Raw genomic sequence first — 225,574 nt, 5'->3', positions numbered from 1 at the left:
CCGGCGTCAGCTTGCCGTCGTGGTAGCCGAACACCTCGACCGACGCGTTGAGCTCGCTCGTCACGTACGCGTACCGGCCGTCGGCGCTGAACACCATGTGACGCGGGCCCGAGCCCGCCTTCACCGGCGTGTAGCGGGTGTCGGTCGGGCTGATCAGCCCGCGGCTGCCGTCCACCGTGTAGCGGTAGCCGTAGATCTTGTCCGCGCCGAGATCCTGCACGAACAGGTAGCGGCCATCCGGCGAAAACACCGTCGAATGCACGTGCGCACCGTCCTGACGCCCCTTCACGGGCCCGGTGCCTTCATGGTGTACGGTCAGCACGGACTGGCCGACCGCGCCGTCGTCGCGCAGCGGAAACACCGCGAAGCTGCCGCCCGGATCCTTCGCGACCGAGTAGTTGGCGGTCACGAGGTACTTGCCGTCCGGCGACAGCGCGAGATAGCAAGGATCGTTCCCTTCCGACGACACGCGGTCGATGAAGCTCAGCGCGCCCGTCTTCGCGTCGAAGCGGAATGCGCTGACGCCGCCGCGCTGCGTCGCCGGCCCGTCGTCGCCGGGCAGTTCGTTGACCGCGTAGACGGTGCGACCGTCGCGGCTCGGCAACAGGTATGACGGATTCACGGTCTTCACCGACGACACCGGCGCGACGCTGCCGGATTTCGTATCGAAGCGGTAAACATAGATCCCGTCGCTGCCGCCGCCCGTGTAGGTGCCGACGAGCAGGTTGTAGACGCCGTCGGCCGGGGCGGGTGATTGCTGCGCAAATGCGTGGGTCGCGGACAAGGAGAGCACGATCGCGAAACCTTTCATCCAGTGAGCGAGCCTAAGCGGGAACCCTCGTGTCGAAGCGCGTGCGTCACGCTCGCGTAAACGGTTGGGCATTGAATCCTCCTTGCATCGAGTCGCTTCAAGTGTTGAGATAGGACGAAACGCCGACCGTTCATGCGCTCCGCCGCCCGGCCGAGTATACGGGGCGCGGCGCCAAGGCGTGAAGCCCTGGCGACCGCCGTCCGCATTGTGAACTCGAATACCCAAGGATCGCCTGCCCATGCCCGCCCTGATCGAAGACTACGCCCTCGTCGGCGACGGCCACACGGCCGCGCTGATCGCCAAAGACGGCTCCGTCGACTGGCTGTGCTGGCCCCGCTTCGATTCGGGCGCCTGCTTCGCGGCGCTTCTCGGCACCCCCGAGCATGGCCGCTGGCTGCTCGCACCGGCCGCCGACGCCGCGATCACGCACACGACGCGCCGCTATCGCGGCGACACGCTGATTCTCGAAACCGACTACGAAAGCGCCGACGGCGCCGTCACCGTGATCGACTTCATGCCGCCCGGCAACGGCTGGTCCGAACTGGTGCGGATCGTGGTCGGCCGCCACGGCACGATGAAGATGCGCATGGAGCTCGTGTTGCGCTTCGACTACGGCTTCTCGATCCCGTGGGTCACGCAACTGACCCGCGAGGACGGCATGAAGGCGATCGCGGGCCCCGACACCGTCGTGCTGCGCACCCCGGTGCCGCTCACCGGCGAAAACCTCCATACGCTCGCGGAATTCACGGTGAGCGCCGACGAGCGCGTGCCGTTCTCGCTCAGCTATGCGGCGTCGCACCTGCGGCTGCCGCCCGCGCGCGACCCGCTGTCGATGCTCGCGCGCACCGAGAACTACTGGCTCGAATGGTCGGGCCGCTGCCAGGTGCAGGGCCGCTACGCGGCCGCCGTGCGCCGTTCGCTGATCACGCTGAAGGCGCTCGCGTACGAGCCGACCGGCGGCATCGTCGCCGCGCCGACCACGTCGCTGCCGGAGAAGATCGGCGGCAACCGCAACTGGGACTACCGCTACTGCTGGCTGCGCGACGCGACGATCACGCTGCTCGCGCTGATGCGCGGCGGCTACTACGACGAGGCGCGCGCGTGGCGCACGTGGCTCGGCCGCGTGATGGCCGGCTCGCCCGAGCAGATCCAGATCATGTACGGGATCGCCGGCGAACGCCGGCTGCCCGAAATGGAGCTCGACTGGCTGCCCGGCTACCAGGACTCGAAGCCGGTGCGGGTCGGCAACGGCGCCGCGAACCAGCTCCAGCTCGACGTGTTCGGCGAGGTGATGGCGGCGCTGCACCTCGCGCGGGTGGGCGGCCTGCAGGCCGATGACACGGTCTGGTCGGTGCAGTGCGCGCTGCTCGACCATCTCGAGAAGATCTGGCAGGAACCCGACGAAGGCATCTGGGAAACGCGCGGCGGCCGCCTCCATTTCACGTTCTCGAAGGTGATGGCGTGGGTCGCGTTCGACCGCGCGATCAAGTCGGCGGAGATGTTCCGGCTGCCCGGCTCGCTCGACCGCTGGCGCGCGCTGCGCGAGCAGATCCACGCCGACGTATGCAACAACGCGTGGCACGAAGGCAAGCAGGCGTTCGCGCAGAGCTACGGCAGCGACGAGCTCGACGCGAGCGTGCTGCTGATGCCGCTGCTCGGCTTCCTGCCGCCGGAAGATTCGCGCATCGTCAGCACGGTCGAGGCGATCGAGCGGGAATTGCTGCACGACGGGCTCGTGATGCGCTACCGCACGACCGACTATGACGACGGCCTGCCGCCCGGCGAAGGCACGTTTCTCGCTTGCAGCTTCTGGCTGGTCGACAACTATGCGCTGCTCGGCCGGATCGACGACGCGCACCGCCTGTTCAGCCGGCTGCTCGCACTGTCGAACGACCTCGGGCTGCTCGCGGAGGAGTACGACCCGGTGGCCGGGCGGCTGGTCGGCAACTTCCCGCAGGCGTTCTCCCACGTGGCGCTCGTGCATACCGCGATGAACCTGATGCACCACGAAGACGCGATGGCACGCGCAGCCGGCCAGCCCGCGCCGGCCGTCGCGACGGGACGCTGAACGGGGGCGCGAGCGGCTTGGTCAGAGAACGTCAAATCGCAAAACTTTGATGAAAAATCGGGGAAATGTTGCATTGCACCACCCATCGTTGTCCGATATGATCGACGCGATTGTCCGGCTGCAGTGCAACATGGCCGGCCGCTGACCCACACGGCACGCCGCGACGCCCCACGCCGCCCTTGCGCACCGTCCCCCACGCGGGAGTAGTCTGCATGCTTTACCAACTGCACGAATTCCAGCGCGCCATGCTGAGCCCGCTGACGGCCTGGGCCCAGGCCGCGTCCAAATCGTTCGCCAATCCGTCCAGCCCGTTCTCGCTGATGCCCGGCGCGACGCGGATGGCTGCCGCGTACGAACTGATGTACCGGCTCGGCAAGGATTACGAGAAGCCCGAATTCAACATTCACCAGATCGTCAAGGACGGCCACAACATCCCGATCGTCGAGCAGACGATCGTCGAGAAGCCGTTCTGCCGGCTGCTGCGTTTCAAGCGCTATTCGGACGATGCCGATGCCGTCACGCAGCTGAAGGACGAGCCGGTCGTGCTGGTCTGCGCGCCGCTGTCGGGCCATCACTCGACGCTGCTGCGCGACACGGTGCGTACGCTGCTGCAGGATCACAAGGTCTACATCACCGACTGGATCGACGCGCGGATGGTGCCGGTCGAGACCGGCCCGTTCCACCTGCACGACTACATCGCGTACATCCAGGAATTCATCCGCCACATCGGCGCGCGTAACCTGCACGTGATCTCGGTGTGCCAGCCGACGGTGCCGGTGCTCGCGGCGATCTCGCTGATGGCGAGCCGCGGCGAGGACACGCCGCTCACGATGACGATGATGGGCGGCCCGATCGACGCGCGCCGCAGCCCGACGTCGGTGAATTCGCTCGCAACACAACACTCGACCGCGTGGTTCGAGAACAACGTGATCCACACGGTGCCCGCGAACTACCCGGGCGAAGGCCGCCAGGTGTATCCGGGCTTCCTGCAGCACACGGGCTTCGTGGCGATGAACCCGGAGCGGCACGCGCAATCGCACTGGGATTTCTACCAGAGCCTGCTGCGCGGCGACGAGGACGACGCCGAAGCGCACCGCCGCTTCTACGACGAATACAACGCGGTGCTCGACATGGCCGCCGAGTATTACCTCGAGACGATCCGCGTCGTGTTCCAGGAATTCCGGCTGGCGGAAGGCACGTGGGATGTCGAAGGCGAGCGTGTGCGCCCGCAGGACATCAAGCACACCGCGCTGATGACGATCGAGGGCGAACTCGACGACATCTCCGGCAGCGGCCAGACGCACGTTGCGCACGAGCTGTGCACGGGCATCCCGCAAGACGATCGCCGCAGCCTGACCGCCGAGAAATGCGGTCACTACGGGATTTTCTCGGGCCGCCGCTGGCGCACGATCATCTATCCGCAGTTGCGCGACTTCATCCGGGAACATGCACCGGAGCCGAAGCACGGCGCGACGAAGGATGTCCCGGAGGCACCGGCGGCCACGACGCTCGCAGTCGTGCCGGCCGGCGACGCGCCGGTCGAAACGACGCGCGCCACCGCCGCGAAGCGCACGCGCGCGAAAGCGCCGGCCAAGGCCGCCGCACCGGCTCCCGCGAAGGCCGCACCGGCCGCGAAACGTGCCGCCGCCAGCGGCACGCGCGCAAAGACCGTGCGCGCACGCAAGGCCGCCTGACGCACCGCGTTCCGACGCAAAAACGCCGCCGTTGCCTGCGCACGGCGGCGTTTTTACATCTGGCGGCAACTTCCGCGCGGTCGGCGCATCAGCGCCGCAGCAGATAGGCGAGCAGCACTTCGGTGTTCATCCGGACCATCTCGGCGCGCTCGTCGGTGTCGGTGAAATCGCGGCCGAGCGTCGCGGCGAGCGTGAAGCGGTTCGACACGATGTAGTAGCCGAGCCCCGACAGCGTCACGTAGAAGCGCAGCGGATCGACGTCGGTGCGGAACAGCCCGGCCTTCTGACCGCGCGTCAGCACGTTGCCGAGCTTGGCGACGATCGGCGACATCATCTCGCGGATCCGCGTCGATTTGTGCAGGTAGCGCGCTTCGTGCAGGTTCTCGTTGTTGATGAGCCTGAGCAGTTCCGGATGGTCGCGGTAGTAGTCCCAAACGAAATGCGCGAGCCGCGTGACGGCTTCGACCGGCGCGACGCCGTCGAGATCGAGCTCGCGCTCGGCTTCGGTCAGCGCGGAGAACGCGTGTTCGAGCACGGCCGTGAACAGCTGCTCCTTGCTGCCGAAGTAGTAATAGAGCATGCGCTCGTTGGTTTCGGCCCGGCGCGCGATCTGGTCGACGCGTGCGCCGAACAGCCCTCCACTCGCGAACTCTTCGGCTGCCGCCATCAGGATGCGGCGGCGCGTACCTTCAGGATCTCTTTTGATTTTTGGCTGATTCATGTGGCGTTTTGCTATGTGAGCCGCGTGATCCGGACCGGCACCCCCACCGCCTCGGCGCCGGCCGCCCTGGAACGGGCGCGCCGCGGGCGGCCGCCCTCCTGCTGAGCCCCTGCAAAAAAGCGGTTCGATTATGCGCACAGACGGCGTCCAGCGCAATGCGGGAAATCGGCGATAATCGAGCTTTGGCAAACCTTTCCGGCCGCGCCCGACGTGGCCGAGAGCCATTCGGCGCCGCTGCGCCCGTTGTCACCGTGACCGACTCCAAAACACTCGCGGATCGCATCGAAGATCTGCTTCCCCAGACGCAATGCACGAAGTGCGGCTATAACGGCTGCCGTCCGTACGCCGAGGCAATCGCCGCCGGCGACGCGAACTACAACCAGTGCCCGCCCGGCGGCGCCGAAGGCATCGCGCGCCTGTCGAGCCTGCTCGGCAAGCCGGTGATTCCGCTGAACCCCGTCAACGGCAGCGAGCATCCGCGCGCGGTCGCCTTCATCGACGAAAGCCTGTGCATCGGCTGCACGCTGTGCATGCAGGCGTGCCCGGTCGACGCGATCGTCGGCGCGCCGAAGCAGATGCACACGATCATCGAGTCGCTGTGCACGGGCTGCGACCTGTGCGTGCCCCCCTGCCCGGTCGACTGCATCGCGATGCTGCCGGTAACCGGCGATCGCACCGGCTGGGACGCGTGGTCGCAGGAACAGGCCGATGCCGCACGCGCGCACCATGACCTGCGGCTCGCGCGCCAGCGCCGCGAACGCGAGGCCGCCGAAGCGCGCGCGGCCGCACGCCGCGCGGCCAGTGCCGCGAAGCCGGCTGCGGCACCAGCGGAACCGCCATCCGGCACGCCGGCCGCCGCACCGGCCGCGGACGACGCCGAAGCGAAGAAGCGCGCGATCATCGCCGCCGCGCTCGAACGTGCGCGCAAGAAGAAGGAAGAACTGTCCGGGCAAGGCGCCGGGCCGAAGAACACCGAAGCCGTGAGCGCAGCCGTCCAGGCGCAGATCGACGCGGCCGAGGCGCGCCGCCAACGGCTCGCCGAACAGCAGGCCCAACGCGACGCGGAAGCGGCGGCCGCGAGCGGCGACGACGAGAACGATGCAGGCAACGACGGCCCCGGCGGCCCGTCCGCACCCGACCAGAACGCTCCATGAACGCCACCAAACGACGCGCAATCTACGAAACGCTGCAGAGCCTCAATCCGCATCCGACCACCGAGCTCGAATACTCGACGCCGTTCGAGTTGCTGATCGCGGTGATGCTGTCCGCGCAGGCGACCGACGTATCGGTCAACAAGGCGATGCGGAAGATGTTTTCGGTCGCGAACACCCCGCGACAAATCGTCGCACTCGGTGAAGAAGGTGTCACCGAGTACATCAAGACGATCGGCCTCTACCGGACCAAGGCGAAGAACGTGGTCGCGACGTGCCAAATCCTGCTCGACCGCTACGACGGCGAGGTGCCGGCCGATCGCGAAGCGCTCGAAGGGCTGCCGGGCGTCGGCCGCAAGACCGCGAACGTCGTGCTGAACACCGCGTTCGGCCAGCCGACGATCGCGGTCGACACGCATATCTTCCGCGTCGCGAACCGCACGGGGCTCGCGCCGGGCAAGGACGTGCGGGCCGTCGAGGCCGCGCTCGAGAAGTTCACGCCGAAGGAATTCCTGCAGGACGCGCACCACTGGCTGATCCTGCACGGGCGCTACGTGTGCAAGGCCCGCAAGCCCGAATGCTGGCACTGTGTGATCGAGCCGCTGTGCGAATTCAGGCCGAAGACGCCGCCGCCGAGCGAGTGACGCGCAGCCGCGTCTGACGTGCCGCAGACCGCCCGGCGCCATGCGGCCGGACGCTCGATGCACGCCCCGTCGGTGGTGGTTCCGCCTGCAAGCCGCAGCCGCGACCGCGCGTAGTCACCCGCGCCGCCGCCCCGCTTTCTCCCTTCCCGACTACGCGTTGGACGTCGCCGTCGCGTCGTCGGCTGCCGCACCGCCCGCGCGCACCAGCGCCAGCACGGCCGCCAGGATCGCGACCCCGCCCGCCCACTGCAGCGGCGACAGCGCTTCGCCGAACAGCAGCGCCGCGAGCGCGACCGTCACGACCGGTTCGAGCGTCGACAGCATCGACGTGCGTGCGGCCCCGAGCCGTTCGAGCCCGGCAAAGAACGCGAGCATCGCGGCGACCGTCGACACGAGCGCGATCGCGAGCATCGACCCCCAGCCGCCGGCCGTGGCCGGCCAGCGCGGCGGCGCACCGAACGCCGCGGTCCGCACGACGGCGATCGCCACGAGCGTCGCGGTCGCCGACAGGCAGATGATCGCGGTAGTCGCGAGCGGATCGACGCCGCGCGTCGCCTTCGTGCCACCGACGATGTACAGCGAATAGATCACCGCGGCCGCCAGTGCGAGCGCGATCCCGAGCGGCTCGCCATGCCCGCCGCCGACCATCAGCGCCGAACCCGCGACGCACAGCACGAGCGCGACGGCCTTTGCGCGCGTGAGGCGCTCGCCGAGCCACCACGCGGCCAGCAGCGTGACGAAGGCCGGATACAGGTACAGCAGCAGCGCGACGAGGCTCGCCTGCGCGTGTTGCAGCGCGCTGAAATAACAGAACGACTGCCCGACGTAGCCGAGCGCGCCCATCGCCACGAGCGGCGCGAGCGCGCGCCCGCGCGGCCACGCGACGCGGCGATGCCGTGCGATCGCGGCGAGCACCGCGCCACCGATCGCGAAGCGCACGATCAGCAGCCCGAGCACGTCGACACCGGCCGCATACGCGTAGCGGCCGAAGATCGCCATCGCGCCGAACGCAGCGGCGGACAGCGCGACGTAGAGCGTGCCCTGCAGGGCGGTGGACGACGGGCGGGCGGTGGCGGTCATGACGGAACGGGCGCGAACGGCGTGGCGACGGAAATCGTCGGAGTGTAACGGCGCGGCAGCGGCGAGCCTAGCCCGCGCTTACCCGTTCCCAGGCGCCGGTGGCGGGCGCCGCGCACCGGCGCGGCCCGCGGGCGACCGCCACTGCTGCCACTGCTGCCGCGCCCCCCGCTCCGAGCCCGCCGCCAGCGCCGTCCGCCGACCCGGCGTACAATGCGCGACGCGGCATCACGCCGTCCGAATCACGACGTTTTCCCCACCATGTTCAATCCAAGCCGCGACGAAGTGCGTCGCTTTTTCACCGAGACCTGGCGCAAGCAGCGCGCGGGCGAGATCCTGACGCCGCTGGAAGCGATCGCAGCCGACTGGATCGTCGAGCATCCCGAATACCACGACGAACTCGCCGACGCCGATGGCGCGACCGCGCGCGAGTACACACCCGAGGAAGGCCGCACGAACCCGTTCCTGCACCTGTCGATGCACCTCGCGATCAGCGAGCAGCTGTCGATCGACCAGCCGCCCGGCATCCGCGCCGCGCACGACAAGCTCGCGGCGAAGCTCGACTCGACCCACGACGCGCAGCACGTGATCATGGAATGCCTCGGCGAGACGATCTGGGAAGCCCAGCGCACGAGCACGCCGCCCGATACCGACGCGTACCTGCAGCGCATCCTGCGCCGCGCATCGCGCGACTGAGCGCCGCGGCCGCGACTCCGGCCCACGCGCGCCGGCGCGCGGACAAAAAAATACCCCGCCTCGGCGGGGTATTTTTGCTGCGCGGGCCGGTCGGGCCCGTCGCGCTTACTTCTTGAACACGAGATCGGTTTCTTTCAGCGACTCGATGTAGGCTGCGATGTCCTTCATGTCGCTGACCGACAGGCTCTGCACCTGTGCCTGCATGATCGCGTTGTTGCGACCGAGCAGCGGATTCGTCAGGCCCATCTGGTACTGGCGCATCGCCCACACCAGGTAGTCGGCATGCTGGCCGGCGAGGCGCGGATATTCGGCGTTGATCGGCTTGTTCATCTGCGCGCCGTGGCAGGCGGCGCAGTTGTGCGATTCGACCAGTTCCTTGCCCTTCGTGGTGTCCGCCGCATGCGCGGTACCGATCGCGAGGCCGGCCGCCAGTGCAACCGCCGCCGTCTTGAATGCGTTGTTCATGAATGCTCCTGTCCCGCCGGAGAGATCGGCGGCGCGCGCTTACTTGTAGGGGTTGTCCTTCGAGTCGGCCTTCTGGGCGGCGTAGTACGCCGACAGATCCGCGATGTCCTGGTCCGTCAGCGAACCGGCGATCGCATTCATCGACGGGAAGTGACGATCCTTCTTGCGGTAGGCCTTCAGCGCGTTCTCGAGGTATTGCTGGTTCTGGCCGCCGAGGACAGGCACCCGGTAGACCTCCGGGTACGCCGCGCGGTAGTCCTGGATGCCGTGGCAACCGATGCACATGGCGGCCTTGCTCGCCCCGTCCTTCGGGTTGCCGACCACACCGGCCGCCTGCGCGCTGCCCGCGAGCGCCACGAGCGCTGCGACAACGACGTGTTTGCCGACGAATTTGTTCATAGCTCTTGTAACCTAGCTTGAGGGAAAACTGGCGCCAAAGCGGCAACGGCCCGCGCCGTTATGCTTGTCAGGTCGCCACGCAGGCCAAAAAAAACGGCCAGATTGTACCGCGTCGGCGGGGAACGCGTCCATAAGGCGCCCCGCTTCGCCCCGCCACAGTCCCGCAACGATACGCGGGCGCGGCCCAACCGCACAGCCCTTCTGACTTATACTGGGTTTTTTTCCCGATTGAGAAGAGCGCCGCCATGCGTTTCGAAGGGTCCTCGCACTACGTCGCCACCGACGATCTGAAGCTCGCGGTCAATGCCGCGCTGACGCTGCAACGCCCGCTCCTGATCAAGGGCGAGCCCGGCACCGGCAAGACCATGCTCGCCGAGGAAGTGGCCGCCGCGCTCGACATGCCGCTGCTGCAGTGGCACATCAAGTCGACCACGAAGGCGCAGCAGGGCCTGTACGAATACGACGCCGTGTCGCGGCTGCGCGATTCGCAACTCGGCGACGCGCGCGTGAAGGACATCTCGAACTACATCGTCAAGGGCGTGCTGTGGCAGGCGTTCGATGCCGATCACCCGAGCGTGCTGCTGATCGACGAGATCGACAAGGCCGACATCGAATTCCCGAACGACCTGCTGCGCGAGCTCGACCGGATGGAATTCCACGTGTACGAAACCCGTGAAACGGTCCGCGCGAAGCACCGCCCGCTCGTCATCATCACGTCGAACAACGAGAAGGAGCTGCCCGACGCGTTCCTGCGCCGCTGCTTCTTCCACTACATCCAGTTTCCCGACCCGGCGACGATGCAGAAGATCGTCGCGGTTCATTTCCCGGACATCCGTGAGGAGCTGCTGCGCGCGGCGCTCGAAAGCTTCTTCGAATTGCGCGGCGTATCGGGGCTGAAGAAGAAGCCGTCGACGTCCGAGCTGCTCGACTGGCTGAAGCTGCTGCTCGCCGAGAACATCCCGGCCGACGCGCTGCGCGGCGTGGACGCGAAGCAGATCGTGCCGCCGCTCGCGGGCGCGCTGCTGAAGAACGAGCAGGACCTGAGCCTGCTCGAGCGGCTCGTCTACATGAACCGGCACAACCGGTAACCCTCCCCCCATCCGCGAAGGCCCGGCCATGTTGCTCAATTTCTTCTACGCGCTGCGCGCAGCCAAGCTGCCCGTCTCGGTGAAGGAATACCTGACGCTGCTCGAATCGCTGAAGGCCGGGCTGATCTCGCCGTCGATCGACGCGTTCTACTTCCTCGCGCGGATGACGCTCGTCAAGGACGAGCAGTACTTCGACAAGTTCGACCAAGCATTCGGCGCGTATTTCCACGGCGTGTCCACCCTGCCGTCCGAAGCGTTCGACATTCCGCTCGACTGGCTCGAAAAGCGCCTCGAGCGCGAGCTGTCGCCGGAGGAGAAAGCGCAGATCGACGCGATGGGCGGGCTCGACAAGCTGATGGAGCGACTGAAGGAACTGCTCGACGAGCAGAAGGAACGCCACGAAGGCGGCAACAAGTGGATCGGCACCGGCGGCACGTCGCCGTTCGGGCATGGCGGCTACAACCCGGAAGGCGTGCGCATCGGCGGCCCGTCGAACGGCAACCGCACCGCGGTGAAGGTATGGGAAGCGCGCGCGTATCGCGACTACGACGATTCCGTCGAGATCGGCACGCGCAACATCAAGGTCGCGCTGCGACGGCTGCGCCGCTTCGCGCGCGAAGGCGCCGCCGAGGAGCTCGACCTGCCCGGCACGATCCGCAGCACCGCCGCGAACGCGGGCTGGCTCGACCTGCGGATGGTGCCCGAGCGCCACAACAACGTGAAGGTGCTGATGCTGCTCGACGTCGGCGGCTCGATGGACGACCACATCAAGCGCACCGAAGAGCTGTTCTCGGCCGCGAAGGCCGAATTCAAGCACCTGGAATTCTTCTACTTCCACAACTGCGTGTACGACCACCTGTGGAAGAACAACCGCCGCCGCCACTCGGAACGCACTGCGACGTGGGACGTGCTGCACAAGTTCACGCCCGACTACAAGCTGATCTTCGTCGGCGACGCGACGATGAGCCCGTACGAAGTGCTGCAGCCCGGCGGCTCGGTCGAATACAACAACCCGGAAGCCGGCGCCGTATGGCTGCGCCGCCTCGCCGACCAGTTCCCCCATCATGCATGGCTGAACCCGGAGCCCGAGCGGCTATGGGAATACCGGCAGTCGGTCGCGGTGATCCGCGACCTGCTCGGCCATCGCATGTATCCACTCACGCTCGCGGGCCTCGAAACCGCGATGCGCGCACTCAGCAAGTAACGAAACCCACCCAGACACGAAGGCCGCGTCCGAGCGGCCTCCCCCCGGAGATAGCATGAACCCCTCGCCCACCGCGAGCGCCAGCCGCGCCGGCGGCCGCCGCTTTTTTGCCGATACGTCCGTGTCGGCGCTCGTCGCCGGCTTCGTCGCGATGATGACGGGCTACACGAGTTCGCTCGTGCTGATGTTCCAGGCCGGCCGCGCCGCCCACCTCACCGATGCGCAGATCTCGTCGTGGATCTGGGCGCTGTCGATCGGCATGGCGCTGACGACGATCGGCCTGTCGCTGCGCTTTCGCGCACCGGTCGTCGTCGCATGGTCGACGCCCGGCGCCGCGCTGCTGATCGCGTCGCTGCCCGGCGTGCCCTACCCCGAGGCGATCGGTGCATTCGTCGTCTGCGCGGTGCTGCTGACGGCCGTCGGCGTGAGCGGGCTGTTCGACACGCTGATGCGCAAGATTCCGGCCGGCATCGCCGCCGCCCTGCTCGCGGGCATCCTGTTCGAGATCGGCATCGAGATCTTCCGCGCCGCGCAGTTCCAGACCGCGCTAGTACTCGCGATGTTCTTCACGTACCTGATCGTCAAGCGGCTCGCGCCGCGCTATGCGATCGTGACGACGCTGATCGTCGGCACGGCGGTCGCCGGCGGTCTCGGCCTGCTCGACTTCAGCGGCTTTCATATCGCGTTCGCAAAGCCCGTGTTCACGATGCCGGCCTTCTCGATCGCGGCGATCGTCAGCATCGGCATCCCGCTGTTCGTCGTCGCGATGGCGTCGCAGAACGTGCCGGGCATCGCGGTGCTGCGCGCGGATGGCTATCAGACGCCGTCGTCGCCGCTGATCGCGACCACCGGCCTCGCGTCGCTGCTGCTCGCGCCGTTCGGCTCGCACGGCGTGAACCTCGCGGCGATCACGGCCGCGATCTGCACCGGCCCCGAAGCGCACGAGGATCGCGCGAAGCGCTATACGGCCGCCGTGTGGTGCGGCACGTTCTACCTGATCGCGGGGATCTTCGGCGCGACGATCGCCGCGCTGTTCGCGGCGCTGCCGAAAGCGCTCGTCGTGTCGGTCGCCGCGCTCGCGCTGTTCGGCTCGATCATGAGCGGGCTCGCGAACGCGATGCAGGACGTGAAGCAGCGCGAGGCCGCGCTCGTCACGTTCATGGTCACCGCGTCGGGCCTCACGCTGCTGTCGATCGGCTCGGCATTCTGGGGGCTCGTCGCGGGGATCGTCACGCAGGTGATCCTGAACGCGCGCCGCCCCGCGTGACGCGGCACAGCGCCCGCCGCCGCGGCCTTCGGACACGCCAGAACGTGCGCGACACGAATCGGGCCTAGAATAGCGGATCGGAGGCGGTGCCCGGCGCCGCCTCGCTTCGCCGCCGCGCTCGCGCGGCCCGTGAGAACCCGGCGCCTTGCGCCCTTCTTCCGAATCGCCATGACTACCGCACTCGACCAGCTGAAGCAGTACACGACCGTCGTCGCCGACACGGGCGATTTCCAGCAGCTTGCGCAATACCAGCCGCAGGACGCGACCACGAACCCGTCGCTGATCCTGAAGGCCGTCCAGAAGGATGCGTACAAGCCGATCCTCGAGAAAACCGTCCGCGATCATCGCAACGAAAGCACCGATTTCATCATCGACCGCCTGCTGATCGCATTCGGCACCGAGATCCTGAAGCTGATCCCGGGCCGCGTGTCGACCGAGGTCGACGCGCGCCTGTCGTTCGACACGCAACGCTCGATCGACAAGGGTCGCGAGCTCATCAAGCTGTACGAAGCAGCCGGCATCGGCCGCGAACGCATCCTGATCAAGCTCGCGTCGACGTGGGAAGGCATTCGCGCGGCCGAAGTGCTGCAGAAGGAAGGGATCAAGTGCAACATGACCCTGCTTTTCTCGCTCGTGCAGGCCGCCGCCTGCGCGGAAGCCGGCGCGCAGCTGATCTCGCCGTTCGTCGGCCGCATCTACGACTGGTACAAGAAGCAGGCAGGCGCGGAGTGGAATGAAGAGAAGGACGGCGGCGCGAACGATCCGGGCGTGCAGTCGGTGCGCCGCATCTACACGTACTACAAGACGTTCGGCTACAACACCGAAGTGATGGGCGCGAGCTTCCGCACGACCAGCCAGATCACCGAACTCGCCGGCTGCGACCTGCTGACGATCAGTCCCGATTTGCTGCAGAAGCTGCAGGACAGCAACGACACGGTCACGCGCAAGCTGTCGCCGGAAGCGCTGCAGGACAAGCCCGCCGCGCGCGTCGCGATCGACGAGGCAGCGTTCCGCTTCCAGCTGAACGATGACGCGATGGCGACCGAAAAGCTCGCCGAAGGCATCCGCGTATTCGCCGCCGATGCGGTGAAGCTCGAGAAGCTGATCGACTCGCTGCGCTAAGTCGCAGCACGCGTCAGCGGCTGTCAGCAACCCTGACAACAGCCGTCAGCAAGCAGCCGCACACGGCCGCGAACGTCATGTTCGCGGCCGTTTTATTTTTCATTCCATCGTCAAGCACGCGCACTACAATCCACGTCACGGGTGCGCCGGCCGCCTCCCGATGCGCCCTTTCCCAGTCAGTCTTGCACGGTGCCGAACCCGCGCGGATGCGCAGGCCGGCCCATCACAGGAGACAACGATGCAAGTCCAACCGTACCTGACGTTCTACGGTCGCGCCGACGAAGCCCTTCAGTTCTACGAAAAGGCACTCGGCGCGAAGACGATGTTCAAGATGCACTTCAAGGACGCGCCGCCGAATCCCGACTACCCGATGACGCCGGAGATGGGCGACAAGGTGATGCACGCGAGCTTCACGATCGGCGACTCGATGATCATGTGCTCGGACGGCGACTGCAGCCAGCCCGGCGGCGGCATGCACGCCGGCTATTCGCTGTCGCTGAACCCGGCGACGGTCGAAGAGGGCCAGAAGCTGTTCAATGCGCTCGCCGACGGCGGCGAAGTGACGATGCCGTTCGGCAAGACGTTCTGGGCGCTCGGCTTCGGGATGGCGAAGGATCGTTTCGGCGTGCACTGGATGGTCAACGTCGAAGACCTGTCGCAACGCGAGGACCTCGCGAAACGCGCGCAGGGATGACACGAAAGACAAAGCCCGCCACCTTGCCGGTGGCGGGCTTTTTTATTGCACGGCCGCGCGATCCGCATCAGCCCTCGACGACGTCGAGATAGTCCTCCGGCCGCGTGCGGTCCTCAGCATGCGCCATGCCCATCACGCGCACCAGCACGCTCACCACGACTGCCACCACCAGGTTCACGACCAGCGACCACACGGCCGCGTAGCCGGGTATTGCGAGACCGAACAGGTGGATCGTGAAGATCGAGCTGGCCAGCTTCAGCGAGATCGCCATCCACGTGCCGCACACGATGCCGGCGGCCCAGCCGGCCAGCAGGCCGCGATGGTCGAGCACGCGCGTGTACAGGCCGAGCACGATCGCGGGCAGCGTCTGGATGATCCAGATCCCGCCGAGCAGTTGCAGCTGGATCGCATAGGTCAGCGGCAGCCCGAGGATGAACGCGACCGCGCCGACCTTCACGATCAGCGACACGAGCTTCGCGACGTGCGTCTCCTGCTCGTGTGACATGTTGCGGTTCACGAACTCGCGGTGAATGTTGCGCGTGTACAGGTTCGCGGCCGCGATCGACATGATGGCCGCCGGCACCAGCGCGCCGATGCCGATCGCCGCGAACGCGACGCCGACGAACCACGACGGGAAATACTCGAGGAACAGCGCGGGCACCGCGAAGTTCGGGCCGAACGCCTTGAAGTACGGCGCGTACTGCGGCATGTCCTTCACGCCCGATGCGAGCGCCATGTAGCCGAGCAGCGCGAGCAGGCCGAGCACGAACGAGTACGCGGGCAGCATCGCCATGTTGCGGCGGATCGAGTTGCCGGACGACGACGACAGGATGGCCGTCACCGAGTGCGGATACAGGAACAGCGCCAGCGCGGAGCCGATCGCGAGCGTCGCATACGCGCTGTAGCCGTTCAGGCTCATCGCGTCGGGCGCCTTCAGCAGCAGCTTCGCCGGCGGCACGCTCGCGAAGATGTGCCCGAAGCCGCCGAGCTTCGCCGGGATCACGATGACCGCCGCGGCGATCGTGATGTAGATCAGGATGTCCTTGACGATCGCGATCATCGCCGGCGCGCGCAGCCCCGACGTGTACGTGTACGCGGCGAGGATCGCGAACGCGATGATCAGCGGCAGGTCGCCGACGAAGCCGGTCGTGTCGAAGCCGAGCGCGCCGATCACCACTTCGATGCCGACCAGCTGCAACGCGATGTACGGCATCGTCGCGAGGATGCCCGTCACCGCGATCGCGAGCGCGAGCATCCGGCTGCCGTAGCGCGCGTTGACGAAGTCGGCAGCCGTCACGTAGCCGTGCCGCTTCGCGATGCTCCACAGCTTCGGGAACACGACGAATGCAAACGGGTAGATCAGGATCGTATAAGGCAGCGCGAAGAAGCCCATCGCGCCGGCACCGAACACGAGCGCGGGCACCGCGACGAACGTGTAGGCCGTGTAGAGGTCGCCGCCGAGCAGGAACCACGTGACGATCGTGCCGAAGCGGCGTCCGCCGAGGCCCCATTCGTCGAGATGGGCGAGATCGCCGCGCCGCCAGTTCGCGGCCAGGAAACCAATGATCGTGACACCGATGAACAGCAGGACAAAGACGAAGGTGGCGCCGAGATTCATCGCGCACCTCCCTGCGGGCCGCTCGCCTTCCACGCGTTCTTGGTCTTGAAATAGACGAACGCGGTGATCACCGCGCTAATGAAGACCCACAGCAGCTGGTACCAGTAGAAGAATGGAAAACCGAACAACTGCGGTTCGATCTTGCTGTACGACGGCACCCACACCATCGCGATCAGCGGCAGGACCAGCAGCCAGAGCCAGCGCTTGGCGGCCCGGTTGGCGTCGGCATCGTGAGCCATGACGTCTCCTCATCTTTCCCGGTTATCGATCTTGTTGAGCGGGTACGGCGCCGAGAGGAGCGCAAAACGGGTAGGCTGCGGCTCCCCTAGCTTCGCGCCAGTATAGGAGCCGCGAGCACGCGGTCAAGCGGGGGCGAACCCGAGGTGATCCGCCCCTTGTCTTGCGGTTGCACCGGCATGCCGCCGGTGCATGAAACGTCAGATCGCGAACGCGGTGTCGCGTGCGCCGGTCGTTTCTTTCAAAGCTTTCACCCACTTGCGTGCGGGCAGCTTCAGCGTGTCCTCGATCAGCTTCGCGCGTGCGTCGAGCTGCGCGAACGACACGTCGAGCGCGGGGCCCGAGAACGCGATCGCGATCCGGTTGCCGTCGTGCACTTCGGGCAGCGCGATCACGCGGTGATCGAACGCCGCGTTCAGGTGCTTCATGTTGCGCACGAAGCTCGGATGATCGCCGAACAGGTTGATCGTCGCGATGCCCGCATCGGCGAGGCAGCCGCGCACCGCGCGGTAGAACGCGACGCTGTCGAGCACGGGGCCGCGCGCGGTCGCGTCGTACAGATCGATCTGGATCGCGCCCGTCGTGCCGCGGTTGGCCGGATCGTTGACGAAATCCCATGCATCGGCTTCGTGCACGGCGAGACGTGCGTCGTCGGGCGGCAGTGCGAACATCGTGCGCGCGGCGACAATCACGGCCGGGTTCAGCTCGACGGCCTCGACCTTCGCGTGCGGCAGGAAGCGGTGCGAGAACTTGGTCAGCGCGCCGGTGCCGAGCCCGAGCTGGACGATCCGCTCGGGCGTTTCGAGGAACAGCAGCCACGCCATCATCTGCTGCGCGTATTCGAGCTCGATATGCAGCGGCTTCGAGATCCGCATCGCGCCCTGCACCCATTCGGTGCCGAAGTGCAGGAAGCGCACGCCGCCCTCTTCCGAGAACGTGACGGGCGCGAAGCGCGGCTTGCGCGGCGCTTCGAGCACGGGCACGTCGTCGTGCTCGTCGATTTCCGGGCGGCGCTTCACGCGCGGCGGCTGGAGTTTGTCGGAGCCGTTGTAGGCGGACGGCTTGCTGCGCTTGGACGCGCGCGCCTCGGCGGACGCGCGCTTGATCAGTCGGGTCATGTGTGAATCTCGCTGGGTGAAGCTGGTTTTAGCGGACGAGAGGATAGCATTGGCGGGGATTCTGCTGCCGGACGGACGTGCCTTCGCCACGTCAACGCGCTTGCCGTCGGGCCACTTCATCGGAATCGCACCGTTCGCTGATGCGAATGCAGGACCTCGCCGCCCGGCAGATTCTTTCGCACGCAACGTTCGTCGCACCAGGGCACGGACACGCCTGCGCCGCTCCCGAAATATTCCGTAACCCGCGCGTGCCGGCTGACGCATCAAACAGCTCGCCTGTCGCTCGTCACTGCGCCCGCGGCACGCTATGCTCCGGCGTCGGCCACACGCCGCGACGCTTTAAATCTTACGGAATACAAACAAAAACGAGAGATCGCATGACACAAAAAGAACGCCTGGTGCGCGCCGGCTACGCGGCCGCCTTGACCGGAACCCTGCTGCTTACCGCATGTGGTGGCGGTGGCGGCGACAGCAACACATCGGGCACGCCCGCCAGCAACCTCAGCGCCGCCCAGCAGAACTACGAAAGCTTCGCGCTGGCCGCCAACGGCGGGCTGCACTACCTGCACGCGCAACTGTCGATCTCCACGTCGAGCAGCGGATCGGTGAGCATCGGTCAGGGCAGCTATTTCTATGCGGAAGATCAAAGCCTCGCGCAAAGTCCGTCCGGCGGACCGCAGTTGTTGACGAAAGGCCTGTCGTCGGTCTCGGCGTCGCTGCCCGTGCCGACGCTGGGCGACCAGCGTTATGTCGTCAACGGTGCGGTCGTGACGAGCACGCAGGAACAGGTCAGCTACAGCGGCGCGAACGTCCAGCTCACGGACCTCGCCGCGGACGGCCATACCGCTGCAATGACGATGCTGGGCACGAATTACACGATCGTGCCGCTGTCCGGCACGATCGCCAGCTCGCCAGCCGAACTGTTCGACGACAGCGCGCTCGGTGTCATCACGAACACGATCAACGGTACGTCGCTGTACAACAAGCAGGTGACGTGGCAATCGGGCGCCGCCTACATGAAGGTCACGCGCCAGGTGGTCGGAGACACGGTGCTGACCGGCGACTGCGCCGCACCGCAAACGACCGGCACGACCCCGACGCCGTGCAGCACGACGGCATCGACGCTGGAAGGGTTCTTTCCGTACACGAGCACGGCGGACAACAAGACCTACAACCTGAGCGACGGCCAGATCGTCACGCTCGCGGGCGTCCGTGCATGGGTCGCCAATGCGGCACTCAATGCGCCGACGACCGAGTATCGGGTCTTCTATCAGAACAACGGGCAGATCGACGTCGCGACCGTGATCCGCGACGGCACGACGCTCGCGATCGCGCCCGCCGGCAGCACGACACCGCAGAACTTCTACATCCTGTTGAACGGCGCGGCGGTCCAGTCCGTGAAGGCCGCGATCACGTTCTGACGCAGCGTCGTATTCCGGGCGCGCGTGCGTCGATGCGAACAGCGGCGGACGACTCGCCGCCGTTCGCATGAAGGGGCGTGGGCATGGCCGCTGGCGCGCCGTACCGGGATCGGATAGCGGCGCACAATACGAGCAGGTGCCGGCCCGGCGTGGAGGAAGTCTCATGGAGTCGACCGACAAGAAGATCTGGTTTCCGGCGAAACGCTACGGCTGGGGATGGGGGTTGCCGGTCGCGTGGCAAGGCTGGGTGGTCCTGCTGCTCTTTGTGATCGGGATCGTGGTGGTTGCGACGCACGTGTCGCCCGCCCAATCACCGCTGGCGTTCGCGGCATGCATCGTGGCGCTGGTGGCCGCGTTCACGGTCGTGTGCTGGCTCAAAGGCGAAAAGCCGAAGTGGCGCTGGGGCAAGGACGAGTAAGCGACGATCCGTTGAATCGTCGAAAACCGTCTTGCCGTTACGGCCCCCTTCTTCAGCAATGACGCATGCGCGCTCAGCGCATCGAAGTCGTTCGACTTCGCATGGCGAATCGCCGAATCGAGGCTGCCCTCTCGATGCCACGCAGCTGGCAAGTCCTCGATCGTGGCGTGAGCGAAGCAAAGATGCTGGAGTGTCTCGCGAAGCTTGGACGCGATGTGCAGATTGTCGTCGGGCCGGACCGTCATTCGGGCACCGAGGGGCATATCGAAGTTGTATTCGCTGCCTGAAGGCAGCGTCAGGCTCCCCCGTCTCCAAGCAACGACGGCCGGATCTCGAGCGAAACGCGGTATGTCGGTAACGTGCCGATCCGGCGCCACGCCTGCAGCTTCTGCTCGAACGACAGCATCGCATTCGCCGGGCTCGACGAAGGCAGCACGAGCATGACGTAGCCCGCCGCGCCGATCACCTCCGCAAACCGCCCCGCCGTGTTGTCGCGGGTCGCCGAACCTCCGCCATCGCACGCAAGTTGTATAGACAATGATTGCGCCCGACGCTCGTTTCGATTCCTCCGTCGAATATCGCTTCACGCGAAAGGCCCGCCGAATCTGAAGGCGCCTCGCACGTCGTCAGCGAAAACCCCACTTCTGCCACTATCTTCAATTCGTTATCTTGTATATACAACTATGCTGATGAAACAGCCGGGTTGAATGTGCTGCGCCCTACGAGGGCGCACCGACGATCCTATTGGAGATTCCAAGTCGATGAAGAAGCTCGCCCTGTGCATCGCGATCCTGGCGATCGCGACCTCCGCCTCCGCCAAGGAGTGGTCCACTGTCCGGTTCGGGGTCGACGCGAGTTATGCCCCGTTTGAATCGAAGAGCACGGACGGCAAGCTGGCCGGCTTCGACATCGATCTGGGCAACGAGATCTGCAAGCGTCTGAACGCGAAGTGCGTGTGGGTCGAGAGCGCGTTCGACGGCATGATCCCGGCGCTGAAGGCACGGAAGTTCGACGGCGTGCTGTCGTCGATGTCGATGACGCCGCAGCGTGAAGCGCAAATCGCATTTTCGACGAAGCTGTTCCACACGCCGACGCGTCTCGTCGCGAAAAAAGGCGTGAATCTGAAACCAACGGCGGAATCGCTGAAGGGCAAGACGATCGGCGTCGAGCAGGGGACGATCCAGGAAGCGTATGCGAAGGCGAACTGGGCGCCGCTGGGCGTGCAGATCGTGCCGTACCAGGATCAGGACCAGGTGTATGCGGATCTGGTCTCCGGCCGTCTCGATGCGGCGTTGCAGGACGCGGTGCAGGCCGATATGGGCTTCCTGAAGACCGCGCGCGGCGCAGGTTTCGCGTTCACCGGCGGCGACCTGAGCGATCCGAAGGGCGCGCTCGGCAACGGCGCCGCCATCGGCCTGCGCAAGGAAGATACCGACCTGAAGACGAAGATCGACAAGGCCATGGCCGACATGATCAAGGACGGCACGTACAAGAAGATCGAAGCCAAATACTTCAGCTTCGACGTGTACGGCAGCTGACAGGCAATGGCGCGGGAGCATCCCGCACCCGTATGGCGTCCTGCACATTCACACCATCATGCAAACACGAACCCATTCGCTGATTTCCCCGTCGCTCGGCACCGAGCGGCAACTGACGAGCTTCCACTACGGTCCGACGGGCGGACAGAAGATCTACATCCAGTCGTCGCTGCATGCCGACGAGCTGCCGGGCATGCTGGTCGCCTGGGAATTGCGCAAACGCCTCGATGCCCTCGAGACGGCGGGCAGGCTGCGTGGCGAAATCGTCATCGTGCCGGTACCCAATCCGATCGGCCTCAACCAGCGGGTGCTCGGCCACATGGTCGGCCGCTTCGAAAGCGGTACCGCGGCGAACTTCAATCGCAACTTCCACAACCTTGCCGAGCTCGTGATGCCGCGCATCGAGCCTCACCTGACCGGCAACGCGCAACAGAACCTGCTCGCCGTGCGCACCGCGATGCGCGAGGCGCTCGACGAGCAAACGCCGGCCACGGAGCTCGAATCGCAGCGCCTCGCGCTGCAGCGCCTGTCATATGACGCCGACGTCGTGCTCGACCTGCACTGCGACTTCGAAGCGGCGATGCATCTGTTCACGAATCCCGACACGTGGGCCGACGTCGAGCCACTCGCGCGTTATCTCGATGCGAAAACGTCGCTGCTCGCGCTCAATTCGATCGGCAATCCGTTCGACGAGATTCACAGCTTCAGTTGGTCCGAGCTGCGTGCCCGTTATGGCGAACGCTATCCGATTCCCCATGGTTCGATCTCGGTGACGATCGAACTGCGCGGCCAGTCGGACGTGAGCTACGCGTTCGCCGAGCATGACGCGAATGCGATCATCGAATACCTGACGTTTCGCGGTGTCATCGACGGCACACCCGCACCGTTGCCGGAACTCGCGTTCGCGGCCACGCCTTTCTCCGGCAGCGAACCGCTCGTCGCGCCGATCTCCGGCGTACTCGTGTTCCGCGCGCCGCTCGGTGTGTGGGTCGATCCCGGCGAGGCGATCGCCGACATCGTCGATCCGCTGACCGGTCGCGTCGTCACGATCAAGAACGCCGTCGCCGGCGTACTGTATGCGCGGCAACGCACGCGCTTCGCCACCGCGGGAATGGAGGTCGCGTGTGTCGCGGGAGCCGAGCCTATTCGGAGCGGCTCGCTGCTGCCGAACTAAGCCGGTCGCATGACGCGGCCCGGCGCACCGGCGATGATTGGCCCGCGTCCGAAGTATCGGAAAAACGGCAGAGGCAACTCGATGTCCGTCGCAAACCGGCGCGGCAACTTCGATGACGTACGCGGTTCGGGCCACGCGTACGTCATCGGATGATCCGGACGGTCTTCAAGGTTGCGTCATGGCTCGCCGAGCATGCCGCACCATGTTGCACCACCCGCTATCCGAATCTCGTCAGCCAAGAATGTCCCGCCAGCACGAGAGCTTCTGCTCGAACGACAGCATCGCATTTGCCGGGCTCGACGAAGGCAGCACGAGCGTGTCGTACCCCGCCGCGCCGATCACCTCTGCAAACCGCCCTGCCGTCTTGCCGTTGAAACACACGCGCTTGAGCAGCGGCGCATGCTCCCTCAATGCATCGAAATCATTCGGCTTCGCATGGCGAATCGCCGAATCGAGGCTGCCCTCGCGATGACACGCGGCCAGCACGTCCCAGATCCCGATCCCGTGCGACAGCACGCGCTCGAGCCGCGCGTCGTACGCAAGCTCGTGCAGCGCGGGCTCGCCGAGCACCGTGCCGAGCAGCCGCCAGAACTGGTTGCGCGGATGCGCGTAGTACTGCGCAGCATCGAGCGACGCCTCGCCCGGAAAGCTGCCGAGAATCATCGTATGCGTATGCGCGGCGACGACCGGCGGGAACCCCCGCAGCATCACGCGCCTCCGCCCGGCCCGCCCGAACGCGGCCCGTCGCCGTGCGCATCGAGATGGCGCCACAGCGCCGGCAGCATGCACTCGGTGACCATCAACGGCTTGCCGTGACGCTGGAACACCGAACGCCGCGCGGCGAACGAGTGCGGTGCTCGCGCACCGTCAAGCGCACGGGTCGCCAGCGCATACAGCGGATGGCCGGCGATCACGCGCCGGCTGACGAGCGCCGAACGCTCGACTTGCGGATCGCTGTACAGCAGTTCAGCCAGCGGCCGCGTGCGCAGCCGCCGCATGGCCTGCCACACGCCCTTGCTGGCCGCGAGCGGCGCGATGCTGTGCGCGGCGACGTACGGCGTGCCGTCGACCGACAGGATCACCTCGCGCACCCACATCGGTGCGCGCGGGGCACTGGCGACCGCGTCCGGCTCGTCGAACCACGGACAGTCGACGGCCTCGCGCGTCACGCGCACGTTCACGCGGCCAAGCCTTGCGAGGTGCGCGGTCAGCGATCCGCCGCGCGTCAGCCAGTCGCGCTGGTCGAGCGTGCAGCCAGGCCGCGGCGTCTCCCGCCAGCCGGCCTGCCCGCCGTCGAATCGCATGCGCGTGTTCACGCAGCGCGCGACAGCAGCAGCGCGTTGGTCCGCTTCACGAAGCTTGCCGGATCGTCGAGCATGCCACCTTCGGCCAGCAGTGCCTGATCGAACAGCAGATGGCACCAGTCGCCGAAATCGACGCTGTCGGCCTTCAACTGCTTCACGAGCGCGTGCTCCGGATTGATCTCGAGGATCGGCTGCATCGCCGGCGCGTTCTGGCCGGCCGCCTTCAGCATCCGCTGCAGGTAGCCGCTCATGTCGTTGTCGTCGGCAACGAGGCACGACGGCGAATCGGTCAGGCGGAACGTGACGCGCACTTCCTTCACCTTGTCGCCGAGCGCTTCCTTCATCTTCTCGACGACAGGCTTGATCGCCTCGCCCGCCTGTTCCTGCGCCTTCTTCTCCTCGTCGTTCAGCTCGCCGAGATCGAGGTCGCCACGTGCCACGCTCGCGAGCGGCTTGCCGTCGAATTCCTGCAGGAACGACAGCATCCATTCGTCGACGCGATCGGTCAGCAGCAGCACCTCGACGCCCTTCTTGCGGAACACTTCGAGATGCGGGCTGTGCTTCGCGGCCTGCCATGCGTCGGCCGTCACGTAGTAGATCTTGCTCTGCTCGGGCTTCATGCGCGACACGTAGTCGGCGAGCGACACGTCCTGCACGTCGGTGTCGCCGTGCGTCGACGCGAAGCGCAGCAGCTTCGCGATGCGTTCGCGGTTCGCGTGATCCTCACCGAGGCCTTCCTTCAGCACCTGGCCGAACGCGCCCCAGAACGTCTTGTACTTCTCCTTGCCGGCATCCTCTTCCGCGTTCGCGAGCTCTTCGAGCATCGACAGCGCGCGCTTCGTCACGCCTTCGCGGATCGCCTTCACGTCGCGGCTTTCCTGCAGGATCTCGCGCGACACGTTCAGCGGCAGGTCGGCCGAATCGACGACGCCCTTCACGAAACGCAGGTATTGCGGCAGCAGCTGCTCGGCGTCGTCCATGATGAACACGCGCTTCACGTACAGCTTCAGGCCGCCGCGATAGTCGCGGTTCCACATGTCGAACGGCGCGTGCGACGGCACGAACAGCAGTTGCGTGTATTCGCTGCGGCCCTCGACGCGGTTATGCGTCCACGTGAGCGGATCCTGGTGATCGTGCGCGATGTGCTGGTAGAACTGCGTGTACTGCTCGTCGGTGACGTCGTTCTTCGAACGCGTCCACAGCGCGCTCGCCTGGTTGACGGTCTCGTCCTCGTCCTTCAGGACCATCTCGCCCTTTTCCTGATCCCATTCTTCCTTCTGCATCAGGATCGGCAGCGCGATGTGGTCGGAATACTTCTGGATGATCGACTGCAGGCGGTGCGACGACAGCAGCTCGTCCTCGCCTTCGCGCAGGTGCAGCGTGATCGTCGTGCCGCGCTGCGCGCGCTCGATCGCGTCGATCGTGAAATCGCCCTCGCCCGCGCTTTCCCAGCGCACGGCTTCGCTCGCCGGCAGGCCCGCGCGACGCGTCTCGACGGTGATCTTGTCGGCGACGATGAAGCCCGAGTAGAAGCCGACGCCGAACTGGCCGATCAGCGCCGCATCCTTCTGCTGGTCGCCGGACAGCTTCGTGAAGAATTCCTTGGTGCCCGAACGCGCGATCGTGCCGAGGTTCGCGATCGCCTCGTCGCGGCTCATGCCGATGCCGTTGTCGTCGATCGTGATCGTGCGCGCGGCCTTGTCGTAGCCGATGCGGATGCGCAGGTTCGGATCGTTTTCGTACAGCGCGTTGTCCGCGAGCCCTTCGAAACGCAGCTTGTCGGCCGCGTCGGACGCGTTCGACACCAGTTCGCGCAGGAAAATTTCCTTGTTGCTGTAGAGCGAATGGATCATCAGGTGGAGGAGTTGCTTGACCTCTGCCTGAAAGCTCATCGTTTCGTGTGCCATGGATGCTGTTTCCTCTTACTTGAACTTGAATGGTGTGGCGCAGGCGTCCGGCGCGCGATGCCGGCCGGCCCGTGAAAGGCGACCGCCTGGCGCAAGCGGTTTGCGCGGGTATCTGGGGACGGCACGCCCGATTTCAAGGCCCGGCGTGCCGCGCCGCGTCACGACGCGCGGCGCGCGGCCGAATCGATATAACGCGACAGCAGCCCCGGCAGCGCCGGATCGCCGCAGTTCGCGATGTTGAAGCGCATCCACGTCGACGGCGATTGCTGCGGCGAGAACAGGCTGCCCGGCGTCAGCAAAAAGCCGGCCTCGTGCGCGACCGCCGCGAGCGCGTCCGAATCGACGCCCGTGTCGGCCCACAGGAACATCCCGGCCGCCGGCATCGTGAAGAGGCCGAGCCCCGTGCGCTCGAGCATCCGCGCGGTCTTGTCGCGCACGCCGTCGAGCCGCGCGCGCAACCGCTCGACATGACGCCGGTAGTGCCCTTCGGTCAGGATCTTGTAAAGCACGCGCTCGTTCAGCTCGGGCGTCGTCATCCCGACCAGCATCTTCTGGTCGGTGACCGCCTTCGCAATCTCCGGCGCACATGCGACATAGCCGACCCGCAGGTTCGCCGCGAGCGTCTTCGAATAGCTGCCGAGGTAGATCACGCGCTTCAGCTGGTCGAGGCTCGCGAGCCGCGTGGCCGGATAGCTCGGCGGGCACAGGTCGCCGTACACGTCGTCCTCGACGACGAGGAAGTCGTACGCTTCCGCGAGCTTCAGGATCCGGAACGCCTGCGCGGCCGACAGCGACGTGCCGGTCGGGTTCTGCAGCACCGAGTTGATCACGAGCATCTTCGGCCGCCACATCTGCACCAGCGTCTCGAGCGCGTCGAGATCGGGGCCGTCCGGCGTGTACGGCATCCCGACGAGCTGCGCGCCCTGCGCCGCGAAGCGGCCGAACATCTGGAACCAGGCCGGGTCGCCGACGATCACCGCATCGCCGGGCTTCACGTAGATCCGCGAGATCAGGTCGATTGCCTGCGTGATCCCCGATACCAGCACGATCTGTTCCGGCTTCACGCCGATCTCCACTTCGGCGAGACGCGTCTGCAGTTGCTGGCGCAGCGGCAGGAAGCCCTGCGCGGTGCCGAAGCCGAGCATCTGCGCGCCGGACTGGCGCCCGAGTGCGCGCAGCGCGCCGGTGATCAGTTCGCCGTCGAGCCAGCGGCCCGGCAGATAGCCGAGACCCGGCCCCTTTTCCGGGCTGACGGTGTGCAGCATGTTGCGCAGCAGCCAGACGACGTCGATCGTGTTGTGCACCGGCGCGGCCTCGGCCACGCGGGCGACGCTGTCGGCCGGCTGCGGGCCGGCGGCCGTGCGCTCGCGCACGTAGAAGCCCGAGCCGCGCCGCGAATCGAGGTAGCCCTGCGCGACGAGCCGCTCGTACGCCTCGACGACGGTGAAGCGCGACACGCTCTTGTCGAGCGCGAGCTTGCGGATCGACGGCATCCGCATGCCGGGACGGAACACGCGTTCGTCAATGCGACGCCGCGCCCACTGGACCAGCTGGTCGACGAGCGTGAGCGTGGCCGTGTCGTGCGGCACGGGAATCTGGGCGAGTGGGACGGTGGACATGGGCGGCAGCTCCAACTGTACCGAAGGCTATCGCGCCGATTGTACCGTTACTGTGCCGGTAGCGACGATTACAGTTGACCGTCATGGCGATCGTGCGGCCGTCGCTCCGGCCCCGCCGCACTGGGCACCACGCCCACCGGCCTGCATCGCGGCCGGTACGCCGGCCGGTCCGGCCACCGCCCGGCGCATCGCCTGCCCACCATGACACTTTCGCTTTCCGACCGACGTTCATGCCAGCCCGCTCCCTGACACTCGACCATCTCGTGATCGCCGCGCGCACGCTCGACGAAGGCGTCCGCCACGTTGCCGACGCGCTCGGTATCGAACCGGCCGGCGGCGGCCGCCACCCGCTGATGCGGACCCACAATGCGCTGTTCGGCGCGTGGGGCGGGCTCTACCTCGAAGTGATCGCGATCGACCCCGACGCGCCGGCGCAAAATGACGGCGCTGAGCCGCCGCGCGCGCGGCTGTTCGGCCTCGACGATCCGGCGATGCACGCGCGGCTCGCACCAGGCCCGTTTCTCGCGCACTGGGTCGCGCGCGTCGACCGTCCGCGCCAGCTCGCGCTGTGGCAGAGCCAGTATCCGGCGCGCATCCCGCCCGTCGTCGCGATGCGGCGCGGCGACCTAAGCTGGGGCCTTACGGTGCCCGACGACGGCACGTTCCCCGCGTGGCAAGGCGCGGGCGACGGGCTGCTGCCGTCGCTGATCCAGTGGGACAGCACGCGCCACCCGGCCGAATCGCTGCCGGGCGATGGCGTCGCGCTGAAGGCGCTCAAGGGCGCTCACCCGCGCGCGGACGCGCTCCGCGAGCAGCTGGACTGGCTCGGCGCCGCGCACCTGCTCGACCTCGAAGCCGCCGACGGCCCGCCCGCGCTCGTCGCCGAATTCGACACGCCGCAGGGTGCGCGCACGTTGCGCTGAACGCCCGCCGCCCCCCTCAACTACACCAATACCGGCAACACGGAGACACCCCTCACATGAATTCGCGCGAAACCCGGGGCATGCTGCTCGGCCTCATCGGCGTGATGATCTTCAGCCTGACGCTGCCGATGACGCGTATCGTCGTCTCCGAACTCCATCCGCTGCTCAACGGGCTCGGCCGCGCACTCGCCGCCGCGGTGCCGGCCGGCCTGCTGCTGTGGTGGCGCCGCGAGCCGCTGCCGACCCGCACGCAACTGAAAAGCCTCGCGATCACGTCGCTGGGCGTGATCATCGCGTATCCGGTGTTCTCCGCGTGGGCGATGAAATCGGTCCCCGCGTCGCACGGCGCGGTGGTCAACGGCCTGCAGCCGTTGTTCGTCGCGCTGTACGCGGCATGGCTGTCGCACGAGCGGCCGTCGAAGGCGTTCTGGGCCAGCGCGGTGGCCGGCAGCGCGCTCGTGATCGCGTTCGCGCTGCGCGACGGCGGCGGCACCGTGCAGGCCGGCGACGCGCTGATGCTCGTCGCGGTCGGCATCGGCGCGCTCGGCTATGCGGAAGGCGCGCGCCTCGCACGCCAGATCGGCGGCTGGCAGGTGATCTGCTGGGCGCTCGTCGTGTCCGCGCCGTTCCTCGTGCTGCCGGTCGGCTGGCTCGCGTGGATGCAGCATGCCGCGCATCCGGGCCCGCTCGCGCTACGCACGTGGCTCGCCTTCGGCTACGTGACCCTCTTTTCGCAATTCATCGGCTTTTTCGCATGGTATGCGGGGCTCGCGATGGGCGGCATCGCGCGCGTCGGCCAGGTGCAACTGCTGCAGATTTTCTTCACGATTGCTTTTTCCGCGCTGCTGTTCGGCGAAACGGTGACGCCGTCGACGTGGCTGTTCGCAGCTGCGGTGATCGCCACCGTGGTGCTCGGGCGCCGCTCGGCGGTCGCCACCGCCGCGCAACCGGCTCGCGCCAGCTGAATAGCTGCGCCATAATGGACGTTTTGCCTGATCGGTTTTGCCCACCCGGCCGCGAAGGCTCGATCGCGCTCGTGCCTGCCCACCCGGCAGCGTCGAAGCGATTTGCCCGAACGACCTTTCTTGACTGACCACGATATCCGAACGAGGAGACTATGAATCCGAGCGACCTGCATCCGCCGCACTGGCAGCTTTCCGAACGCGCACGCAAGCTGACGAGCTCTGCAATCCGCGAAATCCTGAAGGTCACGGAACGCCCCGAGGTCATCTCGTTCGCCGGCGGCCTGCCCGCCCCCTCGACGTTCCCAGCCGAGCGCATGCGCGCCGCCGCCGATCGCGTGCTGCGCGACGCGCCGGCCGCCGCGCTCCAGTACAGCGCGACCGAAGGCTACCTGCCGCTGCGCGAATGGATCGCCGAGCGCTACAGCGTGCGCGTGTCGCAGGTGCTGATCACGACCGGCTCGCAGCAGGCACTCGACCTGCTCGGCAAGGCGCTCGTCGATCCGGGCAGCCCGATCCTCGTCGAAACCCCGACCTACCTCGGCGCGCTGCAATCGTTCTCGCTGTACGAGCCGCGCTACGTGCAGGTGCCGACCGACGAGCAGGGCCTGCTGCCGGAAGGCCTCACGCCCGAACTCACGCAAGGCGCGCGCCTCTTGTACGCGCAGCCGAACTTCCAGAACCCGACCGGCCGCCGCCTGCCCGTCGAGCGCCGCCGCGCGCTCGCCGCGTTCGCGCAGTCGAGCCCGTTCCCGGTGCTGGAAGACGATCCGTACGGCGCGCTGAACTATCGCGGCGAGCCGCTGCCGACGATGCTGTCGATGGCGCCCGATCACATCGTGCACCTCGGCACGTTCTCGAAGGTGCTCGCGCCGGGCCTGCGGATCGGCTACATCATTGCGCCCGAGGAACTCCACTTCAAGCTCGTGCAGGCCAAGCAGGCCACCGACCTGCACACGCCGACGCTCACGCAGCGCATCGCGCACGAAGTGATCAAGGACGGTTTCCTCGACGAACACATCCCGACGATCCGCGAGCTGTACAGCGCGCAGTGCGACGCGATGCTCAGCGCGCTCGAGCGCCACATGCCGGAAGGCGTCACGTGGAACCGGCCGGAAGGCGGAATGTTCATCTGGGTGAACCTGCCCGCGCAGATCGACAGCATGAAACTGCTCGCCACCGCCGTCGACAACCACGTCGCCTTCGTGCCGGGCGCACCGTTCTTCGCGGACAACGCGCAGCAGAACACGCTGCGCCTGTCGTTCGTGACGGTGCCGCCCGAGAAGATCGAGGAAGGCGTCGCGCGCCTCGGCAAGCTGCTGCGCGAGCGCCTCTGATCCCCTTTTTTCCTGTCACGACTCTCTACGAGGAATCGAATACATGGCTAACGTCTACGACAAACTCAAGTCGCTCGGTATCGAGCTCCCGACCGCCGGCGCACCGGCCGCCGCCTACGTGATGAGCGCGCAAACCGGCAACACGGTCTTCCTGTCGGGCCACATCGCGAAGAAGGACGGCAAGGTCTGGGCCGGCAAGCTCGGCGCCGATCTCACGACGGAAGACGGCAAGGCCGCCGCCCGCTCGATCGCGATCGACCTGCTCGCGACGCTGCACGCGCACACCGGCGACCTGAACAAGGTCACGCGTATCGTCAAGCTGATGAGCCTCGTCAACTCGACGCTCGACTTCACCGAACAGCACGTCGTGACGAACGGCGCGTCGGAACTGATCGCGGAAGTGTTCGGCGACGCAGGCAAGCACGCACGTTCGGCATTCGGCGTCGCTCAGATCCCGCTCGGCGCGTGCGTCGAGATCGAACTGATCGCCGAAGTCGCCTGACGGGCACATCGCGATGTCCAGTCGTCTCGTCCGCTTCAAGCAGGTCGACGTGTTCACGGCGGTGCCGTTCAAGGGCAATGCGCTCGCCGTGGTGTTCGACGCCGACGCGCTCGGCGACGACGACATGCTCGCGATCGCCCGCTGGACGAACCTGTCGGAAACGACGTTCGTCTGCACGCCGACCGATCCGGAAGCCGACTACCGCGTCCGGATCTTCACGACGGAGGGCGAACTGCCGTTCGCCGGCCACCCGACGCTGGGCACTGCGCATGCGTTCCTCGAACGCGGCGCGCAGCCGCGCACGCCGGGCCGGCTGATCCAGCAGTGCGGGGTCGGCCGGGTCGTGCTGCGCGAGCAGGCCGACGGCTGGGCGTTCGCCGCGCCGCCGGCACGCGTCACGCCGCTCGATCGTTCGGACTACGCGGCGCTGGCTGCCGCGTTGCGCAGCGACGCGATCGACCTGGAAGCCGAGCCGTGCGCGGTCGACAACGGCGCGCCGTGGCTGGTCGTGCGGCTGAAGTCGGCCGATGCTTGCATCGGCCTGACACCCGATCCGGCCGCGCTGGAGGCGCTCACGCACCGCTACGGCACCGACGGCCTCGCGGTCTACGCGCCGCACGCCGAAGGCGGCCCCGCGACGTTCGAAATCCGCTGCCTGATGACGGGCGGCAACTTCGGCTTCGGCGAGGATCCGGTCACCGGCAGTGCAAACGCCGCGCTCGCCGGGCTGCTGACGCGGCAGGAACGCCGCCCCGGCCAGTCGTATACGGCCCGCCAGGGGACGGCGATCGGCCGTGACGGCCGCATCTTCGTCAGCTACGACGAAGACGGCACCACGTGGATCGGCGGCCATGTCGTCACCGTCGTCGACGGCACCTTCCTGTCCCCCGCGTAACATTTCGCGATGTGCGATGGCGCCGGCCCGTCCGGCGCCCCCTACGATTCGCCCAACTATCGCAAAAGCGTTCCAGCCAGTAATATCGGGCCTAATCCGTTGTTTCGGAGGTCTGTCCATGGTTGCGTGTCCCGCGAACGAACAGACGCCGGGACAACCCGAACCCTAGACGGCCATCCAGACGGATGGCGCACGCGAGCAGGACGCCACCCTCTTCGATGAGCTCCGCCCGGTCCAACCACACGCCGCCGACCCGGCCGCTACGCGCGCCGCGCAAATCGCGCCGGCGTGCGCTATTTGCGATCCCGCTGCTCGGGATGCTGGCGCTTGCGCTGCTGTGGGCCGTGATCATCGCGCGTCTGTCGGTGGAAAAGGACAGCGCGTACAAGGAAGCGGCCGCTTCCGCGGCGATCCTGTCCTCCGCGCTCGAGCAGCACACGGTCAAGGCGATCCACCAGGTCGACCAGATCACCCGCTTCGTCAAGTTCGAATTCGAGAAGTCGCCCGCGCGCTTCAACCTCGCCAGCGCCGTCGAGAAAGGCGTCGTGCCGAGCGACACGCTGATCCAGGTGTCGCTCGTCAACGCGAAGGGCATCCTGTTCGCGAACACAGCCGAGCTGCATCCGCAGCCGATCAACCTGTCAGACCGCGAGCACTTCAAGGTCCACCTCGCGCACAACGACGACCGCCTGTTCATCAGCAAGCCCGTCCTCGGCCGCGTGTCGAGCCACTGGACGCTGCAGATGACGCGCCGCCTGAACAACCCGGACGGCAGCTTCGCGGGCATCGTCGTCGTGTCGGAAGACCCGAGCTACTTCACCAACGATTTCTACAACAACGCGGCGATCGGCAAGGAAGGCGTGATCGCGGTCGTGTCCGATACGGGCGCCGTGCTCGCGCGGCGCACCGGCTCGGTCAGCAACGCGCCCGGCGCGTTTTCGGCGTCGGGCGTCTACCCGATCGCCGAGCGCGTGACGGGCACGATCATCGACCCGATCGACGGCGTGACGCGCATCGTGTCGTACCGCCACCTCGACGGCTACCCGCTCGCGGTGATGGTCGGGCTGTCGCAAACCGAGGAATTCGCAGACTACTACCATACGCGCAACGTCTACCTGCTGATGACGAGCTTCATCACGCTCGCGATGCTCGCGTTCTTCGGCGTCGCAACGGGCCTGATCGGCAAGCTGCTCGGCCGCGAGCGCGAAATGACGCAGCTCGCCGAATACGACCTGCTGACGGGCCTCGCGAACCGCTATGCGACGCTGCGCGGGCTGCGCAACGACGTGGCGATGCCGGCGAGCCTGTCGCGGCTCGGGCTGCTGTTCATCGATCTCGACAACTTCAAGACCGTCAACGACACGCTCGGCCACAACGCCGGCGACATCGTGCTGCAGATGACCGCGTCGCGCCTGTCCGATGCGGTCGGCGACGAAGGCTCGCTCGCGCGCATCGGCGGCGACGAGTTCGTCGTGGTGATGAAGGGCGACGACGTCGAGCGGCGCGCGGTGCGGCTCGCAGAAGCGATCATCCGGATGTTCGGCGAGCCGTTCGACGTGCGCGGCAGTTCGTTCGTGCTGCATGCGAGCATCGGCATCGCGCTGCACACCGTCGCGAACGAAAGCGAGATCGACCTGCTGAAGAAGGCCGATCTCGCGATGTACAGCGCGAAGGACGCCGGCAAGAACTGCTACCAGTTCTACGCGCCGCACCTGTCGCACCGCGCCGACCACCTGATGCGCTGGGAACAGCAATTGCGCGTCGCGCTCGCCGAGGAGCAGTTGTTCCTCGCGTACCAGCCGAAGATCGACCTCACCCACCGCACCATCACCGGCTTCGAGGCACTCGCGCGCTGGGATCACCCCGAGCACGGGATCATCTCCGCGAACGAATTCATTTCGATCGCCGAATCGACCGGCCTGATCGTGCCGATCGGCGACTTCGTGATCCGCACCGCATGCGAGCAGATCGCGCGCTGGCGCGACGAGGGCCACGACACGCTGACGCTCGCGGTCAACATCTCGCCGGTGCAGTTCTGGCGCGGCGACCTGATCGAGACGATCTCGCGCACGCTGCAGGAAACCGGCATCGACGCGAGCCGCCTCGAAATCGAGATCACCGAAACCGCGATGATGGAGTATCCGGAACTCGTGTCCGAGAAGATCGTCGCGCTGAAGAAGCTCGGCATCCGGATCGCACTCGACGATTTCGGCACCGGCTATTCATCGCTGTCGTACCTGCACCGCTTCTCGGTCGACACGCTGAAGGTCGACCGCTCGTTCGTGCAGGCCATCCCGAACGATCGCAGCGTGTGCGTGATGGTGTCGTCGATCGTGCATCTCGCGCGCTCGCTCGGCCTGACCGTCGTCGTCGAAGGCACGGAAACCGAGGAACAGATCACGTGGCTGTCCGCGCTCGGCGAGATCGAGGCACAGGGCTTCCTGTTCTCGCGACCGGTGCCGGCCGACGCGATTCCCGCGCTGATCGCACGCTTCGGCGTGCGCGCCGAACCGCCGAACGTGATCGCGCATCGCGCGACCGGCAGCACGGGCGCTTGAGCGCACCGTGGCCGTGGCGCGGATTGCGCGCGCCGTCATTGTTTCGTTTTCCGATCTGATCGTTTAGTTCATGAACTAGCGTTTCCGCGCATGGCAGTGTCACCGTGCGCGGCGGACAATCGGGAGGGCCAACGTGTCGGCGGGCCGCCGGCATGGTTACACGCGAGAGATCGGGCACCGTGCCCACATTACCAACATGACAACCGCCGAAATTGAAGCGACCGCTGATGTCGATCAGGCACAGGCTTCCCTGTGGGACCTGTTCAAGGTCGTCGCCAGCATTTCGGCGGTCTCGTGGGGCGGGCTGTCGATGATGGCGCAGCTCGAACGCCACTACGTGGAACGGCTGCGGCGCATCGAGCCTCACGTATTCGGCGATCTCGTCGCGCTGGCCTGGCTCGTGCCGGGCCCCGTCGGCTGCAACGTCGCGGTACAGGTCGGCCAGATCCTGCACGGCCGCATCGGCGCATGGGTCGCCGGCATCGCGAGCGTGCTGCCGTTCTCCATCCTGATGACGCTGTTCGCGATCTTCTATCGCACGCCGCTCGTGCGCTCGCTGGCCGCGCCGATGCTGATCAATCACTTCGGGATGGTGCTCGCCGCGCTGATCGGCGTCACGTGGTTCAAGCAGTTTCGCTCGCTCGCGCGCACACGGCGCGAACAGCTGATCGCCGCGCTGTCGACGATTCTGCTCGGTTTCGCGCATAATCCGGCCGCCTTCGTCGGGATTCTTTTCGCTGCATTCGCGGCGGGCTGGCTGACAGGGCCGCCGCAACGCGATGCGGTCGATGTCACGCTGTCGGCGCGCGACCGCAACCTGCTCGTGCTGCTCGGCGTGCTCGTCACGCTGTTCGCGGTGCCACTGCCCGGCGACTATCAGGCGACGCTGCTGTGGCCACGCCTCGCCGGCGCCGGCATGACACTGTTCGGCGGCGGCTTTTCCGCGCTGCCCGTGCTCAAGACGCTGTTCGTCACGCCGGCAACGGGCATCTCCGATCACGATTTCACGCTTGCGTTCGCGCTGTCGCCCGTCGCTCCCGGGCCGCTGCTGAACGTCGTGCCGTTTCTCGGCTACCTGACCGACGGCTGGGTCGGCGCACTGCTCGCGACGGCCGCGCTGTTCATTCCGTCGGGTTGTCTCGTCGTGTTTGCGCAGAACCACCTGTTCCGGCTCAAGCGCCACTCACGCTTCGAACACGGGATGCGCCTGCTGCGCGCGGCGACCACGGGTTTTCTCGTCGTCGCCGTCGTGAGGATCCTGCATCGCGAGCCGGCCGACCCCGTTTACTGGCTGACGGGCGCCTTCGCGACGCTGTGCTTCGCGCGCTTCAAGGTGCCCGTCTATGCCGTGTACGGCACCGTCGCGGCTGCGTGCGGCGTGTGGCTGTGGGCCGCCGCGCGCTGACCGGCGACGGCCGCCGCCCCGCCAGCCGCTGCCGGCATTCGCTCATCTCGTCCGTCCTCAACCTGCCTGCACCGCAACCCGGCGTGCCATCCAGCGAGCGCGCAGCGCGTCGTATGCGAGATTGAAGCAGAACGTGTAAGGCAGGAAGAACAGCACGATGCCGAGGTCGAGCAGCAGCGCCTCGACGAGGCTCACGTTCAGCCACCACGCGGCAACCGGCACCACCATTGCGACGAGGCCGAGCTCGAACATGACTGCATGCGCGATCCGCATGCCGAGCGTGCGCTTCAATCCCGCCCGCCGCTCGAAGCGGTCGAACAGCGTGTTGAACGCCATGTTCCACGCCATCGCGATCAGCGACACCATCACCGTCAGCACGCCGACATGCGACACCGGCATGTCGAGCAGCCACGCGCCGATCGGCGCGCACAGCGCGATCGCGATCAGCTCGAACGTCAGTGCATGCAGCAGCCGTTCCGTCACCGTTTTGTTGATCTGTTTCATGATTCCCTCCGATTCGTCTACTTCGTTCATGGCCGCCATTTTGATCGGCACAACCGTATGAATCCAGTTTGATATCATCGGTTTTTCCGATACAACGCCGCCAGGAGTGCTGCATGCGCCACGCCCCCGAAGCCCTGCTCGCCTTCGCCGAAGCCGCGCTGCTCGGCTCGTTTACGGCCGCCGCGCGCAAGCTCGGCAAGCGCCAGTCGACCGTGTCGGAGGCGATCGCGAACCTCGAGATCGATCTCGGCGTGCAGTTGTTCGACCGCTCGACGCGCGCGCCGACGCTGACCGATGCCGGGCGCGCCCTGCTGCCGCAGGTGCAGCGTGCGCTCGAGGCAGGCGCGGCGATCGATCGCACGGCCGCGCGGCTCGCGCGTGGCGAGGAAGCGCGGCTGACGCTCGTCGTGTCCGATACGTACCAGTCGAAGCGTTACGAGGAAACGTTGATGGCGCTCGAACGGCGCTTTCCGGCGCTCGAGCTCGAGTGCCAGATCGCCGAGCACGAGGACGTGCTCGACCTTATCCAGCAAGGGCGCGCGCAACTCGGGCTGATGGCCGCGCGCGCGGCCTACCCGGCCGATATCGGCGCGGCGACGATCGCGGAGGAATCGGAGATCGGGCTGTTCGTCGGCCGCACGCACCCGCTCGCTGAATACGGCGACGCCGACGTGCCGCACACCGCGCTGCGCGACGTGCGCGAACTGCGCCTCAATACCTATGTGAAAACGGAAGGCCGCGGCGCCGACGACCGGATCGTCGTCGGCACGCAGCACTGGCTGGCACCGAGCTACCTGATGCTGCTGGAGATGGCCGTACTGGGATTCGGCTGGGCCGAACTGCCGCGCTGGATGGTCGACCACTTTGCGCGCGATCGGCTGTGCGAACTGCGTGCGCGCGGCTGGCCGCGCCGCGTGCGGGTCGATGCGGTCTGGTCGCGCAACCGGCCGCTCGGCCCGGTCGGCTCATGGCTGCTCGACGCGATGCTGGCCGCTTAGCGGCGTTTGCCGACGCACCGGCGGCTACGCGCCGGCGGCCGGCTCCGGTCGATCAGAAACCGCGCGACAGCACCGCCGCGCCGATCGTGACGACGCCGAGCACGAGGTTCACGAGGACGAGCAGGCGCACCGTATTCACCGCGCGCGCGCCATCCGGCCACTTCTGCGCCTGCACAGCACGGCGAATGCGCGGGAACAGCGCGAAGCGGATATGCCCGAAGATCAGCATCATCACGACGCCGAGCCCGGCCATCGCGTGCAGCGACCACGTCGCGTGCGCGCCGCCGAATTCCACCAGCAGGAAGCCGCCGGACAGCAGGATCACGATCACGGAACCCGAAACCCAGTTGAAGAAGCGGCCGAACACGCCTTCGATCAGCGGCAACCGAAGCTGCGGCGACAGGTCGGACAGCGCCGGACGCAGGCAGAAGTTGGCGAAGACCATCCCGCCCACCCACACGGCGACGGCCAGCAGATGAAGAAACAGCGCGACGGAGACAGCATGGGACATGACGGCGATCCTGTGAGGAGTGGGGTGCGGCGAACGGCCGCGTCGCACGCGGCATCGAGCGACGTTCGACCGGATTGTCGCTGCGCGGTTCAGACCCCAGGCGCGATTTCACACTATTTTGCAAGTTCCGCGTGACAGCGCCACACTTGCTTACCCGAATCCCCGCTCCAAAAAGAAAAGGCCGCACGTCCGCCGAAGCGGAGGTGCGGCCTTCGATCGCGGCCGAACCGGACGATCGATCGTGCCCGCGTCAGCCGAGCAGCGGACGCAGTTCGCTGACGACCTTGAGCTTCGTCTCCGGCGCGCGGCCCTTGCGCGCGCGCTTGCCGATGTGTGGTGCGAGCGCCGCGTACGACAGCGTCTCGTCCATCGCCTTGCCGCCGCGGCCCGTGCCGATCAGCACGACGCCGGCCGGATCGATCGCGAGCGCCTGCACGAGCGTTTCCTTGTCGTCGAGCGCCATCAGGATCACGCCGCGACCGCCGCCGGACAGCGTCTTCATCTCGTCCATGCCGAACACCAGCAGGCGGCCGCCGCTCGACAGGCAGGCAACCTGCTTCGCGTTCGGCAGCACGGGCATCGGCGCGAGCGGCACCGCGCCCGCGTCGATCGTCATGAACGCCTTGCCGGCCTTCACGCGGCTCACCATGTCGCCGACCTTCGCGAGGAAGCCGAAGCCGTTGCTCGACGCGAGCAGCAGTTGCTGGTCGGCCGGCGCCGCGTAATAGTGCATCAGGTGCGAGCCCGATTCGAGCTCGATCAGCGACGTGACCGGCACGCCGTCGCCGCGCCCGCCCGGCAGCACCGACACGTCGACCGAGTACACGCGGCCGCTGCTGCCCCACGCGATCAGACGATCCGGCGTGCGGCACTGGAACGCCGCGTACAGATGATCGCCGGCCTTGAACGAGAAGCTGGCCGGGTCGAGCCCGTGGCCCTTCAGCGCACGCACCCAGCCCTTCTGCGACACGACCACCGTCACCGGCTCGTCGACCACCTTCGCCTCGAAGGTCGCGCGCTTTTCCTGCTGGATCAGCGTGCGGCGATCGTCGCCGTACTGCTTCGCGTCGGCCTCGATCTCCTTGATCATCAGCCGCTTCATCGCGCTTTCGTTCGCGAGCAGTTCCTCGAGCTTCGCCTTTTCGTCGCGCAGCGCTTCGAGTTCCTTCTCGATCTTGATCTTCTCGAGCCGCGCGAGCTGGCGCAGCCGGATTTCGAGAATGTCTTCCGCCTGCCGTTCGCTGAGGCCGAACGCGCTCATCAGTGCGGCCTTCGGCTCATCCGACTCGCGGATGATGCGGATCACCTCGTCGATGTTCAGGAAGACGATCATCCGCCCTTCGAGGATGTGGATGCGGTCGTCGACCTTCGCGAGACGATGGCGGCACCGGCGCGTCATCGTCAGCTGGCGGAACTTCACCCATTCGTCGAGGATCGTCAGCAGGCCCTTCTGGCCCGGCCGGCCGTCGGCGCCGATCATCACGAGGTTCAGCGTCGCGTTCGATTCGAGGCTCGTGTACGCGAGCAGCGTGTTCACGAATTCCGTCTGGTCGATCGTGCGCGACTTCGGCTCGAACACGAGCCGCACCGCCGCTTCCTTGCCCGACTCGTCGCGCACCGCGTCGAGCAGGTCGAGCATCGCCTTCTTCGTGTTGAGCTGCTCGGGCGTCAGCGTCTTCTTGCCGAGCTTGAGCTTCGGGTTCGTCAGTTCCTCGATTTCCTCGAGCACCTTCTGGCCCGACGCGTTCGGCGGCAGCTCGGTGACGACCAGCTGCCACTGGCCGCGTGCGAGATCCTCGATCTTCCAGCGCGCACGCACCTTCAGGCTGCCGCGGCCGGTTTCATAGGCCGCCGCGATTTCCGCGTCGCTCGAGATGATCTGGCCGCCGCCCGGGAAATCCGGGCCGGGGATCAGGTTCATCAGTTCCGCGTGCGTGAGCTTCGGATTGCGGATCAGCGAGACCGCCGCCGCTGCGACTTCACGCAGGTTGTGCGACGGAATTTCGGTCGCAAGACCGACCGCGATGCCCGACGCGCCGTTCAGCAGCACGAACGGCATGCGGCTTGGCAGCGTCTTCGGCTCCTCGAACGAGCCGTCGTAGTTCGGCATGAAGTCGACCGTGCCCTGGTCGATCTCGTCGAGCAGCAGCTTCGCGATCGGCGTGAGGCGGGCTTCCGTGTAACGCATTGCCGCCGCGCCGTCGCCGTCGCGCGAGCCGAAGTTGCCCTGCCCGTCGATCAGCGGGTAGCGCAGCGAGAAATCCTGCGCGAGACGCACCAGTGCGTCGTACGCCGACTGGTCGCCGTGCGGGTGGTATTTACCGAGCACGTCGCCGACCACGCGCGCCGATTTCACCGGCTTCGCGTCGGGGCCGAGGCCCATTTCGTTCATCGCGAACAGGATCCGGCGCTGCACCGGCTTCTGGCCGTCGCACACGTCAGGCAGCGCGCGGCTCTTCACGACGCTGACCGCGTAGCTGAGATACGCCTGCTCCGCGTAGTTGCCGAGCGTCAGCGCTTCGGCGTCCGGTGCATCGGGGCCGGCGAAGAGATCGGAAGTGTTGTCGTCCATCTGAATTCCGTATTCGTAAGTGGCGTGAGGCCGGGCCGGGGGTCATGCCCGGCCGCGCAGGTGTTCGGCTTAGATGTCCGCTTCGACGTCGTTGCCCTTTTCCTCGAGCCAGCCGCGCCGCGCGGCTGCCTCGCCCTTGCCCATCAGCATCGTCATGCGTGCGACGGTCGCCTCGTAGTCGAGCTCGCCGAGCTTCACCGGCATCAAGCGGCGCGTGTCGGGGTTCATCGTCGTATCCCACAGCTGCTCGGCGCTCATTTCGCCGAGGCCCTTGAAGCGGCTGATGCTCCATTGCGTCTCGCGCACGCCGTCCTTGCGCAGCTTGTCGAGGATCGCCTCGAGTTCGCCGTCGTCGAGTGCATAGAGCTTCTGCGCGGCCTTCTTGCCGCGCGCGGGCGCGTCGACGCGGAACAACGGCGGGCGTGCGACGCACACATGGCCGCGCTCGATCAGTTGCGGGAAATGCTTGAAGAACAGCGTGAGCAGCAGCACCTGGATGTGCGAGCCGTCGACGTCCGCGTCCGACAGGATGCAGATCTTGCCGTAGCGCAGGTTCGACAGGTCGACGCTTTCATCGGGGCTGTGCGGATCGACGCCGATCGCGACCGAGATGTCGTGCACCTCGTTGTTCGCGAACAGGCGGTCGCGCTCGGTTTCCCACGTGTTCAGCACCTTGCCGCGCAGCGGCAGGATCGCCTGGTATTCCTTGTCGCGGCCCATCTTCGCGGAGCCGCCCGCCGAGTCGCCCTCGACGAGGAACAGTTCGTTGCGCGCGATATCTTCCGTCTCGCAGTCGGTCAGCTTGCCGGGCAGCACCGCGACGCCCGAGCTCTTGCGCTTCTCGACCTTCTGGCCGGCGCGCGTACGCGCCTGCGCCTGCTTGATCACGAGTTCGGCGAGCTTCTTGCCGTGCTCGACGTGCTGGTTCAGCCACAGCTCTAGCGCAGGACGCGAGAACGACGACACGAGCTTCACCGCGTCGCGGCTGTTCAGGCGCTCCTTGATCTGCCCCTGGAACTGCGGATCGAGCACCTTCGCGGACAGCACGAACGACACGCGCGCGAACACGTCTTCCGCGAGCAGCTTCACGCCCTTCGGCTGCAGGTTGTGCAGTTCGACGAAGCTTTTCACTGCCTGGTAGAGACCGTCGCGCAGGCCGGATTCATGCGTGCCGCCGGCCGGCGTCGGGATCAGGTTCACGTACGACTCGCGCACGAGCGAGCCTTCCTCGCTCCATGCGACGACCCACGACGCGCCCTCGCCTTCGGCGAAGGTATCGTCGCCCGAACGCGAATCGGCGAAACGCTCGCCTTCGAACAGCGGGATCAGCAGCTCGCTGCCGTTCATTTCGTCGAGCAGGTAGCCGCGCAGGCCGTCTTCATATTTCCACGTCTGGCGCTCGCCCGACTTCTCGTTGACGAGCACGACCTCGACGCCCGGCAGCAGCACGGCCTTCGAGCGCAGCAGGCGCTGCAGCTCGCCGAGCGGCAGGTTCGGCGAATCGAAATACTTCGGGTTCGGCCACACTTGCACGCGCGTGCCAGATTTCTTCTCGCCGCGGCCCGCGCCCTGCGTCGCGAGCGGCTTCACCACGTCGCCTTCGGCAAAGCCGAGCTCCGCGATCTTGCCGTCGCGCCAGACCGTCACGTCGAGGCGCGTGGCCAGCGCGTTCGTCACCGACACGCCGACGCCGTGCAAGCCGCCGGAGAACGTGTAGGCGCCGCCGGCGGCCTTGTCGAACTTGCCGCCCGCGTGCAGGCGCGTGAATACGATCTCGACGACCGGCACGCCCTCTTCCGGGTGCATGCCGAACGGGATGCCGCGACCGTCGTCCTCGACCGATACCGACTGGTCGGCGTGCAGCGTGACCGTGATCTGCTTGCCGTAGCCGCCGAGCGCCTCGTCGGACGCGTTGTCGATGACTTCCTGGATGATGTGCAGCGGATTCTCGGTACGGGTGTACATGCCGGGCCGCTGCTTGACTGGCTCGAGACCCTTGAGCACCTTGATCGATGCTTCGCTATAGGCCGCGCTGGGTTTCTTCGTTGACATAGGCGCTGAATTTCGTCATTCATCGGGACGTTGTCCACACCTCGTGTGGATAACGTCGTGGACAAAACGTTGAGTTCCGTAAAAAAGCGAATCGAAACAACGGTGTGCTTGGACTGCTCCGAAAGCGGGCGCGCGGCGTGCGCTGCGCTGCCCGGGACGCGCGGTATTTTACTGGTTCCGCGTGGCACGCCAATCGCTCAATCGCGCGCAGCGGCCGCCGGCCGCGCGACGCGTCATGCGTTTCATGCAGGCTTGCGCTTCGCCTCGAGCGTTTCCCACCGTTCGAGCGCTTCGAGCAATTCGTCGTCGATCGCCGCGAACCGCTCGGTCAGGCGCGTGCCTTCCTGCGGATCCTTCGCGAAAATCGAGCCGTCTTCGAGCTGCGCATTGATCGTCTTCTGCTCCTCTTCGAGCGCGGCGATCTTCTCCGGCAGCGAATCGAGCTCGCGCTGCTCGTTGAACGACAGCTTCACCGTACGTTGCGTGTTGCGGCCCGCGGCGCTTTTCGCCGGCTCGTCCTTGACCGGCGCCGCGTCCTTGACCGCGCGCTTCGCGGCTTCCTGCTGCGCGAGCTGATCCGCGCGCGCGCTCTGGATCTGCCAGTCGCTGAAGCCGCCCACGTATTCTCGCCACTTGCCGTCGCCCTCGGCCGCGATCACCGACGTCACGACGTTGTCGAGGAACGCGCGATCGTGGCTGACGAGCAGCACCGTGCCGTCGTAGTCGGCCAGCAGCTCCTCGAGCAGTTCGAGCGTCTGGATGTCGAGGTCGTTGGTCGGTTCGTCGAGCACCAGCACGTTGGCCGGACGCGCGAACAGGCGCGCGAGCAGCAGCCGGTTGCGCTCGCCGCCCGACAGCGACTTCACCGGCGAACGCGCGCGTTCCGGCGCGAACAGGAAATCGCCAAGATAGCTCATCACGTGCTTGCGCACGCCGCCGATCTCGACCCATTCGCTGCCGGGGCTGATGGTATCCGCGAGGCTCTTTTCCTGGTCGAGCTGCGCACGCATCTGGTCGAAATACGCGACCTGCAGGTTGGTGCCGATGCGCACCGTGCCTTCGTCGGGCTTCAGTTCGCCGAGAATCAGCTTGAGCAGCGTCGTCTTGCCGGCGCCGTTCGGGCCGATGAAGCCGATCTTGTCGCCGCGCATCACCGTCGACGAGAAGCGATCGACGACCGCGCGGCCGCCATAGCGCTTCGTCACGTCGGTCAGCTCCGCGACGATCTTGCCGGACTTCTCGCCCTGCGCGACATCCAGCTTCACGTTGCCCAGCGTGTTGCGACGCTCCGCGCGCTCGTTGCGCATCTGCACGAGCCGCGCGATGCGGCCGACGCTACGCGTGCGGCGCGCTTCGACGCCCTTGCGGATCCACACTTCTTCCTGCGCGAGCAGCTTGTCGAACTTCTCGTTTTCCACGCGCTCGATTTCGAGCTGCTGCGCCTTGCGCGTCTGGTACGCGGAGAAATTGCCCGGGTACGACAGCAGCCGGCCGCGGTCGAGATCGACGATGCGCGTTGCGACGCGGTCGAGGAACGCGCGATCGTGGGTGATGAACAGCAGGCCCGCGCGCTGCGCGACCAGCAGTTCTTCCAGCCAGCGGATACCGTCGAAGTCGAGGTGGTTGGTCGGTTCGTCGAGCAGCAGCACGTCGGGCTGCAGCACCAGCGCGCGCGCCAGCGCGACACGCTTCTGCATCCCGCCCGACAGCGCGTCGACGGGCGCGTCGACGTCCGCCAGGCCGATCTGCGCGAGCGTCATCGACACGCGCGTGCGCCAGCTCCACGCGTCGTGCGCATCGAGCGACGACTGCAGCACGTTCATCCGCGCGAGCAGCGCATCGTGCTCGGCGCCTTCGGGTATATCCGCGAGGCGGTGCGCGATCGAATCGTATTCTTCGAGCAGTTCGCGCGTGTGCGCGAGCCCCGACGCAACCGCGTCGAACACCGTCGCGCCTGGCTCGAATTCGGGCTCCTGCGGCACGTAGACGGTCACGAGTTCCTGCTGGCGCGTGACCAGCCCGTCGTCGGGCTTCGCGAGCCCGGCGACGATCTTCAGCAGCGACGATTTGCCCGCGCCGTTGCGGCCGATCAGGCCGACGCGCTCGCCGGCTTCCAGCGAGAAATCCGCGTGATCGAGCAACGCGACGTGACCGAACGCGAGCTGCGCGCCGGAAATGGAATAGAGCGACATGGGGAGACGGCGAAGAGAGAAATCGGAAGCGCCCATTGTACCGGTCGCGAGCGGCGTCACCGGTATGGCCGAACGGATAAGGCCGGCAAACGGGTTGAGAGGCGGGTTGAACCGTGCTTATAGCGGCAGGGAGGCGGCGTCCATCGAAGCGCTTCGACGCGATGCGATGGCACACCGGGTGCGCCCGGCTTCCGGTAGCGGACGCCGGGCGCGAGTTCTGGGCAAAAGGCCCGCGTCGGCCGGATGCCTGCGGCCGGCCGATCGACCATTTCGCGCCGGACGCCTCGGGCGCCCGTACGCGACACGGGCGATTACTTCACGTTGACCGTGATCGTCGAGCTCATTTCGGGGCCGTACGACCGGTGCGCGCCGTCGCCGAACTGCAGCGTCAGCGTGTGCTGGCCGGGCGGCAGCTTGATTTCGGTTTCGGTCTGCGCCTTGCCGAAGTGCAGCGAGCGCTCGCTCGCGGGAATCACGTCGCCCTTCGGAATCGGCCGGCCGTCGATCAGCAGATGATGATGGCCGGTATTCGGCGTCATGTCGCCGGCGGGCCGAAGCTCCATCCCTTCCAGCCCGAACTTCACGTGCACCGGATTCGACACCGTCGCGCCGTCACTCGGCGCTTCGAAATACACGCGCGCCTCGGCCCGCGCGACCGTCGACACGGCCATTGCCGCCACGCATACCGCACCTGCGATCCACTTTCTGTTCAGCATCGCATTCTCCTTATGATTGGACAGCCCCGGAAGCATACACCTCGCGAACGGCAACCGTGTTTCGGTTGCATTGTTCGCGATGCGTACGTTTAAAACGACGTTGCGGAGCCGTTCGGCGAAATTCCGGTACCATTGCGCCTTTCGTCCGCCGGCGACGCTGCGGATGGCATCACCGGATTTCCATTTTTCCCGAGCGCTACATGAGCGAAGTAACCGAATACCAGAGCTGGGTCTGCCTGATTTGCGGGTGGGTCTACAACGAAGCGGAAGGGCTGCCCGACGAAGGCATCGCGCCCGGCACCCGTTTCGCCGACATCCCCGCCGACTGGCGCTGCCCGCTGTGCGATGTGGGCAAGGAAGATTTTGTTGTCGTCGATTTCTGATTCGCTGACTGCCTGATTTCCGATCGCGGCTGATCACGCGATCACGCGCGTCGGCATGCATTCCGCCCCGCCGACGCGCCGCGCGTTTGCTATACTCTGCGCGCTGTCCACACTGCCGTCCGGTTCGCGTTTTTTATGCGTGTTACCCGGACATGGCCCTCCCCGTAGTTCAATGGATAGAACAAGCGCCTCCTAAGCGCTAGATACAGGTTCGATTCCTGTCGGGGGGACCAGCTCAGTTCCAAGCGCCTCCCACGTCTCACAACAAAAGCCCCGCCCAGCATAGCTTTGCGGTTTCTTTGTTGCAAACTTCTGCAAAGCCCCCCAGCCAAAGCAACGCATCGGTGGAGGTTCTTTCGGGGGTTCCTCAGCCCCCCCAACATCGCTCAAACGGAACCCCAGCAGAGGAGCGGACATGGCTCTTACCGACATGGCAATACGCAATGCCAAGCCAAGCGATCGTCTCGACCGGCGCATCGAGCGCGCCGGCCTGGGGCGGTCCGTCTGCGGTGGTCCTCACGGGCGTCACGCAATACGATGTCGCGATCGGCAATTCGACCAGGCTCACGTTCATCTCGCCCGGATCGTCGGGCGGCTTCCTGATTTCGAATGGCCTCTCGACCAATCCGTCGTTCGGCAATACCGTCACGACGCTGACGGCGACCGGCGCCATCACGCCCCCGCAGACATCCGGCATAGTCGGCACGACGACCAATAACAACGCAAACGCGGGCAGCGTCGGCGAATACATCTGCGCGCAGGTAACGAATGGCGGCTCGCCGAGCGGTTGTCAGACCAACTCCTCGACGCCGGTCTCACTCGCGACAGGCACTTATGCCAACGTCACCTCGATCTCCCTGACGGCCGGAGACTCAGATATGGAGGGGAGCGTGGGGTTTCTGCCGGCTGGCAGTACGGTGATGGGCGCACAGGTTTCCGGCATCAGCACGACCTCGGCCACACTGGGCCCGGCGGATTCCCTTGCCGCCGTCGAAGAGGCCAATGTAACGGGCCTCGCCAGCACAATTGCCACGCCACGGTCGCGCATCAGCGTAGCGTCGACGACCACGGTCTATCTGGTCGCGTACGCGTCGTTTTCAACCAGCACTTGCACGGCGGTTGGTTTCGTTACCGCTCGCCGTGTTCGGTTGCGCGGCGAAGTTTTTAAGCCGTAGCGCAGGTTTCTCGATGATGTGCCAAGACATGTAACCGGAGGCGACCGACAGCATGATCGACGCAAGCACGAATGTCCCGAACCCGATGTGCGGGAATAGCGCCATCAAGGTTTGCTGGATCAGGAAGGCGTAGACATAAATGCCGAAGGACGGGTCGCCTAGCGCGCCGATCCGGCTGAGATAGGGCGTCTCGGTCACGGCAAACGAGATGACGGCGTAAGGGATCGCAAGCATCAGCAGCCATATCTCGACCGCCGAGCCGCGAGTCATGATGATCGCGGCGGCAACAGGGAGCCATGCCCACGAGAAGAGCGGGATGCGCGTACGCAGATGCCAGAGCAGCGCGCCGGTCGCGAAGCTGATCCCGGCGCGCACCAACTCATGCGCGTCCATCATGAAGAAGTTTCCTGATGGCGGGTGAATCTCCAACCAGCATCCGGCCGCGAGCAGAGCGACAAGAACTGGCACGGTAGCCCTGCGCCCAAAGTAGAGCGCCCTGCCGAGCGCGCACAAGCCGAAGTACATCGTCGCCTCTAGCGGCAGTGTCCACAGCGAACCGTTCACATTATTCGCGAGCGGATTGTGCTCAAACACGCCCGGCAATACGAAGCGCATCGGGTAAAGCAGTAGAGAGCGCAGGTACAGTGCGAACCGTGGGTCGGAGAGATAAACCGACTCGGGCAGTGTCGTGAGCATCGGGCCAACCAAGCAGGCGGCAAGCAGGATCGCGCAGAAGAAGCCGGGCAGGATGCGCAGCGCGCGACGCAGCAGGAAACGGAACGGATGCGGGTCGCGCTCCCAGCTCGCGCTCACCAGATAACCACTGACCGCAAAGAAAGCAAATACGGCGGCGGCGCCCAGGTCTCCCAGCGGAAAGGTCGCGTCATGGATCGGCCGCGCATGGCTCACGAGCACGGCGAGCGCAGCGACGATTCGGACGAAGTCGAAGTTGTTTTTTTGGGCCATACGACTGATATGAAGAATCGTGTCGACGGATTCTATACGACGTCGCCGGGGCGAGGCGATGGCAGGGATGGTCGAGGCCTAGCGCGGCCATGCTCGTTTGCTCCCGCTATATTTCCCTAATGATTGCCCTCAAGTTGACCGCAAACCCGCATGGCTGCGCGCTTGTTTTCTGTGCAACTTGTCAGGGATTGCATCGCGGATCGCTCTATCTGGCACACTTCTGCGGTTCGTTTCATCATCTGATTCGGGACCAGACGGTCGAAGGTTCGAACCCTTCGGTCTTGCGCAGTTGCCGGACCATCTCGCGCGCCGCCCACAGCTCGGCGGTGACCTGCCCGATAGCTCCCGCAGATACTCACGGTGTCCGCCCTTGCAGGCGTTCAGGGACACCTTGGCTTTACCTGCTTGCGTCCCAGGTCCGATCGCCTTCGTCCACGGTTGCCAGCGCCTGATTGCCTCGGCTTGCGCTTTCCGTTGCTCCGGTGTCCAGTGTCGCGGCATGTCGCGCCGCCCTGTTGTCCGTGAATAGCTCGTTGGGCGCACTCTCAAAATTTCCCGTGCGCATGGCATCCGTATGCGACTGCATACCTGCATCGGTATTGTTGACCTGCTGATGACCCGCCGCGATGTTGGCCCACTGCACAATGTGGATGTTGCGCGGGTTCTCAATCTCGGCCAGCGCCTCGAGAGTCGCGCGGCATTGAGATTGCGCTTTGAGCGCTAGCCGTAGGTTCGCCTCCATCTGGTTCAGATACTCGCAGTGCGCCGATTTGCGCGCCAGTTGATTGAAAACCATGTCCAGCGTGTTCGCCTGCGTTAACAGCATCGCCTCCACGGCGGACAAGTCGCCAGCCTTCATCCACTTTCCCACGATCAAGTACGGCAACGACAGCGACGAAAAGCGCCTGACATTGAAGCTGATCGGGAAGCACGAGCATTCAACACACTCGCCAAATCGACTCGTCGCGCTCGGTAGACCACCGATTCCGTTCGACTTGCGAGCAAAGATCGATTGACTCACAACATCAGCCCCAGTACACTACGCGCCGCGGGGTGGAGCAGTCTGGCAGCTCGTCGGGCTCATAACCCGAAGGTCGTAGGTTCAAATCCTACCCCCGCAACCAATACCGAAGCCCGCTCTGCGAAAGCAAGCGGGCTTCTTGCTTTCCGCATGCACTGCTGCGTGTGCACTGACTGCACCGCACACGAATCGCCGAACAATCAGCCCCGGGCGTCCCCTGCGACACACGATCGCATCCTGCCCAATCGCCACGGCCCTGCGCCACATATTGCGTAGAATTCCGAACCTTCTTCAGCATCCGGACTCCCGCAATGATTCGAGCGATCGCGGCACTCGCCGCGCTTTCAGCGATGACCGGCACGGCTACCGCCGCCGATACCATCACCGCGCCGGCGAAGCCGCGCTATGTCAGCCCCGGCATCGCCAACATCACGAACGCAGCGGCACCGCGCGCGGAAAACCCCTCCCCCAACTCACGCTGCCGTGAACTGGCCGCCGGCATCGACGCCGTCACGCACGCCCCCGACCGCGGCCAGAAGATCGTGCGCGGAATGGGCCCGGACGGCAAGCCGCGCAACGAACTGCGCGCTTACGACAAGCGCGCCGATCTCGAAACCGAGCATCACCGGCTCGGCTGCTGATAGCCAGCGCAGCGCCGCCCGGTCACTTCACGCCAGGCGTCCGCGCCTTCACGCGTTCGCACCGCCATCGATCGTCAACCCGGTCCCGTTGATCGACCGCCCTTCCGGCCCGACGACGAACGCGACGAGTGCCGCCACGTCATCGGCCTTGCCGTACTGCTGAATCGCCATCCGCGAACGCTGCGCACCGGCATGTTCGCCGTCGGCCGGATTCATGTCGGTGTCCGTCGACCCCGGATGCACGATATTGACCGTGATGCCACGCGGGCCCAGATCGCGCGCGAGCCCCTGCGTCCAGCCGATCAGCGCGGCCTTGCTCGCCGCATAGAGGCTCATCCCCGCATCGGGCACGCGCGTGGCGAGGCTACTGCCGGTCGACACGATGCGCCCGCCCTCCCCGAGATGCCGCGCGGCCGCCTGCGACGCGACGATCACCGCGCGCACGTTCACGTTCAGCGTCGCGTCGATATCGTCGAGCGTGAGGCCGTCCAGCGTGCCGGCCCGGAAAATCCCCGCGTTGTTGACGAGGATGTCGAGACCGCCGAACGCCTCCGCGGCACGATCGACCGCGTCGCGCACGGCCACCGGATCGGCGCTGTCGGCCTGGATCGCGACGGCGCGACGGCCCAGCGCCTCGATGCCGGCGACGACCGCCTGCGCCCGCTCGGCCGATTTCTCGTAGGTAATCGCGACGTCCGCGCCATCGGCCGCCAGCCGTTTCGCGATCGCCGCACCGATGCCGCGGCTGCCGCCCGTGATGAGTGCACGTTTGCCCTGAAGTCGGTTCATGTCGGTTCCTTTCCTCATTTATGTAACGACCGACACAGAATGTGGCAAGTTGCGCGGCACAGTCAATTGATTTAATTTATCGATCGATACAGATATCGATGAAGGAACGGATGCAATGGCTGAGCGAGGCCGACCGAGAAGCTTCGACAAGGAAGCGGCGCTGGATCGCGCGATGGAAGTGTTCTGGCGCCTCGGCTACGAAGGCGCATCGATGACCGACCTGACGGCCGCGATGGGCATCGCGTCGCCGAGCCTGTATGCGGCGTTCGGCAGCAAGGAAGCGCTGTTCCGGCAAGCGCTCGAGCACTACGGCGCAACGGAAGGGCGGGAAATCTGGGCGGGCGTCGAACAGGCCGTTAGCGCGCACGACGCCGTGCGGAACTACCTGATGGATACCGCACGCGTGTTCACGCGGCGGTCGAAGCCGGCAGGCTGCCTGATCGTGCTGTCGGCGCTGCACCCGGCCGAGCGTTCCGATACGGTCAGGCAAACGCTGATCGCGATGCGCGAGCGCACGGTCGAGAATCTGCGCGAACGCCTCACGCAAGGTGTCGCGACCGGCGAGATCGCGGCGCAAGCGAACCTCGACGCGATCGCGCGGTACTACGTGACGGTCCAGCAAGGGATGTCGATCCAGGCACGCGACGGTGCGAGCCGTCGCGATCTGGAGGCCGTCGCGCAAGCCGCGCTGGCCGCGTGGCCGGCACTCGTCGGCAAGGGTGGCGCGGGCGGCGCGTAACGGCAGGACGCCGCCGCGCGCAGCCGCGCCGGCACGTTACTGCTTTGCCGCGTGCTGCACGTCCTTCGACGCATGCCACACGCGATAGCGCACCTCGAAGCCGTCCGGCACATAGACGACGAGCGGCAGACGGCTGTTGTAGCGCAGCAGTTGGCCGTCGCCGCGCACCTGCACGAACCGTTGCTGTGGCGCCTGGCCCGGGCACGCCATCAGCGTCGATGCCGGGCCCTTCACGTCGGTGAGCTGATAGTACGTATAGCCCCAGCCCTTCACGTCCTCGGCGGTCAGCTCGCCGCCGAACCACTGCTGGTTGCAGTCGGTCTGCAACGTCTTGCCGATCATCAGTTCGACGCGCGCATCGCCTTCGTTCTCGAGCGCGGGCAGCGCGATCACGACGCGCTGCTGGCCGGCCGCTGCCTGCGGAAACATCTTGATCGACTCGGCCGGCACGGCGGGCGCCGATGCAGGCCCGGCCGCGCAGGCGGCGGCAGTCGTCACGCAGAAGGCGGCCAACACGGCCCGGATCGCGAATTTCATCGATGTACTCCTGAAAACAAATGAGCCCCGGATGCTAACACTTTCGCCGCACGACCTTACGACGCTGTAATTTGACGACACAATTGCAAACAGCTGGCAATTCGCTTGCGCGGTACTTATAGGGGAACCAACGGAGAACATCATGCTGAAGCTCATTGCTGCCGCCGGCGTAGCGACCCTGCTGGCCGGCTGCGTCGTCGCCCCGGACGCCGGATACGGCTACGGGCAGCCCTACTATTCCGATCCCGGCTACGGGTACGCGCCGTCGCCCGTGTACGGCACGGTCAATATCTGGGGCGGCGGTGGCGGCGGACGCGACTGGGATCGCGGCCGGCGCGATTACCATCGGTGGGACGGCGATCGTGGCAACCGTGGCGATCATGGCGATCGCGGCAACCGCGGCAACGGCTGGGGGCACGGCGACGGGCGCCGCGGCGACTGGAACGATGGCGGCGGAGGCGGCGGCCATCGCCACTGATGCACATTTGCAACTGTTTGTATCCGCGCACGGCCCGCCGACGGCCGATACGTCACGCAGACGAACGGACGCCCGCGCAATAGACCAAGGCCCTCGCATCAAGCGAGGGCCTTTTGTCGTCCGGTGCGGTGAAGCGAACTTCGGCGGCACCGGCCATCCGGCGCCGCCCGTTCACGCGTCGCGCTTCGGCTTGCTTACCAGCCGGCCGGTTGCGCGTAGCCGCCCGACACGGGCGCGCCGCACACATACGCGCGCTGGTAGCGGTCGTAGCAATAGTTCGGGCCGTCGTCCTGGTACTGCGCCTGCTGATAGGTCGGGTAGGCAGGTTGCTGGTACGCGGGCGCCTGATAGTACGTCGGCGGCTGATAAGCCGGTGCCTGGTACGCGGGTGCCTGATACACGACGGGCGGATTCATCGCGGACGTCACGATCGCGCCCAGCACCGCGCCGCCGATCAATGCGCCGATGACGGCGCCGCCATCGCGGCCATGCGCGGACGCCGGACCTGCCACGGCAAGCGAACCGGCGAGGACACACACTGCGGCAATTTTTTTCATGATGGACTCCCACGCGAAGTGGTACTGGATGCGATGCATTGTGGCGGCACGCGGCCGTAATAGATGCAGCAAGTGGTAACGCGCGATTACCGGTATCACGCACACCGAAACGCGCCGCCGCCGTGCTACGATTTTCGGCATACAGGAGACGCCTTCATGCAGCCCGAAACCGCCCGCCGTTTCGATACCGAATTCGCCCCGCGCATCGCGCAGGCGATCGCCGCCTTCTTCGCCGAACACGTGCTGACCGACGTCGTCCCGTATGGCGGCCAGGGGCACCCGACGTGCGTGCAGATCCGCAGCGCGCCGCATGAGCATGTCAGCGGCTTCGAGCATCCGCTGAACCTCGAGCTGACCTGGGACACCGACGAAATCGAGCGGCTGATGGAGCCGGACGGCCCGCAGCGCTTCGAGCACTACCTGGCCGCGCTGCCGAAAAAGCTGGGCGCATGGCAGGGCGCGCGCGACATCGATCTCCTGTCGCGCACGCAGGCCGCCCCGCTCGTACGGCTCGGCGGCCTCGACTTCGAAGGCTGAGTGCCGGCGTCGCGCAATGCGGCCCGGTGATACACTCGACCGGCCCCGCTCCGGTGCAGTTGCGCCGGCCGGGCCGCTCATCGCCGCCTCCACCCTTGCGCATGGTTGCGCCCGCAACCGGCAACCGGGCGCGCGGACAACCACGCATTTGCTCCCGCCATGAACGCCGATACCGGCCTGCCGCTTCCGCAACGCTACTGGGCAATCGTCTGCGTCGCACTGGGCATCACCCTCGCCGTGCTCGACGGCGCCATCGCGAACGTCGCGCTACCGACCATCGCGCGCGACCTGCACGCATCCGACGCCGCATCGATCTGGATCGTCAACGCGTATCAGCTCGCGGTTACGATCACGCTGCTGCCGCTTGCGTCGCTCGGCGAGCGCATCGGCTATCGCCGCATCTACATCGCGGGGCTCGCGCTGTTCACCGCGGCGTCGCTCGGCTGCGCGCTCGCCGGGTCGCTGCCGATGCTGGCCGTGATGCGCGTGATCCAGGGTTTCGGCGCGGCCGGCATCATGAGCGTCAACGCGGCGCTCGTGCGGATGATCTACCCGTCGTCGATGCTCGGGCGCGGGCTGTCGATCAACGCGATGGTGGTGGCGCTGTCGTCGGCGATCGGGCCGACGGTCGCGTCCGCGATCCTGTCGTTCGCGTCGTGGCCGTGGCTGTTCGCGGTCAACGTGCCGATCGGCATCGCCGCGGTATTCGGCAGCCTGCGTGCGCTACCGTCCAACCCGCTGCACGATGCGCCGTACGATTTCCCGAGCGCGCTGATGAACGCGTGCGTGTTCGGGCTGCTGATCACGGCCGTCGACGGCCTCGGCCACGGCGAAGGCCATGCGTACGTCGCGGCCGAGCTGGCCGTCGCGGTCGTCGTCGGCTACTTCTTCGTGAAGCGCCAGCTGTCGCAGCCGGCGCCGCTGCTGCCCGTCGACCTGATGCGCATCCCGATGTTCGCGCTGTCGATCTATACATCGATGGCGTCGTTCACGTCGCAGATGCTCGCGTTCGTCGCGTTGCCGTTCTGGCTGCAGAACTCGCTCGGCTTCTCGCAGGTCGAGACAGGCCTCTACATGACGCCGTGGCCGCTCGTGATCGTGTTCGCCGCGCCGCTCGCGGGCGTGCTGTCGGATCGCTATTCGGCCGGCATCCTCGGCGGGATCGGGCTCGCGCTGTTCGCGGCCGGGCTGCTGTCGCTCGCGACGATCGGCGCGCACCCGGGCACCGTCGACATCGTGTGGCGGATGGCGCTGTGCGGCGCAGGTTTCGGGCTGTTCCAGTCGCCGAACAACCGCGCGATGCTGTCGTCGGCGCCGCGCGAACGCAGCGGCGGCGCGGGTGGCATGCTGAGCACCGCGCGGCTGACCGGGCAGACGCTTGGCGCCGCGCTCGTCGCCTTGATTTTCGGGCTCGTGCCCGATCGCGGGCCGACGATTGCGCTCTATGTCGCCGCGGCATTCGCGGCAGTGGCCGCGGTCGTCAGCATGCTGCGCATCGCGTCGCCGCGGCCGGACGCGGCGACCTGACACCGTCGCACGGCGCCCTCTGCCCTCTGCCCTCTGCCCTCTGCCCTCTGCCCTCTGCCCTCTGCCCTCTGCCCTCTGCCCTCTGCCCTCTGCCCTCTGCCCTCTGCCCTCTGATCAGCGGATCAGCGGATCAGCGGATCAGCGGATCAGCGGATCAGCGCGTCATTCAGCGTCGAGCGCGTCCATCACGAAACGCACACGCGCCTGCACGTTCTCGCGCGGCAATTCGATCAGCCGGTAGCCATATGACGTGTAGCACTCGACCATCGCGTCGTAGGTGCGCACGGCTTCCGCGAAATCCTGCCGGCGCTCGGTGTCCTGCGCATAGATGTTCGGCCACGGCGGCGCGATGAACACGCGCCCGTGATAGCGGAAACGGCGGGCCGCGGCTTCCGCATGCGCAGGTACCGCCAGCCCCGTCAGCCGCAGGTAGCCGACCACGTCCGGCACGCCGCGATCGAAGAACACGGGCCCGTGCGCGAGGCGCGCGAGATCGTACGAGCGCATCTCCCAGCTCAGCATCAGCTCGGCGAACGCGGCCGGGTCGCGCCACGGCAACGCGCGACCGTCGATCGCCATCTGGTCGCGGATCACGCCGCGCCCGGCTTCCTGCGAGCGCGCGAAACCAGCATGCTCGAGCGCGTCGAGCAACGTGCTCTTGCCCGAACCCGGGCCACCGGTCACGACGAAAAAGCGGCGGGTGGCGTCGTCGGTCGCGCCGGGCGCCTGCCCGAACTCACGCATGCGCAACCCGCCGGCCCGCGCGCCGCGTGACCGACGCGGCGGCCGCGACACTGCGCAAGTCGGCGACGAACGTATCGCGCCAGACCGACAGGTCGTTCCCGCGCAGCCGCGCGAGGTTCTCCTCGTGGCGCGCCTGCCGCTCCGCGAGCGGCATCGACAGCGCGCGCTCGAGCGCCTCGGCCATCTGCGACAGGTCGTACGGATTGACGAGGAGCGCACCGGTCAGCTCGGCGGCCGCGCCCGCGAACTCCGACAACACGAGTACGCCCGGATCGGCCGGATCCTGCGACGCGACGTACTCCTTCGCAACGAGATTCATCCCGTCGCGCAACGGCGTCACGTAGCCGACCTGCGACATCCGGAAAAACGCCATCAGCAGGTTGCGCTCGTACTTGCGGTTCAGGTACTGGATCGGCGTCCAGTCGAGCTGCGAGAAGCGGCCGTTGATGCGGCCGGCCTCGCCTTCGAGCGTCTCGCGAATGTCCTGATAGGTCTTCACGTCGGAACGCGTCGGTGGCGCGATCTGCAGGAGCGACACGCGCCCTTGCCAGCCCGGCGCGTTCGCGAGCATTCGCTCGAACGACTGGAAGCGCTCGACGAGCCCCTTCGAATAATCGAGACGGTCGACGCTCATCACCAGCTTGCGGCCGTCGAGTGCCTCGCGCAGCATCTTCACCGGCTTGCGCGTGCCGTACTGGACGGCCGCCTGCGCGATCGCGTCGGGATGCACGCCGATCGGATAGGCGGCGACCTTCACGACGCGGCCATGCGCATGCAGCATCCCGTCGTCGCTGGCCGCGCCGATCCCGCGCCGCTCGATATAGTCGGTGAACGCCTGCTTGTCGGCCTCGGTCTGGAAGCCGGCCACGTCGTACGCGCACATGAACTTCACGAGCTCCTCGTGCGGCGGCACGAGACGCAGCATGTCGGGCGACGGAAACGGAATGTGCAGGAAGAAGCCGATCGGGTTCTTCACGCCGAGCTCGCGCAGGTAATGCGCGAACGGCAACAGGTGATAGTCGTGCACCCAGATCAGGTCGTCGGGGCGCAGCAAGGCGGCGAGCTGCTTCGCGAGCATCGCGTTCACGCGCAGATAGCCCGCGTACTCCTGACGATCGAAGCGCGCGAGATCGCCGCGATAGTGAAACACCGGCCACAGCGTCGCATTCGAGAAGCCGCGGTAATACTGGTCGTAGTCGCGCCGGGTCAGGCCGACCGTCGCATAGGTGACGTTGCCGTCCCGCTGGATCGCGGGCTCGGTGTCAGGCGCGCCGACGATCTCGCCGTTCCAGCCGAACCAGACGCCGCCCGTCTCCTTCAGCGCGTCCATCACGCCGACCGCCAGGCCGCCCGCGCTCGGGCGCGTGTCCTCGCCGGCGGCGACACGGTTCGATACCACGATCAATCTGCTCATGCGGCTTCCCCTCCTCGATTCGATTGGCTGGCGCGCGGCGCGCGCCAAGGCGGACACGGCTGCCCGAGGGCGGCCGTGCGGCGATTCAGATGTGAGCAATGCAGGTGTGAAAGTCAGCGGCGGAATACGGCGGCAACGGCATCAGGCGTCCTGCTCCTGGCCGAGATCGCGCTGATAGTCGAGCCCTTCCGGGCGGGCGCCGCCCTGGTTGTGATCGCCGTCGGACGGCGTCTCGCCGGGCGCGCCGGCAGGCGGTGCCGATGGCGCGTCGGTCTGCGGACGCGGACGGTCTGCCCCAGCGTCGGCCGGCCGAGGCGAAAACCGTTTCGAACGGCGCATGGCTGGGTGTCTCATGTGCGGCGCGGCCCGAGGCCGTCGTAGAAACATTCCATAACTAAAGAGTCTAGGTCGCTTCCTTGCACGTCAGAGTAACAATTACCTTCAATTTGTAACGTTTCGACCCCTCACGATTCATCTATCCGACAATAGCGCCGCGCGCACGCGCGCGGCATGCCGTCCGGCGATTTGTCAAAGCTTTGCAGTTTTCCTATGACAATTGCGAAACAATGACGCGGCATGAGGGCGCGCACGCGTTGCCGCTCACCCAGACAGGACTTGCACTCAGGGATGAACATTCGTTTCGAATCGCCGCGCCGGGTCATGCCGGCGCGCGTCGTGCTGGCCGCGATCGCCACGGCCGCACTGCTGTCCGGCTGCAACTCGCTGTACAGCGAGGGCGCGACAGCCGGCGCCGGTATCGCGGGCGCCGCGATCGCCTCCAAGGTCACCAACAACGCCGCCGTCGCGACGGGCATCGGCCTCGGCGCCGTCGCCGGCGCACGCGCGGGTGTCCAGTACTCGCAGCGAGTCGCACACCGTTACACACAGGAACAGATTGCGAAGGCCGCCGGCCCGCTCGACGTGGGCGGCGTCGCGCCGTGGTCGACGCACCACTCGTTCCCGATCGAGGACGACGAGCAGGGTCGCGTGACGGTCAGCCGGATGATCAGCATCGGCCCGCTCGACTGCAAGGAAATCGTGTTCGCGGTCGACACGGCCGCGAAACCCGACAAGCCTGCGCAATCGGCGTTCTACGTCGCCACGATCTGCCGCGACGGCCCCGTGTGGAAATGGGCGTCGGCCGAACCGGCGACCGAACGCTGGGGCGCGCTGCAATGAGCGTCGCGCTCCGTATCGCGGCCATCGGCGCGCTGTGCGCGGCGGCGGCCACGCTGTCGGGCTGCGGGTCGGTCGGCGCGGCGAGCGGCGCACTCGCCGGCGCGGCGACGGGCCTCGTCACCGCGAATCCGGCGGTCGGCGTCGGGGTCGGCATTGCCGTGCAGGCCGCGACCGACGAAGCCGTCAACCGCACGATGAAGCAGCTCCATCAAAACCAGCAGGACGCAATCGCGAAGACGGCCGGCAGCCTGGCCGTCGGCGAAGTGAAGCCGTGGAAGGTGAAGAACACGCTGCCGCTGGAAAACGGCGAAGGCGAAGTGCGCGTCACGCGCGCGTACTCGTCGGCGCTCGCGATGTGCAAGGAATTCGCGTTCTCGGTGAAGGATGGTGACAAGGCCGACTGGTATTTCGCGAATGTGTGCCAGCAAGGCGCGCACTGGAAGTGGGCGTCGGCGGAACCGGCGGTCGACCGGTGGGGGAATTTGCAGTAAGGGGGTGATGGGCCGCATATTGCTCGCGGCGGCGCCCTCGCCGTCCTGCGCACCCGCGAGCGGCAGCCGCTACGTACGCGCGCGAAGCTGCGTCACCCGGTCCTTGATCCTCGCCGACAGCGCATCGTCCGGTTTGTAGGTCAGGCACCGTTCCAGATCAGCGATCGCCGCCTTGATATCACCCAGCGTCTCGTAAGCCCGGGCGCGGTTGAAATAGACGAACAGCTGATCGGGATTGATCTTCAGCGCCCTGTCGAAATAATCCAGTGACTCCGGGTAGCGGCCCCCTTCGAGGAAAATCGTCGCGAGCGTGCAATACGCCGACGCGTCCGTATATCCCAGCTCGATGGCCCGGTTCAGATCGCTCAACGCGAGATCCGTCTTCTTGATCATCGCGTAGGTTGTGCCACGATCGGCATACGTCGCCGCATCATCCGGCGCAATTTTCAGGATATCGCCATACAGCCCAAGCGCATCCTCGATCCGTCCTTGCGACACGAAGCCGCGCGCCCGCATGCGGATCGGTGAAAAATCCGGATTCTTATCGGTCATTCAACTCAACCATCAAAAATTTGGTTTGCGAATCCGAGCATGTCGATCATCCAACACGCTCGTCCCCATCGGGCAATCAAATCGATGTGCCCGTACGTTGATTGAATGCGGCTCGCATGACGTCCGGGCTGATCATTTCCATTTGACTCAACTCGGCGAGGACCGCCGCAAGAATGGCATCGACACCAGGATCCACAGCTCTCATCTGCTTCAACAATGAAGGCTGGAAGGCCTCATCCTCATTGATTCCAGACTCCCCCGTCTGGCGCCGCGCACGATACAGCACGCCGACCCAATAGCGAATGCGCTCAAGTGGGCTCCACCCCGCATAAGTACTCGGAAACTTCGCTTTTTCAATTGCTTGCCGAACGATGGTCTCGGGTTCGGCGAGAAACCTCATAAAGAACATCTGCTCGCCAACGGCAAGCTTCGACGATGTCACCGGATCGTATGCAGTATAGGTTTCATAGCGAACGTCGGTATCGGCCCCAAGTCTATTACCCACCCTTACTCGGATCCCATCCTGCAGAACGATTTCCCGCTCCACCGGGAATCTCGCTTCGCGCTCGCTGCGTGACAGCAGACGCCCCAACTTCGGCGAAAACTCGACTTCATGTTGACGACCGATTTTCGCGTCGGAATACCAAACGATGATCGTTTGTGACTCTGCATTCTCGAACGCCTTCAGAAAAATGGCCTCGGGGATCAACGTTGTCAATGCCGAAGGCAGCGTGGCGTAAGGTAATCTGTCCCGCTTCAACATCACAATTGCTCCAAAACAATTCGCCCGAATTCGTCCACCCTTACTGCGATCGCGAAGGTGGTCCGCAGCCTCGCCGTCGGCGAAGTGAAGCCGTGGAAGGCGAAGTGCGCGTCACGCGCGCGTACTCGTCGGCGCTCGCGATGTGCAAGGAATTCGCGTTCTCGGTGAAGGATGGCGACAAGGCCGACTGGTATTTCGCGAATGCGTGCCAGCAAGGCGCGCACTGGAAGTGGGCGTCGGCGGAACCGGCAGTCGACCGGTGGGGGAATTTGCAGTAAGAGGCCGGTGCACATCATGCATGCCCCTGTCGCCCCGGACTTCGACGATTGATCATCGTGACATATGGACGGGACGCGACATCCCCCTGCCCTTGATCCCGGCGGGCAGCGCATCGTCCGGATTTCGGAAAATCGATCCGGCTCAGCGGACGGCTTTCCCGATCAGATCGCTCAGGTAGCGCTCCAGCACGCTGAACCTGACGATCGACGCATTCCGCCTCGTCGGATGCGGACTCGACGCGGCCCTGACGTCGACGGGCAATTCATCCCTCAGCCACATCTCCGGAATGTGCAACCTGGCATACGTTCCGCCCGCGATTTCCTCCAGAACCATGTGTCCGCGCCACGCATGCTCGTGGAACAACCCGGATAGCGTTCTGACGAACATGAGAGCACGCTCCCCGACCTCCAGCGGCACGTTACCCCAAGTCGGCGGACCGCCGACGAACTCGATCTCTGCCCCGAGATGGTCCGGTGCAATGCCTTTTCCAATGGAATAGACGCGTTCGACCCGAGCACGAAACACCTGTGGGCGCGGAGAATCGAGAACGGATACAAGCACCAGATCGTACTGTTCCGCTGCGACCGCATACAGCCCCTTCTTCTCGCTCATGGGTGCCCTTTGGATCGCTGACGAGGTTCGAAGGCATTGAATCAGCCCTGCAATCGAAGGGATTCGTTGCACCAGCCTCCGGCACTAGCCCGCCAGCATTTCAACGCATCATCGATGCGCGTCGCCGGCAAACGTCCCGGCCACGACGGACTCAGCGCCTTTTGCTCGGCCAACGAACCGGGCGCCCGTTGCCGGCGCGAGGGATAGACCGCGTTCGCATTGACCCGAAGCGGTCGAATGAACCCGCGCAACCGGCATTCAGGCGACGTGCGCCCGAACGCCCCACCCGACTTCAGGACTCGACGTCCTCGAGACTGAAAATCTCCGTCTGGTCGTTGTACGAGAAGATCTCGCCGTAACGGCCCCAGTCGATCACCGCGTCGAGCGTCTCCTCGGCGGCGCCGTCCGACAGGAAATCCTCCAGCTCCTGCTCGAAGCGCACGCGCGGCGCGCGATGGCCCGGGCGCTCGTTCAGCACCTTCTTGATCCGCGCGGCCAGCGGCACGTGCTTCAGCAGGTGATCCGCAAACATCAGCTTGCGCTCCTGCGTGCCGAATTCCGCGAACACGCGCCCCGGCGGCGTCAGGAACACATCGCCTTCGCGCACGTCGGCAAAGCCGAGGTACTGCAGCACTTCCGCGATCGGGAACAGGTCATCGACCTCCAGATGCAGCGTGCGCGCGATTTCCGGCATGTCGGCGCGGCCGTGGTACGGCGCCATCGCGAGCGTCTCGATCAGGCCGGCCATCAGGTTGGTCGACACCTGCGGCAGCCAGCTGCCGAGTTCCAGCCCCTTCTTCGTCGCTTCACCGGTCTGGCGCGCCGTCATCTTCGCGTAGATGTCGTCGACCAGCTTGCGGAACGCCGGGTCGAGCCGGTTGCGCGGATGCTTGAACGGCACCTTGATCTCGGCGATCACGCGGCCCGGGTTCGACGACAGCACCAGGATCCGGTCGCACATGAACACGGCTTCCTCGATGTTGTGCGTGACGATCAGCACCGACTTGATCGGCATGCGGCCCTGCGTCCACAGGTCGAGCAGGTCGGTACGCAGCGTCTCGGCGGTCAGCACGTCGAGCGCGGAGAACGGCTCGTCCATCAGCAGGATCGTCGGATCGACGACGAGCGCACGCGCAAAGCCCACGCGCTGGCGCATGCCGCCCGACAGCTCGCGCGGATACGCGTTCTCGAAGCCGTCGAGACCGATCAGGTCGATCGCGGCCAGCGCACGCTCGCGCCGCTCGCGCGCGCCGACGCCGAGCGCCTCGAGGCCGGCTTCCACGTTCTGCAGCACGGTGAGCCACGGGAACAGCGCGAAGGTCTGGAACACCATCGCGACGCCTTCGGCCGGGCCGGTCAGCGGCTTGCCGAGATAGGTCACTTCACCGCCGGTCGGCTCGATCAGCCCGGCGATGATCCGCAGCAGCGTCGACTTGCCCGAGCCGGAACGGCCGAGCAGGCCGACGATCTCGCCTTCGCGCAGCGACAGGTTCGCATCGTCGAGCACGAGCAGTTCGCCCTGCGTCTTGTTGAAGCCGCGGCAGACGTGATCGACGCGCAGGATTTCCTCACCGAGGCGCGGCGGCTGGTTCGTCTGGACGGGGGCGTTTACAGCATTCGGATTGTGCATCGCGTTTCGCTCTCAATCGGTCTCAGTCGAGCCGCAGCTTCGCTTCCGCGAAGGCATACAGCGGACGCCACAGCAGGCGGTTGAACAGGGTGACGAACAGGGACATCACGGCGATGCCCAGGATGATCTTCGGAAAATCGCCGGCGGCGGTGGTCTGAGCGATATAGGCACCGAGGCCGTGCGCCTCGATCTTGGTATTGCCCCACTGCACCGCTTCCGACACGATGCTCGCGTTCCACGCGCCGCCCGATGCGGTGATCGCACCGGTCACGTAGTACGGGAAGATGCCGGGCAGGATCGCCTGCCGCCACCACTGCCAGCCACGGATGCGGAAGTTCGTCGCCGCTTCGCGATAGTCGTTCGGGTAGGACGTTGCGCCGGCGATCACGTTGAACAGGATATACCACTGCGTGCCGAGCACGATCAGCGGCGACAGCCAGATATCGGCGTTCAGGTGGAAGCGCGCGATCACGATCACGAACGCGGGGAACAGCAGGTTGGCCGGGAACGCGGCGAGGAACTGCGCGAGCGGCTGCAGCTTCTCGGCGAGCCGCGGGCGCAGCCCGATCCACACGCCGATCGGCACCCAGATCACCGACGCGATCGCGATCAGCACGACCACGCGCAGCAGCGTGATGAGCCCGAGCACGAGCACATGGCCGACCTCGGCCATCGTCACGCCGGTCGACACGAAGCTGATGACGCGCCACACGATATAGGCCGTGCCGATCAGCACGAGGATCGCCCACGCGATGTCGACCGTGCGTGACGCCTTCTTCTCGACTTTCGGCAGCGAGAAGCGCATCGCCCCCGACAGCGGCAGCCGCAGCGGAATCCGCGCGGCCTTCGCGAAGAACCAGCCGGCCGGCACGAGCAGCTGATGAATCAGGCGCGTGCGGCGCACGAGGTCGAGCAGCCACGATTGCGGTGCGTCGCCCGACGCGGTGTTTTCCATCCGGAACTTGTCGGCCCACGCGATCAGCGGGCGGAACAGGAGCTGGTCGTACGCGAGGATCACGACGGTCATCGTGAGGATCACCCAGCCGATCGCGCCGAGGCTCTTGTCCGAGATCGCCTGAGCAAGATACGCGCCGATGCCGGGCAGCGTGATGGTCTGGTTGCCGACGGTGATGGCCTCCGACGCGACGACGAAGAACCAGCCGCCCGACATCGACATCATCATGTTCCAGATCAGGCCTGGCATCGAGAACGGCACCTCCAGCTTCCAGAAGCGCTGCCAGGACGTCAGGTGGAAGCTCCGCGACACTTCGTCGAGATCCCGCGGCACCGTGCGCAGCGACTGATAGAAGCTGAACGTCATGTTCCACGCCTGGCTCGTGAAGATCGCGAAGATCGCCGCGAGCTCCGCGCCGAGCACGCGGCTCGGGAACAGTGCGAGGAAGAACGTGACCGTAAACGAGATAAAGCCGAGCACCGGCACCGACTGCAGGATGTCGAGGATCGGGATCAGCACCATGCCCGCACGGCGGCTTTTCGCCGCGAGCGTGCCGTAGATCAGCGTGAACGCAAGCGACGCGACCATCGCGGCGAGCATCCGCAGCGTGGTGCGCAACGCGTATTCGGGCAGGTTCGACGGGTCGAGCGAGATCTTCTGCGTCTGCAGTGTGCCGATCGGCGCCATCGTTTCATGGAAACCGACGATCGCCATCGCGAGCAGGCAGATGATCAGCGGAAACGCAATGAAGTCCCACCGGTTCGGCAGGACACGCCACGCGGACGCATTCGCGGTCCGGTTCGGATTGAAGAATCCGACGTCCATCAGGCGCCCTCCCCGGTAAGGCCGAACGAAGCCGGCAGTCGATGTTGATTCATGGCAAAGCGCACGGAGGCGGTAATTCGATTGACTGACGATCGCGCGCGAGCGCGAGGCGCCGTGCGTGCATGCGCTGCCGCGCCCCGGACGAGTCGGCCCGCGACGGCACGACACTACACCAACCTGTATTTCAGGTACAACCGTCCGGGAACGGCCAGGCGGCGCACGGATCGTGCCTGGCGCGCGGGCGGATGGCGGGTACGCGGGTCGAGCAGCCCGGCCGCAGTCTTTCAGCCGGCATGCAGGCCCGAATTATGCCGTGATCCGGCCCGGCCGGGAACCCGCCGGCCACACGCGCGCGTAAACCATGTCGGGCGTCACCAGCCGGATACGACTAAGCGGGTATGATCGGGGCTGGCCCTTGGGGTCGGTGGCGGCCGTTCTGATGGCGACGCATGCGCGTTCCCTCTGTCAACAGGCCCTGGGGATCGATCGACGAGCGGGAGGAAAGGGAATGGCAGGAAACTTGGTGATCGTCTGCCGCGATCAGGATGCCGACGCGTTCTACGAACTGATGCAGGAGTACGGGTCGTTCCAGACGCGGCTGTCGTCGACGGCGTGGTACCTGAACATGAACGTCGTGCCTGAATCGCTGCAGGAGGAAATCCTGGAGCGCCTCGGCCGGTACACGACCGTCTACATCTTCGAGGCCACCACCGTGACCTACAACACCATCGACAGCAACGCGGCCGAGACGCTCGGCACGCTGTTCGAATGATGCCGCGCGGCGCCAGCCCGGCCGGGTTGGCGCCGCAGCCGCTTATGCGGCCTGTGCGTGGGGCTCGTCCTTCGGCACGACCTCGAACGGGAACGTCATCGAGACGCGCAGGCCGCCTTCTGGGCGGTTGCCGATGTCGCACGCCCCACCCAGCCTGAGTACGAGCCGCTCGACGATCGCGAGCCCGAGCCCGCTGTGGCCGTTCCCGCCGCGCGCCGGGTCGAGCCGCACGAACGGCCGCGTCGCCGCCGCGAGGTCGCGCGGCGCGATCCCGCCGCCGCTGTCGCTGACCGACAGCACGTAGCCGGCCGGCGTGCGCGCCGTCTCCACCAGCACGGGCGGCGCACCGTACGCATGCGCGTTGTCCAGCAGGTTCGACAGGATCCGGTCGAGTGTCGCCGTCGGCAGCCGGAAGCCCGGATCGGCGTCGAGCCGGGTCTGGACCGTCGGCGCGTTCGGCGCAACCGCGCGATAGCTGCGCGCGATCCGCTCGCACGCCTGATCGACCGGCACCGGCTCGCTGCGATCGGAGCCGCCGTGTGCAAACACCAGGAATTGATCGACGATGTGCGACATCGAATCGACGTCGCGCACGACGCCGTCGCGCAACCGGACGTCGTCCATCATTTCCGCCCGCAGCCGCATCCGCGCAAGCGGCGTGCGCAGGTCGTGCGCCACGCCGGCCAGCATCACCGCCCGGTCGCTCTCGGCCTGCGACACCTGTTCCACCATCTGGTTGAAGCCATGCGTGAGCTGGCGCAGCTCGCGCGGGCCGCGCTCGCGCAGCGGCGGCACCGGCTGGCCGCGGCCGAAGCGCGCGACTGCGCGTGCGAGCGACCGCAGCGGCTGCTGCAGCTGCCACGCCGCGAACAGCGCGGCGATCACGCCGGCCGAGAAGATCGTGCCGAGCCACAGCAGCATCCGGTCGAGCGAGCGCGGCGGCCGCAGCGGCTGCACCGGCACCACGATCCAGTTGCGGTCGGTCGGCTCCTTCACCCACAGCACGGGCGGATGGCCGGGCGCGCCGATCTCGACGCGCGTGCCGGGCGGCATCCGCTCGCTCACGTCGTCGCGGAACCGCTTGAGCGCCGCCGGGAGGCTCGACGGGTCGCCATTCGGCACGTCGGCGCTGCCCGGCGTCACGAGCCGCACGCGCGACGGCAACGGCTGGTCGGGCGTGCGCTCGACGTGCTGGCGCACCGCGTCGACCAGGAACGCGGCCTCTTCGACCGCGTAGCGCGTCTGCATCTGGCTGCGCTCGAGCCGCATCGCGAAAAACCACGCGAAGTGCGACAGGAGCAGGACACCGACGACGAGCAGCGCCAGCCGCCCGAACAGTGAATCAATGGGTTTGCGCATGGGCCTCGCCGTCGGGCACGAACACATAGCCGCGCCCGCGGACCGTCTGGATGAAGCGCGGCGTCGACGGATCCGTTTCGAGGATGCGGCGCAGGCGCCACACCTGGACGTCGATGCCGCGGTCGGTGCCGTCGTACTCGGGCCCGTGCAGCAGCTCGAGCAGCCGCTCGCGCGTGAGCGTGCGCAGCGCATGGTTGACGAAGATCTTCAGCAGCGCGAATTCGCTGCTCGACAGCGTGGCCGGCTTGCCGTCGACCGACAGCGTGCGCGCCTGGAAGTCGAGCACGAAGCGGCCGAATGCGAACGGCTCGCGCTGTTCGGGCGCCGCCGCCGACGGCGTCGCGCGGCGGCGGCGCAGCACGGCCTGCACGCGCGCGAGCAGCTCGCGCGGGTTGAACGGCTTGCCGAGGTAGTCGTCCGCGCCGAGCTCGAGCCCGACGATGCGGTCGACGTCGTCCGCACGCGCGGTCAGCATGATCACGGGGATGTCGTCGCCGGCCGCGCGCAACTGGCGCAGCGCGGTCAGGCCGTCGACACCCGGCATCATCAGGTCCAGCACGATCAGGTCGGGCCGCTCGCGCTCGAGGCGCTTCTCGAGCGTGGCCGCGTCGTGCAGCACGGACACTTCCATCCCCTGGCGCACGAGATAGTCGCGCAGCAGGTCTCGGAGTTCTTGGTCGTCGTCGACGATGAGGATCTGGGTAGTCATGGCTCGAAGTTTACCGCGCGAGGGCGGAGTCAAAGAACGAAACAAAGGGACGAAAGGGTTACTGCGGGTTACGGCGCAAGGGAACTGTAATGCGCGGTAAACCAGCCACCGCCCCACGTAACACCGGCCGGGGCCTGCATCGCTAACCTGCGTCTTACCGGATGCGGTACCCGGCTTTCCCGGCACCGCATCGCCGGACCCTTTGGATACAAGGAGTTTCTGAAATGTATAAGAAGACTTCCCGCGTGGCCATCGCGGCCGCCACCGTGCTCGCTCTCGCATTCGGCACCGCGCACGCCGCGCAGCCCAACAACATGCCGCCTCCGGGCGGCCCCGGCGCCCACCAGATGCACGGCGGGCACGACGGCGGCCCGTTCGGCGTGATCATGAAACTGCACGACCAGCTGAAGCTCAACGCGTCGCAGGAACAGCAATGGCAGACGGCCGTCAACACGATGAAGCAGAACCGTGATGCGATGCGCAAGAGCCACGAGCAGATGCGCGAGCAGTTCAAGGCGCAGCAGAACCAGCCGATTCTCGACCTGAACGCGATGCACACCGCCCGCCAGCAGGCCGAGCAGCAGAACGCGCAACTGCGCGAGCAGACGTCCGCCGCATGGCTCGCGTTCTACAACGGGCTGAACGACCAGCAGAAGACCACGGTCAGCACGGCGCTCAAGCAGCAGTTCGCGAAGATGGAACAGCGCCACGAGAAGATGAAGGAGCGCTGGGAGCAGCATCGCGCGGCCAAGGCCGCGTCGGCACCGGCGCAGTAAGCCGGCGGGCCGCTCCACGGAGCGGCATCGAAGGGGACGCGGGCACCGGCCCGCGTCCCCTTTTGCGTTTCAGGCGACGTCGAACAGCAGCACCTCGGCCGCCCGGCCGCGCGCGAACGCCACCGCGTCCACGCCGCCGATCCGCGCGCCGTCGCCCGCGGCCAGCGCGCGACCGTTCACCTCGACGTCGCCGCGCACCACATGCACGTAGGCGCGGCGTCCGGCCGGTACGTCGAACGCCGTCGCCTCGTCGCCGTCGATCAGCCCCGTAAAGATGCGCGCGTCCGCATACATCGGCAGCACGCCGTCGCCACCGTCCGGCGCCGCGACGAGCCGCAGCCGGCCGCGTTTCTCGTCGTCGGCGAAGCGCGTCTGCACGTAGCCGGGCCGGCCGCCCGCCCCGGCCGGCGCGAGCCAGATCCGCAGCAGGTGCAACGGCTCGTCACACGATGCATTGGTTTCGCTCAGCATGACGCCGGCGCCGGCGCTCATGCACTGCACGCCGCCCGCGCGGACGATCGCCCCGTTGCCGAGGCTGTCGCGATGCGCGAGCGCACCGTCGAGCACGTAGGTGACGATTTCCGCGTCTCGGTACGGCCGCATCCCGTAGCCGCGAGTCGGCGCGATGCATTCCTCGTTCAGTTCACGCAACGCGCCGAAGACCGGCGGCCCGCCGGGGCCGGACGCACAAGGAAAGCTGTGAAGGAATTCGTGCCAGCCCTGGCTACGCTGGTCGCGATCGGCGGCGCGGCGAATCTGGAACATGGGGCGGACACTCCGTGAGATGCATTGTTTTGGCATGCCGCCACTGTATGAGTGTGCCAATCGCACCACAATCCGCCGCCTGCGCACCGCATCGTTGCGCCTGCGAATGCAATCGATGCAATGTCCATTGCAAATACGATGATTGTCGCAACAACCGGATCAATGCGTCGAAGAATCGACCGGCCGGCCCGGATTGCCGGTTTCCGGGTATCGCGTTCGGGTAAAATACCGCCCTTTTGGCGTTCGCCGTTCCGGCGGCCGCCATCGCCAGAGCGCCGATCGGCGAATTTTGGCCGTCTAGAATACGCCGCGGCGCCCGGTTCGACCGGCCGCGAGCGCTCCCGGAAAGAGAAGGATGGAAATGAAGAAGGCCGCCCTGTGCGCCGCCCTCGCCCTCATGGCGGGCAGCGCCTTCGCGAAGGAGTGGAAGACCGTGCGGATCGGCGTCGACGCCAGCTACCCGCCGTTCGAGTCGACCGCGCCGAGCGGCGAGATCGTCGGTTTCGACGTCGATCTCACCAAGGAAATCTGCAAGCGGATCAACGTGAAATGCGTGTGGGTGGCGCAGGATCTCGACGGGGTCATCCCGGCGCTGAAGGCTAAGAAGTACGACGTCATCGTGTCGTCGCTGACCGTCACCGACAAGCGCCGCGAACAGATCGACTTCTCCGACAAGGTCTATGACGCGCCGGCGCGGATGATCGCGAAGACCGGCTCGCCGCTGCTGCCGACGATCGCCTCGCTGAAGGGCAAGCGCGTGGGCGTCGAGCAGGGCTCGACGCAGGAGACCTACGCGAAGACGTACTGGGAGCCGCAGGGCGTGACGATCATTCCTTACCAGAACCAGGACCAGGTCTACGCCGATCTCGGCTCGGGCCGCCTCGACGCGACGCTGCAGGACGAGCTGCAGGCCGACTACGGCTTCCTGCGCACGCCGCGCGGCAAGGGCTTCGCGTTTGCCGGGCCGGAAGTGAAGGATCCGAAGACGATCGGTGACGGCACCGCGATCGGCCTGCGCAAGGAAGATACGGACCTGAAGCTCAAGATCAACAAGGCGCTGGCCGACATGCACAAGGACGGCACGTACGACCGGCTGTCGCACAAGTACTTCGCGTTCAGCGTCTATTCGGCTCCGGCCCGCTAAGCGCCGACAAGAAGAAGCACCGGATGCGGGGGCGGCCCCGCGTCCGGGCAGTACAGGCAGTCAACCACGCGCCGCCCGCCTCCTTGCCCGCCGCTCGCGCGACGGGCGGGCCCGGTACCGATGCCGGGGCGGACGGTCATGATACGTACGGGGCGTTCCGCGCAGCTTGGCGGGCGCGTCTTTCGCGGCGCACCGCGTGCGCCCTAAGGGACCACACCAGGGACCACATATGTTTCTACAAGGTTACGGCCCGCTGATCCTCGCTGGCACCTGGCAAACCGTCAAACTGGCGGTGCTGTCGCTTGCGCTGTCGTTCCTGCTGGGCCTGCTCGGCGCGGGCGCGAAGCTGTCGCGCAACCGCTTCACGAACGGTGTCGGCACCGTCTACACGACGCTGATCCGCGGCGTGCCCGACCTCGTGCTGATGCTGCTGCTGTTCTACAGCCTGCAGATCTGGCTGAACATGGCGACCGACGCGCTCGGCTGGGACCAGATCGACATCGACCCGTTCCTCGCCGGCGTGCTCGTGCTCGGCTTCATCTACGGCGCGTACTTCACCGAGACGTTCCGCGGCGCGTTCCTGTCGGTGCCGCGCGGCCAGCTCGAGGCCGGCAGCGCGTACGGGATGACGAACTGGCAGGTGTTCACGCGGATCATGTTCCCGCAGATGATGCGCTTTGCGCTGCCGGGGATCGGCAACAACTGGCAGGTGCTCGTGAAGTCGACCGCGCTCGTGTCGATCATCGGGCTGGCCGACGTCGTGAAGGCATCGCAGGACGCAGGCAAGGGCACGCTGCGGTTCTTCTTCTTCACGCTGATCGCGGGGGCCGTCTACCTCGCGATCACGACGATCTCGAACTTCGTGCTGATGTGGCTCGAAAAGCGCTACTCGACCGGCGTCCGCAAGGCTGACCTATGATCGATCTCATCCAAGAATACTGGCGCAACTACCTCTTCACCGACGGCTACCGCATCACCGGCGTCGCGATCACGCTGTGGCTGCTGGTCGTGTCGATCGGCCTCGGCTTCTGCCTGTCGATACCGCTCGCGGTTGCGCGCGTGTCGAAGAAGAAGTGGCTGTCGGGCGCGGTGTGGCTCTACACGTACGTGTTCCGCGGCACGCCGCTCTACGTGCAGCTGCTGCTCTGCTACACGGGCCTCTACAGCCTGCAGGCCGTGCGCGGCACGCCGATGCTCGACGCGTTCTTCCGCGACGGGATGCACTGCACGCTGCTCGCATTCACGCTGAACACCTGCGCGTACACCACCGAGATCTTCGCCGGCGCGATCAAGGCGACCTCCTACGGCGAGATCGAAGCCGCGCGTGCGTACGGGATGTCCTCCTTCACGATGTACCGCCGCGTGATCCTGCCGTCGGCGCTGCGCCGCGCGCTGCCGCTGTACAGCAACGAAGTGATCCTGATGCTGCACGCGACCACCGTCGCGTTCACGGCAACCGTGCCGGACATCCTGAAGATCGCCCGCGACGTGAACTCGGCGACCTACATGTCGTTCCATGCGTTCGGCATCGCCGCCCTGCTCTATCTCGTGATCTCGTTCACGCTCGTCTGGCTGTTCCGCCAGGCCGAGCGCCGCTGGCTCGCGTATCTGCGCCCGCAAGGCAAGTAAGTTTTCGCAGGACTATTGATGAATTCCCAGACTCAGAAGCTTTTCGTCGACAATCTGCACAAGCGGTACGGCGACAACGAGGTGCTCAAGGGCGTGTCGCTGAAGGCGAACTCGGGCGACGTGATCAGCGTGATCGGCTCGTCGGGTTCCGGCAAGAGCACGATGCTCCGCTGCATCAACTTCCTCGAGCAGCCGAACGCGGGCCGCATCGTCGTCGACGGCGAGGAAGTGCTCACGAAGGCCGACAAGGGCGGCGCACTGCGCGCGGCCGATCCGAAGCAGCTGCAGCGCGTGCGCACCAAGCTGTCGATGGTGTTCCAGCACTTCAATCTCTGGTCGCACATGAACGTGATCGAGAACGTGATGGAAGCGCCCGTGAACGTGCTCGGCATCCCGAAGAAGGAAGCCGAGGAGCGCGCGCGCGAATATCTCGAGAAGGTCGGCCTCGCGCCGCGCGTCGAGAAGCAGTATCCGTCGCACCTGTCGGGCGGCCAGCAGCAGCGCGTGGCGATTGCACGCGCGCTGGCGATGCATCCGGACGTGATGCTGTTCGACGAGCCGACTTCCGCGCTCGACCCGGAGCTGGTGGGCGAAGTGCTGAAGGTGATGCAGAAGCTCGCCGAGGAAGGCCGCACGATGATCGTCGTCACGCACGAGATGGGCTTTGCGCGCAACGTGTCGAACCACGTGATGTTCCTGCACCAGGGCCGCGTCGAGGAAGAAGGCGTGCCGTCCGAGGTGTTCGCGAACCCGAAGAGCGAGCGCCTGCGCGGGTTCCTGTCGGGCAGCCTCAAGTAACATCGCACGCTGCACGCCACGCGTCGCGACGCGTGAACGGGCGCCCCGCGGTTCGCCGCGCGGCGCCCGTTTTGCATTGACGCGGAGTTATGCGGCGTCGACCGGCGCGGCGTCGGCGAACGCGCGCAGTTCGTCCCCCGCGAGCCGGTAACGCACCCATTCGCTCTGCGGCGCCGCACCGACGCTCTCGTAGAAGCGGATCGCCGGCTCGTTCCAGTCGAGCACGCTCCACTCGAAACGCCCGCAGCCCGACTCGACCGCGATCCGCGCGAGCGCCTTCAAGAGCCGCAGCCCGGCGCCCGCGCCGCGAAAACGCGGCGATACGTACAGATCCTCGAGATACAGCCCCTGCCGGGCGAGCCACGTCGAATACGAGAAGAAATACACGGCGAAGCCGGCCGGCTCGCCGTCGACCTCGCAGATCAGCGCGCGCGCCGGCGAGCCGTCGCCGAACAGGCTGCGCTCGAGCGACGCGGGCGTCGCGATCACTTCGTGTTCCGCCTTCTCGTAGATGGCCAGCTCGGTAATGAAACGCAGGATCTGCGGCACGTCGGCGACGGTGGCGGAACGGATGTCGATTTGCACGATTTGAGCCCTCCTACGGCCCGGACTTGAAACGGAAAGCGGCGCCGCGCACCCGCGCTGGCGCCAATCAGATCGTCATGCTACGTTCACGCTGCTCCTGCAGGAAGTGCAGTTTCTTCATCCGAACCTGAACATGATGCATCCCGATCTGCGCCGCCTCGACCTGAACCTGCTGCTCGTGTTCGACGCGCTGTACCGCCACCGTTCCGTCGCCGCGGCCGCGCACGAGCTCGCGTTGAGCCCGTCCGCGCTGAGCCATGCGCTCGCGCGGCTGCGCGACGCGATCGGCGATGCGCTGTTCGTGCGCCTCGGCAACGAGATGCAGCCGACCGTGCGTGCCGACGATATCGCCACCTGGGCCGGCGACGCGCTCGACGCGATGTCGAAGGGGCTCGCCCGCGCGCGCCGCTTCGATCCCGCGCAAAGCGACCGCACATTCGTGTTCGCGGCGACCGACTACACGGCATTCGCCGTGCTGCCGGCATTTCTCGCGCGCATCCAGCACGTCGCGCCGCACCTGCGGATCCGAGTCGTCCATTCGGACCGCAAGATCTCGGTGGACGAACTCGCGGCCGGCCGCATCGATTTCGCGCTCGGCTACCACGAGGAATCGGCGGCCGACGCGCCGGGTATCGAGGACTTCGACTGGTTCTCCGACGACTACGTCGTGATCGCGAGCGCCGCGCATCCGGACATCCACCGGCGGCTGACGCTCGACCAGTACCTGGCGGCACGCCATGTGGTCGTCACGCCGTGGAACGAGTCGCGCGGTGTCGTCGACCACGTGCTCGACCGGCTCGGTCTCGCGCGGCAGGTCGCCGTGCAGCTGCCGAGCGTGCTGGCCGCGCCGTTCGTGATCGCCGAATCTGCACTCCTGATGACCGTGCCGAACCGTGCCGCGCAGGCGCTGCGGCACGCGGCGCCGATCCGCATCTTTCCCGCGCCGTTCGAGATCCCGCGCTACACCGTGAAGGTCTACTCGCACGCGAAGCATGCGCGCACCGATGCGCATCGCTGGATTCGCGCGCAGTTGCTCGACGCGAGGCCGGAGCCTGCCTGACCGGCGCGCGCCGGTACACCGCATGGTGTGCTGGAGGGCCGGCACGACAGGTGCCGGGCGGAGCCGTCCGGCACCGCTCATTCATTACGAAATGCTTACCAATTTCTCCCGCCTGGCGCTTACGCCCGCGCCCGCTGCAACGTCAATAGTGGCAATCCTTGATCCCTGTTTGCGAAATTCGTGTCTCCCTTGCGGGACAAGGGTTTTCCGTTAATTGCAAACCCTTGGCCCGCCTGTTGCGCACCGTGTTGCATGGCAATTTGACGACAGGTGTTAGTCAAACAACGATTTCCATCGCCACAAAATTGTATTTTTGCTAAATTAGTAACCAAAGTAGCAAAACGAAGTTCGTGAAATGTAGTTTAGCTTCACGACACTACAAGGAGACCCGCAGGCCGACCCGGCTGCGCGGGACCGCTCAACGGTCTTTCCGTCCGCTTGCCCGCGTGCCGCGCCTACCGGCCCTGTACGAGGTCTCCCTGGTTATCCCGCTTTTGCCCGGCGCTCGTTGCTCCGGGCATCTCGTGCAGTTCTGGGTTGACTTTTTGACAGGGTATGGAGGAGACGATGAAGAAAGCTTTGGTCGCGGCCGCGCTGATGGCTGCTGGGGTGGTAACGGCGCACGCGCAGAGCAGCGTCACGCTGTATGGCCGCCTGGATGCCGGCATCGAGTACATGAACGGCCTGCAAAACGGCCACCAAGTGCGCGCGGAAAGCGGCGACTGGGGCACGAGCCTCTGGGGCTTGAAGGGCACCGAGGACATCGGCGGCGGCAACAAGGTCCTGTTCCACCTCGAAGGCGCGTTCAACACGATGACGGGCGGCTTCAGCGGCTCGATCTGGGATCGTTATGCAACGGTCGGCATCTCCAACGACCGCTACGGTACGCTGCTGTTGGGTCGCGAGCTCGCGATCGCCAACGGCGTGTGGGACTTCGACCCGTTCGGCCAGTCGGCCTGGTCGACGGCATCGCTGGTGCGCGGCCGCAACTGGAACAAGACCAGCAACAACGTGTCGTACCAGTCGCCGCAGTTCTACGGCCTCGACTTCTACGGCCAGTTCTCGTTCTCGAACTCGACCAGCTTCAACGGCAACACGACGGCCGGCCAGCCGGGTCGTGCAGCCGGCGCACAGGTCACCTATACGAATTCGCTGTTCCAGTTGCGCGGCATCTACGACGAAACGCGCGACAGCAACGGCCGCTTCTCCGACGTGTTCAACTACTCGCGTGAATACTTCGCGGGCGTGAACGTGTTCCTCGGCCAGTTCAAGGTGCAAGCGGCCTACCAGGCATCGCGCGCGGACGGCAGCGGCGGCCCGGCAGTGAACGCCGGCGTGACGGGTACCCAGCAGGTCTGGGGCGGCGTGACGTGGCAAGCGACGCCGGCAGCGGCGCTGATCGCGGCCGTGTATCACGTGAACGCGAACCACGGTGGCGGCAACGCGAACATCTACACGGTCGGCGGCTCGTACAACATCTCGAAGCGCACGCTGTTCGACCTGCAGGTCGCAACGGTGCGCAACAGCAAGAACGCCAACTTCGGCCTAAACGCGAACGGCGCCGGTACGGCCGTGTCGACGGGCAACCCGAATCCGGGCGGCAGCCAGACCGGCGTCTACGCCGGTATCCAGCACCTGTTCTGATCAGGCGCCGTCAAACAACGATTCGACAACACTTTCCACGCTGCTGCGAGAGGCGCGTATCGGTGCGGTACCCAACCGGGTATCGCACCGTTTTTTATTGGCGGGCCGGCTTAGGGCCTGTTCCCGCTCATAACGGGCTTGCGCTGGCCACCAGAAGGGCCGAGCGCAAGAATTGCGACGAAGCGAATACTCGACGTATTCGCAAGGAGCATGACGCAGCGATCGGCCCTTCTGGTGGCCAGCCCCACGAATGATTTGTTCCAAACAGGGGAACGTGCGTTATGAGCGGGAACAGGCCCTAGCCCGTCGACGAATGCGGCGCTCAGACGGCCGCTTCGTTCTCTTCGCCGGTGCGGATGCGGATCACGCGCTCGACGTCCGACACGAAGATCTTGCCGTCGCCGATCTTGCCGGTGCGCGCCGCGCCGATCACCGCGTCGATCACCTGGTCGACCTGCGCTTCCGCGACGACCACCTCGATCTTCATCTTCGGCAGGAAGTCGACGACGTATTCGGCGCCGCGATACAGCTCGGTATGCCCCTTCTGGCGGCCGAAGCCCTTCACTTCCGTCACGGTCAGGCCCGTGAGACCCACTTCGGCGAGCGCTTCGCGGACTTCGTCCAGCTTGAACGGCTTGATGATGGCAGTGATGCGTTTCATGGTGGTTGTCCCCCAATGCTCGTTTGGATGAAAAATCGCGACCCCGATTGTAAGCCTGCCAGCCGCATGCGGCCCAGCACGGCTCAATCGAGACGTTCGGTAAAACGTGACGTGATCGGGTAGCGCCAGTCGCGCCCGAAGGCGCGATGCGTGACGCGGATGCCGATCGGCGCCTGGCGGCGCTTGTATTCGTTGATCTTGATGAGCCGCGTCACGCGTTCGACATCGGCCCGCGCATACCCGGCCGCGACGATCTCGGCGAGCGGCCGATCCTCTTCCATGTACATCCGCATGATCGCGTCGAGCACGTCGTACGGCGGCAGGCTGTCCTGGTCGGTCTGGTTCTCGCGCAGCTCGGCCGACGGCGCACGGGTGAGGATCCGCTCGGGGATCACGTCGCGCAGCACGTAGTCGGCCGTTTCGTTGCGGTAGCGGCAGAGCCGGTACACGAGCGTCTTCGCGATGTCCTTGATCACCGCGAACCCGCCGGCCATGTCGCCATACAGCGTGCAGTAGCCGACCGCCATCTCGCTCTTGTTGCCGGTCGTCAGCACGATCGAGCCGAACTTGTTCGACAGCGCCATCAGCAGCGTGCCGCGGATGCGCGCCTGGATGTTCTCCTCCGTCGCGTCTTCCGCGCGGCCCGCGAACTCGCCCGCGAGCGATGCACGGAACGCATCGAACATCGGTGCGATTGCGATCTCGTCGTAGCGCACGCCGACGCGCCGCGCCATTTCCGCCGCGTCGGTGGTCGAGATGTCGGCCGTGAAACGCGACGGCATCATCACCGCGCGCACGCGCTCGGGCCCGAGCGCATCGCATGCGACGGCGAGCACCAGCGCCGAATCGACGCCGCCCGACAGTCCGATCAGCACGCCCGGAAACCCGTTTTTGCCGATGTAGTCGCGCACACCCGTCACGAGCGCGCGGTACACCTGCGCGTCCGTCGACAGCTCCGGCGCGATCGCGCCCGGCAGCGGCCGAGCGCCGTCGAATTCGACGATCGCGTGCCCTTCGTCGAACTGCGGCATCTTCGCGACGAGCGCGCCCTGCGCGTCGAGCACGAACGAGCCGCCGTCGAATACGAGCTCGTCCTGGCCGCCGACGAGGTTCACGTACACCATCGGCAGCGCGGTTTCGCGAATCCGCGCGCGCAGGATGTCGAAGCGCACCGCTTCCTTGTTCATGTGGTACGGCGAGCCGTTCGGGATCAGCAGCACCTGCGCGCCGGCCGCCTTCGCGATCTGCGCGGCCGATGCGTGCCACGCGTCCTCGCAGATGATCACGCCGTATTTCACGCCGTTCAGCTCGAACACGAGCGGCTCGGCGTCCGTCGTGAAGTAGCGCTTTTCGTCGAACACCTCGGCGTTGGGCAGATCCTGCTTGCGGTAGGTGCCGACGATCTCGCCGCCGACGATCAGCGATACCGCGTTGTAGGTATCGGTGGGCGGCACGCCGCGCTCGATCGGGCGGTTTGCATTACCATCGACGGCTGACGCGTGCGCGCCGCCGCCCGCGCCGCGCAGCGGATGGCCGACCAGCACCGCGAGCCCGTCGAACGCCTTCAATGCGTCGGCGAGCGCGTCGAGTGCCGCGGCCGCCGCTGCGTAGAACGCGGGCCGCAGCAGCAGGTCTTCCGGTGGATAGCCGGACAGCGCGAGTTCCGGCGCGACCATCAGCTGCGCACCATCGTTGTGCGCGGCACGTGCGGCCGCGACGATCCGCGCGACGTTGCCGGCGAAGTCGCCGACGGTGACGTTGATCTGGGCGAGAGCGAGTCGGGTCTTCATGGCGGGATCGGCGCAGCCCGGCGGCGCGCCCTGAACGGCTGACGAAATCGTCCCGGTGCGGGCCGCGCAGGCCGTCGCATCCGGCGACACAGAACGGTACGGATTCACGCTTGAAACACGAACGCATCGATTATCGCACGGGCATCCTGTCGTCCCCCGCCGAGGTGCCGGCCGACGAATGGAACGCGCTGCTCGCCCGCGACGCGCAGCCGACGCCCTTCCTGCGCCACGAATTCCTCGACGCGCTGCACGTCGCGCGCTGCGCGGTCGACGATACCGGCTGGTCGCCGCACTTCGTCACGCTGACCGACGAGCGCACCGGCCGCCTCGCGGCTGCCGCGCCCGTCTACGCGAAGCAGCATTCGTACGGCGAATACGTGTTCGACTGGGCCTGGGCCGACGCGTACCAGCGCAACGACCTGCCCTACTACCCGAAATTGCTGTGCGCGGTGCCGTTCACGCCCGTGCAGGGCACACGCCTGCTCGCGGCCGACGACGATGCGCGCCGCCGGCTCGCGGCCACGCTGCTCGCGTTCGCCGAGCAGAGCGACGTGTCGTCGCTGCACGTGCTGTTCCCGACCGGCGACGAAGCGGCGCTGCTCGAATCGATGGGGATGATGCTGCGCGAAGGCGTGCAGTTCCACTGGCTCAACGACGGCTACCGCCACTTCGACGACTTCCTCGGCACGCTCGAGCAGAAGAAGCGCAAGAACATCCGCGCGGAGCGGCGCAAGGTGCACGACGCCGGCGTGACGTTCCGCCGGCTGACCGGCGACCAGATCACCGATGCGGACTGGCGCTTCTTCTCGCGCTGCTACCGGCAGACCTATCGCGAACACTTTTCGAGCCCGTACCTGAACCTCGACTTCTTCCGCACGATCGGCGCGACGATGCCCGAGAACCTGCTGCTCGTGATCGCGGAAGCCGACGGCCAGCCGATCGCGAGTGCGCTCGCCGTCTACCGGCGCGGCGAAAACGGCGGCGGCACGCTGTACGGCCGCTACTGGGGTGCGGTCGAACACGTGCCGTGCCTGCATTTCGAAACGGCCTACTACCAGTTGCTCGAATTCTGCATCGAGGCCGGGCTCGATACGTTCGAAGGCGGCGCGCAGGGTGAACACAAGCTCGCGCGTGGCTTCCTGCCGACCGTCACACACTCCGCGCACTGGCTTGCGCACCCGGCATTTTCCGATGCGGTTGCGCGCTTTCTCGAACGCGAGACCGAGCACATCCACGCGTATGTGGACGAGCTACGCGAACACGATCCGTTCCGGCGCGGCACCGAGTAACGTCATCAAGCGCACCGGCATGCGGCGAAGCCACGACCGGCCTCGCCGCATGCCACACGGCCCCCTTCAGCTCAGTGCGCAGCGAGCGTCACAGTCTGCGACAACGCCTGCGGATCGCGCGACGAAGCCGCCACCGACAGCCCGTAGCTGCCCGCGGCGATCCGCCACGCATGCGCATTCGCATCCCAGACCGCGAAGCGCTGCGCCGGCACCACGACGCTGACGGACCGCGCCTCGCCCGGCTGCAGCGCGACCTTGGTCCAGCCGACGAGCCGCTTCGGCGGCTCGCCGAGCGACGCGGGCAGCGCCGCGTAGATCTGCACCGTCTGCACCCCGGCCCGCGCGCCGGTATTCTTCACCGTCACGCCGACCGTGACGTTGCCCGCTGCATCGGCCTGCGCGGACATCGCCGACAAACCATACGTCGTGTACGACAGCCCGTAGCCGAACGGGAACAACGGCTCGATCGCCTTCGCGTCGAACCAGCGATAGCCGTACGCGAGCCCTTCCGCATAGACGGTCTGCGTGCGCGACGGATCGATCGCCGGCTGCGGCAGGTCGGCCTCCTGCTTCGGGAACGTCAGCGGCAGCCGGCCCGACGGGTTCGCATCGCCGAACAGCAGGTCGGCGATCGCCTGGCCGCCCTGCGCGCCCGGATACCACGCTTCGAGCACGCCATGCACGTTCGCGAGCCACGGCATCAGCACGGGACTGCCGTTCTCGAGCACGACGATCACGCGCTTCGCCTTCGCCGCGACCGCGGCAATCAGCGCGTTCTGGTCGTACTGCTGGTTGTACGGATCGGCCTTCGCATCCGGCAGCGACAGGCTCGCGAGGTCGAGCCCTTCCGTCTGCCACTGCGTCGCGAACACGATCGCGACGTCGGCCTGCGCGGCCGCGCTCGCCGCGGCATTCGCGTCGGTCCCGTCGAGATAGCTGACCGACGCGTTCGGCGCCTTGGCGCGAATCGCCGCGAGCGGCGCGGACTTGTACCAGGTCGCACAACCGCCGAACAGCATGTCGGCCGGTTGCTGACAGGTCGTCACCGCATTGCCGTCGATCGCCGGCACCGCCCCCGAGCCGCCGCCCGACAGCACGCCCGCGTCCGCATGCCCGCCGATCACGACGACCGACTTCAGCGCGCCAGCCGCCAGCGGCAGCACGGGCTGCGCATCGCCCGGCGCGGCCGCGTTCTTCAGCAGTACCGCGGATTGCCGCGCGATCGCGAGCGCATCGGCGTTGCCGGCCGCTTCGTCGATCGCGCCGCCCGGCTTCGGCGGAGAATCCATCACGCCGATGCGGATCAGCGTGCGCAGCTTGCGCTGCACCATGTCGTTCAGCCGCGCGGCCGACACACTGCCGGCCTGCAGCGCGGCACGCAGCTTCGTGTTGAAGAACGAGCCGAGCGGCGCGTTGTTGTCGTCCGCCGCGCCCGGCTCCTCCTCGTCGAGCCCCGCCTGCACGGCCGCGACCGTCGAATGCGTCGCGCCCCAGTCCGACTGCACGACGCCCTTGAAGCCCCATTCGTTCTTCAGCACCGTGGTCAGCAGATACGGGTTCTCGCACGCATACACGCCGTTCAGCTTGTTGTACGAACACATCACGTTGCCCGGCTGGCCGTCCTTCACGCCGATCTCGAACGCGAGCAGTTCGGCCTCGCGCATGGTTCGCTCGTCGACGACCGAATCGATCGTCATCCGGTTGGTTTCCTGATCGTTGAACGCGAAATGCTTGATCGTCGCGATCACCTTCTGCGCCTGTGTCGCCTGCGTGCGCGCGGCGCTCAGCGTGCCCGCCAGCACCGGATCCTCGCCCATGTATTCGAACGTGCGGCCGTTGCGCGGCTCGCGCGCGAGGTTCACGCCGCCGCCGAGCCCCTCCGCGAAGCCGAGCGCGCGCAACTCGAGCGCGATGCGCGTGCCGTAGGTGCCGGCGAGCGCCGGATCCCATGTCGCCGCGAGCGCGACCGGCGCGGGCAGCGCGGTCACGCGCGCGTTCTTCACGTTCACGCCGCCCGCCGAATCGGCGCTGCTGACGGCCGGAATGCCGAGCCGCGGCACACCCGGGATGTAGCTCGCGCCGTTCAGCGCGTCGGCCGGGAACGGGCCGCCCAGGTCGAGCGCCGGCAGGCCCGTGCCGTGCACGAGCTGCAACTTCTCGTCGGTCGTCAATTGCGCGACGAGCGAGGCCGCGCGCTGGTCGGCCGCGGCATCGGGGTCGGCCGGCGCGGCCGGGCCTGCGTGGATGTCGTCGCCGCCGCACGACGCGAGCAGCACCGTAAGCGCGCACGCGGACGCAATCGTCGAACACCGGAACAGCGAAGTTTTCATTGATCCTCCTGAATCGATCTGTTGTACTTGTCGCCACACCTAGGGTCTGTTTGCATATGGAACGCGCATGCGAATGCCCGAAATCGCTCGTAGGGCAAGGAGTGAGGAGCGCCGTTTGGCCGAGCCAAACAAGCGACGAGCGACGCCGCCATACGGGCGATTTCGGGCATTCCCGTGACGTGAATTTTTTAATTTGGGGTTGCCACGAGAACGGCCGCTCGCCGCGTTGCGCTCCTTGCGAATATGTCAGTATTCGCAGCGTCGCGCGCCTCGCGAGCGGCCGTTCTCGTGGCAACGCATGCGCGTTCCATATGCAAACAGACCCTAGCGCCCGAGTCTAAAAATCGACCGGTCACCATGCTTGACCGGCAGGAGCATGCGTTGACCTCTCGCAGCGGGGACAAACCCGTAAGGCATGACGACAGGGGGACAGACATGGAGTTGCGACAGAAATCGGTATCCGTCCGGATCTACCGCTGGCTGTGCGAAGACGCGCGCGCGAACGGCATCGACCTCGCGCCGCTTTACGAAACGCTCGGCATCGGCCCGGCCGAGTTGGCGGACGACACGCGACGCGTCACGGGCGACCGGCACGTCGCCGCGATGCGGCTGACGAGCGAATGGCCGCTGTCGTGGCATCGCCCGCCGCCGCAGGTCGTGCCGTGGCTCGTGCCGTTCCCGGAACTCGCGGGCGTCACGTGCAATGCGGCGACGCTGCGCGACGCGCTGCACGGCTACCTGCACTATCGCGAGCTGATCGGCAACGTCGACTGGGTCTTCGCGCACGAGAACAGCGACGCGATCGCACTCGAATACGTGAACGAAGGAGACGACCGGCACGACGGCAGCGCATTCGCCAACCTCGCGATCCTTGCAGCGCTCGCGCGCCTGTACGATCCGCACGTGTGCATCGACGACGCCGCTTTCGCCGGCCGCGCGTTCGCGCCCGCCGCCGTGTTGCGCGACATGCTCGGCGCGCCGGTGTCGTTCGACGCCGCGCACAACCGCCTCGTGCTGCGCTCCACGCGCTTCGACACGCCGTTCGAGCGCTACAACGCGCCGCTCGCCGGCATCCAGCGTCACGCGGCCGACACCGCACGCGAGCGCGTGCGCGCCCGCTCGACATTCGGCTCGTCGGTCGAGCAATGCGTGCGCGACTGGCTGCGCACTTCCGACGAAGTCGACGTGCCGGCCGACACGCTGATGGAGCACGTCTGCACGCGCTTCGCGATGTCGCGCTGGACGCTGCGCCGGCGGCTGCATCGCGAAGCGGTCGGGTTTCATGCGCTCGTTGCGCAGGCACGGCTCGGCGAAGCGCGCGACCTGCTGCTGAACACGCAACTGCCGATCGGCGAGATCGGCGTGCGGGTCGGCTTCCGCTCGACGAGCGCGTTCACGCGCTTCTTTACGCGTGAGCTCGGCGCGGCGCCGAGCCGCTTCCGCGACGGGCACGGCGATCGATGGCGTTGACGGGCACTTTTTCTGAGACACTGGCGGCTTCGCATCCCGCCGCCCTGCCATGTCCTGGTTTCTGTATCTGATCGAATGCGCCGACGACAGCGTCTACACGGGCATCACGACCGACGTCGCCGCGCGTTTCGACGAGCACGCGTCCGGCAAGGGCGCGCGCTACACGCGCTCGCGCAAGCCGCGTGCGGTACTCGCGTCGTTTCCGCTGCCCGATCGGTCGAGCGCGTCGCGCGCCGAATACTGGGTGAAGCGGCTCACCGCTGCGCAGAAGCGTGAACTGGCAGCCGGGGGGCGGACGCTGGAATCGGTGCTGCCTGCCGTGGTGGCCGTCGATACGCATGGTGATGCGGCCGGGTTGAAGAAGGTCGGTGCGCGCGGGCGGAAGAAGGCGAAGTCGGAGAACGTCGACAGCGCGGCGAAGACGGAGAAGACGGATATAAGCACCAGGAAGACCGGAAAGGCCGGGAAAGCCGAGAAGGTCGACAAACCCGAAAAGACCGCCAAGACCCGGCAGGCCGCGAAGCCTCCCAAGGCAACAAAAGCCACACCGGTCGCGAAGCGCACGAAGCCAGACAGCGGTGCGGTCGCAAGAAAGACTTCATCGCGCGACACCCCGGTAAAAAAGGACAAGCCGGCCGTGCCCGCTTCGTCGAAAAGAAAAGCATCGGCAGCCAACGGCAAACCCGTCACGAACGGACGCGAAGGCGCCGCGCCCGTATCGGCCCGCCGCCGCCCGTCTGCCACGAAAGCAACCAAAGCCGCCGAAGCCACTGCGGCCTCCGTTGCCCCTCGCCGCACGAAGCACGCGAAGAACGCGCCGTCCACCGCTACGCCGCCAGCGTCCGTGCCCACCTCCTCGCGCAAACAACCGTCGCGCACAAAACAAAACCGCGCGGCCTCCTGAGGAGACACGCGCGGTTTGCGTTTCGCACGAACCGGCCGTCGGCCGGTACGCCGCTTACTTCTTGTAGTTTGCTGCGCCGTCGGTGATTTCCTTGTGCGCGGCTTCGATGCCGGCCCAGCCTTCGACCTTCACCCACTTGCCCTTCTCGAGCACCTTGTATTGCTCGAAGAAGTGCTTGATCTGGTCCTTCAGGTACTCGGGCACGTCGTCGATCGACTTCAGGTTGGCCGTCATCGGGCAGACCTTGTCGTGCGGCACCGCGACCAGCTTCGCGTCGACGCCCGACTCGTCGGTCATCTGCAGCATGCCGAGCACGCGCGAACGCACGATCGAGCCGGCCAGCAGCGGGAACGGCGTGATCACCAGCACGTCGACCGGATCGCCGTCGCCCGACAGCGTCTGCGGGATGTAGCCGTAGTTCACCGGATAGCGCATGCCCGTGCCGATGAAGCGGTCGACGACGAGGAGGCCCAGTTCCTTGTCCGCCTCGTACTTCACCGGATCGCTTTGCGCGGGAATCTCGATGATCACGTTGAAATCTTGCGGCAGGTCCTTGCCGGCCGGAACATGATTGAAGCTCATGAGCACTCTCTGTAGGTCGATGGGAATTCGGGACAGGGCGCCGCGGCCGATGCATCGCCGCAGGCGTCCCGCAAAGGAATGCGCCATTATAGCCAATCGACCGGTGGCGTCCGGATGACGATCGGCCGATAATCGTTCCGGATGCCCGGCCGTCGAACCACTGGCCGCGTTGCATGGAATCGGCGTCGGCGCTGATGCGCCGTCACCGGTCGACCGCGAAGCACGGGACCTGAGTCAGTGCTGAAGTGCTAACTCGGGTCGATCGCGAAGCATGGGGCCTGAGTCGGTGCTGAAGCGCCAACTCGGGTCGACCGCGAAGCATGGGGCCTGAGTCGGTGCTAAAGCGCCAACTCGGGTCGACCGCGAAGCATGAGACCTGAGTCGGTGCTAAAGCGCCAACTCGGGTCGACCGCAAAGCATGGGACCCGAGTAAGCGCAAAAGCACCAACTCGGGTCGACCGCGAAGCATGGGACCCGAGTAAGCGCAAAAGCACCAACTCGGATCGACCGCGAAGCATGGGACCCGAGTAAGCGCTAAAGCGCTAACTCGGGTCGACAGGAGCTGGCATGGAAGAGGCGAAGCACTTCATCGCGGGCGAATGGACGTTGCCCGCGCAACTGGAAACCATCGCGGTCGTCGATCCATCCGACGGCCAGCCATTCGCGTCGATCGCCCGCGGCACGGCGCCCGACATCGAGCGTGCGGTCGCCGCAGCCCGCGACGCATTCGCGGGCCCGTGGGGCGCCGCCAGCGCCGCCGAGCGCGGCCGCGTGCTGATGCGACTGTCGGCGCGCGTGGCCAATTCCCTCGAGGAACTCGCCGCGATCGAGGCGCGCGACACCGGCAAGCCGCTGAAGCAGGCCCGCGCCGACGCAGCCGCGCTCGCGCGCTACTTCGAGTTCTACGCGGGCGCCGCCGACAAGCTGCACGGCGAAACCCTCCCCTATCAAGCCGGCTACACGGTGCTGACGGTGCGCGAGCCGCACGGCGTCACGGGCCACATCGTGCCGTGGAACTACCCGATGCAGATCTTCGGGCGCAGCGTCGGCGCTGCGCTCGCAGCCGGCAACGCATGCGTCGTCAAGCCGGCCGAGGATGCATGCCTGTCGTTGCTGCGCGTCGCCGAGCTGGCCGCCGAGGCCGGGCTGCCGGCCGGCGCGCTCAACATCGTCACCGGCTACGGCCATGAAGCGGGGGCCGCGCTCGCACGCCATCCTGGCATCGACCACATCTCGTTCACGGGTTCGCCGGCCACCGGCAAGCTGGTCACGCAGATGGCGGCCGAAAACCACGTGCCCGTCACGCTCGAACTCGGCGGCAAGTCGCCGCAGATCGTGTTCGCCGATGCCGATCTCGAAGCGGCGCTGCCCGTGCTCGTATCGGCGATCGTGCAGAACGGCGGGCAGACCTGCTCGGCCGGCAGCCGCGTGCTGATCGAGCGCGCAGTGTACGAGCCGCTTATCGAGCGGCTCGCCACCGCATTCAACGGGCTGCGCGTCGGCCCGAGCCGCGCCGACCTCGACTGCGGCCCGCTGATCAACGCGAAGCAGCAGCAGCGCGTGTGGGATTTCCTGTCCGACGCGCAGCACGACGGCATCCCGATGGCCGCGCACGGGCAGGTCGTCGCCGACGCACCCGAAAGCGGCTTCTACCAGGCGCCCGCGCTGTTGCGCGACGTGCCGCCGTCGCACCGGCTCGCGCAGGAGGAAGTGTTCGGCCCCGTGCTCGCCGCGATGCGTTTCGTCGACGAAGACGAAGCCGTCGCGCTCGCGAACGGCACGCCATACGGCCTCGTCGCAGGCATCTGGACACGCGACGGCGCGCGCCAGATGCGTCTTGCGCGGCGCCTGCGGGCAGGCCAGGTGTTCATCAACAACTATGGCGCGGGCGGCGGCGTCGAGCTGCCGTTCGGCGGCGTCGGCCACTCGGGGCATGGCCGCGAGAAAGGCTTCGAGGCACTGTACGGCTTCACCGCGCTGAAAACGATCGCGATCCGGCACGGCTGAACACGCGGAAAACGACAAGCGGCACGCGGCCGGCAGCGCCCGGCCGCGTGCCGAAGCACGACGACACTCATATCCAGCACAGGAGACACACCATGCGGTTGAGCGGCAAGACGGCAATCGTCACGGGCGGCGGCTCGGGGTTCGGCGAAGGCATCGCGAAGACGTATGCACGCGAAGGCGCGAACGTCGTCGTCAACGACCTGAACGGCGCGGCAGCCGAGCGCGTCGCGAGCGAGATCGCACTCGCGGGCGGCAAGGCGATCGCGGTGGCTGGCGACGTATCGAAAGAGGACGACTGGCATGCGTTGCTGCAGGCCGCGCTCGACGATTTCCACGCGGTGCAGATCGTCGTGAACAACGCGGGCACCACACACCGCAACAAGCCCGTGCTCGACGTGACGGAAGCCGAGTTCGATCGCGTGTACGCGGTCAACATGAAGAGCCTGTTCTGGTGCGTACAGACCTTCGTGCCGTACTTCCGCGCACAGGGCGGCGGCGTGTTCGTGAACGTCGCGTCGACGGCCGGCGTGCGGCCGCGCCCGGGCCTCGTCTGGTACAACAGCACGAAGGGCGCGATGATCACCGCGAGCAAGTCGCTCGCGGCCGAGCTCGGTGCCGACCGCATCCGCGTGAACTGCATCAACCCCGTGCTCGGCGAGACGGCGTTGATGACCGAATTCATGGGCTGCGAGGATACCCCCGAGAACCGCCGCCGCTTCCTCGCGACGATCCCGCTCGGCCGCTTCTCGACGCCGCAGGACATCGCGAACGCGGCGCTTTACCTCGCATCCGACGAGGCCGAGTTCATCACGGGCGTTTGCCTCGAAGTCGACGGCGGGCGCTGCATCTAGCCGCACCTGTCGCGCCGGAATACCCCCAACCGGCACGACACCCACGCATTGCTTCGCACGAAACCGGGCCTGGCGCCGATACGCCGGCCCCGGCCAATAATAAGGACCGCGGTGCATGGGATCCAAGTAACCGCTAAAGCGCCAACTTCGATCGACAGGAGACAACATGGCAATATCGACGCAGTCGCTGCCGGGCTCGTCCGGCGCATTCGAGGAAGCAACCTATCGCAAGGTGTCGTGGCGGCTCGTGCCGCTCCTGCTGCTGTGCTACGTGGTCGCGTATCTCGACCGCGTGAACGTCGGGTTCGCGAAGCTGCAGATGGCGAGCGACCTGAACCTCAGCGACACCGTGTACGGGCTCGGCGCCGGGATCTTCTTCTTCGGCTATTTCCTGTTCGAAGTGCCGAGCAACATCATCCTGCACAAGGTCGGCGCGCGCGTGTGGATCGCGCGCATCATGGCGACGTGGGGCGTGATCTCGATCCTGACGATGTTCGTCACGACGCCCACGATGTTCTACGTGATGCGCTTCCTGCTCGGCGTCGCCGAGGCGGGCTTCTTCCCCGGTGTGATCCTCTACCTCACCTACTGGTATCCCGCGCACCGGCGCGGCCGGATGACGACGTTCTTCATGACGGCCGTCGCACTGTCCGGCGTGATCGGCGGGCCGCTTTCGGGCTTCATCCTGAAGGCGTTCGACGGCATGAGCGGCTGGCACGGCTGGCAATGGCTGTTCCTGCTCGAGGGTATCCCGTCGGTGCTGGTCGGCGTGGTCGTGTTCCTCAAGCTCGACGAGCGGATCGCGAAGGCGAACTGGCTGACCGACGAAGAAAAGGCGCTGCTCACGCGCAACGTCGATGCTGAAGAGGCGACCAAGGAAGACCTGCCGCTCGGCGCCGTGATGTCGAGCCCGCGCGTGTGGCTGATGGCGCTGATCTACTTCTCGTTCGTGATGGGGCTCTACGGCGTCGGCTTCTGGCTGCCGACGATCATCAAGGCCACCGGCGTGACCGACACGTTCATGATCGGCCTGCTGTCGGCGATTCCGTATGCAGCGGCGGTGGTCGCGATGATCCTGATCGCACGCAGCGCAGACAAGCACCGCGAACGCCGCTGGCACGTCGCGATTCCGGCCGCGATCGGCGCGCTCGGGCTCGTGCTGTCGGTGATCTGGGCGCACCAGACCGCGCTCGCGATGCTCGGCCTCACGCTCGCGACGATCGGCATCCTGACGACGCTGCCGCTGTTCTGGAGCCTGCCGACCGCGTTCCTCGGCGGCACGGCGGCCGCGGCCGGCATCGCGATGATCAACTCGATCGGCAACCTCGCCGGCTTCCTGAGCCCGTACATGATGGGCTGGCTCAAGCAGGCAACGGGCGCCAACGATTCGGGCATGTACATGCTCGCCGGGTTCCTCGTGCTCGGCGGGCTGCTGGCGCTGTCGGTGCCGAAGCGGCTGGTCGACAAGTGACGCGGGGCGCACGGGCGCCCTCCGGTTGATGACCCGTACCTGAAACGCCCCGCTGGCCGGAATGAACTGCACCCCAAAAGTTGGATTTTGATCCGACCTTTGGGGTGCAGTTCAATTCGGGGCTTTTTTGCGCGGGTTGCGCGAGCCGCCTGCAGCAGGCAGCCACGCCGCCCGCCTCAGACCACGGTAATCGCGAGCGCGCTTTCGCGGTAATGCTTCGCGGCCTTGTCGGTTTCACCGAGATGCTCGAACAGACGCGCGAGCGCGCGATGCGCACGCACCTTCAGCGCCTCGTTGTCGGCAAGCTTCAGTGCCGATTCGAGGAACGACTGCGCCTTGCCCCACAGTTGCTGCTGCTGGCACAGGCGGCCGAGCGCGAACAGCAGGTCGGCATCCTCCGGGTGATCCTTCTTCCACCCTTCCGCCTTCTGGATCAGCGGCAGCGCATCGGCGCCGGCCGTGTCCGGATAACGGCGCAGCAGGCGGGCATCCCAGTTGTGCGCGAGCGCGTCCTCGACGATGCGGCGCGCTTCGTTGCGGCGCTCGAGCGGCACGAGCAGATCGGCCGCGAGATCGGCGAGACGCGGCGACTGGCGCTCGACCGGCGACAGCGACTGCCACACTTCGAGCAACGCGTCCGGGTCGTGCCGGCGTTCGCGCAACAGGTTTTCCGCGGCCTGCTGGCGCAGCCGCACGGCCGCGGCCGGATGCAGCGCCTCGCGCTTCTCGAGCGCCTTCGCGAGCTTCAGCACCTCGGCCCAGTTCTTCAGCTGCTGCTGCGCGCGCAGCGCGACCTGCTGCGCATGGATGCGCTTGCCGCCCGCCTGCAGGTCGGCCAGCGCGGCGAGCGCGCCGTCGGCATCGCGCGCGTCCGCGCGCATGTCGGCCGCGGCAAGCAGCCGTGCGTCCTGCCACTCGGGCGCGTCAACCTTCGACAGCCAGTCGTCGCGACGCGTGTACTCGTGCATCCGGTGCGCGGCGGTGGCCGCGACGAGACTCGCCGCGCCCTGGTTCGCATCGACCGACAGCGCTTCACGCGCGGCCTTCTCCGCGCGCGAGAAGCGGCCTGCGTACAGGTTCGCGATCGCGTCGCGCAGCGATGCCTGCGCCTTCTCGTTGCGCGAACGCGCCCGATACGCGGCGACCCGCTGCGGCATGCGCCAGATGTTGCGCACGATACGCAGCAGCGCATACACGACGATGAACAGCACGACGATGGCGATCACGAACAGGTTCAGCGACACGTCGATCCGGTAAGGCGGATAGACGAGCAGCACCTGCCCCGCGTCGAAACGGCCGACAGTGGCGAGCGCTGCGGCGATCGCGAACAGGACCGCGAGCCAGACGATTCCTCGAAGCGTCATCGTTACCCCCGGCTCTTGAACTGCTGAACGGCGTTCAGGCTGGTATTCAGGTTCGGCACCGCAACCGTCAGCGATGCGCCGTCAACCTGCTTGAGCAGATCCTCGACGGTCTGCGTGTCCTTCGATGCCTGGTCGAAATACTTCCCGAGCGACGCCTGCGCGGCGTGCAGGTCGGCCTTCATCGCGCTGTCGTTGCGTGCGAGCAGCGACAGGCGCGCGGTCAGCAGGCGCAGCTTCACGTTCTCGCGCACGAAGTAGCCCTGGTCGGGCGACGCGAGCATCGCGTCCGCGTTGTCGATCCGGCGCACCTGCACGAGCCCCTTCAGTTGCTGGCCGAGGCCCGCCGAGAAGTCGTGCCACCACACCTTCCAGCGCGGCTCGCCGGCCACGGCCACGGCCGACGACGCAGCGTCGACCGGCGCTGCCTTCGGCGCTTCGTGCGGGACGATCGCCTCGCCGGACAACGGCAGCGCGTCGATCTTCGCGATTGCGTCGTCGAGCTTGATCGCGAGACCCGTGAGGTCGGCCGCCGGTGCGGCCTTCAGCTTCTCGATGTCCAGCGCGAGCGCCTTGCGCACCGTGACGGCCTGCGCGCTCTGCGACGTCGCGAGGCGTGCGTCGGCGTTCTGCAGTGCGATCAGCGCGAGTTGCGTGTTGCCGGTCAGCTGAAGCTGCTGGCTCGCGCTCGACAGCATCTGGTCGACTTCCTCGAGCATCCACGCATCGCGGTTGCGCGACAGGTCCTGGTATTGCTGCTGCAGCGCCTGCTGCGCGCTCTGTGCGTCGGCAAGCTTGCCGTCGAGTTGCGCGAGCTGCGTGTCGACCTGATGCGCGCTCGCGAGCGCCTGCTCGGTCTTCGTGCGCGTCTCGGCCGTCTGCGCGTCGAGCGCCTTCTGGCGCGCGACGAACGTACCGTCGAGTCGGTCGATCTTGCGGTTCAGCGCGTAGCCGCCGACGCCCGCCGCGCAGCCGAGCACGACGACGACGAACCACAGCACCGCGCTGCCGCCGCGGCGCGCAGGCGGTTCGGACGCCATATAGGCAGGACGGGACGGCGGTGCGGATGCAGCGGCCGGCTGGGAAGCGACGCTTTTGGAATCGTTGGTATCTGTCATGCGTTTAGTCACCGGTGCGGCTGTCGCCGGTTGGACGGCCTCGTCGGCCATCGTTCGAAACGCGCGGACGATGCGCTCATCGCCCGCGCCGGTCAGCGTAATCCTATCAAAACCCAATGCACGCGCGGTCTGCTCGATCCGCGGATGCGGCGTCACGAGCGGCGCATGCTTCAGCGCGTCGATCTCGGCATCGTTCAGGTGCGACCGCGCGAGCTCATGCAGGTTGCGCACGCCTTCCGAGCTCGTGACGAGCCACGCATGCGGTTCGCCGTGGAGCAGCGCATGCACGCGCTCCCACGCGCCGACGCGCGGCTCGGGCACGACGCGCCGATACGCGGCGACGAGCGTGACGTCCGCACCGGCCTCGCGCAGCCGCTCGGCGAGCCATTCGCGCCCGCCGTCGCCGCGCACGATCAGCACGCGCTTGCCCGCCAGCGCCTGCGCGCCACCGAACGCGGCCTCGATGCACGCGAACAGGCTTTCCGAATCGTAATGGGGTACGCCGCCGTCGGCCGGCGCCTGCGGTGCGATCACGCGATGCGCGGGCGCCGCGATGCCGTGCCGCTCGAGCGCCGCGACGCTGCCGGGCCCGACCACGCCGACCGGCAGCGCGTTCGGCCAGATCGCGCCGTACTGCGCGAGCGCGCGGTCGATCGCGTTCGGCGACACGAAAATCACCAGCGCGTAGTCGGCGAGCGCGGCGAACGCCGCGTCGAGCGGCCCCGGATCGTCGACCGGCGCAATGTCGATCAACGGAAATTCGAGCACATCGCAGCCGGCCTCGGCCAGTTGCGATGCGAGCGCGCCGGACTGGCCGTCGGGGCGCGTCAGGACAGCGGTGAACGCGCGCGCGCCGCCCGCCATCAGGCGTCGCCCTTGCCGGCGGCCGGCGAGCCCGCGAGCAGCGCCCGGACGATGTCGAGCGCACCTTGCGCCTCGAGCTCGTCGGACACGGCGCGGCCGAGCGCGAGCGCATCGGCGACGGTCATGACGGCCCCGCACTCCTCGGCCGTCAGCACGCGCTTGCCGTCGGTCGTCGACACGCGGCCCGTCAGGTACAGTTCGCCCGCGCGCCACACCGCGTGCGCGGCGAGCGGCACCTCGCAGCTGCCGCCGAGCGCACGCGACACCATCCGCTCGGCCTCGACCGCGAGCGCGGTCTGCAGGTCGTGCAGCGGCGCGAGCCACGCGGCGACGTCGCTGCGGTGCGATGCGATCTCGATGCCGAGCGCGCCCTGGCCCGCGGCGGGCGGGCTCGCGTCGACGTCGAGCAGCGCGCGGATCCGCGCTTCGAGGCCGAGGCGCTTCAGGCCGGCGGCCGCGAGGATGATCGCCGCGTAGTCGCCGCGATCGAGCTTCGACAGGCGCGTGTCGAGGTTGCCGCGCAGCGGCAGCACGTCCAGGTGCGGGTAGCGCGAGCGCAGCATCGCCTCGCGGCGCAGGCTCGACGTGCCGACCACGGCGCCGGCCGGCAGCGCGTCGAGCGACGCGTAGTCGTTCGACACGAACGCATCGCGCGGATCTTCGCGCTCCATGATCGCGGCAAGCGAGAAGCCGTCGGGCAGTGCCATCGGCACGTCTTTCAGCGAATGCACGGCGAGATCGGCGCGGCCGTCGGCCAGCGCGGCCTCCAGTTCCTTCACGAACAGGCCCTTGCCGCCGACCTTCGACAGCGTACGATCGAGAATCTGGTCGCCGCGCGTCGTCATCCCGAGGATTTTCACGTCACAAGCTGGATATAATTTGCGCAGCGCATCACGCACATGTTCGGCTTGCCACATCGCCAGGCGGCTTTCGCGCGAAGCAATCGTCAACGTTGCGGGCGACTGTGCCTGTTGCGGCCCGGCCGCAGGGGTCTCGGAATTCATTGCTGGAACATCGAAGGACGGGATTGAAGATAGAACAATGGTAGCACGCACGCCCCTGCCCGCCCGGGCCCGGAGCCTGCGCCCGGCCTGCCGCCGAGCGGGTCGCGGCGCCGATGTGCGGATGTGCCGCACGTAGCTGGTTGCTTGACCGCAGTTTCGCAGTTTCCGCAGTTCCTTTTGACTCGAGCTTTCCCAAGGAAACCCATCGTGAAGTCTTCCGGATCGGCGCGTACGGCGCGCCGCAATGCTGCCCTGTCCTCCTCCGACGCCTCGACGGACACCGTCGCCACCGCCGCGAACGGCCGTGCGAAAACGGCAACGAAACCGAAAGACCCGATACGTCAGACAAAACGCCCGACGAAAGCCGCCGGCCCGGCCGCCCGCACCGCGGCCCGCACGGCCGGTGCGACGAAGTCCGGCACGCGCACCCGCGAAGACAAGGACGGCCCGCTGTTCGACGACATCCGCTTCCTCGGCCGCCTGCTCGGCGACGTCGTGCGCGAGCAGGAAGGCGACACAGTGTTCGACGTCGTCGAGACGATTCGCCAGACCGCGGTCAAATTCCGCCGCGAGGACGACAGCGAAGCCGCGCAGACGCTCGAGAAGAAGCTGCGCAAGCTGACGCCGGAGCAGACGGTGAGCGTCGTGCGCGCGTTCAGCTATTTCTCGCATCTCGCGAACATCGCGGAAGACCGCCACCACAACCGCCGCCGCCGCATCCACGCGCTGGCCGGCTCGGCATCGCAGCCCGGCACGGTCGCGTACGCGCTCGAACAGCTGAAGACGACCGGCAACGCGTCGAAGCGCCTGCTGCAGCGCTTCTTCGACGATGCGCTGATCGTGCCGGTGCTGACCGCGCACCCGACCGAAGTGCAGCGCAAGAGCATCCTCGACGCGCAGCACGACATCGCGCGCCTGCTCGCCGAGCGCGACCAGGAACTGACGAGCCGCGAGCGCCAGTACAACGAATCGATGCTGCGCGCGCGCGTGACCGCGCTGTGGCAGACCCGCATGCTGCGCGACTCGCGCCTGACGGTCGGCGACGAAATCGAGAACGCGCTGTCGTACTACCGTGCGACGTTCCTCGACGAACTGCCCGCGCTGTACGGCGACATCGAGGCCGCGCTCGCCGAGCACGGCCTGTCCGCGCGCGTGCCGGCGTTCTTCCAGATGGGCAGCTGGATCGGCGGCGACCGCGACGGCAACCCGAACGTCACGGCCCCGACGCTCGACGAGGCGATCAACCGCCAGGCCGCGGTGATCCTCGAGCACTATCTGGAACAGGTGCACAAGCTCGGCGCCGAACTGTCGGTGTCGAACCTGCTCGTCGGCGCGAACGACGCCGTGAAGGCGCTCGCGGCAGCCTCCCCCGACCAGTCGCCGCACCGCGTCGACGAACCGTATCGCCGCGCGCTGATCGGCATCTACACGCGCCTCGCCGCCAGCGCGCGCGTGCGTCTCGGCGAAGGCACGGTGCCCGTGCGCAGTGCGGGCCGCGGTGCGCCGCCCGTGCGCGCGATCCCGTATGCGGATTCCGAAGCGTTCGTCGCCGACCTGAAGGTGCTGACCGCGTCGCTCGACGAACACCACGGCACGTCGCTCGCCGCGCCGCGCCTCGCGCCGCTCGTGCGCGCGGCCGAAGTGTTCGGCTTCCATCTCGCGAGCATCGACCTGCGCCAGAGCTCCGACATCCACGAAGCCGTGGTCGCCGAACTGTTCGCACGCGCGGGCGTCGAGGCCGACTATGCGGCGCTTGCCGAGGAAGACAAGCTGCGCGTGCTGCTCGCCGCGCTTGCCGATCCGCGCCCGCTGCGCTCGCCGTACTTCGAATATTCGGCGCTCGCGCAGAGCGAGCTCGGCGTATTCGAGAAGGCGCGCGAAGTCCGCGCGCAATTCGGCGCACGCGCGGTACGCAACTACATCATTTCGCATACGGAAACCGTCAGCGACCTCGTCGAAGTGCTGCTGCTGCAGAAGGAGACGGGCCTGCTCGAAGGCGCGCTCGGCGTACCGGGCGGCGATGCGAAGAACAGCCTGATGGTGATCCCGCTGTTCGAGACGATTCCCGACCTGCGCGACGCCGCGCGCATCATGCGCGAATACTTCGCACTGCCGGGCATCGACGCGCTGATCGCGCACCAGGGCGCCGAGCAGGAAGTGATGCTCGGCTATTCGGACAGCAACAAGGACGGCGGCTTCCTTACGTCGAACTGGGAGCTGTATCGCGCGGAGCTCGCGCTCGTCGACCTGTTCCGCGACCGCAAGATCACGCTGCGCCTGTTCCACGGCCGCGGCGGCACGGTCGGCCGCGGCGGCGGCCCGACCTACCAGGCGATCCTGTCGCAGCCGCCGGGCACCGTGAACGGCCAGATCCGCCTGACCGAACAGGGCGAGGTGATCGCGAGCAAGTTCGCGAACCCGGAGATCGGCCGCCGCAACCTCGAGACGGTCGTCGCCGCGACGCTCGAGGCGACGCTCCTGCCGCAGAACAACGCGCCCGCACAGCTGCCGGCGTTCGAGGCCGCGATGCAGACGCTGTCGGATTCGGCGATGGCCGCGTACCGCGCGCTCGTCTATGAAACCCCGGGCTTCACCGACTATTTCTTCTCGTCGACGCCGATCACCGAGATCGCCGAGCTGAACATCGGCAGCCGCCCGGCTTCGCGCAAGCTGCAGGATCCGAAGCAGCGCAAGATCGAGGACCTGCGCGCGATTCCGTGGGGCTTCTCGTGGGGCCAATGCCGGCTGCTGCTGACGGGCTGGTACGGTTTCGGCAGCGCAGTGAGTGCGTATCTCGACGGTGCGCAGGACGACGCCGAGCGCACGAAGCGCGTCGCGCTGCTGAAGAAGATGAACAAGACCTGGCCGTTCTTCGCGAACCTGCTGTCGAACATGGACATGGTGCTCGCGAAGACCGATCTTGCAGTTGCGTCGCGCTACGCGCAGCTCGTTTCCGATCGCAAGCTGCGCAAGCATGTGTTCGAGCGGATCGTCGCGGAATGGGAGCGCACGTCGCAGGCGCTGGCGGAAATCACGGGGCACGAAGGCCGCCTCGCGACCAACCCGCTGCTCGCGCGCTCGATCAAGAACCGCTTCCCGTATCTCGACCCGCTGAACCACCTGCAGGTCGAGCTGATCAAGCGCCACCGCGCGGGCGACACGAACGCGCGGCTGCGTCGCGGGATTCACCTGACGATCAACGGGATCGCGGCCGGCCTGCGCAACACGGGCTGATCCGCATGCGGCGCGGGTTCGTTCCGCGCCGGCCGGCATCGTGAAAGCCGCGATACGCCACCGTACCCACGGTGCGTATCGCGGCTTTTTTTCATGCGTCGGCGAAACAGCAGCACACCTCGCGCTCAGTGCGCGTCGATCAGCAGTGCGTCGTGTTCGAACGAACCGTCGGGCTGCACCGCGTAGTAGCCGCGCACCTCGTCCGGCGCATGCGCCCACAGCGCGCGAATGCCGGTGACGCTGTCGGCCGGCGTGCGGATGCGCGCGACCCACGTATCGAAATCGATCGGCAGGCGCCAGCGGCTGTGCACGTGCGCGTCGAAGCCGGCTTCGCGGAACATCGCGAGCCATTCGTCCGCGCGGTAGTCGCGCACATGCGACGCGTCGCGCAGCACTTCCGCGGCCTGCAGGTACGTATCGAGGAGCGGATGGTCGTTGCCGGCGATGTCGATCATCAGCACGCGGCCGCCCGGCTTCAGCACGCGGCGCACCTCGGCGAGCGCCGCGCGCATGTCGTGCCAGTGGTGCGCGCTCATCCGGCTCACGACCCAGTCGAACGTCGCCGTCTCGAACGGCAGTTGTTCGGCCGGGCCCTGCTGCGTACGGATGTTCGCGAGCCCACGCTCGCGCGCGGCGGCGTCGACGGTCGCGAGCATCTGCGCGGCGAGATCGTAGGCGACCACCTCGCGCACGTGCGGCGCGACCGCGAAGCTCGCATGGCCGGCGCCGCAGCCGAGATCGAGCACCGCGGCCTCGGGCGTCGCGCGCACCGCGTCGGCAAGCGTCTGCAGATCGGCGCCCGTCGCGTGGACCGTGCTCGTCAGATAGGCGGCGGCCGTCGTGCCGAATGCGTCGGCGACCTGGTCGTGGTGTTTCATCGTTCGCTCCTTTGTACCGTTGCCGGTGCGACAAGCACCTCGGCGCCTGCTCCGGCCCCATGCAACGCGTTTTGTGGGACGCTCGCTGCCCTGCCAGCGCGCGAGCCGCTACAATAGGCCTGCGTTTGTACCAGTACAAGTTAAGCAGTTATTCTGGTATTCGATACACCTGTCTGATCGTTGCCGCGTCCCCGCTTCCATTTCGCCGTTTCCGCATGAACCACCCGTCCTCTGCCCCCGTCCCGCCGCTCGACGCCACGCCTGCCCGTGCGCTCGGCGAATTCATCCGTGCCCACCGCGAGCGGCTGTCGCCGCAGGCCGTCGGCCTGCCGCCCGGCCCGCGCCGCCGCACGCCGGGGCTGCGGCGCGAGGAAGTCGCGCAGTTGTGCGGCGTCAGCCCGACCTGGTACACGTGGATCGAACAGGGCCGCCCCGTATCCGCATCCGCCGATGCGCTCGCGCGGATCGCCGTCGCGCTGCAGCTGTCGAAGGCCGAGCGCGCGTACCTGTTCGAGCTGGCCGCGCAACGCGACCCGGCCGAACCCGACGTCGCGGGCGGCGACCTGCCGCCGACGCTCGCCGCAACCGTCGCGGCGATCGCGACACCCGCGTACGTGCTCGACCGGCAATGGAACGCCCTCGCATGGAATGCGCCGGCCGCCGCGCTCTTTTCCGGCTGGCTCGACGGCGAGCACGACCGCAACCTGCTGCGCTTCACGTTCATGTCGCCGGCCGCGCGCACGCTGATCGTCGACTGGGAAACCCGCGCACGGCGGCTCGCGGCCGAATTCCGCGCCGATTCGATCCGTCACCTGACCGACGCGCCCACGCGGGCGCTGATCGACGCGCTGACCACCGGCAGCGACGCGTTCGCGCAGTACTGGGCATCGCAGGACGTGTTCGAACGCGAAGGCGGGCTGCGCGAATTCGACCATCCGGCCGACGGCCGCCTCGTGTACCAGCAGATCACGCTGAAGCCCGCGCACCGCGAGGACCTGAAGCTGGTGGTGCTGGTGCGCGACTGACGCGGCTCAGAAGCTGATCGTCGCGGTGATCGTGTCGCTGTAGCTGCCGGGTGCGGGCGTGGTCTGCGCGGGCACCTGGCCGTAGACGGTCAACGCCTGCGTGACCCCGCTGCCGGTGCCGGTCGCCATCGTCGTGCCGCCGGTGCCGTCGCCCCAGATCGTCGACATCCCCGAATTCAGGTAAAGCTGGTAGCCGACCGAGCCGCCGCCGCCCGAACGCAGCATCGTGCGCGCGGTGACGTTGCCGCTCGCGCCGCCGTTCAGCGCGATCTCGAACGCGTCGCCGTTCGTGCACTGCGCATTGATGGTGCCGGTCGCGGTAAGCGCACTCGCAAGCACGCCGACCGGCGCGAACGCGATGTTCGTCGCGGTGATGTTGCAATCGTTGACGACGGTCGCCGTCGCGCTGAAAGCGAACGTGCCGTTCGTCGCGAGTGACGCGCACGTCGGCGCGCCGAGCAGGTAGAACCCGTAGTTGAGCGACGTCTGGCTGCCGCCGAAGTTCTGGGCATAAACGGTGCTCGCGTCGCCGACGGTCGGCACGGTCGGCTGGTTCGCGGCGATCTTGCCGTAGATTGTCACGGTCGTGTTCGCGGTCGTGCCGGTGAGCGGCTTCGACAGGCTGACCGAAATCGGCGTCGTGCCCGAATAGGTCGAGCCCCAGCTCTGCGTGTAGCCGGAATCCAGATACAGGTCGTACTGCATCTGGTTGCTGCCGTTGGTCAGGTACCGGGGACTCGTGCCGCCGAGATTCAGGCACACGGTCACGTTCGGCACCAGCGAGACCGTGGACCACGTACAGGTGACCGTCATCGTCGATGTCGTCGTGACCGCCGCCAGCGCGACCGGGCTCACCGAGCCGAAATTCGGCGCGGGCGCCGTCACGCTGCAGGTCTCGGCATGTGCGCCCGTCCAGGGCGCCGCAAGCCACACGACGGTCAGCAACGCGATTATCCAGCGTTTCATTTTTCGACTCGCCCCGATTATTCAATCAACAAATTCAATTACCATTCAATAATTCGAATCAATAACCATTCAGCCCATCCATTTTCCAATTCGATCGGCCATTCATCCGGATCTTTTGCGACGCACCAGCCCGGACGGACGACCCTCGAGACCGTACCCCGCTGAGCCGCCCCACGCAATCCCTTCGCCGCCAATCGGCCATTTTCGATTACGGCCTTAATTGCCGAAATAATGTTTTCTTGCACCGCGTCGATCACAACCATCGGGGCGACGTTGCATGCCGATAATACGTGCGCTAATCTTGCAAAAAAGGGATTCGAATGTTTTTTTGAAAATGGATCGCGATGCGGCGCACAATTGCCCGCGCGATCCTGTCGCCAAGGCCAGGCGACTTCCAGCGCACAATCAGAACCGCAGGAGCGCTCCGCGATGAACGTGTCACTCCGCCGGCTTCGGTCGGCCGCCGTTGCCGTCGGTCTCTCCGCCATGCCGGCCCTGCATCCGGTCGGCGCGGCCGTCTATTCGAACGGCACGGCGACGGCGACCTTAACCGTCACGCTGACGATCCAGGCAAACTGCACGATCGCCGCCAACCCGCTTGCCTTCGGCTCGACCGGCGTCCTCGCCTCCGCGCTCAACCAGCAGACGACGCTCAGCGTCACCTGCTCGAACACCACCCCGTACAACGTCGGCCTCGACGCAGGCTCCGTGTCCGGCTCGACCGTCGCGAGCCGGCTGCTGGCCGGCACCGCAACCGGCAATACCGGCACCACCGTCGGCTTCCAGCTCTACCAGGACGCCGGACATACGACGGTATGGGGCAACACGCAGGGCACCAATACGGTCGGCGGCACCGGCTCCGGCGCCGCGCAGAGCATCAACGTGTACGGTCAGGTCGCCGCCCAGGCGACGCCGCAGCCGGACACCTACCAGTCGACCGTTACTGCCACCGTCTACTTCTGACGTGCACGTGACGCTCGCCCGCTTCGCCGAACGCATCGCCACGCCACTGCTGCTCGCATGGGCCGCTGCGACAGGCAGCCCGGCCCGCGCCGCGACGCTGCAGATCTCGCCCGTCACGCTCGAACTCGCGCCCGATGCGCCGGCGGCGGGCATCACGCTGCGCAATCCGGGCGCGCGGCCGATCTACGGTCAGGTCCGCACCTATCGCTGGACGCAGGAAAGCGGCGACGACGTGTTGACGCCGTCGCCGGAACTGGTCGCGAGCCCGCCGCTGCTGCAGATCGCCGCGCAAGCGGACCAGCTGGTCCGGCTGGTCCGCGTCACGCGCGACAAGCCACCGCGCGAGCTGAGCTACCGCATCCTCATTGACGAGTTGCCGACGCCCGACGCGCCGGTGACGAGCGGCATCACGATCCGGCTGCGCTACTCGATCCCGGTGTTCGTCACGCCCGACGCAGCCGCCGCGCCGCCGCGGCTGACCTGGAGCCTCGTGCGCGGCGACGCGGGCTGGCTGCTGCGCGTCGCGAACGACGGCGGCCGGCATGCGCAGATTGCCGCCGTGCAACTGATCGACGACGCGGGCAAACGCCACGAGGTCACCGGCGGGCTGCTCGGCTACGCACTCGCGGGCAGTGCGCGGCAGTGGCCGGTCAAGCTCGACGCGACGGGTGCGACGCCGCGCATCCGGCGCGTGCAGGCGACCGTCAATACCCAACGGGTCGAGGCCGGCATCACCGGGCCTTGACCCAATTTCCGCCGCCTCCCAGCCCGACCGTGCCGACGCCCCGTCCCGCGCCTCGCTCGACGCGCCGCGGGCGTGCCGGACGCGTCGTCGCGTTGCCGCTTGCCTGGGCCGCGCTGCTCACGCTCGCGGGCGGCGCACCCGCTCACGCGCAGGATGCGCCGGTGCGCGTCCTCACGGCTGCGCGGGCCCCCGGCGCGGCGGCCGACCTGTATCTCGACGTCACGCTGAACGGCGCGCCGCTGCATCTGATCGCGCATTTCATCGAACGCGACGGCAGGCTGCTCGCGAGTCCGGCGGATCTCCGCGATCTCGGCATCGCGGCATCGAACGCCCCCACGACCCATCCTGCACCAGTCGCACTGGACACGCTGCCGGGCGTCACATACCGGTACGACGTCACGCGCCAGACGGTCGACCTGCGTGTGCCGGATGCGCTGCTCACGCCGCACCGGCTCGACACCCGCGCCCTCCCGCCGACCCCGCCCGCAACCGCCGGGCGCGGCTTCGTGCTGAACTACGACCTCTATGCGCAATCGACCGAACACACCCCCATCTCGCTGTGGAGTGAGGCGCGCTACTTCGACCCCACGGGCGTGTTCAGCACCACGGGCGTCGCGTCGTTCTACCGTGACCAGCATCGCTACCTGCGCTACGACACGTCGTGGAGCCGGTCCGACCCGAATACGCTCACGACGACCCAGCTCGGCGACACGATCTCGACGTCGCTCGCGTGGACCCGTTCGCTACGGATCGGCGGCGTGCAATGGCGCAGCAACTTCGCGCTGCGCCCCGATCTCGTGACGTTCCCGGTGCCCGCGCTGCCCGGTTCCGCCGTCGTGCCGACATCGGTCGACGTGTACGTGAACAGCGTGCGCCAGTTCAGCGGCGACGTGCCGAGCGGGCCGTTCGTGATCAACAGCGTTCCGGGCATCACCGGCGCCGGCAGCGCGACCGTCGTCACGCGCGACGCGCTCGGCCGAACGATCGCGACGTCGCTGCCGCTCTATATCGATACCCGGCTGCTCGCGCCAGGGCTCGCCGCCTATTCGGTCGAGGCCGGCTTCCTGCGGCGCGCGTACGGGCTGAGCTCGTTCGACTACGATCCGCGCGCCGCCGCGAGCGCGACCGCGCGCTACGGTGTCAGCGACGCGCTGACCGTCGAGGCACACGCAGAGGCGACAGGCGGCCTTTACAACGCAGGCGCCGGCGCGTTCGCGCGGCTCGGCATGGCGGGCGTCGTAAGCGCGTCGCTCGCGGGCAGCGCCGGACGGCTCGCGGGCACCCAGGTCGGGCTCGGCTATCAGCTGATTTCGCCGCGCTTCTCGATCGACGCGCAAACGCTGCGCACGGCCGGCCGCTACGGCGACCTCGCCGCGCGCGACGGCACGCCCGTTCCGACGGTCAGCGACCGCGTGACGCTGACGCTGCCGTTCATCCGCGCGCAGTCGCTCGCGCTCAACTACATCGGCCTGCGCTATCCTGGCGCGCCGCCGTCACAGATCGGCTCGATCGCCTACTCGCTGAGCCTGGGCGGCCTCGCGTCGCTCACCGTCAACGCGTTCCAGGATTTCCGCCGGCACGGTACGCGCGGGGCGTTCGTGAGCCTTAACGTCGGGCTCGGCCACAACGTATCGCTGAATGCGAACGTCGGCCGGCAGAACGGCGAGACGATCTACAGCGTCAACGCAAACCGCCCGCCCGACTACGACGGCGGCGCTGGATGGGCCGTCCAGGCGGGGCACGCGGGCGACCTGCGCTACGCGCAGGCGCAGGCCCAGTACCTCGGCCGCGCGGGCCAGGTCACCGCGCTCGCGCAGACGATCGGCGGGCAGCGCGCCGCGTCGCTCGATGTCACCGGCGCGCTCGTGCTGATGGACGGTCGCGCGCTGCTGTCGCGTCGGATCGACGACGGCTTCGCACTCGTGTCGACCGACGCCACGCCCGGCGTGCCGGTGCTCCACGAAAACCGCCCGATCGGCGCCACCGATCGCAGCGGCCATTTCCTGATTCCGGATCTCAATGCGTACCAGAACAACCGGATCGGCATCGACAGCATGACGCTGCCGATCGACACGCGCCTCTCCGATACCGTACAGAACGTCGTCCCGCAGGCCCGCTCGGGCGTGCTCGCGCACTTCTCGATCACCCGCGAGGCCGCCGCATCGGTACTGCTGCGCGACGCGGCCGGCGCGCCGCTGCCGGCCGGCCTGCGGGTGCGGCAGGTCGAGACAGGCAGCGCGACGATCGTCGGCTATGACGGCCTCACGTTCGTCACCGACCTCGGCCCGCTCAATCATCTGGAGATCGACGGCGGCGGCCGGCGCTGCGGCGTCGCGTTCCCGTATGTCCACCCGGCCGACGGCACGCTGCCGACCATCGGGCCGCTGACCTGCGACCTGAAATGAGCGCCGTGCGCCGAGCGGCGGGCCGGCGAGTGCTAAAATCGCCCGATTCCCTCGCGGTGCACGCCGCCCAACATCCTTCGAAGATTCGCCATGACGTCCCAACTGCACAAAAAGGGCGAGGCCTGGTCGGCCCGCTTCTCGGAACCGATGTCCGAGCTGGTCAAGCGCTACACGTCGTCGGTATTTTTCGACAAGCGCCTCGCGCTCGTCGACATCGCCGGCTCGCTCGCGCACGCGAACATGCTCGCCGCGCAGAAGATCATCAGCGCCGACGACCTGGCCGCGATCGAACGCGGGATGGCGCAGATCAAGGGTGAAATCGAGCGCGGCGAATTCGAATGGCAGCTCGACCTCGAAGACGTCCACCTGAACATCGAGGCGCGCCTGACCGCGCTGATCGGCGATGCCGGCAAGCGCCTGCACACGGGCCGCTCGCGCAACGACCAGGTCGCGACCGACATCCGCCTGTGGCTGCGCGGCGAGATCGACCGCATCGGCGGCCTGCTGAACGACCTGCGCGGCGCGCTGCTCGACCTCGCGGAACAGAACGCCGACACGATCATGCCGGGCTTCACGCACCTGCAGGTCGCGCAGCCCGTCACGTTCGGCCACCACCTGCTCGCGTACGTCGAGATGTTCTCGCGCGATGCAGAACGCATGCGCGACTGCCGCACCCGCGTGAACCGCCTGCCGCTCGGCGCGGCCGCACTGGCCGGCACGAGCTACCCGATCGATCGTCACGCCGTCGCGAAGACGCTCGGCTTCGACGGCATCTGCGCGAACTCGCTCGACGCGGTGTCGGATCGCGACTTCGCGATCGAATTCACGGCGGCCTCCGCACTCGTGATGACGCACGTGTCGCGCTTCTCGGAAGAACTCGTGCTGTGGATGAGCCCGCGCGTCGGCTTCATCGACATCGCCGACCGCTTCTGCACCGGCAGCTCGATCATGCCGCAGAAGAAGAACCCGGACGTGCCCGAGCTCGCGCGCGGCAAGACGGGCCGCGTGAACGGCCACCTGATGGCGCTGCTGACGCTGATGAAGGGCCAGCCGCTCGCGTACAACAAGGACAACCAGGAAGACAAGGAACCGCTGTTCGACACGGTCGACACCGTCGCCGACACGCTGCGGATCTTCGCCGAGATGGTGGCCGGCATCACCGTGAAGCCGGACGCGATGCGCGCCGCCGCACTGCAGGGCTTCTCGACCGCCACCGACCTCGCCGACTACCTGGTGAAGCGCGGCCTGCCGTTCCGCGATGCGCACGAAGCCGTCGCGCACGCAGTGAAGATCTGCGACGACCGCGGCATCGACCTGGCCGACCTGACGCTCGACGAAATGAAGCAGGATCTGCCGAACGTCGCGCACCTGATCGGCGAAGACGTGTTCGGCTACCTGACGCTCGAGGGTTCGGTCGCCAGCCGCAACCACCCGGGCGGCACCGCGCCCGACCAGGTGCGTGCGGCGGTCAAGGCTGCGCGCGCCGCGCTCGGCCAGTAAGCCCGCTGTTCCGGACGGACGCCTTCGGCGTCCGTTTTTCATTCGGGCGGCCATTGCGCCGCCCATCGCCTGCCCTGCTTCCCGAATGCCGCCGATGACCTTTTCCGCCGCGCTCTTCGACATGGACGGCCTGCTCGTCGATTCCGAGCGGACCATCATGAATACGTGGATCGACGTGTCGAATGCGCACGGCGTCACGCTGACCACCACCGACTACCTGCAGATCGTCGGCCGCTCGTTCGCCGAGGGCCAGGTCATCCTGGCGCGGCTGATCGGCAACCCCGATACGTTCGACGCGGTGCGCATTCGCGTGCGCGAGCAACTCGCGGCACCCGAACCGCATCCGAAGTTTCCGCTGAAGCCCGGCGCGTTCGCGCTGCTCGATGCGCTCGCGCAGGCCGGCATTCCGTGCGCGGTCGCGTCGTCGTCCGCGCAGGACGTGATCCGTGCGCGGCTCGACGCGGTCGGCGTGCTGCCGTTCTTTCGCGCAATCGCGGGCGGCGACGAAGTCGCGCGCGGCAAACCCGACCCGGCCGTCTACCGGCTTGCGGCCGAACGCCTTGGCGTACCGGCACACGCGTGCGTCGCGTTCGAGGACAGCGACTTCGGCGCGCAGTCGGCCGCCGGCGCCGGTGCGTCGGTCGTCACCGTGCCCGACCTGAAGGCGCCGACGCCCGAAATCATCGCGCTGAGCCTGCATGTGCTTACCTCGCTCGACGATGCGGTCGCGCTCGTGCCGTCGTGGTTCGGCGGGCACGATACGCAACGGCCCGCGTAGATCACCTGCCGCCGAATGCAAAACGGGCACCCTCGGGTGCCCGTTTTGCCGTCTCGCCGCACAACCGGCGTCGCCCTTGCGCTTATTGGTTGCCGGCCGTTTCCGACAACCGCTTCATCGTCGCGATGCGCGCGCCGATCAGGTCGACGCGGCCGTCCTCGCCGACGAGCGGCGCCGTCGCATCGCGGAACCCGACCCACGCGCGCTGCGCGCGGACGAGCGTCGCGGCCGAATGCGCGGGCATCTTGCGGCGCAGCTTCTGGTAATAGCGGTTCAGGTCGAACAGCGCGTGCTCGCATGCGGCGTCCTGTTCGCACGGCCGCACGCGGCGCACGGCCGGATCGCGCGGCGCGTTCGCCGGCTTGCCGTTCGGCTTGGCCGCGCTCGGGGCATCACTCGGGCCACCCTGCGCGCCGCTCGTGGCCGCGACTGGCACCGCGGCGGGCGGCGGCGCATAGCGATCGGCCGCGCTGCGCAACGCCAGCGCGCGATCGCGCACGGGCTGCAGCTGCAGGTCGGCACTCGACATCGCGTACGACGTGCCGCGCGTCGTGTCATACACGGCCTTCAGCAAATGCACTTCATCCTTGCGCCACGTGACCCAATGACGCTGGCTGTCCTGCCAGCCGCGCTTCGCGTCGGCCGGCGCATCCTTCAACAGGCGCTGGTACGCGCCGTCCATCACGGCCTGCCACTGCTGCTGCGCTTCGCCCATGCACTGGATCTGGCCGGCCGGCGACGACCGGTCGCGCCGCGCGAGGCATTGCCGCATCGCGACGTCGATCGGGTCGGCCGCCGCGACTTCCGCATGTGCGACACCCATGCCCGCCAGCCCGGCCGACCCTGCCGCCCAGACGACGAGCGCGGCCAGCGCCGCACGCATCGCCTGGATTCGTCCGTGCGTCGCCATCAGTCGCGCACGCAGTCGACGAAGTACTCGACGCGGCCGTTCACCTCTTCCGCGACGAGGCCGTGGATGTCGGTGTGGAAGCCCGGGAAGCGCTCGTTGAAGTCGCGCGCGAACCGCAGGTAGTTCATGATCGTCTTGTTGAAGCGCTCGCCCGGGATCAGCAGCGGAATGCCCGGCGGGTACGGCGTGAGCAGGATGCTCGTCACCCGGCCTTCGAGCTCGTCGAGCGGCACGCGATCGATCTTGCGGTGCGCGAGCTTCGCGAACGCGTCCGACGGCTTCATCGCCGGTTCCATGTCCGACAGGTACATCTCCGTCGTCAGGCGGGCGATGTCGTTCGCGCGGTACACGTCGTGGATCTGCGTGCACAGGTCGCGCAGGCCGACGCGCTCGTAGCGCGGATGCTGCGCGACGAATTCCGGCAGCACGCGCCACAGCGGCTGGTTGTTGTCGTAGTCGTCCTTGAACTGCTGCAGCTCGGTCACCATCGAGTTCCAGCGGCCCTTCGTGATGCCGATCGTGAACATGATGAAGAACGAGTACAGGCCGGTCTTCTCGACGATGATCCCGTGCTCGGCCAGGTACTTCGTGACGATCGCGGCCGGAATGCCGGTTTCGCCGAACTCGCCGTCGACGTCGAGCCCCGGCGTGATGATCGTCGCCTTGATCGGGTCGAGCATGTTGAAGCCTTCCGCCAGCGGGCCGAAGCCGTGCCAGTGGTCGTTCGGCTTCAGTATCCAGTCCTCGCGCGAACCGATGCCTTCTTCGGACAGGTTGTCCGGGCCCCATACGCTGAAGAACCAGTCGTCGCCGTATTCGGCGTCGACCTTGCGCATCGCGCGGCGGAAATCGATCGCCTCGGCGATCGATTCCTCGACGAGCGCGGTGCCGCCCGGCGGCTCCATCATCGCGGCCGCGACGTCGCACGACGCGATGATCGCGTACTGCGGGCTCGTCGACGTGTGCATCAGGTACGCCTCGTTGAAGCGGTGCTTGTCGAACGTGCGGTTCTCCGAATCCTGCACGACGATCTGCGATGCCTGCGAGATGCCCGCGAGCAGCTTGTGCGTCGAGTGCGTCGCGAACACGAGCGCGCCGGTGCGCGGACGGCCGTCGCCGATCGCGTGCATGTCGCGGTAGAAGTCGTGGAACGTCGCGTGCGGCAGCCACGCTTCGTCGAAGTGCAGCGTGTCGAGCAGGTCGCCGAGCAGGTCCTTGATCATCTCTACGTTGTAGACGACGCCGTCGTACGTGCTCTGCGTGATCGTCAGGATCCGCGGCTTCAGGTCTGGGTTCTCGCGCATCGCTTCGCGCGCGAACGGGTTCGCCTCGATCTTCTTGCGGATGTTCTCCGGCTTGAATTCGTCGCGCGAGATCGGCCCGATGATGCCGAAGTGGTTACGCGTCGGCGTCAGGAACACGGGGATCGCGCCCGTCATCGTGATCGCGTGCAGGATCGACTTGTGGCAGTTGCGGTCGACCAGCACGATGTCGCCCGGTGCAACCGTCGCGTGCCAGACGATCTTGTTCGACGTCGACGTGCCGTTGGTCACGAAGAACAGGTGGTCCGCGCTGAAGATGCGCGCCGCGTTGCGCTCGGACGCCGCGACCGGGCCCGTGTGGTCGAGCAACTGGCCGAGTTCGTCCACCGCGTTGCAGACGTCCGCGCGCAGCATGTTCTCGCCGAAGAACTGGTGGAACATCTGGCCGAGCGGGTTCTTCAGGAACGCGACGCCGCCCGAGTGGCCCGGGCAGTGCCACGAGTACGAGCCTTCGTCCGCGTACTTGACGAGTTCCTTGAAGAACGGCGGCGCGAGCGAGTCGAGATAGACCTTCGCCTCGCGGATGATGTGGCGCGCGACGAACTCCGGCGTGTCCTCGAACATGTGGATGAAGCCGTGCAGCTCGCGCAGGATGTCGTTCGGCAGGTGGCGCGACGTGCGCGTCTCGCCGTACAGGAAGATCGGAATATCCGCGTTGCGGCGGCGCACTTCGGTGACGAACGCGCGCAGCTCGATGATCGCGGTCGCGAGCTCGGGCAGTTCGCCGTCCGGGCCGGTTTCGCCGAGCATGAGTTCGTCGTCGTCGATCGACAGGATGAAGCACGACGCACGGCTCGATTGCTGCGCGAACGATGTCAGATCACCGTAGCTCGTGAGGCCGAGGACTTCAACGCCCTCCTTCTCGATCGCTTCGGCCAACGCCCGGATGCCGGAGCCCGAGATGTTCTCGGAGCGGAAATCTTCGTCGATGATGACGACGGGGAAACGAAACTTCATGGGCGATTCTCCAAAAAGAACGACCGCGGCGCGTCACGCGCAGCGGTCACCCGGAAACTGGTGAGACGTTATGCAACCAGATCAGGTTTTCGGCAGCGTGACACCGCGCTGCCCCTGATACTTGCCGCCGCGATCCGCGTACGACACGTCGCACACTTCGTCGCTCTCGAAGAAGAGCACCTGCGCGACGCCTTCGTTCGCGTAGATCTTCGCGGGCAGCGGCGTGGTGTTCGAGAATTCCAGCGTGACGTAGCCTTCCCACTCGGGTTCGAACGGCGTCACGTTGACGATGATCCCGCAGCGCGCATAGGTCGATTTGCCGAGGCAGACCGTCAGCACGGTGCGCGGGATACGGAAATATTCGACGGTGCGGGCCAGCGCGAACGAGTTCGGCGGGATGATGCACACGTCGCCCTTGAAATCGACAAACGAACCCTCGTCGAAGTTCTTCGGATCGACGATCGTCGAGTTGATGTTCGTGAAGATCTTGAATTCGTCTGCACAGCGGATGTCGTAGCCGTAGCTCGACGTGCCGTAGCTGACGATCCGGCGACCGTCCTCGGACGCGCGGACCTGATCGGGCACGAACGGCTCGATCATCTTGTGCTCTTCGGCCATGCGCCGAATCCACTTGTCGGACTTGATGCTCATGCCAGCCTCCGCCGGGCCGTCCCAAGGAAGCTGGCCGTCCCCTCGGGGGACAGCGAACGAAGTGAGCGTTGGGGTCGTTGCATATTCGGGGCGCCTGGAAACGCTGCGTGACAGTCGGTGAGGGCCAGACCCGCGAGGCGGCGGCCGGGAAAGGCGCACATTTTACGCGATCATCGACCGGCGCACGCGGCGCCCGTCAACGGATCACGCCGCAAGCCAGCGCGGGCCCCGCGCCATGCTGCGGAAACGCGGGGTCGCTCGGTTCGCGGTGCACCAGCGCCGCGCGGTTCATCGCCGAGCGCACGCCATCGAGGGCCAGATCGGGCGCGACGATGAAGCCGGCCGCGACGCCGTTCGCATCCGCGTGGATGTTGCCGAGATCGCCGGCGACACGGGCGCCCGCGCGCAGCCGGTCGGCGGCCGGCGCGAACACCTGGCCGGCGCTCGAGCCGTCGCCCGCGTTGCAGTCGCCGCGTTCGTGTACCTGTAAAGCGTGATCGCTGTTCGGTGGCAGGCCGGCCAGGTTGTAGGTGACCTGCACGCCGTCCGGACGCTCGACGAAGGTCACCGCGCCGCGCGTCTGCGAGCCGACCGTCGGCTGCAGTTGTGCATCGGCCCGTTTTTCGTGCGACGAGGAAAAGGAGGTGCAGCCGGCCAGCAGGCCCAGCGCGGCGGCGGCCAGCAGCGCGCACCGCACGCGGCCGGCGCGCACGCCGTGATGTCGTTGTTTCATTCGATCCTCATGCCGGCTGGCAGCCGTTTGACACGACGGCCACGCCGGGCGGGTAAAGGGACCCGGGAAAAGTCGCCATGATACCGCGCCTCGCGGCGCCGTAAACAGCGTGAGGCCCCGCCCCGCAAGGGTTTTACGTATTTTGAACAACGATCGACGGGAACTTCGACGTCATGTCGCGTGATCGCTCGGCAATCGCCAGCGCAACGCCGCGCGCGATCTCGCGGTAGCGGCGCGCCAGCGCACCGTCCGGATCCGCCACGACCGTCGGCGTGCCGCTGTCGGCCCGCTCGCGGATCGCGATGTCGAGCGGCAGGCTGCCGAGCACGTTCACACCGTAGTCCTGCGCCATCCGCTCGGCCCCGCCGGCGCCGAAGATGTGCTCCTCGTGGCCGCAATTCGAACAGATGTGGATGCTCATGTTCTCGACGATGCCGAGGATCGGAATCCCGACCTTCTCGAACATCTTCAGGCCCTTCTTCGCGTCGAGCAGCGCGATGTCCTGCGGCGTCGTGACGATCACCGCGCCGGTGACGGGCACGCGCTGCGCGAGCGTCAGCTGGATGTCGCCGGTGCCGGGCGGCATGTCGACGATCAGGTAGTCGAGCTCGCGCCAGTTGGTCTGGCGCAGCAGTTGCTCGAGCGCGGAGGTCGCCATCGGGCCGCGCCACACCATCGGGTTGTCTTCCTCGATCAGGAAGCCGATCGAGTTCGCCTGCAGCCCGTGGCCGACGAGCGGGTTCATCGACTGGTTGTCGGGCGACTCGGGACGCAGGCCGTGGATGCCGAGCATCGTCGGCAGCGACGGACCGTAGATGTCGGCGTCGAGGATGCCGACCGACGCGCCTTCGGCAGCAAGCGCGAGCGCGAGGTTGACGGCCGTCGTGCTCTTGCCGACGCCACCCTTGCCCGATGCGACCGCCACGATGTTCTTCACGTTCGGCAGCAGCTTCACGCCACGCTGCACCGTGTGCGCGACGATGTCCTGCGACACGGCGATGCGCGCGTCGCGCACGCCGGGCACGGCCTGCAGCGCTGCGGTGATGCGTGCGCGGACGTCGTCGTGCTGGCTGCGCGCGGGATAACCGAGCACCACGTCGAGCGCCACGACGTCGCCGTCGATCGCGACGTTGCGCACGCCCTTGTTCGCCGCATACGGACGGCCGGTATTGGGGTCGACGACAGCCGCCAAAGCGGCGTCGACTTGTGCCCGGTCAATGCTCATCGAAACTCCGTGAAAACGTTTTTCTCGCGCGCAAACGTCAAAAAATATCAAATTACGCTGCGAAAATCGGGAAAAGTGAAAGAATCTGTTGCACGCCATTGCGCGAACGCGCGACCCGGCGCACTCTTCGCGTGCGGCATGCTATGGGGCCAAATCGGCCACTTACCGCCTATATTGTAGAGGCTGACGCGTCGCACTGTCCCAACAGCCACGCTGACGGACAGGGCATGCGGCCACCTCGGCGGCTGCCGCGAGCGCAGGCCTGCCCGTCTTTTTCGGGCGGCCCGCGCAGGGAGCCGTAACTGTTGTTGTCTTCGTTGTCGACTCGTTCAACCAAGAGAGGAATCCAAGATGAACATGAAAATCGCGACCCGCTTGTCCGTCTTCGCATTGGCCGGCGCACTGCTGGCAGGCTGCGCCACGCAGCAAGGCAACAACACGGCCGTCGGTACCGGCACGGGTGCGGCGCTGGGCGCAGGCATCGGCGCGCTGGCAGGCGGCGGCAAGGGCGCGGCGATCGGCGCGGGCGTCGGCGCACTGGTCGGCGGCGTGACGGGTTACAACTGGCAGGCGATCAAGAACAAGCTCGCACCGTCGGCAGCGAAAACGGGTACGCAAGTGACCGAGCAGCCGGACGGCTCGCTGAAGCTGAACGTGCCGAGCGCGGTGACCTTCGCGACGAACCAGTACGCGATCACGCCGGCCTTCACGCCGCTGCTGAACGACCTGGCCTCGACGCTGAGCCAGAACCCGCAAGTGACGGCATCGATCGTCGGCTACACGGACAGCACGGGCTCGGCGCAGCTGAACCAGACGCTGTCGCAGAACCGCGCGCAAAGCGTCGTGAACGCACTGGCACAGCGCGGCGTGAACGGCGGCCGCCTGTCGGCGCAAGGCATGGGCGCATCGAACCCGATCGCGGACAACGCGACCGAAGCCGGCCGCGCACAGAACCGCCGCGTCGAAATCTACCTGCGCGCAGCGCAGGCGCAGTAAGCGCACGACGAGGAGAAGGTGCGGGCCCGCCGCTCGCGCCGCCCCGCCGGACAAGGCTTCCGGCGGAGCCGGTAACAAATCGAAAATATTTTCGAACTTCTGGCGCAGGCCGTGGTCAGTATTTACGGTACGCGGCTGGTGTTGCCGGCGCGTCACCATTCTCCTCTTGTCGTTGTTGCTCCGGGGCCGTATCCGCCCCGGTTTTTTTTGCCCGCAGAATTCGTGCTGCACCGCAGCACATCACCGTCGGGCACGCCGCTTGCGCGGCCCCGCCCGTTTCGGCGCCCGTTCAAGGGCGCCTGCCCGCGTCGCTGGCGCGCGCCCCTGCTAGAATCGCAGTTTCCCGTCGTTTTTCCGCCGTTCCTCTACAGACCCTATGTCCGCATCCGACCTCACTTCCGTGCAGGCTGCGGCGCCGCAAGGCGGCCGCCAGATCCTCGTTACGTCCGCACTGCCCTATGCCAACGGGCAGATCCACATCGGCCACCTGGTCGAGTACATCCAGACCGACATCTGGGTGCGGGCGCTGCGAATGCATGGCCATGAGGTCTACTACATCGGCGCCGACGACACGCACGGCACGCCGATCATGCTGCGCGCGGAGAAGGAAGGCCTGACCCCGAAGCAGCTGATCGACCGCGTGTGGACCGAACACAAGCGCGACTTCGACAGCTTCGGCGTGTCGTTCGACAACTTCTACTCGACCGATTCGGACGAGAACCGCGTGCTGAGCGAGAAGATCTACGTCGCGCTGCAGGAAGCCGGCTTCATCGCCGAGCGCGAGATCGAGCAGGCGTACGATCCCGTCAAGGAAATGTTCCTGCCGGACCGCTTCATCAAGGGCGAGTGCCCGAAGTGCCACGCGAAGGACCAGTACGGCGACAACTGCGAAGTGTGCGGCTCGACCTACCTGCCGACCGAACTGCTGAACCCGTATTCGGTCGTGTCGGGCGCGACGCCGGTGCGCAAGACGTCGAAGCACTACTTCTTCCGCCTGTCCGACCCGCGCTGCGAAACGTTCCTGCGCGAATGGGTGAGCGGCCTCGCGCAGCCCGAAGCGACCAACAAGATGCGCGAATGGCTCGGCGACGCCGGCGAGGCCAAGCTCGCCGACTGGGACATCTCGCGTGACGCGCCGTACTTCGGCTTCGAGATTCCGGGCGCGCCCGGCAAGTATTTCTACGTGTGGCTCGACGCGCCGGTCGGCTACTACGCGAGCTTCAAGAACCTGTGCGAGCGCAACGGCGTCGACTTCGACGCGTGGGTCCGCCCGGGCTCGACCACCGAGCAGTATCACTTCATCGGCAAGGACATCCTGTACTTCCACACGCTGTTCTGGCCGGCGATGCTCGAATTCTCGGGCCACCGCACGCCGACCAACGTGTTCGCGCACGGCTTCCTGACGGTCGACGGCGCGAAGATGTCGAAGTCGCGCGGCACGTTCATCACCGCGCAGAGCTACATCGACACCGGCCTGAACCCCGAATGGCTGCGCTACTACTTCGCCGCGAAGCTGAACGCGACGATGGAAGACATCGACCTGAACCTCGACGACTTCCAGGCGCGCGTGAACAGCGACCTCGTCGGCAAGTACGTGAACATCGCGAGCCGCGCGGCAGGCTTCCTGATCAAGCGCTTCGACGGCCGCGTGCAGGACAGCGCGATGAACCATCCGCTCGTCGCGAAGCTGCGCGACGCGATTCCGCAGATCGCCGCGCACTACGAGGCACGCGAGTACAGCCGCGCGCTGCGCCACACGATGGAGCTCGCGGACGAAGTCAACGCGTACGTCGACGGCGCGAAGCCGTGGGATCTCGCGAAGGATCCGGCCAACGCGGTCGCGCTGCACGAAACCTGCAGCGTGAGCCTCGAGTCGTTCCGCCTGCTGTCGCTCGCGCTGAAGCCGGTGATGCCGCGTGTCGCCGAAGCCGTCGAGTCGTTCTTCGGGATCGCGCCGCTCGCCTGGGCCGATGCCGCGAAGCCGCTGTCGTCGGAACAGCCGATCAAGGCGTACCAGCACCTGATGACGCGCGTCGACCCGAAGCAGATCGAAGCGCTGCTCGCCGCGAACCGCGATTCGCTGCAGGCCGAAGCCACCGGCGCGGCCGCCGCGAGCGCCAATGCCGCGAAGGATGCGAAGAACAACGCGAAGGCAAACGCGAAGCAGGCGGTGGTGAACGGCGCGGATGACGCCCCGATCTCGATCGACGATTTCGCGAAGATCGACCTGCGCATCGCGAAGATCGTCGCGTGTCAGGCCGTCGAGGGCTCGGACAAGCTGCTGCAGCTCACGCTCGACATCGGCGAGGAAAAGACCCGCAACGTGTTCTCGGGCATCAAGTCCGCGTACCAGCCCGAGCAGCTCGTCGGCAAGCTGACCGTGATGGTCGCGAACCTCGCGCCGCGCAAGATGAAGTTCGGCCTGTCCGAAGGGATGGTGCTCGCCGCGTCGGCCACCGACGAGAAGGCGGAACCGGGCCTCTACATCCTCGAGCCGCACAGCGGCGCGAAGCCCGGCATGCGTGTGAAGTAAGCCGCACGCACTGCCGCTTGCGAAAAAAAGCCCCGCACGAATCGTGCGGGGCTTTTTTCATGGCTGCTCGGCGCGCCGCGCGCGCGCGGCGTCACTGCCGAACCAGCGATCGAAGCGCCGCGTGTAGTTCAGGTCAACACCCTGGAACGTGCCGCCGTACGCTGACACCGACCAGAAGCGCGTCAGGTTGATCGTCGCCTTGAACGCGTTGGCCGCCGATTGCAGCCCCTGCTCGAAGCCGAGCACGAACCGCTCGTTGATCGCCTTCGACACCAGCACGACCTGCGGATCGGTCAGGCCGACTTCGCTGCGGCCGACCGAGACCTCGTCGAGACCGAAGGTCTGCGCGACGCGCTTGCCGGTCACGCTGCCGAGCAGCCCGAGCGCCGCCGTCATCGCACCCTGCTGGCCGACGTTGTTGCCCTGGTCGGTGCCGTGCCCGAACAGCAGCCACGACAGCTTTTCGTTGTCCGTGACGTTCGGCTCCGACACGAGCTTGACCGTCAGCGACTGGATCGTGCCCGTCACCTGTACGCCGGCCTCGACCTCCTGGTTGCGCCGCATCGCGAGGATGTTGACGCCCGGGTTCGACACGGGGCCGTTGAACGTGAAGAAGCCGTTCTCGATCGCCAGCTTGCGGCCGAACGACGTATACGTCGACCCTTCGGTCACGCGCACGTTGCCGACCGCGCGCAGCGGCACGCCCGGCGCGCTCATCACGGTGATCGTGCCGCGCAGCCCGAGATCCGCGCCGTGTCCCTTGAAGCGGAAGTTGTTGCCGAGGCCGATGTCGATGTTCGCGCGCGGCGCGAGTGACGGCGCCGGCTTGCCCTCGGCCGGCTTCGGCTTCGCGACCGCGGTGCCGGTCGGCGTCTCGCCGCGCACCGTGCCGCCCGGCTGCACGATCACGACGTCGTCCGACAGGTGCGGCGCCGATTCCTCGGGCAGGTCGAACAATGCGCGGTCGACGACGAACTTGCCGTCGATCGACAGCGCGCCGCGCGGCCCGTCGTTCGCGACGGTTGCCTTGCCCGACAGCGACAGCTTGCGGTCCGGCGCCGCGAACAGTTCGAGCTTGTCCGCGACGATGCTGGCGGTCAGGTCGGGCGCCTCGCCATCGAGGCGCACGCGGCCGAGCGCGCGCAGCGTGCCGTCGCCGCCGTGAAATTCGACCTGCTGGAATTCGACGAGGTTGTCCGACAGCTTCACGCGCACGATGCCGTCCTTCAACTGCACACCCTGGTCGATGAGCGTCGCGGACAAATCGTCGCCCGTCAGCATCCCCGACAGGTTCGGCTTCACCGGCGTGCCCGCGATGGTCAGCTTCAGCGCCGCGCGCCCGCCGAGCAGGTAGCTCGGCCCGAACAGGTTGCCGGTCGTCTTCAGTGCCGGGATATCGGCGTCGATGCGGCCCGACAACGGGCCATCGTTGACCACGCCGAACATGCCGTCGCGCAGCGCGAACGGGACGATGACGTTCGCGTCGAGCGTGCCGATCCGGTTCGCCTTCGCGAGCGCCGTCAGGTTGAGCCGGTTGCCGGGCGTGAAGCTCGCGCGCGCGGACAGGTCGGTCAGCCCCAGCGACGCGATGCCGCGCCCGCTTTCGATCGTCACGTCGCCGCCGCGACGCTTCACCTGCACATAGCCCGTCGAGTTCGCGCCGAGCGAGAAATCCCAGTCGGCGTCGAGCACGACGTCGGTCCGCACCGGTGGCCGCTGGCCCGTCAGCTCCTGGCGGACCTCGAGGAAACGCGCGACCGACGCGCCGCTCACGGAGCCCGCCGAGCGCATCTGGCCGTGATCGAACACGAACGATTTCAGGTCGATCGCCGCGCCTTCGAGCGTGAGCCGCGTCGCGCCGAGCGTCACGCGGCCGGCGCCGGCCGATACGGTCAGCGGCGACTGCAGCGCGATGGCCGGCGTGCCGCGGTTCGCGAGACGCGTCACCGTGCCGTCCCAGCGCATCCCGTCGCGGTTCTCGACCACGCCGCCGTTCGCCGCGAGCGTCACGTCGATCACGCGGCCGTCGGCCATCCCGAGCGCCGACGCGTCGAGCGTGTGCTTCGCGCGCGTGCCGTCGAGGTTCGCGCGCAGCGATTTCAGCTTCAGCGAGCCGAGCGCGATGTCGGACGCGTCGGCCGTGAACACGAGCGCGCCGTGCGCGCCGTCGCGGATGTCAGCACGGCCCTGCGCGGCACCGATCCGGTTCGAGCCGACAACGACGTGCTCGGCCTTGTAGGTGGCCGTCACGTTCGGGTGCGCGAAGCTGCCGGTCAGGTCGCCCTGCGCCTGCACGAGCCCTTCCACGCCGAAACCGAGCCGGTCGAGCTGCGGCGCGTCGACCACGAAGCGCAGCCGGTCGCCGGGCGCGCCGAAGCTGCCGCGCAGGTCGACGTGGTTGCCCGCGATCGACAGGCTCGCGTTGCTCGGCAGAATGCGCGAACCGGCGAGCTGCACGACGCCGGCGCCGGTCAGCGGCACGCCGTCGTACAGGCTGTCGCCGAGCTTGAAGGTCGCCTTCGTCGATACCTGCGGCGCGAACGCGCCCGACGCCGTCAGCGTGCCCGACACGCGCGTCTCGCCGCGCTGGGCCGGCGCCTTCGCGACCTTGGCGGGCGCCTTGCCGCCACCCGCCTTCGGCGCGCTCATCGCGGCGAGCAGCAGCGGATCGAATGCGGTCAGCGTCGCCTTCGCGTCGTAGCTCGAATGCGCATCGTGACGGAACACACCCGTCAGGTCGATCCGGCCCTTGCCCGCCGTCACGCGCGCGTCGGTCAGCACGGTCTGCTGCGGCGTCAGCGCGACCTTCGCGCGCGCGCCGAGCGCGAGCGTCGGGTCGTTCAGGTTGAAATCGACGGTCGTCACGTCGCCGGCGAGCGTCACGCCGAGCGGGCCGGCGAGGCGCATCGGCCGCAGCTCGGCGACGAATGCGTTCAGGTCGAGGTTCGCGACCTTCAGGTCGAAGCGGCCCTTGCCGCCCGCCAGCGTACCGCTGCCCGTCACGCTGCCGTCGCGGATCAGCTTCAGCGCGAGCGCGTCGATCCGCTGCGCGTGCGCGTCGAGATGCACGTTCGCGTGCGCATCGATCACCGGCAGCAGGTGGTCGCCGAGCGTACCGGGTTTCGCGTTGACGATCGACACCGGGCCCGTCACCGCGAAACCCTTCGCGGGCGCAGACCCGGCCGGCGCGGTCACGGGCGCGAGTTCCGCGCGCACCGCGAGATCGGCGGCAGGTGCGCCGGGCGCGAGCGCCTGCGGGTTCACGTGATCGAACGCGAGCGACGCGCGCGTGAGCGGCACCGCGCCGAACGGCGCGGCCTCGACGTGCGCGCGCCCGTTAAGCTTCATCCCGCTCGCGTCGACGTCGGCGACGAGCGCCTCGAGCGAACCCGACACGCGCGCGCGCGCATCGACCGGCTCGTCGGACAGCTTGCCCGCATACGTGGCTTCGCCCGTCAGCGCGAACGGCTTCACGCCGTCGAGCTTCGCGCGCGCCGTCAGCGCGCCGAACGGCGTATCGACGCCGTCGAGCACGAGTTCATGGTGGCGGCCGTCGCTGCGGCCGTTCAGCGCGAGATGGTCGAGCTGGGTCGTCGACCCGCCGTCGCGGATCGCAAGGCGATCGACGCGCAGGTCGTCGATGCGCAATTGCAGCGGCAGGCTCAGGTCCTGCGGCGTCGTACTCGGCGTCGATGGCCCCGGCGGGATCCGCACGTCGATCGTGCCGGCGCGAAGGTAGGCGATGGACAGCCGCCACGGCGCGCGGGTCAGGGCCCAGCGCCCGTCGAGCCGGTCGATGCGGATTTCGGTGCCGGTGCCGTCGGGGCTCGTCCACGCGAACCCGCGCAACCGCACGCCGGTCGCGAGCGAGCCGCCGTCGAGCGTGCCCGCGAGCCGCGCGCCGAGTACGCGCTCGGCCACCTGCCACGCGAGCCGCGTGCCGTGCTCGGTCGTCACCGCGGCCAGCACGAGCCCGGCCGCCAGCACGACGAGCAGCACGACTGTCGCGAGCGTCCACGCGACGAACCGCCCGATGCGCGCAACGGGCCCGCGGCGCGGCGCGCGCGGCGGCGCGTCGGGCGCGCCGTCGGGCGAGTCCGGATCGTGAGGCGGCGGCGTGTCGTTCGGGTCCTTCGTCATGCAGTTCGTCGTCGGTGAAGCGGTACGGTCAGAAAGCGATGCCGAGCGTCAGGTACGGGCGCACGCTATGGTTGCGCAACCCGTACGCGACGTCGACGTTGATCGGGCCGACGGGGCTGCGCCAGCGCGCGCCGACGCCGACACCCGGGTAGAACACCCGCTCGCCCCACGCATCGGTGGCGGTGCCGATGTCGAAGAACGTCGCGGCGCCCCAGTCGCGGTTGAACCAGTGCTGGTATTCGGCGGTGCCCGTCATCAGGTACTTGGTCGGCAGCACGGAGCCGTCGACGCTGTTGCCGATGCTCTGGTAACCGTAGCCGCGCACCGAGTTCGAGCCGCCCGCGCGGAACAGCAGCGACGCCGGCACGCCGGTCGAACTGCCGCTCGTGAACACGCCGCCGAGCTCCGCGCGGAACACGAACAGGTCGCGCTTGCCGATCGGCAGGTACTGCTGGCCGCGCGCGTAGCCGCGGATGAAGGACTGGTCGGTCAGCACGCCCTTGACCGCGAAGCCGGCCTCCGCGTGGATCAGGTTGCCCGAACGAGGAAACAGCGGATCGTCGACGTTGCGGCGCGTCCACGCCCATTGCGGCACGAGCGCGCGGCTCGTGGTCGGCCCCGCGCCGTTCTGGTCGAGCCGGTCCTGGTAGAACATCAGCGAATACGAATAGTCGATGAACTGGCCGGTGCGCGTGCGCTGCGCGCCGACCCGCGCGCTGTAGATGCGCGTGTCCGACACGTTGGTGTTCGTGTACGACGCGAGCACGCTGTTGGTCCAGCCCTTCTCGCCCGGCGGCATCGACAGCTGGACCTGTCCGTATTGCTGGATCTGGTCGAGCCGGCCCGACACGGTCAGCGGCCACGCGGCGCCGAACGTGTCGAGATACGTATAGGAGCCCTGCACGTGCGGCCCGGTATCGGTGGCAAAGCCGACGCCGCCGCGGATGTTGTTGTACGGGAACTCGCTGACCTTCACGTGCACGGGCGTGCGCTCGGGCTTCGCCGTATCGTCGCCGACGTCGATCGCGACGCTCGCGTAGTACGGCGTGTTCTGCAACTGTCGCTGCAATTCGGCGATCCGCTGCACGTCGTAGATCTCGCCTTCCGACAACGGATTGACGTTCGTGGCGATCTTTTCCGGATAGCGCCGCACGCCGTCGACATCGACCTTGCCGATCGTAAACGTCGGGCCGCTGTCGAACGTGACCGCGAGTGTCGCGCGCTGCGTGCTCGGATCGATGCGCGCCTCCGACGACGCGATCTTCCCGCCGAGATAGCGGCGCGACTGCAGTTGCTTGAGCGCCGCGCCCTTCGCACCGTCCCAGTCGGACTGCGTGAACGGATCGCCCGGCTTCAGCGAAAACGCGAAACGGGTCGCGGCTTCCTGCTTCGGATCCTCGGTGTCGATCGGCCCCTTGAACGTCAGGTCGACGGTCGACACGACCGTCTGCTTCCCCGGATCGACCGCGATGCGCACGTCGCGCTTGCCGTCGCGCGTGCGCACGTCGGTGCGCACGACCGGCGAGAAATAGCCGGCCGTCGCGGTGAGGTCGCGCACCTGCTGCGGCGTGGCGGTGACGAGGAAGTCGAACTGGTCGTCGCTGATGTCGTCGCGCTTCGCGAAGCGCGCGATATCGAGATGCGACTTGAGCAGCTTGCGAACCGAGCGCGGCGCATCGATGTCGACGTCGTACTTCGCGTGGGCCGGCAACGCGAAGCACGCGGCAAGGCAACCCGCGACGGTCACCCGCGCGGCGCGGGCCGCGGCGCCGGCGCGATTGCCTTCCACGCGCGGGCCCGCATCATGTGCCGTGTGTGCTTGCTGGTTCGACTGCCCCGCCAAATATGACCTCGCCCTCGGTTATCACGGTTTTGTGGAAAACCCTGTATTTGACCACAGGGCGTAGGCGTCAAAGCTTAATGTTTGTAAACCGCTGCGCGAACGAGCGGGGCCGTCGTGCCATGCCCGACGGCACGCGTCCGTGCACCTACTGCGCGCCGGCCCGCGGATTCGACGCGCGATTGCCGCCGGCTGTTCCCGCGATGCGGTAAAATCCCGCCATCGTGAATCCCGCGCATCGTGCGCCGCCCGAAACGGAAAACCCAGCCATGCCGTACCAGTCCGATGTCACGCAGTTCCTGAACCAGCTCAAGCAGCAGAAGCCGACGCTCGAGGAAGAGCAGCGCAAAGGCCGTTCCCTGCTGTGGGACAAGCAGCCGATCGACCTCGAAGAGCGTGCCGATCAGCAGGATTCGCGCGTGAAGCAAACGTCGTACGTCTACTACCAGAACTTCTGACCACGTGAGCGCCGCCGACGAGGCCAGCGCCGCCCGGCAGGACGACGCGATCGCCGCGCCCGCGGGCGCCGATTCGACGCCCGACACGGTCGACGGTGTCGCGGCGTTCGCTCGCCTGTACGGCGAACCGCTCTTCAAGCTGCCGCAGGATCTCTACATCCCGCCCGATGCGCTCGAGATCTTCCTCGAGACGTTCGAAGGCCCGCTCGACCTGCTGCTCTACCTGATCCGCAAACAGAACTTCAACGTGCTCGACATCCCGATGGCGCAGGTCACCGCGCAATATCTGGGCTATGTCGACCAGATCCGCACGTCGAACCTCGAGCTCGCGGCCGAGTACCTGCTGATGGCCGCGATGCTGATCGAGATCAAGTCGCGGATGCTGCTGCCGGTCAAGAAGGCCGACACCGGCGAGGAAGCCGAGGATCCGCGCGCCGAACTCGTGCGCCGCCTGCTCGAATACGAGCAGATGAAGCTTGCCTCGCAGCGGCTCGACCAGTTGCCGCAGCTCGGCCGCGACTTCCTGCGTGCCGAGGTCTACATCGAGCAGAGCGTCACGCCGCGCTTCCCCGACGTGAATTCGGACGACCTGCGCGCCGCATGGGCCGACGTGCTCAAGCGCGCGAAGCTCGTCCAGCACCACAAGATCTCCCGCGAGGAGCTGTCGGTGCGCGAACACATGAGCCTGATCCTGCGCCGGCTGCAGAACGCGCGCTTCATGGAATTCGCCGAGTTGTTCGACACGTCGCGCGGCGTGCCGGTCGTCATCGTGAATTTCATCGCGATGCTCGAACTCGCGCGCGAATCGCTCCTCGAGATCACGCAGGCCGAGCCGTTCGCGCCGATCTACGTGCGTCTCGCGTACTTGCCGGCATAACGCCCAGGCCCGCCCTTCCCGTTTTCCCGATTCATCCCGGCACACTGGCTGCCTCACCGCAGCCCGGCACGGCCGCGTGGTCGTTGCCGGCACGCCCGCTTAAAAAGTGAACGACCGTGCTTTTTTCGATGCGTTTGACGGCCAAATCCTCTACAATCCGCCGACGCCCGATGCGCCGCCCGCGCGCCGGCGTTCTCCGCTTCGACCCCGACGCCGCTGCCGCGGCGCCAACGCGCGCCAGCGCGAGGAACCCGCTACCCGATCATGAAAGTCATCAGCTCGATCCATGAACTGCGCGACCAGCTGCGCGGACAGAACCGCACGGCGTTCGTGCCGACGATGGGCAACCTGCACGAAGGGCACCTGTCGCTGATGCGCCTCGCGCGCCAGCACGGCGACCCGGTCGTGGCGAGCATCTTCGTCAACCGGCTGCAATTCGGCCCGAACGAGGATTTCGACAAGTATCCGCGCACGCTCCAGGACGATATCGAAAAGCTGCAGAAGGAAAACGTCTACGTGCTGTTCGCGCCGACCGAGCGCGACATGTACCCGGAACCGCAGGAATACCGCGTGCTGCCGCCGGACGATCTCGGCGGGATCCTCGAAGGTGAATTCCGGCCCGGCTTCTTCACCGGCGTGTGCACGGTCGTGTCGAAGCTGATGGCCTGCGTGCAGCCGCGCGTCGCCGTGTTCGGCAAGAAGGACTACCAGCAGCTGATGATCGTGCGCCGCATGTGCCAGCAGCTCGCGCTGCCGGTCGACATCATCGCCGCCGAAACCGTGCGCGACGAGGACGGCCTCGCACTGTCGTCGCGCAACCGCTACCTGTCGGCCGACGAGCGCAAGGAAGCCCCCGAACTCGCGAAGACGCTGCAGCGCATGCGCGAAAGCCTGCTCGGCGGCGAGCACGACCTCGGCAAGCTCGAAGACATGGCTCGCACGCATCTGGCCGGCCGCGGCTGGGCGCCCGACTACATCTCGATCCGCCGCCGCGCGAACCTGATCGCGCCGAACGCGGCCGAGCTCGAAGCCGGCGAACCGCTCGTCGTCGTCGCCGCCGCGAAGCTCGGCGCGACGCGCCTCATCGACAACCTGGAAATCTGACGGGCCGCCCCGCCCGCGCCTCTCACGACGCATCACGGAGACACCATGCAGCGCCACATGCTCAAATCGAAGATCCACCGCGCGGCCGTCACGCACTGCGAGCTGCACTACGAAGGCTCGTGCGCGATCGACGAAGATCTGCTCGAAGCCTCGGGCATCATCGAGAACGAACGGATCGACATCTGGAACATCAACAACGGCGAGCGCTTCTCGACGTACGCGATCAAGGGTGAGCGCGGCAGCGGGATGATCTCGCTGAACGGCTCGGCCGCGCGTCGCGCGCAGCTCGGCGACCTCGTGATCATCGCGGCCTTCGCAATGGTCGACGAAGCCGAACTGCAGGCCGGCTGGAAGCCGAAGCTCGTGTTCATCGACGACGGCAACAAGATCAAGGGCCACCGCGATCACGTGCCGACGCAGAACTGGACCTGACCGCCTGACCGCGTGCCGTGGCGCGCGGGAGCGGCTGCGCCGCTTGCGGTCGAAGGGCCGGATGCCGTGTACCACGGGATCCGGCCCTTTCTCATTTCATCGCGAGCCGGCCCGGCGGCCGTGCGATCAGGACGCCTTGGCGGCCTTCTCCGGCTTCTCGGCCTTCGGCACCCGGCGTTCGGCCCATTCGACGATCGGCCGCCACTGTTCGAGATCCTTCTCGACCCGGCTCTTCGCGACGTCCCACAGCGTGAGGCCATGCGCGGCGATCTGCACGTAGTTCTGCGTGTCGCGCACGTAGCCGAGCACCGGCAGGCCGAGCCCTTCGACGAACCGGTGAAGCTGGTCGGACGAGCGCGTGCGTGCATCGACCCGCATCCCGACGATCCCGACCTCGACGCTGCCCTTGCGCACGGCCTTCTCGCCGGCGAGGCGTTCCAGAAACTGCTGCGTGGCCAGAATATCGAACATCGACGGCTGCAGCGGCACGATCACCCTGTCGGCCAGTTGCAGCGCGACGTTGAGCCGGTTGCCGTGCAGGCCGGCCGGCGTATCGATCACCGCATATTCGAGGCCGCGCGGCGGCTTCGTCGGCGCGTCCGGATCGAGTTCCCACGCCTCGATCGCCGGCAATCCGGCCGGCCGCAGGTCGAGCCACGCATGGGCGGACTGCTGCCGGTCGAGATCGGCGAGCGCGACCCACGCGCCCTGCGCCGCGAAATAGCCGGCAAGATTGGTGGACAGCGTGCTCTTCCCCACGCCGCCCTTCGGATTCGCCACCACGATCACCGTCATGAATTCCCCCGAAAAAGCCGCGCGGCGCCCGCCGCATGGCAGGCGCCGCTCGAATGCGGATACAGGGAGCGATGATATCGGCAAACGGGGTATCACCGGAACGGGTTGCGCCGCACCATGCCGGCTGACCTACCCGTTACACACGCTGACCCGCGGCTTCCCGGGCGCCGAGCGCGAACGCGCCGCCGCCCAGCAGCGCCTGCACGGCGAGCGTGACGGCCCAGAACGCCGGATATTCCCAGCCGCCGTTCGGTGACGCGAAGCTCCAGCCGTTCGGCAGATGCGCGGCGGTCGCGCCGAGCATGAACGGCAGCAGCACGAGCGCGGCGACACGCACCCGGAAGCCCGCGAGCAGCGCGAGGCCGCCGGCCAGTTCGACGAACGTCGTCAGGTACGCGAGCCAGCCCGGCAGGCCGATCGACGCAAAGAACTGCGCGGTGCCAGGCAGCGTGAAGACGAACACCTTCTGCGCGACGTGCGCGAGGTACAGCACGCCGAGCGCGACGCGCAGCAGGGTCGCGGCGAAATCGTTGAGGCGATTGGGGTTCATGGCGAATTCCTTCGTGAGTGGTGTGAATGGATCGCACTCTATTCGAATCGATTCGACCAATAAACACGTCAATTCGCTTTAACTGATTCCTGTATGGAGTTAATTGAGATGTAAAAAGGGGCATGACCGATCATGCCCCTCACCATGCATCAGTAACCGTAACCGCTCTTTCCTTGTGTGGCGTCGCCGGAACCGGGCTGGCTGCCGCTTGATCCGTACGAATCGCACGCGTGCGCAACCGCCGACGCACCCAGCAGCGCCGCGAGCAGCACGCTCAACCACCATCGAGCCTTCATCGCCGCACTCCTCCGGGCGGACATCCGCCCTCCTCTGTTGTACGCGATCAGGCGGAAAAAGCGAGGGCTGAGAGACGGCGCATCAACGAAATTCGGCGTACAGCGCGTCGAGGTCGAGATGGTCGGCGAACGTGTCGGCCAGCCGCTCGAGCGATGCCTCGCGCAGCGCCGGATAGTCGATCCGTTCCGCGCCGTCGAGCCCGGCCCACGCGAGCAGCGCCGTGCACGCGTCGGGCGAGTCGAACAGCCCGTGCACGTAGGTCGCGAGGATCTGGCCGTCGGCGGAAACCGCGCCGTCGGGGCGCGTACCGTCCTGCGCGGCGTCGGCTGCCAGCGCCAGCGCGGGCGACGCGAGCGCGGACCCGTGCGTGTCGCCCATGTGAATCTCGTAGCCGCGCACGGCGGCCCCGCCCGGCAGCGCGAGATGCCCCGTGACGTTCTTCAGCGTCTTGTCGGGCTGCAGCGTCGTGTCGAAATCGAGCAGTCCGAGCCCCGGCACGCTGCCGGGCGCCCCTTCGAGGCCGAGCGGATCGTCGAGCGTGCGGCCGAGCATCTGCATCCCGCCGCAAACGCCGATCACCTTGCCGCCGTAACGCAGGTGGCGACGGATCAGCGTGTCCCAGCCCGCGTCGCGCAACCATGCGAGGTCGCGCTGCACGCTCTTCGAACCGGGCAGGATCAGCAGGTCGGCATCCGGCACGGGGCCGCTCTTCCAGTACGTGAATTCGACCTGCGGATGCGCGCGCAGCGGATCGAAATCGGTGTGGTTGCTGATGCGCGGCAGCGCCGGCACGACGACACGCAGCACGCCGGCGTCACCGCGTGCTGCGGCGCTGCGCGCCTGCGCGGGCAGCATGTCCTCGGCGTCGAGCAGCAGGCCGTGCAGATACGGCAGCACGCCGAACACGGGCTTGCCCGTCTGCGCACGCAGCCAGTCGAGCCCCGGTTCGAGCAGCTTGAAGTCGCCGCGAAAGCGGTTGATCACGAAGCCGCGCACGCGCGCGCGTTCGCTGTCCGACAGGCACGCGAGCGTACCGACCAGGTGCGCGAACACGCCGCCGCGGTCGATGTCGGCGACGAGCACGACCGGGCAGTCGACGCGTTCGGCAAAACCCATGTTCGCGATGTCGCCGTCGCGCAGGTTGATCTCGGCCGGGCTGCCCGCGCCTTCGACGATCACCGTGTCGTAGCCGGCACGCAGCCGCGCATACGACTCGAGCACCGCATCGAACGCGACCGGCTTGTAGTCGTGATACGCGCGCGCATTGAGGTTCATGCGCGCCTTGCCGTGAATGATCACCTGCGCGCCGCGATCGCTCGTCGGCTTCAGCAGCACGGGGTTGAAATCCGTATGCGGCGCGACGCCCGCGGCCAGTGCCTGCAGCGCCTGCGCGCGGCCGATCTCGCCGCCGTCCGCCGTCACCGCGCTGTTGAGCGCCATGTTCTGCGGCTTGAACGGCGCAACGCGCGCGCCGGCCCGGCGCGCCAGCCGGCACAGGCCCGCGACGAGCGTGCTCTTGCCCGCGTCGGACGTCGTGCCCTGGATCATCAGCGTACCGCGCGGCCGCGGCTCGGGTGCATTCATCGTGTAAAGCTCGTCGCGAAGCAAAGGCCGCATTATCCCCCGCGCCGCCATGCCCGCGCCGTTACAATCACGCGATGATTCCGCACGACCTCACCTTCGTCCTCGGCGGCGCACGCTCGGGCAAGAGCGCGCACGCCGAGCGGCTCGCCGCCGACAGCGGCCGTCCCGTCACCTACATCGCGACCGCGACCGCCGCCGATGCCGAATTCGCGCAGCGTATCGCGCACCATCGCGCGCGCCGGCCGGCCGACTGGGGGTTCGCCGACGCGCCGGTCGACCTCGCCGGCACGCTCGCGCGGCTCGACGATCCGCACGCGTGCCTGCTCGTCGACTGCCTGACGCTGTGGCTCACGAACCTGCTGTGCCCGGCCGACGGCGAACCGCTCGACGATGCGCAGTACGCGGCGCAGGTCGACCGGCTCGAGCACGCGTTGCGCGGCGCGCGCGCGAAGGTGATCGTGGTCAGCAACGAGATCGGGCTCGGCGTCGTGCCGCTCGGATCGGTCACGCGCCGCTATGTCGACGAACTCGGCCGCCTGAATCAGCGCGTCGCCGCGCTCGCAACGCGCGTGACGCTGCTCGTCGCCGGGCTGCCGCTCGACCTCAAGGCGGGAGCGCCGTCATGCTGATGCTGTCGCTGCCCGTCGTCGCGATGTTCGCGGTCGCGGCCGCGATCATCGACCGCGCGATCGGCGAACCGGCCGGCTGGCACCCGCTCGTCGCGTTCGGCCGCCTCGCCGCGCGTATCGAAGGCGCGCTGAACACGGGCCGGCGCGGCCGCGTGGTCGGCGTCGCCGCGTGGATCGCGGCGGTCGTGCCGCCGGTCGCCGTCGCGGCATGGCTCGCAGCCGTGCTGCCGTGGCCGCTCGCGGCCGCGCTGCACATCGCGCTGTTGTGGTTCGCGCTCGGCGCGAAAAGCCTCGCCGATCACGTCGCGCCGATCGCCGCGGCACTGCTGCGGCATGACCTCGGCGCCGCCCGCGCGCTGACCGCGCGCATCGTGTCGCGCGACACGAGCGATGCGGACGAAGGCGCGCTGTCGCGTGCGGCCGTCGAATCGGCGCTGGAGAACGGCAACGATGCGATCTTCGGCGCACTGTTCTGGTTCGTCGTCGCGGGCGGCCCCGGCGCACTGCTGTTCCGGCTCGCGAATACGCTCGACGCGATGTGGGGCTACCGCACGCCGCGCTTCCTGACCTTCGGCTGGGCCGCCGCGCGCCTCGACGACGCGCTGAACTGGATTCCCGCGCGCCTCACGGCCGCGAGCTACGCGCTGCTCGGCGACACGGCCGCCGCATGGCGCTGCTGGCGCACGCAGGCGCGCCACTGGGACAGCCCGAACGCGGGCCCGGTGATGGCCGCCGGCGCCGGCAGCCTGAACGTGCAGCTCGGCGGCCCGGCCGTCTATCACGGCGAGATCGAGGATCGTCCGGCGCTCGGCACCGGCGCAACGGCGACCGCCATCCACATCGTCGCCGCGCTGTCGCTCGTCACGCGCACGCTTGCCCTGTGGCTCGCGCTGCTGGTCGCGAGCGGCGCACTCGCCATGGCCACCCATCATGTCTGATACCCGCATCGCGCACGGCGGCAACCTGCACGAAGCCGCACGCCGCCACGGCATTCCGTACGACGCGTGGCTCGACCTGTCGACCGGCATCAATCCGGTCGGCTATCCGGTACCGCCCGTCCCGGCCGACGCATGGCGCCGGCTGCCCGACGACGGCGACGGCCTCGCGGCCTGCGCCGCGCAGTACTACCACGCCCCCGATCCCGCGCACGTGCTGCCGGTCGCCGGCAGCCAGGCCGCGATCCGCGCGTTGCCCGCGCTGCTGCCGACGGGCGACGCCGGCGTCGCGGCGCTCGCATACGGCGAATACGCACCGGCCTTCGCGCGCCACGGCCATCGCGTCGTCGCGCTCGACATCGACGCAGATACGCTGCCTGCGACGCTGCGCCACGTGATCGTCGGGAATCCGAATAATCCGACCGCCCAGTTCGTACCGGCCGAGCGCCTGCTCGGCTGGCATGCGCAACTGGCGGCGCGCGGCGGCACGCTGATCGTCGACGAGGCGTTCGCCGATACGGGTGCGATGCAGTCGCTCGCGCCGCAGGTCGATCGCCCGGGCCTCGTCGTGCTGCGTTCGGTCGGCAAGTTCTACGGGCTCGCCGGCATCCGCGCTGGCTTCGTGCTCGCGTGCCCTGACCGGATCGTCGCGCTGCGCGACATGCTCGGCGCATGGACGGTCGGCGGCCCCGCGCGCCATGCGGTCGCCGCGGCGTTCGCCGATCGCGCATGGCAGGCTGCGGCCCGCGAACGGCTCGCGGCCGACGGCGAGCGGCTGGCCGCACTGCTGCGCGCACACGGCTTCGCAGTTCGCGCGACACCGCTATTCAGCTGGACCGACGACCCGCGCGCTGCGGCGCTGCATGCGGCACTCGCCGCACGCGGAATCTGGACGCGACACTTCCCTGCACCGTCGAGCGTACGCGTCGGCCTGCCGGGCAGCGAAGCCGAATGGCAGCGCCTCGGCGACGCGCTCGCGCACTGCGTGCCGCAGCTGCAACGGGAATCCGCATGAATCCGCGCACGTTCCGCCGGCTCACACCGGTCGCGATGCTGTCCGCACTCGCCTACGCGTCGTTTGCCCACGCCGATGTCACGGCGCGCGACGACGCCGGCAACACCGTCACGCTGCCGGCCCCCGCGCAACGCGTGATCAGCCTCGCGCCGCACGCGACCGAACTGGTCTACGCGGCCGGCGGCGGCGCGAAGCTCGTCGGCACCGTCACGTACAGCGACTATCCGCCCGCCGCGCAAGCGATACCGCGCGTCGGCGACAACAAGGCGCTCGATCTCGAGCGGATCGCCGCGCTGAAGCCCGACCTGATCGTCGTCTGGCGGCACGGCAATGCCGAGCGGCAGACCGACGCGCTGCGCGCACTGCACATCCCGCTGTTCCTCAGCGAGCCGAAGCATCTCGACGACGTAGCGTCGTCGCTGCGCCGGCTCGGCACGCTGCTCGGCACGCAACCCGTTGCCGATGCGGCCGCGGCCGCCTATACGCGCGACATTGCGGCGCTGCGCACGCGTTACGCTGCGCGAGCGCCCGTCACGATGTTCTTCCAGGTCTGGGACCGGCCGCTGATGACGCTCAACGGCACGCACCTGATCAACGACGTGATCGAGCTGTGCGGCGGCCGCAACGTGTTCGCGTCGCTCAAGCCGCTCGTGCCGACCGTCACCGACGAGGCCGTGCTCGCGGCGAATCCGGAGGCGATCGTGACGACCGGCGCGGGCACGACGCGCTCCGACGAACCGTTGCCGAGCCTGGCGCGCTGGCGCGCGTGGCCCGCACTGACGGCCGTCGCGCGCAACAACCTGTTCGCGATCGACGGCGATCTGCTGACGCGGCCGTCGCCGCGGATCGCGCAGGGCGCGGCCGCGCTGTGCGAGGATCTCGATGCCGCGCGTGCGCGGCGGCCGGCACGCTGATATCCGGCCGCTTGCGCGCCCCGCGCGCACCTGCACCGATGCTTCTCGCGCCCGAGACGGATTGACCGCGCGGCGCGTCGTTCGCATGCAGACGCCAGCGCGCCTATTCGTCCCAGTGCACCACTTCCCACGTTCGCGTGGCGGCATCCGCGCGCAGCCAGACGACACCCGCTGTCGGCACTGGCCGCGACAACAGCGTATCGAGCGGCACGCGCAGTACATGCGATGCAAACGCGCGGATCACGCCCGCATGCGTCACCGCCCATTGTGGCCGGTCGAGCTGCGCCACTGCATCGGCCCGCCGTGCGACCCGCGCAGCAAACCGCGCGACGCTTTCGCCGCCGTGCGCACACGCATGCATCAGGTCGGCCGCCCACGCATCGAGCGCCGCGCGATCGATATCGTCCCAGCGCTGCATTTCCCACGCGCCGAAATCCATTTCCTGCCAGTCCGCATCGTTCCGCAGCGGCACGTCGCATGCTTGCGCGAGCCGTTCGGCAACCGATGCGCAGCGCGTCAGCGGGCTCGTCCAGACCTGTTCGGGAAACGGCGCGCAGAGTGCCGACAGATGCGCGCGCACGGCTTGCGCGCCGGCGTCGGGCGGTGCAGCGAGCGGCACGTCGCTGCGTCCATAGCAAATGCCCGGCTCGACGCCGACGGCCGGATGACGGATCAGGACGACGTCCATCCGAGCACCACGAGATAGATCGCCAGTTCGCACAGTTGCTGCGCGAAGCCGAGACAGTCACCCGTATAACCGCCGATCCGCTTCACGAAATAGCGGGCGGCCCACGCGCGCACGAGCACGAGCGCAACGCATGCGACGACACCCATGCGCCAGTCGGGCCAGAACAGCCAGGGCAATCCGAATAGCGCCGCGACGCACGCCGCGCGCGCACCCATCCGTTGTGCGACCGGTTTCGCCTTGCCTTCGGGCCGCACGTAGTCGAGCGTCATCAGCAAGCTCACGGCCGCCGCGCGGCTCGCCGCGTGCGCGGCGATCATCGTCCATGCGGCACGCAACGGCAGCATCGACGCAAGCGCCTGCCATTTCACGCCGAGCGAGATCACGAGCGCGACCGTGCCGAACGTGCCGATCCGCGAGTCGTGCATGATGCGCAGCACGTCGTCGCGCGTATAGCCGCCACCGAACGCATCGCAGCTGTCGGCCAGGCCGTCCTCGTGAAAGGCGCCGGTTGCGAGCAGCGTCGCGGCCATCGACAACCCGACCGCGATCGACGGGGGCAGCACACGCAGCGCAGCGAGATAGACGAGCGCGCCCCACGCGCCGACACATGCGCCGACGAGCGGGAAATAACGCGCGGCCTGATCGAGGTCGCCGGCCGCATAACCGATCGAGCGCGGCACGGGCACGCGCGTGAAATAGCCGAGCGCGACGAAGAAGTAGCGCAGTTCGGCCCGCACGCCGCGCGTGCGATCAGGCGTCACGATTGTCGACGCCGGCCGATTCGAAGCTCGCCATTTCCGTGAGGAACGCAGCCGCCGCACGCACGAGCGGTAGCGCGAGCGCCGCGCCCGTGCCTTCGCCGAGCCGCAGGTCGAGCGCGAGCAGCGGCTTCGCACCGAAATGCTCGAGCATGCGCCGGTGCCCGGCCTCGTGCGACGTATGCGAGAACACGCAGTAGTCACGCACGCCGGGCGCGATGCGCTCGGCGACGAGCAGCGCAGCCGTCGCGATGAAGCCATCGACGAGGATCGTCATCCGCTCGCTCGCGGCCGCGAGATACGCGCCCGTCATCATCGCGATCTCGAAGCCGCCGAACGTCGCGAGCACGTCGAGCGGTGCGATCGCGTGCGAGTGCTTGACGAGCGCACGACCGAGCACCGCGCGCTTGTGCGCGAGGCCCTGGTCGTCGAGGCCCGTGCCGCGCCCGACGCAGGCATCGATCGGCACGCTGAGCAGCCGGCTCATCAGGCACGCGGCCGACGACGTGTTCGCGATCCCCATCTCGCCGAAGCCGATCACGTTCGTGCCGAGCGACGCATGCAGGCGCACGCGTGCCGCACCGGCCGCGATCGCCGTCATCGCCTCGTCGCGCGTCATCGCCGGCTCCGCCGCGAAGTTGCGCGTGCCGCGCGCGACCGGCAGCGACACCAGCCGGTCGGACAGCGGCAGCGGCGACGCGACGCCCGCATCGACAATTTCGAGCGCGCTCTGTGCGGCGCCCGCGAACGCGTTGATTGCCGCGCCGCCCGCGAGGAAATTCGCGACCATCTGGGCGGTCACCGCTTGCGGATACGGACTCACGCCCTCGGCGGCAATCCCGTGATCGCCGGCAAACACAATCATCACGGGACGCTGTACGACCGGCCGCTCGGTATGCTGGATCAGGCCGATCTGCAGCGCGATCGCCTCGAGCTGGCCGAGGCTGCCGGGCGGCTTGGTCTTGTGGTCGATCACGTGCTGCAGGCGCTTGCGCAGCGCGTCGTCGAGCGGTGCGATCGCGGGCGGGAAGTGGGTCGGGGTCGTCATCGAGAAGCCGTGTCGTTGGCGCGGGTTGCGCCGCGCATCGGAAAAGGAAAGGTCATTGTCGCTCGGGCCACGCGGGCAGCAGCGCATCGCGGCCGTTCTCGCGGATCAGCACCAGCGGATAACCGAACGCATCGCTCGCACGCTCGGGCGTCAGCACGTCGTGCACGGGGCCGGCCCACGCGTGGCCGCGGCCGTCGAGCAACAGCGCGTGCGTCGCGAAACGCCGCGCGAGATTCAGATCATGGCACGAGAACAGCACCGTGCGCGGGCCCGCGTCGAGCCATGCGGCCAGCGCGGTCAGGCAATCGATCTGGTGGTGCAGGTCGAGATGCGCGAGCGGTTCGTCGAGTAGCATCAACGGCGCGTCCTGGCACAGCGTCGCGGCCAGCGCGACACGCTGCCGCTCGCCGCCCGACAGCGACAACACGTCGCGCGACGCGAGCGCGGCGAGGTCGAACGTCGCCAGCGCGTCGCGCGCGGCCGCGCGGTCGCCGTCGCGCTCCCAGCCCCAGCCGCCGAGATACGGAAAGCGGTTGAGCAGCACCGTGTCGAATACGGTCGCGCTGAATACGTCGTGCAGTTGCTGCGGCATCAGCGCGCGGCGCTGCGCGAGCTGCTCGGGCCGCCATGCGGCAAGCGGCCGGCCGTCGATCTCGACCTGTCCGCCGGCCGGCGGCTGCAGCCCGGCGAGGGTCGCAAGCAGTGTCGTCTTGCCCGCGCCGTTCGGCCCGGCGACGCACCAGATCTCGCCGGGACGGAACGCCCGGGTGAAGCCGTCGAGCAGCGTGCGCGCGCCGGCCTTCAGCGTCAGGTCGACGGCCGCGTAGCTCATGTCGCCGGCCATGGCGTGCAGTGCGGCCCCCGTCATCGCATCGGCCTCCTCAACAACATCCAAAGGAACACCGGCACACCGATCAACGCGGTCATCACGCCGACCGGCAGTTGCGCGGGCGCGATCGCGGTGCGGGCGAGCAGGTCGGCCGCCATCACGCCGCCGCCGCCCGCGAGCATCGCGGCCGGCAGCAGCATCCGCTGGTCGTTGCCGAAGGCGAGCCGCAGTGCATGCGGCACGACGAGGCCGACGAAGCCGATCGTGCCGGCCGTCGTCACCGCGGCCGCAGCGGCCAGCGACGCGACCAGATAGATCCGCACGCGCAGGCGCGCAACGGGCACGCCGAGCGCGAGCGCGGTCGCATCGCCGCGCAGCAGCACGTTCAGTTGCGGCGCGGCCGGCAGCGCGACGCAGGCGGCCAGCACCAGCGCGCCCCATGCGAACCACGGCGCGGTCACGCCGTTCAGGTCGCCGGTCAGCCAGAAGATGATCCCGCGCAGTCGTGCATCGGGTGCAAGCGACAGCAGCAGCGTGACGAGCGCGCCCCACCCTGCCGCGATCACGACGCCCGTGAGCAACAGCCGCGGCGACGCGTCGCGCGACTCGCCGCGCCACAGCTCGCGGCGCGCGAGACCGAGCACGAGCGCGACCGACACGAGCGAGCCGGCAAACGCCGATGCGTCGACGAGCCACCACGCGCCGCCCGCGATCATCGCGACGAGCGCGAAGCCGGCCGCGCCACCCGATACGCCGAGCACGTACGGCTCCGCGAGCGGATTGCGCAACAGCACCTGCAGCAGCGCACCGGCGAGCGCGAGCAGCGCGCCGCATGCGAAGCCCGCGAGCGCGCGCGGCAGACGCAGCGTGCGGACGATGTCGGCGAACAGCGCGTCGCCGCCATGCGGCACGAGCGACGCAAGTGCCTGCCATGGCGACATCGGCACGCTGCCGATCGACAGCGACGCGACGAACAGCAACGCGACCGCCGCGGCCAGCGCGGCCCAGATCGCGGTGGCGCGCGCGGCGCTCATGCCGCGCATGGCGCCGCACACGACGTGCGGCGCCCCCGCTTGCGGAGGCCGGCCGGTCGTGACTGAAGCGCCGCGCGGACGATTGGGGTCAGCATCGAAGAAGATTCCGTGAAGCGTTGCGCGCCCCGCCTCCCCGCAGGCCGCGCGTCACGAAGCCCGTGCGGGCTCCCCGTCTCGGCCGGTATCCGGGCTGGCGGCGGTCCGGCTCGCCTTCCCGCGCGATGACGCGCAGTGGCCCGCGTCCGCATGCAACACCTGCACGTGAAACGCGCCCGAGCCGGCCTGCGTCACGGGACGCGGCCGCTTACCGTTGCGGGGGCAGCGCAGGTTGGCGGGCTCCTGGCGCCCGCGCCCTGCTTCCCGTTTAACTGCGCGTTCCACGCGCGAGCACCGAGGCGGCGCCAGTTTAGGAGCGGGTCGCGCGAGCGTCAAGGAAGCGTCCGGACACGCACGGGACGCGCCGATTCGCGGCAAGAAGCGGGGGTGTTACGACTGGAAACGTTACAGATGTCGGATTGCGCGTTATTCCGCGCTAAAATGCTGGGTCTTTAGAGGACGCAGCAAATGCTCAACGAACTCGAAACATTATCTCAAAATATTGGCCGTCTGATTTCGCTTAACAAGCGCTATCACTCGGAACGGCTCGCGCTCGAGGAGCAGGTCGCGCAATTGCGCGCGGATGCGGACGCTGTCCGCGCGGAACTCGCGCAACTGCGCGACGAACGCAATGCACTTGAGGCCGAGCGTGACACGCTGTCGGCAAAGATCGACGACGCCCAGGTGAAACTGAACGCGATTCTCGAAAAGCTGCCGCGCTCGAAAAGCGCGGAGCAAGCCGACAACCAGCTCGACCTGCTGGATGCGCAGGCGCGTGCGGATGGCGATGACGCGGCCAGCCACGGAGAACATGCATGAGCACCAAGCAGATCGAAGTCTCGATTCTCGGTCAGCCCTATCGGCTCGCCTGTTCGGCCGAGACCGAAGCAGCGCTGCTCGAAGCGGTCGCGCGCGTCGACGCCGAAATGTCGAAAATCCGCTCTAACAGCTCGGTACGCGGTACCGATCGCATCGCCGTGATGGCGGCGCTGTCGCTCGCGTCCGAATTGCTGCGGTTGCAAACGAGCGTGCGGCATGGTGAAGCATTTCCGGCGGAAGAAATCCGTCGTACAATGCACCAGATGAACGAACAGCTCGGCGCGGTGCTCGCACAGCACGAGACGCAGTAACGTTTGATCGATGCGTCGATTCCCCTTGATCTCGGCGATCAACGGTGGTCAAATTGGCGCAACGAAACACAGTTCAGTCAGCTTCCCTGCCTGGTTCGCCAAGGTCATATATTCCTTGAACCAATGCCATGTGCACGGTTGCGGAAATTTGTAGCACGGGCGCGCGCGTCACTCTGTCTGATGTACCCGAAGTGCTGCTAACTGCGACCAATTCTGAACCCTAGGTTCAGGATGCCGGCCTAGCGGCCAAGGCGGGGACCTATCCAACGGCATCGGGCAAAGCCCGGTGCCGTTTTCTTTTGTAGCAGCCTTTTTCTGCGTCGATCACGATCCATGCAATACTGGCTGATGAAGTCCGAACCGGACGAAGCAAGCATCGACGATCTCGCCAACGCACCGCAGCGCTCGCTGCCGTGGACGGGCGTGCGCAATTATCAGGCGCGCAATTTCATGCGCGACACGATGAAGATCGGCGACGGCGTGCTGTTCTATCACTCGAGCTGCCCCGAGCCGGGCATCGCGGGCCTCGCCGAAGTGTCGTCGACGCCCTACCCCGATCCCACGCAGTTCGATCCGAAAAGCCCCTATTACGATCCGAAGTCGACTCAGGAAGCGCCGCGCTGGCTGCTCGTCGACGTGCGCTACGTGAAAAAATCGCCGCTCGTGCCGCTCGCCGCGCTGCGTGAACACGACGAACTCGCCGACATGCGCGTGCTCGCACGCGGCAACCGGCTGTCGATCACGCCCGTCACACGCACCGAATGGCGCTTCATCACCGAAAAGCTGATGAAGTAGGCGCGCGCCAAAGGTCAAATCTGGTCAGTACGCGCCGCCGCCGCGGAACTCGCGGCACTTTCGCGCAGCCTAAGCAACCGCTGTCGGCCGATCAGGCCGGTTGTCGTTTTTTTCGTCGCGCGGGTCGCCCGCGTCGTGCACGCGCGATCCGCGTGCACGCCCTCGCACAAGGAGTCCAACAATGACCAAGAAATCCGCACTCGCGCTGTCGCTCGCCCTTGCCGCTGCCGTTCCCGTCGCGTTGACGCTCGCGTCTTCCACCGCGCACGCGCAAACCGCGAACCCGCACTTTCCGGAGCCGGCGGGCGTGCTGTCGCTGTCGTCGCAGGCCAGCACCGACGTGCCGCAGGACATCATCCACATCACGCTGTTCTACGAGCAGCAGGCCAAGGATCCGGGCAGCCTCACCGCGCAGCTGAACCAGCGCGCCGACGCAGCGCTGTCGCAGGCGAAGGGCGTCTCGGGCGTCACCGCACACACGGGTGCATTCTCCGTCTATCCGAGCACCGATCGCGACGGCAAGATCTCCGCATGGCGCGGTCGCACCGAGGTCGCGCTCGAATCGCGCGATTTCGCGGCAGCGTCGAAGCTTGCGGGCCAGCTGTCGAACCTGATGCAGGTCGCGAACGTCGAGTTCTCGCTGTCGCCCGAAGCGCAGCGCGCGGCCGAGCAGAAGCTGACGACCGAGGCGATCAAGTCGTTCCGCGCCCGCGCGGACGAAGCCGCGAAGGCCTTCGGTTACAGCAGCTACACGATCCGCGACGTGAACGTCGGCGGCGGCCGCAACGTGCAGCCGTACCCGCGCATGATGGCGATGGCCGCAGCACCGATGGACAGCGCCAAGATGAGCGCACCGATCGCGGTCGAAGGCGGCAAGGCCACCGTGTCGGTCACGGTCAACGGCTCGGTGCAGATGAAGTAACGCGCAGCGCGCGGCAGTCCGAAATGAAAAACGCCGGCCCGAGGGCCGGCGTTTTTCATTGACCTGCAGGTTGTCGATGCCAGCGCCGATGCACGCGCCGCTCGCACGTGCATCGGCGTCGCATCACGCAGCGGCGGTCGCCGCGCGACGGCGATATGCCCACACCATCAGCGCGATGCCCGCGAGGATCATCGGCATCGACAGCCACTGCCCCATCGACAGGCCGAGCGCGAGCAGGCCGAGGAAGTCGTCGGGCTCGCGCGCGAACTCGACCGTGAAGCGTGCCAGGCCATAGCCGATCAGGAACAGCGCGGAGATCGCGCCCATCGGCCGCGACTTGCGCGAGAAGAAGAACAGCGCGAAGAACAGCACGATCCCTTCGAGCGCGATTTCATAGAGTTGCGAAGGATGGCGCGGCAGCATCTGGTATTGCATGAACACGTCGGCGAGATGCCACTTCTCGACGAGCTCCGGATGCTTCGGCAGCCATGCCGCATCGTCGCGCATCGCGCCCGGGAACAGCATTGCCCACGGTGCGGACGGATCGGTCACGCGACCCCACAGTTCGCCGTTGATGAAGTTGCCGAGCCGCCCGGCCGCGAGCCCCGTCGGCACCATCGGCGCAACGAAATCGGTGACCTGCAGCCAGTGCCGCTTGCGCTGCCACGCGAACAGCATCATCGCGAGCGTCACGCCGAGGAAGCCGCCGTGAAACGACATGCCGCCTTCCCACACCTTGAACACGTCGAGCGGATGCGAGAAGTAGAAATCGGCCTTGTAGAACAGCACATAGCCGAGCCGGCCGCCGAGCACGGTGCCCAGCACGCCGTAGAACATCATGTCGTCGATGTCCTTCGCGGTCCAGCCCTGCGCCGCGACGTGCGGCAGCTTCAGGCGGATCCGGCCGACGACGATCGCCGCGATGAAGCCGACGAGATACATGAGCCCGTACCAGCGCACGGCCAGCGGCCCGAGATGGATCGCAACGGGGTCGAAATTCGGGTGAATGATCATGGGTTAGCGAAGAAGTTTTCGAATGCGGTACGGCTGTCGCACACGCGCAGTACCGCGCTTTGGACGGCACCGGCGCGCTATCGTTCACGTCACGTGGCGACGCCCTGCGCGCGCACGACGTCGATGAAGCCGGCCAGCACGGGGCTCACGTCGCCGGTGCGCCACACGAGACCCGTCTCGACGACCGGCGCGTGACCGGCAAGCGGCCGGTAGACCACGCCGGTGCGCCGCAGGTTACGCAGCGATTGCGGCACCAGTGCGACGCCCATGCCGGCCGACACGAGGCTGACGATCGTCTGCATCTGGATCGCCTCCTGGCCGATGCGCGGGGTTTCCCCCGCCGCGCCGTAGCAGCCCGTAATGATGTCATAAAAGCCGGGTGCCAAACGACGCGGAAAGATCACGAGCGGCAACGCGGCGACTTCCGCGAGATGGACGGGCTCGTCTTCCGGCGCGTCGCTCGCCGCGGCCGGCATCGCGACCACCAGCGGTTCGCGCACGACAGGCAGGTACGACAGCCCGGCCGCGTGGCGCGGCGGCACGGGCGGAATGACGAGCCCCGCGTCGATGCGGCCGGCGACGAGTTCGTCGATCTGCACGTCGCTCGTCGCCTCCGCGAGTTGCAGGCGCACCTGCGGATAGCGCGCACCGAACGCGCGCAGCAGCGCAGGCAGCAGCCCGTAATCGGCGGTCGATACGAACGCCAGCGACAGCGAGCCGGCCTCGCCGCGCGCGAGCCGTCGCGCAAGCGGCGGCAATGCATCGGCCGATGCCAGCAGCCGGCGCACGTCGGGCAACAGCGCCGCGCCGACCGCCGTCAGCGCCACCGAGCGCTTGGTGCGCACGAACAATGCGACGCCGAGCGCGTCCTCGAGCGCGCGGATCGCCTGCGACAGCGGCGGCTGCGTCATCGACAGACGCTCGGCCGCGCGGCCGAAGTGCCGCTCGTCGGCGACGGTCGCGAAATAGCGCCACTGGCGCAGGTCGGGAGTCGGATCGGCCATGGCTCACTCATTCGATAAACGACTTAATAAGCGACAAATAATATATTGGACATCCCAATCCGGAAACTCCATGCTTGATTGATCCGAACCGGCACGCCGTTCACCGGCGTTGCCCAGACAACGATGGAGTCCCCCATGGCTTACAACCGTCGCTCGAAGCACATCACGCAAGGCGTGGCCCGATCGCCGAACCGCTCGATGTATTACGCACTCGGCTACCAGAAGGACGATTTCGACAAGCCGATGGTCGGCATCGCGAACGGCCATTCGACGATCACGCCGTGCAATTCCGGCCTGCAGCGCCTGTCGGACGCGGCCGTCGCGGCCGTGAAGGCGGCCGACGCGAACCCGCAGATCTTCGGCACGCCGACGATTTCGGACGGCATGTCGATGGGCACTGAAGGCATGAAGTACTCGCTCGTGTCGCGCGAAGTGATCGCCGACTGCATCGAGACCTGCGTGCAGGGGCAATGGATGGACGGCGTGGTCGTCGTCGGCGGCTGCGACAAGAACATGCCGGGCGGGATGATCGCGCTCGCGCGCCTGAACGTGCCGGGCATCTACGTGTACGGCGGCACGATCCGCCCCGGCAACTGGAAAGGCCGGGACCTGACGATCGTGTCGTCGTTCGAGGCCGTCGGCGAATTCACCGCGGGCCGGATGTCGCAGGAGGATTTCGAAGGCGTCGAGCAGAACGCGTGCCCGACGTCGGGTTCGTGCGGCGGGATGTACACCGCGAACACGATGAGTTCGTCGTTCGAGGCGCTCGGGATGTCGCTGCTGTACTCGTCGACGATGGCGAACCCCGACCAGGAGAAGGTCGATTCGGCCGCCGAATCGGCGCGCGTGCTGGTCGAAGCGGTGAAGCGCGACCTGAAACCGCGCGACATCATCACGAAGGCATCAATCGAGAACGCGGTGTCGGTGATCATGGCGACCGGCGGCTCGACCAACGCGGTGCTGCACTATCTCGCGATCGCGCACGCGGCCGAGGTCGACTGGACGATCGACGACTTCGAGCGCATCCGCAAGCGCGTGCCCGTGATCTGCGACCTGAAGCCGTCGGGGAAGTACGTCGCGACCGACCTGCATCGCGCCGGCGGGATTCCGCAGGTGATGAAGATCCTGCTCGACGCGGGGCTGCTGCACGGCGACTGCATGACGATCACCGGCCGCACGCTCGCCGACGAGTTGAAGGACGTGCCGAGCGTGCCGCGCGCGGACCAGGACGTGATCTTCCCGATCGACCGTGCGCTGTACAAGGAAGGCCACCTTGCGATCCTGAAGGGCAATCTCGCGGAAGACGGCGCGGTCGCGAAGATCACCGGCCTGAAGAACCCGGTGATCACGGGCCCGGCACGCGTATTCGACGACGAGCAGAGCGCGATGGATGCGATTCTCGGCGACCGGATCCGCGCGGGCGACATCCTCGTGCTGCGCTACCTCGGCCCGAAGGGTGGCCCCGGCATGCCGGAAATGCTCGCGCCGACCTCCGCGATCATCGGCAAGGGGCTCGGCGAATCGGTCGGCTTCATCACGGACGGCCGCTTCTCGGGCGGGACCTGGGGGATGGTGGTCGGCCACGTCGCACCCGAAGCGTTCGTCGGCGGCACGATCGCGCTCGTGCAGGAGGGCGACTCGATCACGATCGACGCACACCAGTTGCTGCTGCAGTTGAACGTCGACGACGCGGAACTCGCGCGCCGGCGCGCCGCATGGCAACAGCCGGCGCCGCGCTACACGCGCGGCGTGCTCGCGAAATTCGCTGCGCTTGCGCGCCCGGCGAACCAGGGTGCCGTCACCGGTTGACGCAGGTGCATCAAAACATGCGACCCCGATAAACATGGCCGCCGGGGGAACACGCAAAACGCGCCTTCCCTTTGCTTTTATAATGCGCGGACCATGTAGCCGGCCGTCCCCGCCGGCGGAGAACCGCATGAAACACTCGATATTGCGCGCCCTGCTCGCCATGCTGCTGATCGGCAGCGCGGCGGCGGTGCGCGCCGACCAGGCCGACGGGCTCGCGCTTGCCCAGCGCAAGAACTGCATGGCCTGCCACGCGATCGGCAAGCCGCTGATGGGCCCGTCGTTCCGCGACATCGCCAGCAAGTATGCGGCGCGCGGCGACGCCGTCGACTACCTTGCTCAATCGATCGTGAAAGGCAGCGTCGGCGTTTGGGGCAGCGTGCCGATGCCCGCCAATACGCAACTGACGACCAGCGAAGCCCACACGCTCGCGCAATGGGTGCTGTCGGTGCGCTGAACCTGAACCGGATCCGGGCGGGAATAGCCGCCGTGCCGGGTTCCGCCGACAAGCTGGCCTGCCCCGGCTGACCAGTGCAGTGCCTCGCCGGCGGTTTCACCGCCTCTTACTGCAATCGCACCCCGTTTTTACCGGAACGTCCGCGCGCTCAACCGGCATGACCGGCACCGCGGCGTGCGATCTCTTCGTCGACCGCGTCGCGAACCCAGTCCATTACCTCGGTTTCCAGCGCCAGCGCCACTTCGCGCGTGATCTGGCCGACCAGCCAGGCCGAATGCTCATTCAGCGCGTCGCGACAGCGAGCTTCGATGGCGTCGCGCCCTTCCCCGGTCAGATAGTTCGTCAGGCGATTGCGCAGGCGCTCGGCGATGTGCTGCGCATCTTCCGGCGTCAGCCCGGCGGCGGCCTGCGTATCCGGCTGCGGCGCGGCGGCCGGTACGACAGCCTCCGGCAAGTGCGCTTCACGCGCGTGCCCGATCGCTTCGTGCGCCACCGCGGCGAACGCGTGTTGCGGCGCATCGTCGGCCAGCGACGAGCGCAGCGGCGCACTCATTGCCGCCGAGTCTTCGGCGACCACGTGCTCCGCGGCACCGGGTTCAGCCGGCGCATCGGTCTCGCCAATCGCAGCAGCAGCAGCAGCCGTCGCTACGTCGCCCGGCAGTTCGACCGCCGGCACGTGCGGCGTCGGCACGGGTTCGACCACGACAGAATCGGGGTCAAGTTCACTTTGAACGGAATCGGCCGGCGCCGCACTGGCGGTGTGCGGGGCGACCACGTCGGTTAGCACCGGAATCGCCGCACCGGCGGGCGGTTGCGGCACAGCGGGCGCGATCGAGCGCGCCGGCACCGGCTTGCCCGGCACCAGCACGTCGGTCAGCGTCGGGATCGAGGATGAATCGGCTTCGGTCACGGGAACACTCCGTCGACGGTTGCGGCTAGCTGCCCTGCTTGTAGTTGTTCAGCGCGTAGCCGCGGTCGCGGTAGAACCGGTAGCGGTCGCGGCCCGCGGCCAGCTCGTCCGGCGCGTTGCCGACCACTTCGAGCAGGCGCTCGAAGCGGGCGAACTGCGCGGGCACGGCTGCGCCGAGGTTCAGCAGCACATGATGATGCGGTGCGCGGTCGAGATCCGCGGCCAGCACGATCGGCGTGCCGGCTGCGTGCTCGCTGTCGACACCGCAATGCGGGATGAAATCGAGCGGCGAAAACGTCCAGAGCCGCTCGTCGAGCGCGCGCAGACGCGCGGGCTCGGCGAGCACGACGACCGGCTGCCCGGCCTGGTAGGCCTTGCGCAGCAGCCGGCACGCGTACTCGAGCGAATCGCCGACGTTCGAATGGAAATCGATCCGCGTCATCGCCCGTGCACCCGCATCGTCGTCAGCACCGCCATCACTGGCCGGCGCGGTCGATCAGGAACTGCGCGAGCAGCGGCACCGGACGGCCCGTCGCGCCCTTCGCCGCACCACCCTTCCATGCGGTGCCTGCGATGTCGAGGTGGGCCCACGGATAGCTGTCGGTGAAGCGCGACAGGAAGCACGCGGCCGTCACGGCGCCGGCCGGGCGCCCGCCGATGTTCGCGATATCCGCGAAGTTCGACTTCAGCTGGTCCTGGTACTCGTCGTCGAGCGGCATCCGCCACGCCGGGTCGTTCGCCTCGCGCGATGCGTCGAGCAGTTCGCCCGCGAGCGCGTCGTCGGTCGAGAACAGGCCGCTGTTGTGGCCGCCCAGCGCGATCACGCACGCGCCCGTCAGCGTGGCAACGTCGATCACCGCAGCCGGCTTGAAGCGCTCGGCGTACGTGAGCGCGTCGCACAGGATCAGACGGCCTTCGGCGTCGGTGTTCAGCACCTCGATCGTCAGGCCCTTCATGCTGGTGACGATGTCGCCCGGCTTCGTCGCGTTGCCGCCCGGCATGTTCTCGCAGGTCGGCACGATCGCGACGACGTTGATCTTCAGGCCCATCTCGGCGACCGCACGCATCGTGCCGAGCACCGAACCGGCGCCGCACATGTCGTACTTCATCTCGTCCATGCCCTCGCCCGGCTTCAGCGAGATGCCGCCCGTGTCGAACGTGATGCCCTTGCCGACCAGCACGACCGGCGCGGCCTTAACGGCGGCGCCCTGGTAGTGCAGCACGATGAACTGCGGCGGCTCGACCGACGCGCGCGCGACCGACAAGAACGAGCCCATCTTCAGCGCCTGGATCTGCTTGAGCCCGAGCACTTCCGCCTTCAGGCCCCAATCCTTCGCGATCTTCTTCGCGGTGTTGCCGAGGTAGGTCGGCGTGCAGACGTTGCCCGGCAGATTGCCGAGGTCGCGGGTGAGATCCATCCCGTTCGCGAGGGCGACGGCCTGCTTGATCGCAACCTTCGCGGCCTTTTCGTCGGACGGATCGACGCTGAACACGACGCGCTTGAGCGTGTGCGACGCCGGTTCCGGCTTGCTCTTCATCTGCGTGAAGCGGTAGGTCTCGTTGCGCAGCGCGAGAATCGCCGCGCGCACACCCCAGTCGGAGCTGCGCTCGTCGACCGGCAGTTGCGCGAGCGTGAACGTGACCTGGACGACCTTGGTCGCCAGCAGCGCGCGCCATGCGGCCGTCACTGCATCGTTATAGGCTTTCTGATTGAAAGCATCCTGCTTGCCGAGGCCGACGAGCAGCACGCGCGACGCGCCGATGCCCGACACTTCGTGCAGGAACAGCGTCTTGCCGCGCTTGCCGTCCATGTCGCCGGCCTTCACCACGCGCGAAATCAGCCCCTTGGTGGCCGTGTCGATGTCGAGCGCCGCGCCCGAAAGGGTCTGCGCCTCGAAGATGCCGAGCACGATGCAGTCGGACTTCCCGGTCAGGAACCCCTTGGCCTCGCCTTTGCTCCAATCACAGCCTTTTATGCTAAAGTCCATCGCGCTTGTCCTCGGATAAAATCTGGGCTAAGGATGAAAGCCGCAATTATCCGCTATTTTTCCCGTGGCGGCGCGAGCGCTCCACCACGCGTGCGCAGCCTCCCGCCCTCTTCTCATCAAGAATGATCTTCGAACGCTCCCTCCAGCGCGAGCTTGCGTATACGGCTGGCGCCGTGTTCATGGTGCTGCTCACGATCATGCTCACGACGATGATGATCCGCATCGTCGGCTACGCCGCGTCCGGTGAAATCGATCCGCGGGACGTCCTCGTGCTGATCGGCCTCACCGTGATCGGCTACCTCGCCGTGATGCTCGTCGTCACGCTGTTCGTGTCGATCCTGTTCGTGCTGACCCGGTGGTACCGGGACTCCGAAATGGTCGTGTGGCTCGCGTCGGGCGTGAGCCTCACGCGCCTCATCAAGCCGATCGGCGTGTTCGCCACGCCGATCGTGCTGCTGATCGCGTTCTTCGCATTCGTCGGCTGGCCGTGGTCGAACCAGCAGAGCAAGATGATCAAGGCGCGCTTCCAGCAGCGCGACGAAATCTCGCTGCTCGCGCCGGGCCAGTTCCGCGAGTCGGCCGCGAACCATCGCGTGTTCTTCATCGAGAAGATGACGCCCGACCAGAGCAAGGTGCAGAACGTATTCGTGACCTCGACCGAAAACGGCAAGGTCAACGTGGTCGTGTCGCAGACGGGCCATACCGAAACGCACGACGGCAGCCGCTTCGTCGTCCTGGAAGACGGCCGCCGCTACGATGGCACGCCCGGCCAGCCGAACTTCAAGATCATGGAGTTCGAGCGCTACGGCGTGAAGATCACGAGCACGCCGGTCACCAACGTGCCGACCACCAACAGCACGCCGACGCCGGACCTGCTGCGCAACCCGACACGCGACAACCTCGCGGAATTCGCATGGCGCGCGGGGCTGCCGCTGATCGCGATCAACCTGATGGTGCTCGGCATTCCGCTGTCGTACCAGAACCCGCGCCGCAGCCGCACGATCAACCTCGTGATGGCCGTGCTGATCTACCTCACGTACTCGAACCTGCTGAACGTCGTGCAGGCGCAGATCGAGCAGGGCAAGATGTCGTTCGGCGTCGGCCTGGTCGGCCTGCATCTGGTCGTTGCGGCGATCGTCGCGTTCATCTTCTGGTTGCGCGTGCGCAATCGTCCGCTGTTTACACGCGCGCTGTTCGGCCGCTCGGGAGCATGATCGATGCGGCTTTATGAAAAGTACTTCGCGCGGCAGATCTACGTCACGTTCGTCTTCATCCTGTTCGCGTTCTCGGGCCTGTTCTTCTTCTTCGACCTGATCAGTGAACTGAACTCGGTCGGGCATGGCAACTACAAGTTCGGCTACGCGGTGCTGCGCGTCGCGCTGCAAACGCCGTCACGCTTCTACGAGATCATCCCGGTTGCCGCGCTGATCAGCGCGATCTACGTGTTCGCGCAGATGGCCGCGAACTCGGAATTCACGATCTTCCGCGTGTCGGGCCTCGCGACCAACCAGGCGCTGCGCTCGCTGCTGAAGATCGGCGTGCCGCTCGTGATCGTCACCTACCTGATCGGCGAATTCGTCGGCCCGTACGCCGACCAGCTGTCCGAACGCGTGCGGCTGCAGGCGCTCGGCGCGTCGGTGTCGTCGAACTTCCAGTCGGGCGTGTGGGTGAAGGACACGCTCGCGGCCCGTGAAAACGGCGAGCAGGTCACGCGCTTCGTCAACGTCGGCAGCCTGTCGCCCGACTCGACGATCAGCAACGTGCGCATCTACGAATTCGATTCGAAATTCCAGCTGCGCAACGTGCGGATCGCGCAGACGGGCCGCTACGAGCCGCCCGGCCACTGGCTGCTGAAGGGCGTCACCGAAACGGAGCTGACGCCGATCAAGCCGATCAGCGGCCAGCCGGCCGACGCACTGAATCCCGTGTACCGGTCGCAGCAGGTATCGCTGCCCGAATACCGGCTGCGCTCGGACCTGACGCCGCAGATCCTGTCGGTGCTGCTCGTGTCGCCGGAGCGCATGTCGATCATCAACCTGTTCCGCTACATCCAGCACTTGCGCGAGAACCAGCAGGACACGCAGCGCTACGACATCGCGCTGTGGCGCAAGCTGCTGTATCCGTTCGCGGTGTTCGTGATGCTCGTGCTGTCGCTGCCGTTCGCGTACCTGCATACGCGCGCGGGCGTGGTCGGCGTGAAGGTGTTCGGCGGCATCATGCTCGGCATGAGCTTCCAGCTCCTCAATACGCTGTTCTCGCACATCGGCACGCTGAACACGTGGCCCGCGCCGCTCACCGCGGCGACGCCGGGCCTGATCTATCTCGCGCTCGGCCTGTTCTCGCTCAAGTGGGTCGACCGGCACTGAGCGCCGCGTCATGACGGAGGCTTCGACATGAGTTCGCATGGCATCGTCCTGTTCGGCCACGGCGCCCGCGACCCACGCTGGGCCGAGCCGTTCGAGCGGCTCGCCGCGCGGCTGCGCGGCGCCCCCTCCCCCGCTGCGCACGTGTCGCTCGCGTTCCTCGAGCTGATGACGCCGTCGCTCGGTGACGCGATCGCCGCGCAGGTCGCGGCCGGTTGCTCGCACATCACCGTGGTGCCCGTGTTCTTCGGCCAGGGCGGCCATGTCCGCCGCGACCTGCCGCAGCTCGTCGACGCATGCCGCGCAGCGCATCCCGGCGTCGAGATCCGCTGCGCGACGGCCGTCGGCGAAGACGACGGCGTGCTCGACGCGATCGCGCGCTACTGCATCGACCAGGTCGGCGACGACGCCTGAACGAAGCATCGGCGCCCGCAAATGAAAAAAGCGCTGGCACAAGCCAGCGCTTTTTTTTCGGGCTACGTCAGTCACCGCAGCGGCGGCGTGCGATGCATCGCCACGCTCCGTTCCAGCTCACGCGGCATCGCGCAACGCGCTACCCTCTTTTGCCTGCACGACGCGCTCGGCGAACGCATCGCCGATCATCAGCAGGCTCGGTTCGGCCGGATCGAGCCACGCCTGCGCGTCGCCCGCCGCCATCTGCGCGAGCGTCAGCGTCAACGTGCGCTCACGCGCGGTGCTGCACGCCTCCACGATCGCCACCGGCGTCGCCGGTGCACGGCCGGCGTCGATCAGCTCCTGCGCGATGCCGGGCGCGCTGTCGCGGCCCATGTAGTAGACGATCGAATCGGCGCGCGCGGCTTCGCGAATCTCGTCGCTGCCCGGTGCCCGGCTATGCGTCGCGAACGCCACGCTGCGCGACACGCCGCGCAACGTCAGCGAACGCTTCAGCGTCGCCGCGCCGGCGAGCGCCGCGGTGATGCCCGGCACGACCTCGTAGTCGATGCCGGCTGCTTCCAGCGCGCGCATTTCCTCTTCCGCGCGACCGAACAGCATCGGGTCGCCGCCCTTCAGCCGCACGACGCACGCGTGCTCGCGTGCCGCATCGACGATCTGCTTGTTGATGAAGTGCTGCGCGGTCGAGCGCTGCCCGCAGCGCTTGCCGACCGCAATCCGGCGCGCGTTCGGCGCGTAGTCGAGCATCGCGGGCTCGACGAGCGCGTCGTGCAGCACGACGTCCGCCTGCGCGAGCAGCCGCGCGCCGCGCACCGTGATGAGGTCGGCCGCGCCCGGCCCTGCTCCGATCAGATACACCTTGCCCATGTTTGTCGCTTCGCTTGGTCCCTGCGGACGACGGCGTCCGGCCCGCGCCGCCATGAGGCGGCGCGGCTCGCCGGTTATGCCGAGAATGCCCGGATCATGCCTGCGGCGACCGTGTGATGCGTCGCCTCGTCGATCAGCACGAACGCACCGGTACCCGGATGCGCGTCGTACGTGTCGCAAACGATCGGCTTCTGCAGCGTCAGCGCGACGCGGCCGATGTCGTTCATCTTCAGCTCGTGACGGTCGGTCGCGTGCGACAGCGTGTGCACGTCGAGCACCTGCTTGACACCGCCGATCTTCGCGAACACCGTGCTGGTGGTCTGCTTCAGCAGGTACTTGCGCTGCGGCGACAGCGGCGTCTCGTCGAACCAGCACAGATCGGCTTCGAGCTTCTTCGCCGGCTCGACGGGCTCGCCGGACGTGACGAACATGTCGCCGCGCGACACGTCGACGTCTTCCGCGAGGCGGATCGTCACGGTCTGGCCCGCGAACGCGTGCGGGACGGACGCGGTGCCGCCCGGCACCGGCGCGACGATCTCGGCGATCGTGGCCGTGCGGTTCGACGGCAGCACGACGATCTCGTCGCCGACCTTCACTTCGCCCGACTCGAGACGGCCCATGTAGCCGCGGAAATCGTCCGCCGAGCTGCCGTCCTGGCGCGCGACCCACTGCACCGGGAAGCGCAGCGCGTCATGCGCCTGCGTCTCGACCGGCAGCGATTCGAGCACGTCGAGCAGCGGCTCGCCCGCGTACCACGGCATGCGTTCGCTCGCGCCGACGATGTTGTCGCCCTTCAGCGCCGACACCGGCACGAAGCGCACGTCGCTCAGGCCGAGTTGCTTCGCCAGCGTGACGTACGCGTCGCGGATCTCGTTGAAGCGCGCTTCGCTGTAGTCGACGAGGTCCATCTTGTTGATCGCGACGATCACGTGCTGCAGCGCGAGCAGCTTGACGATCGCGCTGTGGCGCTTGGTCTGCGGCAGCAGGTCGGCTACGCCGTTCTCGATCGTCACGCGCGTCGCGTCGATCAGGATGATCGCCGCGTGCGCGGTCGATGCGCCCGTCACCATGTTGCGCGTGTACTGCTCGTGGCCCGGCGTATCAGCGATGATGAACTTGCGCTTCGCGGTCGCGAAGTAGCGGTACGCGACGTCGATCGTGATGCCCTGCTCGCGCTCGGCTTCGAGACCGTCGGTCAGCAGCGCGAGGTCGAGCTCGTCGCCGACCGTACGCTTGTTCTTCGCACGCGACAGCGCGGACAGCTGGTCGGACAGCACGGCCTTGCTGTCGTACAGCAGGCGGCCGATCAGTGTGCTCTTGCCATCGTCGACGCTGCCCGCGGTAATGAAGCGCAGCACGCCGAGGTCTTCGTTGTTCTCGATGATGCTCATGATGTGAATGTCCTCGTGTGCTTCAGAAATAACCTTGCTTCTTGCGCTGTTCCATCGCGGCTTCGGATGCCTGGTCGTCCATCCGGGTCGCGCCGCGCTCGGTGATCTCGGTCACCGCCGTCTCGGCGATGATCTTCTCGACGTCGTCCGCGTCGCTCTCGACCGGGCACGTGCAGGAAATGTCGCCGACCGTGCGGAAGCGCACCTGCGCGAGCTCGCTCGTCTCGCCGTCACGCATCGGCGTGAGCGGCGTGACGGGTACGAGCAGCCCATTGCGGCGCACGATCTCGCGCTCGTGCGCGTAATAGATCGACGGCAGTTCGAGGTTTTCGCGCGCGATGTACTGCCACACGTCGAGCTCGGTCCAGTTCGAGATCGGGAACACGCGCAGGTGCTCGCCCTTGTGCAGACGGGCGTTGTACAGACTCCACAGCTCCGGGCGCTGCGCCTTCGGATCCCACTGGCCGAATTCGTCGCGGAACGAGAAGATGCGTTCCTTCGCCCGCGCCTTCTCTTCGTCGCGGCGCGCGCCGCCGATCAGCGCCGTGTAGCCGTGCTGCTCGATCGTCTCGAGCAGCGTGACGGCCTGCGCGGCATTGCGCGAATCGGTTTCGCGGCGCAGCACGACCGTGCCGCGCTTGATCGAATCCTCGACGTGCCCGACGACCAGCTCGGCGCCCAGCTCCTGCGCGCGGCGATCGCGGAAGTCGATCACTTCTTCGTAGTTGTGGCCCGTGTCGATGTGCACGAGCGGGAACGGCAGCGTCGTCTTGCGGTTCGCGCCGAGGCCGAACGCTTTCAGCGCCAGATGCAGCACGACGACCGAATCCTTGCCGCCCGAGAACAACAGCGCCGGCTTGCTGCATTCGGCGACCAGTTCGCGCAGGATGTGGATCGACTCGGCTTCGAGCCAGTCGAGGTGGCCCATGCGGTTGTCGGCACCGGTGGGCGGGGCAAAGGCGGATTGCTCGAGCGTCGTGCTCATGATTTCAGTCCTTCTCTTCTGGGTTCGTGCCGCCCGCTGTCGCAGGCGGCGCAAGATTCAGTTTCTTGTCAGGCTTTCAGTGCGTGGCGCCGGCAACGGCTTCCGCGGGAATCGGCGTGATCGTCGTGATGTGCAAGCCGCATTCCTTCGTATCGCGCGACTCCCACCACCAGCGGCCCGCGCGGCTGTCCTCGCCGGGACGAATCGCCCGCGTACACGGCTCGCAGCCGATGCTCGGGTAGCCGCGCGCATGCAGCGGATTCACCGGCACGTCAAACGCCTTGAGGTACGCCCATACGTCGGCTTCCGTCCAGTCGGCGAGCGGGTTGTACTTCGCGATCCCGCGCGCTTCGTCCTGTTCTTCCTCGTGCAGCTCGGCACGCGTGACCGACTGTTCGCGGCGCTGGCCCGTGACCCACGCGCCGACGTCCGACAGCGCGCGGTTCAGCGGCTCGACCTTGCGGATGTGGCAGCACGACTTGCGCAGCTCGACGCTCTCGTAGAACGCGTTCAGGCCGTGCTCGGCAACGTACTGGTCGACCGCGTCCTGCTGCGGATGGAACTGCTCGATCTCGTAGCCGTAGCGCTCGCGCACACGGTCGATCATGCCGAGCGTCTCCGCATGCAGGCGGCCCGTATTCAGCGAGAAGATGCCGATCGACACGCCCTTTGACAGGATCGCGTGCGTGAGCAGCATGTCTTCCGCCGCGAGGCTGCTCGCGAACTTCACCTTGTCGTGGCGGGCACCGATCTGCGCGAGCAGCGCGTCGAGGCGCTCGACCTTCGCGGCGAGTTCCGGGGTCAGCGTGGTGGCGGTCACGGTGCTCATGCGCCCACCTTTGCTTCAGGCGTCGCTACGCCTGCCGACGCGGCGCGGCGGCGGAACAGCGGTTCGGGCTGGTCGAACGCGCCCTGGTAACGCTGCGTGAATTCCGTGAACGCATTCAGCGCGTCGTGGATATCCTTGTCGGCGCGCACCGCGAATGCGTCGAAGCCGCAGCGCGACATGTACAGCAACTGGTCGCGCAGCACGTCGCCGATCGCGCGCAGCTCGCCCGTCCAGCCGTGGCGCTCGCGCAGCAGACGCGCGATGCTGTAGCCGCGGCCGTCCGCGAAGCGCGGGAAATCGACCGCGACCAGCGAGATCGCGCCGAAATCGGCCACGAGATCGGCCGGCTCGCTGTCCGGCGCGAGCCACACGCCAAGCTCGTCCTTCGTCTTCGCGGCGACGAGCGCTGCGCGCTCAGCCTGCCACAACGCGAACGGCACCAGCACCTTGCCGGCCGGCAACGCGTCGACCGCGGGCAGCGCACCGTCTTCCGCCGCGCGCACGACCTGCCATGCATCGTCGGTCACTGCGCGGTTCTTGATAATCGAAGCCATCTGCTAATTCCTTCTACCCGGTTGGTTACGCGTTCACTGCCTGGCGCGCCGCATACACGCGCTCCTTGAACGGCGCGATGCCGATGCGGTCGTACGTGTCGACGAAACGCTCGCCGTCGATGCGCGATTCGACGAACGTGTCGATCAGCTTCGCGATCACGTCGGGCACTTCTTCCGCGGAGAACGACGGCCCGATCACGCGGCCGAGGCGCGCGCCGTTCTGGCCCGTGCCCTGCTCGCCGCCGAGCGACACCTGGTACCACTCGGCGCCGTCCTTGTCGACGCCGAGGATGCCGATGTTGCCGACGTGGTGGTGACCGCACGAGTTCATGCAACCGGAAATGTTCAGCGACAGGTCGCCGAGGTCGTACACATAGTCGAGATCGTCGAAGCGCTGCTGGATCCCCAGCGCGATCGGGATCGACTTCGCGTTCGCGAGCGAGCAGAAGTCGCCGCCCGGGCACGCGATGATGTCGGTCAGGAGGCCGATGTTCGGCGTCGCGAAACCGGCGGCCTTCGCCTTTTCCCACACCGCGAACAGGTCGTGCTTCTTCACGTTCGCGAGGATCAGGTTCTGCTCGTGCGACACGCGCAGTTCGCCGAACGAGTACGCGTCGGCCCAGTCGGCCACCTGTTCCATCTGCTTGTCGGTCGCATCGCCCGGCGCCGCGCGATGATCCTTCAGCGACAGCGTGACGGCCGCGTAGCCGGCCACCTTGTGCGGCGCGACGTTACGCTCGACCCAGCGCGCGAACGCCTTGTTCTCGAGCAGGTGCTGTTCGAACGATGCGTCGGTGTCGGCCAGCTTCTCGTAGGCGGGCGGCTGGAAGTACTGCGACACGCGATCGACTTCCGCCTGCGTGAGCGTCGACGGGCCGTCCTTCAGGTGCTGCCATTCTTCCTCGACCTGTTGCGCGAACTTCGCGGGCGACAGCGCCTTCACGAGGATCTTGATGCGCGCCTTGTACAGGTTGTCGCGGCGGCCGTAACGGTTGTATACGCGCAGCACGGCTTCGCAGTAGGTCAGCAGGTGCTGCCACGGCAGGTCTTCCTTGATCACCGCACCGATGATCGGCGTCCGGCCGAGGCCGCCGCCCGCGAGGATGCTCGCGACCACTTCGCCCTGCGCGTTCTTCTTCAGGTACACGCCGAGGTCGTGGATCTGCACGGCCGCGCGGTCGTCCTTCGAGCCCGACACCGCGATCTTGAACTTGCGCGGCAGCCACAGGTATTCGGGGTGGAACGTCGACCACTGGCGCAGGATTTCCGACCACGGACGCGGATCGATCTCTTCGTCCTGCGCGACGCCGGCGAACTGGTCGGCCGTGATGTTGCGGATGCAGTTGCCCGACGTCTGGATCGCGTGCATCTGCACCGACGCGAGCTTCGCGAGGATTTCGGGCGTGTCTTCCAGCTCGACCCAGTTGAACTGGATGTTCGAGCGGGTCGAGAAGTGACCGTAGCCGCGGTCGTGTTCGCGGGCGATGCGCGCCAGCATCCGGAGCTGGTCGCTGCGCAGGTTGCCGTACGGAATCGCGATGCGGTGCATGTACGCGTGGCGCTGCATGTACAGGCCGTTCTGCAAGCGCAGCGGACGGAACTCGTCTTCGCTCAACTCGCCCGACAGCCGGCGGCGCACCTGATCGCGGTACTGCGCGACACGCTCGTCGACGATCGTCTGGTCGTATTGGTCGTACTGATACATTCGGGGACCCCAGGGTTTTCGTGGTGACCGCGCGACGTCCTAGCCACGTCGCGCCCGAATCTCCGTTCCGCCGTCACCACCGCCATCCGCTGCCGGGTGGATTGCTAATGACGAAAACAGATATCCATATTTGAAAAACTCCGGTGAATCGTAATAAACTCGCCTTATATTTCAAACGACTAAAAAATTCTGTTGATATGCGGAAGGGTTATAAATGAACCTGCACCAATTTCGCTTCGTGCGCGAAGCCGTCCGGCAGAATTTCAATCTCACCGAGGCCGCCAAGGCGCTCTACACGTCGCAACCGGGGGTATCGAAGGCGATCATCGAGCTCGAGGACGAGCTGGGCGTGGAGATCTTCACGCGGCACGGCAAGCGCGTGCGGTCGCTCACCGAGCCGGGCAGGATCATCCTCGCGTCGGTCGAGCGGATTCTCCAGGAGGTTGAGAGCCTCAAAAGGGTCGGGAAAGATTATGCGGCCCAGGATCAGGGCAACCTGACCATCGCCGCGACCCACACGCAGGCCCGCTACTCGCTGCCGGCCGCGATCGCCGAATTCAAGAAGCGCTTCCCGAAGGTGCACCTGTCGATCCTGCAGGGCAGCCCGACGCAGGTCGCCGAGATGGTGATCCACGACCAGGCCGATCTCGCGATCGCGACCGAGGCGATTTCCGACTACAAGGAGCTCGTGTCGCTGCCCTGCTTCCAGTGGCACCACGCGGCCGTCGTGCCGGCCGACCATCCGCTGCTCGAACGCAAGCCGGTCACGCTCGACGATCTCGCGCAGTACCCGCTGATCACGTACGAAGGCGCGTTCGCGGGCCGCAAGAAGATCAACCATGCGTTCGCGCTGCGCGGGCTGTCGCCGGACATCGTGCTCGAGGCGATCGACGCCGACGTGATCAAGACCTACGTCGAACTCGGCCTCGGCGTCGGCATCATGGCCGACATCGCGTTCAACCCGGAGCGCGACCGCAACCTGCGGTCGATCCCGGTCGGCCACCTGTTCGGCAGCAACGTGACGCGCGTCGCGCTCAAGCAGGGCGCCTACCTGCGCAGCTATGTGTATACGCTCGTCGAACTGCTGTCGCCGACGCTGAACCGCAAGCTGATCGAACAGGCGCTCAAGGGCGAATCCGAATCGTACGAACTCTGAGCGGCGTGTATAAACACGGGGGCGCACATCGCGCCCCTTTTTGCTGTCCGACGGAGAACTCCGCATGACGCTTCCCGCCCTGCCGCGACTTCCCGCGCTGCTGCGCTACGCCGCCGGCGCCGCCCTCGCGCTCGCCTGCGTGGCCGCGCAGGCCGACCTGAAGGTCGGCGTCGACCTGTCGTCGACCGGCCCGGCCGCCGCGATCGGCATCACGAGCAAGAATGCGATCCTGATGTGGCCGAAGACGATCGCCGGGCAGCCCGTGCAGGTGACGGTGCTCGACGATGCGTCCGATCCCGGCGCGGCCGTGCGCAACATCCGCAAGCTGGTGGACGAGGATCACGTCGACGTCGTGGTCGGCCCGAACATCACGCCGGCCGCGCTCGCGGCGCTCGATGCGGTGGCCACCGGGCAGACGCCGATGATCACGCTGGTCGGTTCCGGCGCGATCGTCGAGCCGCAGGAAGGCGCGCGGACCTGGGCGTTCAAGATGGCGCAGAGCGACCGCGCGATGGCCGACGTGATGACGCGCTACATGGCGAACCACGGCGTGAAGACGGTCGGCTTCATCGGCTTCGCGGACAGCTATGGCGACAGCTGGCTGAACGAATTCACGCGCTTTGCTGACCTGCGCAAGATCCGCGTCGTCGCGACCGAGCGCTTCAACCGCACCGATGCGAGCGTCACGGGCCAGGCGCTGAAGCTGATCGCCGCGAAGCCCGACGCGATCCTGATCGCGGGCTCGGGCACGCCGGCCGTGCTGCCGCAGCGCACGCTGATCGAACGCGGCTACAAGGGCCCGATCTATCAGACGCACGGGATCGCGACGCCGGAATTCATCAAGCTTGGTGGCAAGGACGTCGACGGGACGCTGTTCCCGACCCAGCCGGTGGTCGTCGCGCGCACGCTGCCGGCCGATCATCCGGCCCGCAAGGCCGCGCTCGCGTTCGTCGACGCATACGAGGCGAAATACGGCGCCGGCACCGTCACGCAGTTCGCGGGCGACGCGGCGGGCGTCTACCCGCGCCTCGTCGACGCGGTCGGCCGCGCGCTGAAGGCCGCCCAGCCCGGTACGCCCGCGTTCCGCGCGGCGCTGCGACGCGAGCTGGAACGCGCGCACGAGCTCGTCGTGCCGAACGGCGTCGTCAACACGAGCGACAAGGATCATGTGGGGCTCGATCAGCGCGCGAGCGTGATGGGGATCGTCAAACAGGGCCGGTTCGTCTACCTGAGCCAGTGACGTACGCATCTGGCACCCGGGCAGCTTGCCCGGCGTCGGGATTTCAGACATAATCCGCGTTTCGCCGCGCACCATCGCATGCGCGGCCAGGATCAAGCCCAGGTGGTGAAATTGGTAGACGCAGGGGACTCAAAATCCCCCGCCGCAAGGCGTGCCGGTTCGATTCCGGCCCTGGGCACCAGCATTCTCGCAGCGTGATGCGCTGCGCCTCCCGAAACCCGCGCAAGCTCGCCGCTTCGCGGGTTTTTTGTTTTTGCCGCCCGCGCCGCAACGCGAGCCCCCGCGCAACAGTCCAAGCATCATGAGGATGCGCGACACGGAGGCACGCCATGTCCATGCGCACGATTTCATCTCCGCTCTGCCGCGCGCTCGCGGTGGCGCTGTCGCTCATGCTGGCAGGATGCGACGTCCTGACCGCGCCGCCGGTGCCGGACTGGCCGGGCCCGCACGCGCCCTACCCGTTCCCGGACAGCATTCCGCATCGCACCGAATGAATGGACGGGACGGCCACCGTCGCCACGCCAGTTCAGGCCATCAACGCCCGAACGAAGTCGAGAAACACGCGCACCTTCGCCGAAACGAGACTGGACGCGTGGTGATACGCGTAGAGCGGAAACGTCTCGTCGGCCCAGTCCGGCAACAGCAGCACCAGCCGCCCGTCGGCGAGGATGTCGCGCGCATAGAGTTCCAGCAGCTGCGCGACCCCCGCGCCGCCCAGGCACGCGCCGAGCAGCATGCCCGTATCGTTGACCGTCAGCCGGCCGGCGGCATCGAACGGCACCACCTCCTTGCCGCGATGGAATTCCCATTCGAACGGCCGCCCCGTCACCGGATCGCGGATCAGCACGCAACGATGCCCATCCGCGAGATCCCGCGGGTGCCGCGGTTCGCCATGACGCGAGACATAGGCCGCCGACGCACAGGTAAGCACGCGCGTTTCCAGCAGCAACCGCGCACGGTATGACGACGGCTCCGGAATACCGAACCGCACCGCCACGTCGAACCCGTCGGCGACAAGGTCGCCCATCCGGTCGCGCACGCTGATCTCGACGGACAGGTCGGGAAAGCGCTCGAGAAACTCCGCCAACTTCGGCGCCAGCACGTAGTGACCGAAGGTCGCGTCGACGTTGACGCGCAGGCGCCCCCTGACACGCGCCTTCGACTGGCCGGCGTCGATCGCCGCGTCCTCGATGCCGGCCAGCAGCGGCGCGACCGCCTCATAGAAGCGCCGCCCTTCGTCGGTCAGCGTGATCGCGCGCGCCGTGCGGTTGAAGATCCGGATGCCGACGCGCTCTTCCAACCGGGCGACGGCACGGCTCACCGCCGGCTGCGTCAACCCCATCGCCTCGCCGGCACGCGCGAAGGTGCCGGCCTCGATCACCGCAGAGAGCACGCCGATACCGCTCAGGAGCCTGCTGTCGAATGTCATGAGACATACTTTTCGTCATTCTTGATCTGATCATTATTCATTATTTTTATTAATCGAAGAAGCCTACATTTGTCCTGTCGCCGGATCGCACGGCACTCACGAAGCAAGGAGCAGGACATGAGCACATCGGAACAGGTCGCCCTCGTCACGGGCTCGTCGCGCGGCATCGGCGCGGAAATCGCCCGCCGTCTCGCCCGCGACGGTTTCAGGGTCGTCGTGAACTATGCCGGTAGCGCCGGCCCGGCCCGGGAAGTGGTCGACGCGATCGTCGCCGACGGCGGCACGGCCGTCGCGGTGCAGGCGGACGTCGCCGATCCGGCGGCAGTGGCTGCCCTGTTCGACGCGGCCGAGCAGGCATTCGGCCGGATCGACGTGGTCGTCAACAGCGCGGGCGTGATGAAGCTCGCGCCGCTCGCCGAGTTCGACGACGCAGCGTTCGACCAGACCGTCGCGATCAACCTGAAGGGAGCGTTCAACGTCAGCCGCGAGGCGGCAAAGCGCGTGCGCGACGGCGGCCGCATCGTCAACCTGACCTCGAGCGTGATCGGCATGCGCCTGCCGACCTACGGCGTGTACATCGCGACCAAGGCGGCCGTCGAAGGCATGACGCAGGTGCTCGCGCAGGAGATGCGCGGCCGCGGCATCAGCGTGAACGCGGTCGCGCCGGGGCCGGTCGCGACCGAGCTGTTCCTGCACGGCAAGAGCGCCGAACTCGTCGACCGGATGGCGAAGATGAATCCGCTGGAGCGGCTCGGCCAGCCCGCCGACATCGCCAGCGTCGTCGCATTCCTCGCCGGCCCCGACGGCGCGTGGATCAACGGTCAGGTCCTGCGCGCCAATGGCGGCATGTGTTGACTGACCGGCCGCCTGCCGAGCCCCCTCTTGCCGGAGATCGATCATGAAGGAAATCATTCTCGTCACGGGCGCGTCCAGCGGCTTCGGCCTGCTGACCGCCCAGGCACTCGCCCGCGCCGGTCATACCGTCTACGCGTCGATGCGCGAAAGCACCGGCCGCAACGCGCCGCGCGTCGCCGCCATCGCCGCCTACGCGCAGGAACACGGCGTCGACCTGCGCACCGTCGAGCTCGACGTCGGCGACGACGCGTCCGTCGGTGCCGCCATCGATCGCGTGATCGCGGACAACGGCCGCCTCGACGTCATCGTCCACAATGCCGGCCACATGGTGTTCGGTCCGGCCGAAGCGTTCACGCCCGAGCAGATCGCCCAGCTCTACGACATCAACGTCGTGTCGACCCAGCGCGTCAACCGCGCCGCGCTGCCGCACCTGCGCCGCCAGGGCCGCGGCCTGCTCGTCTGGGTGTCGTCGTCGTCCGCGCGTGGCGGTACGCCGCCGTTCCTCGCCCCCTACTTCGCCGCGAAGGCCGCGATGGATTCGCTGGCGGTGTCCTATGCGGCCGAACTCGCCCGCTGGGGCATCGAGACGTCGATCGTCGTGCCGGGCGCCTTCACCCAGGGCACGAATCACTTCGCCCACGCAGGCAAGCCGGCCGACGCGACCGTTCAGGCCGCCTATGACGACGGCCCCTATGCGGGCGTCGCCGAGCAGGCGCTGCAGGGCCTCGCCGCGCTCGAACCGGCGGACGCCGATGCGGGCACGGTCGCGACGGCGATTGCCGACATCGTCGCCGCGCCAGCCGGGAAGCGCCCGTACCGCGTGTTCGTCGATCCGTCGCAAGACGGCGCGGAGGAAGTGTTCCGCGTCGGCGACCGCATCCGCCGCGAGATGTTCAGGAACATCGGCCTCGCCGACCTGCTCGCGGCCCGCGTCGGCGGCTGATCCGCCGCGCGCCGGACACGCCGGCGCGCATCAAGCTTGCTCGCAGAACCCGAGGATCGCGTCGGCCACCGCCGCCGGCGCCTCGCGCTGCGGAAAGTGGCCGACGCCGTCCAGCACCTGCCGCGCGTAGCGCCCCGCAAAGAACCGTTCGCGCCCGGCCGAGCTGTCCGGATGATTGCAGGTGTCCGCGCCGCCGTGCAGCACGAGCGTCGGCAGCGCCAGCACCGGCGCGGGATTCAGACGCGCATCGTCGTCGGCATAGGCCGGCGTGCCCGGCACGAATCCCCACCGATGCCGATACGAATGCAATACGACGTCGATCCAGTCGGGCCCGTCGAACGCAGCGGCGGCCGCGTCGAAGTCGCTGTCGCGATACCAGCCCGGCGGCGACCACGTGTCCCACATCAAGCGGGCAAACGCGCGGCGATCGTCGCGCAACGCCTGTTCGCCGCGCGGCGTCGCCATGAACCAGTGATACCAGTAGTTGCGCGCCTGTTGCAGCGACAGCGGCTGCCCGGGATCGTTGGTGCCGTACCCGACCGACAGCATCACGAGATGCGTTGCGGCGTCGTCGCGCAACCCGCACGCGTTCGCCGCCGCCCGCGCGCCCCAGTCGTGCCCGACCAGCACGGGCCGCTCGATGCGAAGCACATCGATGAAGTCGAGCAGGTCGCGCCCGAGCGCCGCGAGCTGGCCGCTGCGCGGCACGGATGCGTCGCGAAAGCGGGTCGGCGCAAATCCGCGCAGCGCGGGCGCGAGCACGCGGTAGCCGCGCGCGGCGAGCGCCGCCGCCACCGCGCTCCAACCGACCGGGCTGTCCGGCCAGCCATGCAGCAGCACGGCCACGCGCTCGCCGCGCGGGTTCCATTCGAGATAGGCAATGTCGAGCGACGCGGTCGTCGCATGCGCATAGGTCGTCATCGTGCACTCCGTTGGGTCGATCCGAGTGCACGATGGTAGGCCGGCTGTTCATCACGATTCACGGAGTATCATCGTTCATTCTTCGAGTATCGCGTTGAATTGACCCATGGAACCGCTGACCGATCCCGCGTCGACCTCGCTCGACATCACGCTGCTGCGTACCTTCCTCGAAGTCGTCGACAGCCGCGGGTTCGCGCCGGCCGCGGAACGGCTCGCGCTGACGCCGTCCGCCGTCAGCGGCCACATCAAGCGGCTCGAGCAGGCCGCCGGCACGGTGCTGCTCGCGCGCACGACCCGCCGCATCGCGCTCACGCCGGCCGGCGACACGCTGTACGCGTACGCGCGCAACATCGTCGACATGGAGCGCGAAGTGCGCGCGAGGCTGCGCGGCGCGCCGGCGCACGGGCCGCTGCGGGTCGGCGCGTCGGAAGATTTCGCGGGCGCGTGGCTGCCGCATGTGCTGCGCACGTTTCGCGACCGCCACCCGCGCACGTCGATCGAGCTGAAGGTCGGCATCACCGCGTCGCTGCTGCGCGAGCAGACGCTCGGCCGGCTCGACGTCGTCTTCGGCAAGCAGTGCCGGCAGGTCGACACGCCGGGCGAACTGCTGTGGGAAGAACCGCTCGTATGGGCGTTCGCGTCGGATCGCACGCTCGACGCGGGTGGCGACGTGCCGCTCGCGCTGTTTCCGCAGCCGTGCGTCTATCGGGAAGCCGCCGTCGCGGCACTCGCCGCCGCGCTGCGGCCGTTCCGCGTGCAGTTCGAGAGCAGCAGCATGGCCGGCTGCGTGTCGGCCGCGCTCGCGGGCTTCGCGGTCACCGCGCTGGCGCGCAGCCAATTGCGCGACGGCCTGCGCGAATGCGGGCCGCAGGACGGTCTGCCCGCGCTACCGGCCGCGCGCTTCTACGCGTTCGCGGCAAAACCGGATGGCGCCGGCGCAGCGCTGATCGATGCGGTGCGGGAAACCGGGCGCAGCCGGCAGTTCGCGGTGCCGCCCGGCTGAAACAGGCACGACGGCACATGACGCAAACCGGCCGTGCCGGTCAGTCCCCGTCCCCGCCCGCCGTCAGCGCGCTCGCCATCAGTTCTCCGAACCACTCGATGAACGCGTTGAGCCGGCGCGAACGATGGCGCCGGTGCGGATACACGGCCGACACGTCCATCGGCGCGGCGCGGTGGCCGGGCATCACGTCGACGAGTGCGCCGCTGTCGAGCAGATGCGCGACGTCGAAGCGCGGAATCTGGATCAGCCCCATCCCCGCGATGCAGCTGGCGATATAGGTTTCGGCGTTGTTGACGATCACGCGGCTCGGCAGCGCGAGCGTGTGCCGCTGGCCGTCCGTGCAGTATTCCCAGTCGAGCTCGCGCCCGGTCGTCGGCGACGCATAGCCGATCGCCCAGTGTCCGTGCGCGAGCGCATCCGGATGCTCGGGCACACCGCATTCGCGCAGATAGTCGGGGCTCGCGCAGTTGATCAGCGTGAACTGCCCGAGCGGCCGCACGACGAGGCTGCTGTCCGCGAGCCGCCCGACGCGGATCGCACAGTCGACGCCCTCCTGGACCAGGTCGATCGAACGATCCGTCGAGCCGAGCGACAGTTGCAGCTTCGGGTAACGGCTGAACAGCGATGGCAGCGCGGGCGCCACCATGCGGCGCGCAATCCGGCTCGGCACGTCGACGTTCAGCCGGCCGATCACGTCGCGGTCGCGGCGGCGGAACAGGCGGTCGAGCTCGTCGGCCTCCGCGAGCAGCCGCCGGCCGCGTTCGAGCAGCAGCGTACCGTCGGCGGTCAGCTGCACCTGGCGCGTGGTGCGATGCAGGAGGCGCGTGCCGAGCCCCGTCTCGAGCTGCTGGACGGCCGCCGACACGGTCGCGCGCGGCACGTCGAGCGCATGCGCGGCCTTGATGAAGCTGCCCATCTCGGCCACCTGCAGGAAGATTCTGACCTGATCCAGCTTGTCCATCGGCGGGGAACGTAAGTTCGGACGATCGTCGCCGCCGGCCGTCGCGCGTCGCGGCAAGATCCGGCGGCCCAGAAAAAACGGGCGCGCAGCCGCGAGGCCGCGCGCCCGTCCATTGTCCACGCAAACGCGCCATTGCGGTGCGCTGCGCGGCCCGTTGCCGGGTCGGTTACTTGGTCGTATAGCCGCCGTTGATCAGGATCGTCTGGCCCGTGATCCACCAGCCGTCGGTGACGAGATGGCGAATGAACGGCACGACGTCCTCGATGTCGGTGAGGCCCGTCTTGCTGAACGGCGACAGCGCGGCCGCCGTCTTGTGATACGCGACCGCATCGGCGCCCTCGGCCGGGTAGAAGAACGGCGTGTCCATCGGGCCCGGTCCGACGGCCGTCACCGAGATCCCGCGCGCGCCGTACTCCTTCGACGCTGCGCGCGTGAAATGCTCGACCGGCGCCTTCGACCCTTCGTACGCCGCATAGAACGGCGTGAACGCGCCGAGCAGCGACGTCACGAGCGTGACGAGCTTGCCGTGATCCTCGAGGTGCCGCCCCGCTTCCTTGATGAAGAAGAACGCCGACTTGCTGTTGACCGCGAACATCTCGTCGTACTCGGCCTCGCTGATCTCGGTGAACGGCTTCTTCAGCACCTTGCCGACCGTGTTGATCGCGATGTCGATCTTGCCGAAGCGCTGCTTCGCGTCGTCGAACAGCTTCTCGACCGCAGCGGCCGTCGTCAGGTCGCCTTGGAACGTGGCGGCTTGAGCGCCAGCCGCGCGCACCGCGGCGGCCGTCTCCTCGGCCTGTGCCTGCGAAGCGGCGCTGTTGTAATGAATCGCCACCGCCTTCGCGCCGTGGCTCGCCAGATCCCGCGCGATCAAGCCACCGAGATTCTTTGCGCCGCCTGCGATCAGAACGACCTTGTCTGCGAGCGTATGAGTTGCCACGGTTGACTCCTTTTCTCGTTGAACGAAGCTTGGAGTGTAGGCACGCGCGACGCGCCGGTCAGCCGGCCGCGGCTGGATGGATTATCCAGAAAAACGATCCAATCGCGGCCATGCAGTGCCACCTGCCGCACCGACAACCGCGCCGGAATCTGCGCTCGATTCCGCGAATGCCGGCCGGCTCAGCGCGCGTACAGCGCCGCGTCGATCTTGCCGAGCAGCCACTGCATGCCGGCCAGATGCTGCTGGTCGTGGCTGCACAGGTAGTGAACGAGCCCGCGCACGGTCAGCGAGCCGTAGCCGTCGAACTCGCCGGTGCGCGCGAACTGCTCGGGCGTGAGGCGCGACACGAGATCCAGCGTCTCGCGCCGCGCTTCGCGGATCGCCGCGAGCACGTCGGACGCATACGCGTCGTTGTAGCGGCGCTCGATCGCGAGCGCGTCGCCATCGATCGACACGAGCAGCGGCCGGTCCTCGTCGAGCATCCGCCGCAGCCGCACGTGATAGCCGTCGATCTCGATATCGCGCACGTGGCAGAGCTGCCCGAGCGGCGAAAAATGCTCGCTCGGGATCCCGGCCCAGTCGTCGGGCGTCCAGCGCGCGTAGCCGTCGGGGACGGCCGCGAAATGGGCTTCGAGCAGACGGGGGAAATCGGCGAGTGCGTCGAGCGTCGTCGGATTCATGCGGGACTCCCAGTCGGATAAGGGCGGCGGCAGCCCTGGCACGGGCCTGCCGCCGCCGTTGCGTCACTTCACGCCGAAACCGTACGCGCCCTGCGTGCGGTGCCCGTCGGTCGCGACGGCCACCCATTTCACCGTATAGGCGCCGGAGCCGACCGCCGTGAGCGGCACCGTCATCCGCTTGCGGTTCGACGCGTCGACGCGCGCACGGCCGTCCGACACCGTCTTGCCGTTGCCGTCGACGACGACGATCGAGCTGAACGCCGGCTCCAGCGGCTCGGTGAAGTCGATCGTGACGGCGGCCGGTGCGGCGTCCAGCGCCGCGCCCGCCGCCGGGTCGCTCTTCGCGAGGTGCGCGTGCGCGAACGCGGCCGACGAAACGGTCGCGGCAAGGATGAAGGCGGCAGCCTTGCGGCCGAACGGGAACGAAGCAAAAGGCATGGACTTTCCGTGAAGAATGAACGGGCGCCGCGCCCCGCGCGGCGTACCGGCAGCTTACCAGCGCATGCGCGTTCATGCCGGTCGCGCGCCGCCGCTTGATAGAATGCGCGCGCTATGGACCTCGAAAGCATTCTCTACACCCAGGGCTTCGGCTCGCGCCGCCAGTGCCGCGGCCTGATCGAAGCGGGCCGCGTCACCGTGGCGGGCGCCAGCGCGACCGACCCCGACGCCGCATTCGATACCGACGGCCTCGTGTTCTCGGTCGACGGTACGGCGTGGCCGTTCCACGCGCACGCGTATCTCGCGCTCAACAAGCCGGCCGGCTACGAGTGTTCGCGCGATCCGCAACACCACGCGAGCGTGTTCAGCCTGCTGCCCGCGCCGCTCGTCGCACGTGGCGTGCAGTGCGTCGGACGTCTCGACCAGGACACGACGGGCCTGCTGCTACTGTCCGACGACGGCCAGTTCGTGCACGCGTACACGTCGCCGAAGCGCAAGGTGCCGAAGACCTACGTGGCGACCGTGCGCCACCCGCTCGACGACACGCAGCTGAACGTGCTGCGCACCGGCGTGCAGCTTCACGGCGAGCCGAAGCCGATCGCGGCGGTCGCAGCCGACGCGCGCGATACGCACGCGCTCGCGCTGACCGTCCTCGAAGGCAAGTATCACCAGGTCAAGCGCATGGTCGCGGCGGCGAGCAATCGCGTCGAAGCGCTGCATCGCGAAAGCATCGGCGGCTTCACGCTGCCGGACGATCTCGCACCGGGTGCGTGGCGCTGGCTAGATGACGCCGACCTTTCAGCATTACGCAATCCGGTCAAAACCCTGTAAGGGAAAATCCGCACGACCGTTCGACGTCCGGCCGCGTCTCGGCCACATGTTCCCCCGCTATACTGAAATCACAAGCTGTACGAGCAGCGATGCAGGGGGAGACATCATGAACATCAACCATACTTTCGAACTGTCGTACGTGATGATCGCGTTCGCGGTCATCGGCGTCATCGTGATCGGCGGGCTGCTGGGCGCGATGCACATGAAGCACAAATATCATCCGAACCTGATTGGCGCGCTGATCGGCGCGCTGCTGTGCTTCCTGCTGATCGAGGCGTTACCGGCGCTCACCTGACGCGCTGCCCGGCGCGAGCGTTTGAAGGAAATCGTCTACGGTCGGATAGCGCAACGTCACGCACAATTCGGCCTTGAGCCGTGCGTTGGACAGGCGCCGCGACTCGCGCATGAACGACAGCAGCGTCGGTTCGAGTTGACGCTCGGCGTCCGCGCGGCTGACGCGTGGCGGCTTCGGCAGGCCGAGCACCTGCGCGACCCGGTCGAAATACTCCCCCATCCGCAGTTCGCTGTCGTCCGACGCGTGCACGGCGCGCGCCGGCTTGCCGCGTTCGGCCGCACGGCGCAGGATCGCCGCGAGATCGTCCGCGTGGATGTGGTTCGTGTAGACGTCATCGGCCGGTTCGAGCGCCGGCGTGCCGCGCTCGAGCCGCGCGACCGGCAGACGGTTCGCCGCGTAGATGCCCGGAATGCGCACGATGCGCGCGGACAGCACGCCGCGCACCGTCGCCGCACGCAGTTGCCGCTCGGCCGACACGCGCCGGAACGCGCGCGGATTCGCGGGGCGCAGCGGGTGCGTTTCGTCGATGCGTGCGCCGCCGCAGTCGCCGTAAACGCCCGTCGTACTGGCGTAGACGAGCCTCGGCGCACGAAGGCCGTCGGGTACAATACGCGCTGCCCGAACGGGCGCGCCGGCCTGTCGGGCAGCGGTGCGCAACGTTCGGAGCCGGCCGACCGCCGGTGCCGGCGGCACGGGAGGCCGTCGTGCAGGCACGGTCGTTGCGGCGATCAGCGCACGCGTGCGCCGGTCGTCGCGGCCATCGGACTGCGGCGGCGCGAGATGCAGGATCGTGCGGGCCAGACCCGCGAGGCGGCCGAGCGTCGCCCGGCGATCGAGGTCGCCGACGATCGGTGTCGCGCCCGCGGCGCGCAGTTCGTCGCGGCGGGCCGGGTGGCTCGTCAGCGCGAAGATCCGCAGGTTGCGGTGCGTGTCGCGCCATTGCGCGACGCAGCGCATGCCGACGTCGCCGCAGCCGACGATCAGTGCGCGCGGCCGGCGCAGGATTCGAGTCGCGATCATGTTGGTTGCGAATTCAGTAGCCACCGTTGCGCGACGCGCAACGGGCTTGCATTGTAGCTGCCGTGCGCCACATGCACGGTCCCCACATTTTGTTCTAGTTTGGTTCTATGGCATTCAACGTCACTCTCAAGCAAAGCGGCCGGCAATTCCAGGTCGAGTCGGATGAAACCGTGCTGGCGGCTGCGCTGCGCCAGAACGTCCATCTGCCGTACGGCTGCAAGAACGGCGCGTGCGGCTCCTGCAAGGGCCAGATCGTGTCGGGCCAGATCGAACAGGGCCCGCACGCCGCGTCGGCACTGTCCAACGACGAACGCACGCGCGGCCTCGCGCTGCTGTGCTGCTCGAAGGCGCAGTGCGATCTCGAAATCGACGTGCGCGAAATCGCCGGCGTCGACGGCGTGCAGGTCAAGAAGCTGCCGTGCCGGATCGCCGCGCTCGAACGCAAGGCCGACGACGTGATGGTCGTGAAGCTGCAGTTGCCTGCCAACGAACGCCTGCAGTATCTCGCAGGCCAGTACGTCGAGTTCATCCTGAAGGACGGCTCGCGCCGCAGCTACTCGATGGCGAACGCGCCGCACGAGGAAGGCCCGGTCGAGCTGCACATCCGTCACATGCCGGGCGGCAAGTTCACCGATCACGTGTTCGGCGCGATGAAGGAGCGCGACATCCTGCGCTTCGAAGGCCCGCTCGGCACGTTCTTCCTGCGTGAAGATTCCGACAAGCCGATCGTGCTGCTCGCATCGGGCACGGGCTTCGCGCCGATCAAGGCGATCATCGAGCACGTGAAGCACACGGGCATCACGCGCCCGATGACGCTCTACTGGGGTGCGCGCCGCAAGAAGGACATCTACCTCGGCGAGCTCGCCGAGCAGTGGGCACGCGAGATCCCGAACTTCAAGTACGTGCCGGTGCTCTCCGAGCCGGACGCCGGCGATCAGTGGACGGGCCGCACGGGCTTCGTCCATCGCGCGGTGATCGAGGACCTGCCCGATCTGTCGGCCCACCAGGTGTACGCGTGCGGCGCGCCGGTGATGGTCGAATCCGCGCAGCGCGACTTCACGCAGCACCACGCGCTGCCGGCCGACGAGTTCTACGCGGACTCGTTCACGAGCGCCGCCGATCTCGCACATCCGGTCTAAGGCCCGCGCACCCGCGTACAGCACTGCGCGCCGCGATGTCACACCGGTGGCATCGCGGCGGTTTACAGTGAGGCGCGGGATGCCTTATGCTTGCGCACATGAACTGCTTCCTGTCCGCCCTTCGACGTCGCCGCTCGCCGCTCCGCCCGGATGCCGCAGGCTCGTCACGGACTCGCGCGTAACCCCACACTGCTTCACCGGTTACGCACAAGCTGTTCGACCCACCAGCCACGGCCTTCCGTGGCTTTTTTATTGCCTGTTTCCCTTTCAACGTCCGCTGGAGTCTGCTGCCATGCCCCTGAACGATTATCCGATCGACTCGCTGATGTACATCACGAACCGCCCCGACATCGTGTTTACGCACGGCAAGGGTTCGTGGCTCTACGATCACACCGGCAAGCGCTATCTGGACTTCATCCAGGGCTGGGCCGTCAACAGTCTCGGCCATTGCAACGAAGGCATCGTCGAAGCGCTGAAGACGCAGGCGGAAAAGCTGCTGAACCCGTCGCCCGCGTTCTACAACGAACCGATGGCGAAGCTCGCGGGCCTGCTCACGCAGCACAGCGTGTTCGACAAGGTGTTCTTCACGAACAGCGGCGCGGAAGCGAACGAAGGCGCAATCAAGCTCGCACGCAAGTGGGGCCGCAAGTTCAAGAACGGCGCGTACGAGATCATCACGTTCGACCACAGCTTCCACGGCCGCACGCTCGCGACGATGTCGGCCAGCGGCAAGCCGGGCTGGGACACGATCTACGCACCGCAGGTGCCGGGCTTCCCGAAAGCCGAGCTGAACGACATCAACTCGGTCGAGAAGCTGATCACCGACAAGACCGTCGCGGTGATGCTCGAGCCGATCCAGGGCGAAGGCGGCGTGATTCCGGCCACGCGTGAATTCATGCAGGCGCTGCGCGCGCTGACGAAGCAGCACAACCTGCTGCTGATCGTCGACGAAGTGCAAAGCGGCTGCGGCCGCGCGGGCACGCTGTTCGCGTACGAACTGTCCGGCATCGAGCCGGACGTCATGACGCTCGCGAAGGGTATCGGCGGCGGTGCCCCGCTCGGCGCGCTGCTGTCGAAGGCCGAGTTTGCGGTATTCGAGGCCGGCGACCAGGGCGGCACGTACAACGGCAACCCGCTGATGACGGCAGTCGGCTATTCGGTGATCTCGCAGCTCGTCGCGCCGGGCTTCCTCGAAGGCGTGCGTGAGCGCAGCGAATACCTGAAGCGCAAGCTGCTCGAGTTGTCGGAAGAGCGCGGCTTCGAAGGCGAACGCGGCGAAGGCCTGCTGCGCGCGCTGCTGCTCGGCAAGGACATCGGCCCGCAGATCGTCGAGAAGGCGCGCGACATGCAGCCCGATGGCCTGCTGTTGAACGCCGCGCGGCCGAACCTGCTGCGCTTCATGCCCGCACTGAACGTGACGACCGAGGAAATCGACCAGATGATGGCGATGCTGCGGTCGGTTCTCGACACGCTCTAAGGAGACCGCCGCGATGGATGCCGCCGCCGATGCTGTCGCAATCCGCCCGTTCGAACGCGCCGACACCGATGCCGTGCTCGCGGTATGGCGTGACGCGTTCCCGCAGTACGAAGACGCGGACGCACCACCGCACCGCGATCCGCTGCGATCGATCGAGCTGAAGCTCGCGACGCAGCCGGAACTGTTCTTCGTCGCGACCAGCGGCGCGCGCGTGGTCGGCACGCTGATGGCGGGTTTCGACGGGCATCGCGGCTGGCTCTACTCGTTCGGCGTATCGAACGACGCGCGGCGGCTCGGCATCGGCCGCGCACTGATCGCGCATGCGGAACGCGCGCTCGCCGCGCGCGGCTGCCCGAAGATCAACCTGCAGGTGCTGCCCGGCAACGACGACGCGTGCCGCTTCTACGCGGCACTCGGCTATCGCGTCGAGGAACGCATCTCGTTCGGCAAGACGCTGCCGGCCGCATGAAGCAAAGGCCGGCAGCAAGCCCGCTCAGCGCGTGATCGGCCCCGCGCCCGGCAGCGGATTGCCGAGCGCGTCGGTCGGCACGGCCTGCTGCTCGAACGCGGCGAAATACGCGGCCCACTGCGTGTCGCTCACGCGCACGATCAGCGCGCCGTCCTGCCAGATGTCGTTGTGGTCGTTGTGGTCGTCGCCCGCACGGTGCAGGTAGTTCGCGCCGGTCGAACCCTGGTTCATGTGCGTGTCGTGGATGCCGTTGCCTTCGGCATACGAGCGGCCGAACACGACGACGTCGAGCCCCTGCGACTGCGCGGCATTCACGAGCCGCAGCAGCGACGGAATCGGCTCCTGATTCTCGGTGCCGTCCATCACGGCGCTCGGGCGCCACGCACCCGTTTCGTTCAGGATGTCGCTGCGCATGTAGTCGAGCGCGGGCAACGCGGCCTGCCCCGTCAGGTCCGTGTAGCCTTCCGCCGCGGCCGCGAGCGTCTGCGTGATCGGGTGGTGGAAATCGTAGACGAGCTTGTAGTTCAGCAGGTCGTCCGCGTCGCTGGTGCCGACGTTGATCGCGACATCCCAGTTGCCTCCGGGCAACGCGAGCGTCAGGTGGATGTGATACTGGATCTCGCTGCCGTGCGGCGAGCCCTTCAGCTTCGCCACCGATGTCACCTTCGCCTTCACGAAACCGTAGTCCAGACTCATGCGTGCTCTCCGTGTGCCGATCGGCCGCCGATGCTACGCGGCCCGTGTGTCGGTTTGCTGGCGACCGGCAACGAGCGGCCGCCCCCATCGTTCCCGCGCCGCATGCGCGGCGCAACAGTCGAATGGAGTCGCGTCCGCCCGCACAAGTTCGACCCGAATCGCGTGACACGAAAAAAAAGGCTGTCACGGCATCCCGTGACAGCCTTTCGAAAGCCCGTGTGAGACGCGCCCGGCACCTGCCGTCGCGCGCCACCGGGCCCGCTCATTCACTCACTCATTCGCCCAGGTACGCGGCACGCACCTTCGGATCGTCGAGCATCTGCTTCGCATCGCCTTCCATCGTGACCGTGCCCGAATCCATCACGTAGCCTCGGTCGGCCGCCTGCAGCGCAAGGCGCGCATTCTGCTCGACCAGCAGCACCGTGATGCCCTCCTTCGAGATTTCACGCACCACTTCGAAGATCTTCTCGACCATGATCGGCGACAGGCCCATCGACGGCTCGTCGAGCAGCAGCAGCTTCGGCTTCGAGAGGATCGCGCGCGACATCGCCAGCATCTGCTGCTCGCCGCCCGACAGCGTGCCCGCGAGCTGCGTTGCACGCTCCTTCAGGCGCGGGAAGAAGCCGAACATCCGGTCGACGTCCTTCTTGATCTGCTCGGCGTCGTTGCGCAGGTATGCGCCCATCTGCATGTTCTCGATGATCGACATCCGCGCGAAGATCCCGCGGCCTTCCGGCACCATCGCGAGGCCGCGCTTGAGCAGCTCGTGGGTCGGCATGCCCTTGATCGACTTGCCGTCGTACTCGATGTCGCCTGCCGAATACGCCTTGAGACCGGTGATCGCCTTCATCGTCGTGGTCTTGCCCGCGCCGTTCGCGCCGATCAGCGTCACGAGCTCGCCCTGACGGACTTCCATGTCAACGCCCTTGACGGCCTGGATGCCGCCGTAGTTGACCTGCAAGCCCTTGATTTTCAACATTGCCGCTGCCATCAGTGCACCCCTGCGCCGAGATATGCCTCAATCACCTTCGGATTCTTCTGCACGTCCTGCGGCAGACCCTCGGCGATCACCTTGCCGTAATCGAGCACCGTCATCCGGTTGCATAGCCCCATCACGAGCTTCACGTCGTGCTCGATCAGGAGAATCGTGCGGCCGTCCGAGCGGATCTTGTCGAGCAGGCGCGTGAGTTCGACCTTCTCGGTCGCGTTCATCCCGGCCGCCGGCTCGTCGAGCGCGAGCAGCTTCGGGTCGGTGGCCAGCGCGCGCGCGATCTCGAGACGGCGCTGGTGGCCATACGACAGGTTGCGCGACGTGTAGTCCGCGTACTGCAGCACGCCGACGTATTCGAGCAGCTCGATCGCGCGTTCCTTGATCTCGCGCTCTTCCTGGCGTTCGGCCGGCGTCTGGAACACCGCGCCGAGCAGCCCGTGCTTGGTGCGCACGTGGCGGCCCACCATCACGTTCTCGAGGGCCGTCATCCCGCCGAACAGGCGGATGTTCTGGAACGTGCGCGCGATGCCCGTCTTCGCGACCTGATGCACCGCGGTCGGCTTGTATTCCGTGCCGTCGAGCTTGAACTCGCCGGAGTCCGGCGTGTAGAGGCCCGTGATCACGTTGAAGAACGTCGTCTTGCCGGCACCGTTCGGGCCGATCAGGCCGTAGATCTCGCCTTCCTTGATCTGCAGGCCGACGTCGGACAGTGCCTGCAGGCCGCCGAAGCGCTTGTTCACGCCTTTGACGGACAGTCGGATTTGCTTGTCGCTCATGTGTATATCCCCTGTGTCCGTAGGTTAAGCGCGCACCGGCTTCTTGCTGGCGCGCTTCGCCAGTTTCGCGATCCTGTCCTCATGCTTCGGCGCGGGCCACAGGCCTTCCGAGCGGTACAGCATGATGACCACCATCGCGAGGCCGTACAGCGCCTGACGGATCACTTCCGTATCGACGATGTCATGACCGAACAGCGCATGCTGCAGCGGGCTCATCGTCGAGCGCAGGAATTCCGGGAAGATCGCGAGCAGCACCGCGCCCAGGATCACACCCGGGATATGGCCCATGCCGCCGAGCACCACGCACGCGAGCACGACGATCGATTCCCAGAACGTGAACGATTCCGGCGACACGAAGCCCTGGAACGAGCCGAACATCGCGCCCGACAGGCCGCCGAACGACGCGCCCATCGCGAATGCGAGCAGCTTCACGTTGCGGGTGTTGATGCCCATTGCCTTCGCCGCGATTTCGTCTTCGCGGATCGCCGCCCATGCGCGGCCGATACGCGAGTGCTGCAGGCGCGTACACACCCAGATCACCAGCAGCGAGCACAGCACGAACAGGTAGTAGTACATGTACACCGACGGCAGCTGGAGCCCGAACAGCGAGTGCGTCTGCGACAGGTTGAAGCCGCCGACGTGCACCGGATCGATGCCCGTGATCCCCTTCGGGCCGTTGGTGATGTTCACCGGACGGTCGAGGTTGTTCATGAAGATCCGGACGATTTCACCGAAGCCGAGCGTCACGATCGCCAGGTAGTCGCCGCGCAGGCGCAGCGTCGGCGCACCGAGCAGGATCCCGAAGGTCGCCGCCAGCGCCATTGCGATCGGCACGATGATGAAGAACGGCACATGCAGCCCGTTCGGCGCGAGCGCCGCGATCCACTCGAACTGCGAGGTCAGGTGCGGCGAGCTCAACAATGCCGCGGTGTACGCGCCCACCGCGTAGAACGCGATATAGCCCAGGTCGAGCAGGCCGGCGAAGCCGACCACCACGTTCAGGCCCAGCGCGAGCATCACGTACAGCATCGCGAAGTCGAGCACGCGGACCCAGTAGTTGCCGCCGGCCGAGCCGATGATGATCGGCGCGGCGATCACGAAGACCGCGGTCAGGATGCCGATGATGACGGTCTTGGCGGTGTTGCGCTCTTCGACGAGCGACGTCGAGGATTCGATCGGTTGAATGGATGTCATGTTGTTTGCTCCCTTCCGTTACGCGCGATCCGCGACACGTTCGCCCAGCAGGCCGGACGGACGGAACACCAGCACGATGATCAGCACGATGAAGGCGAACACGTCCTGGTAGTTACTGCCGAATACGCCGCCCGTGAGGTTGCCGATGTAGCCGGCCCCGAGCTGCTCGATCAGGCCGAGCAGCACGCCGCCGACCATCGCACCGCCGAGGTTGCCGATCCCGCCCAGCACCGCGGCCGTGAATGCCTTCATGCCGGGGATGAAGCCCATGTAGAAGTGCACGTTGCCGTATTCGGACGCGATCATCACGCCGGCCAGCGCGGCGAGCGCGGAGCCGATCATGAACGTCGCGGAGATCACGAAGTTCGGGTTCACGCCCATCAGGCTTGCGGTGTTCGGGCTTTCGGCGATCGCGCGCATCGCGCGGCCGAGCTTGGTCTTGTGCACGAGCAGCAGCAGGCCACCCATCACGATGAACGCCACCGCGATGATCACGATTTCGGTGACCGAGATCACGGCGCCGGGCGTCGTGTCGGTCGCCTTGATCACGTTGATCGGATCGGTCGGCAGCAATTGCGGGAACGGCAGCGGGTTGCGCGACCAGATGATCATCGCGGCGGTCTGCAGCAGGATCGACACGCCGATCGCGGTGATCAGCGGGGCGAGGCGCGGTGCGCGACGCAGCGGCCGGTATGCGACCCGTTCGATCGTGAAGCCGACGAACGCACAGACGACTGCGGCGATACCCAGGCCGATCGTCAGCGTCGCCACGTTGCCGAGTCCGGGGAAATGGTTCTGCAGCACGGTGATGGCCGACAGGGCGACCATCGCGCCGATCATCAGCACGTCGCCATGCGCGAAGTTGATGATGCCGAGAATGCCGTACACCATCGTGTAGCCCAACGCGATGATGGCGTAGACACTGCCGAGCACCAGCCCGTTGAGAACCTGCTGGACGAAAATATCCATTTAAAGCTCCTTGGCCCGTGCTGCCGGAGGACGTTGCGCCCCGCGGGTAAGCGAGGAATCGCGCCTTCTCGGCGACACTGCGGGTACTAGTCGATACCGGTAAGGGTGGATCGTCCCGGCGCGCGCCGCCCGGCCTGTACGGCCGGACCTGCCGCCGGAGCGGATACAAAAACGGCACCGCACTGTTCCGGTGCCGTCATGAGTCCCGTCGCTAAATCGTCACGACATCGAGGACGGTGTTCGTGGCCTCCTTGAAGTCGTAGGGCAGCATGCCGAGACGGCCATCGTCCGGTTGCCCGGCATCCGTGCCTTTTTCCGTCCGGTGCGAGGCAAGCCCCGCACCCGGGCAGATCGGATTCCGTACCGCGCCGCCTCGCAAGGCACCGCGAACGCCACACCCGACATTCGTCAGGACTGCGTCGGAATCCATCGTACGAACCAGACCGCGCGCCACGACATCATTGCTCGCGGCAACGCGCTGTTTCGTCGAATCGAATTGAAAGGGGACCAGCGACATCGGCACGCTGCCCGCATCGCCGGGCACCATGGCCGGCCTGCGTCGATCGGCACGCACGGTCGCTGTCACGCCACGACCGGCGGCTTGCTGGGTTGCAACCTGCGTACCCGCTGCCTGACCGTTCGCCAGGCCAAGCGCGTTGATTTCCTCGATCGCCAAACGTGCCCCGTTTTCCTTGTCCTTGCCCAATTGCGCGATGCGGCACGCGAACGATGCCGCACGACCGGTTCCGGCGACGCGCACGCCGCTGGCCGGCGGTGCCGCGAACACCGCAGCCTCCCTCCCCGCCCCGTCGTCGCTCTTTTTGCTGCAACCGGCAAGCATTGCAACCGGTGCGGCGGCGGACACGGCGTAAGCCAACTTCACGTGCATTGAATGGTCTCCCGCGCCTTGCCAAAACCCGATTTCAAAGCCATTCAGGCCTGAAAACGGGCGCATTGTAACTCCATTTATAGGACGCCAATAATCCTGATTCGATGGGGTTTTCCTGCATTGCAACCAAATTTGAGAGGCGCTTGGAAGCGCGCAGAGCAACCCGGTTGCACCATTAATCCGAATAATGGTTGCGATTACAATTTCGACAGGCAAAAAAAAGCGCGCCGGGAGGCGCGCTTCGGTGTTCCGCAGGTGCGATGCGGCAATCAGGCGGCGGGCGGCAGGTTCAACCCGCGCGGCAGCGGAAACGACACGTTTTCCTCGATGCCGTCGAGCGCGCGCACATTGCGCACGCCGAGTTCGCGCAGCCGCGCGATCACGGCCTGGGCGAGCACCTCAGGCGCCGACGCGCCGGCCGTCACGCCGATGCGGCGCTTGCCCGCGACCCATGCCGGATCGATCTGGTCGGGCGCATCGACCATGTATGCGTCCACGCCACGCTTCTCGGCCACTTCGCGCAGGCGGCTCGAATTCGAGCTGTTCGGGCTGCCGACGACGATCACGACATCGCACTGCGGCGCCATGAACTTCACCGCATCCTGGCGGTTCTGCGTCGCGTAGCAGATGTCCTGCTTCTTCGGCTCGCGGATCTTCGGATACTTGGCCTTCAGCGCCCCGATGATCTCGGCTGCGTCGTCGACGGACAGCGTCGTCTGCGTGACGAGCGCGATGCGCTCGGGATCGGCGAGCTCGAGCTTCTGCACGTCCTCGACGCTCTCGACGAGATGCATGCCGCGCTCGACCTGCCCCATCGTGCCCTCGACTTCCGGATGCCCCTTGTGCCCGATCATGACGATGTCGACGCCGTCCTGGCGCATCTTCGCCACCTCGACGTGCACCTTCGTGACGAGCGGGCAGGTTGCGTCGTAAATGCGCAACCCGCGCACGTCGGCCTCGTCGCGCACGGCCTTCGACACGCCGTGCGCGCTGAAGATCACGGTATTGCCGGCCGGCACTTCCTCGAGTTCCTCGACGAAGATCGCGCCTTTCTTCTTCAGATCCTCGACCACGTACTTGTTGTGGACGATCTCGTGACGAACGTAGATCGGCGCACCGTGCATCGCGATGGCGCGTTCGACGATCTCGATCGCACGATCGACACCCGCGCAGAAACCGCGCGGCTGGGCCAGCAGGATTTCGGCATCGGCTGCGACGGTCTGCCCGGACAGCGTATCGGTGGTGCTCATGATTACAGGATTCCGATGATTTTCACTTCGAACGTGAGCGCTTGGCCCGCGAGCGGATGATTGAAGTCGAACAGTGCGGAGGTCTCGCTGACTTCCTTCAGCACCCCCGCATATCGGCCGCCGTCCGGCGCGTTGAACTCGATCAGTTCGCCCGGCGTGAAATCGTCGCCGACCATCCCGTTCTCGCGCAGCGTCGACAGCGTGACGCGCTGGAGCATGTCGGGATTGCGGGGACCGAACCCCTGTTCGGGCGATAGCTGAAAAGTCGAGTGGTCGCCGACCCTGAGCCCGATCAGAATCTGTTCCAGCGACGGCGCCAGTTGCCCCGCGCCGAGCAGCAGCGTGGCCGGCTTGTCGGTGAAGGTGTTGACGATGTCGGCGCCGTCGGCCAGTGCCAGCCGGTAATGCAACGTGACGTGGGAACCGGGCTTCACTTCGGATAGATCGATGAGGCTCATGAATTACTCGTTCAGTCGGCGCCCGCTATGGCCGAAAGGCCCGGCGCAAAGCCAATATTGTAAGTCACCTGAGCGCGCAAGGCGGAAAGTGCGACGACGTCGCGCACACTGCCCGCCGCCAATGGAGTTTCAAGCATGCTGTCACCCTGCCCAGCCCTGCCCCTGCCCTGGCCGCCCGTCGAATGCCGCGACACCACCGATCCGCCCGCCGCTCCACCCGGCCGCGTGCTCCCGATCCGCCGGCGCAAGCGCCGCCCTGGCGACTGGCGGCCCGAGCGGCCGCGCGAGCGATTACTGGAGCGCGGGCCGGCCGCACTGACCGACGACGAACTGATCGCCCTGCTGCTCGGCACGGGCAAGCCCGGGCACGATGTATTCGTCACCGCCCGCGCACTGGTCAAGCAGTTCAAGTCGTTGCGCGGGCTGCTCGAGGCAACCGCCGATGATTTCGAGGCGCACCCCGGCATCGGCCCTGCGCGCTCCGCTCGGCTGGTTGCGGTCATCGAGATTGCGCGGCGCGTGCTGAAGGAGAAAGCGCACGAGAAGAAGCAGATCGATTCGCCCGGCGCCGTCGAGGACTATCTGCGGCTGAAGATCGGCGCGCTCCCGTACGAAGTGTTCGCCGCGGTCTACCTCGACGCGCGCCACGGCCTGATCGAAACGGAGGAAATCACGCGCGGCTCGCTGACGCGCATGGCCGTCTACCCGCGCGAAATCGTGCGCGGCGCGATGGCGCACAACGCCGCGGCGCTGATCGTCGCGCACAACCATCCGTCGGGCGCGGTGCAGCCGAGCGCGGAAGACCGCCGCCTGACCCGGGTGTTGAAAGCCGCACTCGAACTTGTCGATGTGCGGCTGCTCGATCACGTCGTCATCGGCATCAGTGACACTTTCTCGTTCGCGCGGGCCGGTTGGCTGTAGACTGTGGCCCGGCAGCCCACCCCCGGGCGCCGCGACGGCGATGCGAAATTAGGTTTGATTTTCCTGCGCTTTTTCTGCTAGAATCGCCGTCTGTATTTTTTCCAACCACAGTTCTAGCCATCGAAGGGCCTTGTCTGTAAGGGCTTCGGCGTTCTGAGTGCAGCCATGGATCACGTGGCGGTGCGATGGAACCTTCACCGGCGATCGAACCCCGAATTTAGCGTATTAGGAGTGCTCTCATGGCACGCGTATGCCAAGTAACTGGGAAAGCGCCGATGAGCGGCAACAACGTTTCCCACGCCAACAACAAGACGAAGCGTCGCTTCCTGCCGAACCTGCAAAACCGCCGGTTCTGGGTGGAGAGCGAAAACCGCTGGGTGCGTCTGCGCGTCTCGAACGCCGGCCTGCGCCTGATCGACAAGAACGGCATCGATTCCGTGCTCGCTGACCTGCGCGCACGCGGCGAAGCCTAAGCCCAAGGAGCAGAATCATGGCAAAAGGCGCACGCGACAAGATCAAGCTTGAGTCGACCGCTGGTACGGGTCACTTCTACACGACCACGAAGAACAAGCGCAACATGCCGGAAAAGATGGCGATCAAGAAGTTCGATCCCGTCGTCCGCAAGCATGTGGAATACAAAGAAACCAAGATCAAGTAATCTCCGGTTTCTGCTAGCCTGACGGCGACCGAAAAGCCCCGCACATGCGGGGCTTTTTGTTTTGCGCGCACGCTCCGGCGCGACGCGGTATGCTCTCCCCTTTCCGCGGCTACGGCCGCCGGAACGCACAAGATCAAAAGCGTAACGATGGAGATGCAGCATGAAATTCGACGTGGCGATCGTCGGCAGCGGCCTGGCAGGGCTGTCGGTCGCACTCAATCTGGCCAGCACGCGACGTGTCGCGCTGATCGCAAAGCGGTCGATGATGGAGGGCGCGAGCGATAACGCGCAAGGCGGCATCGCGGCTGTCCTCGATTCGGCGGACAGCATCGAGAACCATGTCGACGACACGCTGGTCGCCGGCGGCGGCTTATGCGACGAAGGCGCGACGCGCTACATCGTCGAGCACGGCCGCGAAGCGATCGAATGGCTGATCTCGCAGGGCGTGCCGTTCACGAAAGACGACGCGGCCGAGCTCGGCTTCCACCTCACGCGCGAAGGCGGCCACAGCCACCGCCGGATCATCCACGCGGCCGACGCGACCGGCCATGCGGTGCTCGCAACGCTGTCCGAGCGTGCGCGCCAGCATCCGAACATCACGTTCTTCGAGAACCACCACGCGATCGACCTGATCACGTCGGACCGGCTCGGCCTGCCCGGCCGCCGCTGTCACGGCCTGTATGCGCTCGACGTCGACAACGACCGCACGATCACGATCGAAGCGCCGCATACGGTGCTCGCAACGGGCGGCGCCGGCAAGGTTTACCTGTACACGACGAACCCCGACACCGCGACCGGCGACGGCATCGCGATGGCGTGGCGCGCGGGCTGCCGCGTGTCGAACATGGAATTCATCCAGTTCCACCCGACCTGCCTGTTCCATCCGTATGCGAAGTCGTTCCTGATTTCGGAAGCCGTGCGCGGCGAAGGCGGGCTGTTGAAACTGCCCGACGGCACGCGCTTCATGCCCGCGCACGATCCGCGCGCCGAGCTTGCGCCGCGCGACATCGTCGCGCGCGCGATCGACTTCGAGATCAAGAAGCGCGGGATCGACTGCGTGTATCTCGACATCAGCCACCAGCCGGAAGCGTTCCTGCGCGAACACTTCCCGACGATCCACGCGCGCTGCCTCGAATTCGGCATCGACATCGCCAAAGAGCCGATTCCCGTCGTGCCGGCCGCACACTACACGTGCGGCGGCGTCGTCACCGACCTCGCCGGGCGCACCGATCTCGCGGGCCTGTATGCGGTCGGCGAAACGTCGTACACGGGGCTCCACGGCGCGAACCGGCTCGCGAGCAACTCGCTGCTCGAATGTCTCGTGATCGGCCGCGCGGCGGCAGAGGCGATCGAGGCAGCCGGCTTCGATGCCGAAACGCCGGCCACGCTGCCCGCGTGGGACGAAAGCCGTGTATCGGATGCGGACGAGGAAGTCGTCGTTGCGCACAACTGGGACGAATTGCGCCGCCTGATGTGGAACTACGTCGGCATCGTGCGCACCGACAAGCGCCTCGAACGCGCGAAGCACCGGCTGTCGCTGCTGCGCGACGAGATCCAGGAGTACTACGCGAACTTCCGCGTGACGCGCGACCTGCTCGAACTGCGCAACCTCGTCGACGTGGCAACCCTGATCGTGAAGAGCGCGCACTCGCGCCGCGAAAGCCGCGGGCTGCACTACAGCCGCGACTGGCCGAACTCGCTACCGAAGGCGCTGCCGAGCGTGCTCACGCCGCGCGCGCGTCGCTGAGCGTACGCCCTTCCCGGCTGCGGCCGGGGGCGCACAAGAAAAAAGCCGTTGGCGTTTGCGCGCCAACGGCTTTTTTGTCTGACTGGACGAGGTTCGATCAGTCGACGATCCGCATCGAATAGTCGGTCGCGCGTACGTCCTTCGTCAGCGCGCCGATCGAGATGCGATCGACGCCCGTTTCCGCGAACGCGCGCACCGTGTCGAAATTGACGCCGCCGGACACTTCGAGCACGGCCTTGCCGTTCGCCACGCGCACCGCTTCGCGCATCATGTCGAGCGTGAAGTTGTCGAGCAGCACCGACTGCGCGCGATGCGCGAGCGCCGTGTCGAGCTGCGCGAGCGTCTCGACTTCGACCTGCACGGGCACGCCCGACTCCAGCGCGAATGCCGCGTCGAGCGCCTCGCCCACACCGCCTGCGGCCGCGATGTGGTTCTCCTTGATCAGGATGCCGTCGTACAGTGCGAGACGCTGGTTCTCGCCGCCGCCGACGCGCACCGCATACTTCTGCGCGAGCCGCAGGCCCGGCAGCGTCTTGCGCGTATCGAGGATCTTCGTGCGCGTGCCTTCGACGCGATCGACATAGCGGCGCGTCGCGGTCGCGACGCCCGATAGCAGCTGCAGGAAGTTCAGCCCGTTGCGCTCGGCCGTCAGCAGCGCACGCGCCGGCCCGTCGAGTTCGCAGACGGTCGAATCGGGCGTCATGCGGTCGCCTTCGCGATAGCGCCATTGCACGGTAATCGACGGATCGATCCGGGCGATCACGGCCTCGAACCACGGCACGCCGCACAGCACGGCTTCCTCGCGCACGATGATGCGTGCACGGCGATGCCCGCCGGCCGGTACGAGCCGCCCGGTCTGGTCGCCGGTACCGACGTCTTCCGCGATCGCATCGGCCACGTTGCGCGCGATCGCCTCGTCGAATGCCGCGCCGTATTGCTCGCGGACGACGTTGAACAGCGGGGATACAGCCTGACTCATGCAGCCCCCACGTTCGCAAACAGTTGCTGGTCGCGCTGCAGATCGCCGCTCGCCTGCACGCGCTTCTTGTGCGCCGCTGCGAAATCGAGCATCCGGTCGATCGGCAGGCGAGCACGCTCACCGATCGCGGGATCGACGAAGATCTCGTTGTGACCGCGTTCGAGCACGTCGGCGAGGTTCGCGAGGCCGTTCATCGCCATCCACGGGCAGTGCGCACAGCTCTTGCAAGTCGCGCTATTGCCGGCCGTCGGCGCCGCGATGAAGGTCTTGCCGGGCGCGGCAAGCTGCATCTTGTGCAGGATGCCGAGATCGGTGGCGACGATGAAGCGCGTCGCGTCGAGCTTGACGGCCGCGTCGATCAGCTGCGTGGTCGAGCCGACCACATCGGCCTGCGCGACGACGTTCTCCGGCGATTCGGGGTGGACCAGCACCTTCGCATCCGGATATTCGGCGCGCAGCAGGTCGAGTTCGATGCCCTTGAACTCGTCGTGAACGAGGCACGAGCCTTGCCACAGCAGCATGTCCGCGCCGGTTTTCTTCTGGATGTAGCTGCCGAGATGGCGATCCGGCGCCCAGATGATCTTCTCGCCGCGCGCGTGCAGGTCGGCCACGATCTCGAGGCCGATCGACGACGTGACCATCCAGTCCGCGCGCGCCTTCACAGCCGCGCTGGTATTCGCGTAGACGACGACGGTGCGGTCGGGATGCGCGTCGCAGAACGCGGAGAATTCGTCGACCGGGCAGCCGAGATCGAGCGAGCAGGTCGCGTCGAGGTCGGGCATCAGGATCCGCTTGTTCGGGCTCAGGATCTTCGCGGTTTCGCCCATGAAGCGCACGCCGGCGACGACCAGCGTCTGCGCGTCGTGATCGCGGCCGAAGCGGGCCATTTCGAGCGAATCGGCGACGCAACCGCCGGTTTCGTCGGCGAGTTCCTGCAACTCGGCGTCGACGTAGTAGTGCGCGACCAGCACGGCCTTTTCACGCACGAGCAATGCCTTGATGCGCTCCTTCAGCGCGACCCGCTCTTCGGCGGACGGTGCGTCGGGCACCTTGGCCCATGCCTGCCCCACGCCGCACACGGTCCCAGCTGCAATGGGCCGGTCGTACTCGACGGGTTTGATCGTCGATTGCATCTCCATATCTCCTGTCGATCGGAGTTAGCGCTTCAGCGCTTACTCCGATCCCATGCTTCGCGGTCGACCCGTGTTAGCGCTTCAGCGCTTACTCGGGTCCCATGCTTCGCGGTCGATCAGCGTTAGTGCTTTAGCACTTACGCTGGTCCCATGCTTCGCGGTCGACCAGCGTCAGCGCTTGAGCGCCAACTCCGATCCCATCCCCTGATCTCGCCCTGGAACAACGCATCCACGCTGCCCCAAGCCTCATACGAATCCGGCCCTGCCAATCACAGTTCAAAAACCGGCGGACCAAATAAAAAACCCCGCCAACGCGGGGTTTTTGACGTCCTTAGATTCTAATCGATTTCGAATCAGGCGTAGCGGCGCAGGCGCGTCGCGAATTCCTGCAGCGCCTTGATACCGCTTTGTTCTGCGCGATGGCACCAATCCTGCAATTGCGCGAGCAGCTGTTCGCGCGATGCGGTCGAACGATCCCAGATCGCAGCGAGATCCTGGCGCAGCTGGAAGTACGTCTGCAGCTTCTGGCTGTTCGCGAAGATTTCCGGCAGCAGCTTCTTCTGCGGCTCGTCGAGGCCGTCGGCATCCTTGTGGAACCACTTGCGCGCGCCGCGCATCATCTGGTACTTCTCGCCGCCGATTTCCTTCAGGTGCGCGAGCTCCTGGCGGTACGCACGCTTCACGGCCTTGCCGTAGCGCGCCATCACTTCGTAGCGGTTCGACAGCACGGCCTGCAGCGTTTCCTGGTCGAGCACCGTCTTCGGCTTGTTCAGGCGCGGCGTCGGCGCGACCTTCTTCACCTTCGCGAGACCGAACGCCGACATGATGCGGATGTACATCCAGCCGATGTCGAACTCGTACCACTTGTTCGACAGCTTCGCCGACGTCGCGAACGTGTGGTGGTTGTTGTGCAGCTCTTCGCCGCCGATCACGATGCCCCACGGGAACAGGTTCGTGCTCGCGTCGGCCGAGTTGAAGTTGCGATAACCCCAGAAGTGACCGAAGCCGTTGACGACGCCAGCCGCCCAGAACGGAATCCAGACCATCTGCACGGCCCACACGGTCAGGCCGAGCACGCCGAACAGCGCGACATCGATCACCATCATCATGCTGATGCCGAGAATCGGGTACTTCGAATAGACATTGCGCTCGACCCAGTCGTTCGGCGTGCCGTGCCCGAACTTGCGCATCGTCTCTTCGTTCTTCGCTTCCGCACGATACAGCTCGGCACCTTCGAGGAACACCTTCCAGATCCCGCGCGTCTGCGGGCTGTGCGGATCTTCCTCGGTCTCGCACTTCGCATGGTGCTTGCGGTGAATCGCGGCCCACTGGCCGGTCAGCATGCCGGTCGTCATCCACAGCCAGAGGCGGAAGAAGTGGCTCGCGATCGGATGCAGCTCAAGCGCGCGGTGCGCCTGGCAGCGGTGCAGGTAGACCGTCACGCCGATGATCGTGACGTGCGTGACGGCGAGCGCGAACAGCGCGACCTGCCACCACGAAAAATGCAGGAGCCCGTGGGAAAGAAAATCGAGCAGGGAATTCAACAAGGCAGTTACCTGTGATGAGAGCGACGCCGGCCCGCGCCAAGCGTCAGAAAAATGAAAGCATACCGCGTGTAGACCAGAATTTTACTTCAACCGTTCCAAGTCTTTGTAAAAAATGAACATTTTCTTGCCCTGACGCAACAAGCGCAGTCCACGGGCGGACTTGGAAAGGCCCGCGATCCGGTTCCGACCGCGGGGTCGATACGATTGACGGCTGGCGTGCGCTACGCAGCCGGTGCGCGCCCGTCCACCGCGCCGTTGCCGGCCGCCGAATCGAGCCCGCCCGCGGCAGGAAAGCCATCAGGCAACCCGACGACACGCACTTCGCGCTGCGGGAACGGAATCGAAATCCCGTGCTCGCTGAACAGGCGCCAGATGTTGCGGTTCACCGTCGAACGCACGCCGGACGTGCCTTTCGCCGAATCCTCGATCCAGAAACCGAGCTCCAGGTCGATCCCGTCCGCACCGAAACTCACCAGATACGGGGTCGGAGCGGGCTCCGCCAGCACGCGCGGCACACCCTTCGCGGCATCGGCGAGCAGCGTGAGCGCATGCTCGACGTCGCTCGTGTACGCGACCTGCACCGCGACCTTCGCGTAGCCGCGCGTCAGGTACGACGACTGGTTCTGCACGACGTCGGTGATCAGCTTCTCGTTCGGGATCAGCGTCTCGTTGCCGTCGAGGCCGCGCACGACCGTATAGCGCGTGCGGATCTGCGTGACGATGCCCTGCAGCCCGCCGACGCTGATCGCGTCGCCGAGCCGCAGCGAGCGGTCGAGCAGGATGATGAAGCCCGACACGTAGTTGCTGGCGATCTTCTGCAGCCCGAAACCGAGGCCGACACCCACCGCACCGCCGAACACGCCAAGCACCGTCACGTCGATGCCGACCAGCGACAGCCCGATCAGGATCGCCGCGAACACGAGCAGCGCGCGGCCGACCCGCGACAGCACGACCTTCAGGTTCGCGTCGAGCGTGCTCGCGCGCGTGAGGCGATCCTCGAGCACCGAGCCGAGCCACATCGCGACCATCAGCGTCACGCACACCCACAACGCGCCCGAGATCACCGACAGCAGCGTGAGATGCGCATTGGCGACACGGAACTGCACGCTGTCGAGCCAGCCGAGCACGTCGCGCTGGATGCCGAGCACGGTCAGCACCATCGCGGCCCACACGACGGTCGACACGAGCTTCTCGACGATCGACAGCCACGCATGCGTGTGGCCGTCGCGCGCGAACACACGCCGCGCGAAGAAGAACAGCACGTAGATCGACCCGATGCCGAACAGCGGCACGAGCGCGAGCGACAGCAGTGACGTCGACATGAACGGGTCGAACGCGAGCTGCGCGGCGCCGACGAACCCGCTGCCGAACAGCGGGAACAACGCGCGCTTCAGGCTTTGCGCGCCCGCGCCGGGCGCGCGGCCGGCCGCGCGGCGACGCGCATCGATGCGGCCGTGCACGAAGCGCGCGGCCACCCACGCGAAGCACAGCGCACCGACCAGGATCGCCGCCTGCCAGATCATCACCGGCTGGTGGAAGTCACGAATGACCGATGCCAGCCGGTGCGACAGCAGGCGGCTCTGCAGATTTTCCATCGTCCGTCCGGGCAGTCGTTACTGCGCGGCGCGCCGTTCGAGCACCGCGGCGAAGAAGCCGTCGGTCGCGTGACGATGCGGCCACAGCGACAGGTAGTCGCCCGTCTCCAGCTCGATGCGCTGGTCGGCCAGCACCTGCTGCGCCGGCACCAGCACGAAATCGGGATGATCGGCCAGGAACTGTTCGACGATGCGTTCGTTCTCGGCGTCGAGCACGCTGCAGGTCGCGTAGATGAGCCGGCCGCCCTTCTTCACGAGACGCGCGGCGCTCGCGAGGATCGACGCCTGCTTCGGCGTCAGCTCGTCGATCGCCGTGCGCGTCTGGCGCCACTTCAGGTCAGGATTGCGGCGCAGCGTGCCGAGGCCGCTGCACGGCGCGTCGACCAGCACGCGGTCGATCTTGCCGGCGAGCCGCTTGATCTTCGCATCGTGTTCGCTGTCGATCAGCACCGGGTTCACGTTCGACAGCCCGCTGCGCGCGAGGCGCGGCTTCAGCTTCGCGAGACGCTTTTCCGACACGTCGAACGCATAGAGGCGCCCGGTCGAGCGCATCATCGCGCCCAGCGCGAGCGTCTTGCCGCCCGCGCCCGCGCAGAAATCGACGACCATCTCGCCGCGGCGCGGCGCGACCAGCGAGCACAGCAGCTGGCTGCCTTCGTCCTGCACCTCGATCGCGCCTTCCTCGAACAGCCGCAGGCGCGTCAGCGCCGGCTTGCCGACCACGCGCACGCCGAACGGCGAAAACGGCGTCGCGCCCGCATCGATGCCTTCCGCGCGCAACCCGTCGATGACCTGATCACGGCTGGCCTTCTGCACATTGGCACGCAGGTCGAGCGGCGCCGGGTAATTCAGCGCGGCGGCGAGCTGCGCAAGCTCCTCGCCATCGAAACGGGCCGACAATGCCTGGTGGATCCAGTCGGGCAGGTTCGAGCGAATGCGCACCGGCAGGCTCGCCGGATCGATCTTCGACACGTGCTCGAGCCACGCGGACTCGGTGTCGGACAGGAACGGCTTCAGCGCGTTGCGGCCAACCGTCTGCATCAGGCCGAGCAGCGTCAGGCGCCGCGCGGGCGTACCGGTGCCGCTCTCCGCGAGATGCGAAAACTCCATCTTCCGGCGCAGCACCGCGAACACCGCTTCGGCGATCACGCCGCGCTCGGCATGCCCGAGCTTCGGGTGCGCGCGGAAGAACCGGCTCGTCGTCGCGTCGGCGGGGCCGGCGAACTTCAGCACCTCGGCCAGCAAAGTCTCGGTCTGGCCGATCAGGAATCCGTGCAGTTTCATACGCCCTCACTCGTTTCGGTATGCGGTTGATCCGCGAAAATCCAGCGCGCCTCTTCCGGCGCCACCACTGCACGGCCGTTCTCGAGGCGCAAACGGCCCTCGACGAACCAGCGCACCGCGCGCGGATACAGCACATGCTCGACCGTCAGCACGCGCAGCGCGAGCGCGGCCGCGTCGTCGCCCGCGCGCACGGGCACCGCGCCCTGCGCGACGATCGCGCCGCTGTCGAGCTCGGGAATCACGAAATGCACGCTCGCGCCATGCAGCGCGACACCCGCGTCGAGCGCCTGCTGGTGCGTGTGGATGCCCTTGAAGCTCGGCAGGAGCGACGGATGGATGTTCAGCAGCCGGCCTTCGTATCGTCTGACAAATGCGGGCGTGAGGATGCGCATGAAGCCGGCGAGGACCACGAGATCGGGTGCGAATCGGTCGATCTCGGCGGCGAGCACCGCGTCGAAGCTGTCGCGGCCGTCGAACGACCGGTGGTCGACCACCGCCGTCGCCACCCCGTGCGACGCGGCAAAAGCCAGGCCGGCCGCGTCGGGCCGGTTGGCGATCACGGCGGCAACCTCGGCCGGCCAGCGTTCCTGCGCGCACGCGCGGACGATGGCCTCCATGTTGCTGCCGCGACCGGAAATCAGGATCACGAGTTTTTTCATTCGCGAATTTTACCATTCGCCCCCGCGTTTCCCCCCTTCTCGGCCGCCGGCCCGCCCGAACGTTTATAATCTTCTGCTTTGCGGCATCCCACCGCCCATTCCCCGACGCTGCATCCGCTATCGTGAAAGTCTTCCGCGGCCTGCCCAACGCCGAGAGCCGCGCCCCGTGCGCGCTGACGATCGGCAACTTCGACGGTGTCCATCGCGGCCACCAGGCCCTGCTCGCGCGCGTGCGCGCGGCAGCGGACGCGCGCGGCCTGCCCGTGTGCGTGATGACGTTCGAGCCGCACCCGCGCGAATTCTTCAACCCGGCCGGCGCGCCGCCGCGCATCGCGATGCTGCGCGACAAGCTCGAGGCGCTGCGCGATCACGGCGTCGACCGCGTGGTCGTCGAGCACTTCAACCACACGTTCGCGAGCCAGTCGCCGCAGGCGTTCGTCGAACGCACGCTGGTGAACGGGCTGCACACGCGCTGGATGATGGTCGGCGACGATTTCTGCTACGGCGCGAAACGCGCGGGCACCTTCGACACGCTGCAGGCGGCCGGCGCGCAATACGGCTTCGAGGTCGAGCAGATGGGTACGGTAGCCGGCAGCGACGGCACACGCATCTCGAGCTCGGGCGTGCGCGCCGCGCTCGCGGCCGGCGATCTCGACGCGGCCGCGCAGGCGCTCGGCCACGGCTATGCGATCAGCGGCCACGTCGCGCACGGGCTGAAGCTCGGCCGCGACCTCGGCTTCCCGACGCTGAACATACCGATCGCCCACAAGCGGCCGGCGCTCGCGGGCATCTTCGTCGTGCAGGTGCACGGCCTCGGCCCGGCCCCGCTGCCGGGCGTCGCCAGCCTCGGCCTGCGCCCGACCGTCGACGATTCGGGCCGCGTGCTGCTCGAAGTCCACCTGCTCGACTGGCACGGCGACGCGTACGGCAAGCTCATCCGCGTCGAATTCCTGAAGAAGCTGCGCGACGAGGCGAAATTCGACGATCTCGAGGCGCTGTCGCGCGCGATCGCGCTGGACGTCGCGAATGCGCGCGCGTACTTCATCGAGCGCGACCGTGCGCCGGGCAGCCGCGCCACCGGCTTCTCGACGTCGGCCACCGACCGAATTAGCTGATCCGGACGGCGGCGCCTTGCGCCGCACCCTCGCGCCGCTCACTCGCGCGCATACCCGATTCACGACGCTCGCGCGTCCCCCGAGATTTAGATAGCGATCCCATCATGAGCAACAAGAAAGCCGATTCGAAACCGCAGGCCAAGTATCCGGTCAACCTGCTCGACACGCCGTTCCCGATGCGCGGCGACCTGCCCAAGCGCGAGCCGCAGTGGGTCAAGGAATGGGAAGAGCGCGGCCTCTACGAGAAGATCCGCGCGGCCAGCGCCGGCCGGCCGAAGTTCATCCTGCACGACGGCCCGCCGTATGCGAACGGCGACATCCACCTCGGCCACGCCGTCAACAAGATCCTGAAGGACATCGTCGTCAAGTCGCGCAACATGGCCGGCTTCGACGCGCCGTACGTGCCGGGCTGGGATTGCCACGGGATGCCGATCGAGATCCAGATCGAGAAGCAGTTCGGCAAGTCGCTGCCGGCCGCCGAAGTGATGAGCAAGGCGCGCGCGTACGCGACCGAGCAGATCGAAAAACAGAAGGTCGGCTTCAAGCGCCTGGGCGTGCTCGGCGACTGGGCCAATCCGTACAAGACGATGAACTTCGTCAACGAGGCGGAAGAGATCCGCGCGCTCGGCAAGATCATCGAGAAGGGCTATGTGTATCGCGGGCTGAAGCCGGTGAACTGGTGCTTCGACTGCGGCTCGGCGCTCGCCGAAGCAGAAGTCGAGTACAAGGACCGCACCGATCCGACGATCGACGTGATGTTCGCATTCGCGGAACCGGAAAAGACCGCACAGGCGTTCGGCCTGCCGGCCCTGCCGCGCGCCGAAGGCGGCATCGTGATCTGGACCACCACGCCGTGGACGATCCCGGCGAACCAGGCGCTGAACCTCCATCCGGAAATCGTCTATGCGCTGGTCGACACCGAGCGCGGGCTGCTGATCATCGCGGAAGAGCGCGTCGAAGCATGCATGACCGACTTCAAGCTGACCGGCCGCGTCATTGCGACCACGCCGGGCGTGAAGCTCGCGGGCCTGCGCTTCCACCACCCGCTCGCGTCGGCTCACCCGGGCTACAAGCGTACCGCGCCCGTCTACCTCGGCGACTACGTGACGACCGACACCGGTACCGGCGTCGTGCACTCGTCGCCCGCGTACGGTATCGAGGACTTCGTGTCCTGCAAGGCGCACGGGATGACCGACTCGGACTTCATCAACCCGGTGATGGGTGATGGCCGCTACATCGAATCGCTGCCGCTGTTCGGCGGCCTGTCGATCTGGGACGCGAACCCGAAGATCGTCGACGCGCTGAACGCGGCCGGTTCGCTGCTGCGCAGCGAGAAGTACTCGCACAGCTACATGCACTGCTGGCGCCACAAGACGCCTATCATCTACCGCGCGACGTCGCAGTGGTTCGCCGGCATGGACGTGACGCCGCGCGACGGCGGCAAGACGCTGCGCGAAACGGCGCTCGAAGGCGTCGACGCAACCGCGTTCTACCCGTCGTGGGGCAAGCAGCGCCTGTTCAGCATGATCGCGAACCGTCCCGACTGGACCCTGTCGCGCCAGCGCCAATGGGGCGTGCCGATGGCGTTCTTCGTGCACAAGGAAACCGGCGAGCTGCACCCGCGCACGCTCGAGCTGCTCGAGGAGGTCGCGAAGCGCGTCGAGCAATCGGGCATCGAGGCGTGGCAGACGCTCGACCCGCGCGAACTGATCGGCGACGACGCGAACCTGTACGAAAAGAACCGCGACACGCTCGACGTGTGGTTCGACTCGGGCACGACGCACTGGCACGTGCTGCGCGGCTCGCACAAGGATCAGCTGCAGTTCCCGGCCGATCTCTACCTCGAAGGCTCGGACCAGCACCGCGGCTGGTTCCACTCGTCGCTGCTCACGGCGTCGATGATCGACGGCCGTGCGCCGTACAAGGGCCTGCTCACGCACGGCTTCACGGTCGACGGCGAAGGCCGCAAGATGAGCAAGTCGCTCGGCAACGGCATCGACCCGCATGAAGTCGCGAACCGCCTCGGCGCGGAAATCATCCGCCTGTGGATCGCATCGACCGACTACTCGGGCGAGCTCGCGATCTCCGAGGAAATCCTGAAGCGCGTGACCGAAGGCTATCGCCGCATCCGCAACACGCTGCGCTTCCTGCTCGCGAACCTGTCGGACTTCGACTTCGCGCAGCACGCGGTGCCGGTCGACGAGTGGCTGGAAATCGACCGCTATGCGGTCGCATTCTCGCAGCAACTGCAGACGGAGCTGCTCGGCCACTACGAGAAGTACGAGTTCCACCCGGTCGTCGCGAAGCTGCAGACGTACTGCTCGGAAGATCTCGGCGGCTTCTACCTCGACGTGCTGAAGGACCGCCTGTACACGAGCGCGGCCGATTCGCGCGCCCGCCGCTCCGCGCAGACGGCGCTGTACCACCTGACGCACGGCCTGCTGCGCGTGCTCGCACCGTTCCTGTCGTTCACGGCGGAAGAAGCGTGGAAGGTGTTCCAGCCGGCCAGCGAAACGATCTTCACGGAAACCTACTACGCGTATCCGGAAGTCGCCGGCTCCGCCGCGCTGATCGAGAAGTGGGCGCTGCTGCGTGATGTGCGCGGCAACGTGACGAAGGCGCTCGAGGAAGCGCGCACCGCGAACCGCATCGGTTCGTCGCTGCAGGCCGAAGTCGCCGTGCATGCGAGCGGCGCACGCTACGACGCGCTCACGAGCCTCGGCGAGGATCTGAAGTTCGTGCTGATCACGTCGGCCGCGACGGTCGTCAAGGTCGACGACGAAGCACAGGAAAGCGTCGACGTGGCCGCGTCGAAGTACCAGAAGTGCGAGCGCTGCTGGCACTACCGCGAAGATGTCGGCGCGCACGCCGATCATCCGACGCTGTGCGGCCGCTGCTTCTCCAACCTGTTTGAAAACGGCGAAATCCGGAGCGCTGCTTGACTATGGCGAAAACCCTGTCGAAACCGGCCAGCGGCGCGCTTGCGCCCTGGCTCGGCATTTCGCTGATCGTGATCCTGTTCGACCAGCTGTCGAAGATCTCGATCCTGAAGACGTTCGTGTACGGCGCGCAGCACGAGCTGACGTCGTTCTTCAACCTCGTGCTGGTGTACAACCGCGGCGCCGCGTTCGGCTTCCTGTCGACCGCGGGCGGCTGGCAGCGCTGGGCGTTCACCGCGCTCGGCATCGCCGCGACGCTCGTGATCTGCTTCCTGTTGAAGCGTCACGGCCAGCAGCGCCTGTTCAGCCTGTCGCTCGCGCTGATCCTCGGCGGCGCGCTCGGCAACGTGATCGACCGGCTCGTCTACGGCCACGTGATCGACTTCCTCGATTTCCATCTCGGCGCCTGGCACTTCCCGGCGTTCAACCTCGCCGATTCCGCGATCACGATCGGCGCGGTGCTGCTCATCTACGACGAACTGCGTCGCGTGCGCGGCTCACGCTAAGCGCGCATACTCGGCGTCGACGGCCGGCTTCGCGCCGGCCGTTCCGTTCGACCCTTGGAGGCCTGAGTTGGCACACGCAGAACTCGCTGGAAAACACCTCGTTCTCGGCCTGACGGGCGGCATCGCCTGCTACAAGATCGCCGAGCTCACCCGGCTGCTCACGAAGGCCGGCGCGACCGTCCAGGTCGCGATGACCGAAGCCGCCACCCAGTTCATCACGCCCGTCACGATGCAGGCGCTGTCGGGCCGGCCCGTCTACACGAGCCAGTGGGACGCGCGCGTCGACAACAACATGGCGCACATCGACCTGTCGCGCGAAGCCGACGCAATCGTGATCGCACCCGCGTCGACGGACTTCCTCGCGAAGCTCGCGCACGGATTCGCGGACGATCTGCTGTCCACCCTGTGCGTCGCGCGCGATTGCCCGTTGCTCGTTGTCCCCGCAATGAACCGCCAGATGTGGCAGAACCCGGCCACGCAGCGCAACGCCGCGCAACTGCGCGCGGATGGCGTGTCGGTGCTCGGCCCGGATTCGGGCGCGCAGGCGTGCGGCGAAGTCGGCGATGGCCGGATGCTCGAGCCCGAAGCGATCTATGAAGCGATCGTCGCGCACTTTGCGCCGAAGGTGCTCGCGCACCGGCGCGTGCTGATCACGGCCGGCCCGACGTTCGAACCGCTCGACCCGGTGCGCGGCCTCACGAACCGCTCGAGCGGCAAGATGGGCTTCGCGCTCGCGCGCGCCGCGCAGCAGGCCGGCGCCGACGTGCATCTCGTCGCGGGGCCGGTGGCGCTCGACACGCCGTGGGGCGTGTACCGCCAGGACGTGCAGACGGCCCAGCAGATGTACGACGCGGTCATGCATGCCGTCGCCGATGCCGACATCTTCATCGCGGTGGCCGCGGTCGCCGACTGGCGCGTTGCGCAGCCGTCCGAGCACAAGATGAAGAAGACGGCCGACCACAAGGTGCCCGCGCTCGCGTTCGTCGAGAACCCCGACATCCTCGCGTCGGTCGCGGCGCTGCCCGATCCGCCGTTCTGTGTCGGGTTCGCGGCCGAAAGCGGCGACCTCGACGTGCACGGCGACGAGAAGCGCAAGCGCAAGAACGTGCCGCTGCTCGTCGGCAACCTCGGCCCGCTGACGTTCGGTCGCGACGACAACGAAGTCGTGCTGTTCGAGGCCGCCGGCCTCACGCGCCTGCCGCGCGCACCGAAGGACGAACTCGCGCACACGCTCGTCGCGGAAATCGCGAAGCGCCTGCCCGACAACCGCCTGATCTGATCACCCGCGCGGCGGCGCTTGCCGCCGCGCCCTTCCCGACCGATTCGACGACCGCATGAAACTCGACCTGAAGATTCTCGACGCGCGCGTGCGCGACTACCTGCCCGCCTATGCGACCACCGGCAGCGCGGGCCTCGACCTGCGCGCATGCCTCGACGCCCCCGTCACGCTGCAGCCGGGCGAAACGACGCTCGTGCCGACGGGCCTCGCGATCCACCTCGCCGATCCCGGCTATGCGGCGCTGATCCTGCCGCGCTCGGGCCTCGGCCACAAGCACGGGATCGTGCTTGGCAACCTGGTCGGCCTGATCGACTCCGACTACCAGGGCCAGTTGATGATCTCGACGTGGAACCGCGGCCAGACCGAGTTCGTGCTGAACCCGTTCGAACGGCTCGCGCAGCTCGTGATCGTGCCGGTCGTGCAGGCGCAGTTCAACATCGTCGACGATTTCGCCGAGAGCGATCGCGGCGAAGGCGGCTTCGGCAGCACCGGCCGCCACTGAACGACGCAATGAAAAAAGGGGCCTCGCGGCCCCTTTTTCTTGTCCTTCGCCGTCATTCCTGGACGGTTTGCGCGATCCGCGCGGGCGTCAGGTCGCGCTGCCGCGACTGAGCCACGATCGCATAGATCACCAGCGCGACCAGCACCCCAAGCAGCACGGCCGACGACCCGACCGTGCCGAGCGCGAGGCCGCCCTTCGCGACCGGCTTCGTCAGCAGGTCGCCGACCGTCGCACCGAACGGGCGCGTGAGCACGAACGCAGCCCAGAACAGGAACACGCCAGAGATCCGCGTGAAGTAGTGCGCAAGCACGATCACCGCCAGCAGCCCGCCGATCAGCAGCGCGCCGCCGCCGAAACCGAGCCCCGAGCTGTCCGCGAGGAAGTCGCCGAGCGCAGTGCCGAGCGTGTTCGAGAACAGGATCGCAATCCAGTACAGCAGTTCGACCTTGCGCGTGCGAATCAGGTCGACCGACAGCGATTCGCCGCTCAGGCGCCAGACCGCGAAGATCGCCAGCAGGATCGCGACGAGGATCGACGAACCGGCTGCGTAGCCGAGGCCGAGCGTGCGGTCCATGAAGTCGGACATCGTCGTGCCGGCCGTGCTCGTCGCGACGATCACGGCCCAGTAGATCGCCGGGCGATAGCGTGTCGTCTTGAGCTGTGCGCCCAGCGTCACGAGAAAGAAACCGAACAGCAGGATCGAGCTCACCGCGTAGCCGACGTTCAGCGTCATCGACAGCAGGTCGCCGCCGGTTTCGCCGAGCGTCGTCGCGCAGATCTTCATGATCCAGAACGCGAGCGTGATTTCGGGAAGTTTGTTCATTCGAACCCCTTTTTGCAGGAAAGCGGCGGGCCGGCGCGTGCCGGCCTGCCTTGCAGACAGGATCGAATGTAGTCGCCGCGGGCTTAACGGAACCTTAGCGAGCGGAAAAACGCAGCGGGCGGGCGCACCGGTACCGTCAACGAGCGTGTTCGTGCCGGTAATGCAGCGCATACGCGAGCGTCAGCAGCACGACGAACACGATGCCGACCACCATCGTCATCCGGAATTCGCGTGTGAACGCGGTCGTGAACAGGATCGCCGCGACGAGGCCCGCACCGAGCAGGCTGCCGAACGGGTGCCCCCACATCCGAAATGAGAGCGCGGGGCCGCGATACCGCGCACGGAAGCGCAGGTGCGTGACGAAGATCATCATCCACGTGAACAGCGCGCCGAACATCGCGATCGCCATCATCACGGTGAACGCGGTATCGGGCGCCAGCGCGACCAGCACGGCCGCGACCGCGACGCCGCTCGTCGAGATCCACAGCGCCGCGCGCGGCACGCCGTTGGCGCCAAGCCGGCCGAACACCGCTGGTGCGAGCCGCGCACGCGACAGGCTGAACATCATCCGCGTCGTCACGTAGAGCTGGCTGTTCATCGCCGACAGCGCCGCGATCAACAGCACGAAGTTGATCACGCCTGCCGCGTACGGCACGTGGGTCGCGGCCATCACCTTCACGAACGGGCTTTCGTCGGTGCCGGCCTGCGTCCACGGCACGATCGCGAGCATCAGCGACAGCGTCAGCAGGTAGAACAGCACGAGCCGGAACACGGTCGAGCGGAACGCGCGCGTGACCGCGTGCTGCGGATCGCGTGCCTCGCCAGCCGCGATCGCGACGGCTTCGATGCTCATGTAGCTGAAGATCGCGACGATCACCGCGACCCAGGTGCCCCACGGCCCCTTCGGCATGAAGCCGCCGTGCGCGGTGTAGTTCGCGAAACCGACGCCCGATGCGGCCGGCGCCGACCACACGAGATAGGCGCCGAGCACGATGAACACGACGATCGCCGCGATCTTCAGCAGCGAGAACGCGTATTCGACCGTGCCGTACAGCGTGACGCTCGCGAGGTTCACCGCGATCAGCAGCGCGGAGAAGCCGATCACCCAGTACCAGCCGGGCACGGCCGGGAACCAGTACTTCATGAACACGGCAATCGCGCTGATCTCGGTGCCGATCGCGAACACGACCGCGAACCAGTACGCATAGCGCACCAGGAAGCCCGCCAGCGGGCCGACATAGTGCTCGGCATACGCGCCGAACGAGCCGGCGGTCGGGTGCGCAACCGTCATTTCCGCGAGCGCACCCATCAGCAGCAGCGCGATCAGCGCACCGATCGCATACGAGACCAGCACGCTCGGGCCGGCGAGCCCGATCGCGAACCCGCTGCCGAGAAACAGCCCCGTGCCGATCGCGCCGCCGATCGCTATCATCGCCATCTGCCCTGACGTCAGCGCATGGCGCAAACCCTGTTCGCGCGCGACGATGTCGTCGAACGTCCGTTGTTGTTGTGTCACTGCGTTGCCACTCCCCTGCACCACCAACGCGCCGCCGGCGCCAGATAAAACGAAACGGCGCGGAAAACATCCCGCGCCGTTCGCATGAACTACCCGATTATCGCTTACTCGACTTCGACCGCCTCTTCGTTCGGCTTGTGCGGCGGATTCGCCAGCTTGTCGAACGACAACTGCACCTTGTCGTTTTCGTCGACATCGACCGTCACGTGGCCGCCGTTGACGAGCTTGCCGAACAGCAACTCGTCGGCCAGCGCGCGCCGGATCGTGTCCTGGATCAGCCGCTGCATCGGCCGCGCACCCATCAGCGGGTCGAAGCCGTGCTTCGCGAGATGCTTGCGCAACGCGTCGGTGAAGAGCGCGTCGACCTTCTTCTCGTGCAGCTGTTCCTCGAGCTGGATCAGGAACTTGTCGACCACGCGCATGATGATTTCCTCATCGAGCGAGCGGAAGCTGATGATCGAATCCAGGCGGTTACGGAACTCCGGCGTGAACAGGCGCTTGATGTCGGTCATCTCGTCGCCCGTCTCGCGGCGCGTGGTGAAGCCGATCGTCGCCTTCTGCATCGACTCGGCGCCCGCGTTCGTCGTCATGATGATGATGACGTTGCGGAAATCCGCCTTGCGGCCGTTGTTGTCCGTCAGCGTGCCGTGGTCCATCACCTGCAGCAGCACGTTGAAGATGTCCGGATGCGCCTTCTCGATTTCGTCGAGCAGCAGCACGCAGTGCGGCTTCTTCGTGACGGCTTCGGTCAGCAGACCGCCCTGGTCGAACCCGACGTAGCCCGGCGGCGCGCCGATCAGGCGGCTCACCGCGTGACGCTCCATGTATTCCGACATGTCGAAGCGGATCAGCTCGATGCCGAGCGTGAACGCGAGCTGGCGCGCCACTTCGGTCTTGCCGACGCCCGTCGGGCCGGAGAACAGGAACGCGCCGATCGGCTTGTCCATCTTGCCGAGGCCCGCCCGCGCCATCTTGATCGATGCAGCCAGTGCATCGATCGCCGGATCCTGGCCGAACACGACGCTCTTCAGGTCGCGGTCGAGCGTCTGCAGCTTGCTGCGATCGTCCTGCGACACGCTCTGCGGCGGCACACGCGCGATCTTCGAGATGATTTCCTCGATCTCGCTCTTGCCGATCGTCTTCTTCTGCTTCGACTTCGGCAGGATGCGCTGGGCGGCGCCCGCTTCGTCGATCACGTCGATCGCCTTGTCCGGCAGGTGACGGTCGGTGATGAAGCGCGCCGACAGCTCGGCCGCGGCCGACAGTGCGCCCGACGAATACTTGACGCCGTGGTGTTCCTCGAAGCGCGACTTCAAGCCGCGCAGGATCGCAACCGTCTGCTCGACGGTCGGCTCCGTCACGTCAACCTTCTGGAAGCGACGCGACAGCGCCGCATCCTTCTCGAAGATGCCGCGATACTCGGTGAAGGTGGTCGCGCCGATGCACTTGAGCACGCCCGACGACAGCGCCGGCTTCAGCAGGTTCGACGCATCGAGCGTGCCGCCCGACGCGGCGCCCGCGCCGATCAGCGTGTGGATCTCGTCGATAAACAGGATTGCGTGCGGGCGCTCCTTCAGCTCCTTCAGCACCGTCTTCAGACGTTGCTCGAAATCGCCGCGATACTTGGTGCCCGCGAGCAATGCGCCCATGTCGAGCGAGTAGACCTGCGCGTTCGCGAGGATGTCCGGCACTTCGCCGCGCGTGATGCGATAGGCGAGCCCTTCCGCGATCGCGGTCTTGCCGACGCCGGCTTCGCCGACGAGCAGCGGATTGTTCTTGCGGCGACGGCACAGCACCTGGACCACGCGCTCGACCTCGGGCTCGCGACCGATCAGCGGATCGATCCGGCCGTCCTTCGCCATCTGGTTCAGGTTCTGCGTGAACTGCGCGAGCGGCGTTTCCTTCTGCGCGTTCGCGTCTTCGCTTTCCGCGTTCGCATCGGTCGACTTCGCGGCTTCGCCGTTGTTGGTCTTCGCGATGCCGTGCGAAATGAAGTTCACGACGTCGAGCCGCGTGACGCCCTGCTGCTGCAGGTAGTAGACGGCGTGCGAATCCTTCTCGCCGAAGATCGCGACCAGCACGTTCGCGCCGGTCACTTCCTTCTTGCCGTTCGACGTCGACTGGACGTGCATGATCGCGCGCTGGATCACGCGCTGGAAACCGAGCGTCGGCTGGGTATCGACATCGTCGGTGCCCGGGACGGTAGGTGTGTTGTCGTGGATGAAATTGCGCAGGTTCTGACGCAAATCCTCGATGTTTGCCGCGCACGCGCGCAACACCTCGGCTGCCGTCGGATTATCCAGCAGGGCCAGCAGCAAATGCTCGACCGTAATGAACTCATGGCGCGCCTGGCGTGCTTCCATGAACGCCATGTGCAGGCTGACTTCCAATTCCTGGGCAATCATGCTTCCTCCATCACGCACTGCAGCGGATGCCCGGCCTGCCGCGCATGGGTAACGACTTGCTCAACCTTGGTCGACGCGATGTCCCGCGTATAGACCCCACAAACCCCTCGCCCTTCGCGATGGACCTTCAGCATGATCTGCGTGGCCGTCTCGCGATCCTTCTTGAAATACTCCTGGACCACCATCACGACGAACTCCATCGGCGTGAAGTCGTCGTTCAGCAGCACCACCTTGTACATCGAAGGCGGCTTGAGCTTCTGCTGCTTGCGTTCCAGGACGGTGCTGTCCTGCTTGTCCGGGATAATCGCCATACACCCATTCTAAACAACTCGGACAGGCCCGCAATCCTGCCATTACCCGACCGACCGGCCGGCGCCCTCCCCGGAATCCCGGAACACGCGATCTTCTTCGTGCCATACGAAAGCCGGCTGCGGTGCCGGCTTTCACGCGTGGCGCGGAACACGAACCGTCAGGGGGAACCGCACCGGAACGTCGTGTCCGCATCCAGTATCCCACAAGCCGGGACGACTCGAACGCGTGTCACTCGAGCCTGGTATATGAGCCGATTATGCGGCTTTTCAAGACCTCGCGCTTGGCCGCGTGCTGCTAAGCAAAGCCGGAAAAACCCTGAAAATGGGTTCTTTACAACGTCCCTCTAAACGTCTAAAAATTCCACTTGACACTCCAATAAAGAGCGCCAACAATCAAGCTGGCACTTTTTTCAATTTGCCGGTTGGCAAAATGAAAGAGGCCGAAGGTGAGCTTGTGAGGGGGGAACGGCTGCATTTTCCGGTCGTTTAGCTTTTCGAGCGTGCTCGTGGTAAGTAGCAGCGACTGTGTGACAGGGGAAGTAGGAAATGGCAACTGGTATCGTTAAGTGGTTCAACGACGCGAAGGGCTTCGGTTTCATCACTCCCGATGAGGGCGGTGAGGATCTGTTTGCGCACTTCTCGGCTATCACCATGAATGGCTTCAAGACGCTGAAGGAAGGCCAGAAGGTGAGCTTTGACGTCGTTCAAGGACCGAAGGGCAAGCAAGCGTCGAACATCCAGGCCGCATAAGGCACCGGATATCAGACGAAGAAACCCGGCGCAGGTATTGCGCCGGGTTTCTTTATTTGAGGCCGGCCAATCGATAATCGATTGGCCGGCCTTTTCGTTCAATCCCGATAATTGAACACGCATTGTCTTGTCTCGCGCGCAAATCGGATACTCGTCCGACGCGTGAAACATAATCGCCACTTCGTTACACGACCTTCAGCGTGCCCATCATGCCGAGATCCTCGTGTTCGAGAATGTGGCAATGAAACATGCGCTCGCCTGGCATGTCTTGCGTGACAAGAATCGTCACGGTTTCGCCGCTGCGCACGTTCACGGTATCGCGCCATGCGCGGAACGGTTCGCTCGTGCGCGAACCGCCCGACGCACGCTCGATCACCTGGAATTGCGTGCCGTGCAGATGGAACGGGTGATCCATGTCGGTGCCATTGCGGATCGTCCAGCGCTCGATGTCGCCACGGCGGCTCGTCAGCGTCGCGCGGTGCGGCGCGTAGGTGTCGCCGTTGATCGTGAAGCGCATGCCCGCCGGGCGGCCGTGCGCCCCGCCCTTCATCATCGCGTCCATGTCCATCTCTTCGCCGAACGCGACCTCCTTGTGCGCGACCGGCTCGCCCAGCGGCGGCACCGCGCGCAGCGTCGCCGGCAGCGTACGCGCGGCGGCCGGCGCAAACGCGACGTCGGCCAGGGCCAGCGCCGGATCGGGCGGCAGGCTGCCGTGCCCGTCATCGTGCGACATCGACATCTTGCGGCGGTCGTATTCGGCCGCCTGCAGCACCGCGCGCGATGCACGATCGCCGGCGCGCACCAGCAGCTCCGCGCGTTCGCCCGGCGCGATCAGCAGCGACGTGACGCGGCGCGGTGCGTCGAACAGCCCGCCGTCCGTGCCCGCGTGCTCGAACGCGCGGCCGTCGTCGAACGCGACGCGCAGGTAGCGTGCGCTGCACGCGTTCCACACGCGCCAGCGCTCGTCGCCCGCGACGTCGATCCGCGGCCGGCGCGCGCCGTTGACCAGCACGAACTGGCCCTCGCGGCCGTTCATCCAGTCCATCATGTCGTTCGGTGCAATCGTGCCGTCGCGCGCAAGCTTCAGGTCCGACACGAACAGATTGCGCTCGGGCCAGCCCGCCAGCGGATCGTCCGCGGCGCGCACGATGAACGGGCCAGCCAGCCCGCGGAAGACCTGCTCGGCCGTCATCATGTGCGGATGCGGGTGGTACCAATAGGTGCCGGCGCTCCCCTTCGGCAACGTGAAGCGGTACACGCGCGACGCGCCGGGCGCGACGGGATCGGACGGATTGCCGTCCTGGTCGGGCGGCACGGGCAGGCCGTGCCAGTGGATCGTCGACGGCTGCGGCAGCTGGTTCACGAACTTGATCTCGACCGTGTCGCCCTCGCGCACGTCGATCAGCGGACCGACGACGGGGCCCTGCGTGCCCGCGCCGAACTGCCAGAAAGTGGTCGGCCGTACACCGTGCAGCATCGGGCGCGCCACGGGCTGCGCCACCAGCGTGGCCCGGAACGTGCCGGGCTCGCGGCTTTCGTTCGCGAGCGTGCGCAGCGCCGCAAGCGGCGCGCCGGCCGGCAGCGCGTCGGCAGCCGCGAGCGCGGCCGGTGCGGACTTGCCGTGCTGCCCGTGACCCGCCATGCCCGGCATGCCGGGCATGTCATCCATCGAATCCATGCCGGCCATGCCTGCGTGACCGGCATGCTGCGCCCACGCGGCGCGCGCGAACAGCGACGCGGCCGCGACACCGATGGCGCGCGACAGGAAGGTTCTCCGTATCATCAATCGTTCCTCGTTATCCATGCTGCGTCGCGCGGCCGCCGCAACACCCGCGCCAGCCGGCTGTCGCGCCGATGCGCGACGCGAATCCTGATGCCCGCGTCATCATAACCGCAGGCCCATATCGAAAAGCACCGCCGCCGGCCGGGCGGCGATACGCCGCAGGGTTCAACGACGCCGCACCCGATGCGGTACACGTCGACCGACATCGTCGACCCGCGCTGCACGGCCCGTCACTCGCGACCGCAGCACGCCACTCAACCCTGCCCCATTCAGCTTCCAGGCGGTCGCCAGGCGCCTGCCGTTCGGCCCCGCCCTGGCGCTTGTCGCACCACCGGCCCGCCAACCCGCCAATATTTCACGATGCGGAACAAGTCTCTGCGTTGTAAAAATTCGTGGTGCAGGGCACAAATTTCCCGTTTCGCGATGCCAAAAAACGTTCCACAATACAAAACGATGCAAATAATTATTTGTTTTTAAAAGAGAATTTTTGTTTAGTGAAGCCGTTCTACATGCACCATCCGACCGGGTCCCGGACGTAGACTTTGTTCCATGCACTGACGCTTCGCCACGACGTTCGACACGGAACCCGGCGCAAGCAGCCAGCCGGGCCACCAGGTGGCACAACAGAATCGCTTGTGATCAGAAAGGGAGAACGGAAATGAAGGGATTTCGCTTTGGTTCAGCGCTCGGGTCGTTCTACATCCTGCCGGGTAACGGCGGCTGGGAAGCGACATTCGGCAACGCCCTGCTCGGTGCGTTCACGTGCCCCGAAGTGGCAGCCGACCACATCTCCCGTGGCGACTGCGAGCAACTGTCGGAACTGGACACGGCCACGCTCGAAGTGCCGCACGAAATCGCCGAATGGGAAATCGTTCACGTCTGAATGGCAAGCCTGCAACGAAAAACGCCCCGGGCGTCCGGGGCGTTTTCCTTTTGTAACAGGCAACAGGCGGTAATGCCCGCCGCGCCGGTACACGCATCGACTCGCGCGATCGCGCGACCCGCGTCAGGCGACCGCGTCGACGATGCCGTTCAGCGTCGCGCTCGGGCGCATGGCCTGGCTCGTCAGGTCGACGTTCGGACGGTAGTAGCCGCCGATGGCCTGCGCGTTGCCCTGTGCAGCCGCCAGTTCTTCCAGGATGCGCGCTTCGTTGTCGGACAGCGCCTTCGCCACGCCTTCGAACTGCGCCTTCAGCGCCGCGTCGTCGGTCTGCTCGGCCAGCGCCTGCGCCCAGTACAGGCACAGGTAGAAGTGGCTGCCGCGGTTGTCGAGGCCGCCGACCTTGCGCGCCGGCGACTTGTTCTCGTCCAGGAACTTGCCGGTCGCCTGGTCGAGCGTCTTCGCGAGCACGAGTGCCTTCGGGTTCTGGTAGGCGTTGCCGAGGTGCTCGAGCGACGCGGCCAGCGCGAGGAATTCGCCGAGCGAATCCCAGCGCAGGAAGCCTTCCTCGACGAACTGCTGCACGTGCTTCGGCGCGGAGCCGCCCGCACCCGTTTCGAACATCCCGCCGCCGGCCATCAGCGGCACGATCGACAGCATCTTCGCGCTGGTGCCGAGTTCCATGATCGGGAACAGGTCGGTCAGGTAGTCGCGCAGCACGTTGCCGGTGACCGAGATCGTGTCCTTGCCCGCGCGGATGCGCTCGAGCGAGAAACGCGTCGCGTCGACCGGCGTCATCACGCGGATGTCGAGGCCGTTCGTGTCGTGATCCTTCAGGTAACGCTCGACCTTCGCGATGATTTGCGCGTCGTGTGCGCGAGCCGGATCGAGCCAGAACACGGCCGGTGCGCCGGTCGCGCGCGCGCGGTTCACCGCGAGCTTGACCCAGTCCTGCACCGGCGCGTCCTTCGTCTGGCACATGCGCCAGATGTCGCCCGCTTCCACCGCATGCTCGAGCAGCACGTTGCCCGCTTCGTCGGTGACGCGCACGACGCCGTCCGCCGGGATCTGGAACGTCTTGTCGTGCGAACCGTATTCTTCAGCCGCCTGCGCCATCAGGCCGACGTTCGGCACGCTGCCCATCGTGACCGGATCGAACGCGCCGTGCTGCTTGCAGTCCTCGATCACGGCCTGGTAAACACCGGCGTAGCAACGATCCGGAATCACGGCCTTTGCGTCGTACAGCTGGCCGTCCGGGCCCCACATGCCGCCCGAATCGCGGATCATCGCCGGCATCGACGCGTCGACGATCACGTCGCTCGGCACGTGCAGGTTCGTGATGCCCTTGTCGGAGTTGACCATCGCGAGGCGCGGGCGCACTGCGTATTCAGCCTTGATGTCGGCTTCGATCGCTTCGCGCGTGTCGGCCGGCAGGTCCTTCAGGCGCGCGTACAGGTCGCCGATGCCGTTGTTCGGGTTGAAACCAGCCTGCGCCAGCACGTCAGCGTGCTTCGCGAGCGCGTCGCGGTAGAACACCGACACGAAATGGCCGAACAGGACCGGATCGGAGACCTTCATCATGGTCGCCTTCAGGTGCACCGAGAACAGCACGTCCTGCGCCTTCGCATCGGCGATCTGCGCTTCGATGAAGCTGCGCAGCGCATTGCGGCTCATCACCGATGCGTCGATCACTTCACCGGCCTTCACGGCCGTCTTTTCCTTCAGCACCTTCTTCGCGCCGTCGGCCGTCGTGAGTTCGATCTTCACGCTGCCGGCATCGGCGATCAGCGCCGACTTCTCGCTGCCGTAGAAGTCGCCTTCGCTCATGTGCGCGACGTGCGCCTTCGACGTGGCCTTCCACGCGCCCATCTTGTGCGGATGCTTGCGTGCGTAGTTCTTGACCGACAGCGGCGCGCGGCGGTCGGAATTGCCTTCGCGCAGCACCGGGTTCACCGCGCTGCCCTTGATCTTGTCGTAGCGGGCCTTGACCGCCTTCTCTTCGTCCGTCGACGGATCTTCCGGATAGGCCGGCAGCTTGTAGCCCTGCGCCTGCAGTTCAGCGATCGCGGCCTTGAGCTGCGGCACCGATGCGCTGATGTTCGGCAGCTTGATGATGTTCGCTTCCGGCTTCAGCGTGAGCTGGCCCAGTTCGGCCAGATCGTCTGCACCCTTCTGCTCGGGCGGCAGGACGTCTGCGAATGCCGCGATGATGCGGCCAGCGAGCGAGATGTCGCGCGTTTCGACGGCGACGCCGGACGAGCGCGTGAAGGCCTTGACGATCGGCAGCAGCGAATAGGTCGCGAGCGCGGGCGCTTCGTCAGTGAGGGTGTAGATGATCTTGGGCGAAGTGGACATGGTCGATGCGTTGCTACGTGAAAATTTTGACTGAGAGCGCCGGCGGGTAACCGGCGGGGAGCGACCGGGTCGGTCGCGAAAGGGGCGCGCCGGCTCAGCCGGGCGGTGGTGTTGCGAGGGCCGTCATGTTCTACCTTGCAGGGGCTCCGGGCCGCATCGCGGCGCCGCGGCCCGCATGCCGGACCGCCCTGCCAACAAACCTGCCATCCACGAAACGCTCCGGCGCCGGCAGTGGGCGCCGGGGCGGCCGGACACGCCGGCCCACCCCGGAAGGGGACTTACATGTTCTCGATCAGCACTTCACCGAAGCCCGAGCACGACACCTGCGTCGCACCTTCCATCAGGCGCGCGAAGTCGTACGTGACGCGCTTCTGCAGGATCGACTTCTCCATCGCGGCGATGATCGTATCGGCTGCTTCCGTCCAGCCGAGGTGGCGCAGCATCATTTCCGCCGACAGGATCTCGGAACCGGGGTTCACGTAATCCTTGCCCGCGTACTTCGGCGCGGTGCCGTGCGTCGCTTCGAACATCGCGACCGAATCCGACAGGTTCGCACCCGGCGCGATCCCGATGCCGCCGACCTGCGCGGCCAGCGCGTCGGAGATGTAGTCGCCGTTCAGGTTCAGCGTGGCGATCACGTCGTATTCGGCCGGGCGCAGCAGGATCTGCTGCAGGAACGCATCGGCGATCGAATCCTTGATCACGATCTCGTTGCCCGTCTTCGGGTTCTTCACGCGCATCCACGGGCCGCCGTCGATCAGCTCGCCGCCGAATTCCTTCTGTGCAAGCGCGTAGCCGGCGTCACGGAACAGGCCTTCCGTGAACTTCATGATGTTGCCCTTGTGCACCAGCGTGACCGACTTGCGATCGTTGTCGATCGCATACTGGATCGCCTTGCGCACGAGACGCTCGGTGCCTTCGGTCGACACGGGCTTGACGCCGATCCCCGAGGTTTCCGGGAAGCGGATCTTCTTCACGCCCATCTCGTCCTGCAGGAACTTGATCACCTTCTTCGCCTGCTCGGAGCCCGCAGCCCATTCGATGCCTGCGTAGATGTCTTCCGAGTTCTCGCGGAAGATCACCATGTCGATCTTTTGCGGCTCGCGCACCGGCGACGGCACGCCCTTGAAGTACTGCACCGGGCGCAGGCACACGTACAGGTCGAGTTCCTGGCGCAGCGCGACGTTCAGCGAACGGATGCCGCCGCCGACCGGGGTCGTGAGCGGCCCCTTGATCGACACCACGTATTCCTTGAGCACCTGCAGCGTTTCGTCCGGGAGCCACACGTCCGGACCGTACACCTTCGTCGCCTTCTCGCCCGCGAAAATCTCCATCCAGTGGATCTTGCGCTTGCCCTTGTAGGCATGCGCGACCGCCGCGTCGACGACCTTGATCATGACCGGCGTGATATCGAAGCCCGTACCGTCGCCTTCGATATAGGGAATGATCGGCTGATCGGAAACGTTGAGCGAGAAGTCCTTGTTGACGGTGATCTTGTCACCGCCTTCCGGAACCTTGATGTGCTGATACGGCATGATCGACTCCAGTGACGTGGCTGAGCAGGTGATGCTGGTCGAAGCTGCGCGCGCGGCGGGGGCGCGGCATGGCCACCCCGTGACGGCAACAGCGAGCCGCTATTCTAGCGCCCCAACCGGGCACTTCGGCATGAAGCGCGGCACTGCGTATCAAGACCCCACTTATGTCTTATATAAGACAGAGGACTTGCCGTTCCGTATTATGCATTAAGATTCCGCCATTTGCCATAGACCGCCCGCCCCCGCTTCCCGCGGCCCGCCGGGCGGACGCCCCGCCATGAACCTGATCGCCCTCAACAAGCCGTTCGGCACGATTTGCCAGTTTTCCGCGCACGAGACGCGCCCGTCGCTCGGCGACTGGGTAAAAACGCCCGGCGTCTACGCGGCCGGCCGGCTGGACGCGGACAGCGAGGGCTTGCTGCTGCTCACCGACGACGGCGCGCTGCAGGCGCGCATCGCCGAGCCGCGCCACAAGCTCGTCAAGCGCTACTGGGCGCAGGTCGAGGGCGCGCCCGGGCCTGCCGACCTGAAAGCGCTCGCGCGCGGCGTCGACCTCGGCGACTATGTGACGCGCCCGTGCCGCGCCGAATTCATCGAACCGCCCGACACGCTGTGGCCGCGCAACCCGCCGATCCGCTACCGCGCCGCGATCCCGACGACGTGGATCGAGCTGGCGATCACCGAAGGCAAGAACCGGCAGGTGCGCCGGATGACGGCGGCCGTCGGCTTCCCGACGTTGCGCCTGGTGCGCGTCGGCGTCGGCGCACTGGATATATTCGCGCTCGGCATTGCACCGGGAGAAACAATCGCGCTGCCGCCGCGCGCGCCGTGGGACGGTTTCGCGCCCGCCGGATGACGAATTCGGGACGGGCAAATTTTTCGTCATCTTTTTCGTCAACCGCCTGCGAAGATCGCGCGTTAAACCACGCAGATGCCAACCTTAGCTATCCGGCATTGGCAGCCGAAGCCGTGTTTGCGTCACGAAAGCGACGTTTTTATCGAATACGATTCGGCGCCCGCAGCGCAATGAGAAATTTCTCGAAGCGTCTGTCAACCGAAAGGTGGATGGCACCGTTAGACGACATGACTCCTATTGCCGGGTCATTTGGTTAATTAACTAAAGCTGAGGAACACAACATGAACAAACTGATCGCCGCTCTGGTCGCTGGCCTCTTCGCAACGGCTGCTTTCGCACAAGCATCGGCTCCGGAAGCTGCTCCGGCAGCTGCTGAAGCTGCTTCGGCACCGGCTAAGCACGCTGCTAAGAAGCACCACGCAGCTAAGAAGCACCACAAGGCATCGAAGAAGGCTGCAGCAAGCGACGCAGCAGCACCGGCAGCTGCTTCGAACTAAGTAAGCTTGCTGTAATAACGCAGTCAAGAACACGCAGTCTTGCCGTTCTTACGGCGTTGAAAGGCAGATCACCGCAAGGCGATCTGCCTTTTTCTTTTGTGTGCCCGCCTGCGCGCATCGCGTACCATGCGGGTCTTGTTTTCCAGATAGGAGCCTTGCTGTGCAATTCTCCCTGCGCTCGTCGCTCGGCCGCCTTGCGCGCGCCGCCGTGTTTCCCGCCGCGCTCGCCGTCCTCGCGCTCGGCATGCAGGCCGCCAGCGCGCAAGTGCCCCCCGGCGCCAAGCAGCCGAGCGAATTCCCGCGCGTGAAGCTGCGCGCCGGCATGTACGTGATCGACGCGGCCGTCGCCGCGAACGACCCGGACCGCGAACAGGGGCTGATGTACCGTTCGCAGCTCGCGCCGAACGAAGGCATGCTGTTCGTGTTCAACGAGAACGCGGTGCACTGCTTCTGGATGAAGAACACGCTGATCCCGCTGTCGATCGCGTTCATCCGCGCCGACGGCACGATCACCGACATCGACGAGATGAAGGCCGAGACGACCGACAACCACTGCCCGCGCAACAACGGCGCCTATGCGCTCGAAATGAGCAAGGGCTGGTTCGCGGCGAAGGGCATCAAGCCCGGCATGAAGCTCGAAGGCCTGCCGAAGGCTCCGTAACGGCCATTGCCGCGGCGTCGCGCCGCGCCCTGACCGAAGCCGGCCGCCCGTAGCGCGCCGGCTTTTTTTTCGCCTGCCGGCGGCGGCACCCGGCTTGATTCCGCCGGTGCCGGCCGCATCTGCAAAAGCCACGCGCAAGCGCTATCCTTTAAGTCTAGCTTGTCCATTCCGGGCCTGCCCTGCCGGCCCGCTTACGATCCGAACCTAAGGAGGTTCACGTGCCCCGCAAAACCCCCATCGAGCGCTATCGCAATATCGGGATCAGCGCTCACATCGATGCCGGCAAGACCACGACGACCGAGCGCATCCTGTTTTACACCGGCGTGAGCCACAAGATCGGTGAAGTGCACGACGGCGCGGCCACGATGGACTGGATGGAGCAGGAGCAGGAACGCGGCATCACGATCACGTCGGCGGCGACCACGGCCTTCTGGAAGGGCATGGCCGGCAACTATCCGGAACACCGGATCAACATCATCGACACGCCCGGGCACGTCGACTTCACGATTGAAGTCGAGCGCTCGATGCGCGTGCTCGACGGCGCGTGCATGGTCTACGACTCGGTCGGCGGGGTGCAGCCGCAGTCCGAAACCGTCTGGCGCCAGGCCAACAAGTACAAGGTGCCGCGCATCGCGTTCGTCAACAAGATGGACCGCGTCGGCGCCGATTTCTTCCGCGTGCAGCGGCAGATCGGCGAGCGCCTGAAAGGCGTCGCCGTGCCGATCCAGATTCCGATCGGCGCGGAAGATCATTTCCAGGGCGTCGTCGATCTCGTGAAGATGAAGGCGATCGTGTGGGATGACGAAAGCCAGGGCGTGAAGTTCTCGTACGAGGACATCCCGGCGAACCTCGTCGAGCTCGCGCACGAATGGCGCGAGAAGATGGTCGAGGCCGCGGCGGAAGCCAGCGAGGAGCTGCTCGAGAAGTACCTGCACGACCATGAGTCGCTGACCGAGGACGAGATCAAGGCCGCGCTGCGCAAGCGCACGATCGCGAACGAGATCGTGCCGATGCTGTGCGGCAGCGCGTTCAAGAACAAGGGCGTGCAGGCAATGCTCGACGCGGTGATCGACTACCTGCCGTCGCCTGCCGACGTGCCCGCGATTCTCGGCCATGACCTGCACGACAAGGAAGCGGAACGTCATCCGAACGACGAGGATCCGTTCTCGTCGCTCGCGTTCAAGATCATGACCGATCCGTTCGTCGGCCAGCTGATCTTCTTCCGCGTGTATTCGGGGGTGGTCGAATCCGGCGACACGGTGCTCAACGCGACCAAGGACAAGAAGGAGCGGCTCGGCCGGATCCTCCAGATGCACGCGAACGAGCGCAAGGAAATCAAGGAGGTGCGCGCAGGCGACATCGCGGCGGCCGTCGGCCTGAAGGAAGCGACCACCGGTGACACGCTGTGCGATCCGGCTCACCCGATCGTGCTCGAACGCATGATTTTCCCGGAGCCGGTGATTTCGCAGGCCGTCGAGCCAAAGACGAAGGCCGACCAGGAAAAGATGGGCCTCGCGCTCAACCGTCTGGCACAGGAAGATCCGTCGTTCCGCGTGCAGACCGACGAAGAATCCGGGCAAACGATCATTTCGGGGATGGGCGAGCTTCACCTCGAAATTCTGGTCGACCGGATGAAGCGTGAATTCGGCGTGGAAGCGACGGTCGGGAAGCCGCAGGTCGCGTATCGCGAGACGGTGCGCACGCCGGCGAAGGACGTCGAAGGCAAGTTCGTCAAGCAGTCGGGCGGGCGCGGCCAGTACGGGCATGCGGTGATCACGCTCGAACCGAACCCCGGCAAGGGCTACGAGTTCGTCGACGCGATCAAGGGCGGCGTGATTCCGCGCGAATACATTCCGTCGGTCGACAAGGGCATCCAGGAAACGCTGAAGAGCGGTGTACTGGCGGGCTATCCGGTCGTCGACGTGAAGGTCACACTGACGTTCGGTTCGTACCACGACGTCGACTCGAACGAAAACGCATTCCGGATGGCCGGCTCGATGGCGTTCAAGGAAGCGATGCGCCGCGCGAAGCCAGTGCTGCTCGAACCGATGATGGCCGTCGAGGTGGAAACGCCCGAAGACTTCATGGGCAATGTGATGGGCGACCTGTCGAGCCGGCGCGGCATCGTGCAGGGGATGGAAGACATCGCGGGTGGCGGCGGCAAGCTCGTGCGCGCCGAAGTGCCGCTCGCGGAAATGTTCGGCTATTCGACGTCGCTGCGTTCGGCCACGCAGGGCCGCGCGACCTACACGATGGAGTTCAAGCAGTACGCGGAAACGCCGGCCAACGTATCGGAAGGCGTGATCAGCGCGAAAGCGAAGTAAGCGCAGCGCGCTCGCGCGCCGCCACATGCAGGCAAGGCCCGTCCCGTTCCGGACGGGCTTTTTTTCGTCCGCTGCGCACGGTGCGCGGCTTTTTTGATCGGCACGCCCGGCAATTTTTTCGCGTGACACAATGCATCGCGATTCGTCAGATGGAACCGTCCCGATGCCGCCCACCCCTGCCCTGCGCCGCCTGCTGATCCTCTATGCCGGCCTGATCGCCGCGAACGCCGCTGTCTGGCTGTGGGCGCTCGCGGTGCTGCGCGATCATCCGCTGCTGCTCGGCACCGCCGCGATCGCATACGGGCTCGGCTTGCGTCATGCGGTCGATGCCGACCATATCGCGGCGATCGACGTCGCGACGCGCAAGCTGATGCAGGACGGCCAGCGCCCGGTGAGCGTCGGCCTGTTCTTCTCGCTCGGCCATTCGACGATCGTGATCGCCGCGACGCTCGGCATCGCGCTGACCGCGTTCGCGCTGCGCGACCGGTTCGATGCATTCCGCGAGATCGGCGGCACGATCGGCACGGCAGTGTCGGCGACCTTCCTGCTCGTGCTCGCGTGCGTGAACCTGATGATCCTGCGCGATCTGTGGCGGCGCTATCGCAGCGGGCACGCGCACGCACACGATGCCACGCATGTACACCGGCCTGCCGGGCTCGTGTCCCGGCTGCTGCGCCCGCTGTTCCGGTTCGTGTCGAAGAGCTGGCACATGTATCCGGTTGGCGTGCTGTTCGGGCTGGGTTTCGATACTGCAACCGAAATCGGCCTGCTCGCGATCGCGGCCGCGCAGGCGAGCCAGGGGCTGCCGGTCTATACCGTCATGCTGTTTCCCGCGCTTTTCACCGCCGGCATGACGCTGATCGACTCGACCGACAACGTGCTGATGATTCACGCGTACGGCTGGGCGATGGACGATCCGCAGCGCAAGCTGCTCTACAACGCGAGCATCACATTCGTGTCGGCGGCCGTCGCGCTGGCGATCGGCGGGATCGAGGCAGCCGGCCTGCTGGCCGACAAGCTGTCGCTGACGGGCCCCGTGCGCGACGCGCTCGATGCACTCGGCGAACGCTTCGGCTCGATCGGCTACGGCATCGTCGCCCTGTTCCTCGTCTGCTGGATCGCGTCGATCCTGTTCCATCGCTGGCAGCGCGCGACCGATGCGCCTGCGCGCTGAACTTAGCTCAGACGTTTCATTCCGGAAACAAAATCCCCCCCAAAAACGTTGCAGGCGCCGTCGCGCGCCTGCGTGCGCCTTGCGCGACGGGCGCAAGCGGCCGATGGCACGAATCTCGCAGATAGGGATTCTGCACGGCGGGCCCGCATGCCGCTCCGCGATCGCAGCTGGCGTCCAGCGCCCGCCCGAAAACGATCGGCTGCCGACAGGACTACGAACCTTTACCGGCCCCCTGCACCACACGTAGATCGCCGCGCGGCGACGAGGCATCGCGCGCATGGGGAGGCCATGATGCTCAAGACGAAACAACCGTTCCGTACGCCGGGACGGCGCTATCGCGCAACCTTGTTCGCCGCAGCCGCATTCGCGTGCTGTTGCTCGTATGCCGTCGCGCAGGATGCGACACCGGACGCCGCGGCCGATGCAGTTGCCAACGCGGACGCCATCATGACGCTGGTCGACGACGCTTCGCCTTGCGCAGCCAATCCGGCTGCGTGCGCGGTGCATGTTTTCGCCGGCGGACACGTTGGCGGCAATGGCGCAGGCACGAGCGGCAATGGCAATGGCAATGGCGGCAGCCCAGGTAGCGGAAATGGCAACGGCAGCGGCAACAACGGGAACGGTACCGTCGGACCTGCTGGCATCGGTGGAACGACAAGCGGAACATCCGGCGGTACGAGTGGTTCGGGTGGCTCGGGCCGCGGAGGGAATGCGTCTGGCACCGGGGGTTCGGGTGGTGGTTCTTCGGGGGGTGGTACCTCCGGAGGCGGCACTTCCGGTGGCGGCACTTCCGGTGGTGGCACTTCCGGTGGTGGTACTTCCGGCGGTGGCACTTCAGGCGGCGGCACTTCCGGCGGAGGCACTTCCGGCGGCGGCACTTCAGGCGGAGGCACTTCAGGCGGAGGCACTTCCGGCGGCGGCACTTCCGGCGGAGGCACTTCCGGCGGAGGTACTTCCGGTGGCGGCACTTCAGGCGGAGGCACTTCCGGTGGCGGTACTTCCGGCGGAGGCACTTCCGGTGGCGGCACTTCCGGTGGCGGCACTTCCGGCGGAGGTACTTCCGGCGGAGGCACTTCAGGCGGCGGCACTTCAGGCGGTGGCACTTCAGGCGGAGGTACTTCAGGCGGTGGCACTTCCGGTGGCGGCACTTCAGGCGGCGGCACTTCAGGCGGAGGTACTTCAGGCGGTGGCGGTCATGGCGGACATGGTGGCCATGGCGGTGGTGGTGGCGACGGTGACGGCGGTGGTCACGGCAACGGCGGCCATGGCGACGGCGATGGCGGTGGTCACGGCAATGGTGGCCACGGCGATGGTGATGGCGGCGGTCACGGCAATGGCGGCCATGGCGACGGCGATGGCGGCGGTCACGGCAATGGTGGCCATGGCGACGGTAACGGCGGTGGTCACGGCAACGGCGGCCATGGCGACGGCGATGGCGGCGGTCACGGCAATGGTGGCCACGGCGACGGTAACGGCGGTGGTCACGGCAACGGCGGCCATGGCGACGGTAACGGCGGTGGTCACGGCAACGGCGGCCATGGCGACGGCGATGGCGGCGGTCACGGCAATGGTGGCCATGGCGATGGTGACGGCGGCGGTCACGGCAATGGCGGCCATGGTAATGGCGGTGGCAACGGCAATGGAAACGGCAGTGGCGGCGCCGGCAATGGCGGGGCCAACGGTGTCGGCAACGGTCGCGGCAATGGCAATGGCAATGGCAATGGTGCTGGCGGCAACGGCGGCCACGGCAATGGCGGTGGCAACGGCAATGGAAACGGCAGTGGCGGCGCCGGCAATGGCGGGGCCAACGGTGTCGGCAACGGCCATGGCACCGGGAACGGCAATAGCGGCGGTCACGGCAACGGCGGATCGTCCGGAGCCAACCACTGACCGGCCGCGTTGCCCGGCCGGGTGTCGTCAGAGCATCTCGAGCGCGCGCTTGCTGCGTGGCGGACGGAAGTACGCGTCAAGCTGCGCGCGCTCGTCATCGCTGAACATGAAATCGAGCGCGGCCCGGTTGTCGCGCACGTGTTCGATCCGCGACGCCTTGGGGATCGCGAACACCCCCGGCTGCGCGAGCACCCACGCGAGCGCGACGCGCATCACCGACACGCCGCGCTGCCGCGCGATCTCGTCGAGCGGCGAGCGCTTCGGCAGCCGCCCGTGATCGACCGGGCTGTACGCCATCGCCGGCATCCGGTGCTCGGCAAGCCACGGCAGCAGGTCGAACTCCGGGCCGCGCCGCGCGATGTTGTAGAGGATCTGGTTGGTCGCGCACGCGCCGCCACCGGCTTCATCGACGAGTTCGGCCATGTCGGCCGTATCGAAGTTGCTGACACCCCAGTGACGGATCTTGCCCGCGCGCTGCAGCGCTTCGAAGCCTTCGACCGTCTCCTCGAGCGGCACCGAGCCGCGCCAGTGCAGCAGGTACAGATCGAGGCGATCGGTACCCAGGCGTTTGAGGCTCGCATCGCACGCGGCGACGACGCCGCGTCGGCTCGCATGGTGCGGATAAACCTTGCTGACGAGGAACACATCGTCGCGCAGGCCCGCGAGCGCCTCGCCGACCAGTTCCTCGGTCGCACCGTCGCCGTACATCTCGGCCGTATCGACCAGCGTCATTCCGAGTTCGATGCCCTCGCGCAGCGCGGCAATCTCGTCCGTGCGCCGCGCCGGCCGCTCGCCCATTTCCCACGTGCCCAGGCCAAGCTTCGGAATCGTCTCGCCGTCCGGCAGGACGACCGTGGCGATCGTGTCTGTCATGCGTTCCTCGTTGCGGATGGGTGGCCGCGCACCGCGGCCCAGGCATCGAATACGACGCATCAGTGTAGTCAATCGGCGCGCCATTCACCTATTGCACGGCAAAAACCGGCTATAACGGCGCCACGTGATGACTTAGAATGGCCGCAATCAGATCGATACCCACTCCATGAAGGCATCCACGGACGACCGCTGGCAGGACCTGCGCCCCGACCCCGACAACGACACGCCGCTCTACCTGCAGCTCGCCCGCAAGCTCGGTGACGCGATCCACGACAACCGCTGGACGGCCGGTGAGGCATTGCCCTCCGAACGCGTGCTGTCCGATGCGCTCGGCGTTTCGCGCATCACCGCGCGCAAGGCGATCGCGCTGCTCGTCGAGCAAGGCCTGATTCGCCGCACGCAGGGCGCCGGCAACTTCATCCAGCCGCGCTACGAAGATCCGCTGTCGCGGCTGTCGAGCTTCAGCGAAATGCTCGAACGGCGCGGCTTCAAGCCGAGCTCGCAATGGCTCGCGCGCGAGATCCAGCCGGCGAACCGCGACGAGGTGATCCAGCTCGGGCTGTCGCCGGCGGCATCGGTCACGCGCCTGAAGCGCCTGCGCCTCGCCGACGGCATCGTGATGGCGGTCGAGAATTCGACGTTTCCCGCGACGCTGATCCCCGATCCGCAGGCGATCGGCGGTTCGCTGTACAGCTATCTCGAAGCGCGCGGCACGCCGATCGTGCGCGCGCTGCAGCATTTCCGCGCGGTCAACGCGACCGACGAGATCGCCGAGCAGATGGGCATCGCACCGCACGACGCACTGCTGCTGATCACGCGAATCGGCTATACGTCTGACCAGCGCGCGATCGAACTGACCGATACCTACTGCCGCAACGACTACTACGACTTCGTCGTCGAGCTGCGCAAGTAACGTAAGCCGCGCCGCCGCTCACAGCCAGCGCGCATCGTCGGTGCCGAGCGGCACGGGCGGGCGCGTCAATGCAGGCGGTGTCACCGACAACCGCTCGGCCGGCCGCACCGCGTCGAGCGTGCCGAACGGCGACGCGATGCGCTCGATCCGGTCGCGCACGTCGGTGTGCGCGAAATCGGGCGCCTGCAAGCCGTCCGGCACGATACCGAACGACTGCAGCCAGCGCCCCGTCTGCGCGAGCGACAGTCGCACGTGCCAGCTTCCCCCTTCGCGCGCCCGGCGCGCGAGCGCGATCATCGCGCCGAACGCCGCGAGATAACCCGTCGCATGATCGAGCGCCTGGCACGGCAGGTGGCGCGGCCCGTCCGCGTGCGCGGCCTGCTGCTCTCGCCACGCGATCCCGCTCGCCGACTGCACGAGGCTGTCGAAGCCGCGCCGCTGCGCCCACGGCCCCGCGTGCCCATACGCGGATACCGATACGTACACGATGCCGGGCCGCCGCGCCGCCAGCGCGTGCGGCGCGAAGCCGCGCGCCGCGAGCGCGCCGGGCCGGTACGACTGCAGGAACACATCCGCATCGCGTGCGAGCGCGTGCAGCGTATCGATGCCCGCCGCATCGCGCAGGTCGATCCACGTCGAACGCTTGCCGCGCCCGTTGTCGATCACGAGCGGCGCAATGTTCGGCAGGTGCGGGCCGTTGACGAGCAGCGTCTGCGCGCCATGCGACGCCAGCGTGCGGCCCGCGACCGGCCCCGCGATGATGCGCGTGAGATCGAGCACGCGCACACCCTCGAGCGGCTGCCCGGCTTCGCCGCGGCCGATCGGCTCGACCGGCGCATCGCCGATCCGCTCGATCTCGAACAGCGGCAGCGACGCGATCGCGCGCGCCTGCTCGTGCGCCGCCCACTCGTCAGGTGTTCTGATCAATGCGGCGCACAGCCCGGCCTCGGCCAGCGCGGTATCGAGCGCCGCACCGTCCCGCGTGCGAATCGCCGCGGCGACGTCGTCCCGCTGCGCGCCGCAGCCGAGTACGTCGAGAATCCCGTGCAGGTGATGCGGGAAGTTCGCGTGCAACTGGATCCAGCGTCCGTCGCCCGTCTCGAAGAAGCCCGTCACCGGATGACGCAACTCCGGCGGCGGGCCATCGTTCACGCGCAGGTAGCGTTCGCTGCGGAACGCGACGAGCGCGTCGCGCACCGACACGTCGACGGATTGCGCGACACGAGTGCGAAGCCGGTGGCATTCGGCCGCCGCGAGCCCGGCTGCCGCGATCGTCGCCGCGGCGAGCGTGCCGACCCGGAAAGTCGACGGCAGCGTCGGATCCTGCCCCGTCACGGTCGCACGGGCCAGCGCGTCGGGGTCGCCGTGTGCGAGCCGCCACAGATGCGCCAGCGCGAGTTCGGGTGTCATGGCGGGATGGGCGATGGGGAGACAAGATCGAGTCTAGAAGTCGCGGCAGTCGCGAGCAATCCCGATTGCGCGATTCAGCACGTCACGCACGGCCGTAGCGCGGGGGTATCTCCTGCGCCCCGGCAGGAACGGCCGGCATCACATCCCCCGGCGCGCTGGAAGCCTGCCGGCATCCCCGGTGCCGGCGTGCCCCCTGCACATCCGCACCACGGCCCGCTGCGCTCGCTGCCGGACGGCGCGACCCTGCTCCGCTGCCGCCTCGCGGACACGATGCGGCTACCCGCGCGCCCCGTGCCGACGCGAAACGCCCGGATGATGTCGTCGAACGCTCTCTCGACCGGGGTGTGCCAGGCGCCGGGCTCGCCGATCACGCAGATCGCCAATGGCCGCACGGCCGGCCGGATCGCGCATGCGCTCGGACAATGCACTGACGGCAAACCGCTCCAGCCCCGGGGGCTACGTCGGCAGCGACGCTGGCGCGTGACGCCGGCCGTCGCGCCATGCGACGAGCGGCCGCCACCACGCCTGCGCGGCGCGCCCGGCTCGCACCTCGAGCGGACCGAACGCGAACGTCGCGCCGTGCGCCCCCGCGCTGACCCACACGCGCATGCCGGGCGTGAGCATCAGCGAATCGCCGGCACCGAGCCAGTGATCGTCGGGCCGGCCCTCGATCGTCACCCAGACCTCGCCGTCGGCCACCTCCAGTGCGGTGCGATCGACGATCCGCCACCGACCGGCCGGCTCGTCGCCATCGATCACATACAATCGCAGTTCGCTCATGGCAGCCTCCTGGTCGCACGGGTCCGATGGCATCAGTATTTCGGACAGTGGCAGCACACGGACAGATACGGCTGCAGACACTTTCGACTGAACTGTACTGGCCGTTCGACGAGGACGGGTACCCGCCGGCCGGACTTCGCTGCGCCCTTGCGCGGAACCTGCACGGCGCGATGGCTTTCCCTACAATGTCGGCTGTCCCGCGCCACCATCCCGCCCCAATGTTCCAGCGCCCACCTGCCGCCGCTCCCGGCGAAAAGAACCTCACTGTGATGCTCTGGCTCGTCGCGACGGGCTTCTTCATGCAGACGCTCGATGCGACCATCGTGAACACGGCGCTGCCGTCGATGGCCGCGAGCCTCGGCGAATCGCCGCTGCGCATGCAGTCGGTCGTGATCGCGTACTCGCTGACGATGGCCGTGATGATCCCCGTGTCGGGCTGGCTCGCCGATACCTTCGGCACGCGGCGCGTGTTCTTCAGCGCGATCCTGGTGTTCTCGCTCGGCTCGCTGCTGTGCGCGAACGCGCAGACGCTGACGCAGCTCGTCGCGTTCCGTGTCGTACAGGGAGTCGGCGGCGCGATGCTGCTGCCGGTCGGGCGGCTCGCGGTGCTGCGCACGTTCCCGGCCGAACGCTACCTGTCCGCGCTGTCGTTCGTCGCGATTCCCGGCCTGATCGGCCCGCTGATCGGGCCGACGCTCGGCGGCTGGCTCGTGAAGATCGCGTCATGGCACTGGATCTTCCTGATCAACGTGCCGGTCGGCGTCGCCGGCTGCATCGCGACCTTCTATTCGATGCCCGATTCGCGCAACCCGGCCGTCGGCCGCTTCGACCTGAAGGGCTATCTGCTGCTGACGATCGGCATGGTCGCGATCTCGCTGTCGCTCGACGGGCTCGCCGATCTCGGCATGCAGCACGCGGCCGTGCTCGTGCTGCTGATCCTGAGCCTCGCGTGCTTCGTCGCGTACGGGCTGTATGCGGTGCGCGCACCGCAACCGATCTTCTCGCTCGAGCTGTTCAGGATCCACACGTTCAGCGTCGGGCTGCTCGGCAACCTGTTCGCGCGGATCGGCAGCGGCGCGATGCCGTACCTGATCCCGCTGCTGCTGCAGGTGAGCCTCGGCTACTCGGCGTTCGAGGCCGGGCTGATGATGCTGCCGGTGGCCGCCGCCGGGATGTTCTCGAAGCGGATCATCACGCGCCTGATCACGCGGCACGGCTACCGCAAGGTGCTGCTCGCGAACACGATCATGGTCGGCGTGATGATGGCGAGCTTCGCGCTGATGCGCGACTCGGTGCCCGTGTGGGTGAAGGTCGTGCATCTCGCGCTGTTCGGCGGCTTCAACTCGATGCAGTTCACCGCGATGAATACCCTGACGCTGAAGGACCTCGGCACCGGCGGCGCGAGCAGCGGCAACAGCCTGTTCTCGCTCGTGCAGATGCTGTCGATGAGCCTCGGTGTCACGGTCGCGGGCGCATTGCTCGCGACCTTCACCGGCATGCTGCGCACCGTCACGCCCAGCAACACGCTGCCCGCGTTCCATGCAACGTTCATCTGCGTCGGCATCATCACGGCGGCTTCCGCATGGATCTTCGCGCAGCTCGCGCCCGAGATCCGCAGCACCGCGCGCAAGACCGACCCGTCCGAGCGCGCGTGACGCGCAACACGCAGCACGCGCCGAACCGGGTCGGCACGCACCATTACGGTGCAGCGCGGCCCCGCGATGCGCATTTGAAACGCCTGCAATACCCGGCGGCCCGACCGCGACGCGCCGCCGCACGGGGTACGATGCCGTGCACGCTTCTTGCTCGCCTATTCTCTAGGTAAACTGGCAGTCTTCCTTCGGCCGACATCATGAGCATGATCGAAATCGATCCCCCCGGCTTCCAGCCGCCCCGCCCCGTCGCCGGCGACGACGGGAACCGGCGCACCGTGCTGTATGGCGGCTACACCGTGTTCAGCGTGTTCCAGCCCGTTTTCTCGGTGTCGCACCGCCGCGCGATCGGCTATCACGCGTCGCTGCGTGCGCACGACGAGGAAAGCCGCCAGGTGGCGTCGCACGAGGTGTTCACGCAGGCGGCGCGGCGCGGCGACCTGCTCGAGCTCGGCCGGCTCGCCGAATCGCTGCACCTCGGCAACTTCCACGCGTTCGACAGCCATGACGAATGGCTCTTCCTGAGCCTGCATCCGGCCGCGCTGATGGACACCGTCTACGGCGACGCGATGCTCGCGAACCTGAAGGCGCTCGGGCTGCCGCCGCACCGCGTGGTGCTCGAAGTGCCCGAGCAGGCGGGCGGCGAGACACCGCGCTACGCGGCGATCGTCGACGGGCTGCGCAAGGCCGGCTTCCTGATCGCGCTCGTCGGATTCGGCGCGAAGCATTCGAACATCGACCGCGTGTGGCACCTGCATCCCGACATCGTCACGCTCGACCGCGGCATCCTCGCGCAAGCGAGTGAGCACTCGCATCTCGAACGCGTGCTGCCGGGGCTCGTGTCGCTGCTGCACGAATCCGGCCAGCTCGTGCTGATGGGCGGGCTCGCGACCGAGCGCGACGCGCTGATCGCGCTGGAGTGCGACGTTGATTTCGTGCAGGGCCAGTACTTCGCGGGGCCGAGCGTCGAACCGGTGCAGCCGCAGGCCGCCGCGGGCTGCATGGATACGCTGTCGGCCGCGTTGCGGCTGCGCGTCGCGGAACGCGAGCGCACCCAGGCGGAACGGCTCGCGCCCTACGTCGCGGCGCTCGAGGAAGCGAGCCGGAAGCTCGGCGCGGGCGAACCGCTCACCGACGCGGCAGCCGTCGTACTCGGGCTGCCCGAGACCGCGCGCTGCTTCCTTCTCGACGCATCGGGGCGCCAGATCGGCGACAACGTGCTCGCACGCGGCAGCGTCTCGCAGCGCGCCAAGCGGTTCCGGCCACTGCTGCATTCCGAAGGCGCGAGCTGGGAACGGCGCCCGTACTTCATCGACGCGATGCGCGCGCCGGGCCGCGTGCATCTGACGCCGCCCTACCTGTCGATCAACGAGGCGCACCTGTGCGTGACCGCGTCGATCGCCGCGCCGGTCGCGACCGGCATGCAGGTGCTCTGCGTCGACATCAACTGGGAAGCGGCACTCAACCGCGAATGAACGAGGTGCCGCCGCGCCGCGCTCAAGCGGTGGCAGCCTTGCGTACGATCAGCCGGTGCACGCGCTTGCCGGACGACGGGCTGACGACCTCGTGCTCGTCGATCACCTGCGTGCCCGCGCCGAGCGCCGCCCGCATCCGCGCCGAATCGAGCGGCGTATAGAGGCGGCCGCGCTCGTCGCGCAACGCGCCGTTTCCGGCCACCCGCCAGCTCAGGTACAACGTGCCGCCCGGCATCAGCAGCTCGGCCAACCGTGTGGCGGCGGCCGCCGCTTCCGCCTGTTCGAGATGCATCACGACCGTTTCGCACAATACGTTGCGAAACGCGCCGGACGGCACGCCGGCCAGCGCCGGCAGCGCGGCCAGCTCGAAGGCGAGATCCGGATGGCGGCGCCGCGCCTCGTCGAGCAGCGCGGCGCTCGCGTCGTAGCCGCGCACGTCGAAGCCGCGCGACGCGAGCCACGCCGTATCGCGCCCGGCGCCGCAGCCGACGTCCGCGGTCGGCCCCGGCGAGAAATGCTGCTCCAGCAGCGCGTACATGTCGTCGGGCGCAGCCTGGTCGAGCCAGTCCTGCGCGTATTGCGCGGCATGGGCGTCGTAGGCATCGAGAGTCGGGCGATCCACCATAGTGACAGCTCCGCATAGGCGTCGTATGACGCACCCCGCATCTTAGCCGTTCACACCCCGTACGGCATCACGCCCCCTCGCGCGACGCGTGGCACAGCCCCCTACGCGGCCCGCACATCGCCCGCGTGCGCCGCCCGCGCGGTCAGCTCGGCCCACAGTGCATCGCCACGCCAGGCCGGGCGCGCCGCCGCGCGTTCCGCGTCGTGCACGAGCGCGCACAGTCGCGCATTGACGGGCGCCTGCGCGCCGAAGCGCGCGGCCAGCCGCACGACCTCGCCGTTGATCCACTCGACTTCCGTCGCCCGCCCCGCCGCGAGATCGTCGGACATCGACGAACGCGCAAGCGGGTCGATCGCGAGCATCCGGCCGCCGAGCACGCGGAACGCGGCGTCGGGCAAGTCGAGCACGGCCGGGATCCACGCGGCCGGCAACGGCGTCAGCCGCGCGGGCCGGATCGCCGCCCTCGCCAGCCAGTGCAGCGCTTCGCGCTGCGCGAGCGCGACGCAGCGCCGGTACGCCCGTTGCGCGAGCTCGTCGCGCAGCGGCAGGTTGGCGAGCGCGTTGACCGCGTTGTTCAGGTTGAGCAGCAGCTTCGCCCACTGCACGGCCCGCATGTCGCGATGCAGCGCGAGCGGCAGCCCGGCACGCGCGAAGGCACCGGCGAACGGCTGCAGCGCGGGGGACGCGTCGGCCGCCAGCGCGCCGGCCGAGCCCTGGTGAAACGCACCGGGCTCCCGTTCGATCACGTTGAACGGCACCATGCCGGTCAGCACGGTGGCTTGCGGCAGCGTCTCGCGCAGCACGTCGGCGTTGTGCAGGCCGTTCTGGAAGCTGATCACGGCCGTGCCGGGCCGCAGCACGCCGGCAAGCTGCACCGCGGTGTCACGCGTCGCGGCCGATTTCACCGTCACGAGCACGAGCCGCGCGGTGGCCGCAGCCGCAGGATCGGTCGCGAACACGACGTCGGCCGGCGCGAGCGACGCACGATAGCCGCGCTGGTCGGTCAGCGTCAGCCCATGCCGATGAATCGCGTCGCCGATCCGTGCGCGGCCGACGAGCGTCACGTTCGCGCCGGCCGCCGCGAGCCGGCCGCCGAGATAGCAGCCGACGGCGCCCGCGCCGAACACGCAGACCGGTGCGTCAGACATGCGAATGCGCGCCGCCGTGCACGGGGCCGGCCCGCCGCTCGACTTCGCGGCGCACGTCGCCGCGCAGCCCCGCGAAGAACGCGACCTCGGCGACGACGAACAGCGGCCCGACCATCAGGCCGACCAGATCGTCGACGAACGCGGGCTTGCGCCCTTCGAACCAGTGCCCGACGAACTGCACGATCCAGCCGACGACGAACGCGCCGATGCCGATCGCGAGCCATTGCGCGGTCGGCAGCAATGCGAGCGCCTGCGCGGCCCACAGGCCCAGCGCGAACAGCGCGGTCATCACGAGCCCGAACCGCAGGTCGAGACGCAGGTAGAAGACCGCGAACGCGACGGCCATCAGGAGCGCCGGCGACAGCGCAATGCCGGCCAGCATGCCGAGCGCCGGCCGCGACAGCAGCACCTCGACCGCGAATACGATCATCGGGATCCCGACCAGATGGGTCGCGATGTTGCGCGCATCGCGGTGGTAGGCCGCATACTGGGAAAGATGGTCTTCGAGCGTCTTCATCGCGTCTCCTGGTCGGTGGTTGAGCGCTATGATGCGCGTCACGCCCGAGAACCTCTGTCAGCTACCCGACATCGCGTGCCCATGCCCTCTTCGCTCGCCCCGTACCTGCCGCAGATCGAAGCGAACCCGTGGTTCGCCGCGCTGCCGCCCGCGTTGCGCGCGGACCTGCTCGCCCGCGCGGCGCTGCGCCGGCTGCCCGCCGACCATGCGCTGTTCCGGCGCGGCGACCCGCCGTGCGGGCTGTACGCCGTACTGGCCGGTTCACTCACGATAGGTGCGGTCGACCCGCAGGGCAAGGAAGCGCTGCTCACCGTGGCCGAGCCCGTCACCTGGTTCGGCGAAATCGCCCTGTTCGACGGCCAGCCGCGCACGCACGACGCGATCGCGCTCGACGACGCGCTGCTGCTGCACATCCCGCAGGCCGCGCTGCTCGCGATCCTCGACGCGACGCCGCAGTACTGGCGGCAATTCGCGTTGCTGATGGCGCAGAAGCTGCGCCTGAGCTTCCTGACCGTCGAGTCGATGAGCGTGATGCCGGCCGCGCAGCGGCTCGCCGCCCGCCTGCTGATGATCGCGGACGGCTATGGCGGGATCAGCGCCGGCCGCACCCGCATCCGGCTGTCGCAGGAAAAGCTCGCGGCGATGCTGTCGCTGACGCGGCAGACCACCAACCAGTTGCTGAAGGCGCTGCAGGCCGACGGCGTCGTGCGGCTGCACGTCGGCGAGATCGAACTCGTCGACGTCGATGCGCTGCGGCGCGCGAGCGGGTTGCCCGACGGCGTGCGCTGAGCCCCGGCACGACCGCGGCGCGTCTCCCCGCCGTCACCGCGTTGCGCTATCGTGGCGGCTCGTCCTTTCATCCGCCCGCACCGCCTTGAGCACGTCGACCGCCTCCGCTCCCTCCCGCCATCCCTGGCCGGTGTTCGTCGCTTTCCTGCGGCTCGGTCTCACGTCGTTCGGCGGCCCGGTCGCGCATCTCGGCTACTTCCGCACCGAATTCGTCACGCGGCGCGGCTGGCTCACGGAGCGCACGTACGCGGATCTCGTCGGGCTGTGCCAGTTTCTGCCGGGGCCCGCGAGCAGCCAGGTCGGAATGGCGATCGGCCTTGCGCGCGCCGGCTATGCGGGCATGTTCGCCGCGTGGCTCGGCTTTACGCTGCCGTCGGCGCTGCTGATGATGCTGTTCGCGCTCGGCGTGCACGCGACGGGCGCGCCGAGCGAAGCCGGCGCGCTGCACGGGCTGCGCATCGTGTCAGTCGCCGTGATCGCGCAAGCCGTGTGGGGCATGGCACGCACGCTGTGCCCGGATGCGCGCCGCGTCACACTGATGGCCGCGGCCGCCTGCGTCGCGCTGCTCGCGCCGGCCGCGTGGACGCAGGTTGCCGTGATCGTCGCGGCGGGACTGGCCGGCCTCGTGCTGCTGCCGCAGCCGGCGCGCGGCGCCCACGACCCGTTGCCGCTGCACGTGTCGCCCCGCGCGGGCGTGTTTTGGCTCGTGCTGTTCGCGGCGCTGCTCGTCGTCCTGCCGTTCGCGGCCCGCGCACTGCGCTCCGACACGCTTGCCGTCGTCGATGCATTCTTCCGCACGGGCGCACTCGTGTTCGGCGGCGGGCACGTGGTGCTGCCGCTGCTGCAGGCGGCCGTGGTTGCGCCCGGCTGGGTCGGCGATGCGGCGTTCCTGGCCGGATATGGCGTCGCGCAGGCCGTGCCGGGGCCCCTGTTCACGTTCTCGGCATTCCTCGGCGCGTCGCTGCGCCACGCGCCGAACGGCTGGCTCGGCGGCACGATCGCGCTGGCGTCGATCTTCGCGCCGTCGTTCCTGCTGGTGGCCGGCACCGCGCCGTTCTGGGAGCGCCTGCGCCGCAGCACGCGGATGCAGGCCGCGCTCGCGGGCGTGAACGCGGCGGTCGTCGGGCTGCTGCTCGCCGCGCTCTATCACCCGGTCTGGATCGACACGATCATGGCACCGCGCGATCTGGCCGCCGCGCTCGTCGCCTTCGTCGCGCTGGTGTTCTGGCGCGTGCCGCCGTGGGCCGTCGTGCTCGCGAGCGCGGCGCTCGGCTGGGGGCTCGGCCTCCTGGCCTGATCGGGCACGCGTGGCACGTTGTGATGCTGTCAAGTCCTGGAATAGGTTGACAGTGTTCACCCGCTAAACGCCCGATGCACCGCATCGGGCGTTTTGTATTTGAGGGCGGCATGTGGCCGCTCGCAGTTGTAGATGTTCACCGACTGTTCGACCA

Annotated in this window: 210 protein-coding genes, 3 tRNA genes, 1 other RNA gene, 3 pseudogenes and 1 riboswitch (1 of these 218 cut by a window edge); of the genes and pseudogenes, 110 read left to right on the top strand and 107 right to left on the bottom strand. The window is 67.1% G+C overall.

Annotation, left to right across the window (positions count from 1 at the left end; genetic code table 11):
* A protein-coding gene (locus LGN19_RS21025; protein WP_226216922.1) for a lactonase family protein crosses the window boundary here: on the bottom strand, positions 1-883 show its 5' portion. Its footprint begins 362 nt before the window's first position; 883 of the gene's 1,245 nt are visible here — the first part of the coding sequence; the start codon lies at positions 881-883; its stop codon lies off the left edge, out of view.
* 166 nt (positions 884-1,049) lie between these two features.
* On the opposite strand from LGN19_RS21025, the gene LGN19_RS21020 reads away from it, so the two are divergent.
* Both LGN19_RS21020 and LGN19_RS21015 read left to right on the top strand, forming a co-directional pair.
* The gene (locus LGN19_RS21020) at positions 1,050-2,879 is read left to right on the top strand and encodes a glycoside hydrolase family 15 protein (RefSeq protein ID WP_226216920.1); all 1,830 of its coding nucleotides are present in this window, start codon (positions 1,050-1,052) and stop codon (positions 2,877-2,879) included.
* A 212-nt stretch (positions 2,880-3,091) separates the two neighbouring features.
* Complete coding sequence (locus tag LGN19_RS21015) at positions 3,092-4,573, top strand: polyhydroxyalkanoate depolymerase (protein WP_226216918.1); 1,482 nt, start codon at positions 3,092-3,094, stop codon at positions 4,571-4,573.
* Positions 4,574-4,661: 88 nt separating this feature from the next.
* On the opposite strand, the gene LGN19_RS21010 is transcribed toward LGN19_RS21015, so the two are convergent.
* Positions 4,662-5,294 carry a TetR family transcriptional regulator gene (locus tag LGN19_RS21010; protein WP_043189021.1) on the bottom strand — a complete coding sequence of 211 codons (633 nt, stop codon included), beginning with the start codon at positions 5,292-5,294 and terminating at the stop codon, positions 4,662-4,664.
* Between the two features lie 251 nt (positions 5,295-5,545).
* Here LGN19_RS21010 and rsxB point away from each other — a divergent pair, with 251 nt between their 5' ends.
* Positions 5,546-6,448, top strand: a complete 903-nt coding sequence (gene rsxB / locus LGN19_RS21005) for an electron transport complex subunit RsxB (protein ID WP_413227224.1) — start codon at positions 5,546-5,548, stop codon at positions 6,446-6,448.
* Entirely contained in the window at positions 6,445-7,089 is a 645-nt protein-coding gene (nth, locus tag LGN19_RS21000) for an endonuclease III (RefSeq protein WP_226216915.1), read from the top strand. Before rsxB ends, nth begins: the two co-directional genes overlap by 4 nt.
* A 150-nt stretch (positions 7,090-7,239) precedes the next feature.
* On the opposite strand, the gene LGN19_RS20995 is transcribed toward nth, so the two are convergent.
* A complete protein-coding gene (locus LGN19_RS20995) occupies positions 7,240-8,169 on the bottom strand; it encodes a DMT family transporter (protein ID WP_226216913.1) in 930 nt (309 codons plus the stop codon).
* A 210-nt stretch (positions 8,170-8,379) separates the two neighbouring features.
* Between LGN19_RS20995 and LGN19_RS20990 the strand changes: the two genes are divergently transcribed.
* Complete coding sequence (locus tag LGN19_RS20990; RefSeq protein WP_374105069.1) at positions 8,380-8,862, top strand: DUF1841 family protein; 483 nt, start codon at positions 8,380-8,382, stop codon at positions 8,860-8,862.
* Positions 8,863-8,967: 105 nt separating this feature from the next.
* On the opposite strand, the gene LGN19_RS20985 is transcribed toward LGN19_RS20990, so the two are convergent.
* Together LGN19_RS20985 and LGN19_RS20980 are read right to left on the bottom strand one after the other, a co-directional pair.
* The gene (locus LGN19_RS20985) at positions 8,968-9,327 is read right to left on the bottom strand and encodes a c-type cytochrome (protein ID WP_011352792.1); all 360 of its coding nucleotides are present in this window, start codon (positions 9,325-9,327) and stop codon (positions 8,968-8,970) included.
* 39 nt (positions 9,328-9,366) lie between these two features.
* A complete protein-coding gene (locus LGN19_RS20980; protein ID WP_043189035.1) occupies positions 9,367-9,726 on the bottom strand; it encodes a c-type cytochrome in 360 nt (119 codons plus the stop codon).
* A gap of 245 nt (positions 9,727-9,971) precedes the next feature.
* On the opposite strand from LGN19_RS20980, the gene LGN19_RS20975 reads away from it, so the two are divergent.
* The 5 genes from LGN19_RS20975 (at position 9,972) to LGN19_RS20955 (ending at position 15,101) form a co-directional block, all read left to right on the top strand.
* Positions 9,972-10,814 (top strand): AAA family ATPase, encoded by an 843-nt coding sequence (locus tag LGN19_RS20975; protein ID WP_122945958.1) that lies wholly within the window; start codon positions 9,972-9,974, stop codon positions 10,812-10,814.
* A 28-nt stretch (positions 10,815-10,842) separates the two neighbouring features.
* Entirely contained in the window at positions 10,843-12,018 is a 1,176-nt protein-coding gene (locus LGN19_RS20970) for a vWA domain-containing protein (protein WP_122945959.1), read from the top strand.
* A gap of 55 nt (positions 12,019-12,073) precedes the next feature.
* Entirely contained in the window at positions 12,074-13,285 is a 1,212-nt protein-coding gene (locus tag LGN19_RS20965) for a benzoate/H(+) symporter BenE family transporter (RefSeq protein WP_122945960.1), read from the top strand.
* Positions 13,286-13,453: 168 nt separating this feature from the next.
* A complete protein-coding gene (gene tal, locus LGN19_RS20960) occupies positions 13,454-14,407 on the top strand; it encodes a transaldolase (RefSeq protein ID WP_226216911.1) in 954 nt (317 codons plus the stop codon).
* Positions 14,408-14,645: 238 nt separating this feature from the next.
* Positions 14,646-15,101 carry a VOC family protein gene (locus tag LGN19_RS20955; RefSeq protein WP_122945962.1) on the top strand — a complete coding sequence of 152 codons (456 nt, stop codon included), beginning with the start codon at positions 14,646-14,648 and terminating at the stop codon, positions 15,099-15,101.
* 67 nt (positions 15,102-15,168) lie between these two features.
* Here the strand turns inward: LGN19_RS20955 and mctP are convergent, their stop codons facing one another.
* From mctP to LGN19_RS20940, 3 genes are all read right to left on the bottom strand, one after another.
* The gene (mctP, locus tag LGN19_RS20950) at positions 15,169-16,719 is read right to left on the bottom strand and encodes a monocarboxylate uptake permease MctP (RefSeq protein WP_174955361.1); all 1,551 of its coding nucleotides are present in this window, start codon (positions 16,717-16,719) and stop codon (positions 15,169-15,171) included.
* Positions 16,716-16,958, bottom strand: a complete 243-nt coding sequence (locus LGN19_RS20945; protein ID WP_059530978.1) for a DUF3311 domain-containing protein — start codon at positions 16,956-16,958, stop codon at positions 16,716-16,718. Before LGN19_RS20945 ends, mctP begins: the two co-directional genes overlap by 4 nt.
* Positions 16,959-17,156: 198 nt before the next feature.
* Entirely contained in the window at positions 17,157-18,074 is a 918-nt protein-coding gene (locus tag LGN19_RS20940; protein ID WP_122945964.1) for a spermidine synthase, read from the bottom strand.
* 377 nt (positions 18,075-18,451) lie between these two features.
* Between LGN19_RS20940 and LGN19_RS20935 the strand changes: the two genes are divergently transcribed.
* From LGN19_RS20935 to LGN19_RS39810, 3 genes and pseudogenes are all read left to right on the top strand, one after another.
* Positions 18,452-19,495 carry a hypothetical protein gene (locus LGN19_RS20935; RefSeq protein WP_226216909.1) on the top strand — a complete coding sequence of 348 codons (1,044 nt, stop codon included), beginning with the start codon at positions 18,452-18,454 and terminating at the stop codon, positions 19,493-19,495.
* A 163-nt stretch (positions 19,496-19,658) separates the two neighbouring features.
* The gene (locus LGN19_RS20930; RefSeq protein ID WP_122945966.1) at positions 19,659-19,913 is read left to right on the top strand and encodes a hypothetical protein; all 255 of its coding nucleotides are present in this window, start codon (positions 19,659-19,661) and stop codon (positions 19,911-19,913) included.
* A 161-nt stretch (positions 19,914-20,074) separates the two neighbouring features.
* A pseudogene (locus LGN19_RS39810) lies at positions 20,075-20,200 on the top strand (XRE family transcriptional regulator); the annotation flags it as partial.
* Positions 20,201-20,208: 8 nt separating this feature from the next.
* On the opposite strand, the pseudogene LGN19_RS20920 reads toward LGN19_RS39810, so the two are convergent.
* Positions 20,209-20,400: pseudogene (locus tag LGN19_RS20920) on the bottom strand (hypothetical protein); the annotation flags it as partial.
* Positions 20,401-20,674: 274 nt separating this feature from the next.
* On the opposite strand from LGN19_RS20920, the gene LGN19_RS20915 reads away from it, so the two are divergent.
* Together LGN19_RS20915 and LGN19_RS20910 are read left to right on the top strand one after the other, a co-directional pair.
* A complete protein-coding gene (locus LGN19_RS20915) occupies positions 20,675-21,451 on the top strand; it encodes an ABC transporter substrate-binding protein (protein ID WP_226216908.1) in 777 nt (258 codons plus the stop codon).
* A gap of 58 nt (positions 21,452-21,509) precedes the next feature.
* Positions 21,510-22,625, top strand: coding sequence for a succinylglutamate desuccinylase/aspartoacylase family protein (locus LGN19_RS20910; protein ID WP_226216906.1), 1,116 nt, complete (start codon positions 21,510-21,512; stop codon positions 22,623-22,625).
* A 231-nt stretch (positions 22,626-22,856) separates the two neighbouring features.
* Here LGN19_RS20910 and LGN19_RS20905 read toward each other — a convergent pair whose 3' ends face one another.
* The 4 genes from LGN19_RS20905 to LGN19_RS20890 form a co-directional block, all read right to left on the bottom strand.
* Positions 22,857-23,333, bottom strand: coding sequence for a DNA-deoxyinosine glycosylase (locus LGN19_RS20905; protein WP_122945969.1), 477 nt, complete (start codon positions 23,331-23,333; stop codon positions 22,857-22,859).
* On the bottom strand, positions 23,333-23,929 hold the full coding sequence (locus LGN19_RS20900) for a chorismate--pyruvate lyase family protein (RefSeq protein WP_226216904.1): 597 nt from the start codon (positions 23,927-23,929) through the stop codon (positions 23,333-23,335). Before LGN19_RS20900 ends, LGN19_RS20905 begins: the two co-directional genes overlap by 1 nt.
* Before the next feature lie 8 nt (positions 23,930-23,937).
* The gene (gene htpG / locus LGN19_RS20895) at positions 23,938-25,836 is read right to left on the bottom strand and encodes a molecular chaperone HtpG (protein ID WP_226216902.1); all 1,899 of its coding nucleotides are present in this window, start codon (positions 25,834-25,836) and stop codon (positions 23,938-23,940) included.
* Between the two features lie 158 nt (positions 25,837-25,994).
* A complete protein-coding gene (locus tag LGN19_RS20890) occupies positions 25,995-27,455 on the bottom strand; it encodes a PLP-dependent aminotransferase family protein (protein ID WP_122945971.1) in 1,461 nt (486 codons plus the stop codon).
* A 230-nt stretch (positions 27,456-27,685) separates the two neighbouring features.
* Between LGN19_RS20890 and LGN19_RS20885 the strand changes: the two genes are divergently transcribed.
* From LGN19_RS20885 to LGN19_RS20855, 7 genes are all read left to right on the top strand, one after another.
* The gene (locus tag LGN19_RS20885; protein WP_226216900.1) at positions 27,686-28,378 is read left to right on the top strand and encodes a VOC family protein; all 693 of its coding nucleotides are present in this window, start codon (positions 27,686-27,688) and stop codon (positions 28,376-28,378) included.
* A gap of 56 nt (positions 28,379-28,434) precedes the next feature.
* The gene (locus LGN19_RS20880) at positions 28,435-29,343 is read left to right on the top strand and encodes a DMT family transporter (protein WP_226216898.1); all 909 of its coding nucleotides are present in this window, start codon (positions 28,435-28,437) and stop codon (positions 29,341-29,343) included.
* A gap of 152 nt (positions 29,344-29,495) precedes the next feature.
* Positions 29,496-30,677, top strand: coding sequence for a PLP-dependent aminotransferase family protein (locus LGN19_RS20875; protein ID WP_122945974.1), 1,182 nt, complete (start codon positions 29,496-29,498; stop codon positions 30,675-30,677).
* Positions 30,678-30,720: 43 nt separating this feature from the next.
* The gene (locus tag LGN19_RS20870; RefSeq protein WP_122945975.1) at positions 30,721-31,179 is read left to right on the top strand and encodes a RidA family protein; all 459 of its coding nucleotides are present in this window, start codon (positions 30,721-30,723) and stop codon (positions 31,177-31,179) included.
* Between the two features lie 13 nt (positions 31,180-31,192).
* A complete protein-coding gene (locus LGN19_RS20865; protein WP_226216896.1) occupies positions 31,193-32,074 on the top strand; it encodes a PhzF family phenazine biosynthesis protein in 882 nt (293 codons plus the stop codon).
* 218 nt (positions 32,075-32,292) lie between these two features.
* Positions 32,293-34,632 carry an EAL domain-containing protein gene (locus tag LGN19_RS20860; protein ID WP_226216894.1) on the top strand — a complete coding sequence of 780 codons (2,340 nt, stop codon included), beginning with the start codon at positions 32,293-32,295 and terminating at the stop codon, positions 34,630-34,632.
* 196 nt (positions 34,633-34,828) lie between these two features.
* Entirely contained in the window at positions 34,829-36,037 is a 1,209-nt protein-coding gene (locus LGN19_RS20855; RefSeq protein WP_226216892.1) for a chromate transporter, read from the top strand.
* Between the two features lie 57 nt (positions 36,038-36,094).
* Here LGN19_RS20855 and LGN19_RS20850 read toward each other — a convergent pair whose 3' ends face one another.
* On the bottom strand, positions 36,095-36,541 hold the full coding sequence (locus LGN19_RS20850; protein WP_043189079.1) for a multidrug/biocide efflux PACE transporter: 447 nt from the start codon (positions 36,539-36,541) through the stop codon (positions 36,095-36,097).
* Positions 36,542-36,654: 113 nt separating this feature from the next.
* Here LGN19_RS20850 and LGN19_RS20845 point away from each other — a divergent pair, with 113 nt between their 5' ends.
* Positions 36,655-37,539, top strand: a complete 885-nt coding sequence (locus tag LGN19_RS20845; protein ID WP_122945979.1) for a LysR family transcriptional regulator — start codon at positions 36,655-36,657, stop codon at positions 37,537-37,539.
* 52 nt (positions 37,540-37,591) lie between these two features.
* Here the strand turns inward: LGN19_RS20845 and LGN19_RS20840 are convergent, their stop codons facing one another.
* The 5 genes from LGN19_RS20840 to LGN19_RS20820 form a co-directional block, all read right to left on the bottom strand.
* A complete protein-coding gene (locus LGN19_RS20840) occupies positions 37,592-38,050 on the bottom strand; it encodes a CopD family protein (protein WP_085041971.1) in 459 nt (152 codons plus the stop codon).
* 250 nt (positions 38,051-38,300) lie between these two features.
* Positions 38,301-40,622, bottom strand: a complete 2,322-nt coding sequence (parC, locus tag LGN19_RS20835; RefSeq protein WP_226216890.1) for a DNA topoisomerase IV subunit A — start codon at positions 40,620-40,622, stop codon at positions 38,301-38,303.
* Positions 40,623-40,691: 69 nt separating this feature from the next.
* A complete protein-coding gene (locus LGN19_RS20830; protein ID WP_011352819.1) occupies positions 40,692-42,674 on the bottom strand; it encodes a DNA topoisomerase IV subunit B in 1,983 nt (660 codons plus the stop codon).
* A 242-nt stretch (positions 42,675-42,916) separates the two neighbouring features.
* Positions 42,917-44,902, bottom strand: coding sequence for an ATP-binding cassette domain-containing protein (locus tag LGN19_RS20825; protein ID WP_175222869.1), 1,986 nt, complete (start codon positions 44,900-44,902; stop codon positions 42,917-42,919).
* 275 nt (positions 44,903-45,177) lie between these two features.
* The gene (locus LGN19_RS20820; RefSeq protein ID WP_122946741.1) at positions 45,178-45,582 is read right to left on the bottom strand and encodes a DUF4399 domain-containing protein; all 405 of its coding nucleotides are present in this window, start codon (positions 45,580-45,582) and stop codon (positions 45,178-45,180) included.
* 200 nt (positions 45,583-45,782) lie between these two features.
* Between LGN19_RS20820 and LGN19_RS20815 the strand changes: the two genes are divergently transcribed.
* From LGN19_RS20815 to LGN19_RS20805, 3 genes are all read left to right on the top strand, one after another.
* Entirely contained in the window at positions 45,783-45,965 is a 183-nt protein-coding gene (locus tag LGN19_RS20815) for a rubredoxin (RefSeq protein ID WP_006398668.1), read from the top strand.
* Between the two features lie 158 nt (positions 45,966-46,123).
* Positions 46,124-46,198, top strand: a tRNA-Arg gene (locus tag LGN19_RS20810).
* 210 nt (positions 46,199-46,408) lie between these two features.
* Complete coding sequence (locus LGN19_RS20805) at positions 46,409-47,140, top strand: hypothetical protein (RefSeq protein WP_226216888.1); 732 nt, start codon at positions 46,409-46,411, stop codon at positions 47,138-47,140.
* On the opposite strand, the gene LGN19_RS20800 is transcribed toward LGN19_RS20805, so the two are convergent.
* Both LGN19_RS20800 and LGN19_RS20795 read right to left on the bottom strand, forming a co-directional pair.
* Positions 47,063-48,106 carry an acyltransferase family protein gene (locus tag LGN19_RS20800; RefSeq protein WP_226216886.1) on the bottom strand — a complete coding sequence of 348 codons (1,044 nt, stop codon included), beginning with the start codon at positions 48,104-48,106 and terminating at the stop codon, positions 47,063-47,065. The genes LGN19_RS20805 and LGN19_RS20800 overlap by 78 nt on opposite strands.
* Positions 48,107-48,503: 397 nt before the next feature.
* Positions 48,504-49,127: a hypothetical protein gene (locus LGN19_RS20795; RefSeq protein WP_226216884.1), complete on the bottom strand. Its 624-nt coding sequence runs from the start codon at positions 49,125-49,127 to the stop codon at positions 48,504-48,506.
* 26 nt (positions 49,128-49,153) lie between these two features.
* Here LGN19_RS20795 and LGN19_RS20790 point away from each other — a divergent pair.
* Positions 49,154-49,230: transfer RNA gene (locus LGN19_RS20790), tRNA-Met, on the top strand.
* 208 nt (positions 49,231-49,438) lie between these two features.
* Positions 49,439-49,768, top strand: a complete 330-nt coding sequence (locus LGN19_RS20785) for a hypothetical protein (RefSeq protein ID WP_226216882.1) — start codon at positions 49,439-49,441, stop codon at positions 49,766-49,768.
* A gap of 48 nt (positions 49,769-49,816) precedes the next feature.
* Here the strand turns inward: LGN19_RS20785 and LGN19_RS20780 are convergent, their stop codons facing one another.
* Positions 49,817-50,557, bottom strand: coding sequence for an SDR family NAD(P)-dependent oxidoreductase (locus tag LGN19_RS20780; RefSeq protein ID WP_226216881.1), 741 nt, complete (start codon positions 50,555-50,557; stop codon positions 49,817-49,819).
* Positions 50,558-50,672: 115 nt separating this feature from the next.
* Between LGN19_RS20780 and LGN19_RS20775 the strand changes: the two genes are divergently transcribed.
* A complete protein-coding gene (locus LGN19_RS20775) occupies positions 50,673-51,296 on the top strand; it encodes a TetR/AcrR family transcriptional regulator (protein WP_226216879.1) in 624 nt (207 codons plus the stop codon).
* 36 nt (positions 51,297-51,332) lie between these two features.
* On the opposite strand, the gene eco is transcribed toward LGN19_RS20775, so the two are convergent.
* Positions 51,333-51,833: a serine protease inhibitor ecotin gene (gene eco, locus LGN19_RS20770; RefSeq protein WP_226216877.1), complete on the bottom strand. Its 501-nt coding sequence runs from the start codon at positions 51,831-51,833 to the stop codon at positions 51,333-51,335.
* Between the two features lie 142 nt (positions 51,834-51,975).
* Between eco and LGN19_RS20765 the strand changes: the two genes are divergently transcribed.
* Positions 51,976-52,311, top strand: coding sequence for a hypothetical protein (locus LGN19_RS20765; protein WP_122945987.1), 336 nt, complete (start codon positions 51,976-51,978; stop codon positions 52,309-52,311).
* A 194-nt stretch (positions 52,312-52,505) separates the two neighbouring features.
* Here the strand turns inward: LGN19_RS20765 and LGN19_RS20760 are convergent, their stop codons facing one another.
* A complete protein-coding gene (locus LGN19_RS20760; RefSeq protein ID WP_114177744.1) occupies positions 52,506-52,907 on the bottom strand; it encodes a hypothetical protein in 402 nt (133 codons plus the stop codon).
* A 117-nt stretch (positions 52,908-53,024) separates the two neighbouring features.
* Here LGN19_RS20760 and LGN19_RS20755 point away from each other — a divergent pair, with 117 nt between their 5' ends.
* Both LGN19_RS20755 and LGN19_RS20750 read left to right on the top strand, forming a co-directional pair.
* Positions 53,025-53,405, top strand: coding sequence for a DUF5594 family protein (locus LGN19_RS20755; RefSeq protein WP_226216875.1), 381 nt, complete (start codon positions 53,025-53,027; stop codon positions 53,403-53,405).
* Between the two features lie 159 nt (positions 53,406-53,564).
* On the top strand, positions 53,565-54,932 hold the full coding sequence (locus LGN19_RS20750) for an MFS transporter (RefSeq protein WP_122945989.1): 1,368 nt from the start codon (positions 53,565-53,567) through the stop codon (positions 54,930-54,932).
* A 162-nt stretch (positions 54,933-55,094) separates the two neighbouring features.
* Here the strand turns inward: LGN19_RS20750 and LGN19_RS20745 are convergent, their stop codons facing one another.
* The 3 genes from LGN19_RS20745 to LGN19_RS20735 form a co-directional block, all read right to left on the bottom strand.
* Positions 55,095-55,676, bottom strand: a complete 582-nt coding sequence (locus LGN19_RS20745; RefSeq protein WP_226216873.1) for an AAA family ATPase — start codon at positions 55,674-55,676, stop codon at positions 55,095-55,097.
* A complete protein-coding gene (otsA, locus tag LGN19_RS20740; protein ID WP_226216871.1) occupies positions 55,669-57,090 on the bottom strand; it encodes an alpha,alpha-trehalose-phosphate synthase (UDP-forming) in 1,422 nt (473 codons plus the stop codon). The genes LGN19_RS20745 and otsA overlap by 8 nt, the downstream gene beginning before the upstream one ends.
* Before the next feature lie 141 nt (positions 57,091-57,231).
* Positions 57,232-57,429, bottom strand: coding sequence for a hypothetical protein (locus tag LGN19_RS20735; protein ID WP_226216869.1), 198 nt, complete (start codon positions 57,427-57,429; stop codon positions 57,232-57,234).
* 288 nt (positions 57,430-57,717) lie between these two features.
* Between LGN19_RS20735 and LGN19_RS20730 the strand changes: the two genes are divergently transcribed.
* Both LGN19_RS20730 and LGN19_RS20725 read left to right on the top strand, forming a co-directional pair.
* Complete coding sequence (locus LGN19_RS20730) at positions 57,718-58,269, top strand: hypothetical protein (protein ID WP_122945992.1); 552 nt, start codon at positions 57,718-57,720, stop codon at positions 58,267-58,269.
* Positions 58,266-58,760, top strand: coding sequence for a hypothetical protein (locus tag LGN19_RS20725; RefSeq protein WP_226216867.1), 495 nt, complete (start codon positions 58,266-58,268; stop codon positions 58,758-58,760). Before LGN19_RS20730 ends, LGN19_RS20725 begins: the two co-directional genes overlap by 4 nt.
* Before the next feature lie 69 nt (positions 58,761-58,829).
* Here LGN19_RS20725 and LGN19_RS20720 read toward each other — a convergent pair whose 3' ends face one another.
* Both LGN19_RS20720 and LGN19_RS20715 read right to left on the bottom strand, forming a co-directional pair.
* A complete protein-coding gene (locus tag LGN19_RS20720) occupies positions 58,830-59,312 on the bottom strand; it encodes a tetratricopeptide repeat protein (RefSeq protein WP_226216865.1) in 483 nt (160 codons plus the stop codon).
* A gap of 76 nt (positions 59,313-59,388) precedes the next feature.
* Positions 59,389-60,075: a hypothetical protein gene (locus tag LGN19_RS20715; RefSeq protein ID WP_226216863.1), complete on the bottom strand. Its 687-nt coding sequence runs from the start codon at positions 60,073-60,075 to the stop codon at positions 59,389-59,391.
* 95 nt (positions 60,076-60,170) lie between these two features.
* Here LGN19_RS20715 and LGN19_RS20710 point away from each other — a divergent pair.
* Positions 60,171-60,353, top strand: a pseudogene (locus LGN19_RS20710) (hypothetical protein); the annotation flags it as partial.
* Positions 60,354-60,495: 142 nt separating this feature from the next.
* Here the strand turns inward: LGN19_RS20710 and LGN19_RS20705 are convergent.
* The 3 genes from LGN19_RS20705 to LGN19_RS20695 form a co-directional block, all read right to left on the bottom strand.
* The gene (locus tag LGN19_RS20705; protein WP_226216861.1) at positions 60,496-60,966 is read right to left on the bottom strand and encodes a hypothetical protein; all 471 of its coding nucleotides are present in this window, start codon (positions 60,964-60,966) and stop codon (positions 60,496-60,498) included.
* A gap of 292 nt (positions 60,967-61,258) precedes the next feature.
* Positions 61,259-62,596: an AAA-associated domain-containing protein gene (locus tag LGN19_RS20700; protein WP_039368511.1), complete on the bottom strand. Its 1,338-nt coding sequence runs from the start codon at positions 62,594-62,596 to the stop codon at positions 61,259-61,261.
* Between the two features lie 22 nt (positions 62,597-62,618).
* Positions 62,619-64,376 (bottom strand): ABC transporter permease, encoded by a 1,758-nt coding sequence (locus tag LGN19_RS20695; RefSeq protein ID WP_174955388.1) that lies wholly within the window; start codon positions 64,374-64,376, stop codon positions 62,619-62,621.
* Positions 64,377-64,884: 508 nt separating this feature from the next.
* On the opposite strand from LGN19_RS20695, the gene LGN19_RS20690 reads away from it, so the two are divergent.
* Positions 64,885-65,148 carry a hypothetical protein gene (locus tag LGN19_RS20690; protein ID WP_011352846.1) on the top strand — a complete coding sequence of 88 codons (264 nt, stop codon included), beginning with the start codon at positions 64,885-64,887 and terminating at the stop codon, positions 65,146-65,148.
* A gap of 42 nt (positions 65,149-65,190) precedes the next feature.
* On the opposite strand, the gene LGN19_RS20685 is transcribed toward LGN19_RS20690, so the two are convergent.
* Together LGN19_RS20685 and LGN19_RS20680 are read right to left on the bottom strand one after the other, a co-directional pair.
* A complete protein-coding gene (locus tag LGN19_RS20685) occupies positions 65,191-66,507 on the bottom strand; it encodes an ATP-binding protein (protein ID WP_122945996.1) in 1,317 nt (438 codons plus the stop codon).
* Positions 66,491-67,216, bottom strand: a complete 726-nt coding sequence (locus LGN19_RS20680) for a response regulator (protein WP_009693256.1) — start codon at positions 67,214-67,216, stop codon at positions 66,491-66,493. The genes LGN19_RS20685 and LGN19_RS20680 overlap by 17 nt, the downstream gene beginning before the upstream one ends.
* Before the next feature lie 224 nt (positions 67,217-67,440).
* On the opposite strand from LGN19_RS20680, the gene LGN19_RS20675 reads away from it, so the two are divergent.
* Positions 67,441-67,992, top strand: a complete 552-nt coding sequence (locus tag LGN19_RS20675) for a periplasmic heavy metal sensor (RefSeq protein ID WP_122945997.1) — start codon at positions 67,441-67,443, stop codon at positions 67,990-67,992.
* 69 nt (positions 67,993-68,061) lie between these two features.
* Here the strand turns inward: LGN19_RS20675 and LGN19_RS20670 are convergent, their stop codons facing one another.
* Positions 68,062-68,757: a pirin family protein gene (locus LGN19_RS20670; RefSeq protein WP_226216859.1), complete on the bottom strand. Its 696-nt coding sequence runs from the start codon at positions 68,755-68,757 to the stop codon at positions 68,062-68,064.
* Between the two features lie 361 nt (positions 68,758-69,118).
* Between LGN19_RS20670 and LGN19_RS20665 the strand changes: the two genes are divergently transcribed.
* The 4 genes from LGN19_RS20665 (at position 69,119) to LGN19_RS20650 (ending at position 72,328) form a co-directional block, all read left to right on the top strand.
* Complete coding sequence (locus LGN19_RS20665) at positions 69,119-69,901, top strand: ABC transporter substrate-binding protein (RefSeq protein WP_122946743.1); 783 nt, start codon at positions 69,119-69,121, stop codon at positions 69,899-69,901.
* Between the two features lie 229 nt (positions 69,902-70,130).
* Positions 70,131-70,820, top strand: a complete 690-nt coding sequence (locus LGN19_RS20660) for an ABC transporter permease (RefSeq protein WP_021158491.1) — start codon at positions 70,131-70,133, stop codon at positions 70,818-70,820.
* Positions 70,817-71,530, top strand: coding sequence for an ABC transporter permease (locus LGN19_RS20655; protein ID WP_122945999.1), 714 nt, complete (start codon positions 70,817-70,819; stop codon positions 71,528-71,530). The genes LGN19_RS20660 and LGN19_RS20655 overlap by 4 nt, the downstream gene beginning before the upstream one ends.
* 18 nt (positions 71,531-71,548) lie before the next feature.
* Positions 71,549-72,328, top strand: coding sequence for an ABC transporter ATP-binding protein (locus tag LGN19_RS20650; RefSeq protein WP_122946000.1), 780 nt, complete (start codon positions 71,549-71,551; stop codon positions 72,326-72,328).
* Between the two features lie 87 nt (positions 72,329-72,415).
* Here LGN19_RS20650 and LGN19_RS20645 read toward each other — a convergent pair whose 3' ends face one another.
* Positions 72,416-72,913, bottom strand: a complete 498-nt coding sequence (locus LGN19_RS20645; RefSeq protein WP_226216857.1) for a GNAT family N-acetyltransferase — start codon at positions 72,911-72,913, stop codon at positions 72,416-72,418.
* Positions 72,914-73,046: 133 nt separating this feature from the next.
* Here LGN19_RS20645 and LGN19_RS20640 point away from each other — a divergent pair, with 133 nt between their 5' ends.
* Both LGN19_RS20640 and LGN19_RS20635 read left to right on the top strand, forming a co-directional pair.
* Positions 73,047-73,973, top strand: coding sequence for a LysR family transcriptional regulator (locus tag LGN19_RS20640; protein WP_122946001.1), 927 nt, complete (start codon positions 73,047-73,049; stop codon positions 73,971-73,973).
* 567 nt (positions 73,974-74,540) lie between these two features.
* Positions 74,541-75,617 (top strand): porin, encoded by a 1,077-nt coding sequence (locus LGN19_RS20635; RefSeq protein WP_122946744.1) that lies wholly within the window; start codon positions 74,541-74,543, stop codon positions 75,615-75,617.
* A 322-nt stretch (positions 75,618-75,939) separates the two neighbouring features.
* Here the strand turns inward: LGN19_RS20635 and LGN19_RS20630 are convergent, their stop codons facing one another.
* Positions 75,940-76,278: a P-II family nitrogen regulator gene (locus LGN19_RS20630; protein ID WP_006398637.1), complete on the bottom strand. Its 339-nt coding sequence runs from the start codon at positions 76,276-76,278 to the stop codon at positions 75,940-75,942.
* A gap of 83 nt (positions 76,279-76,361) precedes the next feature.
* Positions 76,362-78,068, bottom strand: a complete 1,707-nt coding sequence (locus LGN19_RS20625; protein WP_226216856.1) for an NAD+ synthase — start codon at positions 78,066-78,068, stop codon at positions 76,362-76,364.
* Positions 78,069-78,178: 110 nt separating this feature from the next.
* Between LGN19_RS20625 and LGN19_RS20620 the strand changes: the two genes are divergently transcribed.
* A complete protein-coding gene (locus LGN19_RS20620) occupies positions 78,179-79,357 on the top strand; it encodes a GNAT family N-acetyltransferase (RefSeq protein ID WP_122946002.1) in 1,179 nt (392 codons plus the stop codon).
* A gap of 71 nt (positions 79,358-79,428) precedes the next feature.
* Here the strand turns inward: LGN19_RS20620 and LGN19_RS20615 are convergent, their stop codons facing one another.
* Positions 79,429-81,687, bottom strand: coding sequence for a glycoside hydrolase family 3 C-terminal domain-containing protein (locus LGN19_RS20615; protein ID WP_226216855.1), 2,259 nt, complete (start codon positions 81,685-81,687; stop codon positions 79,429-79,431).
* 435 nt (positions 81,688-82,122) lie between these two features.
* Between LGN19_RS20615 and LGN19_RS20610 the strand changes: the two genes are divergently transcribed.
* Both LGN19_RS20610 and LGN19_RS20605 read left to right on the top strand, forming a co-directional pair.
* The gene (locus LGN19_RS20610; protein WP_226216854.1) at positions 82,123-83,157 is read left to right on the top strand and encodes a helix-turn-helix transcriptional regulator; all 1,035 of its coding nucleotides are present in this window, start codon (positions 82,123-82,125) and stop codon (positions 83,155-83,157) included.
* Positions 83,158-83,206: 49 nt separating this feature from the next.
* The gene (locus LGN19_RS20605; RefSeq protein ID WP_226216853.1) at positions 83,207-84,061 is read left to right on the top strand and encodes a GIY-YIG nuclease family protein; all 855 of its coding nucleotides are present in this window, start codon (positions 83,207-83,209) and stop codon (positions 84,059-84,061) included.
* A gap of 54 nt (positions 84,062-84,115) precedes the next feature.
* On the opposite strand, the gene ppa is transcribed toward LGN19_RS20605, so the two are convergent.
* Positions 84,116-84,643, bottom strand: a complete 528-nt coding sequence (gene ppa, locus LGN19_RS20600; protein ID WP_226216852.1) for an inorganic diphosphatase — start codon at positions 84,641-84,643, stop codon at positions 84,116-84,118.
* Positions 84,644-85,210: 567 nt separating this feature from the next.
* Here ppa and LGN19_RS20595 point away from each other — a divergent pair.
* The 3 genes from LGN19_RS20595 to LGN19_RS20585 all read left to right on the top strand — a co-directional run bounded on the left by LGN19_RS20595 (position 85,211) and on the right by LGN19_RS20585 (position 88,972).
* Positions 85,211-86,650, top strand: coding sequence for an aldehyde dehydrogenase family protein (locus LGN19_RS20595; protein ID WP_174955393.1), 1,440 nt, complete (start codon positions 85,211-85,213; stop codon positions 86,648-86,650).
* A gap of 92 nt (positions 86,651-86,742) precedes the next feature.
* Positions 86,743-87,501, top strand: a complete 759-nt coding sequence (locus LGN19_RS20590; protein ID WP_122946007.1) for an SDR family oxidoreductase — start codon at positions 86,743-86,745, stop codon at positions 87,499-87,501.
* A 166-nt stretch (positions 87,502-87,667) separates the two neighbouring features.
* Complete coding sequence (locus tag LGN19_RS20585) at positions 87,668-88,972, top strand: MFS transporter (protein WP_122946008.1); 1,305 nt, start codon at positions 87,668-87,670, stop codon at positions 88,970-88,972.
* A gap of 176 nt (positions 88,973-89,148) precedes the next feature.
* Here LGN19_RS20585 and LGN19_RS20580 read toward each other — a convergent pair whose 3' ends face one another.
* Genes LGN19_RS20580 through hemC form a run of 3 tightly spaced genes read right to left on the bottom strand, consistent with a single transcriptional unit; the run spans position 89,149 to position 93,319 of the window.
* A complete protein-coding gene (locus tag LGN19_RS20580; protein ID WP_011352869.1) occupies positions 89,149-90,336 on the bottom strand; it encodes a heme biosynthesis protein HemY in 1,188 nt (395 codons plus the stop codon).
* Positions 90,337-90,338: 2 nt separating this feature from the next.
* Positions 90,339-92,315, bottom strand: coding sequence for a fused uroporphyrinogen-III synthase HemD/membrane protein HemX (gene hemDX, locus LGN19_RS20575; protein WP_226216851.1), 1,977 nt, complete (start codon positions 92,313-92,315; stop codon positions 90,339-90,341).
* On the bottom strand, positions 92,315-93,319 hold the full coding sequence (gene hemC / locus LGN19_RS20570; RefSeq protein WP_226216849.1) for a hydroxymethylbilane synthase: 1,005 nt from the start codon (positions 93,317-93,319) through the stop codon (positions 92,315-92,317). The genes hemDX and hemC overlap by 1 nt, the downstream gene beginning before the upstream one ends.
* Positions 93,320-93,526: 207 nt before the next feature.
* Between hemC and ppc the strand changes: the two genes are divergently transcribed.
* A complete protein-coding gene (gene ppc / locus LGN19_RS20565) occupies positions 93,527-96,553 on the top strand; it encodes a phosphoenolpyruvate carboxylase (protein ID WP_226216848.1) in 3,027 nt (1,008 codons plus the stop codon).
* A 125-nt stretch (positions 96,554-96,678) separates the two neighbouring features.
* On the opposite strand, the gene LGN19_RS20560 is transcribed toward ppc, so the two are convergent.
* The gene (locus LGN19_RS20560; protein WP_226216846.1) at positions 96,679-97,431 is read right to left on the bottom strand and encodes a class I SAM-dependent methyltransferase; all 753 of its coding nucleotides are present in this window, start codon (positions 97,429-97,431) and stop codon (positions 96,679-96,681) included.
* A 215-nt stretch (positions 97,432-97,646) separates the two neighbouring features.
* Here LGN19_RS20560 and LGN19_RS20555 point away from each other — a divergent pair, with 215 nt between their 5' ends.
* Positions 97,647-98,456, top strand: coding sequence for a helix-turn-helix transcriptional regulator (locus LGN19_RS20555; protein ID WP_226216844.1), 810 nt, complete (start codon positions 97,647-97,649; stop codon positions 98,454-98,456).
* Between the two features lie 6 nt (positions 98,457-98,462).
* On the opposite strand, the gene LGN19_RS20550 is transcribed toward LGN19_RS20555, so the two are convergent.
* Together LGN19_RS20550 and LGN19_RS20545 are read right to left on the bottom strand one after the other, a co-directional pair.
* Entirely contained in the window at positions 98,463-99,422 is a 960-nt protein-coding gene (locus LGN19_RS20550) for a spore coat protein U domain-containing protein (RefSeq protein WP_226216842.1), read from the bottom strand.
* Positions 99,423-99,460: 38 nt separating this feature from the next.
* Entirely contained in the window at positions 99,461-99,685 is a 225-nt protein-coding gene (locus LGN19_RS20545; protein ID WP_175223053.1) for a hypothetical protein, read from the bottom strand.
* Between the two features lie 166 nt (positions 99,686-99,851).
* Here LGN19_RS20545 and LGN19_RS20540 point away from each other — a divergent pair, with 166 nt between their 5' ends.
* The 5 genes from LGN19_RS20540 (at position 99,852) to LGN19_RS20520 (ending at position 105,813) form a co-directional block, all read left to right on the top strand.
* Positions 99,852-100,385: a spore coat U domain-containing protein gene (locus LGN19_RS20540; RefSeq protein ID WP_413227223.1), complete on the top strand. Its 534-nt coding sequence runs from the start codon at positions 99,852-99,854 to the stop codon at positions 100,383-100,385.
* Positions 100,386-100,392: 7 nt separating this feature from the next.
* Positions 100,393-101,130 (top strand): molecular chaperone, encoded by a 738-nt coding sequence (locus tag LGN19_RS20535; RefSeq protein WP_413227222.1) that lies wholly within the window; start codon positions 100,393-100,395, stop codon positions 101,128-101,130.
* Positions 101,127-103,535, top strand: coding sequence for a fimbria/pilus outer membrane usher protein (locus LGN19_RS20530; protein ID WP_264173131.1), 2,409 nt, complete (start codon positions 101,127-101,129; stop codon positions 103,533-103,535). The genes LGN19_RS20535 and LGN19_RS20530 overlap by 4 nt, the downstream gene beginning before the upstream one ends.
* A gap of 90 nt (positions 103,536-103,625) precedes the next feature.
* Positions 103,626-105,035: an argininosuccinate lyase gene (gene argH, locus LGN19_RS20525; protein ID WP_122946021.1), complete on the top strand. Its 1,410-nt coding sequence runs from the start codon at positions 103,626-103,628 to the stop codon at positions 105,033-105,035.
* 94 nt (positions 105,036-105,129) lie between these two features.
* Positions 105,130-105,813, top strand: a complete 684-nt coding sequence (locus tag LGN19_RS20520) for an HAD family hydrolase (RefSeq protein ID WP_122946748.1) — start codon at positions 105,130-105,132, stop codon at positions 105,811-105,813.
* Positions 105,814-105,895: 82 nt separating this feature from the next.
* Here LGN19_RS20520 and LGN19_RS20515 read toward each other — a convergent pair whose 3' ends face one another.
* From LGN19_RS20515 to apbC, 5 genes are all read right to left on the bottom strand, one after another.
* The gene (locus LGN19_RS20515; RefSeq protein ID WP_413227221.1) at positions 105,896-106,696 is read right to left on the bottom strand and encodes a lysozyme inhibitor LprI family protein; all 801 of its coding nucleotides are present in this window, start codon (positions 106,694-106,696) and stop codon (positions 105,896-105,898) included.
* A 26-nt stretch (positions 106,697-106,722) separates the two neighbouring features.
* The gene (locus tag LGN19_RS20510; RefSeq protein ID WP_122946023.1) at positions 106,723-109,002 is read right to left on the bottom strand and encodes an arginine/lysine/ornithine decarboxylase; all 2,280 of its coding nucleotides are present in this window, start codon (positions 109,000-109,002) and stop codon (positions 106,723-106,725) included.
* Between the two features lie 81 nt (positions 109,003-109,083).
* Positions 109,084-109,653: a dCTP deaminase gene (gene dcd / locus LGN19_RS20505; protein ID WP_006398615.1), complete on the bottom strand. Its 570-nt coding sequence runs from the start codon at positions 109,651-109,653 to the stop codon at positions 109,084-109,086.
* Between the two features lie 196 nt (positions 109,654-109,849).
* Positions 109,850-110,386 carry a superoxide dismutase [Cu-Zn] gene (gene sodC / locus LGN19_RS20500; RefSeq protein ID WP_174955406.1) on the bottom strand — a complete coding sequence of 179 codons (537 nt, stop codon included), beginning with the start codon at positions 110,384-110,386 and terminating at the stop codon, positions 109,850-109,852.
* Positions 110,387-110,519: 133 nt separating this feature from the next.
* On the bottom strand, positions 110,520-111,611 hold the full coding sequence (apbC, locus tag LGN19_RS20495; RefSeq protein WP_226216837.1) for an iron-sulfur cluster carrier protein ApbC: 1,092 nt from the start codon (positions 111,609-111,611) through the stop codon (positions 110,520-110,522).
* 351 nt (positions 111,612-111,962) lie between these two features.
* On the opposite strand from apbC, the gene LGN19_RS20490 reads away from it, so the two are divergent.
* Positions 111,963-112,607, top strand: a complete 645-nt coding sequence (locus LGN19_RS20490; protein WP_226216835.1) for an OmpA family protein — start codon at positions 111,963-111,965, stop codon at positions 112,605-112,607.
* A gap of 376 nt (positions 112,608-112,983) precedes the next feature.
* A complete protein-coding gene (gene metG, locus LGN19_RS20485) occupies positions 112,984-115,140 on the top strand; it encodes a methionine--tRNA ligase (protein ID WP_122946026.1) in 2,157 nt (718 codons plus the stop codon).
* Between the two features lie 57 nt (positions 115,141-115,197).
* Here metG and LGN19_RS20480 read toward each other — a convergent pair whose 3' ends face one another.
* Together LGN19_RS20480 and LGN19_RS20475 are read right to left on the bottom strand one after the other, a co-directional pair.
* Positions 115,198-119,280, bottom strand: a complete 4,083-nt coding sequence (locus LGN19_RS20480) for a translocation/assembly module TamB domain-containing protein (RefSeq protein ID WP_226216833.1) — start codon at positions 119,278-119,280, stop codon at positions 115,198-115,200.
* A gap of 28 nt (positions 119,281-119,308) precedes the next feature.
* Complete coding sequence (locus LGN19_RS20475) at positions 119,309-121,123, bottom strand: autotransporter assembly complex protein TamA (protein WP_226216832.1); 1,815 nt, start codon at positions 121,121-121,123, stop codon at positions 119,309-119,311.
* Positions 121,124-121,389: 266 nt separating this feature from the next.
* On the opposite strand from LGN19_RS20475, the gene LGN19_RS20470 reads away from it, so the two are divergent.
* The 4 genes from LGN19_RS20470 to panD all read left to right on the top strand — a co-directional run bounded on the left by LGN19_RS20470 (position 121,390) and on the right by panD (position 123,991).
* The gene (locus LGN19_RS20470) at positions 121,390-121,578 is read left to right on the top strand and encodes a DUF3460 family protein (RefSeq protein WP_226216830.1); all 189 of its coding nucleotides are present in this window, start codon (positions 121,390-121,392) and stop codon (positions 121,576-121,578) included.
* A gap of 4 nt (positions 121,579-121,582) precedes the next feature.
* Positions 121,583-122,455 carry a segregation and condensation protein A gene (locus LGN19_RS20465; RefSeq protein WP_226216828.1) on the top strand — a complete coding sequence of 291 codons (873 nt, stop codon included), beginning with the start codon at positions 121,583-121,585 and terminating at the stop codon, positions 122,453-122,455.
* Positions 122,456-122,719: 264 nt separating this feature from the next.
* A complete protein-coding gene (gene panC, locus LGN19_RS20460; RefSeq protein ID WP_226216826.1) occupies positions 122,720-123,559 on the top strand; it encodes a pantoate--beta-alanine ligase in 840 nt (279 codons plus the stop codon).
* 45 nt (positions 123,560-123,604) lie between these two features.
* Positions 123,605-123,991, top strand: a complete 387-nt coding sequence (gene panD, locus LGN19_RS20455; RefSeq protein ID WP_039368025.1) for an aspartate 1-decarboxylase — start codon at positions 123,605-123,607, stop codon at positions 123,989-123,991.
* 126 nt (positions 123,992-124,117) lie between these two features.
* On the opposite strand, the gene LGN19_RS20450 is transcribed toward panD, so the two are convergent.
* From LGN19_RS20450 to LGN19_RS20435, 4 genes are all read right to left on the bottom strand, one after another.
* A complete protein-coding gene (locus LGN19_RS20450; RefSeq protein WP_226216825.1) occupies positions 124,118-124,786 on the bottom strand; it encodes a ParA family protein in 669 nt (222 codons plus the stop codon).
* Between the two features lie 136 nt (positions 124,787-124,922).
* Entirely contained in the window at positions 124,923-125,336 is a 414-nt protein-coding gene (locus LGN19_RS20445; protein ID WP_174955411.1) for a DoxX family protein, read from the bottom strand.
* A gap of 149 nt (positions 125,337-125,485) precedes the next feature.
* Positions 125,486-125,632, bottom strand: coding sequence for a hypothetical protein (locus LGN19_RS20440; protein ID WP_164462617.1), 147 nt, complete (start codon positions 125,630-125,632; stop codon positions 125,486-125,488).
* Between the two features lie 82 nt (positions 125,633-125,714).
* Positions 125,715-127,217, bottom strand: a complete 1,503-nt coding sequence (locus tag LGN19_RS20435) for a cobyric acid synthase (protein WP_226216823.1) — start codon at positions 127,215-127,217, stop codon at positions 125,715-125,717.
* Positions 127,218-127,291: 74 nt separating this feature from the next.
* Here LGN19_RS20435 and cobU point away from each other — a divergent pair, with 74 nt between their 5' ends.
* The 4 genes from cobU to LGN19_RS20415 are packed head-to-tail and all read left to right on the top strand — an operon-like array spanning position 127,292 to position 130,710.
* On the top strand, positions 127,292-127,846 hold the full coding sequence (gene cobU / locus LGN19_RS20430) for a bifunctional adenosylcobinamide kinase/adenosylcobinamide-phosphate guanylyltransferase (protein WP_226216821.1): 555 nt from the start codon (positions 127,292-127,294) through the stop codon (positions 127,844-127,846).
* A complete protein-coding gene (gene cbiB, locus LGN19_RS20425) occupies positions 127,840-128,784 on the top strand; it encodes an adenosylcobinamide-phosphate synthase CbiB (RefSeq protein WP_226216819.1) in 945 nt (314 codons plus the stop codon). Before cobU ends, cbiB begins: the two co-directional genes overlap by 7 nt.
* Complete coding sequence (gene cobD, locus LGN19_RS20420; protein ID WP_226216818.1) at positions 128,777-129,796, top strand: threonine-phosphate decarboxylase CobD; 1,020 nt, start codon at positions 128,777-128,779, stop codon at positions 129,794-129,796. Before cbiB ends, cobD begins: the two co-directional genes overlap by 8 nt.
* Positions 129,793-130,710 (top strand): cobalamin-binding protein, encoded by a 918-nt coding sequence (locus tag LGN19_RS20415; RefSeq protein WP_122946037.1) that lies wholly within the window; start codon positions 129,793-129,795, stop codon positions 130,708-130,710. Before cobD ends, LGN19_RS20415 begins: the two co-directional genes overlap by 4 nt.
* 103 nt (positions 130,711-130,813) lie before the next feature.
* On the opposite strand, the gene cobC is transcribed toward LGN19_RS20415, so the two are convergent.
* From cobC to LGN19_RS20390, 5 genes are read right to left on the bottom strand one after another with little or no spacing between them, the layout of a single operon-like run.
* Positions 130,814-131,398, bottom strand: coding sequence for an alpha-ribazole phosphatase (gene cobC / locus LGN19_RS20410; protein WP_226216816.1), 585 nt, complete (start codon positions 131,396-131,398; stop codon positions 130,814-130,816).
* The gene (locus LGN19_RS20405; RefSeq protein WP_226216815.1) at positions 131,383-132,159 is read right to left on the bottom strand and encodes an adenosylcobinamide-GDP ribazoletransferase; all 777 of its coding nucleotides are present in this window, start codon (positions 132,157-132,159) and stop codon (positions 131,383-131,385) included. Before LGN19_RS20405 ends, cobC begins: the two co-directional genes overlap by 16 nt.
* Positions 132,149-133,204, bottom strand: a complete 1,056-nt coding sequence (gene cobT, locus LGN19_RS20400; protein ID WP_122946749.1) for a nicotinate-nucleotide--dimethylbenzimidazole phosphoribosyltransferase — start codon at positions 133,202-133,204, stop codon at positions 132,149-132,151. Before cobT ends, LGN19_RS20405 begins: the two co-directional genes overlap by 11 nt.
* A gap of 52 nt (positions 133,205-133,256) precedes the next feature.
* Positions 133,257-134,072, bottom strand: a complete 816-nt coding sequence (locus tag LGN19_RS20395; RefSeq protein WP_226216813.1) for an ABC transporter ATP-binding protein — start codon at positions 134,070-134,072, stop codon at positions 133,257-133,259.
* Positions 134,069-135,067, bottom strand: a complete 999-nt coding sequence (locus tag LGN19_RS20390; RefSeq protein WP_174955419.1) for a FecCD family ABC transporter permease — start codon at positions 135,065-135,067, stop codon at positions 134,069-134,071. Before LGN19_RS20390 ends, LGN19_RS20395 begins: the two co-directional genes overlap by 4 nt.
* Before the next feature lie 158 nt (positions 135,068-135,225).
* A riboswitch (cobalamin riboswitch) is annotated at positions 135,226-135,477 on the bottom strand.
* A gap of 154 nt (positions 135,478-135,631) precedes the next feature.
* Here LGN19_RS20390 and LGN19_RS20385 point away from each other — a divergent pair.
* The 5 genes from LGN19_RS20385 (at position 135,632) to LGN19_RS20365 (ending at position 138,010) form a co-directional block, all read left to right on the top strand.
* Positions 135,632-135,982, top strand: a complete 351-nt coding sequence (locus LGN19_RS20385; protein WP_122946042.1) for an ATPase — start codon at positions 135,632-135,634, stop codon at positions 135,980-135,982.
* Complete coding sequence (locus LGN19_RS20380) at positions 135,979-136,293, top strand: cell division protein ZapA (protein WP_006478091.1); 315 nt, start codon at positions 135,979-135,981, stop codon at positions 136,291-136,293. The genes LGN19_RS20385 and LGN19_RS20380 overlap by 4 nt, the downstream gene beginning before the upstream one ends.
* Before the next feature lie 80 nt (positions 136,294-136,373).
* Positions 136,374-136,555: non-coding RNA, 6S RNA (gene ssrS, locus LGN19_RS20375), on the top strand.
* A 71-nt stretch (positions 136,556-136,626) separates the two neighbouring features.
* Positions 136,627-137,088: an EVE domain-containing protein gene (locus LGN19_RS20370; RefSeq protein WP_122946043.1), complete on the top strand. Its 462-nt coding sequence runs from the start codon at positions 136,627-136,629 to the stop codon at positions 137,086-137,088.
* A 181-nt stretch (positions 137,089-137,269) separates the two neighbouring features.
* The gene (locus LGN19_RS20365; RefSeq protein ID WP_122946044.1) at positions 137,270-138,010 is read left to right on the top strand and encodes an SIMPL domain-containing protein; all 741 of its coding nucleotides are present in this window, start codon (positions 137,270-137,272) and stop codon (positions 138,008-138,010) included.
* A 123-nt stretch (positions 138,011-138,133) separates the two neighbouring features.
* Here LGN19_RS20365 and lgt read toward each other — a convergent pair whose 3' ends face one another.
* Positions 138,134-139,024: a prolipoprotein diacylglyceryl transferase gene (gene lgt / locus LGN19_RS20360; RefSeq protein ID WP_226216811.1), complete on the bottom strand. Its 891-nt coding sequence runs from the start codon at positions 139,022-139,024 to the stop codon at positions 138,134-138,136.
* Positions 139,025-139,113: 89 nt separating this feature from the next.
* Positions 139,114-140,028 (bottom strand): LysR substrate-binding domain-containing protein, encoded by a 915-nt coding sequence (locus tag LGN19_RS20355; protein WP_226216810.1) that lies wholly within the window; start codon positions 140,026-140,028, stop codon positions 139,114-139,116.
* A gap of 135 nt (positions 140,029-140,163) precedes the next feature.
* Between LGN19_RS20355 and ilvD the strand changes: the two genes are divergently transcribed.
* Both ilvD and LGN19_RS20345 read left to right on the top strand, forming a co-directional pair.
* Positions 140,164-141,837 carry a dihydroxy-acid dehydratase gene (ilvD, locus tag LGN19_RS20350; RefSeq protein WP_226216808.1) on the top strand — a complete coding sequence of 558 codons (1,674 nt, stop codon included), beginning with the start codon at positions 140,164-140,166 and terminating at the stop codon, positions 141,835-141,837.
* Between the two features lie 127 nt (positions 141,838-141,964).
* Positions 141,965-142,291 (top strand): c-type cytochrome, encoded by a 327-nt coding sequence (locus tag LGN19_RS20345; protein WP_226216807.1) that lies wholly within the window; start codon positions 141,965-141,967, stop codon positions 142,289-142,291.
* 148 nt (positions 142,292-142,439) lie between these two features.
* Here the strand turns inward: LGN19_RS20345 and LGN19_RS20340 are convergent, their stop codons facing one another.
* The 3 genes from LGN19_RS20340 to LGN19_RS20330 are packed head-to-tail and all read right to left on the bottom strand — an operon-like array spanning position 142,440 to position 145,189.
* On the bottom strand, positions 142,440-143,201 hold the full coding sequence (locus LGN19_RS20340) for a DUF2486 family protein (protein ID WP_226216805.1): 762 nt from the start codon (positions 143,199-143,201) through the stop codon (positions 142,440-142,442).
* A gap of 25 nt (positions 143,202-143,226) precedes the next feature.
* Positions 143,227-143,643 carry a DNA polymerase III subunit chi gene (locus LGN19_RS20335; protein ID WP_122946050.1) on the bottom strand — a complete coding sequence of 139 codons (417 nt, stop codon included), beginning with the start codon at positions 143,641-143,643 and terminating at the stop codon, positions 143,227-143,229.
* A gap of 34 nt (positions 143,644-143,677) precedes the next feature.
* Positions 143,678-145,189, bottom strand: a complete 1,512-nt coding sequence (locus LGN19_RS20330; RefSeq protein ID WP_122946051.1) for a leucyl aminopeptidase — start codon at positions 145,187-145,189, stop codon at positions 143,678-143,680.
* A 122-nt stretch (positions 145,190-145,311) separates the two neighbouring features.
* On the opposite strand from LGN19_RS20330, the gene lptF reads away from it, so the two are divergent.
* The 3 genes from lptF to LGN19_RS20315 are packed head-to-tail and all read left to right on the top strand — an operon-like array spanning position 145,312 to position 147,966.
* Positions 145,312-146,403 carry an LPS export ABC transporter permease LptF gene (gene lptF / locus LGN19_RS20325; protein ID WP_122946052.1) on the top strand — a complete coding sequence of 364 codons (1,092 nt, stop codon included), beginning with the start codon at positions 145,312-145,314 and terminating at the stop codon, positions 146,401-146,403.
* 3 nt (positions 146,404-146,406) lie between these two features.
* Complete coding sequence (gene lptG / locus LGN19_RS20320) at positions 146,407-147,555, top strand: LPS export ABC transporter permease LptG (RefSeq protein WP_122946053.1); 1,149 nt, start codon at positions 146,407-146,409, stop codon at positions 147,553-147,555.
* 27 nt (positions 147,556-147,582) lie between these two features.
* A complete protein-coding gene (locus tag LGN19_RS20315; protein ID WP_226216803.1) occupies positions 147,583-147,966 on the top strand; it encodes a sirohydrochlorin chelatase in 384 nt (127 codons plus the stop codon).
* A 117-nt stretch (positions 147,967-148,083) separates the two neighbouring features.
* On the opposite strand, the gene cobA is transcribed toward LGN19_RS20315, so the two are convergent.
* The 6 genes from cobA to LGN19_RS20285 form a co-directional block, all read right to left on the bottom strand.
* Positions 148,084-148,833, bottom strand: a complete 750-nt coding sequence (gene cobA / locus LGN19_RS20310; protein WP_175223040.1) for a uroporphyrinogen-III C-methyltransferase — start codon at positions 148,831-148,833, stop codon at positions 148,084-148,086.
* Positions 148,834-148,907: 74 nt separating this feature from the next.
* Entirely contained in the window at positions 148,908-150,224 is a 1,317-nt protein-coding gene (locus LGN19_RS20305) for a sulfate adenylyltransferase subunit 1 (protein ID WP_174955427.1), read from the bottom strand.
* Between the two features lie 22 nt (positions 150,225-150,246).
* A complete protein-coding gene (gene cysD, locus LGN19_RS20300) occupies positions 150,247-151,209 on the bottom strand; it encodes a sulfate adenylyltransferase subunit CysD (protein WP_174955428.1) in 963 nt (320 codons plus the stop codon).
* A gap of 76 nt (positions 151,210-151,285) precedes the next feature.
* Positions 151,286-152,038 (bottom strand): phosphoadenylyl-sulfate reductase, encoded by a 753-nt coding sequence (locus LGN19_RS20295; protein WP_226216801.1) that lies wholly within the window; start codon positions 152,036-152,038, stop codon positions 151,286-151,288.
* On the bottom strand, positions 152,035-152,592 hold the full coding sequence (locus tag LGN19_RS20290) for a DUF934 domain-containing protein (protein WP_226216799.1): 558 nt from the start codon (positions 152,590-152,592) through the stop codon (positions 152,035-152,037). The genes LGN19_RS20295 and LGN19_RS20290 overlap by 4 nt, the downstream gene beginning before the upstream one ends.
* 25 nt (positions 152,593-152,617) lie before the next feature.
* Positions 152,618-154,297, bottom strand: a complete 1,680-nt coding sequence (locus LGN19_RS20285) for a nitrite/sulfite reductase (RefSeq protein WP_226216797.1) — start codon at positions 154,295-154,297, stop codon at positions 152,618-152,620.
* Positions 154,298-154,511: 214 nt separating this feature from the next.
* Between LGN19_RS20285 and LGN19_RS20280 the strand changes: the two genes are divergently transcribed.
* The 4 genes from LGN19_RS20280 (at position 154,512) to LGN19_RS20265 (ending at position 157,187) form a co-directional block, all read left to right on the top strand.
* Positions 154,512-155,453 carry a CysB family HTH-type transcriptional regulator gene (locus tag LGN19_RS20280; protein ID WP_122946061.1) on the top strand — a complete coding sequence of 314 codons (942 nt, stop codon included), beginning with the start codon at positions 154,512-154,514 and terminating at the stop codon, positions 155,451-155,453.
* A gap of 64 nt (positions 155,454-155,517) precedes the next feature.
* Positions 155,518-156,693, top strand: coding sequence for an ABC transporter substrate-binding protein (locus LGN19_RS20275; RefSeq protein WP_175223039.1), 1,176 nt, complete (start codon positions 155,518-155,520; stop codon positions 156,691-156,693).
* A gap of 96 nt (positions 156,694-156,789) precedes the next feature.
* A tRNA-Leu gene (locus tag LGN19_RS20270) sits at positions 156,790-156,874 on the top strand.
* Positions 156,875-157,022: 148 nt separating this feature from the next.
* Positions 157,023-157,187 (top strand): hypothetical protein, encoded by a 165-nt coding sequence (locus tag LGN19_RS20265; protein ID WP_175223038.1) that lies wholly within the window; start codon positions 157,023-157,025, stop codon positions 157,185-157,187.
* Positions 157,188-157,219: 32 nt separating this feature from the next.
* On the opposite strand, the gene LGN19_RS20260 is transcribed toward LGN19_RS20265, so the two are convergent.
* On the bottom strand, positions 157,220-158,122 hold the full coding sequence (locus tag LGN19_RS20260) for a LysR family transcriptional regulator (protein ID WP_226216795.1): 903 nt from the start codon (positions 158,120-158,122) through the stop codon (positions 157,220-157,222).
* A gap of 117 nt (positions 158,123-158,239) precedes the next feature.
* On the opposite strand from LGN19_RS20260, the gene LGN19_RS20255 reads away from it, so the two are divergent.
* Both LGN19_RS20255 and LGN19_RS20250 read left to right on the top strand, forming a co-directional pair.
* Positions 158,240-158,977 carry an SDR family oxidoreductase gene (locus tag LGN19_RS20255; RefSeq protein WP_226216793.1) on the top strand — a complete coding sequence of 246 codons (738 nt, stop codon included), beginning with the start codon at positions 158,240-158,242 and terminating at the stop codon, positions 158,975-158,977.
* A gap of 43 nt (positions 158,978-159,020) precedes the next feature.
* Positions 159,021-159,920 carry an SDR family oxidoreductase gene (locus LGN19_RS20250; RefSeq protein WP_226216791.1) on the top strand — a complete coding sequence of 300 codons (900 nt, stop codon included), beginning with the start codon at positions 159,021-159,023 and terminating at the stop codon, positions 159,918-159,920.
* Between the two features lie 30 nt (positions 159,921-159,950).
* Here LGN19_RS20250 and LGN19_RS20245 read toward each other — a convergent pair whose 3' ends face one another.
* Positions 159,951-160,841 carry an alpha/beta fold hydrolase gene (locus LGN19_RS20245; RefSeq protein WP_226216789.1) on the bottom strand — a complete coding sequence of 297 codons (891 nt, stop codon included), beginning with the start codon at positions 160,839-160,841 and terminating at the stop codon, positions 159,951-159,953.
* Positions 160,842-160,947: 106 nt separating this feature from the next.
* On the opposite strand from LGN19_RS20245, the gene LGN19_RS20240 reads away from it, so the two are divergent.
* The gene (locus LGN19_RS20240) at positions 160,948-161,844 is read left to right on the top strand and encodes a LysR family transcriptional regulator (protein WP_226216787.1); all 897 of its coding nucleotides are present in this window, start codon (positions 160,948-160,950) and stop codon (positions 161,842-161,844) included.
* A 40-nt stretch (positions 161,845-161,884) separates the two neighbouring features.
* On the opposite strand, the gene LGN19_RS20235 is transcribed toward LGN19_RS20240, so the two are convergent.
* The 4 genes from LGN19_RS20235 to copC form a co-directional block, all read right to left on the bottom strand.
* Positions 161,885-162,805 (bottom strand): LysR family transcriptional regulator, encoded by a 921-nt coding sequence (locus LGN19_RS20235; protein WP_226216785.1) that lies wholly within the window; start codon positions 162,803-162,805, stop codon positions 161,885-161,887.
* A 166-nt stretch (positions 162,806-162,971) separates the two neighbouring features.
* A complete protein-coding gene (locus LGN19_RS20230; RefSeq protein ID WP_226216783.1) occupies positions 162,972-163,745 on the bottom strand; it encodes an SDR family oxidoreductase in 774 nt (257 codons plus the stop codon).
* 179 nt (positions 163,746-163,924) lie between these two features.
* Positions 163,925-164,425 (bottom strand): DinB family protein, encoded by a 501-nt coding sequence (locus tag LGN19_RS20225; RefSeq protein ID WP_175034346.1) that lies wholly within the window; start codon positions 164,423-164,425, stop codon positions 163,925-163,927.
* Positions 164,426-164,488: 63 nt separating this feature from the next.
* Entirely contained in the window at positions 164,489-164,863 is a 375-nt protein-coding gene (gene copC, locus LGN19_RS20220; RefSeq protein ID WP_122946071.1) for a copper homeostasis periplasmic binding protein CopC, read from the bottom strand.
* Positions 164,864-164,977: 114 nt separating this feature from the next.
* On the opposite strand from copC, the gene LGN19_RS20215 reads away from it, so the two are divergent.
* Both LGN19_RS20215 and LGN19_RS20210 read left to right on the top strand, forming a co-directional pair.
* Positions 164,978-165,694, top strand: coding sequence for a pseudouridine synthase (locus LGN19_RS20215; RefSeq protein WP_174955436.1), 717 nt, complete (start codon positions 164,978-164,980; stop codon positions 165,692-165,694).
* A 106-nt stretch (positions 165,695-165,800) separates the two neighbouring features.
* Positions 165,801-165,989, top strand: a complete 189-nt coding sequence (locus tag LGN19_RS20210) for a hypothetical protein (RefSeq protein ID WP_226216781.1) — start codon at positions 165,801-165,803, stop codon at positions 165,987-165,989.
* On the opposite strand, the gene LGN19_RS20205 is transcribed toward LGN19_RS20210, so the two are convergent.
* Positions 165,972-167,009, bottom strand: coding sequence for an NAD-dependent epimerase/dehydratase family protein (locus tag LGN19_RS20205; protein WP_175017177.1), 1,038 nt, complete (start codon positions 167,007-167,009; stop codon positions 165,972-165,974). The two genes, LGN19_RS20210 and LGN19_RS20205, sit on opposite strands and share 18 nt — an antisense overlap.
* A 107-nt stretch (positions 167,010-167,116) precedes the next feature.
* On the opposite strand from LGN19_RS20205, the gene LGN19_RS20200 reads away from it, so the two are divergent.
* From LGN19_RS20200 to LGN19_RS20190, 3 genes are all read left to right on the top strand, one after another.
* Complete coding sequence (locus tag LGN19_RS20200) at positions 167,117-168,148, top strand: CDP-6-deoxy-delta-3,4-glucoseen reductase (protein WP_122946075.1); 1,032 nt, start codon at positions 167,117-167,119, stop codon at positions 168,146-168,148.
* 292 nt (positions 168,149-168,440) lie between these two features.
* Positions 168,441-169,625 (top strand): acetylornithine transaminase, encoded by a 1,185-nt coding sequence (locus LGN19_RS20195; protein WP_122946076.1) that lies wholly within the window; start codon positions 168,441-168,443, stop codon positions 169,623-169,625.
* 13 nt (positions 169,626-169,638) lie between these two features.
* Positions 169,639-170,094 carry a GNAT family acetyltransferase gene (locus tag LGN19_RS20190; RefSeq protein WP_226216779.1) on the top strand — a complete coding sequence of 152 codons (456 nt, stop codon included), beginning with the start codon at positions 169,639-169,641 and terminating at the stop codon, positions 170,092-170,094.
* Positions 170,095-170,118: 24 nt separating this feature from the next.
* On the opposite strand, the gene LGN19_RS20185 is transcribed toward LGN19_RS20190, so the two are convergent.
* The 8 genes from LGN19_RS20185 to LGN19_RS20150 form a co-directional block, all read right to left on the bottom strand.
* Complete coding sequence (locus LGN19_RS20185) at positions 170,119-170,790, bottom strand: DUF2278 family protein (protein ID WP_174955439.1); 672 nt, start codon at positions 170,788-170,790, stop codon at positions 170,119-170,121.
* Positions 170,791-171,064: 274 nt separating this feature from the next.
* Positions 171,065-171,781: an ABC transporter ATP-binding protein gene (locus LGN19_RS20180; protein WP_122946079.1), complete on the bottom strand. Its 717-nt coding sequence runs from the start codon at positions 171,779-171,781 to the stop codon at positions 171,065-171,067.
* Positions 171,781-172,557 carry an ABC transporter ATP-binding protein gene (locus tag LGN19_RS20175; RefSeq protein WP_043187587.1) on the bottom strand — a complete coding sequence of 259 codons (777 nt, stop codon included), beginning with the start codon at positions 172,555-172,557 and terminating at the stop codon, positions 171,781-171,783. Before LGN19_RS20175 ends, LGN19_RS20180 begins: the two co-directional genes overlap by 1 nt.
* Before the next feature lie 24 nt (positions 172,558-172,581).
* Positions 172,582-173,751 (bottom strand): ABC transporter permease subunit, encoded by a 1,170-nt coding sequence (locus LGN19_RS20170; protein ID WP_122946080.1) that lies wholly within the window; start codon positions 173,749-173,751, stop codon positions 172,582-172,584.
* A gap of 18 nt (positions 173,752-173,769) precedes the next feature.
* The gene (locus LGN19_RS20165; protein ID WP_006488946.1) at positions 173,770-174,720 is read right to left on the bottom strand and encodes a branched-chain amino acid ABC transporter permease; all 951 of its coding nucleotides are present in this window, start codon (positions 174,718-174,720) and stop codon (positions 173,770-173,772) included.
* A 211-nt stretch (positions 174,721-174,931) separates the two neighbouring features.
* On the bottom strand, positions 174,932-175,675 hold the full coding sequence (locus LGN19_RS20160; protein WP_226216777.1) for an amino acid-binding protein: 744 nt from the start codon (positions 175,673-175,675) through the stop codon (positions 174,932-174,934).
* Positions 175,676-175,878: 203 nt separating this feature from the next.
* On the bottom strand, positions 175,879-176,859 hold the full coding sequence (gene ispH / locus LGN19_RS20155) for a 4-hydroxy-3-methylbut-2-enyl diphosphate reductase (protein ID WP_011352949.1): 981 nt from the start codon (positions 176,857-176,859) through the stop codon (positions 175,879-175,881).
* A 2-nt stretch (positions 176,860-176,861) separates the two neighbouring features.
* On the bottom strand, positions 176,862-177,317 hold the full coding sequence (locus LGN19_RS20150) for an FKBP-type peptidyl-prolyl cis-trans isomerase (protein WP_021160755.1): 456 nt from the start codon (positions 177,315-177,317) through the stop codon (positions 176,862-176,864).
* Positions 177,318-177,452: 135 nt separating this feature from the next.
* Here LGN19_RS20150 and radC point away from each other — a divergent pair, with 135 nt between their 5' ends.
* The 4 genes from radC to nadB all read left to right on the top strand — a co-directional run bounded on the left by radC (position 177,453) and on the right by nadB (position 180,643).
* Entirely contained in the window at positions 177,453-178,238 is a 786-nt protein-coding gene (gene radC, locus LGN19_RS20145; protein ID WP_226216776.1) for a RadC family protein, read from the top strand.
* Between the two features lie 239 nt (positions 178,239-178,477).
* Complete coding sequence (rpmB, locus tag LGN19_RS20140; protein WP_004186391.1) at positions 178,478-178,711, top strand: 50S ribosomal protein L28; 234 nt, start codon at positions 178,478-178,480, stop codon at positions 178,709-178,711.
* A 17-nt stretch (positions 178,712-178,728) separates the two neighbouring features.
* On the top strand, positions 178,729-178,896 hold the full coding sequence (rpmG, locus tag LGN19_RS20135) for a 50S ribosomal protein L33 (RefSeq protein WP_006478046.1): 168 nt from the start codon (positions 178,729-178,731) through the stop codon (positions 178,894-178,896).
* Positions 178,897-179,056: 160 nt separating this feature from the next.
* Positions 179,057-180,643 (top strand): L-aspartate oxidase, encoded by a 1,587-nt coding sequence (gene nadB, locus LGN19_RS20130; RefSeq protein ID WP_174917516.1) that lies wholly within the window; start codon positions 179,057-179,059, stop codon positions 180,641-180,643.
* A gap of 97 nt (positions 180,644-180,740) precedes the next feature.
* Here nadB and nadC read toward each other — a convergent pair whose 3' ends face one another.
* From nadC to purN, 6 genes are all read right to left on the bottom strand, one after another.
* Complete coding sequence (nadC, locus tag LGN19_RS20125) at positions 180,741-181,622, bottom strand: carboxylating nicotinate-nucleotide diphosphorylase (protein ID WP_226216774.1); 882 nt, start codon at positions 181,620-181,622, stop codon at positions 180,741-180,743.
* Positions 181,619-182,755, bottom strand: coding sequence for a quinolinate synthase NadA (gene nadA / locus LGN19_RS20120; RefSeq protein ID WP_122946750.1), 1,137 nt, complete (start codon positions 182,753-182,755; stop codon positions 181,619-181,621). Before nadA ends, nadC begins: the two co-directional genes overlap by 4 nt.
* Before the next feature lie 353 nt (positions 182,756-183,108).
* Positions 183,109-184,302, bottom strand: coding sequence for an acyl-CoA desaturase (locus LGN19_RS20115; protein ID WP_175223023.1), 1,194 nt, complete (start codon positions 184,300-184,302; stop codon positions 183,109-183,111).
* Positions 184,303-184,523: 221 nt separating this feature from the next.
* Positions 184,524-185,897 (bottom strand): mechanosensitive ion channel family protein, encoded by a 1,374-nt coding sequence (locus LGN19_RS20110; protein ID WP_226216772.1) that lies wholly within the window; start codon positions 185,895-185,897, stop codon positions 184,524-184,526.
* 18 nt (positions 185,898-185,915) lie between these two features.
* Complete coding sequence (locus tag LGN19_RS20105) at positions 185,916-187,181, bottom strand: RsmB/NOP family class I SAM-dependent RNA methyltransferase (RefSeq protein WP_226216770.1); 1,266 nt, start codon at positions 187,179-187,181, stop codon at positions 185,916-185,918.
* Positions 187,178-187,840: a phosphoribosylglycinamide formyltransferase gene (gene purN / locus LGN19_RS20100; protein ID WP_226216769.1), complete on the bottom strand. Its 663-nt coding sequence runs from the start codon at positions 187,838-187,840 to the stop codon at positions 187,178-187,180. Before purN ends, LGN19_RS20105 begins: the two co-directional genes overlap by 4 nt.
* Positions 187,841-187,962: 122 nt before the next feature.
* Here purN and LGN19_RS20095 point away from each other — a divergent pair, with 122 nt between their 5' ends.
* The 5 genes from LGN19_RS20095 (at position 187,963) to dut (ending at position 194,181) form a co-directional block, all read left to right on the top strand.
* On the top strand, positions 187,963-188,955 hold the full coding sequence (locus LGN19_RS20095; protein WP_174955445.1) for a bifunctional riboflavin kinase/FAD synthetase: 993 nt from the start codon (positions 187,963-187,965) through the stop codon (positions 188,953-188,955).
* A gap of 104 nt (positions 188,956-189,059) precedes the next feature.
* Complete coding sequence (gene ileS / locus LGN19_RS20090; protein WP_122946089.1) at positions 189,060-191,897, top strand: isoleucine--tRNA ligase; 2,838 nt, start codon at positions 189,060-189,062, stop codon at positions 191,895-191,897.
* 2 nt (positions 191,898-191,899) lie between these two features.
* A complete protein-coding gene (gene lspA, locus LGN19_RS20085; RefSeq protein WP_122946090.1) occupies positions 191,900-192,400 on the top strand; it encodes a signal peptidase II in 501 nt (166 codons plus the stop codon).
* Positions 192,401-192,467: 67 nt separating this feature from the next.
* A complete protein-coding gene (coaBC, locus tag LGN19_RS20080) occupies positions 192,468-193,679 on the top strand; it encodes a bifunctional phosphopantothenoylcysteine decarboxylase/phosphopantothenate--cysteine ligase CoaBC (RefSeq protein ID WP_226216767.1) in 1,212 nt (403 codons plus the stop codon).
* 55 nt (positions 193,680-193,734) lie between these two features.
* Positions 193,735-194,181 (top strand): dUTP diphosphatase, encoded by a 447-nt coding sequence (gene dut / locus LGN19_RS20075; RefSeq protein ID WP_226216766.1) that lies wholly within the window; start codon positions 193,735-193,737, stop codon positions 194,179-194,181.
* Positions 194,182-194,233: 52 nt separating this feature from the next.
* Here the strand turns inward: dut and LGN19_RS20070 are convergent, their stop codons facing one another.
* The 4 genes from LGN19_RS20070 to clpS form a co-directional block, all read right to left on the bottom strand.
* Positions 194,234-195,004 carry a hypothetical protein gene (locus LGN19_RS20070; protein WP_122946092.1) on the bottom strand — a complete coding sequence of 257 codons (771 nt, stop codon included), beginning with the start codon at positions 195,002-195,004 and terminating at the stop codon, positions 194,234-194,236.
* Positions 195,005-195,140: 136 nt separating this feature from the next.
* On the bottom strand, positions 195,141-196,520 hold the full coding sequence (locus LGN19_RS20065; protein WP_226216764.1) for an amino acid permease: 1,380 nt from the start codon (positions 196,518-196,520) through the stop codon (positions 195,141-195,143).
* A gap of 104 nt (positions 196,521-196,624) precedes the next feature.
* Positions 196,625-198,925, bottom strand: a complete 2,301-nt coding sequence (clpA, locus tag LGN19_RS20060; protein WP_122946093.1) for an ATP-dependent Clp protease ATP-binding subunit ClpA — start codon at positions 198,923-198,925, stop codon at positions 196,625-196,627.
* The gene (clpS, locus tag LGN19_RS20055) at positions 198,922-199,236 is read right to left on the bottom strand and encodes an ATP-dependent Clp protease adapter ClpS (RefSeq protein ID WP_006398529.1); all 315 of its coding nucleotides are present in this window, start codon (positions 199,234-199,236) and stop codon (positions 198,922-198,924) included. The genes clpA and clpS overlap by 4 nt, the downstream gene beginning before the upstream one ends.
* A gap of 546 nt (positions 199,237-199,782) precedes the next feature.
* On the opposite strand from clpS, the gene LGN19_RS20050 reads away from it, so the two are divergent.
* Positions 199,783-199,986 carry a cold-shock protein gene (locus LGN19_RS20050; protein WP_006478030.1) on the top strand — a complete coding sequence of 68 codons (204 nt, stop codon included), beginning with the start codon at positions 199,783-199,785 and terminating at the stop codon, positions 199,984-199,986.
* Between the two features lie 184 nt (positions 199,987-200,170).
* On the opposite strand, the gene LGN19_RS20045 is transcribed toward LGN19_RS20050, so the two are convergent.
* On the bottom strand, positions 200,171-201,769 hold the full coding sequence (locus LGN19_RS20045) for a multicopper oxidase family protein (RefSeq protein ID WP_226216762.1): 1,599 nt from the start codon (positions 201,767-201,769) through the stop codon (positions 200,171-200,173).
* A gap of 658 nt (positions 201,770-202,427) precedes the next feature.
* Between LGN19_RS20045 and LGN19_RS20040 the strand changes: the two genes are divergently transcribed.
* Positions 202,428-202,652 (top strand): hypothetical protein, encoded by a 225-nt coding sequence (locus LGN19_RS20040; RefSeq protein WP_122946094.1) that lies wholly within the window; start codon positions 202,428-202,430, stop codon positions 202,650-202,652.
* A gap of 123 nt (positions 202,653-202,775) precedes the next feature.
* Here LGN19_RS20040 and LGN19_RS20035 read toward each other — a convergent pair whose 3' ends face one another.
* Together LGN19_RS20035 and icd are read right to left on the bottom strand one after the other, a co-directional pair.
* The gene (locus LGN19_RS20035; RefSeq protein ID WP_122946095.1) at positions 202,776-205,004 is read right to left on the bottom strand and encodes an NADP-dependent isocitrate dehydrogenase; all 2,229 of its coding nucleotides are present in this window, start codon (positions 205,002-205,004) and stop codon (positions 202,776-202,778) included.
* 278 nt (positions 205,005-205,282) lie between these two features.
* Positions 205,283-206,539, bottom strand: coding sequence for an NADP-dependent isocitrate dehydrogenase (icd, locus tag LGN19_RS20030; RefSeq protein ID WP_006478026.1), 1,257 nt, complete (start codon positions 206,537-206,539; stop codon positions 205,283-205,285).
* 277 nt (positions 206,540-206,816) lie between these two features.
* Here icd and LGN19_RS20025 point away from each other — a divergent pair, with 277 nt between their 5' ends.
* The 6 genes from LGN19_RS20025 (at position 206,817) to LGN19_RS20000 (ending at position 213,941) form a co-directional block, all read left to right on the top strand.
* Positions 206,817-207,395, top strand: a complete 579-nt coding sequence (locus tag LGN19_RS20025) for a pseudouridine synthase (protein WP_043190023.1) — start codon at positions 206,817-206,819, stop codon at positions 207,393-207,395.
* Positions 207,396-207,676: 281 nt separating this feature from the next.
* Entirely contained in the window at positions 207,677-207,892 is a 216-nt protein-coding gene (locus LGN19_RS20020; protein ID WP_011352970.1) for a hypothetical protein, read from the top strand.
* Between the two features lie 160 nt (positions 207,893-208,052).
* Positions 208,053-208,553: a DUF192 domain-containing protein gene (locus LGN19_RS20015; protein WP_226216760.1), complete on the top strand. Its 501-nt coding sequence runs from the start codon at positions 208,053-208,055 to the stop codon at positions 208,551-208,553.
* Positions 208,554-208,771: 218 nt separating this feature from the next.
* The gene (gene fusA / locus LGN19_RS20010) at positions 208,772-210,877 is read left to right on the top strand and encodes an elongation factor G (RefSeq protein WP_226216758.1); all 2,106 of its coding nucleotides are present in this window, start codon (positions 208,772-208,774) and stop codon (positions 210,875-210,877) included.
* Positions 210,878-211,040: 163 nt separating this feature from the next.
* Entirely contained in the window at positions 211,041-212,051 is a 1,011-nt protein-coding gene (locus tag LGN19_RS20005) for a HoxN/HupN/NixA family nickel/cobalt transporter (RefSeq protein WP_226216756.1), read from the top strand.
* Positions 212,052-212,342: 291 nt separating this feature from the next.
* Entirely contained in the window at positions 212,343-213,941 is a 1,599-nt protein-coding gene (locus LGN19_RS20000; RefSeq protein WP_226217008.1) for a hypothetical protein, read from the top strand.
* A gap of 27 nt (positions 213,942-213,968) precedes the next feature.
* On the opposite strand, the gene LGN19_RS19995 is transcribed toward LGN19_RS20000, so the two are convergent.
* A complete protein-coding gene (locus LGN19_RS19995) occupies positions 213,969-214,814 on the bottom strand; it encodes an aldo/keto reductase (RefSeq protein ID WP_226216754.1) in 846 nt (281 codons plus the stop codon).
* Positions 214,815-214,980: 166 nt separating this feature from the next.
* Between LGN19_RS19995 and LGN19_RS19990 the strand changes: the two genes are divergently transcribed.
* The gene (locus LGN19_RS19990) at positions 214,981-215,727 is read left to right on the top strand and encodes a GntR family transcriptional regulator (RefSeq protein WP_011352976.1); all 747 of its coding nucleotides are present in this window, start codon (positions 214,981-214,983) and stop codon (positions 215,725-215,727) included.
* A gap of 18 nt (positions 215,728-215,745) precedes the next feature.
* Here the strand turns inward: LGN19_RS19990 and LGN19_RS19985 are convergent, their stop codons facing one another.
* Both LGN19_RS19985 and LGN19_RS19980 read right to left on the bottom strand, forming a co-directional pair.
* Entirely contained in the window at positions 215,746-217,137 is a 1,392-nt protein-coding gene (locus LGN19_RS19985) for a CoA transferase (RefSeq protein ID WP_175223694.1), read from the bottom strand.
* A gap of 456 nt (positions 217,138-217,593) precedes the next feature.
* On the bottom strand, positions 217,594-217,917 hold the full coding sequence (locus tag LGN19_RS19980) for a DUF2917 domain-containing protein (RefSeq protein WP_226216752.1): 324 nt from the start codon (positions 217,915-217,917) through the stop codon (positions 217,594-217,596).
* 218 nt (positions 217,918-218,135) lie between these two features.
* Here LGN19_RS19980 and mdtD point away from each other — a divergent pair, with 218 nt between their 5' ends.
* Both mdtD and LGN19_RS19970 read left to right on the top strand, forming a co-directional pair.
* The gene (gene mdtD / locus LGN19_RS19975; RefSeq protein ID WP_175223699.1) at positions 218,136-219,572 is read left to right on the top strand and encodes a multidrug transporter subunit MdtD; all 1,437 of its coding nucleotides are present in this window, start codon (positions 218,136-218,138) and stop codon (positions 219,570-219,572) included.
* Between the two features lie 197 nt (positions 219,573-219,769).
* Positions 219,770-221,044, top strand: a complete 1,275-nt coding sequence (locus LGN19_RS19970) for an EAL domain-containing protein (protein WP_175024847.1) — start codon at positions 219,770-219,772, stop codon at positions 221,042-221,044.
* Positions 221,045-221,066: 22 nt separating this feature from the next.
* On the opposite strand, the gene LGN19_RS19965 is transcribed toward LGN19_RS19970, so the two are convergent.
* The 3 genes from LGN19_RS19965 to LGN19_RS19955 form a co-directional block, all read right to left on the bottom strand.
* Positions 221,067-221,669 carry a methyltransferase domain-containing protein gene (locus tag LGN19_RS19965; RefSeq protein ID WP_122946106.1) on the bottom strand — a complete coding sequence of 201 codons (603 nt, stop codon included), beginning with the start codon at positions 221,667-221,669 and terminating at the stop codon, positions 221,067-221,069.
* Between the two features lie 101 nt (positions 221,670-221,770).
* A complete protein-coding gene (locus LGN19_RS19960) occupies positions 221,771-222,817 on the bottom strand; it encodes a 2-dehydropantoate 2-reductase (RefSeq protein ID WP_226216750.1) in 1,047 nt (348 codons plus the stop codon).
* Entirely contained in the window at positions 222,810-223,334 is a 525-nt protein-coding gene (locus LGN19_RS19955; protein WP_122946108.1) for a DUF962 domain-containing protein, read from the bottom strand. Before LGN19_RS19955 ends, LGN19_RS19960 begins: the two co-directional genes overlap by 8 nt.
* A gap of 81 nt (positions 223,335-223,415) precedes the next feature.
* Between LGN19_RS19955 and LGN19_RS19950 the strand changes: the two genes are divergently transcribed.
* The gene (locus tag LGN19_RS19950; RefSeq protein ID WP_122946109.1) at positions 223,416-224,123 is read left to right on the top strand and encodes a Crp/Fnr family transcriptional regulator; all 708 of its coding nucleotides are present in this window, start codon (positions 223,416-223,418) and stop codon (positions 224,121-224,123) included.
* An 85-nt stretch (positions 224,124-224,208) separates the two neighbouring features.
* The gene (gene chrA / locus LGN19_RS19945; protein WP_226216748.1) at positions 224,209-225,420 is read left to right on the top strand and encodes a chromate efflux transporter; all 1,212 of its coding nucleotides are present in this window, start codon (positions 224,209-224,211) and stop codon (positions 225,418-225,420) included.
* The last annotated feature ends 154 nt before the right edge of the window (positions 225,421-225,574 follow it).

The organism is Burkholderia sp. AU30198, assembly GCF_020419825.1.
Taxonomy (GTDB): Bacteria; Pseudomonadota; Gammaproteobacteria; order Burkholderiales; family Burkholderiaceae; genus Burkholderia.
The sequence above is the reverse complement of the archived record's forward strand: the minus strand, read 5'-3'. Positions and strand labels throughout refer to the sequence as shown.

What these genes read in the sequence shown, in the direction of transcription:
- LGN19_RS21020 (WP_226216920.1), top strand. Translation starts at nt 1,050, where the DNA reads ATGCCCGCCCTGATCGAAGACTACGCCCTCGTCGGCGACGGCCACACG.
- LGN19_RS21015 (WP_226216918.1), top strand. Translation starts at nt 3,092, where the DNA reads ATGCTTTACCAACTGCACGAATTCCAGCGCGCCATGCTGAGCCCGCTG.
- LGN19_RS21010 (WP_043189021.1), bottom strand. Translation starts at nt 5,294, where the DNA reads ATGAATCAGCCAAAAATCAAAAGAGATCCTGAAGGTACGCGCCGCCGC.
- nth (WP_226216915.1), top strand. Translation starts at nt 6,445, where the DNA reads ATGAACGCCACCAAACGACGCGCAATCTACGAAACGCTGCAGAGCCTC.
- LGN19_RS20995 (WP_226216913.1), bottom strand. Translation starts at nt 8,169, where the DNA reads ATGACCGCCACCGCCCGCCCGTCGTCCACCGCCCTGCAGGGCACGCTC.
- LGN19_RS20990 (WP_374105069.1), top strand. Translation starts at nt 8,380, where the DNA reads ATGCGCGACGCGGCATCACGCCGTCCGAATCACGACGTTTTCCCCACC.
- LGN19_RS20985 (WP_011352792.1), bottom strand. Translation starts at nt 9,327, where the DNA reads ATGAACAACGCATTCAAGACGGCGGCGGTTGCACTGGCGGCCGGCCTC.
- LGN19_RS20980 (WP_043189035.1), bottom strand. Translation starts at nt 9,726, where the DNA reads ATGAACAAATTCGTCGGCAAACACGTCGTTGTCGCAGCGCTCGTGGCG.
- LGN19_RS20975 (WP_122945958.1), top strand. Translation starts at nt 9,972, where the DNA reads ATGCGTTTCGAAGGGTCCTCGCACTACGTCGCCACCGACGATCTGAAG.
- LGN19_RS20970 (WP_122945959.1), top strand. Translation starts at nt 10,843, where the DNA reads ATGTTGCTCAATTTCTTCTACGCGCTGCGCGCAGCCAAGCTGCCCGTC.
- LGN19_RS20965 (WP_122945960.1), top strand. Translation starts at nt 12,074, where the DNA reads ATGAACCCCTCGCCCACCGCGAGCGCCAGCCGCGCCGGCGGCCGCCGC.
- tal (WP_226216911.1), top strand. Translation starts at nt 13,454, where the DNA reads ATGACTACCGCACTCGACCAGCTGAAGCAGTACACGACCGTCGTCGCC.
- LGN19_RS20955 (WP_122945962.1), top strand. Translation starts at nt 14,646, where the DNA reads ATGCAAGTCCAACCGTACCTGACGTTCTACGGTCGCGCCGACGAAGCC.
- mctP (WP_174955361.1), bottom strand. Translation starts at nt 16,719, where the DNA reads ATGAATCTCGGCGCCACCTTCGTCTTTGTCCTGCTGTTCATCGGTGTC.
- LGN19_RS20945 (WP_059530978.1), bottom strand. Translation starts at nt 16,958, where the DNA reads ATGGCTCACGATGCCGACGCCAACCGGGCCGCCAAGCGCTGGCTCTGG.
- LGN19_RS20940 (WP_122945964.1), bottom strand. Translation starts at nt 18,074, where the DNA reads ATGACCCGACTGATCAAGCGCGCGTCCGCCGAGGCGCGCGCGTCCAAG.
- LGN19_RS20935 (WP_226216909.1), top strand. Translation starts at nt 18,452, where the DNA reads ATGACACAAAAAGAACGCCTGGTGCGCGCCGGCTACGCGGCCGCCTTG.
- LGN19_RS20930 (WP_122945966.1), top strand. Translation starts at nt 19,659, where the DNA reads ATGGAGTCGACCGACAAGAAGATCTGGTTTCCGGCGAAACGCTACGGC.
- LGN19_RS20915 (WP_226216908.1), top strand. Translation starts at nt 20,675, where the DNA reads ATGAAGAAGCTCGCCCTGTGCATCGCGATCCTGGCGATCGCGACCTCC.
- LGN19_RS20910 (WP_226216906.1), top strand. Translation starts at nt 21,510, where the DNA reads ATGCAAACACGAACCCATTCGCTGATTTCCCCGTCGCTCGGCACCGAG.
- LGN19_RS20905 (WP_122945969.1), bottom strand. Translation starts at nt 23,333, where the DNA reads ATGCTGCGGGGGTTCCCGCCGGTCGTCGCCGCGCATACGCATACGATG.
- LGN19_RS20900 (WP_226216904.1), bottom strand. Translation starts at nt 23,929, where the DNA reads ATGCGATTCGACGGCGGGCAGGCCGGCTGGCGGGAGACGCCGCGGCCT.
- htpG (WP_226216902.1), bottom strand. Translation starts at nt 25,836, where the DNA reads ATGGCACACGAAACGATGAGCTTTCAGGCAGAGGTCAAGCAACTCCTC.
- LGN19_RS20890 (WP_122945971.1), bottom strand. Translation starts at nt 27,455, where the DNA reads ATGTCCACCGTCCCACTCGCCCAGATTCCCGTGCCGCACGACACGGCC.
- LGN19_RS20885 (WP_226216900.1), top strand. Translation starts at nt 27,686, where the DNA reads ATGCCAGCCCGCTCCCTGACACTCGACCATCTCGTGATCGCCGCGCGC.
- LGN19_RS20880 (WP_226216898.1), top strand. Translation starts at nt 28,435, where the DNA reads ATGAATTCGCGCGAAACCCGGGGCATGCTGCTCGGCCTCATCGGCGTG.
- LGN19_RS20875 (WP_122945974.1), top strand. Translation starts at nt 29,496, where the DNA reads ATGAATCCGAGCGACCTGCATCCGCCGCACTGGCAGCTTTCCGAACGC.
- LGN19_RS20870 (WP_122945975.1), top strand. Translation starts at nt 30,721, where the DNA reads ATGGCTAACGTCTACGACAAACTCAAGTCGCTCGGTATCGAGCTCCCG.
- LGN19_RS20865 (WP_226216896.1), top strand. Translation starts at nt 31,193, where the DNA reads ATGTCCAGTCGTCTCGTCCGCTTCAAGCAGGTCGACGTGTTCACGGCG.
- LGN19_RS20860 (WP_226216894.1), top strand. Translation starts at nt 32,293, where the DNA reads ATGAGCTCCGCCCGGTCCAACCACACGCCGCCGACCCGGCCGCTACGC.
- LGN19_RS20855 (WP_226216892.1), top strand. Translation starts at nt 34,829, where the DNA reads ATGACAACCGCCGAAATTGAAGCGACCGCTGATGTCGATCAGGCACAG.
- LGN19_RS20850 (WP_043189079.1), bottom strand. Translation starts at nt 36,541, where the DNA reads ATGAAACAGATCAACAAAACGGTGACGGAACGGCTGCTGCATGCACTG.
- LGN19_RS20845 (WP_122945979.1), top strand. Translation starts at nt 36,655, where the DNA reads ATGCGCCACGCCCCCGAAGCCCTGCTCGCCTTCGCCGAAGCCGCGCTG.
- LGN19_RS20840 (WP_085041971.1), bottom strand. Translation starts at nt 38,050, where the DNA reads ATGTCCCATGCTGTCTCCGTCGCGCTGTTTCTTCATCTGCTGGCCGTC.
- parC (WP_226216890.1), bottom strand. Translation starts at nt 40,622, where the DNA reads ATGGACGACAACACTTCCGATCTCTTCGCCGGCCCCGATGCACCGGAC.
- LGN19_RS20830 (WP_011352819.1), bottom strand. Translation starts at nt 42,674, where the DNA reads ATGTCAACGAAGAAACCCAGCGCGGCCTATAGCGAAGCATCGATCAAG.
- LGN19_RS20825 (WP_175222869.1), bottom strand. Translation starts at nt 44,902, where the DNA reads ATGGGCGCTTCCGATTTCTCTCTTCGCCGTCTCCCCATGTCGCTCTAT.
- LGN19_RS20820 (WP_122946741.1), bottom strand. Translation starts at nt 45,582, where the DNA reads ATGCTGAACAGAAAGTGGATCGCAGGTGCGGTATGCGTGGCGGCAATG.
- LGN19_RS20815 (WP_006398668.1), top strand. Translation starts at nt 45,783, where the DNA reads ATGAGCGAAGTAACCGAATACCAGAGCTGGGTCTGCCTGATTTGCGGG.
- LGN19_RS20805 (WP_226216888.1), top strand. Translation starts at nt 46,409, where the DNA reads ATGCCAAGCCAAGCGATCGTCTCGACCGGCGCATCGAGCGCGCCGGCC.
- LGN19_RS20800 (WP_226216886.1), bottom strand. Translation starts at nt 48,106, where the DNA reads ATGGCCCAAAAAAACAACTTCGACTTCGTCCGAATCGTCGCTGCGCTC.
- LGN19_RS20785 (WP_226216882.1), top strand. Translation starts at nt 49,439, where the DNA reads ATGATTCGAGCGATCGCGGCACTCGCCGCGCTTTCAGCGATGACCGGC.
- LGN19_RS20780 (WP_226216881.1), bottom strand. Translation starts at nt 50,557, where the DNA reads ATGAACCGACTTCAGGGCAAACGTGCACTCATCACGGGCGGCAGCCGC.
- LGN19_RS20775 (WP_226216879.1), top strand. Translation starts at nt 50,673, where the DNA reads ATGGCTGAGCGAGGCCGACCGAGAAGCTTCGACAAGGAAGCGGCGCTG.
- eco (WP_226216877.1), bottom strand. Translation starts at nt 51,833, where the DNA reads ATGAAATTCGCGATCCGGGCCGTGTTGGCCGCCTTCTGCGTGACGACT.
- LGN19_RS20765 (WP_122945987.1), top strand. Translation starts at nt 51,976, where the DNA reads ATGCTGAAGCTCATTGCTGCCGCCGGCGTAGCGACCCTGCTGGCCGGC.
- LGN19_RS20760 (WP_114177744.1), bottom strand. Translation starts at nt 52,907, where the DNA reads ATGCATCGCATCCAGTACCACTTCGCGTGGGAGTCCATCATGAAAAAA.
- LGN19_RS20755 (WP_226216875.1), top strand. Translation starts at nt 53,025, where the DNA reads ATGCAGCCCGAAACCGCCCGCCGTTTCGATACCGAATTCGCCCCGCGC.
- LGN19_RS20750 (WP_122945989.1), top strand. Translation starts at nt 53,565, where the DNA reads ATGAACGCCGATACCGGCCTGCCGCTTCCGCAACGCTACTGGGCAATC.
- LGN19_RS20745 (WP_226216873.1), bottom strand. Translation starts at nt 55,676, where the DNA reads ATGCGTGAGTTCGGGCAGGCGCCCGGCGCGACCGACGACGCCACCCGC.
- otsA (WP_226216871.1), bottom strand. Translation starts at nt 57,090, where the DNA reads ATGAGCAGATTGATCGTGGTATCGAACCGTGTCGCCGCCGGCGAGGAC.
- LGN19_RS20735 (WP_226216869.1), bottom strand. Translation starts at nt 57,429, where the DNA reads ATGCGCCGTTCGAAACGGTTTTCGCCTCGGCCGGCCGACGCTGGGGCA.
- LGN19_RS20730 (WP_122945992.1), top strand. Translation starts at nt 57,718, where the DNA reads ATGAACATTCGTTTCGAATCGCCGCGCCGGGTCATGCCGGCGCGCGTC.
- LGN19_RS20725 (WP_226216867.1), top strand. Translation starts at nt 58,266, where the DNA reads ATGAGCGTCGCGCTCCGTATCGCGGCCATCGGCGCGCTGTGCGCGGCG.
- LGN19_RS20720 (WP_226216865.1), bottom strand. Translation starts at nt 59,312, where the DNA reads ATGACCGATAAGAATCCGGATTTTTCACCGATCCGCATGCGGGCGCGC.
- LGN19_RS20715 (WP_226216863.1), bottom strand. Translation starts at nt 60,075, where the DNA reads ATGTTGAAGCGGGACAGATTACCTTACGCCACGCTGCCTTCGGCATTG.
- LGN19_RS20705 (WP_226216861.1), bottom strand. Translation starts at nt 60,966, where the DNA reads ATGAGCGAGAAGAAGGGGCTGTATGCGGTCGCAGCGGAACAGTACGAT.
- LGN19_RS20700 (WP_039368511.1), bottom strand. Translation starts at nt 62,596, where the DNA reads ATGCACAATCCGAATGCTGTAAACGCCCCCGTCCAGACGAACCAGCCG.
- LGN19_RS20695 (WP_174955388.1), bottom strand. Translation starts at nt 64,376, where the DNA reads ATGGACGTCGGATTCTTCAATCCGAACCGGACCGCGAATGCGTCCGCG.
- LGN19_RS20690 (WP_011352846.1), top strand. Translation starts at nt 64,885, where the DNA reads ATGGCAGGAAACTTGGTGATCGTCTGCCGCGATCAGGATGCCGACGCG.
- LGN19_RS20685 (WP_122945996.1), bottom strand. Translation starts at nt 66,507, where the DNA reads ATGCGCAAACCCATTGATTCACTGTTCGGGCGGCTGGCGCTGCTCGTC.
- LGN19_RS20680 (WP_009693256.1), bottom strand. Translation starts at nt 67,216, where the DNA reads ATGACTACCCAGATCCTCATCGTCGACGACGACCAAGAACTCCGAGAC.
- LGN19_RS20675 (WP_122945997.1), top strand. Translation starts at nt 67,441, where the DNA reads ATGTATAAGAAGACTTCCCGCGTGGCCATCGCGGCCGCCACCGTGCTC.
- LGN19_RS20670 (WP_226216859.1), bottom strand. Translation starts at nt 68,757, where the DNA reads ATGTTCCAGATTCGCCGCGCCGCCGATCGCGACCAGCGTAGCCAGGGC.
- LGN19_RS20665 (WP_122946743.1), top strand. Translation starts at nt 69,119, where the DNA reads ATGAAGAAGGCCGCCCTGTGCGCCGCCCTCGCCCTCATGGCGGGCAGC.
- LGN19_RS20660 (WP_021158491.1), top strand. Translation starts at nt 70,131, where the DNA reads ATGTTTCTACAAGGTTACGGCCCGCTGATCCTCGCTGGCACCTGGCAA.
- LGN19_RS20655 (WP_122945999.1), top strand. Translation starts at nt 70,817, where the DNA reads ATGATCGATCTCATCCAAGAATACTGGCGCAACTACCTCTTCACCGAC.
- LGN19_RS20650 (WP_122946000.1), top strand. Translation starts at nt 71,549, where the DNA reads ATGAATTCCCAGACTCAGAAGCTTTTCGTCGACAATCTGCACAAGCGG.
- LGN19_RS20640 (WP_122946001.1), top strand. Translation starts at nt 73,047, where the DNA reads ATGATGCATCCCGATCTGCGCCGCCTCGACCTGAACCTGCTGCTCGTG.
- LGN19_RS20635 (WP_122946744.1), top strand. Translation starts at nt 74,541, where the DNA reads ATGAAGAAAGCTTTGGTCGCGGCCGCGCTGATGGCTGCTGGGGTGGTA.
- LGN19_RS20630 (WP_006398637.1), bottom strand. Translation starts at nt 76,278, where the DNA reads ATGAAACGCATCACTGCCATCATCAAGCCGTTCAAGCTGGACGAAGTC.
- LGN19_RS20625 (WP_226216856.1), bottom strand. Translation starts at nt 78,068, where the DNA reads ATGAAGACCCGACTCGCTCTCGCCCAGATCAACGTCACCGTCGGCGAC.
- LGN19_RS20615 (WP_226216855.1), bottom strand. Translation starts at nt 81,687, where the DNA reads ATGAAAACTTCGCTGTTCCGGTGTTCGACGATTGCGTCCGCGTGCGCG.
- LGN19_RS20610 (WP_226216854.1), top strand. Translation starts at nt 82,123, where the DNA reads ATGGAGTTGCGACAGAAATCGGTATCCGTCCGGATCTACCGCTGGCTG.
- LGN19_RS20605 (WP_226216853.1), top strand. Translation starts at nt 83,207, where the DNA reads ATGTCCTGGTTTCTGTATCTGATCGAATGCGCCGACGACAGCGTCTAC.
- ppa (WP_226216852.1), bottom strand. Translation starts at nt 84,643, where the DNA reads ATGAGCTTCAATCATGTTCCGGCCGGCAAGGACCTGCCGCAAGATTTC.
- LGN19_RS20595 (WP_174955393.1), top strand. Translation starts at nt 85,211, where the DNA reads ATGGAAGAGGCGAAGCACTTCATCGCGGGCGAATGGACGTTGCCCGCG.
- LGN19_RS20590 (WP_122946007.1), top strand. Translation starts at nt 86,743, where the DNA reads ATGCGGTTGAGCGGCAAGACGGCAATCGTCACGGGCGGCGGCTCGGGG.
- LGN19_RS20585 (WP_122946008.1), top strand. Translation starts at nt 87,668, where the DNA reads ATGGCAATATCGACGCAGTCGCTGCCGGGCTCGTCCGGCGCATTCGAG.
- LGN19_RS20580 (WP_011352869.1), bottom strand. Translation starts at nt 90,336, where the DNA reads ATGACGCTTCGAGGAATCGTCTGGCTCGCGGTCCTGTTCGCGATCGCC.
- hemDX (WP_226216851.1), bottom strand. Translation starts at nt 92,315, where the DNA reads ATGGCGGGCGGCGCGCGCGCGTTCACCGCTGTCCTGACGCGCCCCGAC.
- hemC (WP_226216849.1), bottom strand. Translation starts at nt 93,319, where the DNA reads ATGAATTCCGAGACCCCTGCGGCCGGGCCGCAACAGGCACAGTCGCCC.
- LGN19_RS20560 (WP_226216846.1), bottom strand. Translation starts at nt 97,431, where the DNA reads ATGAAACACCACGACCAGGTCGCCGACGCATTCGGCACGACGGCCGCC.
- LGN19_RS20555 (WP_226216844.1), top strand. Translation starts at nt 97,647, where the DNA reads ATGAACCACCCGTCCTCTGCCCCCGTCCCGCCGCTCGACGCCACGCCT.
- LGN19_RS20550 (WP_226216842.1), bottom strand. Translation starts at nt 99,422, where the DNA reads ATGAAACGCTGGATAATCGCGTTGCTGACCGTCGTGTGGCTTGCGGCG.
- LGN19_RS20545 (WP_175223053.1), bottom strand. Translation starts at nt 99,685, where the DNA reads ATGGTTGTGATCGACGCGGTGCAAGAAAACATTATTTCGGCAATTAAG.
- LGN19_RS20540 (WP_413227223.1), top strand. Translation starts at nt 99,852, where the DNA reads ATGAACGTGTCACTCCGCCGGCTTCGGTCGGCCGCCGTTGCCGTCGGT.
- argH (WP_122946021.1), top strand. Translation starts at nt 103,626, where the DNA reads ATGACGTCCCAACTGCACAAAAAGGGCGAGGCCTGGTCGGCCCGCTTC.
- LGN19_RS20520 (WP_122946748.1), top strand. Translation starts at nt 105,130, where the DNA reads ATGACCTTTTCCGCCGCGCTCTTCGACATGGACGGCCTGCTCGTCGAT.
- LGN19_RS20515 (WP_413227221.1), bottom strand. Translation starts at nt 106,696, where the DNA reads ATGCGTGCGGCGCTGGCCGCGCTCGTCGTCTGGGCGGCAGGGTCGGCC.
- LGN19_RS20510 (WP_122946023.1), bottom strand. Translation starts at nt 109,002, where the DNA reads ATGAAGTTTCGTTTCCCCGTCGTCATCATCGACGAAGATTTCCGCTCC.
- dcd (WP_006398615.1), bottom strand. Translation starts at nt 109,653, where the DNA reads ATGAGCATCAAGTCCGACAAGTGGATTCGGCGCATGGCCGAAGAGCAC.
- sodC (WP_174955406.1), bottom strand. Translation starts at nt 110,386, where the DNA reads ATGAAACAACGACATCACGGCGTGCGCGCCGGCCGCGTGCGGTGCGCG.
- apbC (WP_226216837.1), bottom strand. Translation starts at nt 111,611, where the DNA reads ATGAGCATTGACCGGGCACAAGTCGACGCCGCTTTGGCGGCTGTCGTC.
- LGN19_RS20490 (WP_226216835.1), top strand. Translation starts at nt 111,963, where the DNA reads ATGAACATGAAAATCGCGACCCGCTTGTCCGTCTTCGCATTGGCCGGC.
- metG (WP_122946026.1), top strand. Translation starts at nt 112,984, where the DNA reads ATGTCCGCATCCGACCTCACTTCCGTGCAGGCTGCGGCGCCGCAAGGC.
- LGN19_RS20480 (WP_226216833.1), bottom strand. Translation starts at nt 119,280, where the DNA reads ATGACGAAGGACCCGAACGACACGCCGCCGCCTCACGATCCGGACTCG.
- LGN19_RS20470 (WP_226216830.1), top strand. Translation starts at nt 121,390, where the DNA reads ATGCCGTACCAGTCCGATGTCACGCAGTTCCTGAACCAGCTCAAGCAG.
- panC (WP_226216826.1), top strand. Translation starts at nt 122,720, where the DNA reads ATGAAAGTCATCAGCTCGATCCATGAACTGCGCGACCAGCTGCGCGGA.
- panD (WP_039368025.1), top strand. Translation starts at nt 123,605, where the DNA reads ATGCAGCGCCACATGCTCAAATCGAAGATCCACCGCGCGGCCGTCACG.
- LGN19_RS20450 (WP_226216825.1), bottom strand. Translation starts at nt 124,786, where the DNA reads ATGACGGTGATCGTGGTGGCGAATCCGAAGGGCGGCGTGGGGAAGAGC.
- LGN19_RS20445 (WP_174955411.1), bottom strand. Translation starts at nt 125,336, where the DNA reads ATGAACCCCAATCGCCTCAACGATTTCGCCGCGACCCTGCTGCGCGTC.
- LGN19_RS20440 (WP_164462617.1), bottom strand. Translation starts at nt 125,632, where the DNA reads ATGAAGGCTCGATGGTGGTTGAGCGTGCTGCTCGCGGCGCTGCTGGGT.
- LGN19_RS20435 (WP_226216823.1), bottom strand. Translation starts at nt 127,217, where the DNA reads ATGAATGCACCCGAGCCGCGGCCGCGCGGTACGCTGATGATCCAGGGC.
- cobU (WP_226216821.1), top strand. Translation starts at nt 127,292, where the DNA reads ATGATTCCGCACGACCTCACCTTCGTCCTCGGCGGCGCACGCTCGGGC.
- cbiB (WP_226216819.1), top strand. Translation starts at nt 127,840, where the DNA reads ATGCTGATGCTGTCGCTGCCCGTCGTCGCGATGTTCGCGGTCGCGGCC.
- cobD (WP_226216818.1), top strand. Translation starts at nt 128,777, where the DNA reads ATGTCTGATACCCGCATCGCGCACGGCGGCAACCTGCACGAAGCCGCA.
- LGN19_RS20415 (WP_122946037.1), top strand. Translation starts at nt 129,793, where the DNA reads ATGAATCCGCGCACGTTCCGCCGGCTCACACCGGTCGCGATGCTGTCC.
- cobC (WP_226216816.1), bottom strand. Translation starts at nt 131,398, where the DNA reads ATGGACGTCGTCCTGATCCGTCATCCGGCCGTCGGCGTCGAGCCGGGC.
- cobT (WP_122946749.1), bottom strand. Translation starts at nt 133,204, where the DNA reads ATGACGACCCCGACCCACTTCCCGCCCGCGATCGCACCGCTCGACGAC.
- LGN19_RS20395 (WP_226216813.1), bottom strand. Translation starts at nt 134,072, where the DNA reads ATGACGGGGGCCGCACTGCACGCCATGGCCGGCGACATGAGCTACGCG.
- LGN19_RS20390 (WP_174955419.1), bottom strand. Translation starts at nt 135,067, where the DNA reads ATGAGCGCCGCGCGCGCCACCGCGATCTGGGCCGCGCTGGCCGCGGCG.
- LGN19_RS20385 (WP_122946042.1), top strand. Translation starts at nt 135,632, where the DNA reads ATGCTCAACGAACTCGAAACATTATCTCAAAATATTGGCCGTCTGATT.
- LGN19_RS20380 (WP_006478091.1), top strand. Translation starts at nt 135,979, where the DNA reads ATGAGCACCAAGCAGATCGAAGTCTCGATTCTCGGTCAGCCCTATCGG.
- LGN19_RS20370 (WP_122946043.1), top strand. Translation starts at nt 136,627, where the DNA reads ATGCAATACTGGCTGATGAAGTCCGAACCGGACGAAGCAAGCATCGAC.
- LGN19_RS20365 (WP_122946044.1), top strand. Translation starts at nt 137,270, where the DNA reads ATGACCAAGAAATCCGCACTCGCGCTGTCGCTCGCCCTTGCCGCTGCC.
- lgt (WP_226216811.1), bottom strand. Translation starts at nt 139,024, where the DNA reads ATGATCATTCACCCGAATTTCGACCCCGTTGCGATCCATCTCGGGCCG.
- LGN19_RS20355 (WP_226216810.1), bottom strand. Translation starts at nt 140,028, where the DNA reads ATGGCCGATCCGACTCCCGACCTGCGCCAGTGGCGCTATTTCGCGACC.
- ilvD (WP_226216808.1), top strand. Translation starts at nt 140,164, where the DNA reads ATGGCTTACAACCGTCGCTCGAAGCACATCACGCAAGGCGTGGCCCGA.
- LGN19_RS20345 (WP_226216807.1), top strand. Translation starts at nt 141,965, where the DNA reads ATGAAACACTCGATATTGCGCGCCCTGCTCGCCATGCTGCTGATCGGC.
- LGN19_RS20335 (WP_122946050.1), bottom strand. Translation starts at nt 143,643, where the DNA reads ATGACGCGGATCGATTTCCATTCGAACGTCGGCGATTCGCTCGAGTAC.
- LGN19_RS20330 (WP_122946051.1), bottom strand. Translation starts at nt 145,189, where the DNA reads ATGGACTTTAGCATAAAAGGCTGTGATTGGAGCAAAGGCGAGGCCAAG.
- lptF (WP_122946052.1), top strand. Translation starts at nt 145,312, where the DNA reads ATGATCTTCGAACGCTCCCTCCAGCGCGAGCTTGCGTATACGGCTGGC.
- lptG (WP_122946053.1), top strand. Translation starts at nt 146,407, where the DNA reads ATGCGGCTTTATGAAAAGTACTTCGCGCGGCAGATCTACGTCACGTTC.
- LGN19_RS20315 (WP_226216803.1), top strand. Translation starts at nt 147,583, where the DNA reads ATGAGTTCGCATGGCATCGTCCTGTTCGGCCACGGCGCCCGCGACCCA.
- cobA (WP_175223040.1), bottom strand. Translation starts at nt 148,833, where the DNA reads ATGGGCAAGGTGTATCTGATCGGAGCAGGGCCGGGCGCGGCCGACCTC.
- LGN19_RS20305 (WP_174955427.1), bottom strand. Translation starts at nt 150,224, where the DNA reads ATGAGCATCATCGAGAACAACGAAGACCTCGGCGTGCTGCGCTTCATT.
- cysD (WP_174955428.1), bottom strand. Translation starts at nt 151,209, where the DNA reads ATGAGCACGACGCTCGAGCAATCCGCCTTTGCCCCGCCCACCGGTGCC.
- LGN19_RS20295 (WP_226216801.1), bottom strand. Translation starts at nt 152,038, where the DNA reads ATGAGCACCGTGACCGCCACCACGCTGACCCCGGAACTCGCCGCGAAG.
- LGN19_RS20290 (WP_226216799.1), bottom strand. Translation starts at nt 152,592, where the DNA reads ATGGCTTCGATTATCAAGAACCGCGCAGTGACCGACGATGCATGGCAG.
- LGN19_RS20285 (WP_226216797.1), bottom strand. Translation starts at nt 154,297, where the DNA reads ATGTATCAGTACGACCAATACGACCAGACGATCGTCGACGAGCGTGTC.
- LGN19_RS20280 (WP_122946061.1), top strand. Translation starts at nt 154,512, where the DNA reads ATGAACCTGCACCAATTTCGCTTCGTGCGCGAAGCCGTCCGGCAGAAT.
- LGN19_RS20275 (WP_175223039.1), top strand. Translation starts at nt 155,518, where the DNA reads ATGACGCTTCCCGCCCTGCCGCGACTTCCCGCGCTGCTGCGCTACGCC.
- LGN19_RS20265 (WP_175223038.1), top strand. Translation starts at nt 157,023, where the DNA reads ATGTCCATGCGCACGATTTCATCTCCGCTCTGCCGCGCGCTCGCGGTG.
- LGN19_RS20260 (WP_226216795.1), bottom strand. Translation starts at nt 158,122, where the DNA reads ATGACATTCGACAGCAGGCTCCTGAGCGGTATCGGCGTGCTCTCTGCG.
- LGN19_RS20255 (WP_226216793.1), top strand. Translation starts at nt 158,240, where the DNA reads ATGAGCACATCGGAACAGGTCGCCCTCGTCACGGGCTCGTCGCGCGGC.
- LGN19_RS20250 (WP_226216791.1), top strand. Translation starts at nt 159,021, where the DNA reads ATGAAGGAAATCATTCTCGTCACGGGCGCGTCCAGCGGCTTCGGCCTG.
- LGN19_RS20245 (WP_226216789.1), bottom strand. Translation starts at nt 160,841, where the DNA reads ATGACGACCTATGCGCATGCGACGACCGCGTCGCTCGACATTGCCTAT.
- LGN19_RS20240 (WP_226216787.1), top strand. Translation starts at nt 160,948, where the DNA reads ATGGAACCGCTGACCGATCCCGCGTCGACCTCGCTCGACATCACGCTG.
- LGN19_RS20235 (WP_226216785.1), bottom strand. Translation starts at nt 162,805, where the DNA reads ATGGACAAGCTGGATCAGGTCAGAATCTTCCTGCAGGTGGCCGAGATG.
- LGN19_RS20225 (WP_175034346.1), bottom strand. Translation starts at nt 164,425, where the DNA reads ATGAATCCGACGACGCTCGACGCACTCGCCGATTTCCCCCGTCTGCTC.
- copC (WP_122946071.1), bottom strand. Translation starts at nt 164,863, where the DNA reads ATGCCTTTTGCTTCGTTCCCGTTCGGCCGCAAGGCTGCCGCCTTCATC.
- LGN19_RS20215 (WP_174955436.1), top strand. Translation starts at nt 164,978, where the DNA reads ATGGACCTCGAAAGCATTCTCTACACCCAGGGCTTCGGCTCGCGCCGC.
- LGN19_RS20210 (WP_226216781.1), top strand. Translation starts at nt 165,801, where the DNA reads ATGAACATCAACCATACTTTCGAACTGTCGTACGTGATGATCGCGTTC.
- LGN19_RS20205 (WP_175017177.1), bottom strand. Translation starts at nt 167,009, where the DNA reads ATGATCGCGACTCGAATCCTGCGCCGGCCGCGCGCACTGATCGTCGGC.
- LGN19_RS20200 (WP_122946075.1), top strand. Translation starts at nt 167,117, where the DNA reads ATGGCATTCAACGTCACTCTCAAGCAAAGCGGCCGGCAATTCCAGGTC.
- LGN19_RS20195 (WP_122946076.1), top strand. Translation starts at nt 168,441, where the DNA reads ATGCCCCTGAACGATTATCCGATCGACTCGCTGATGTACATCACGAAC.
- LGN19_RS20190 (WP_226216779.1), top strand. Translation starts at nt 169,639, where the DNA reads ATGGATGCCGCCGCCGATGCTGTCGCAATCCGCCCGTTCGAACGCGCC.
- LGN19_RS20185 (WP_174955439.1), bottom strand. Translation starts at nt 170,790, where the DNA reads ATGAGTCTGGACTACGGTTTCGTGAAGGCGAAGGTGACATCGGTGGCG.
- LGN19_RS20180 (WP_122946079.1), bottom strand. Translation starts at nt 171,781, where the DNA reads ATGGCAGCGGCAATGTTGAAAATCAAGGGCTTGCAGGTCAACTACGGC.
- LGN19_RS20175 (WP_043187587.1), bottom strand. Translation starts at nt 172,557, where the DNA reads ATGAGCGACAAGCAAATCCGACTGTCCGTCAAAGGCGTGAACAAGCGC.
- LGN19_RS20170 (WP_122946080.1), bottom strand. Translation starts at nt 173,751, where the DNA reads ATGACATCCATTCAACCGATCGAATCCTCGACGTCGCTCGTCGAAGAG.
- LGN19_RS20165 (WP_006488946.1), bottom strand. Translation starts at nt 174,720, where the DNA reads ATGGATATTTTCGTCCAGCAGGTTCTCAACGGGCTGGTGCTCGGCAGT.
- LGN19_RS20160 (WP_226216777.1), bottom strand. Translation starts at nt 175,675, where the DNA reads ATGCGCCCGTTTTCAGGCCTGAATGGCTTTGAAATCGGGTTTTGGCAA.
- ispH (WP_011352949.1), bottom strand. Translation starts at nt 176,859, where the DNA reads ATGAGCACCACCGATACGCTGTCCGGGCAGACCGTCGCAGCCGATGCC.
- LGN19_RS20150 (WP_021160755.1), bottom strand. Translation starts at nt 177,317, where the DNA reads ATGAGCCTCATCGATCTATCCGAAGTGAAGCCCGGTTCCCACGTCACG.
- radC (WP_226216776.1), top strand. Translation starts at nt 177,453, where the DNA reads ATGCTGTCACCCTGCCCAGCCCTGCCCCTGCCCTGGCCGCCCGTCGAA.
- rpmB (WP_004186391.1), top strand. Translation starts at nt 178,478, where the DNA reads ATGGCACGCGTATGCCAAGTAACTGGGAAAGCGCCGATGAGCGGCAAC.
- rpmG (WP_006478046.1), top strand. Translation starts at nt 178,729, where the DNA reads ATGGCAAAAGGCGCACGCGACAAGATCAAGCTTGAGTCGACCGCTGGT.
- nadB (WP_174917516.1), top strand. Translation starts at nt 179,057, where the DNA reads ATGAAATTCGACGTGGCGATCGTCGGCAGCGGCCTGGCAGGGCTGTCG.
- nadC (WP_226216774.1), bottom strand. Translation starts at nt 181,622, where the DNA reads ATGAGTCAGGCTGTATCCCCGCTGTTCAACGTCGTCCGCGAGCAATAC.
- nadA (WP_122946750.1), bottom strand. Translation starts at nt 182,755, where the DNA reads ATGCAATCGACGATCAAACCCGTCGAGTACGACCGGCCCATTGCAGCT.
- LGN19_RS20110 (WP_226216772.1), bottom strand. Translation starts at nt 185,897, where the DNA reads ATGGAAAATCTGCAGAGCCGCCTGCTGTCGCACCGGCTGGCATCGGTC.
- LGN19_RS20105 (WP_226216770.1), bottom strand. Translation starts at nt 187,181, where the DNA reads ATGAAACTGCACGGATTCCTGATCGGCCAGACCGAGACTTTGCTGGCC.
- purN (WP_226216769.1), bottom strand. Translation starts at nt 187,840, where the DNA reads ATGAAAAAACTCGTGATCCTGATTTCCGGTCGCGGCAGCAACATGGAG.
- ileS (WP_122946089.1), top strand. Translation starts at nt 189,060, where the DNA reads ATGAGCAACAAGAAAGCCGATTCGAAACCGCAGGCCAAGTATCCGGTC.
- lspA (WP_122946090.1), top strand. Translation starts at nt 191,900, where the DNA reads ATGGCGAAAACCCTGTCGAAACCGGCCAGCGGCGCGCTTGCGCCCTGG.
- dut (WP_226216766.1), top strand. Translation starts at nt 193,735, where the DNA reads ATGAAACTCGACCTGAAGATTCTCGACGCGCGCGTGCGCGACTACCTG.
- LGN19_RS20070 (WP_122946092.1), bottom strand. Translation starts at nt 195,004, where the DNA reads ATGAACAAACTTCCCGAAATCACGCTCGCGTTCTGGATCATGAAGATC.
- clpA (WP_122946093.1), bottom strand. Translation starts at nt 198,925, where the DNA reads ATGATTGCCCAGGAATTGGAAGTCAGCCTGCACATGGCGTTCATGGAA.
- clpS (WP_006398529.1), bottom strand. Translation starts at nt 199,236, where the DNA reads ATGGCGATTATCCCGGACAAGCAGGACAGCACCGTCCTGGAACGCAAG.
- LGN19_RS20050 (WP_006478030.1), top strand. Translation starts at nt 199,783, where the DNA reads ATGGCAACTGGTATCGTTAAGTGGTTCAACGACGCGAAGGGCTTCGGT.
- LGN19_RS20045 (WP_226216762.1), bottom strand. Translation starts at nt 201,769, where the DNA reads ATGATACGGAGAACCTTCCTGTCGCGCGCCATCGGTGTCGCGGCCGCG.
- LGN19_RS20040 (WP_122946094.1), top strand. Translation starts at nt 202,428, where the DNA reads ATGAAGGGATTTCGCTTTGGTTCAGCGCTCGGGTCGTTCTACATCCTG.
- LGN19_RS20035 (WP_122946095.1), bottom strand. Translation starts at nt 205,004, where the DNA reads ATGTCCACTTCGCCCAAGATCATCTACACCCTCACTGACGAAGCGCCC.
- icd (WP_006478026.1), bottom strand. Translation starts at nt 206,539, where the DNA reads ATGCCGTATCAGCACATCAAGGTTCCGGAAGGCGGTGACAAGATCACC.
- LGN19_RS20025 (WP_043190023.1), top strand. Translation starts at nt 206,817, where the DNA reads ATGAACCTGATCGCCCTCAACAAGCCGTTCGGCACGATTTGCCAGTTT.
- LGN19_RS20020 (WP_011352970.1), top strand. Translation starts at nt 207,677, where the DNA reads ATGAACAAACTGATCGCCGCTCTGGTCGCTGGCCTCTTCGCAACGGCT.
- LGN19_RS20005 (WP_226216756.1), top strand. Translation starts at nt 211,041, where the DNA reads ATGCCGCCCACCCCTGCCCTGCGCCGCCTGCTGATCCTCTATGCCGGC.
- LGN19_RS20000 (WP_226217008.1), top strand. Translation starts at nt 212,343, where the DNA reads ATGCTCAAGACGAAACAACCGTTCCGTACGCCGGGACGGCGCTATCGC.
- LGN19_RS19995 (WP_226216754.1), bottom strand. Translation starts at nt 214,814, where the DNA reads ATGACAGACACGATCGCCACGGTCGTCCTGCCGGACGGCGAGACGATT.
- LGN19_RS19990 (WP_011352976.1), top strand. Translation starts at nt 214,981, where the DNA reads ATGAAGGCATCCACGGACGACCGCTGGCAGGACCTGCGCCCCGACCCC.
- LGN19_RS19985 (WP_175223694.1), bottom strand. Translation starts at nt 217,137, where the DNA reads ATGACACCCGAACTCGCGCTGGCGCATCTGTGGCGGCTCGCACACGGC.
- LGN19_RS19980 (WP_226216752.1), bottom strand. Translation starts at nt 217,917, where the DNA reads ATGAGCGAACTGCGATTGTATGTGATCGATGGCGACGAGCCGGCCGGT.
- mdtD (WP_175223699.1), top strand. Translation starts at nt 218,136, where the DNA reads ATGTTCCAGCGCCCACCTGCCGCCGCTCCCGGCGAAAAGAACCTCACT.
- LGN19_RS19970 (WP_175024847.1), top strand. Translation starts at nt 219,770, where the DNA reads ATGAGCATGATCGAAATCGATCCCCCCGGCTTCCAGCCGCCCCGCCCC.
- LGN19_RS19965 (WP_122946106.1), bottom strand. Translation starts at nt 221,669, where the DNA reads ATGGTGGATCGCCCGACTCTCGATGCCTACGACGCCCATGCCGCGCAA.
- LGN19_RS19960 (WP_226216750.1), bottom strand. Translation starts at nt 222,817, where the DNA reads ATGTCTGACGCACCGGTCTGCGTGTTCGGCGCGGGCGCCGTCGGCTGC.
- LGN19_RS19955 (WP_122946108.1), bottom strand. Translation starts at nt 223,334, where the DNA reads ATGAAGACGCTCGAAGACCATCTTTCCCAGTATGCGGCCTACCACCGC.
- LGN19_RS19950 (WP_122946109.1), top strand. Translation starts at nt 223,416, where the DNA reads ATGCCCTCTTCGCTCGCCCCGTACCTGCCGCAGATCGAAGCGAACCCG.